Origin of the sequence: Dyadobacter fermentans DSM 18053, assembly GCF_000023125.1 — a bacterium.
GTDB lineage: Bacteria > Bacteroidota > Bacteroidia > Cytophagales > Spirosomataceae > Dyadobacter > Dyadobacter fermentans.
In genome coordinates, this window is record NC_013037.1 from 3,575,635 (window position 1) to 3,806,320 (window position 230,686).

A 230,686-nucleotide genomic window follows, 5' to 3' on the forward strand; every position below is an offset into this window, starting at 1 on the left:
CGTTAGAACGAGGTTAGAAAATATATGCGGATTCAGAAATATGTTCATAAACAGCCATCATGATGTCAAAAAAGCAATTTACAAATTATGCCTACATTTTGCTACTTCGTGGTTTTCGTCCTACTTTTACCGAAAAAACTGATTTACCAACATGAGCGTTTTAGTTAATAAAAACTCCAAGATTATAGTTCAGGGATTTACCGGTTCGGAGGGCTCTTTCCACGCCCAGCAAATGATTGAATACGGTACGAATGTCGTAGGTGGTGTTACGCCTGGCAAAGGTGGGCTTTCTCATTTGGAAAGACCTGTTTTTAATACAGTTGACCTTGCCGTACGCGCTACCGGTGCAGACGTTTCGATCATTTTTGTTCCACCGGCTTTCGCTGCCGACGCGATCATGGAAGCTGCTGATGCTGGTATCGGCGTGATCGTTTGTATCACCGAAGGTATTCCTACCAAGGATATGATGCAGGCAAAAGAATATATCAAAGGCAAAAACACGCGCCTGATCGGCCCCAACTGCCCTGGTATCATCACTGCGGAAGAATGTAAGGTAGGTATCATGCCGGGCTTTATCTTCAAAAAAGGAACGATCGGTCTGGTTTCGAAATCCGGAACGCTTACTTACGAAGCGGTAGATCAGCTTTCACGCGCCGGACTGGGCCAGACAACGGCCATCGGTATCGGCGGTGACCCTATCATCGGTACTACTACCAAAGAAGCCGTTGAGCTTTTGATGAATGACGACGAAACCGAGGCGATCGTGATGATCGGCGAGATCGGCGGAAGCATGGAAGCAGACGCTGCTGCATACATTAAATCTACCGGCAACAAAAAACCGGTTGTAGGCTTCATCGCCGGCCAAACTGCTCCGAAAGGACGTCGTATGGGCCACGCGGGTGCGATCATCGGCGGCGCCGACGATACTGCCGAAGCGAAAATCCGCATCATGAAGGAATCCGGCATTTTCGTGGCCGAATCACCTGCATTGATCGGTGAAACGATGCTGCTCGCACTGGGTAAGAAATAATCATTGCTAACTGACTTTGATCAAAGGGCTGGGGAAACCCAGCCTTTTTTGTACAATGAAGTCCATATTTTACGCTTTTTTTTGGGCTTTCGTCACGGCAATCGGCTTGTTGGGCACATCCGCGCACGGCGCGGCCAAAGTGAACCCGCCAAGCCAATTCTTTCCTGTTTATAACTACCAGGACGACTGGCTGATTTATAACGAAAACTACAAAAACTACGTCCCTTTTTCGCAAGGTATCAACGAAGGCACGCGGTTTGCGAGCCTCTATATTGATCTGGTCAAAAACAGGCGGTATTCGCTCCTGGTCCATTCCGAAGACGAAAGCTATCTTTTCCTGGAAGGTGCATTGCAAAGCCGCATTGAACCCGGCCAGTGGCGGGAGCTCAATCTCGACAGCCTTTACCGCGTTTACCGCAAAGACGAGCTACTGCTGACGCTTTACGGCAGTCCGGGCATTGGCGACAAAACCGTCATCATTTGCAACAAGAAAAAGCTAACCGATTCGGAAACCATCGCCCCGGCGCGTTCGGGTTTCATCAACATCAAGCCGATTCCCTTCACGCCGTTTGGCACATTTGCGGGCATCGCATTGATCATCATCCTGATCCTGAATGCCTGGATTTTCAACCTGAATCCGCTGTCGTTTATCCGTTTGATAAATCCTATCGAATTTTTCAACAACGACCCGCGCGATCAGTTATCGAAGATCAACAAGCCTTACAGCAACACCGTAATCTTCTTCGTCGTGATCAGTTCGATGATGATGAGCTTTACGGTCATTTACCTGTCGATCAACAGGCTTAACCTGTTCTCCGTCAGCACCATACTATCCGAAAAAACCAATACGCTGCAAATTCTCGGCGATTTCTGCATTCTCACGCTGATCTTCTTCCTGCTGATCTACGCAAAGTACGTTTTCATGGTCCTGGCGGGGAATATGCTCAATCTGGACAAGCAGGTCGACATTGTTTTTATCAAAATCGTGCAGTCGTCGTACCTCTTTTACGCGCTTATTTTTCTGGTCATTTTCGGGTTGTATTCCAATCATATCAACTGGCTGGAAGCAAGCAGGCCTTACGTATTGTTACCGTTCCTGTTTTTCTATTTGGCCCGGTTTGTGGGTCTGTATGTTGTAGCCAAGCCGGCCGGCTCGTTGATTAATCTCTATTTATTTTCTTACCTTTGTGTCATCGAAATAATCCCACTCATCGTGAGTATGAAGTTTGCTTTGTAATCAGGAAAGGTGATCTGGGAATAAACTAATGAGGATTATACATGAGTGATACCATCAATTTTGATCAGGACAGGCTTAAAAAAGTAACCAGCCTTTTAGTAAGTCAATCCCGACCAGCAGACGAGAATTCACCTTATTACGAATTAGCCAGAAAGTATAATATCAAGGTTGATTTCCGCCCATTTATCCAGGTCGACGGAGTTTCCTATAAAGACTTTCGGAAGCAAAAAGTTAACATCCTGGACCACACGGCCGTTATTTTCACCAGCCGGAACGCGATCGACCATTTTTTCCGCATTTGTAACGAAGGCCGTGTAGAGGTTCCTGCAACGATGAAGTATTTCTGTATTTCGGAACAAACCGCCAACTACCTTCAGAAATACATCGTGATCCGCAAGAGAAAGATCTTTACAGGCACGAAAACTGCCGCGGAGCTGATTGAGCTGATGCGCAAGCACAAAAAGGAGAAGTTTTTGTACCCTTGCTCCGATGTTAGAAAGAACGACATCCCCGAGTTTGCTGATACCGAAGAATTCCACTTCACGGAAGCGACTATGTATCAGACGGTTTCGTCGGACCTATCGGATCTGGAAGATGTGTATTATGATATCATCGCGTTTTTCAGCCCGTCGGGAATCAAGTCACTTTTTGATAACTTCCCCGATTTCAAACAGAACAATACCCGCATTGCGGCGTTCGGTCCTACTACTGCCAAGGCGGTGGAGGATGCAGGGTTAAAGCTGGACATTCAGGCGCCGCTGCCCAACGCCCCTTCGATGACAGGCGCACTCGACCTGTACATCCGCAAGGCAAACAACGTATAAACAGCCCTGGAAAGGCAAGAAAAGCCCCGGAAAAAATCCGGGGCTTTTTCATGTTTATATCAATTTTTTTGAGCAATATGCGTTATCAATCTAAATCCGAAAGCATATCAGCGTGATCCTTAAATCTACTCCTGCGGCATGACTTTGACCTTTACCACTCGAAGTACCAGACATATCCGGCTCTTTGCATTAATGCTATTCATGCCGCTCTGCGCCATTGCCCAGAAGGACGCGCAGTTCAGCTTATTCTCGCTCAACCAGCTTTATCTGAACCCAGCCGCAGCCGGCTCCGACGGTTTCACGAAATTCCAGCTCACGCACCGGACGCAATATGCAGGTTACCAGGGCACTAATGTCGACGAGGGCGGTGCGCTTTCCACTCAAATGTTTTCGTTCAGCATGCCTATCAAGAACTTCGGTATCGGGTTCTATGCGTTGAATGATAAAAGCGGCCCGAGAACTGACCAGGATTTTAAACTTTCGGCTGCCTATCACATTCCGCTGGGCGGCGGCAAACTGGGCGTAGGTGTGAGCGCGGGACTGTTCCGCCAGGCCATCGACTACGGCAAACTCCGCGCCCGCGACCCGGACGATCCTTTGATCCAAACCGGTACAATTGCTGAAATCAATCCGGATTTTTCCGTCGGCGCACGTTATGAAAACGAGACATTCTACGCAGGCCTCTCGCTGAACCACTTTTTGAAACCCAAATACCAGCTCGGCTCCGAAACAGGCACCAACCCACTTCCGCGGACGCTGTATTTCAATGCGGGTGTAAACCTCGAACTGGGCTACCTGCTGGACATTCAGCCGATTGTACTCGTAAAATCGGATATCAGCACGGTGTCGGTCGAAGGTGGTGCAACTGTAACTTACAACAAACGCTACTGGATCGGGGGGACCTACCGGCAGCAGGATACCTACTTCATCATCATGGGCGGCATTTATCTGCTCGCCGATCAGTCGCTGCGGCTCTCGGGGGCATACGACATGGTTGTGGGCGGCAACAAAGCCAAATCGCCTTCTTCCTTCGAAGTAATGCTTTCATATGCGCTGCCTTCGCCGAAATTGGGCAAAAAGGCGCCTATCCGCACGCCAAGGTTCCGTTTTTAAACACGTGTAACCAAACGTTTGAGATATATTAATATTTTATCATCAAATTATTAAAAATCCAAGAATTGGATGTCAAATCGACGCTTTTTCCGGACCTCTTGGTAACTCGTGTGAATCAGTTTGCGAAACTTTGATTTATATTTGTAAAATGTTCGGCTTCCATACCAATTGCATTATTCTTACGTTAAGTCGATAAACACCTGATTTAGTAACTGATCCGTGACGATTTCCCCAGCGAAATCAACCGGTACTTATTCTGGCAGGCGTTCACATTTTGTTTTATTTCAAGTATACTAGATATCATTCGTTGACGTTTTTAGGCTAGCATTTTATTATCAAAATTTACAAAACCACTATGAATGTGAAAGTGTTCTATCGGGATGGAGTCAAAAGCCTGCTTCTGGTAGCCGCAATAATGCTCTTGCAAAGCTGCGGTTTTCTCAAAAGCAAGTTTGGCAAGGGAGGAAAAGAAGAAAGCGGTATTCAAAACGGTGAAATCACTGCTACTGCCCGTAAGGGATTTAAGCAGACCACTCCGGCAGGGATGGTTGTGATCCCCTCAGGTTCTTTTGTGATGGGCCAGGCTGACGAAGACATCGCTTCCTCCATGAACAACATGAACCGCCGCGTGACGATCAGCTCATTCTTCATGGATGATACTGAGATCACCAACAACGAATATCGTCAGTTCGTGAACGCGCTGCTGGTTGACTCCGTATCCGTACTCGGTGAGGAAGAAATCATGGCCAAGTACTATCCCGATACTACCGTTTGGAAAAAAGACTTTGCTTATTCCAATGGCGATCCATTCGTAGAATACTATTATCAGCACCCTGGCTTTGATACCTACCCTGTGGTGGGCGTGAGCTGGGTAGCCGCTACCTACTTCTCAAAATGGCGCACGAACCTGCTCCACGACTTCCAGAACAAAGAAGGTCAGTTCAACTCAACAGGGTTCCGTCTGCCGACAGAAGCTGAATGGGAATGGGCTGCAAGAGGCGGACGTGCCGTTGCGAAATATCCCTGGGGTAACCCTTACACCATGAATGCAAAGGGCTGCTTCCTGGCGAACTTCAAACCGCAGCGCGGTAATTACGATGCCGATGGCTATCCTTACACAGGCCCGGCAAACGCCTACAATCCTAACGACTTCGGCTTGTACAACATGGCCGGAAACGTAGCAGAATGGACTTCCGACGCTTATACCGATAATGCAACGGCGATCGTGTGGGATATGAACCCGCAATACAACGACCCGAACGAACCACGCAAAGTAGTAAAAGGCGGATCGTGGAAAGATATCGCTTACTACCTGCAAACCGGTACCCGGACCTACGAATTCGAAACAGAAACCCGCGCATTCATCGGCTTCCGTTGCGTGATGGATAACGTCAACGACCGCGGAGGAGCTCGTGCCCGTCGTTAATCAAGACTTTCACTTAAAAAGAAGCAGCGTCTATACACTGCTTCTTTTTTACGATCTGCCCGAATCAATCTAACACTTTACTTACTATAATTTTTCACTGTAACCGATTTCAATTCACATGGCTAAGAGTAGCGGACCTAATTTTTTTTGGGATAAACTAGTACCAACAATATACAGTGCGGGTGCTGCCGTCGTAATTTTAGGAGCTCTATTTAAAATCCAGCACTGGGAAGGAGGCGGCCCGATGCTTACAGCAGGTTTGGGAACCGAGGTTCTCATCTTCTTGCTCTATGCATTGCAAACACTCACGCAATCTGTTGACAAGGAACCAGACTGGACTCGCGTTTACCCTGAGCTTGCAGACGATTATTCAGGCCCTGCAATTTCAAGAAACGCCGCTCCAAGCAGCAATATCACTGCCAAGCTCGATAACATGCTCGACAACGCGAAGTTGTCTCCCGACGTCTTTGACAGCCTGGGCAAAGGTTTCAGAAACCTGTCTGAAACTGTGGGCAAAATCACCGACCTTACCGACGCGACCGTTGCTACCAACGATTACGCAAGAAACGTAAAAACTGCTTCAACCGCGATCAGCGACATGAACAAGTCTTACGGCGTAGCGATCAACGCGATGACTTCGATGGCCGATGCTACCAAAGATGCACAGTCGTACCGCGACCAGTTCCAGCAGATCACCAAAAACATGGGTGCATTGAATGCAGTGTACGAACTGGAATTGCAGGACACTACCAAACACCTGAAAGCCATGAACGCTTTCTACGGCAACCTTACCGCCGCGATGGAAAACATGGCCGATGCCACGAAGGAATCACAAGTATTCAAGAGCGAAATGTCGAGATTGACCAACAATATCTCTTCATTGAACGGCATCTACGGAAACATGCTGACTGCCATGCGCGGCGGCAATGCGTAACAGCGCTCAGGCAATGACTCTGTAAATCTGTGGGACTGCCCGTCGGGGTTACAGAGTCGTTGTTATTAGTTAAATAATTCAATCACTGAAAACTGATTACACAACAATATGGCAGGTGGAAAAGAAACACCCCGTCAAAAGATGATTGGAATGATGTATCTGGTGCTCACGGCGATGCTCGCATTGCAGGTAAGCTCAGCTATCATCGAGAAATTCATCCTACTGAACAATTCTTTGGAATTATCCTCCGGAGCAGCTAACAAAATCAATCAGGAAACGGTACTTAAAATCAAGGCAGCGGTTGAAAAGTCCGGAAACCGGGCTGCGGACGTGGCTGTCATCAAAGAAGCCGAACAGGTTCGCAAGGTTACATCAGACATTAATAACCAGCTCAATGCACTGAAACAGGAGATCATCACCAGAGCCGGCGGCGGTTTCAACGAAGAGGGTGCGATCAAAAATCCTGAAGAAGAAACCAAAGTAGGTGAAATGATGATCGGCGTAGGCAAAAGAGGTAAAGCTTACGAGCTCCAAAAAACCCTGAACGGCTACGTGGCGGAACTGAATAAGGTTTCCCCTAACAAATTCGCCGGCCTCGCACTGGACGGCCGCGAAGATCCGGTTGCAAAAGGTAACAAAGACCAACGCAATAAAGACTTCGCCGAGCTGAACTTCGAATCGACTCCCGTTGCAGCGGCATTGGCCGTATTGAGCCAGAAACAAACCGACGTTCGTCGTATGGAAGGCGAAGTGCTGAACTACCTCGCGAGCAAAGTAGGTGCTGCGGACATCAAGTTCGACCGCGTGTTGGCGATGGTAAGTGCAGATGCCAAAACAGTGGTAGCAGGTACCAAATTCAAAGGACAAATGTTCATCGCGGCTTCGGCGTCGGGTATCACTCCCCGCATGAGCCTGAACGGTTCTCCTGTGAAAGTTGAAAACGGTGTCGGTGTAATCGAGTTTACTGCACAAGGTGGCGGATATAATGCAGAAGGTCTGGCAAAAAGAGAGCTTCGCGGACAGATCACCATCCCTACCCCATCCGGCAAAGACACTACTTACACGATGACGCAGGAATACTTCGTCGTGAAGCCTTCTTACCAGATCGAGACAGGAACATTGCCTCCATTGTACCTGGGTTGCGCTAATAAGCTGAGCATCCAGAGCCCTGCATTGGGTGCGCTTTGGGCACCTAGCTTCTCGACGGACGGTGGCGAAATTATCAACAGCGGACAAAAAGGTAAATTTACCATTGTACCAAGCAAATCCAGCCTGAACATTACCGTAAGCAATGCGGGTAACGTGCTGGGTTCGGAGCCATTTAAAGTAAACCGCGTTCCGAAACCATCGCTGGAAGTGCGCGTGAACGGTGCTCCGTTCGACGAGCGCAGAGGCGCGCCTGCATCCGGAGCCAGAAGCATTCAGATTATCGCCGTGCCTGACGAGAGTTTCAAAAACTTCTCGCCTGAGGACGCTAAGTTCCGCGTGTCGCAGGTTGAAATTTCACTTGCACGTAACAACAGACGCATCGGTGGTGTTACATTGAATGGCGGAGGCGGATCTATCTCGTCTCTGGCACAGCAAGCACAGCCTGGTGACCGCTATGTAATTTCGATCCTGAAAGTAGAACGCCAGAACTTCAAGGGTGCTGTGAGCGACGTTGAAATGGGTAACCAAATCAGACAAGTTACGCTATACTAATCGCAGGCATTTAGTCGTTGATTGGACAATACAACATTATGTATGATATGAGAAGAATGAACGGAAAAACGATTGCATGGTCTTTGCTGTCGCTGTCTCTTGCAAGTACTGCCACATTTGCGCAGGAAAAAGAGGATTCGACTGCGAATCAGTTCTCATCACGCCCCATCTCCGACGGTGACGTGATGATGAAAAGAACGCTCTGGAGACGGGTCGATTTGAAAGAAAAGCAGAACATTTCCATGTTCTCTAAAAACAATGAGATCACACGCTACTTGTTGGATGCGGCGAAAGCAGGACTGATCGACGCCTATGTAAACGATTCCTGCGCAACCAAAATCACTGGTGAAGAACTTCATAAACGCATCCTGATCCCTAACCAAACCGCGGGACTCTCTGCCGAGGAAATAGCGGCGGGTTTCGGAGAACCGGCGAAAGCGGACGGCTGGGATGCGAAAGCCAAAACTGATCCGAGCAAGCAGGCTGCTAATGCAGATGACGGATGGGGCAACACGGCTAAAAAGGATACCAAGAAAGAAGAAGTGGTAGAAGATGACGGATGGGGACCTCCCAAAAAGAAATCTTCGAAAAAAGGTGCTAAAACCGAGGTTGCCAAAGAAGAACCAAAAGTGGAAGAGCCTAAGCCGGACAGCACTTCTTTCGAAACACAACAATTTGCAGCAACGGAAGAAGAATATTTCCCCGAACAGCTGAGCATTCTCGAAGTGAAGGAAGACTGGGTTTTCGACAAGAAACGTTCACGTTTGTACAACGATATCCAAACGCTGACGATCGTTCTTCCCGCAGAGCAAACTGCAACAGGTCTGGAACTTCCGGTGGCCTCATTCCGCTGGAAAGACGTTGAAAGACTTTTCAGAAGCGATCCTAAAAAATACATCTGGTATAACACCCATAATACCGCCCAAAACAAGAACCTGGCCGATGCATTTGACCTTCGCCTGTTCTACGGACGGATCACCAAGTTCTCCAATGCCAACGATAAGGCATTCCTAGACATTTACAACGGTGAAAAAGAGGCCCTTATCAAATCCCTGAACTACGAACAGGAGCTGATGGAACTGGAACACGGTCTCTGGGAATACTAAGAACAATGAATTTGTAATGCGAAAGAGCTTCCTCACGGAAGCTCTTTTTTTTCTGAAAGTCTTTTCTAAACCCGTATAGACAAAGTAATCCGATGATCACAGATCGATGTAAGCGCTTTTCCTCTTAGAGAAAAATTTTTTCTACGTGCTCTATGGCAACAGCTGTGGGTGCTTAGCGTCTGTTATCAGTTTTGTTTACGGGGTATAGTCCACCAAAAAAAGCCTCGACCTTTCTATTGGGACGCTAATATTTTCAACTTCCTTACGCGGTTTTCTAACCGTTGGATTTCAGCTTTCCTTCTTTCGATCAGGATTTCTGGTCTCAGGGCTGGTTCCTTGTAAGGTAATTTATCCCGGAGGATATGGTATGATGCTGTGAGTATGTGGTGGGCAATCGCCATTGCCGCTTTCTTCTTTCCCCGTCTTTGGGTGAGCTTGTGGTACTTGAATGACAGGTAGGTATTCATCGTATGGCTTGCCGCCCAGGCTGCTTCGATCAATGTTGTTTTCAAATAGGTGTTGCCATGGGTGGTCCTTGCCGATCTTACTTTTCCTGCACTCTCGTTGTTGCCTGGGCATACCCCTGCCCAAGAAGCCAGGTGCTTGTCTGAGATAAACTGGGACATGTCCAGACCGATCTCGGAAACGATACCAATAGCTGATTGCCTGGATACGCCTGGGATGGTTTGCAGTAGTGCGAGCTCGGCCTGCTTACCGGCCAGGCAAAGTTCAATCTGCTGGTCAAGTTGTTCGATGAGCTTTTCCAGCGCGCCCATTGTCTGTGTGAGCAACTTTAACATAAAGCGGTGACGCTCACAGAACCGGCCGTAAAGCGCCTGTTGTAAAACCTGCTTTTTATTTACCAGCGAACCTTTGGCCTGGTTTGAGAGAACCACGGGGTCAGTAATTCCTTCCATAAGCAGATCTACGATCCCCTGTCCGGTTTTGGAAAACACATCGCTAACCACGCTGCCGAGCTTGATGTTGGCATCTTCCAGAATATTCTGTAACCGATTTTTCTCCCGGCTACGCTCATTGACAAGCTTCTTACGGTGGCGTAGCAATGTCCTTATCTCCCGCACCCATCCTTCCGGGACAAAGCTGTGCCGAAGAAGTCCGCTCAACAGCAGCTTGGCGATCCATTCGGAATCCTTTTTATCAGTTTTGTGGCCGGGAACGTTCTTGATATGACGGGCATTAACCAAAATGATCTCAAAGCGGCCTTCCAAAACATAATACACAGGCCGCCAGTAAACGCCCGTACTCTCCATAGCGATGTGGGTAATCTGATGGCCTTCAAGCCAATGCGACAAATCTTCCAGGTCTCTGGTGAAGGTGGCGAAGGTCCGGGTTTCTTCCTGGATTCCCGTCCCTTTGATTGAAGCAACTACTGTATCTTTGTGTACATCCAGGCCACAACCTCGGGCTATGAGCTGGGGGAATTCTACTACTGCCATGTCATTTGATAGATTGGTCTCTAATTAAAACGACTTTCATGCGCGTGGGTGAATTCCCCCAATTCATAATTGTTTTGTTTGCTAACTATGTGGCGACCAAAATAAAGGCCAGTCCGGTAATGTCGGACTGGCCTTTTATACTGATTGGCCGACTAATGCCTTATTACTTGCTGAATTTACCCGCCTTCAACCGACTAAGGTTCACTTTCAATTTACCTGCTTTCTGAACTTGCTCGTCCGTCAGGCCCAATGCGGCGATGGTTTTTTCGTAGCTTTTGAAGTCTATTTCAGCATTCAAACGGCCGCCTGGTTCCAGCAATGTTCCCGGAATGATGACGATCCTGATGTCTTCGAAAGTCCGTGCAGGCGCGTTTGTCTGTTGTTCGCTCCAATCGGTAGGCAGCAGTTCTACAAAGAACGTCCCGTCTTCCACACCGTGGATGAATGTAAACGAGCTCACTTTGTTTCCCCCGAAAGCAATGATACCCGGCATTGGCCAGTAAACGCCTTGCGCTTTCAGGTAAACCATCACAACCGAAGATCTGAAAAGGCTGTCCTCGGACGGATCGAGATCTTCCTGGCCAGTGATAAAGCCGCCTGTCGTATCCGTGGTGACCTGTCCTGTCGAAAGGATGAATGCCGAGCTACCCGTACCGTCTTCGCCATCCTCACCTGCCGGTCCCGCCGGTCCTGCTGGTCCCTGGGCCCCCGCCGGGCCCGCCGGGCCAACGGCTCCGTCATCTCCCTTACAGCTGACGAAGGCAATGGTAAGCGCTACGCAGGCGAATAGTAATAATTTTCTGAGCATAACTGTTAAAGTTTAGAAAGTGATAAATGAAACTGTACGAGTGAATACGCTGACAAATCCCGTTCTGATGAGAATAGAGGCGTTTAACGCATAAATTATATAAAAAAAATAACTATTCCTTTCTGCCGTCCAAAGAATCGATTTCGGCTTCCAGTGTACGGTAATGGGAGAATTCGCGCAGCAATGCCACATTGCCATCGGGGAGCTTCATTTCGATGGACCAATTCATGGATGCAGCTAACTGAAATATCATCAATTGCACCTGATTACCGGCGATCCGGGGCAGATCGCTTTCCATGGCCTTTTCGTTCATGGTTTGTTTGGCCTCGTTCAGAATGGCAGTGTAATCGTCGCTTTGGAAGCGGTTCAGCCAGCCTTGTTCGATGTCGTAAAACTTGTAATCAGTGTCGATGGACAGGATTTCGGGTGCGGGGAAGAAGTCGATCACCAGCTTGCGTTCACCATCCGGGCGGTGGAATTTCATTTTACCAAAATCATAACCTACCAAAACCTTTGCCTTGGCGATAATCAGGGCTTTCTTTTTGTCGTTAATGAGGTTCCAGATATTTTTGTCGTTCTGATAGTTGTAGATTTCGGTGAAATAGCCTTCCGCCATGACCACTTTGAAAACCTTCTCTATCCGTTCGATAAGCACCGACGCTTCCTGTGTTGACACATATTTCTTAGATTTCCGGGCTTGCAGCCAGGTGTTGAGCGCAGCACCGGACAACCCGCCTGCAATGAGGGCGATGATCAAAAAAAATAGTGTAGAGGAATCCATATCTCTATTTTTGTGCTGATTAAAATTCAAACAAAAACGGCACAATGCCAAATAGCCCACAGAAATATCTGGTCACCGTTGCAGGCCCGACGGCCGTTGGGAAAACCGCACTGGCCATTCAGCTCGCAAACGACCTTCATACTGAAATCATCTCGGCCGATTCGCGCCAGTTTTTCCGTGAACTCAGCATCGGCACTGCAAAACCCACGCCCGAAGAACTTGCCCGGGCCACGCACCATTTTGTGGATTCCCATTCCATTTCGGAACCGTACAGCGCCGGCGATTTCGAACGTGATGCGCTGGCATTGCTCGACACGCTCTTCCAAAAATATAATGTAGTGGTGATGACCGGCGGATCGGGCTTCTACGTCAGGGCGGTACTCGAAGGCTTGGACGAATTACCGGCCCCGCTTCCCGGCCTGCGCGAATCGCTCACCCGGCAACTGGAAGAGCATGGGCTTGCCGTGCTGCAAGAACAAATCCGCAAAATCGATCCCGACTTTGCCGCTACCCCCGAAATCGCAAACCCGCAGCGTGTTGTACGCGCGCTGGAAGTGTTTCATACATCGGGAACGCCCATCAGCCATTTCAAGCTGAAAAACACGCGACAGCGCCCATTTCAGCCCATTAACATAGCGCTCGACCGCGACCGGGCGGAACTCTACCGGCGAATAGACGAACGCATGGACATCATGCTGCAAGAAGGACTGGTGGAAGAAGCCAAAAGCGTGATCGCATACCGCGAGCACCATGCGCTCAAAACGGTGGGTTACCGGGAAGTTTACAGCTACCTCGATGGTGAATATGACGAGCAGGAAATGGTACGGTTGCTGAAACAGAACTCACGCCGGTACGCCAAGCGGCAGCTTACGTGGTTCAGGCATCAGGGGAATTTCGAATGGTTTCACCCCGGTGATTACGACCGCATCCTGGAATATGTGCGGGAACAGATCCATTTGCATGAAAGCAATTAGACGGAGCCTAGGCCCCGTCTAATTGATCAGATTTAGTCTTCGAGCTCGCGGTAGGCCAGGATGCCGCCTAACACGTTGCGTACATTGGAGAAACCCTGCGACTCCAGGTAACGTGCCGCCTTGCCGCTGCGCGCGCCTGAACGGCAGTGAATGATAATTTCTTCGTCCTTCAAGGCTTCGAGCTCATCCAGGTGATCCGGCAGCTCGCCCAGGGGGATCAGTATCGCGCCGAGGTTGTCCTCTTCGTATTCATGTTCTTCGCGAACGTCGTAAAAGTGCAGGTCTTCGCCCTTTTCAAGACGCTCTTTCAATTCTTCAACTGTAATATCCATATTTAAAAAATTTGTGACGATTGAGTCTATTTCGAAATTAACATTTTTTGCACAAAGGATCGTCTCCCGTCCGTGGCCTTGAAAATATAAATGCCCTGGTCCAATCGCTCCACGCCGGTAGAATGCTGGTCGGGGGCCGGTTCAAATGCATGGATGAGGCTACCGGCGGAGTTGTAGATTTCTACTTTACGAAGGGAAGAGTTTTTCCAATGCACCGCTCCTCTCGCCGGATTGGGATAAAAAACGGCATTGATCGCCTCCTGCGGCTCATTCCCGGTGATCACGCCCTGCACGCTCTTCCCGAGGTACGGCCGGATCATGATCGAGCCTTTCAGAGAAGTTTCTTTTGCCCACTCGGTGCCAAGGTTGTAAAAAACCGCATTGCGGCCCAGCAGCGAATTGCGGTCGAAGCCCACGGTTACCGGCTGATCGTTGATCTGCACCCAACCTACATAAAATGTATCGGGCACAGCCACCGGATTGGCAAATGCATATTCAATAAATCCATCGCGCATGACCGGGTACCGGACCGCCACCGAGCGCTGCGCGATAACCTGGTCGGGCCTGCCGCCTTTGTTGCTGTAAATCTGGATTGTGAACCCCTGGCCGGAAATATCTTTGTTAAAAGACACCATCGACATCCGCACACCGCCGATCGTATCCGGTTTTGCGAGGGCATATTGCACCGCCACGCGGCCCAGTTTCTGGTTCACCTGCACGCCATATTCGGCGCTGCCATCGTCATAAGCGAAGTAATCGCTCAATGCGGTCCGGGCCGTAATAGTGTCGTTCGTTTTGAGATTGGCGCCGGGGATGGTGTCCGTGGTGGCAATGTAAAATTTACTGATCAAATGCAGGCTGTCGAGCTGCGCGGCTGCATTAACCGGCGAAACTTTTACGCGCAGTGTTTGTGATTTAAGCGCTTCCACAAACACCGAGCGCTGGACATTACGCAATATTTCGGTTCCCCACTGCGCGTCCGTGAGCGTAAATGTGCTCGTAAGGACGTTGAAGTTGTTGAAATGATTGACAATATCTGTCCTCAGGGAATCGGCCATCGCGGCTGCGGGGCTCACGCGATATTGCCGCAAAGGCATCGCCGTGTATTTTTTAAGCAGGTTTGAAACCGGTTTCCGTAACGCCACGTCAAACAGATAGGGCTGCTTTACAGACCTCTTCGCATTCAAATAGACATAATCCAGATGCCAGGTGTCGTATGCGCCTGTGCTCCGCCCGTAGGACCGGAACCGGAACTGAAATGCTTCGTGCAGGTAATTGGCGTCTTTAATGGCAATAAACTGCTGATGGAACAAAGTGTCCACCTGATAACCCAGCTGTGTCCAAACCGGCACCCACTCAGCGGCTTTGTTAAAAAACTCTAATCTGAGAAAGTCACTGGAATCGGGCAGTTCGCCAAGCCCTTTGGCCGCCCAATAGAAACTCAGGTACACCGAATCGGCAGCCACTTTTCCGCCCAGATTCACCGGTTGGGAAGTGAGCGTGTCCGTATAGCCCTGTGAAAGCGGGTTTACCACGTTGTAAGGAGCGCCATTGGCGTCCAGCCCGTCGAACGTCGCAACATTCACCGACGGATGGGCATTCACAAGGGTATTATTAATATAAACACCGCTTCCGGGCAGCCAGTAGCGGGTGCTGGGCGCGAGTGTTTTGGTAGTAGAAAAATCGTCAAAAAAAGGCAGGTTCAACGAGGCCTGGGTCCGGTGGTTTTGCGGTTCGGACTCGCTCTCCGATACATGATACCGGGCCTGATCAATCGGCACGATGCGCAATTGCGCCCGGGCGACATGACTCTGCACCATCGCCAGCACGCAAATCCATATAAAAATCCCGTGTGTGAAGAATTGTCTACTGCTGCGGTTGATTCTCATTATCCGTCGATTCAGGCGCCTGCGGCGTGACCCACAAGTCGATTACGTCCCCTATTCTTACCTTATTTCCCGCATCGGGGTTTTGTCGCACGATCGACCCGGGTGCCTGGCCTTCCTCGGCGGGTACTTCCATTTGCTGACCAACTTTCAGTCCCGCTCCAACAATTGCAATCTTCGCTTCATCCACAGGCATTCCAATCACCGATGGTGCTTCAAACTGTGCCGTGCCGAGCCCCTCGCCCAGTTCCAGATCTATTTTCGAGCCTTTCGCGATCGGCTGCCCGGGCAGGATTTCCTTGCCGTTGTACATTTGCTTTAACACCGCATTCTGCGCCATATCAGGCACATATGAGATATTTCCTTCTTCCAGACCTACGCTTTTCAGCAGCATTTGAGCACTGCGGTGCGTCATATCCGTCAGTTTCGGCATTTTGATCAGCGGCGCTGTGCGCGATACCACCGTCACATATATTTTCCGGCCTTCCTTCACCTTCGAACCCGGCAAAGGATATTGCGAAATGATCGTGAGCGCAGGCACGTTGGTCACAAAAGTACAGTCGACTTCGTAGCGCAGGTCGCGGTCCCCGAGGAAGTCTTCCAGATCCTCCACACTCTTCTTTTTCAGGTCAGGCACGGTGATCGCCTCGCCATGATTGGTTGTGAAAGGAAGGTAAACGAAGAAAAACCCCAGAAATAGGACCAAAAGCAGCGAGACAATGATTCCGATATGAATGAAAAGATCAGTTCTGGACTGTGTACTTATTTTGGCCATGAATGTATTAGATGCGCTTTGGTATTATAAACGGGTAAAAATAAACGTAATATTTCAAGATGCCAATATGCTAAACAGCATAGGAACCGAGAATTCTCTTGATGTATTTGCCCAGAATATCAAATTCCAGGTTCACCGAATCCCCAGCTTTCAACGAATGGAAATTGGTAAAGTTATAGGTATAGGGGATAATAGCCACCCGAAACGTGTTTTCGCTTGAATTAAACACCGTAAGACTCACCCCATTGATGCAGATCGAGCCTTTCTCGACGGTGATGTTGCCCTTGGAAGCGTCGTACTCAAAATCGAACAGCCAGCTGCCGTCGCGCTCCTGCACCTGCGTGCACCGGGCCGTCTGGTCCACGTGGCCCTGCACGATATGCCCGTCGAAGCGGCCATTGGCCGGCATGCAGCGTTCGAGGTTCACCTTGCTGCCCGATACCAGCTCGCCCAAGTTTGTTTTCAGCAAGGTTTCTTCAATGGCGGTTACCTTATATTGATCCGCATCCACCGCCACTACCGTGAGGCAAACGCCATTATGGCTTACACTCTGATCTATTTTGAGCTCATGGGCAATGGACGATTTGAATGTAAAAGTCTTATTGGTGCCCTCCGATGCTACATTCACCACTTCGGCGATTGCTTCGACAATTCCTGTAAACATTTTGATATAGAATTTAAAATGCAAAGTTACAATATCTGAACCGCTCTCCTACCCTGTAAATTCCCGTCATAACCATTATTCGTGGCCGACTGCTTTTCAATTAGGCATTCTTTGCGAACTTTGCGCTGAAAAAGCGCTGCGGAATTCTGGCAGGGTGCTTGTAATCCAAATCTGTTAATGAAAAAAGTACTATTTATCGATCGCGACGGTACGATCATCGTCGAGCCACCTACCGACTTTCAGGTCGATTCCCTGGAAAAGCTCGAATTCCTGCCCAAAGCCATTTCCGCATTGCGCAAAATTGCGGAAGAAACCGATTACGAGCTTGTAATGGTTACCAACCAGGACGGCCTCGGAACGAGTTCTTTTCCCGAAGACACTTTCTGGCCTGCCCAGAACAAGATGGTGAAAACGCTCGAAGGCGAAGACGTCCGGTTCGCAGATGTGCATATCGACCGCAGTTTCCCGGAAGACAACCTGCCTACCCGCAAGCCGGGCATCGGCATGCTGACCTCGTATTTCTCCAATGAATACGACCTGGCCAACAGCTACGTCATCGGCGACCGCCTTACCGACGTGCAACTGGCCGTCAATCTAGGCGCAAAGGCGATCCTTTTCCGCTCCGAACTGCCGGAAGAAGGCCTCTCCGGCGAGCATAATGAAGCCACTGCATTGATTTCCAGCGACTGGGACGCTATATACGAGCATTTGAAACTCCCTTCTCGCAAGGCATCAGTCGAAAGAAACACAAAGGAAACGCAGATCAAAGTAGAACTGAACCTCGACGGCAGCGGCCGCTCCGACATTCATACCGGCCTCGGCTTCTTCGACCATATGCTCGACCAGCTCGCGCGCCATTCAGGAGCGGATCTATCGATCCACGTCGTGGGAGATTTGCATATCGACGAGCACCACACGATAGAGGATACCGCCCTCGCATTAGGCGAAGCCTACCGCCAGGCAATCGGTGATAAGCGCGGCATCAGCCGGTACGGCTTTCTGTTGCCGATGGACGAGGCGCTGGCACAGGTAGCGATCGACTTTTCGGGCCGTCCGTGGATCGTCTGGGATGCCGAATTTAAGAGAGAGAAGATCGGAGAAATGCCTACCGAGATGTTTTTTCACTTTTTCAAGTCATTCTCAGACACTTCGCTTTCCAACCTGAACATCAAGGTGGAAGGTGACAATGAGCACCACAAGATCGAATCGATTTTCAAGGCATTTGCGAAGGCCATTAAAATGGCGGTGAAACGCGACCTTAAAGCGCTGGATTTCATGCCATCGACGAAAGGAGTGCTTTAAATTTTTACTAAAACTGGGGCTGATGTGGCATTTTTTGCTATTTTTGCTCATCTTACATCGCATTATAATCGAGTACAACTATGATGATGACTGTTATTATGATTGTTTTTTACGTCGTTCTGCTGACATCGGCGTTCCTGGTGGGGCGTTGGTTGGAGAACAACGAAAAGCAATGGAAGGTAAATAAGTAAGGGTTGTTCATACGACCCTTTTTTATTTGTCTCGGCTAGTTACATAAGACAAATTCATCGCAAGGCCATACTAAAATGTGACGTACTGAACGTTTAAAACGCGTTAAGTGTTATTTTGGCTCTTAAAAAACCTGTTTTCACGTGCTCAGAACGCTTTGTCTCATACTGCTTACGGCCTTCCTCATCTGTAAAGCCACAGATGTTGCCAGTTTGCTGCTATGCAAAGACCAATCTTCTGTGGTGTGTGATACCGGAACCTGCGATAATGAGGGGAAGCCGGAGGTCGAGAAACTAAACGACGACCAGCTGCTAATCCCCCAACTCGTGCATTTTGACCGCTCCGTAGAAATGATACCGGTCAAAAGCTCATTCTTCTACACTGCGAATTTCGATAACGAGATATATCGCAACCTGCTCTCTCCGCCTCCGGAGCTTATCTGATTTCCTTAATCCAAACTCTTTAGAGTGCTTTGCTGCCGTATGCGGTGTGGTATTTCCGCATCCCTGCGCGCATGTTCCTGTATTTTTTATTCCAATTAATTCTAATCAAGAAATCATGATCAGGGCTTATAACCAGTTATTTGAAAACAACAAGAAGTGGGCAGAAGAAACGACCAAGGAAAATCCGGAGTTTTTCTCCAATCTGGCGAAAGGCCAGGCTCCGAAGTTCCTCTGGATCGGCTGCTCCGATAGCCGCGTTCCGGCTAACCAGCTCACCGGCACCCAGCCGGGCGACATTTTTGTGCACCGGAACATTGCCAATATGGTCATTCACACGGACATCAGCATGCTCAGCGTGCTCGACTACTCGGTGAACGTGCTCGGCGTGGAGCATATCCTCGTGTGCGGACACTATGGCTGCGGCGGCGTGATCACGGCCATGGGCAACAAGCAAGTGGGCCTGATCGATAACTGGCTGCGCCATATCAAGGATGTTTACCGCCTTCACGCACAGGAACTGAATGCGATCGAAGATCCGAAACAGAAAGCCGACCGGTTCGTTGAAATCAACGTTCAGGAGCAGGTGCGCGACCTCGCCAAAACGACCATCGTACAAACTGCCTGGGCTAACGGCAAAAAGCTGCAATTGCATGGCGTCGTTTACGATATCAGCAACGGTATCCTGAAAGACATGGACGTGACCATCGACGCAAGCAACTACGCCGACGACGTGTACCGTCTCGACATACCCCAGGTGGTATAATCAGCGGTTCTGCATGAAGAGTAGTCCAATTAATGATCCTTACTGAATCAATCGTATGTCATTGAATAATAAAAGTTTGTTCGCCAATATCAAATACGATTTACCTTCGGGGCTTGTCGTATCCCTGGTAGCGCTGCCATTATGCCTCGGCATTGCGCTAGCCTCGACCGGGCGTTCGGATCTCCTGTTCTCGGGGGTGATCGCCGGTATCGTAGGCGGAATCGTAGTAGGCTCGCTGAGCGGCTCCTCCCTGGGTGTGGCAGGTCCGGCAGCGGGTCTGGTTGTGATTGTACTCAATGCGCTCGATACACTGGGCAGCTTCGAGGCTTTTTTGCTCGCTGTGGTGCTTGCGGGAGTTTTGCAGATTATCGCAGGCTTTCTTAAAGCAGGTATTATCGGTTACTATTTCCCTTCATCGGTGATCAAGGGAATGCTGGCCGCCATTGGTATTACATTGATATTGAAAGAAATACCTCACGCGTTCGGCTATGATGCCGATTTCATGGGGGACGAAGCCTTTGCGCAGAAAGACGGGCACAATACCTTCTCGCAGGTATATTACTCGCTGCGCTATAACAGCACCGGCGCCATCATCATTTCGGTGATATCGCTCGCGATGCTGATTTTGTTCGATAAGCCTTTCATGAAGAGAATACAGCTGTTCCGTTTCATCCCGGGCGCACTTTTCGTCGTGCTTACCGGCGTTGTACTGAATATCGTATTCGGTGCCGTGGCGCCGCAATGGGTTTTGACCGGCGAGCACATGGTGCAGCTTCCTGTCGCGTCGAGCGCTTCGGAGTTTTTCAGTTTCTTTAAATCACCTGATTTCTCCGCATTCAACAAACCGGAGGTTTACACCGTGGCGGTAACCCTTGCCATTGTGGCCAGCCTCGAAACGCTGCTTTCCGTGGAAGCAACCGACCGTCTCGACCCATTCAAGCGCACTACGCCTACCAACCGGGAGCTCATCGCGCAGGGTACAGGTAACATGGTGTCGGGCTTGCTGGGCGGCTTGCCTGTAACGCAGGTAATCGTGCGCAGCTCGGCCAATATCGACTCCGGCGGCAGAACCAGAATGAGTACCATCATTCACGGGACCATTCTGTTGATTTCAGCCGTGTTCATTGCCAAATACCTCAACTACATCCCGTTGGCCTCGCTGGCGGCGATCCTGCTGATGGTGGGTTATAAATTGGCCAAATTCGAGTTGTTCAAAGGCATGTACAAGCTGGGACTCGAACAGTTTATACCGTTTGTAGTGACAATCATCGCGATCCTGAGCACCGATTTGCTCAAAGGTATCGGAATCGGAATGGTCGTTGCGATCTATTTTATCCTGAAAAAGAACCACAAGCATTCTTACCATTATATCAAAGAACAGCACCGCGACGGCGACGTGATCACATTGTTGCTTTCCGAGGAAGTTACATTCCTTAACAAAGGCAGCATCAGCGCTACGCTGGATAACCTGCCCGACGGCGCTACGGTGGTGATCGACGGCAGCAAGTCGATGAATATCGACTACGACGTGCTCGAAATCATCCAGGATTTCAGGAAGCACCAGGCGCCGCTGCGCGATATTACCGTGGAAACGCGGGGAATCGGCGAAGTGGCAGCCGTGGGAGCGCATTAAACAGTACATAACTCAATACAAAGGCCCGCCTCCATTCGGACGCGGGCCTTTTGTTTTGTAATAAGTCGACAAGCAGGTTACTCAATTCTTTTGCTTCAACCGTTGGATCAGCATGTCGTTAAATGTACGCTCAGCCTTATACAATTCGATCACCTGGCTGGCGGTAATCACCTTTAAAAATTTATTTTGATAATCTTTTTCGAGGTCGAGTTCTTTCTGGCGGAGTTCCTGCACTTCTTTCAGGTTGTTCAGCACCGCTTCGTCGTTCTGTCCTTCGGCCTTTTTATCATTGATGATCTTGCGCTGTGCACGATGGATTTCACGTCTCTTCTGCGCGTATTCATTATACATCGGCCAGAAGCCCGTCGATTGCTCGGGCGTCAGGTTCAGGCGGTTGGTAATGATCGCGACCTTGGCGTCCTGAATGCGCTTGATTTCTTCCTCGGAACGACGCTGAGCATGAGCCGTTGTGGACACGGCACCGACCAATAGGAGCAAAAGAGCAAAAGTGTTCCGATACCGTTTGAATCTAAATTGTAAGTTCATTTCGATTGTTCGTTAGGGTCAAATCTTGTCCGGCGCAACCATAACTTCCTCCAACTGCTGGCGAAGAATATCGTCGTCCAGGCCATCCAGGTAATTCAGCACCGTCGAATCGGCGTCGAATGCCTTCTGGACCACCTTGTGTTCGCTTAAATCGTAATAACTAAGGTCCTGTTCTTCCAGGTAACTGATGATAGAGGCATTACTGATGCCGCTCAATGGCTCCTGCCCCAGCGATCCCTGGCGCTCCGGTACCGTTACCCACACGAGCACCAGAATCAATGCCGATGCCGCCGCCAGGCCAACGGAACGTTGCCATGACCAGCTCACGAGGGGTTTCCGGACGGGCTCCGCGGGGATCCGTGACTGGATCATTTGCGGCAGCTTGTCAAAATAACCTTCCGGCACGGTAAAGGGCGTCTCCCTTTTCAGATCATCCAGCCGTATACGTTTTTTGTCCATGATTATTTATATTTCCTGTCTTGTGAAGGTTTGACCAACCTGAATGCAAATAGTTTAATCGGTGTCGTTCAAAAAATCCTCAATTTTTTTCGAAGCCCAATGATATGAGGCTTTTAGCGCTCCTACCGACGTTCCGGTGATCTCCGAAATCTCTTCATAGGGTAAATCTTCAAAATATTTCAGGTTAAATACCAAACGCTGCTTTTCCGGTAATTTTAATATTGCTTTCTGCAATTTGAGCTGAATGGCGTCGCCGCTCACGTCGGGATCGGCTTCCAGTTTTTCGCTCAGCTCATTCTCTACATCGTAAATGGGGATGAAATATTTCCGGCGTTTTTTGTTCAGAAAATTTATGGCTTCGTTGCTCGCAATACGATAGAGCCAGGTGTACAGCTTGGCGTCGCCGCGGAAATTTTCCAGCGCGGTCCATGCCTTGATAAACACATCCTGGGTAATGTCATTGGCATCGTCATGATCCACCACCATCTTCCGTACCAGCCAATATACTTTTTGCTGGTACTTCCGCACCAGCTGATTGAAAGCGTTCCTCCGCGTTTCGGGATTCTCAAAAAGGGATAATAATTCTTCGTCGGACATTTAATCAGTATTAACCTGATCGCTTTTACAGGGAAATCTGCGTGACCAATAATTGTACCTGCGCCCGAAGGCAACGCCGGTCAATAATAGTTTATTTTTTGGTTCAGGACAAATAAAAAGAGCTCTGAGAAAGCAAAATCAACTGTTTTGCATTCCCAGAGCTCCGTCTTGCGTGGATCAGATCAGCTATATCCGATCAAATCGACATAACTGTCAGTTTGGCTTCGCGATTACTTTCTTGCTATCGCGCGTTTTGCCGCTTCTACAATGTGTTTTGCATCGAGGCCGTATTTTTCCAGCAATTGTGCCGGCGTTCCGCTTTCACCGAAGCTGTCGTTTACAGCTACATATTCCTGCGGAACAAGTTTGTTTTTAACCAAAACCTGCGCCACGCTGTCACCCAAACCACCGATGCGGTTGTGCTCCTCAGCTGTTACTACGCAGCCTGTTTTCTCCACCGATTTCAGGATCGCCTCTTCGTCCAGCGGCTTAATGGTGTGGATATTGATGATCTCTGCATTGATACCCTCTGCTTCAAGGATTTCGCCAGCCTGGATCGCTTCCCATACCATGTGGCCGGTTGCGAAGATGCTCACGTCAGTACCTTCGTTCACAGTCCACGCCTTACCGATTTCGAACTTCTGGTCCGGATCAGTGAAAACAGGGATTACCGGACGGCCAAAACGCAGGTAAGCAGGGCCTTCATGTTCTGCCAATGCGATGGTAGCCGCTTTGGTCTGGTTGTAGTCGCAAGGGTTGATAACCGTCATGCCCGGAAGCATTTTCATCATCCCGATATCTTCGAGGATCTGGTGTGTAGCACCATCTTCACCCAAAGTCAAACCTGCGTGTGAAGCACAGATTTTCACATTTTTGCCTGAATATGCTACGCTCTGACGGATCTGGTCGTACACACGGCCGGTCGCAAAGTTCGCGAAAGTTGTTGCGAAAGGAATTTTGCCTCCGATGGTCAAACCGGCCGAAACACCGATCATATTCGCTTCGGAAATACCGCATTGGATAAAGCGCTCAGGGTTTTCTTTGATGAACGGTTCGAGTTTCAAAGAACCCACGAGGTCGGCACAAAGCGCCACAACGTTGGGATTTTGCTGCCCCAGCACGTGCATTCCGGCACCGAAGCCCGAACGCGTATCTTTCTTCTCAGTGAAGGTGTATTTTTTCATTTTTTGTATATCTGTTTAAGGAAACCGCGCATTGCTGCCGCTGGTCCGGATATTAATAATCTCCCAAAGTTTCGTCAAGCTGAGCCAGTGCCGCTGCCAATTGCTCGTCGTTTGGCGCTACACCGTGCCATTTGTGGCTGCCCATCATGAAATCGACGCCGTAGCCCATGCCCGTGTGGAGCAATACCATGATTGGTCTGCCATGCCCCAGACGTCCTTTGGCTTCGTACAGACCTTTCACTACTGCGGCCATGTCGTTTCCTTCTTCGATGTTGATTACTTCCCATCCGAATGCCTCATATTTGGCACCCAGGTCGCGGTTGTTCATGACCTTCACAGTAGGGCCGTCGATTTGCTGGCCGTTGAGGTCGATGAATGCAACGAGGTTATCCACCTGGTGGTGCGGAGCAAAAGTAGCGGCTTCCCAAACCTGGCCTTCCTGCTGCTCGCCGTCGCCCATCAGTACATATACGGTTCCTTTGTCGTTATTCAGTTTCTTGGCTGTTGCCGCGCCCAGCGCTACCGACAATCCCTGGCCCAGTGAGCCCGACGCGATGCGGATACCTTCGAGGTGCTCATGCGTGGTAGGGTGTCCTTGCAGACGTGAATCCAGCTTGCGGAAAGTAGCCAGCTCCGATACAGGGAAATAGCCCTTGCGCGCCAATACGCTGTACCATACCGGGGAAATGTGGCCGTTCGAAAGGAAGAAAAGGTCTTCGTCCTTACCGTCCATATCGAATACAACCTTGCCATCATTCTCTTTAAGCTTCATGCGCTCAAAGTACAATGCTACCAACAATTCGGTGCAGCCCAGCGACCCGCCAGGGTGTCCCGACTGACAACCGTGTACCATTCGTACGATGTCCCTGCGAACCTGGGATGCTACTTTTTCTAATTGTTCAATTTCCATTTTTATTTATTTTCTATTGGACTGTCCTTAATCGGGTTACCCGAAGCGGGACGATTTAGGCGGCGTAAATGTCCTGCTATTCGGAATGGTAAAATGACTGATTATTATTCAGTTTTTCCAAGAATTTGATCAGTGTGTTTCGATGATTCCACTTTGGAAATAATCTCCTCGATGATCCCTTTTTTATTGATGACGAAGGTTGTGCGGAGTAAACCCATGTAGGTCCGTCCGAAAGTTGTTTTTTCTCCCCAAACGCCGTAAGCATTAATCATTTGATGCTCGGTATCTGCCAGCAGGGGGAATGGCAGGTTATGTTTTTTGATAAACCGCTGATGCGATTTTTCGCTGTCCGGGCTCACTCCGAACACCTTATAACCCTTTTTCAGGAGCGCCGCGTAGTTGTCGCGGATGTTGCAGGCCTGGTTGGTGCAGGTAGGTGTGTTATCTTTGGGATAAAAGTACAAAACGACTTTTTCTCCTTTCAAATCCGACAGTTTTACTAGATTTCCATCCTGATCTTTTACTGAAAATGCGGGTGCGGGGTCACCGACTTTTAGGCCCATAAGCTATCTTCTACGTTTTTTGGTTTGCTTAGGTTTAACAACCAGATCCACCAATTCTGTTCGCAAGATAGTACTATTTCCCGCCCTATCTGTCACCTCCAATACGAGTTCACCATCAAAAACATCGTTTTCACCAAGTTTCTCCGACCAGATATAGCCCTTTTTAAAGTCGTAATTCAACAATACCCATTCCCCATTCACCAGCGCCTTGAAATTCGCTATTCCCGACAAGCCGTCGCCGATGTAGCCCCGGATGCTCTTCCTGCTATGCTCCACCAGGCGCGCACGCGGCGGAACGGTATCCTGCTGGATCACAAATGTGCCCAGTTCACGCGTATCGAAGCGGATCTGGTCGCCATCCCAGGTCCCGCCCAGAAAGCGGTAATCGCCGTTCAGGTAACGGTACACATACGTTCGTGATTTGTCCTCGGGCACGTTTTCGGGCGTGAATGCGACGTGAATGTAGTCGTTCAGTGCCGTGCCGCGGTTATTGATCGTCAATGCATTGAAATTGCGCTGGCCCATCAGAAAAAGCGTATCGAACAGGCTGGTATTGTCAAATTCCACCGACCATTTCTCCGCTTTAAATGACGACGCAACGCCCGGCAGCACCTGACTGCGCAGGAATGTCTTCACCGTTGTAGCGCCTACTTTCACCGAATCCGGCATTTCTTTCCTTAAATCAGTCAAAAACACCGCCGATTCGCCGGCGTACAAGTTAGGCGCTTTTTTCTCCTCCTTCCCTTTTATGAAGAATGTCGCAAACGGCTCCTGGCTGCGGTAATATTTGGCTTTTACCACCAATGTGTTCTCCCGGATTTCAGTTTGCACATATTCCGGGTTCACTTCGGTGTTGTAAAGCGGCAGCGGCTGGTCCTGCGGCTCGCCTTTGATGGTGAAAGTCAGTTCTGAAAAGTTTTCATACGAATCCGAAATGCGGACTTTCACCTCGTGGCTCAGCGTGTCGGAAATGTTCAGCTTGCCATTGATCGCATTGGTTTTATATAAATTGAACTGATTGCCGTCGGGCACGTAGCATTTCAGGAAACGCTGCCCGGTGGCCTGCTCGGTTTCGTAGTCTATCAGGTTGTTGTAGTCGCGCGTTTTGGCATTTGGAAATACTTCAATATTGTATGAAAACACTTCCTGCCCATCCATTTTAATCTCAATGCATTGCAAACCGTACCGGAACCCGGTGCCGGTCATTTGGTCGTGAGCGATGAGGTCCAGGCCTACGATACCCGTAGCGGAAACCGGTTCCGACAAGCGCCAGCTGCCGTCTTTGAGCTTCACCGGTGTGTAAACCCGGCGGTCGAACTGCCCGTTTACGCGGCCATTGATGTCGAGCGGACGGATCGCCAGGTTTACAAACTTCGGCGGCGTCACGTCGTTGATTTCGTTGAACCCGAAATACAATGGGTTCAGGTAATTGTCCTTCGAGTCGCGCACTTCGAAATGCAAATGCGGCCCGGCCGAACCGCCCGTATTTCCCGACAATGCGATCACCTCGCCCTTTTTGACGGCAAACTGGCCCGCCTCGGGAAACAGATCGATCTCGAAAGTCTGCTTCTTATATTGCTCCTGCCGCACCCAGGTGGCCAGCGGATCGCTGAATTTCAGCAAATGGCCGTAAACCGTGGTCTGTCCATTGGGATGGCGCAGATAGATGACATTGCCGTAGCCTGTCCGCTGAACCGCCACTTTGTACACATACCCTTCCGCCGCCGCATACACCGGCAATCCTTCCCGCTGCTGCGTGCGAATGTCGAGGCCCGCGTGGAAGTGGTTGCTGCGTAAATCGCCGAGGCCGCCCGCGAGCGAGTTGGGCAGACCCGGACGGATCGGAAATTGGTAGTAACCTTTTGGATACGATTGTTTTTGGGCCAAAGAAACCTGTGCAACACCTGCCAAACCCAATACAAACAGCCCTGAACGGACAAATGCCCGAAAATAATGACGCATGAAAAAGTGCATGAATAGTCGGTACAACGACCGGGTGATATGAAGAGTACGGTTTACTTAACGAACAGTTCGAGCATCTTCTTGCCTTCAATCGAGGCCGTCAGCTTATCGCCGATCTGCACCGGACCCACGCCTTTTGGCGTGCCTGTGAAGATGAGGTCACCCGTTTTGAGCATGAAGTATTTGGAAACGAAGGAAATCAGGTAGTTAATGCGGTAGATCATCATCGATGAATTTCCACTTTGGCGCGTTTCGCCATTCACATCCAGGCTGAAATTAATGTCCTGAATATCACCAAAATCCGACACCGGCACAAAATCCGAAACCGGCGCCGAGCCGTTGAATGCCTTCGCGAGCTCCCACGGCAGGCCTTTCGATTTCAGCTCCGATTGGAGATCGCGGGCCGTGAAATCCACGCCAATGCCGATCTCGCTATAATATTTATGTGCGAATTTCTCTTCGATGTTCTTCCCTGCCCGGTTGATCTTCACTACGAGCTCCACTTCGTAGTGAACGTCTTTTGAAAATTCCGGGTAGTAAAAGTCCTCGCCCGGGCGGAGTTGTGCGGTTTCAGGTTTCAGAAATATAACCGGGGAATCGGGTGTCTGGTTGTTCAGTTCGGCGATATGCTCTGCGTAATTCCGGCCTACACAAATAATTTTCATCAGGGGTCAAATGCTAATTTAAAAGGAATGATCGTCAGGGACAAAGCTACTTACAAAGCCGGGAGCCTACAATATTTGCCACAATTTTTCGGCCGTAATGCAGTTAAAATAGTAATGCCTACACCGAAAGATTAAATTATTATTTTTGAAAAAAGTAATCAGGCCAATTCGCTTACGCATGAAGAAGTACCTTTCCCGCCCCCTTTCCTGCACCATTTTCACCCTCCTGATCACCACATTGCTATTTTCCTGCGACACGCTCCGCAAAACGCCGGAGCGCAACTCGTCCTATCGCAGTTCACGCGGGCCCGCCTCGCGGAGCACCGCCTCGCGCGGACGCACCTCACCCGCCCGCAAGCCGGTAGCCAAAGCGCCGGTCAGAAAGCCAGCCCCCACCCGCACCGCCACCACTTACTCGCGCCCCGGCGACGCCAATACTGCCAATGTACCCGAAGTAGTGCAAATAGCCCGCACGTATACCGGCACGCCCTATCGCTCGGGCGGTAACGACAAGCAGGGCATCGACTGCTCCGGCCTCATTTGCCAGGTGTATTCCGAAATGGGCGTAAAAGTGCCCCGCATTTCATGGCAGCAGTCCGAGTTTGGGCAGGAAGTGGGCAGCGTGGCCGAAATCAAGCCCGGCGACTGGCTGTTTTTCGTGCCCGAAGCCGGAAAGGAAGGCTACGTATCGCACGCCGGCATTGTAACCGACGTGCGCAGCCGCGACGAGATCATATTCATCCACGCCTCCACGTCCCGCGGCGTGCGTGAAGACAATCTGTTTTCTACCTATTTTAAAGGCCGGTTCGTGAAAGCCATGCGGCCGTTCTGATCACCATCCGACCGCTTACGAACTGACCCTGAATAAAATCCGCCAAAGCCATAGGGGTAGCATGGAATGTGATTGTCCTTTTCGAAATTTGCAGTCATAACTCAATTTCCTCTCCCCAATATGCAAGACACCTTTGCCCCTCCGCCGATCACCGGCGACCGGACATTAACCATCCAGGCCAGTCCAGGCATTCCCGTTTACATTTACGCTACCGTTTTTGCCTCATTCTGCGTCATTACCGGGCTCATCTGGGACATATGCTGGCACATGAGCATCGGCCGCGACGGGCTGCTTTCTCCGCCGCATTTGGTCATTTACCTTGGTGCAGTGGTAGCCGGGCTGTTTTCGGGTTACGAGATTTTGAGAAAAACATTTTTTGGAAGTGACATTGAAAAAGCGGCCAGCGTGAAAATCTGGGGCTTTTTTTACAGTTCGCTCGGTTCGTTATTCTGCGTTTGGGGGGCATTATCCATGCTCACCTCGGCCCCATTCGACGACTGGTGGCACAACACCTACGGGCTGGACGTCACGATCCTTTCCCCGCCGCATACCGTGCTCATCCTCGGCATTATCGGCATTCAGTTCGGGGCGATGATCAGCGTGATTGCCGTAAAGAATCAGATGAAGCTTTTTGATGACTCGGGCAGAGAAAAGGCTAAGGCATTGGATAAAACACTCTTTTGGCTGTTCGCGTTGTCGGCCGGGTTTCTGCTGACGATCTGGTTTACATTGATATCCGAAGAGCTGGGCCGGATGCGTGTGCACCGGTCGAGCTACTACATATTTGCAGGGGCTGCATTCCCGCTGCTGTTAATGGCTGTGGGGAAGGCGGTTTCGCACAAATGGGCCGTTACGGCGGTTGCCGGCGTGTACACAGTATTAATGGCGGGCACCTTATGGATCATTCCCCTCTTCCCCGCAGAACCCAAACTCGGACCGATTTTGAACCACATCACCCATTACCAGGGCTTCCACTTCCCGTTGCTGCTCATCGCACCGGCCATTGTGATCGACATACTCCGCAACCGATTCGCGCATTGGAACGACTGGAAGCTGACATTCCTGCTCGGCGCCGCGTTTCTGGCTGTGTTTTTTGTAGTTCAATGGTTTTTCGGGGCATTTCTGATGGAATCGCCGTATGCCCGCAACTGGTTTTTCGGCAGCCATTACTGGTATTTCGGAAACGACCCGAACTGGGAATACCGCTACAAGTTCGGGCCGTGGATGGTGGAAGAAACCCCCGAATTGCTCAAAGGAATGGGCATTGCATTGGTATTAACATTAATCTCGACCCGCATCGGACTAGCGTGGGGTAACTGGATGTATCAAATTCAACGATGAAAAAATATATCTCCCTCATTCTATTCGCGCTGCTCAGTATCGCTTCGCATGCGCACGTAGGCAGCGCGGGCGTGCAAATGCAGGCGCAGGCGGGTGCCTACAAGGTGCTCGTAAGCATTACACCGCCCGACGTGATTCCCGGAACGGCACAGGTATCCGTTTTTATTGAAAACGGCGAGGCCCGCAAAGTGACGGTGCGGCCTATTTACTTCTACTCCGGCGATAAAGGAGCGCCTTCCGCAGACCCGCTTTCACCCGTTGCAGGCCAGAAAGGACAATTCCAGGGAGCCGTTTGGCTTATGGAACCGGGTTCGTCCAGTGCGCAGATCAACATTGAGGGAATCCAGGGCGATGCCGAGCTGATCATTCCTATCGTAGCCGTTTCCACCGCGGAGCGCGATATGCCGAAGGGCCTCGGCATCGGTTTGAGCATTCTGGGACTGTTATTGTTTTTGCTCATGATCACGACCATCGGCGCCAGTGTAAGCGATGGCTTGCTGAAACCCGGCCAGGTCCTTACCGGCGCGCAGAAACGGAAGCGGTGGATCAATATGGGCATCGCCACGGTGGTATGCTCGCTCATTTTATATGGCGGAAGCAGCTGGTGGGATAGCTGGGCAGCCGAATACAAACAATGGTTGTACAAGCCTTTGAAAGCTAAAACCGCGGTGATGGAAGCGGATTCCCAGCGGGCTTTTCAGCTAAAAATCGATACTACCGGCTGGGACCGGCGCATGAAGGGAAGTATGCTGAGCACACTCGTTCCCGACCACGGGAAGATCATGCACACGTTTCTCGTGCGCACGCCGGGGCTCGATGCATTTGCCCACGTGCACCCCGATCGCAAAGATAGCCTCACGTTCCAGGCAGCGCTGCCCGATTTGCCGGCGGGGAAATACTTGGTTTATTCAGACATCGTCCAATATTCTGGCTTTGCCGAAACGATCGTAGATACACTGGTTATCCCGGCCCCGAAAACTGCCGCTCAAACAGCCCGGGCGGCATCGGAGGACGACAACTACATCATCACCGACCCGCTCGATACCCCCGGCAGGGTGCCCATGGGCGAAAACGTCGTGATTTGCGGGAAGCCTGGCACCAAAACCGTTTTCAAGGACGGGTCCTACGCCATTTGGGAAGGCAAGCCCGACAAGCCGCTCGATGCCGGAAAGCCTTATCAGCTTAACTTCGAAATTTTCAATCCCGATAACAGCCCCTGCTTTCCCGAGCCTTACCTGGGAATGCTCGGCCACGCGGTGGTCATGCGGTCGGATGGCTCGGTGTACATTCACCTCCACCCGAGCGGCTCCTATTCGATGGCGGCAGAGCAATCGTTCGAAAACCGCATTTCGGACACGGCCCATGTGGCCAGGCGGCCCAAACCGGACGTGTTCCGCGACAGCATCGACCGGCACCTGGCCCGGCTGAACACCATGCCCACGGTGGACCGCGAGCTGTTTCTCATGGGGGAAATGGGCATGTATAATGCTGAGGAAGGCGGCATGACGGGCATGGAGCACGGCACACGCATTTCTTTTCCGTATGCATTCCCGAAAGCCGGACAGTATCGGATATTCCTTCAAATCAAAAGAAACGACAAAGTCCTGACCGGCGCCTTCGATGTGAAGGTCACCGATCCGGTTGCATTATAGGTTTTCAGGAAATGTTATTTCAAAAGAGCGCAGCGATCTTTTCGAAGGAAAGGTCGCTGTAATCATTTATATAGAGGTTGCACGGCGGCAGCTCTTCGCGCGAATGCGAGCTAAGCACGCCTACCACACGCATACCGGCGTTCAATGCGGCCGACACGCCGGAGAATGAATCTTCGAACACCACGCATTGGTGCGGCTCCACGCCCAGGTTACGGGCGGAAGTAAGGTACACTTCGGGATCGGGCTTATGTTTTTTCACATCCTCACTCGCCAGGATCGACCCGAGCATTTCCTCAATGGGCACTTTGCTAAGGATCAGGTCGAGGTTCGCGCGGGGAGCGGACGTTGCCACGCCCAGCACCGCACCGTTCGCTTTCAGATCTTGCATGAATGCTACAATGCCACCAATGGGCTCCACATAGGGTGCATACAGTTCGCGGAAAAGCCCTTCTTTTTCCTCTTCCATTTGTAACAATTCTTCTCCTTCCACCACACGTTGTAAAAAATGGCTCAGGATGTAGCTGTTGCTTTTGCCGTACATATGCTGGGCAAAGTCTTCTTCGGTAGGCGAAAGATTTCTTTTTGAAAAAAACTCGCGGAAAGCGCGGGAATGGTACGGATTGGTATGCACGATCACGCCGTCCATATCAAAAATGACTGCTATTTTCTCTTTCATTCCGCAAAGTTAACAGCCGCAAAGCGCCGAAAAAACGAATTCAATCTTAAATCCCTGGCCGTGTATTGAGAAATAGTTTGATAAATAGATTCCAGGTTTTTATGACGAAGATCATTTTTTTTATTGCATTCTATTAAATTTACCACCGAAGCTTCGCACTAAATCTTCAAAACTTACTTAAATTCAGCTTTATAATACAAGCGCCATACATTATCCGACCCAATTCCAGATTAATTAATTGCAGTGTATGAATGAATTAGAACGAACTGGCAACGGAGTGAACGGCCAGGCGCTTTCCAAGCCTAAAACACTCACTTCGCTGGAAGTGTACGACCGGTACGGAGCTATGGCCTACGGCATAATCCTGCAAATATTGCCTCAGGTGCATCTCGCCCAGGAAGTCCTGGTGAGCGTGTTTTCTTCCCCGCAATTGCAATCCTGCAACAGCTATCCATTCACCTTCGCGGCGTGTGTGATTAAGCTGGCGCGCGCCAAAGCGGTGGAAGCCAAGCGCAAACTAACCGCACTTGCGCCCGCAGGAGCCGAGTATGCAAGCGGCGACACATCGCCACAGAGCATTTTCGACCTCGCATTCCGTCAGGGATTTACGCCCGACGAAGTGGCCGGGAAGCTGAATATTTCCAAGTCGGAAGTCCTGCGGTCATTCCATGAGTTTTTCAAATCCTATCGCAACGCATAACGGTCACACGCATTGAGCAAACAGGAATTTATCGAAAGCGGTATTCTCGAATCGCATTTAATGGGGCTTACCAACGAGGACGAGCAGGCGCAGGTCGCGGAGATGATGCTTTCGGATCATGAGCTATCCGAATATGTGACCGAGCTGGAAGAAGACATGAAGCGCTACTTCGCGGGAGGCGCCGTACCGCCGCCGGAGGCCGTCAGGGATATTATCGTATTGCGGAGCATTCGTGAAAAGAACGGCCGCAGCAAATCCGAATCGCAAGGGCCGGTGGATGCGCAGCAATATCTCAATGTGGAGGTCAACGACACGCACATGAAAGTGCACAAATTGTGGCGACCGGCTTTTATTGCAGTATTTATCCTGTCAAAAATCTTCCTTATTGCCGGGTTGTATTTCTATTTCAAATCGGTGGCGCAGCAGGAAGAAATCGAGAAGATCAAAACTGAAATGCATTCAGAAAACAAATAGCTATTGACCTGTACACACTAAAGCCGGCGGACCGAATGGTCCGACCGGCTTTTTTTATGATGTTATTTCAGGAATGCGCGGAGCATCCAGGCCATTTTCTCGTGTTCGCGGAGCAGGCCGGTCACATAATCGCTCGATCCCAGGTCTTTGTAGGTATCGGCAAATTCGGTGATCAGGTTACGCAGGATGCGGATGATCGTTTCGTGGTCGTTGAGCAGGTTTTGAAGCTGCGTTTTCGAATCGGTGGTGTATTCGGGTTCGAGCAGATCGGTCAGTTTCAGAATATCGGCCAGGCGGGCTTCGGAATAGTGTCCGATAGCGCGGATGCGCTCTGCGATATCGTCCAGGATCACCTGCAATTGTTCATACTGGCCTTCAAACAGCTTGTGCAGCTCGAAGAAATTCATTCCGCCGATATTCCAGTGGTAATTGCGGGTTTTGGTATAAAGTACAAACTCGTTGGCGAGCAATTTATTCAACTGGTAAGCAACTGCCTGGGTATGCTCGTCAGAAATTCCAATGTTGGTTTTCATGCTTTCTGTTTAATATAGTTGATTTGTGTTGGTTTATATACGTAACCAAAGCTGCTCGCTAAAAAGTTGCCCTGCACGCCGAAAAAGCGCGCTTTTTAACACTTTTTTAACCGCAGGAAAATTGCTGCCCGATATGTCGTTACCAAACCCCGGTTCTTCCGTATAGGTAGGAAAGAATTGTTATATTTGTTAACGTATCGTTTATGAAAGACAGCGAAAGAATCAGTAATCTGGAAGAAATGACGGCAGAAATTCTCATGCGCCTCGACCGCATCGACGCAGAACTTGGACAACTCCGTAAAGGACAATCTCAAACGATTGGCCGGATGGATTCGATGGAAGAAACTATGCGAGAACTGGCAAAGTACATGTTCGAGCTCAACGACCGCCAGACAATGGTGGAAGAAACCATGCGGGACATTTCGACCATGAATAGAATTATGCTCAAAAAAATGGACAGGATGGTGACAAAGGACGACCTGGAAGCTATGGCTACCAAAGACGACCTTATTAAGCTATTCGATTTCGTTGTCGATCGCTTTAACGCAGCTGACACCAGATTTGATCAGATCGACAAGCGCCTCGATAATCTCGAAAAGCAAAACGGCAGCGACCAGCCTGATAGCCCACAATCTTAACCATTATCAATTTCAGTTTTATTATGTTCCCATTCCGCGTAGGCCAGGGCTACGATGTTCATCAGTTGGTAGAAGGCCGGCCTTTCTGGCTCGGCGGTATTTTGATCCCCCACACACACGGTGCCAAAGGCCATTCCGACGCCGATGTGGTGTGCCACGTAATGTGCGACGCGCTGCTCGGCGCAGCCAATCTCCGCAATATCGGCTACCATTTTTCCGACAAAGACCCGCAATGGAAGGGCGTCGACAGCAAAATTCTGCTGGCCAAAGTATTGGAAATGATCCGCGAAAAAGGCTACGAAGTCGGAAACGTGGATGTGACCATCGTACTCCAAAATCCAAAACTGAACCCGCACATTCCTGCCATGAAAACCTGCCTGGCAGAGGTGACGGGCATATCCGAAGAAGACATTTCGATCAAAGCTACCACTTCCGAGCATTTGGGATTTGTGGGACGGGAGGAAGGCATTGCGGCGCATTGCGTAGCGTTGATCTATCAACCCGGCACGTTCCCGGGAATTGCCTGACCAACGACCTGTATAATCCATCGATCCTCATGAAAAAAGTATTGCTGTGCCTTTCGGTTTCACTTTCCGTCACTTTCAGCGCATGCGCCCAGCAGCAGTCGGCGCCGCTTACCGAACAGCCGCTCGGTTTTGAAGAATATGACCCGGTTTCCACATTGAAAGTCGAGGAACATCCGGTGAAAAAGGCGAAGTTTCCGTTTATCGACGTCCACAATCATCAGTACCAAATGCCCTCGCAGGATTTGAAAGCGTTGGTGAAACAGATGGATGCATTAAATATGGCCATTATGGTCAACCTGAGCGGTCGCGGGTGGACGCAGGAATGGGCGGAGGGCACTGCCACGCTGAAAGGCTCGCTGGAAAACGTTTCAAAAAACGAACCGAAGCGGATTGCCGTTTTCACAAACCTGCAATTCAAGGGGTTTGGTGAAAAAGATTGGTCGGCCAGGGCTGTGAAACAATTGGAAGAAGATGTAAAAATGGGCGCGAAAGGCCTGAAAATCTATAAAAGTTTGGGCTTTACGGGCATCAAGGACGACAAAGGCAACCGTGTGCCGGTGAGCGATCCGCGTTTGCAGCCCGTTTGGCAAAAATGCGGCGAACTAGGCATTCCCGTGCTGATCCACACCGCCGATGTGCCTTCGTTCTGGGACCCGATGGACCGCTACAACGAACGCTGGCTGGAACTCAAAACCCACCCCGGACGCAAGCGCGGCATCAATGACCCCATCCCGTTCGACTCGCTGATCGCCGAACAGCACCACATTTTCCGGATGAACCCCAAAACGACGTTCATTAACGCGCATATGGGCTGGTATCCCAACGACCTCCGAAAACTCGACAGCCTGATGATCGCGTTTCCGAATATGTATGTGGAAATTGGCGCGGTGATCGCGGAATTGGGCCGCCAGCCCCGGACCGCCAAGAAGTTTTTTGATAAATACCAGGACCGAGTGCTTTTCGGGAAGGACAGCTGGGTGCCTGCCGAATACGCAACCTACTTCCGGGTGCTGGAAACGGAGGATGAATATTTCCCTTACCATAAAAAGTACCACGCGTTCTGGCGCATGTACGGTATGGGGCTTTCCGACGAAGTTTTGAAAAAGCTCTATTATAAAAACGCACTGAAAATCATTCCGGGACTCGACAAAAGCCAGTTCCCAAATTGATATTCACTTACTTAAATGCCTTGGCCTCGCGGATCACCGACCGGTATTCGGCTTTGCCAAGGCATTTTTTATAGTATTCCTTGGCCTTGGCCTTGTTACCCGCCCGGGCTGAAATGCGTGCGAGCCCCGCGTAGGCGAATGCGTGGTATTCCTTCGTGTATTGGTCGTCGTGAGGGGTTTTGAGTGCCGCCAGGTATTCTTTCTGAGCCGCAGCATCGTTTTTCATGCTTTTCTCCTCCCAAATTCCCTGGAAAGTCCGCCAAGCAACCGGGAAAAAGCCCGTATGATGTTTACGCAAGACCTGAATGCCCTCCCCTGCTTCGTTATATTTACCCGAAAGCAGTTGTGACTCAATGTTTTTCATCAAAAAAATAGGATTGCGCGGGTATTGGTCTACAAGCCGCTCCATATACGGAACAGCCTTCTCCGGTTTGGCTTCGTATTTGAGGTAAATATGTGAAATGTAGTAGCACGATTCCGCTTTCGTGATCGTCCCCACTTTCGTTGCAGTATCAATCTGCTTCAAACCCAAAGCCTTATCACCATTCTTGAAAAATACCAGCAGCGGCTTCACAATCGGGTGCTCCTCGGGGTAAACCTCCACATAATAATTGTACATTCCCGAAGTGAAGTAGAACTCCGGGTTCTTATGCATTAGCTTAAAACCTTCCACAAACGCATTGTAAGCCTTTTTCCCCTCGCCCGCAGCGGCCATCATTTCGCCGCGATAGTTGTACATCATCGCCATGTAACCGCGCGCCACCATTGTGTAAAACACCGCCTCCGGGTCCAGGCTATTCTTACCGTAACGCTTATTGATCGCTTCCAGGCATTGATCCAGCTTTTGAATGTATTCCTTCGATTTCGTGGGGTTGTCTTTAATGGGCAGGTATTTCCAGTAGAGGATAAACGAGTCGAGAATGTAGGAAACCGGGTGGTTGGGGTACTTTTTCTCGACCTGATCGATGATATGCAGGGCGTCGTCGAATTCGTAATTGTAAATTTTGTCGAGGCTGTTTTGGATGCTTTTTAACGAAGCGGGGTCATTGAGTAATTGCGCATTGGCCTGAAATGAGCACAGGGCAAAGAAAAACCCTATGCATAGGGAACGAAGTGTAATTTGCATGGCTCTCAACTAAATTGGTTTGGTGGTGTCCCAGCTGAACAGTAGCTTTGTTTATAACCCATAATCAGGATCGCGGGTTTCGGTCGGCGGTTTTATTTTGGGCAAAATATAGCTATTCAACTTCCTTTTTTGAACATATGATTCGTTACAAGCAGTTTACATTGGGCAATGGCCTTCGGGTATATGTGCACGAAGACTTTTCGACTCCCATGGCTGCGGTCAATATCTTGTACAATGTCGGGTCGCGGGATGAAGACGAAGACCGCACCGGCTTCGCGCATCTGTTTGAGCATTTGATGTTTGGCGGTTCCAAACACATCCCCAGTTACGACATTCCCGTCCAGAATGTGGGCGGCGAGAACAATGCATTCACTTCACCGGACATTACCAATTACTATATCACACTGCCCGCCGACAATGTAGAAACGGCGTTCTGGCTGGAATCCGACCGGATGCTGAGCCTCTCCTTCGACCCGAACGTGCTCGAAGTGCAGCGGAAAGTGGTGATCGAGGAGTTCAAACAAAGGTATCTCAACCAGCCCTACGGCGATATGTGGCTCAAATTGCGGCCGCTTGCCTACAAAAAGCACCCTTACCGCTGGGCCACGATCGGAAAAGACATTGGTCACATCGAACGTGCCACTATGGACGACGTGCAGGACTTTTTCTTCCGTTTTTACCGGCCCAATAATGCCGTGATGGTTGTGGCGGGCGCCGTAACCTTCGAAAAAGTGCAGGAACTCGCCGAAAAATGGTTTGGCAACATCCCTGCTGGTCCGGCTTATGTGCGTAACCTCCCGCAGGAGCCCGTGCAAACCGAGGCCAGGCACCTCGAAACCTCGGCATCCGTTCCGCTTAATTCACTCGTAAAGGTCTTTCACATGCCGGGCCGCTACGACGAGGGTTTTTACGCCGGCGACTTGCTGAGCGATGTCCTGGGCAGGGGGAAATCATCGCGGCTATATCAGAAACTCCTTAAAGAACGCGCCATGTTCAACAGCATCAGCGCAAGCATTATATCATCCCTCGATCCCGGATTGCTCATGATTAAGGGCAATCTGAATCCGGGCGTTTCGCTGGAAGATGCCGACGAGGCGGTAACCGAAATTTTGCAGGAAGTCATTGAAAACGGTGCTTTGGAAGAGGAAGTGACCAAGGTTAAAAACCAGTCGGAGGCCTCGCTGGCATTCTCGGAAGTGGAACTGCTCAACCGCGCCATGAACCTGGCTTTCGCCGCGAATGCGGGTAATGTGGAATGGGCCAATGCCGATGCGGAAATCATCCGTGCGCTCACGCCGACCGACATTCACAACGCCGCAAAAACCATCCTGAGGCCGGAAAATACATCGACGCTGTATTACAGAACAGAGGGAAAGTAAATATTGACATACAGAAAAGCCCTGCCGTTCAGCGAGAACCGGCAGGGCTTTTTTATGGGTATTTCAACCGTTATTCCTCCGGGAGGAACGTGAGGTAACTGAAATTCTGCTCATTGAAAAGCTCGATGGCGATTTCCTGCAACTGGCTGGCAGTAATCTGCTCGATTTCAGCGAAAATCTCCGGCAGCGAGTCGACCTTCCCGTTGTCGAGAATGCTCTTCGCCATCATCAGCATAAAACTCATATTGCTTTCCTCCGACATCGCGAGCTGGCCCATTAGCTGCACTTTGGTCTGATGCAACTGTAAAACCGACAAAGGCACCTCCCGGATCCGTCTTAACTCCTTATTGATCAGTGAAATACTCTTATTCAATTGCTTTTTCTCGGTACCGAAGAAGATGCCCATAAACCCGGTATCGAGGTAAGGCGTGTAGTTGGCTTCGATGGAATAGACAAAGCCATATTTCTCACGCAGCGACAGGTTGAACCGCGAGTTCATTCCCGGTCCGCCCAGCAAATTCACGAGCATGAAAAATGGCAACCGGCGCTCGTCGAGCAGCGAATAGGCGGGCTGGCCCATCGCGCATTGTGCCTGCTGGATCGGCCGCTCGCGTTCCTGCCGTACGGGCGTGTAAATGATCGGTGCATTCCGCTGGCGACTGGTATTTTTATGCGGCACGCCGCCCAGGTATTTCTCGGCAATGCGGATCACTTTCGAAAACGGCAGCCGGCTCACCGACGACACCACGATGCGCTCGGTGTCGATATTATGGTTGATAAATTCATACAAATGCTCCCGGCCGAAAGAGTTCACAGTTTCGGACGTGCCTAGGATATTGCTCCCTAATGCATGCTCGGGAAAAATGAGCTGATCGAAATCGTCCTGGATAGCGTCCTCAGGAGAATCAACATACATCGACATTTCTTCCAGGATCACATTCCGTTCCCGCTCAATCTGCTTGTCGGGAAACACCGAATGGAATGTAATATCGGCCAGCAGATCCATCGCTTTATCGAAATGATCGTCGAGCACGGAGGCGTGAAAGCAGATTTTTTCTTTGGTCGTGTAGGCATTCAGCTCGCCGCCCACATTCTCCAACCGGTTGATCACGTGGTAGGAGCTCCGTTTTTCGGTGCCTTTGAAAGCCATATGTTCCCAGAAGTGCGCAAGGCCCTGCTGGTGCGGCAGTTCATCGCGACTGCCAATGTCGAGCATGATGCCGCAATGCGCTATTTGCGTGTAAGGAACCTGCTTATGTGCAATGCGGATCCCGTTGGCCAGCGTGTGTATCTGATATTCTTCGGCTGTTGAAAGGGAGGATGCTTTGGGGTTGCCCCGTTTGCGGACATTGTTTCTCTTCATTCCTTTGTAACACAAAATAGCCACCAATAATTTTCGGTGGTATCCGCAAAAATACGGACTTTTGCCCGGAAACCCTTGCAGTTACACATTATGCGCATCGGATTTGACGCCAAAAGAGCGTTTGCCAACAAAACAGGTCTCGGAAATTACAGCCGCTTTATTCTGAATGCATTAATGGTCCACGAGCCGGGCCACGAATACCTCGCCTATACGCCCAAAAACAGCCGGCACCTCTTCGACGAATACCCCGCCGGCTCGATCCGTTATCCCGAGGGTTTTATCGATCAGAAACTTTCGGCATACTGGCGCTACGCACGCATTACCCGGCAATTAACGGCTGATAAAACGGACGTTTACCACGGCCTCAGCAACGAAATCCCGCAAGGATTGCAGCAGGCGGGCATTCGTTCGGTAGTAACCATCCACGACCTCATATTCGAACGGCTCCCGCATTTGTTCAAACCGATTGATCGCGCTATCTACCGGCACAAGTTCCAGTCGGCCTGCCGCCGTGCCGATGCCGTAGTAGCCGTAAGCGACCAGACGCGCCGCGATCTGATCGAGCTTTATGGGGTGGACGATTCGAAGATCGAGGTCATTTACCAGGACTGTAACCCGGTGTTTCAAACGCAGCTCGCATCCGCCGAACGGGACCGCATTTGTGCTGAGTATGGCATTAGCGGGCCATTTATCCTCTGCGTAGGCACGCTGGAAGAGCGCAAGAACCAACACAGGCTGGTGGAAGCATTTGCACAACTAAAAAACCATGATTTCAAACTGGTACTGGTGGGGAAATCAACCGGCTATGTGCAAAAGATCAAAGAAACGATTCAGCGGCTGAAACTCGAAGGCCGGGTAATGCTGCTCCATGATGTTTCCACACCGCATTTACCCGCATTGTACCAGGCCGCGGAAGTGTTTGCCTACATTTCTGTTTATGAGGGTTTTGGTATTCCAATTGTGGAAGCATTGCACAGCGGTACCGCGGTGCTGGCTGCAAAGGGCTCCTGCTTGGAAGAAGCGGGCGGCCCCGGAGGGCTTTATGCGGACCCCTATCAAACAGAAAACATCAGCGAACAGCTGCAAAAGCTGGTCACTGATGTTCATCTTCGGAATTCTTTATCGGCAGCCGGCCGGGCGCATGTGCAACAGTTTTCAGGAAAACACATTGCCGGGCAGCTTGTACAGCTTTACAAAAGTATCAGCTGATTATTTCTCGCGGTATTGTTCGATAATGCGGTACAATGCCTTTTGCTTTTCGAGATCTGGGAAAAAGTCGAAAAGCTGCTCGTGGCCGTCGTAATCGAGCGTCAAACCGATTTCGAGGTTTACCAATGCTTCGCGGTACTGACCGGCGTGGATCTGGTAAACGGCCATCCGGTAATACAAATCTGCCTCTTCCGACATTTCGTCGATCGCCGCCTGCAATAAGTCGCAAGCGCGGGCGTAGTTGCCTTGCTCAAACAGCACATACGACCATTTCAGCCAGATATCCGGATTCGAAGGCTCGATTTCCGCTGCTTTTTCGAATGCTTCGAATGCCGAAACGACATTACCTACTTTGAACTCCGTTTCGGCTAATGCCAACCAGTAATCCGGGTTCAGTTCGGTGATCTGGATCGCTTTCCGCAGGAAACCTACGGCTTCATACCAACGGCCCAATTCACTGAAACAAATGCCGAGGCCGTACCAGCCATCGTCCCACTGGCTGTCCAGCTTCACGGTTTGGCGGTAGTATTTAATGGCTGTCTCAAATTCGCCCAGTTTCTCGTAGCAGGTACCCAGGCAGCAGCAGGTTTCCGGCTGATTGCCTTCCAGCTCGATCGCGCGCAGGTATTGCACTTTGGCATCCTCGAATTTTTCCAGGTTCATGTAGGAATTCCCGAGCTGGAAAAACGCCGAGGCGAAATCGTCCTTGATCAGCGTCGCGTATTCGTAGGCGTGCACGGCATCCTCGTGGCGTTCCAGTTTGCTGAAAGCAATGCCGAGGTTGTACCACGCGTGATGCGAGAACGGGTCACGATCGACGAGATCATTGTAATATCCTAAATGGCTTTCCAGCTGCCCTACCAGGTCGAGGCAATGGGCCAGTTCGTAAAGCGCATTCTCATTGTTCAGATTGTTGCGGAGCGAGCGTTTGTAATACTTGATCGCATCCTCATATTTGCCCCAGTTCTGGTAAGTCTGCCCGATCTGAAAATAGATCTCATCCCGGTCCTCTACCCTTCCGAGCAGGTTTTCGAGGATTTCGATCGCCTCTTCATATTCACCCATCATATTGGCCACCGCCACCTGCATGAATGAAATTTCGATGTCGCCGGGGTGAAAGAGCGATGCGCGTTCCAGAATTTCGAGGGCTGATTCGTGCTCGCCGCGGTTGGCGTGCAGCTGTACCATGCTAAGCAGCAGGTCGAGCGAATAGGGGTAATCCGACAGTCCCATCTCACAGGCTTTAAACGCCTTTTCCCAATCCCCTTTTTCTATGTAATGTACTGTAACCTTTTCGTAAGTATCCAAATCGAAAAAGGCCGGCTCGCTGGTTTTCAGCATTCTTTCGAACCTGAGCAGTGTCTCCTTCATATAATCCTTCCTTTCTCCGAAATTTTTCTCCATCATACGAACCGCTAGGTTAGAATCGAGGGCAAACGCACCACTATTAATGAAAGAAAGTTATAAAATAATTCCCCGGATTTCAAATCCTGCCGAGCAAACTTTCACTAATGCGGGACACCGTTTGCTCAACCGACTGAAATTGAAAATCTAATGCTTTCATGACTTTTCCATTGTCATAGGTTATTTTTCTGGCGGCCGATTGCGCTGTTTCTTTGGTAATCAGGGGCTTCGTTCCCAGCAACCACGTCCGCACCGCCTCCACACGCCAGATCACTCCTGCCAGGCCAGGCCCTACCTTGAATGAGGGCCGTTTACGGCGCATTTTATCCGCTATCATATTGAACAAATTATGATAAGAAATGCTCCCCGCATTGAGCAGATACCGCTCGCCGCTGATATCCGACACGGCCAGCCGGAACACGATTTCGGCCACATCCTGCACGTCCACAACGTTTGCGATGCCTTCGGTATAAAATGGCTTTTCTCTATATACGTACCTGAAAATCTGTGTGCTGCTCTTGTCCCAATCGCCCTCGCCCAGGATGAGCGTCGGGTTCACGATCACCCCGCTGAGCCCTTCCGCAATGCCGCGCCACACTTCCAGCTCGGCCAAATGCTTGGTTTTGGCATACTCCGAATTCTCCGGCGAATCCTCCCAGCGCTGCTCCTCGTTCAGCACCACGGCTTGTCCGGCGGTTTGCTTCCGCTTGTCGGGCCGGCCGATGGCGGCAATGCTGCTCACATGCACGAGCTTTTTGGTTTGGTATTTCAAACAGACGTTCACCACATTGGCGGTGCCTTCCTGGTTCACTTTGTACATCAATTTACGGTCGCGCGGCACGAACGACACCACCGCGGCGGTATGTACCACGTAATCCACCTGCCCCACAGCCGCTTCCAGCGAAAGAATATCCAGAATATCGCCTTCGAGCCAGATCAGTTTCGGGTGCTCTTCGGCGAGCAGGCGCCTGTCCGCTCCCGGGCGCGTGAGGGCAAAAACTTCATGATTTTCAGACAGGAACCTCCGGGCTACCGCGCTGCCCACCAGGCCCGTCGCACCGGTAATGAGTACTTTCATGTAAGCGAAACAAATTGTTTGGGTCAAAGTTCGTAGTAAAAAAGTAGTTTGTCACACCATTGCAAGCCTTTTTGCTAATTTTGCGCTCCGGTTGCCCCGGCAGGGCACAGCACTGCCCCGATGATTGAACCAAATCCCTGAATTCAGATGCCGATTTCAAATCCCAAAAGATATACCGTCACAGCAGCGCTGATCTACGCCAACGGCCCGATCCACATCGGCCATTTGGCGGGATGTTACGTTCCGGCGGACATTTACGTACGTTACCTGCGCTCTTCGGGCAAGGACGTCGCGTTCATCAGCGGTACCGACGAGCACGGCGTGCCCATCACCATCCGCGCTAAAAAGGAAGGTTTGACGCCCCAGCAGGTGGTGGATAAATATTACGAGCAGATCGACGCCTCGTTTAAGGCCCTGGGCATTTCTTTCGACATTTACTCCCGCACCAGCAAGCCTGTGCATCATGAAACGTCCCGCGAAATTTTTAGGGATTTGTATGATAAAAAGGTGTTCATCGAGGAAACCACCGAGCAGTATTATGACGAAACCGCCCAGCAGTTCCTCGCCGACCGCTACATTGTAGGAACCTGCCCCGTTTGCGCTAATCCCAATGCATATGGCGACCAATGCGAACGCTGCGGCTCTACATTGAGCCCTCTGGAACTGAAAGACCCGCGCTCGACGCTCTCCGGCGCCAAGCCCGTTTTGAAGGCCACTAAAAACTGGTATCTGCCGCTGGACAAAATGCAGCCGGACATCGAAGCCTATGTGAACGGCCATTCCGAATGGAAAACCAACGTATTCGGACAATGCCAGAGCTGGCTGAAAGACGGCCTCAAACCCCGCGCGATGACCCGCGACCTCGACTGGGGCATTAAAGTACCCGTAGAAGACACCGAGGGTAAAGTGTTATATGTCTGGTTTGAAGCGCCTATCGGCTACATTTCGGCGACCAAAGACTGGCTCATCCAGAAGAACGGCACCGACGAAGGCTGGAAAAAGTGGTGGCAGCCAGCCGCCGACGCATCCGAAGGCGAAACGAAGCTGGTGCATTTCATTGGAAAAGACAATATCGTTTTCCACTGCATCATCTTCCCGGCGATGCTGATGGCCGAAGGCAATTACATCCTGGCCGATAATGTCCCTGCCAACGAATTCATGAACCTCGAAGGCGACAAAATATCGACCTCGCGCAACTGGGCCGTGTGGCTGCATGAATACCTCGAAGAACTTCCCGACAAGCAGGATGTGCTTCGCTACGTGCTCACCGCCAATGCGCCGGAAACAAAAGACAGCGAATTCACCTGGAAAGACTTCCAAACCCGCAACAATAGCGAGCTTGTGGGCATTTACGGCAACTTCATCAACCGCGCCGTGGTGCTTACCCAGAAGTTCTGCGAAGGCAAAGTACCGCAGCGCGGCGCATTGCAGGAAATTGACCAGGCTGCGCTAAAGGACCTGGCCGCATTCCCGCAAAAAATCGCCGATGCGATGGAAAACTACCGTTTCCGCGAGGCATTAACCCTGATTATGGACCTGGCCAGAACCGGAAACAAATACCTGGCCGATACCCAGCCGTGGCACGTGATCAAGACCGATCCCGAGCGCGTGAACACGATTTTGAATATCGCATTGCAGATTTCAGCCACGCTTTCGATTGTTTCCGAGCCGGTATTGCCTTTTACGGCCGCGAAAATACAGGAGCAATTGGGGCTGTCGGGCAAAAACTGGCAAGATGCCGGCCATGCCGACCTCCTCACGCCCGGACAACCGGTGCTGGAAGGAAAGCTGCTTTTTGAAAAAATCGAAGACCATGTCATTGAAAAACAGATCCAGAAACTGCACGATGCAAAACGGTTGAATGAACTGGAAGGAAAAACAGTGGCGCCGGTGAAATCGGAAATTCAATATGATGATTTTTCGAAAATGGATATCCGCATTGCTACCATTCTCGAAGCCGAAAATGTGCCGAAGAGCAAGAAACTGCTGAAACTCCGCATCGACATTGGTTCGGAGCAGCGCACCGTGCTGAGCGGCATTTCCGAGCATTTCAAAGCGGAAGACGTGATCGGCAAAAAAGTGCTGTATCTGGCCAATCTTGCCCCGAGAAAGATGATGGGAATGGAGAGCCACGGGATGATTCTCATGGCCGAGGACCGCGACGGCAGCCTGGCGTTCGTGCAGCCGGGAAAAGATGTGTGGAACGGCGGGACCGTTAACTAGTAGCACCGCAACGATGCGCCTGCCCTGCAAAAGTGTTTCGAAACGATTGCAGGGCTTCTTTTTTACTGAAACTCCCGCTTCACTGAATCGTAGATCGAATTTACCCGTTCTACCAGCGCCACGCACTCGGCATCGCTCAGGTGGTCGATCGTGTTGCTGACTGCGTTCGAAACGACCCGACCTTCTTCATTCACTTTGGCACCTTTCTGCTTGATCACCGACAGGATGCTCTCCCACTCGCCGACCAATCCGTCGGAAAAATACCTGGGTTCAATAATGTTGAAATAGGCCGACTGGGATTTCAGTTTCTGCCTGAGTTTGGACTGGTCGCCTTGGAGCTCATTGACCAGCTTGGTTAGTTCAATAAATGCGAAGATGTTTGACTTTTTCATAACGTTGAGCATGAGGAGCAATAAGGTGTTCCAAATGCAAGATACAGATATGTAAGTCCTTTTCAGAGAAAGTGGGGAATCTTTACTCAATCTTAATGCATTCTGTTGGACGGATGCAACCGATCCACAAATAAGTACTATACTTTCATGCAGCGTTGTAATGCGGTCACTTTCCAACGGCCCGGTGTGACCGACAGGCAACAAAAAAGCCCGGCTTCCGCCAGGCTGTATGTGATGATTTCAGAATCTTACCAACGTTCGATATCGACCTTCCGGTGATAATCTCCCTGCTCATCTCCGAATGGGAGAAAGAGCACCAATTGACGACGATCATCGTCGTATCTTGCTGATATATTGTCTATATCGACTCCGTCCGGGATGACGAAGGTATTGATGAAACGGATTGTCTTCCACTGCTCTTCATCGGACAAATTTTCCTGTGAAAATATCGGCAGTAAGTGAAAAAGCTTCAAATTATTCGAGTTTCTTTTTCCCTTCACAACTTCCAATTGTAAATCCTCAACCTCGATGCCTGGAATTTTCACAACTACTTCAAAACCGTCCGATCCTTTGTCAAGCTTGATAGAGGGCTCACTCATTCCACCGTTTACTGTGTTGATAAAATCAATATTCATCAACATCTCCCGTGGTATTTTCAGTTTGCTTTCCATAGCTATCGCGTTTTAGGTTCACAAGTTTTATCTATTAACGAAAAACTGCGTGCCAAAGATCGTTTTCGGCCAAAAAACTGCGTTGCACTACGTTTAAGAATCGCCGTTTGTGTGTCAATAATCACCACCTTTTCCTAATTCATCTGCGATATTGCCCTTATTTGGGACGCAAAGGGCTATCATGCCAAAATTACAGCACACCCTCGCTCCATACGCCATTATGGCACAATAAATCACCAAGGGTTTACTTTGATCGATCGTTATGGCCCAGATCCCGGTCGGGTGCGGCGACATCGCGAACGCGCTGCTTGATTTCCTTGGGTTCCGGAAAATGCCCCTCCCGCTTCCTGTCCCACAACAGCTGTTTGTCTATTGTAATAGTATAGCGCCCGGCCACCTCCGACGGCCGGAGCTTCACGGCATGAAGGTCATCCGAAAACGTGGTCAGCAGCTCCTGCGCCATCCAGGCAGCCCTGAGCAGCCAGCCGCATTTCGGGCAGTATTCGATTTCTATGGTAGGTTTCATGTGCTCGTTTGGTATAAAAAGCCAAAAATCGGCAATGCCTGCAAGGAATCAAAAAAGCCGCGAAGGACATTCCCTCGCGGCTTTCGAATATAACCTAACCCTTTAATCTTGATGAGAAAGCCTTTACAAGTTTTCCCTAACGCTTTACAAATGTACAGCCCTCTATGCAAGCATTTTAGCGTCAAAATCCCTGATTTTTCCGGTGCGTAAGCTTACAATCCGGTAATGGTAGTATTGCCCGAAGGCTATACGTAAAATTACGCGATTTTATGCCGGAAGGAACAAATTATACTGATTTACAATTAGTTACAAATAAACCGTTAAATCAATTGCAAACAGCTTGCTTGACCTTCCTTAGACCGGTCTTTACATTTACATTGGTTTAATTGTCACATATTAACTAGAACAATGGATACAAAAAGATTCACAGGCCGGGAGGGTCGGCTGATCTCGGTGTCAGAAGCCCAGGAACTTACTTCTCCGCACCAAAAAAGGGAACGCGATTTCGCCGCCAGAGGTGAAAATTATGTCAAAGCAGAATTTTTCGGCATCCACACGTTCAATGATCTGATCAAAATGCATGGTGAAAATTGTGTGGGTTTCCGGGTGTATTATGGATTGAGGGATGAGGAAGAAGATGACGACTCCAAAAAAGAGCGATTCAAAAAACCTACGCCCCGACTCGTCCTTGTTCCGGTCGATGAAGACGGCAACGACATTATGAGAGATGCTGCCGGTGGCTTGAAAGATATGCCTGTCCAAGGCGGGGCCATGACAGGCGGACCACTTTGCCCACGCCAATGTTAGGAAGCCGAAAGATCGTTAATCGATTCGTGTATGTTCGATAGCTACTTTGCATATATTGTAAAAAATCCTATTTCTTCTATTGCAGTATTTGTCACAGTTTTACCTCTAACACTCGCTATTGTCAGAAGAGCATTTTTGGACCCATCATTGAGATTGCTTTTCTGCTACCTAGTATTGAAGTTCATAGTTGACCTGTCCATGCTTCATTTTGCATCGAACAGGACTAATAACATTATATTTTATAATCTGAGCATCCCGCTTTTTTACACACTATTGGGCGGGATGTTTTATTTTAAGTTCCAAGAAAGAGTGCAAAGGCAATTTCTGATCGCATCGATAGTCGGACTTTTCTTTTTTAGTGCCTGGGACGTAATCAACTCAAATGAAGACCTGCATAATATGAGGGAACATAGAGTTGTGCTGTATTCCAAAACCGTTGAAGGCGTTTTGATGATCTTATTGATCCTACTGTACTTTTACGAGATTATCAAATCTCTGCAAATACCTAACTTACTGACGTTCCCATTTTTCTGGGTTTGTTCTGGACTACTGCTGTACTATTCGAGCCTGATATTTATAGCACCGGTCATTCACTATGCATACACCTGGAATAACACAATGGATTTGGGCATAACCGAGGTCATTCCCAGCATTTTTGAGATACTTTGCGCATTGCTTTTCAGCGTGGGCATCTACCATTTTTCACCCAGGAATTATGCAAAACAGTGAAGAACTGAAATGGGCACTGCTGATTGCTTCCATGGCCATGCTGGCCATGGCGTTTTGCATGATTGCGTTCGTGATGTATTACCAGAAGAAGCGCTTCGAGGAAGAAAAGAAGATCAACGACATTGAAAAAAATTACAACCGACTCCTCCTCGATACCGCGTTGAACTCCGAAGAAACGGAACGAAGGCGGATTGCGCAGGATTTGCACGACGATATCGGCACAATGCTCTCACTCACCAAGCTTAGTCTCAATCAGTTGAGTAAATTGGTAGCCAGCTCGGGGGACGAGAAAGAGGAAAGCATTATGAAAAAGTCGCAGTCGCTCGTGGAAGAGACCATCCTGCACGTGCGGCGCATCACACGGGACCTCGTACCCACCACGCTCGAACGTTTCGGACTGATGGAGGCGATCGAGGAATTCATTCACAAGCTGGAAGAGAACAACAACCTGGTGATCGCCTTTCAGTCCAATACAGAAGAATTTCCGCGTCAGGGCCAGAAACTGGAACTGACGCTTTACCGCATTATGCAAGAGCTGGTGAACAATGCGATTAAGCATGCCAGCTGCACAAAAATCGATATTGTGCTGGAAATCGACGAAGAAATGATAGGTTTGCGGGTTACCGACGACGGCGTCGGCTTCGACCCTGAGAAAATAAAGGAGAGCAACCTGGCCGGTCTCGGTCTGCTGGGAATCGAAAGCCGGCTGGCGATCGTGAACGGGACCGTCCAATATGAGCAACCGGCCAAGGGCGGTTCGAGCGCCATTGCGAGGATTCCGGTCAATCCGGCGTCCGGTAACAAACCTGAACCTTTACATCCATTCCGCCGGGAGCGTGTGAATATTTAATCCTATGAGCACCCTTAAACTAGGAATCGCCGACGATCACGAATTGTTCAGAAAGGGGTTTATCTCCATGCTGAGCGGCATTCCCGATTTCGAATTCATACTGGAAGCCGGCAACGGCCAGGAACTGCTGGACCGGCTGCCCGCCAATACGCCCGACATCGTCTTCATGGACCTGCAAATGCCCGTGATGGATGGCATACAGGCCACGGAAGCCGCTTTCGAGCGCTTTCCGAACATCAAGATCATCGTCGTTTCGATGTATAATGAAGACCGTTTCGTGATCCACATGCTCGAAAAAGGCGTGCAGGGATATTTGCTGAAAGATACCAGTCCCGACGAAGTGGAAAAAGCCATCCGGCGCGTGCACGAAGAAGGTTTCTACTACAACGACTTCGTGTCCAAGGCCATGCACCGCAAAATGGTGAACCGGCAGGTCAACAAGCACCCATTCTTCCCGAATGCATGTAATGTGGCACTTTCATCGCGCGAAAAAGAGGTACTGCAACTGATCTGCGACGGACTTTCAACCACAGAAATCGGCGATAAGCTTTTCATCAGCGTCCGCACAGTCGAAGGCCACCGGTTACGGGTTTTGGAAAAAACAGGCACGAAAAGCACCGCGGCGGCTGTCGCATTTGCCTACAAAAACCAGCTGCTGAGCTAAGCACAATGCTTTCATAGTGGGAAACTTCCGGGGTTTGTGCTATATTTCCCGGGGGCATCCATGGCCCCATCCACGGCCATTCCACATACAGCTATGAAAGTCCTGATCGTTTGCACGAACCACGATTCCTATCCTGCCAAAACCAATAAAACAGGTCTCTGGCTGAATGAATTGACGCATTTTTACGATGTAATGGCCAGGCGACGCATCATCATGGATTTTGTGAGCCCGCTGGGCGGCGCCATACCGGTGGACGAAAGGAGCCTCGACCTGAAAGACGAATGCAATGCGCGGTACTGGGAAGACGCCGCATTCCGCGAGAAGCTGCAAAATTCACTCAAACCATCCGACATTATCGCCAGCGACTATCGCGTGATCTACTTTGCCGGGGGCCACGGCGCGATGTGGGATTTTGAAGAAAATATCGAGCTGCAAACCATCGCCCGGACGATCTATGAACGCAACGGCATGATCATCGCCGTGGCGCATGGCGTGTGCGGATTGCTCAATATCCGGCTTTCGGACAACACATTGCTCATCCAGGACAAATACGTAACCGGATATTCCAATGTTGAAGAAGCACTGGTAAGCTTTGTCAGCGAAGTGCCATTTTACCTGGAAGACAAATTAAAGGAGCACGGCGCGCATTATACCAAAGCCATGATACCGTTCGTCGAGTTCATTGAAATGGACGAACGGCTCATTACCGGGCAAAATTCGCATTCCGCCCGGAAAGTAGCCAGCAAAGCGCTTGAAGAGCTTTTTGAAAAATAACTTATTACTTCGTCAACTCGCCGAACAGGGAGCGGAAAGTAGGAAGCACCAGATCTTTTTCGGAAACGATCGGATCGGCAATGCCCCAGTCGATGTTCAGATCGGGATCGTTCCAGAGAATCCCTGACTCCGACTCTTTATTATAGAGGTTAGTACACTTGTAGCTGAAAATCGTATCCTCCAACGCCACAAAACCATGCGCGAAGCCTTCCGGAATGTAGGCAATGTTGTTTTGCTCGCCGCTTAGTTCGAAAACTTCGTGCTTTCCGAAAGTAGGTGAACCCGGACGGATATCCACCGCCACATCCAGCACCCTACCCGTGATCACGCGCACGAGCTTGCCCTGCGCAAACGGCGCATTCTGAAAATGCAGGCCCCGCACTACGCCCTTCTTCGAAAACGACTGGTTGTCCTGCACAAAATTCACAGGCAGCCCGAGTTTGGTAAATGCTTCCTCATTAAACGATTCAAAGAACATCCCACGGTCGTCACCGAAGACCCTTGGAAAAATTTCAACTAGACCGGCAATGGAAGTTTCTCGAATCTGCATATAGGAGTAAAGTGTTGGTTATACCAAAGTTTAATGTTGTGGCAAATTTATGAATCTATTGATAGAGGTTGTAATTTCGCCGCAATATTTACAAAATCATGACGTATCAAGAGCTCTTCCAGCAAATTTCGACTAAAAGGTCTTATTTGTGTGTGGGATTGGACACCGACATCCGCAAAATCCCGGCGCATTTGTCGAAAACCGACGATCCTATTTTTGAATTCAACAAGCAGATCATCGACGCCACCGCGGACCACTGTGTTTCGTACAAACCGAACATCGCGTTTTACGAAGCATTGGGCCCAAAAGGTTGGGAGAGCCTTCAAAAAACCGTCGAATACATTCCAAAAAGCCATTTCACGATTGCTGATGCCAAGCGGGGCGATATCGGGAACACTTCGGGATTGTACGCCCGCGCATTTTTCGATAAAGCATCATCCGGCCTTGATTTCGATTCGATTACCGTGGCGCCTTACATGGGCAGCGACTCGGTAACGCCTTTCCTTGCATTCGAAAACAAATGGGTGATCCTGCTCGCATTGACCTCCAACCCTGGCAGCGCCGATTTCCAGCGGCTCGATGTGGGCGACGCTGCCTTATTTGAAAATGTCCTGCGCACGTCGCAAACCTGGGCGGGTGCCGAGCGCATGATGTACGTGGTAGGCGCAACGCAGGCTTCCGATTTCGAGAAAATCCGCACCGTTGTGCCCGACCATTTCCTCCTCGTGCCCGGCGTGGGCGCGCAAGGCGGTAACCTGGAAGAAGTTTCGAAGTTTGGTATGAACAAAAGCTGCGGCCTGCTCGTGAATGCATCGCGCAGCATTATCTACGCCGGCAATGGAACCGATTTCGCCGAAAAAGCCAAACAGGAAGCCCGGGCGCTCCAACAGGAAATGGCCATTTACCTAGACAAATATCTCTAATTACATCATTCCGGCACATTGCGTGCGATCCATATCTCGAAATGCAACTCTCTGACCACTACCCCTATTCGATCCAGGGAATCGACCCGATCCAGCTTACCAAGCAGTATGGAAGCCCACTTTACGTGTACGATGGCGCCACCATCCGCCGAAAAGCGGCCGAGCTGCAATATGCATTTGCGGGGGTGAATATGAAGATCAAGTTTGCCTGCAAAGCCAATACTAACCTCGCGATTCTCCGACTGATGCGTGAAATCGGGGTAGAACTCGATGTTGTTTCTCCGGGAGAACTTGAAATGGGGAAAATCGCCGGGTACGATGCCAGCCAGATCACTTTCACGCCCAGCGGCGTGGACTTTGAGGAAGTGCGCGAGGCGGTGGAAACGGGCGCGATCGTGAATGTCGACAGCCTTCCGTTGCTGGAATGGTTTGGCCAGACATACGGCAACTCAAAACCGTGCATGATCCGCATAAAGCCCAATGTAGCCGCCGGCGGGCATACCAAAATCATGACTGCGCACGCCGATTCCAAGTTCGGGATTTCGGTACTGCTGCTGGACGAGATCCTGGAAATGATCAAAAAATACGATATCAAAGTGATCGGCCTGCATCAGCACACCGGTTCGGACATCAAAGACGCCGAGCCGTTCCTGAAAGTAGCCGATATTCTCCTGGAAACCGCAAAGCATTTCCCCGATCTCCAAATCATTGATTTGGGCGGCGGCTTCAAGGTTTCTTACCTGCCGGGCGATGCCATTACGGATATGGATTTGCTGGGTAAAAAGATTTCCAAACGCTTCCGGACATTCTGCGAGGAATACGGGCGCGATTTGCAGCTCTGGTTTGAACCGGGCAAATTCCTGGTGAGCGAATCGGGTTTCCTGTTTGTGACCACCAACGTGGTGAAAGAAGATCCCGCGCGCAACTTCGTGCACGTGGATTCTGGCCTGAACCACCTCATCCGCCCGATGATGTATGGCTCCTACCACCACATCCTCAACATTTCAAACCCGAAAGGCGAGCCCAAGCATTACAATGTAGTGGGTTACATCTGCGAAACCGACACATTCGCGACAGACCGCGAGCTGCCCGAAGTACGCCAGGGCGATGTACTCGCATTCCTCAACGCAGGCGCCTATGGCCTCACGATGAGCTCCAACTACAATGCCCGCTTCCGCCCGGCCGAAGTGCTGATCGACAATGGCGAAGCGAAACTGGTGAGGCGCCGCGAAACGATGGAGGACTTGCTGAGAACACAAACCGGCCTTTAACAACCGGCCATCAATATTACCGAAAGCTGCATGGGACACCGTGCAGCTTTTCTGTTTTCAAGCCATTAGTTTTCAGCCAAATTTGAATACTTTTAACCATAACCTACTGAAAATCGACAACTATGAAAACGCTGTATTGCACACTGCTCGCCTGCCTGCTTTCTGCCGCGGCCCACGCGCAAAACGCCTACGATTCCACCCTGGCCAAAAAGCTCGGCGCGGATGAATATGGCATGAAAAAGTACGTCATGGTGTTCCTCAAAACAGGAAGCGCGACGAATGTTCCCAAAAGCTCTTCCGACAGCGCATTCGCCGGCCATATGCAAAACATTAACCGCCTGGTCGAAAGCGGGAAGCTCGTAGTGGCCGGCCCGTTCTTCAAAAACGACAAATACCGGGGCATTTTCATACTCAATACTGATTCCATCGAGGAAGGCCGCAAGCTGGTGGAAACGGACCCGGCGGTGCAGGCGAAATTGCTCGATATGGATTTGCTGCTGTGGTATGGCTCCGCGGCACTGGCCGAAACACTCGAAATCCACAAGAAGATCGAGAAAAAAAGCCATTAATTCTTGCCATTTTGTCCGAAACACCCCTCTCCCATCCTTTTTTCGAGACAAAATTTCCGATTTAACCAGCAGGCACACCGTTTTTCCAATAGCGTTGGAACATTAACAAAGCGATCAACGCCATGAACTTTAACCAATATACCATTAAGGCACAGGAGGTGATCCAGCACGCGGCCCAGATGGTGCAGGGCAACCAGCAGCAAGCCATCGAAACCGGTCACGTGCTCAAATCCATCCTGGAAGAGGACCCCAACACTTCATTATTTCTATTGAACAAACTCAATATCAGCGCGGACGTTCTCGATAACCGTTTGCAAAAGATATTGGACGGCTACCCGCGCGTGAGCGGAGGCCAGCCCTACCTGGGCAACGACATGGCCGCTGCGAGCGGCAAAGCGCAGAATTACCTGAAAGAATTCGGCGACGAGTTCATCAGCATCGAACTGCTGATGCTGGGTATTCTCAGCGGAAAAGATTCCACAGCAAACCTGATGAAGGAGCTGGGTTTCAAAGAGAAGGAACTGATCAATGCAATTAAAGAACTTAGAGGAAAGAATAACCCTGTGAAAGATCAAAATGCGGAAGCCAAATACCGCTCCCTGGAACGGTACAGCAAAAACTTGAATGAATTGGCCAAAGCCGGAAAAATTGACCCGGTAATCGGCCGCGACGAAGAAATCAGGCGCGTGTTGCAGATTTTGAGTCGCCGTACCAAAAACAACCCGATCCTGCTCGGCGAGCCGGGTGTAGGTAAAACGGCGATTGTGGAAGGACTCGCCCAGCGCATTGTGCAGGGCGACGTTCCCGAAAACCTGAAATCGAAAACAATCGTGTCGCTCGACATGGGCTTGCTCATTGCCGGCGCGAAATACAAAGGTGAATTTGAGGAAAGGCTGAAAGCGGTTATCAAAGAAGTAACCGATTCGGAAGGCGAAATCGTGCTCTTCATTGACGAGATCCACACGCTCATCGGAGCCGGTGGCGGCGGCGAAAGCGCAATGGACGCAGCGAACCTGTTGAAACCGGCCCTCGCCCGCGGCGAACTGCACGCGATAGGCGCAACCACATTGAAGGAATATCAGAAATACGTCGAGAAAGACAAGGCATTAGAACGCCGATTCCAGGCGGTAATGGTGGATGAACCGAACATTTCCGACGCAATCAGCATTCTCCGGGGTATTAAGGAAAAATATGAACTGCACCACGGCGTGCGCATTCAGGACGATGCGGTGATCGCCGCGGTAGAGCTTTCGAACCGCTACATTAGCGACCGCTTCCTGCCCGATAAGGCCATTGACCTCATGGACGAGGCCGCTTCGAAATTGCGACTCGAAATGGACAGCGTACCCGAAGAACTCGACGAACTGAACCGCCGGATCATGCAGCTCGAAATCGAGCGCGAGGCGATCCGTCGTGAAAATAACAAGGACAAAGAAACCGTCCTGAACAAGGAAATCGCCGATCTCAGCGAACAGCGCAATGCATTGAGAGCCCAATGGGAGAATGAAAAAGGCAAGGTAAACGAGGTGCGCTCGCTGAAAGAGCAAAGCGAACAGCTGCGTCTCGAAGCGGAACAGGCCGAACGTGCGGGCGATTTCGGAAAAGTTGCGGAGATCCGCTACGGACGCATTCCGGAAGTGAATGCGAAGCTGGAAGAACTGCAAAAATCCGAAAATGCGGAAAGCCTGATGCAGGAAGAGATCACGCCGGAAGACATTGCGGAAGTAGTAGCGAAATGGACGGGTATTCCGGTGAGCAAAATGCTGCAAAGCGACCGCGAAAAACTGCTGCAACTCGAAGAACACCTGCACCAGCGCGTAGCCGGCCAGAATGAAGCCATTGAAGTCGTTTCCGACGCCGTACGCCGCAGCCGCGCAGGCTTGCAGGATGCGAAACGCCCCATCGGCAGCTTCCTCTTCCTCGGCCCGACCGGCGTAGGTAAAACCGAACTCGCGAAAACGTTGGCGGAATACCTCTTCAATGACGAAAACGCCATGGTCCGCATTGATATGAGCGAATACCAGGAGCGCCACGCGGTAAGCCGCCTGGTGGGAGCGCCTCCGGGATACGTGGGTTACGACGAAGGCGGCCAGCTTACCGAAGCCGTACGCCGCAAACCGTACAGCGTGATCCTGCTCGACGAGATCGAAAAAGCGCACCCGGACGTTTGGAATATCCTGCTCCAAGTGCTCGACGAAGGCCGCTTGACCGACAACAAAGGTCGCGTGGCAAACTTCAAGAACACGATTATCATCATGACGTCGAACATCGGCAGCCATATTATCCAGGAAAAATTTGCTGAGGATGAAGGCTGGAATCACACGCTGGTGGTGGAAGAGGCCAAACAGGCCGTGCTCGATCTGCTGAAAGCTTCGGTAAGGCCCGAGTTCCTGAACCGGATCGATGAGATCGTGCTGTTTGAACCGCTGTCGCTGAAAAACATCCGCAAAATTGTGGATATCCAGTTCAAAGGCATTCAGAACATGCTCAAAGAACAGGGCATCACGCTCGACGCAACCGACGAAGCGCTTACCAAACTCGGCGAAGACGGGTTCGATCCGGCATTCGGTGCACGTCCATTGAAACGCGTGCTTCAAAGAAGAATCCTGAACGAATTATCGAAAGGTATTCTGAGCGGGCACGTGGCGAAAGATTCGGTGATCATGATGGAACTGGATTCCAACGGCGAGCTGATCTTCGAAAATGTAGGCGGTGTAGAGATCTAATTCACAGAATAATGCTAATTCAGAGAGCGGCAGCAATGCCGCTCTTTTTGTTTTCCCCAAATCGCGAAGTGGGACGGCCCGCTTTCCCAAGTTGTGGAGCCGCCGTTTGCGCTACCTATCGCGTGCTCGTCCAAATGCAAGCCCCACAAACTGGCATAATTTTTGTACAATTATTTACCCCAATAATCTAACCTTTAATCTTTAACGAGAATCCATGGAACAATCAATGAATTTGATCAAAGTCGCTATACTGGTTGCCGATGGATTTGAGCAGGTCGAAATGACATGCCCCAGAAAAGTCCTAAACCAACACGGAGCGACTACTCACGTTATCTCGCCCAACAAAGACATCGTAAAAGGGTGGAGCCATCTCGATTGGGGCGAAAACCACAAAGTGGATGTGCCGCTCGACATGGCCCGCGCCGAATACTACGACGCGCTGCTGCTTCCTGGCGGTGTAATGGGCCTGGACGCCTTGCGGATCAACCACAAAGCGGTCGATTTCGTGCGCGCATTCTTCTTTGCAGGCAAGCCCGTAGCGGCAATTTGCCACGGACCACAAATCCTGATCGACGCCGACGTTGTGCTGGGCCGCACCCTCACCTCTTACGCCGCCATCCGCCACGACCTCGAAAACGCTGGCGCCATTTGGGTGGACCAGGAAGTAGTTACCAACAACGGATTGGTTACAAGCCGCACCACGGACGACCTTTCGGCGTTCGTCGACACGATGATTAAGGAATTCAATATGGAACTACATCAGTAGCTACACCGACACAAAGTCAAACGCTTAGCAACGGCATCCCGAAACGGATGCCTTTTTTGTTTCCATTTCAGGCCAAAATTTTGGTATTTGCCCCTTCATTATTTTGCCTTTCCGAATGACACTCATTTCGCTACAAAACGTTTCTGTCCGCAAATACGAATCCACCGTCCTTTCCGAGATTAACTGGAATATAGAAGAAGGAGAAAACTGGGCGATCGTTGGCCCGAACGGCGCCGGTAAGTCGGTGCTGCTGGACGTACTTGCGGGCAGATGGCCTGTTTTGAATGGCAAAATCAGCTACGCATGGACGTCGCCGCTGCGTGAAACGATCGAACTCGCTTCGAACGACTATTCCTTTAATCGCATTGTGAGTGCCGGCGCCGAATATTACCAGCAGCGGTTCCACGCCTACGAGTCCGAGCGTGCACCTTCCGTGCGCGCGATCCTCACCGACCAGCTGAAACCGGTCGGCACCGTGGACGATAAATCCGTGACGCTGGCCCCTTCAAAAGTGACCGACGACGAGTTAGCGCGGGTAAGCGGACTGCTGTCCATTACCCATCTGCTCGACCACCCATTTGTGACCCTTTCCAACGGCGAAACGCGACGGATGCTTTTGGCAAAATCCCTGTTGAAAGAACCGAAGGTGCTGATGCTCGACAATGCATTCAGCGGCCTGGATGTGCATTCGCGGGAAGTACTTCGAAGTGCCTTGACGGAACTGACTATTCAAGGCGTCACCATCATCATGGCCACCACAGCCACCGAAATACCCCCTTGCATTACCCATGTGCTCGAACTCGAAGCAGGGCATATCCGCGCAAAACAGGCCGTAGGAACATTCCAATCGGGAGCAGGCCACGCGCCGCATTTCCCCCAGCCCGACCCGCAAAAGCTCGCGCATTTTGGACATCCTGAATTTACGGACTTCACAAACGCGCTCGATCTCCGGAATATCCGCGTCAAATACGGCGAAGATCAGATCCTGGACAGCGTGAACTGGAAAATAGCGAAGGGTGAAAAATGGGCGCTATCCGGCCCGAACGGCTCGGGCAAATCCACATTGCTCAGCATTATCACTGCCGATAACCCGCAGCGCTTTGCGAATGACTATGATTTGTTCGATCAGAAACGCGGCGGCGCGGGCGCATCGATCTGGGATATCAAGCAGAAAATCGGACACGTTTCGCCGGAGCTGCATTTGTATTTCCCTAGAAACACAACTGTTTTCAAGACGATCGCATCCGGCTTTTTCGATGCTACGGGCGTTTTCTTCAAAAAACTCACCGAAACGCAGATCGAACGGGTACATGAGGTTGCCGAACTCCTGCACGTGCATGAACTGATCGAAAAGGACTTCTCCCAACTATCCAAAGGACAGCAAAGAATGGTGCTGCTTGCCCGTGCATTGGTCAAAAACCCGCCGCTGCTCATCCTCGACGAGCCTTGCCAGGGGTTGGACGCAGATGCGATTGATTATTTCAAATCGGTAGTCAATGCAATCTGCGATACCGACCAGCGCACGCTGATCTACGTTTCGCATTACCCGCATGAAATTCCCAGCTGCGTGACGCATTATTTGAAACTGGAAAAAGGAAAAGTGCTCGAATCGCTCTGACCGTTCCAACTATTGCCCCAAAACGGCCATCCTCTTTTTCTGTATCAAACTAATCAGCAGCTATGACCAGAAAAGTATTCGTTTACATTGCCGCTAGCCTCGACGGCTACATTGCCAAGCACGACGACGACCTGACGTTCCTGTCCCTCGTGGAGCAACCCGGTGAAGATTATGGCTACGCCGAGTTCATCGACACCATCGATACGGTAATCATCGGTCGCAAAACATATGACAAAGTGCAGGCAATGGGCATCGAATATCTCCGGGCCGACAAGGAGTACCACATCCTCACACGCACGCCGCGAGCGCAGGAAGGCAACGTGCGCTTCCACACCGGCGACCTGAAAACGCTTATCGAAGGCCTGAAACAAAAAGGCGGTAAACACATTTTCGTAGACGGCGGCGCCGAAGTGGTCAACCAGCTCATACGAATGGACCTGATTGACGAATACATCGTGTCACTGATCCCCATTCTGCTTGGTGACGGCATTCGCTTATTCCACGACGGTCGGCCTGAGCAAAATCTCGCTTTCGTGAGCAGCAAATCTTTTGAAAAAGGTTTGGTACAACTGCATTATAAGCGCAGGTAGCTCAACGGCAATTTCACATTACATTCAAGCGCAGTCCACGCGTTACATCAATGGACGGGCCGGGCTTTCACCGGCTCGTCCCATTTGTTTCTGGCGAAGCCATTTTTGAGATTCATCACAATCGAAATAGAACTGCTGCCAAAGCCCGGCACGTATTGCGCCCGGCCGTAGCCGACTTCAAACCGCTTGATGCGCAGCCACGCACCGAAAGAAAAACCAGCCAGTGCGCCGCGGTTGTTCAGTCTGAGTTCCTGCCTTTTCAAATGGTCGTAACCGAGCAGAATGCGGAAATTGGAATGCGCAATGAATTCCGCGCCAATGGACAAATGCCTGCCCAGCTTTTCGGCAATTCCCACTTTTTTCGGCAGCCTGTTGCCATTGATATCGTAGGTATAAAACAAGTTGGGATCATTATAAACCATATCGAAACGGTTTAAATGGTGCGCGGTGAGCGACACGCGAATGGGCATGTATTTCGGCTTGAAGGTCACCCCTACGCGCAGGTCCAACGGCAGTACCGGCGTCGTTGCACCGTTGTAGTTTTGTCTTAAAAACCCAAAGTTCTTAGCGACGAAACCGATCGTCAAATCTTCTCTCGGGTGCCGGAACGTAGCTCCCCAGTCGAAGGCCATGCCCCATGCCTGATAACTCTCGATCGACGCGCCCACAAATTTGGCCGTCGCACCGAGCGTGAATGCACCTATCGTATGACCGTAACCGGCTGATAATCCGTAATCCGCAGCGCGGAACTCGCCAACCACATTGCCGATATCGTCGGTTTCCTGCATAGTACCGTAATTCAGGTATTGTAAGCCTACGGCCCAGATGCCGCCGGTTTTGCGGATGCGGTTGGCATAACCGAGGTTCACAAACCTGGTATCGGCCAGGTAGGGCATCAGGTTCAGCGACACGTTATTGACCTTCGCGGTATCCAGCAATGCGGGGTTTTGGAGAAACAGCGCGGGGTCATTCCCCTGCGCGGTGATGTGGTTGGAACCCAGCGCGGTACTGCGGGCCTGAGCGGGCAATTGCAGGAAATCGAGACATGAACGGCCGCCTGTTACCTGGGCAAAAGACGCATTCCACGGCCAGCAGAGCCATGCGATCAGGAATAGCACACCGCAGCCAGGCAACCTCATAAACATCCAATAATTTCCCGAATCATTAAAATGCAGCTATATTTATAACCGTTCACCAGCAAATGTAACCATATCCCCGCATTACATGGAATCCCGATCAGCCGCTGCTTCAAAAAAAGAACTTTTAGATCAAAAAAATGCCGAGGCCGAACTCGGGGGCGGTGAAAGCAGGATTCAGGCGCAACATGCAAAAGGTAAACTTACAGCCCGGGAACGCATCGCGATCCTGCTCGACAAGGGTTCTTTTGAAGAAATAGGCCGGTTTGTGATGCACCGCAGCAAGGATTTCGGACTCGACAAGGAGCATTACCTCGGCGACGGCGTGGTAACCGGCTACGGCAAAGTGAATGGCCGGCTGGTGTACGTTTTTGCGCAGGATTTCACGGTTTTCGGCGGGTCGCTGTCGGAAACGCATGCTGAAAAAATCTGTAAGATCATGGACCTGGCCATGAAAAACGGCGCTCCGCTGATTGGATTGAACGATTCGGGCGGCGCGCGGATTCAGGAAGGCGTGCTGTCGCTGGCGGGGTATGCCGATATTTTTTATAAAAACACATTGGCCTCGGGCGTGATCCCTCAGATTTCGGCAGTAATGGGCCCCTGCGCGGGCGGGGCCGTGTATTCGCCTGCGATCACCGATTTTATCTTAATGGTTGAAAACACGAGCTACATGTTCGTGACGGGGCCTAATGTGGTAAAAACCGTGACGCACGAGGAAGTGACGGCCGAAGAACTCGGCGGAGCCATGACCCACGCTACCAAATCGGGCGTGACGCACTTTGTCTCTGCCAATGAGGTCGAATGCCTGCAAGCGATCAAAAAGTTGCTGAGCTACATGCCCCAGAACTGCGAGGACGAGGCGCCGCGGCAGCCCTACACACCCGGCGACGAGCTGCGTCCCACCCTGAATACCCTCATTCCCGAAAGCGCCAACCAGCCTTACGACATGCGGGAAGTTATTACAGAGCTCTCCGATCCCGACAGTTTTTTTGAAGTACATGAAAATTTCGCCGAAAATATCGTCGTAGGCTTTTCCCGCATTGCTGGGCGCAGCATTGGTATTGTAGCCAACCAACCTGCGGTACTGGCCGGCGTGCTCGACATTCACGCAAGCCAGAAAGCCGCCCGTTTCGTGCGTTTTTGTGATAGTTTCAACATTCCGCTACTGGTTTTGGAAGATGTTCCCGGCTTCCTGCCCGGCACCGACCAGGAGTGGAATGCGATTATTACCAACGGCGCCAAGCTGCTCTACGCGTTCTGCGAAGCCACGGTGCCGCGCATTACGGTAATTACGCGCAAGGCCTACGGAGGCGCGTACGATGTGATGAACTCGAAACACATCGGTGCGGACATGAACTTTGCGTGGCCGTCCGCCGAAATTGCCGTGATGGGCGCCAGCGGTGCCGCCGAGATTATTTTCAAACGCGAGATCGCCCAGGCGGAAAACCCCGTGGAGAAATTGCAGGAAAAAATCGACGAATACACGCATAAGTTTGCCAACCCCTACCGCGCCGCCCACCGGGGCTATATCGACGAGGTGATCCACCCCGACCAGACCCGCGCCAAGCTGATCCGCGCATTTGAAATGCTCGAAAACAAGGTGGATGTATTGCCCCGGAAGAAGCACGGCAACATTCCGTTGTAACGAGCACGCAGCCTGTATTGTGCCTTTTTTGAACTTTTCGACGCCATTCCGTGGCCTTACCCGATTAATGTGCGGTAATGCCTGGGAATGCTTTGGCGCATTCCTGATATTGTCATAATTTCACAAGCACTTAGTATTCATTTTATTTCCTAAAGAACCTTAACTAATGAAAGAAGAGAAAGGAGCCTCCAATTCGCGGAGGCGCTTTATCAAAGGCTCACTGGCGACGCTGGCGACGTTTTCGATCGTCCCCCGGCATGTGCTCGGAAAAGGTTACCTCGCCCCCAGCGACACGCTCACCAAGGCCATCGTAGGTACCGGCTCCATGGGCCGCGGCCACATTCCCTACGCGGGTACGAAAGTGGTTGCATTATGTGACGTAGACAAGCGGCACCTCGAAACGGCCGTTAACATGGTCGATAAGGGTGTTAAAACCTTTTCGGACTACCGCGAGCTGATCCAGCTGCCCGAAGTCGACATCGTGCACGTTGCCACGCCGCCGCATTGGCACGGCATTATCGCCGCCGACGCCGCCCGTGCGGGTAAGGATGTGTGGTGCGAAAAACCGATGACCCGAACCATCGGCGAAGGAAAACGCCTGGTGGAGGCCGTGCAGCAGCATGGACGCGTGTTCCGTCTCAACACCTGGTTCCGTTTCGAAAGCAATTTCTACGGAATGAACACCACCGTAAAACCGATTAAAAAACTCGTTCAGAGCGGCTTGCTGGGATGGCCGTTGAAAGTGACCGTGAGCAAGCATACCGGCTTCGACTGGAAGTTTTATTGGGTAGGTAAAACAAACAACGTACCTCAGCCGGTGCCATCCGAGCTCGACTATGAAATGTGGCTCGGCCCGGCGCCCTACAAACCATATAGCGAACACCGCGTGCACCAGACATTCCGCGGCTACTGGGATTACGACGGCGGCGGACTAGGCGATATGGGCCAGCATTACATCGACCCCATTCAATATTTCCTCGGCAAGGACGATACCAGCCCCGTAAGTGTGGAAGTGGATGCCCCTCAGCAGCATACCGAAGCCGTAGGGACCTGGCGCCGCATTAACTACACTTACGCCGACGGTTGCCAGATCGTGCTCGACGGCGAGGCCAAGGACGACAAAGTGGCCTACATTGAAGGCCCGAAAGGGAAACTGTACCCTAATTTCAAATCCGACATTCCGGACCTGGAAAAGAAACTGGCCGCATTCCCTGATCCTGAGCCGCAGGTTACCGACTTCGTGGATGCTGTGAAAAACCGTAAAAAATTCGCACTGAACGAAGAAAACGGGCACCGCTCCTGCACAATCGTGAATATGGGCCTCATCGCGTTACGCCTGGGCCGTTCGTTGAAATTCGATCCTGACAAACAGGAATTTATCGATGACGAAGGCGCCAACCGGCTCATTAACCAGCCAATGCGCGCTCCCTGGACCATTTAAGAAACCTAATAGCCAAGCCAGCAAGCCCACGGCTCAGGCACCGGCATATCCGATGAAAAAAAGACTACACCATATTCTGGCCCTCTGCCTGGCTTCCTCGCAGCTCATGGCCCAAACCGACAATGCGCTCGACGCCAAGGTGAAGGCGGTATTGTCGAAATTCCCCTCGCAAAACGAGGCCGCATTGAAGAAAAACATGGAAGAACTGGCGCAGCTCGGCAAACCGGGCCTTGTACAGATCGCCTCCATGCTCACGCCTCCCGGCAAGGGCGACAATACAAAAATCCAGTTCGCATTGGGCGGATTCAGCTATTATGCTTCGCAGGCAGGTAAAGAGGCGTTGCGCAAGGACGCCGCCGAAGCCTATGGCGAAGCATTGTCCAAAGTAGCCGACCCTGATAGCAAGAACTTCCTCATTTACCAGCTCCAAACGGTTGGTAGAGACGAATCGGTGGATGTTTTGAAAGGTTATCTCAAAGATGAAAGACTTTCACAACCCGCCGCCCGGACGCTCTCGCGCATTGGCTCGCCTGCTGCCGGTGCCGCATTGCTGCAAGCGCTGGGGAATGCCGGCGGAAGCGTGCAGCTTGCCATTACCGAGGCATTGGGGGATGTTCATTACAAAGAAGCCGCACCGGCTATCGAAAAAACGGCAGCCAGCGCTGAGTCGGACCTCCGAAAGGTGAGCCTTTACGCCTTGTCTGAAATAGGCGTTCCTTCTTCCGAAAATACGCTGGCAAGTGCCGCTCAAAAAGCATCCTACCGCTACGACGTGACGGATGCAACGGCCGTTTACCTCAAATATCTGGCAAAACTAGCCGCCAACGGCCATGGAGCTACGGCTGAAAAAGCGGCGCTCGCGTTGATAAAAGCTACGCCCGACGTTAAGCAATCGGCCACGCGTTCTTCGGCATTGAAGATTTATTCGGATATCAAAAAGCGGGAATCCGTGCCGGTGCTCGTCAGTGCCCTGCAAAGCACCGACGCGCAATATCGCGCAGCGGCATTGAAACTCGGACAGAAATACCTCATGGCCGACGGCACCACGCCCTGGCTGAATGCATTCAAAAAAGCAAATCCGACGGTTCAGGCGGAGATTATCACCATGCTTGGCCATGCCGAATCGAAAGACGCATTGCCTCTTGTACTGAAAGCACTTTCCTCGAAAGACAACAAAGTAAAAACAGCTGCAATATGGTCGGCGGGCAGAATCGGGCAGGAAAGCAGCATTGCAAAACTGATCCCGGTTTTGAAAACGGCCAATGCCGACGAAATTGCAGCGGTAAAAAGCAGCTTGCTGACCATTAAAGGCGCCTCGCTGGCGGACCAGGTGGCTGCGGCCATTCCCCGCGTACCAGCCCCCGCACAAGCCGCGCTGATCGACGTGCTCGCGGCCCGCGCCGCCACTTCGAAACTGCCGGTAGTATCGGCGCAGTTAAAAAGTGCTGATGCGGATGTGCGAAAATCTGCATTCAATGCATTAAAATCCCTGGCAACCGCCAACGACCTGCCGCAGCTTTATGCGCTGCTCAATGGTGGCGGCTCGGCCGAGGAAATTGCGGCTACACAGGCTGCTATCGGCGCGGCGATCAAAGAAAGCGGCGATACCAACAGCCAAACAGAAGCGATCCTGAAACAAATGCAAGCCTCGCCCGCCGACAAACAAGGCAATTACCTGGCGGTACTGGCCGGCATTGGCGGTAAAAAAGCGCTAGCCGCGGTGGTAACAGCTTACGGAAACGGTGATGCGGCTAAGAAAAAGTCCGCCATCGCAGCGCTTTCCGCCTGGGCGGACGCAAGCGCAGCGAAAGAGCTCCTTTCAATCGCCGGCAGTACCAGCGATACCGACGATTTTCAGACCGCATTGACAGGCTACGTGTCTGCCGCTTCAAAATCCGGCAAAACGCCTGCCAACAAGGTACTGATGCTCCGTGAGGCGCTTGCCATTGCCAAAACGGATGCGCAGAAAGAAGCGATCATTAAAGAGTTGGGACGAAACAGGACTTTCAATTCCCTCCTGCTGGTGGGCAAATACCTGGATAATGCAGGTACGCAGCAAGCCGCTGCCCAGGCTGTGATGAGCATTGCGCTGGCTAACAAAAACCTGTACAGCACCGAAATCCGCGCGCTGCTCACCAAGGCCGGACCGCTTCTGAAAGGTCAGGATGCCGATTACCAGCGGGAATCGATCCGTAAGCATTTGGCCGAAATGCCGGCTGGCGAAGGATTCGTGTCGCTGTTTAACGGCAAAGACCTCTCGGGCTGGAAAGGTTTGGTCCAAAACCCAATCGCCCGCCGCAAAATGAGCGCCGATTCGCTGGCCTACAAGCAGAAAAAGGCGGATGAAGCGGCATTCAAGGATTGGTTCGCAAAAGACGGCGAGCTGGTTTTCTCCGGTCATGGCGATAACCTTTGCACGGCAAAACAATACGGCGATTTCGAAATGTACGTGGATTGGAAAATCCAGAAAGACGGTGATGCGGGCATTTACCTGCGTGGGACGCCGCAGGTGCAGATATGGGACACCTCGCGCGTAAGCGTTGGCGCGCAAGTGGGTTCGGGCGGACTTTATAACAACCAAAAGAACCCCAGCAAGCCGTCCAAAGTAGCGGATAATGCCATTGGAGAATGGAACACCTTCCACATTACGATGATCGGCGACCGCGTGTCTGTGGACCTGAATGGGGAAAACGTGGTGGATAATGTGGTACTGGAAAACTACTGGGACCGCAATCTGCCGATTTTTGCCAAGGAGCAACTCGAATTACAGGCGCATGGCAACGAAATCCATTACCGCGACATTTACGTTCGGGAAATCCCGCGTCCAGAGTTTACATTGCCCGAAGTTGAGCAGCAAGACGGCTTCAAGGTTCTTTTCGATGGCACAAATATGTTTGAATGGGTTGGCAACAAAACCGACTACTTCATCCAGAACGGTGAACTGGTGGTTGATCCTAAAAAAGGCGGCAAAGGCAATCTCTACACCAAGGACGAGTATAGCGACTTTGACTTCCGTTTTGAATTCCAGCTTACGCCGGGTGCGAACAACGGTCTGGGCATCCGCACACCGATGGAAGGCGACGCCGCCTACGTGGGTACCGAAATCCAGATCCTCGACAATGACGCCGAGATTTACAAGGACTTGAACGAATACCAATACCACGGCTCGGCCTATGGCATTATTCCCGCAAAAAGAGGCTTCCTCAAACCCATGGGCGAATGGAATTACCAGGAAGTGAGGGTGCAGGAATCGAAAATAAAAGTAACCCTGAACGGCACCGTGATCCTCGATGGCGACCTCGCCGAAGCCAGCAAAAACGGCACGGTAGACCACAAAGACCACCCGGGATTGAAACGAACAAGCGGCCACCTCGGATTCCTCGGACACGGTTCCGAACTGAAATTCAGGAACATCCGCATTAAAGACCTGAGTAAAGCGGCGCCGGAGCCGGTGGAAACAGGGAAGAAAAAAAGTAAAAAGAAAAAGTGAAAAAATGCCCTGCAACTTGCGGGGCATTTTTAATTTCGTACCTTAGTATAAAAATGGATTAGAGAGAGTATAAATTTAAATCCACATGAAAAAACACACACCAAAGCAATACCTCGAAGCCGACGACACGCCGGGCGCTGCATTCAATGAACCTTATGCTGCCTATCATGGCGCACCGAATCCAGGCATCATCTTCAAAACTCCCCTCCATCGGCCCGAGAGCCAGATGACCAGCTTCCAGAAAATCGATATGATCCGGAAAGGGATCAGTAAGAATGATTTTGAGCGGTTTAAGAACAAAGCCGGCCTCGATTATGACCAACTGGCTCATGCATTGTCGGTGGCGCGTGCTACCCTCATTAATAAAAAAGGGGATGAGAAATTCAACCAGGCGCTAAGCGAGCGGATCGTGAGCCTGGCGGATATCTATTCTTATGGTTATGAGGTTTTTGAAGATGTGGAGCGCTTCAATAGCTGGGTGTTCAGGCCGAACCCGGCGCTGGGCGGTCAGCGGCCTTTTGATTTTCTGGACAATCAGTTTGGCCGTGAAGAGGTCAGAAACATGATTGGCCGGATCGACTATGGCGTTTACTCTTAGGCGCTGTTTCCGATGATCGTGCACAGAATCGGGCGTACACGTTATGCCCGCGACCTCGACGGCGAAGGGGCGCGCCTGCATGGCGGCCGCTGGAACCACCCGCTCACTCCCTGCATTTATACCTCGGAAAGCCGCGCGCTGGCCTTGCTCGAATATACAGCCAATGTGAATATCGACGACATCCCGCGATCGCTCAGCATTACAACGTTCGAAATAGATCCTGCCTATATGCTCGACCTGCACGCCAGCGCATTGCCCGGCGACTGGAAAAATGCGCCCGCGCCTGCTTCCACGAAGGATTTCGGCACGGCATTGCTTCGGAAGGCCGATTATGGGATTATCAGAATACCCTCCGCCATTATGGACGACGAATACAATTACCTGCTCAATCCGCTGTTTCGGAAAACGGTTGCCTATTCCATCCAGTCGGTCCGCGATTTTATTTACGACGTCAGGCTCAAATTATAGAAAAAAATTAAAAAATGCCCCCTTGGAACAGATTGGGCAATTTTATTTAGCTTTGATATAATAATCAGAAAATCAAGTTCAAGAAAAGTAAATAAGCCGAGTTTGGCTCTTGATATGAAAATGTACTCTTGTTCCTAACAGACAGATTTATTTTCAATTTCAAACTGTATGAAAACCAAACATTTCCTGATTGCATCGCTGCTAACCTCATTCACTGCCCTATCCACTCAGGCACAACATTCGCTTACCCAGCTATGGTCTTCGGAGGCATCGCTGCCGGTTCCGGAATCGGTGCTGTACAGCGCGGCGGGGAAAGCGCTTTATGTGGCGCAGATCGACGGTAAAGCAGGTGAAAAAGACGGCAAAGGAGGTATCGCGAAGGTCGGCCTCGATGGCAAGATCATCGCGCAGGACTGGGTAACCGGCCTGAATGCACCGAAAGGAATGGGCATCAAGGGCGGCAAACTGTTTGTGGCCGACATTACCGAGGTTGTAGAAATCGATATCAAATCGGGCAAAATCGACAAAAAGCATCCGGTAGAAGGCTCCAAGTTCCTGAACGACCTCACTATCGACTCCAAAGGCACGATTTACGTTTCCGACTCGGACACCAAGAAAGTGCATGCGATCAAGGACGGCAAGGTTTCAACCTATTTTGAAGACCTGACCCGCCCGAACGGCTTGCTGGCCGTGGGCAGCGACCTTTTGATCGCCGATAGCGGCACTTTGAAAAAATTGAGCCCTTCCAAACAAATCACTGTGCTGGCAGAAGGAATGGACAAAAGCACCGATGGCATCGAGCAGGTGAAACCGGGCGAATATATTGTTTCTTGCTGGGCAGGTGTAGTGTATTACGTTAAATCAGACGGAACAACCGAAAAATTGCTCGATACGACTGCTGAAAAAACGAATTCGGCAGATATAGGTTACGACCCCGTGAAGAAGATCGTGTACGTCCCTACATTCATGAAAAACAATGTCGTGGCATATCAATTAAAGTAAATATATTTATAACATCTAAATCAATAAAAAACAAGGCGTTTCCATGGACATTTTTGTTGGGAGTCTTTCTTTTAAGTTAAGGGAAAGCGAGCTGCGTGAAGCTTTCGAAAAGTATGGCAAAGTGAGCTCGGCGAAAATTATCATTGACAAGATCACGCGTCAAAGCAAAGGTTTCGGGTTTGTTGAAATGCCCGATGAAGTGGAGGCCAGAACCGCCATTAATGCATTGAACGGGGCGGATATGTACGGCAGGCCACTCGTTGTGAATGAATCCCAAAAGAGAGAACCCAGAGGCGACGGCGGAGGTTCTTCCCGGCCCGATAACCGCAACCACGAGGGCGGCGGCTATAACCGGGAGGGAGGCTATAACCGTGAAGGCGGATACAACCGCACGCCACGACCGGCCGGAAACGATGCTCCGGGCGGCGGCAGGCCTTATCCTTCGGATGACAGAAATACAGGCAGAGACTATAACCGGCCGTCGGTCGATGACGACGATCAGGACGACGACGACGCACCAAGCAGACCAACCCCGCCCGACCGCAGTTTCAGCGACCGGGGCTTTGGAGGAGGTGGTAATGCGGGAGGTGGTTTCAGGCAGCCCGATAAGCAGCGCGATAAAGGCCATCACGACCGCGGCCATAACGACCATAACCGCCACCAGCAAGGAGGCAAACCGAAGTTCGAAGATCGTTACAGCAGTAAAAAAGGCGGAGGCGGATCGAAAGATTACAGCCGCCGTATCAATGACGACGACGACGATTGGTGATAAGAACCAAATGCTATAAAAAAGGCCTGCAAGCAACTTGCAGGCCTTTTTTCATTTCCTGAATATGAAGTAAACCGCCAGGACCAGAAAGACGAAGCCGACGAAGTGGTTCCATCGGAACGTTTCGGTTTTAAAAAATAGCAGGGTAAAAACCATAAAAATGACCAGGGTAATTACTTCCTGGATCACTTTGAGCTCTACCAGCGAAAACGGGCCGCCGTTTTCCTTAAACCCGATCCGGTTGGCCGGTACCTGGAAACAATATTCAAACAGGGCTATTCCCCAACTGATGAGGATAATGGAGAACAGCCCCAGTTTGCTGAACCATGCCATCTCCTTGAATTTAAGATGCCCGTACCACGCCATCGTCATGAAGGCGTTGGACAAAATCAGCAGGCCGATGGTCAGGAAGGATTTCATGCCGCAGCTTTGACCTTATTATCCCGGAAGAATAATACGAAAAGCACCAATACCACCGCCGCAATGCCCGCAGGCACCATCCAGATCGACGTCCAGTTTTTGACGCCATCCACGGTGTACATATCCGCCACCACACCCGAAATCCACGAACCGATACCCATACCGATACCGTAGGTAGCGATCGAGATCAACCCCTGGGCTGACGAACGGTATTGTTCGCCGGCTTTGCTGTCGGTGTAAATCTGGCCGGTTACGAAGAAGAAATCGTAGCAAACGCCATGCAGAACGATCGCCAGGTAAAGCAGCCATTCGCTGGATGCATCGCCATAGCCGAAGCCGATGAAACGGATAATCCACGCGATCAGTCCAACTACCAGCATCCATTTCACGCCGAAACGGGCGAATGCAAGCGGGATAAGGAGCATAAATACGACTTCCGAAGCCTGGCCGAGCGACATTTTATTCTCCACGTTGGTCATACCCGAGTCGGTGAGCGAAGGGTTGGCCATCGCGTAGTAGAACGAAAGCGGGATACAGATCAGCAGGGAAGAAATGAAGAAGATCGCAAATGAGCGGTCTTTGAACAACTTAAACGCATCTAGTCCCAGAATGTCGGAAAAGGAAGTGTGCGAGGTTGGTTTTGGAGGCGTATCGGGCAGAAAAAACGAGTACACACCCAGGAATGCCGCGGTGAACATGGAAATTTTGAAGATCAATGCAGTACCGCCGATCTCGTAGTAACCGATGATATTGGTTACCGCGATCCAGGCCACTGTTCCCATCACGCGTATCGCGGGAAAGTCCTTTTCGGAATTGGTCACCTGCTGCATGGCAATCGACGTGGTAAGCGACATGGCGGGCGCAAATGTGATACAGTAGGCCAGAATCACCCAGAAAAACGTATCAGGGTCTTTCACTTCCGAAAGCACATACAGAATGGCGGCGCCTGCTATGTTCAAAATCCCAAGCACTTTTTGCGCCGCAAAATAACGGTCGGCGATCATTCCCACGAAGAATGGCGCGATGATCATCGCAATGGAGAATGCGGCATAGGCATTTCCCACCTGGACGCCCGTTGCGCCCAGCTCGGTAAACATATACTTGCTCATTTGCCCATACCATGAGCCCCATATAAAATAGAGCAGGAACATCATGGCCATCAACTGAAAGCGGGTCGAGTTTTTCATAAACTAGGTTGTCGGTTGTAGGAGATTTATTTGGTGTAAATAGATAGTTTTATTTCTTGATCAGTTTCTGAAACTCGTTTAGTTTCAGAAGTGCTTCAATGGGCGACAGTGTGTTTACGTCCACCAGCAGCAGCTTTTCTTTCAGCTCGTCCAAACGCGGATCGGCCGGCTCGAAAATGCTGAGCTGGAAATTGTTTTTAGGAATGTCCTTCACACGCTTCTTGTGCTCGTGCGCCACGTGGTCCTTTTCCAGATGCTGCATGATTTCGCTCGCACGTAACACGATAGGCTGCGGCATACCGGCGATTTGCGCCACGTGGATACCGAAACTGTGCGCGCTGCCGCCAGGTTTCAGCTTGCGCAGGAACACCACCTTGTTGTCCACCTCCTTTACGGCTACATTAAAGTTTTTGATGCGCGGGAAGTCCTCCGCCAGCTGGTTCAGCTCGTGGTAATGCGTCGCGAAAAGCGTTTTGGGCCGGCAATCGGATTGGTTGTGAAGGTATTCGGTAATGGCCCAGGCAATGGAAACGCCATCGTAGGTGCTCGTTCCCCGGCCGATTTCATCCATTAATACCAAGCTTTTACTGCTCAGGTTATTGAGAATGCTGGCGGTTTCGGTCATTTCGACCATAAAGGTACTCTCGCCACGGCTCAGGTTGTCGCTCGCTCCCACCCTTGTAAACACTTTGTCGACAATGCCGACGGTCGCCGATCTGGCGGGGACGAATGAACCCATTTGCGCCATGAGCACGATCAGCGCCGTTTGGCGCAGCAATGCGGACTTACCGGCCATGTTCGGACCGGTGATGATGATGATCTGCTGGCTCGAATCGTCCAGGTAAACGTCGTTCGGCACGTAGCTTTCGCCCACGGGCAGCTGCTGCTCGATCACCGGATGCCGGCCTTCTTTGATATCCAGCTCATTGCCTTCGCTGATCACCGGCTTTGCATACTTGTTTTTACGCGCTGCCAATGCAAACGAGCTTAGCACATCGAGGGCCGAAATTACCAAAGCATTCTGCTGGATGGCACCTACAAACTCGGCTGCTTTTTGCACCAATTCACTGAAAATCCTGAACTCGATCGCGGAAATGCGGTCTTCGGCATTCATGATCTTCTCTTCGTATTCTTTGAGCTCGGGCGTGATGTATCGTTCGGCATTTACGAGCGTCTGTTTCCTGATCCAGTCCGCAGGCACCTTGCTTTGGTGTGCGTGCGTAACTTCCAGGTAATAGCCAAAAACCTTGTTATAGGCGATTTTGAGCGAGCTGATACCCGTCCGCTCTATCTCCCGGTTTTGGAGTTTGATCAGGTAATCCTTCCCTTCGTAAGAAATGGCGTGCAGTTCGTCGAGCTCGCTGTCCACCCCGCTCTGGACCATCCGGCCCTGGTTCGACAGCACCGGCGCGTCGTCGCGCAGCTCCTTATCTATCTTTTCAACCAATGCCCCGCAGGCATCGAGCTGGGAAGCAAACTTGTCCAGGATACCGCCCGCTAGCAGTTGTTTCACCGGCGCAACCTGTTTCAGGGACTTTTTAAGCTGAACCAGTTCACGCGGATTGATACGCCGCACCGCCACTTTGGAAATAAGCCGTTCCAGATCACCGATCTGTTTGAAATAGCCCACCAGCGACTCGTGTAATTCCTCACTTGCGAGGAAATGCTCCACGGCACTCAGGCGCTCTTCGATCGGCGCCTTGTCTTTCAAAGGCAGAACCATCCATTTCCGCAACTGCCTCGCACCCATAGGTGTAACCGTGTGATCGAGGATGTCGATCAGCGGCACACCGCCTTCCTGCTGGGCATATACGAGTTCGAGGTTGCGGACGGTGAAACGGTCGAGCCACACGTATTTCTCTTCTTCGAGCCGGGTAATGCGGCTAATGTGCGCCACTTCCTTATGCTCGGTTTCGCGCAGGTAATGCAGGACAACGCCCGCCGCGATAATACCCAGCGGCAGTGATTCCACGCCGTAACCTTTCAGGGTTGTGGTCTGAAAATGCCCCGTGAGCTGCTCGTAGCCGTAATCGTAGCCAAAGCACCAGTCTTCGAGGTGAAAAGTATGGTATTTACCGCCGAAAAGTTCGTTAAATTCCTGCTTATGCTTTTTGCAATACAGCACCTCCGCGGGACCAAAGCCCTGCAACATTTTATCAATGTAAGCCGCATTGCCCTGAGAGGCCATAAACTCGCCCGTCGAAATATCGAGGAACGCGATCCCGTACAGCCCATCGGAGCCGACGTGCACGGCGGCCAGGTAATTATTTTTGCGGATGTCCAGCACATTGTCGTTGAACGACACGCCGGGCGTTACCAATTCGGTTACGCCCCGTTTCACGATGCCTTTGGCTGCGGCGGGATCTTCGAGCTGGTCGCAAATGGCCACGCGCTCGCCGGCACGGACGAGCTTGGGAAGATAGTTATCCAGTGAATGGTGCGGAAAACCGGCCAGCTCCTCATGCGCACCGCCATTGTTGCGACGCGTGAGTACGATGCCGAGAATCTTGGAAGCCCTTACGGCATCCTCTCCGAAAGTCTCATAAAAATCGCCGACCCGGAAAAGCAGCAGTGCTCCGGGGTACTTGGCTTTGATCTGATTGTATTGTTTATTAAGCGGAGTTTCTTTGTGTGCCTTTGCCAATTATCAGCCTAATTTTAAGAACAAGGATTTGTACAAAATTAAGCCTTCTCTCCGGTTTGGCAAGTCAGGGCAAATGAATTATACCATCGTCAAATGGTTCTTTCATAAAAAAGTTTGGCCTCTTTTGGTGTAACTTCCCATACGTCCCCGGGGTTAGGAAAATTTATTTTTTTGTCCGCCAATGAAATTTTTCCGATAGACCACCGCACCAGCCGCAGGGTCGGAAAACCCACCGCCGCGGTCATCCGCCGTACCTGCCGGTTTTTGCCTTCACGCAATGTAACCGACAGCCACGAAGTAGGTATATTTTTCCGGAAACGAATGGGTGGGTTCCGTTCGGGCAGCTCCGGCTCCGCTATCTTCGCAATTTCGGCCGGTAGCGTTTTGTATTGTTTCCCGTTGATGGAAATGCTCACGCCGGCCGACAGTTGCCGGCAAGCCTCGTCGGTCACTTCACCTTCTACCTGCACGTAGTATGTGCGGGTGTGCCTGTTGCGTGGTTCGAGGAGTTTTGTTTTGAGAAAATTGTCGTTGGTGAGAAGCAACAGCCCTTCGCTATCGGCATCCAGCCGACCGACGGGGTAAATATCTTTGGCAAATGTAAAACCGAGATCAGCCAGTGTCTGATGATCGCCCTCGCGGGAAAATTGCGAGAGCATGTTGAATGGCTTGTAAATGAGGAAGTATTGGAACAAAATGAAAAGTTTTACGACTTAGGCTGTTTGAGCAACGTTCCCAGATCAACTGTTAAACCAGGAAGAACGTTCTCGCCCGAAAGAACTGCATCGAAATCCTCAGTCGAAACTGACCCATCTTCCCGAAAAACATACACCTTACGATCGAACCGGTCAACCATCCACCCGAGCCTGGTACCATTCTGAATATATTCCGTCATCTTTTCAAGCACGTATTGCTTTGAATCAGATTTAGAACGGATTTCAACGACGAAGTCCGGGCAGACGTGGGCGAACTTCTCTCTTTCTTCCTCGTCCAAATTAATTAACCTTTCCGGGCTGACCCAGGATATGTCGGGTGATCTCACGGCGCCGTTTGGCAATGTAAAACCCGAAGAAGAATCCAGAAATTCACCCAGGCCTGTTTGTTCAAACCATTTGAACATAACTCCACCAATGCGGAAATTCAGGCTTGACGTAGACATTGTTGTTGGTGACATAACTATGATATTTCCATGCGAGTCCCTTTCGAACTCCAGTGTGTCGTTTACCTGGCAGAACTCAAAGAATTCATCTTCGCTCATCGGCGTCACCGTTTTCAATGTCCTTGGCATCGTGAGTTCTATAAAATCATTTAGTTTCTACGTGCATCAAAAATAAACAAATATCACCGGCATTGAAACATCCATTATCCCGGGTGCGCTACTGAATTTCCAACCACACCGGACAGTGGTCCGAATGGACGGCGTCGTTGTACTGGCGGCTGGCGATGATGCGGAATTTGAGGGGTTCGGAGACGGAAATGTAGTCGATGCGCCAGCCTTTGTTATTGCCGCGGGCGCCGGCGCGGTAGGTCCACCAGGAGTATTGCCGCAGGGTCGGGTTCATGAAACGAAACGCGTCGGTGTAACCGTTTGAGAACCATTCGGTCATCCAGGCGCGCTCTTCGGGAAGGAAACCGGATGATTTCTGGTTCCTCACCGGATCGTGGATGTCGATTTCGGTGTGCGCGATGTTATAGTCGCCGCAGATGATCAGGTTCGGGCGCTCTTTTCTCAATTCATTCACCCAAACCAAAAAATCGGTTAGGAAACGCATTTTCACACTTTGGCGCACATCGCCACTGGTGCCCGAGGGGAAATAGCAGTTCAGCACCGTCAAATCGCCGAAATCCGCCCTCAGCACGCGCCCTTCCGCATCGTAAGCGGGAATGTCGCAGCCCATTACCACGCGATCGGGCTGGATCTTCGAAAATATCGCTACACCGCTGTAACCCTTTTTCTCGGCCGCATGCCAGCCTGCGAGCTCATATCCCAGAGCCCGGAAGCCTGATAAATCCACCACATCGGGCGTGGCTTTCACTTCCTGGAAACAAAGAATGTCGGCGGGAGTGGTTTGCAGCCAGTCGAGGAGGCCGTTTTTCAATGCGGCGCGGATGCCGTTCAGATTATAGGTCAGTATTTGCATAAACGAGGGTGGCCGATGGACGGCATTAGTGATAAAGCACGTGCTTACCGGTGGAAAAAGACGCCCATTGGCCCGATTCCCCGCGTGACATGATCCACGCGCGGTATTTTCCTTCGGGAAGCTTGGGTTTGTAAACCGCGTACTGGTAATTGTTACTGTAATATGTCGCTTTTTGCAGAAAATCGGAAACCGTGTTCGGCACCGGCACCGCGGGAAGCACGATACTGTTCTTTTGGGATTCGAGCAGGAAGTAAAATGTGCCTTTGGGCGGATTTTGCGGTGTCACAAAAAACTGGAAATACTTCATATAGCGGTTGTATTCGCCGTTCCGGTATTGGAACAATGCGTCGAAGCTGCCTTCGAAGGACTTGCCGGCCACCGCTGTCTCACGAACCAGGTCTTCCTGCGCGGGCATGTCGTAAAACTGGTAAAATTCAGTGAGCCCCTCCGATTCCAGGCCGATGATCAGATCCCGCATCCGGGTCGGGTGGTTCCAGAATGGGATATCGGTGAAATTTTCGCCCACGGTCAGAAAAGTTTTATAGTTTTTCCAGAAATAGCTGTCGATCACGAGCTCGTCGTGCAGCTTACGGATCGAGACGATGGACGTGAAATAGCTCACAAAGTTTAGCCCCACAAAAAACACCGCAGCCGTAACCGCGGCAGCATTTTTCCACGATTTGAAATTCTTCAAAACCACGAGCACACACACATAACACACCGCCACCAGCACCACGCCGAATATCATATAACGCCGCGAGAATGCGGTGCCTCCGTACATCACGTAGTCATTGATCGGCCGGCTCACGACGAACATAGCGCCTGTGCCCATTAGGAACATCATCGCACCAAGGAGGAACCATTCGGCCCAGCCCGGCTTGCGGGCTATCAGTATCCGGACCGCCCACACGGCAAATACCAGCGCTAGCCCCGCCCCGAGCAGCACACAGGCAATAATGTCCTGATGAAAAGCCGGCACGAGCGGGTGCCGCACGTCGAGAAACAGGACATTACCCCAGAATGCCATCAGGAAAATCACATTCAAAACCGGGTGGTCCCAAATTTTGGTGCCTTCCGAGCTGATAAACTGGTAATCGAAAAAGAAATAGAATAGCAGCACCGCCACACTCGCGGCTACCCACCAGAGCAAGCTTTTGAAACGCTTTTGAAACGCCAGAATAATGACGCCGACGATCCATGTAAGCATGCCGCTGCCGCTCGTGAAAGTTGTGAGCAATGCCGCAATGAGCGCGATCCGGAAGCCCTTGCCATCCTCCCGCGCAAGCCCGTAGGAGGTCAGCATCGCGAAGAAGATCAGCGGGGTGTTTTGCAGCGCGGCGATCCCCCAATAGGCATTTTCAAAGAAAACCAGGTTGAAAAGTATGTAAGGTACCGGAATGAACAGGTACCAGGAAATGCGTTCTTTCCGAAGGCCGAGATATAACAGGTAGCCAATGCCCAGCAAAAAGAGGTTACCGATCACGATCTGCGTCTTGATATTGACCGTTCCCGTAACCAGCAGCATCAGCACCATGACAATCCGCTCGAAGCCGAACCGATGCTGATTGACCTGCTCAAAAAGCGCTTTCATCATGTCCGTCAAACTGCCCGCGTTACGCAGCTTCTGCACCGTTTCCAGCAGGTTAAAGTCGTCGGTGTAGGGAATATTCACGACGTGCGCATCGAGCAGTATGAAAAAGTAAACCACCGGAATTGCAATCAGGCCGATACCCAGCCATGGCCGCCACGAACGCATTTTAGCAACAAAAAACGTAGCTCCGAAAAGTAACAGCACGGCAACAACGATGCTGTAATACTCAAACAAATGAGGATTTTCTAGAAATAGCTTCAAAACAATACTCTGGGATGCTAAATGGGTGAATCAGTAATTACCGTCCGCCGGTGACCATCTGACTGGTTATTTCTTTTTCAAAAGTAATATAACCGGGGTAATTGACCTGCTTTCCGGCAATATCCAATGTAGGACGCACTTTCACAACGAACCGGGCGGGTTTCGCGTCCGACTTGCCCGTCAGCGCGAGGATCATGTTCACGAACTGATCGCGCGTTTGGTCATTGGAAAGAAGCTGATATGCATTCGTTTGCAGGCTCACTGGCACGCGTGTAGGCGTGGTGCCCGGAAGGACCTCGATGAGCTGATTCAGGTAGCCGTTGAATATCTCGCTTTCGGAAAGCAATACTTTGTATTCGAGCTGGTTGATCGCGGCGCGTTTGCGGGTCGGGTTGGTGATATCGACATTCACCCGCAGGTTGAGCGGCACGTTTTTCCGCAGCAGCCCCATGGCCAGCCCGGGATATTTGGCCAGGTCGAAATCGCTGAAACTTCTGAGGTTCCTGAACTCGCGGACATCGATACCGGCCAGATAGACGCTGTCCACCGACCCGATGTTATATTTGCAATCCCCGAAAACCTTCGCCTCTGAAACCTGGCGACTCACGCCGCAACCCGTCATAACAGCCGCAATGAGCATGAATGCGGCCATCCAAATGTGTTTTTTCATTATAATGTATTTTACGCAAGTTAAACAGTAGGTATCAGAACGCATACCTGCGGCGGGGATTATTAGTTTAAGACGTTTATTTTTTTGCGTGCTTTCGGCTCAGCGTCTACATTTGCACACTCTAAATTTTCACCCAATCAACACGAATATGGCCAGCTGGTATTTAGGAAAAATTCGGTATCAAAAAGAAGATGAAGCAGGAAGGTTGAAAACGATCAACGAGACGTATCTCGTGGATGCCGTTTCTTACACCGAATCGGAGGCCAGGCTGTACAAGCAGATCCTGACCGAAGCCAGCGATTTCAGCGTGACGGCCATCAGCAGAATGCGCCTGGCCGATCTTTTCTCCTACGAGGAAGGCGAGCAGTGGTTTAAAGCGAAGGTGATCTACTTTTCGGTGGATGAAAAAAGCGGAAAAGAGAAGAAAATCGTGAATTATATGCTGGTAAACGCCGAAGGTATCCAGCAGGCACTCGACCGGATCAACGAAAGCATGCGCAATTTCCTGATCCCCTACGAAGTGACCGACATTAACCTCACTCCGATCCTCGACGTATTCCCATACTCCGCCGACGAGGATAAAGAACCAGAAATCCCGGCCAATATGCGGCCGTTGAGCGAAGTAATGGCGGAAAGGGCGCAGGCAGCTCCTGCCCAGGCCGAAGCTCCCGCACCGGCCGATGTTGACGCCGAGGTCACAGATGAAGTACCGGCAGAGAATGCATAAATGTCATTCTGAGCGCAGTCGAAGACAGTCCGTACCGCGAACATCTCGCATACGCTTCGACCGCCCGGCGGCCCGGTCTGCTCAGCGTGACATCAGTTATTCTACCTTCAACACGGCATAACCCTTCGCATTTGCCGTGTAAGGGTCTTTTCCGAAGCTTTTCAGTTTCAAAACCACATCCTTCGAATTCATTTCCGAAAGCAGTAAGTCTGACGGCAGCAGGTTCATATAATCGAACGAAACCGGCAGGCTTACTGCGCTTTCCACGAATTCGAGGCCGTAGAGCGGATACACGCTGAACGGCGTTTTGGTAAGCCAAATTTTCTCCTGCGTGCCGGAAGTGGCGTAGGTGAGGTCGTACTCGGTGCTGGTGAACCCGAAATCTTCACGTTTGTTTTCCGTAGGCACCACGTAGGTCTTGAAATCGTCCTGCTGCTGCTTTTTCGTGTCGACATCCGGCTTGAATTCCTTCACCAGTTCGTTCACGCGCACTTTTTTACCATTCTCGTCGGTACCGCAGAAAATGTACTTCCCATCGGGAAAGCCGATCGCGAAATCAAACGCTTTGCCGCCCTGCCCGAAACTCGTTTCTTTCACAAAGCACATGGCGCCCGTGACGGGATCGAGGTGCACTTTTAATGTGCCGCTGGTTTTATCCGCTTTGTTCTGATAGTCAAAAACCAGGGCATGGCTGAAATAATATTGCCCTTTGTCGGGCTTCCACAGCAATGCGCGCTGCTTGTCGGCGGGGATCTTCTTCGGGGCTTGTGCCGATGCGGGCAAAACGGTGCCCAACAGGCCAGCCGAAAGGATTAGAATGGCTAGGTAACGTTTCATTTTCGCAGGTTCTTTAAATGGATGCAAGCTAGAAAGAGCCTGCTGAAAAACCATACCATTTCGCACGAACATTGTAAATTGCACCGCATTTGTCCCATCTACATGAGTATTTCTTTCCAGCAAAAAAGCATTACACTCGCGCAGGGCCGCCGCATTTACTTTTCGTCGGATTTTCACCTGGGCGTACCCACCGCTGCCGCCAGCCGCGAACGCGAAAAACGCATTGTACGCTGGCTCGAGTCGATCCGGCACGATGCACAGACGATCTTCCTCGTCGGTGATATTTTCGACTTCTGGTTTGAATATAACCGCGCAATCCCCAAAGGCTTTGTACGGCTGCTCGGCAAGCTGGCGGAACTGGCCGACGATGGCATTGAACTGATCATTTTTACGGGAAACCACGACATGTGGATGTCAGGCTACCTCACCGAAGAGCTCGGCGCGCCCATTTACCGCAATCCCGTGAGCTTCACGATCGATTCCCCGGCGGGACGCAAGAAGCTGCTGGTAGGCCACGGCGACGGTCTTGGCCCCGGTGACCATACCTACAAGTTTTTAAAGAAGGTTTTTGAAAATAAATTCTTCCAATGGCTGTTCCGCATCGTTCACCCGGACGTGGGCATGTGGATCGCTTCCGAATGGTCGAAACGCAGCCGGCTGGCTAATGTAAATAAGGGCGAAGAGCGCTTCCTGGGCGCGGACAATGAATGGTTATTTCAATACTGCCGTGAGGTGGAGGCCACAGCACCGCACGATTACTACATTTTCGGGCACCGGCACCTGGTGCTGGATATGCACGTGAGCGCGCATTCACGCTACATTAACCTCGGTGAATGGGTTACCCAACAGCATTATGCCGTGTTCGACGGAAATGATGTGCAATTGAAAAAGTTTGAAACGGCAGTTTAGTCGCTGCCGCGCTTTTTAGCAGCTTCCGCTTCGGCCGGACTCGGCAGGATAAAATCCTGCTTGCCGATGTTCTCACGCGGGGTCGCATTGAGCTCTTTGCTCCAATCTTTCTGTTTCAAATCCCCGTTTTTGACTGATTTGATAAACTTCGCCCACGCAAATGGGTTCAGGAACGGGAAACTTGTCGCAAAACCTTTGTTAGCCGCCGATTCCCGGCCAAACATAAGCTGGTCCATCGAGTAGCGATAGTTCGTCTGCGCATTGTTGGGCATCTGGGCCGCGAGCCTGTTGATATAATCCGGGTCGGTGCTCTTCGCCAAAGCGTCGCGCTCCGCCTGATCGGGCAATTTCAATGCAAGAAACGCCTTTTTGAACTCTTCTTCGGTCGAATACGGATAGATCGTCACGCCGGAAAGTGTTACCACATCCTCACGCAGGGCAACGATGGCCGAGTAAATGTCCGAGTTATAGCCTCTCGGAACGATATGGTATTGCTTTTTAAAACCTACGTAGCTGAACACGATGCTATCGCCGGGAAATACCGGGATGGTGAATGTACCGTCCGTTCCAGCCAATGTTCCGCGGCCAGCGTTCACGATGAAGATCGTCGCACCGGGGAGACGGTCGGTCGTCTTACCGCCGACCACCACGCCGGAGAAGATGATCGCCTTCTTCTCACCCTGAGCAAATGCTTCCCGCCCACACAACATTCCCGCAAGCACGAGGAAAAATATTAAAAAACTCCGTTTCATTCCTTCCAGATTTTGCCCCGGGACAGCCGCCCGGTAACTTAGATTAGCACGATGATAAATTTCCCTTCAAATAGTGTCTGCGAAAAGCTTGTAAAAATTCCGTTCCTTATTTTACAAACGACCCGAGTAACCGGGCATTGCCCTGCGATTTATACAAAGCGATTTTACTCAGGAAAATAACTTCAAAAATGTAACAATAAATGGTGCCGACAACAAAAGGCCGTCGAAACGGTCGAGGAAACCGCCGTGGCCGGGGATACTGCTTCCCGAATCCTTGATGGCGATACTCCTTTTGAAAAGCGATTCCACCAAATCCCCGTAAGTACCCACCACCACGATAATCGCGCCGATGCAATACCATTTCCAGGGTTCGAAGGTACGGAAATAATGCCCCAGCGCAAACGCGATAATGCCCGCAAAAACCGCGCTGCCCATCGACCCTTCCCACGACTTTTTGGGCGAAATGCGTTCGAACAGCTTCCTTTTTCCGAACTTGGTACCCGCAAAATACCCGCCGATATCCGACGCCCACAGGAGCAACAAGCTACCCAGCACGATTTCGTAGTTATAAACACCGCCGCGCAGCGCCATCACGATGATTAAAGCGAATGGCAATGCCACGTAAATGATGCCCAGGAACGTGAAACCGATATTTGTAAATGGTTTGAGATCATTCTTTTTGTAGAGCTTGATAAAAAAGATCATCGACAGCAACGGGCTGATAATGAAATAGTTTTCAAACTCGACAATGTCCTGCTCTATCAGATACGCAAGAAGCATCATGACTGTGCCACAGAACGTGCCATAATAAGTGAGCGGCTGGTTACCGTCCAGGCCCAGCAGCTTGTAAAATTCAAGCTGTGTGAGCGAGCTAATGGTGCAAAAAAGCAGTAGAAACGTCCATTCACTGTAAAGAATGCAACCGATAATGACAATCACGCCCGCAAGTCCCGTAATGGTCCTTTGCTGTAAATTACTCAGATTGTTTAAGCGCTTCCTCATTCGTCAGTATGGTTTGGGCCTGTTCAAGATCCGCCGCGGGCACATGGACTTCAAAATTTCCGAAGATCGGGTAGCTGCTGTCCTGTTTGTTCACAATCACCGCTCCGATTCCGTTTTGTTCCAAAATTTCACGGGCAATTTCCGCCCGGATCGCCTGTCCGCTCTGGTAGGCCTTCGCCCAATTCTCCTCCATTATTTGAAATGTTAAAATAACTTAAACCTTGCGCGGGACGCTTCTTGCAGCCCCTCGCCCATCTTTTCTGATTGCCCCGAGTATCGCCGCCGACACCAGCAGCGACGCCAGGATCAGCATTACCGGCATCGACCGGGCCTCCTCGATATTGATCGTCACCAGCCCAATGTTGTGTAAGTACATCATTACCAGCACGAAGCCATTATTGACAAAATGCGCCAGCACCGCCACCCACAAATTGCCGGTCCAATAATACAGATAGCCAAACAATGCACCAAGCATCATCCGTGGCAAAAACCCGTAAAACTGGAAGTGTATAGCGCTGAATATGGCCGCCGAGAGCCATATCGCGACGTGGATATTGCGTAATTCCTGAAACAATTTCGTTTGTACCACGCCCCGGAAAAGGATTTCCTCACCCAGCGCGGGAAGTAATGTCACCACGAACAATGCAATGAGCAGCTGCCCGAAACTCTGGTAGCTCGTCAGAAACTCCGTCATCACCGAAAGCTGGTCTTCCTTGTCGCGCATCCATTTTTCCAGTCCCGACAGCGCGTCCGGCAGGTCCATTGCTGCGTTCCATTCGATAAACTTGCTGTTCACCGGGATAAATGCCAGCACCACCACCACCGCCAGCGCCCAGATGTGCCAGGCCGGTTTGCGCCCGGTGCTGAATTCGCCGATGGTGCGGCGTTCGATATAAAACCAGTAAATGACTGTCGGGAGTAAGTAAGAGAAGAAATGGACGGTGCCCTGCATGATCATCAGTGCATTCCATCCGTTTGGTATTTTTTCGGGTTCGGCAAAGAGCTGTGTCAGTAGCGCCGTAACGCTCTCCGTGTCGGCGCCGAGGTATATCGCCAGCACCATCACCGCCAGCACATTCCCTACGGCCATGCCGATCAGCATAAAACCAACCAATACCAATAAACTGCCCCAGGTGCCGGGCACACGCGAAACAAGCAGATTCGGGTTACTATTTTGCATAATTGGTGTAAATTTACAGTTTATTATCAATTTATAAATAAGGGCTCCGCAAACCGGTCCGGCTGAGGAACTTGTCCTTCGGGAGGTTCCCCACAGCGACATATTACTGCGAAGCGGTGTTGAAGGATTATGGTTAAGATTGGAAATATAGAACTGAGTGAATTTCCGTTGCTGCTCGCCCCGATGGAGGACGTGAGCGACCCGCCGTTCCGCGCGGTGTGCAAGGAAAACGGGGCCGATTTGATGTACACCGAATTTGTGTCGTCCGAAGGGCTCATTCGTGATGCTGCCAAAAGCGTTCAGAAACTGGACATTTTTGAATATGAAAGACCGGTCGGCATCCAGCTGTTCGGTAGCGATGTGGAAACGATGGGCTCTTGCGCGGAGATCGCCTCACGTGTGAATCCCGACCTGATCGACATCAATTACGGATGCCCGGTGAAGAATGTCGCGTGCCGCGGTGCCGGCGCTGCATTGTTGCAGGACGTACCGAAGATGGTCAAAATGACCGAGTCGGTAATTAAATCGACGCATTTGCCGGTGACGGTCAAAACACGTCTCGGATGGGATGATAACACCAAAAACATCCAGGAAGTGGCGGAGCGGTTGCAGGACATCGGGATCAAGGCATTGTCCATTCACGGTCGCACACGCGTACAGATGTACAAAGGCGCCGCCGACTGGTCGCTCATTGCCAAAGTGAAGGAAAACCCGCGCATTACCATCCCTATTTTTGGGAATGGCGACGTGGATACGCCCGAGAAGGCATTGGAATACAAAAATACCTACGGCGTGGACGGCATCATGATCGGCCGCGCGACGATCGGCAACCCGTGGATCTTCAATGAGATCAAGCATTACCTCAAAACCGGCGAAAAACTGCCGCCGCCCACCATGGAGCAGCGCGTGGACGTCTGCCGCAGGCACCTCGAATTTTCGATCCGCTGGAAAGGGCCGGTGGCCGGTGTTTTTGAAATGAGAAGGCACTATACCAATTATTTCAAAGGGCTGGAACACTTTAAGCCATACAGAATGCGCCTGGTGGAAGCACCTACATTCGACGAGCTCGACAGCATCCTCAAAGAAATTTCGAACGATTACAGTGAAATGGTATGCTGAAAGTAAACGTGGGAAACAAGCCGCAGGCCGAGCAGCCTGAAAACGGCCAGGCATTTGAAATCGATCAGCGGAAAGAAGGCTGGTTTATCAATGGAAATGCCTTCGACGGCGACATTGCGGCGCTTGGCAACAACCGTTTCCACGTAATCTGGCAGAACAAATCCTATAATATAGAAGTAATCAGCCGAAATGCGGCTGAAAAAACGACGCATTTGCTCATTAACGGCCAGCATTACCACACCACGGCGAAGGACGACCTCGACCTGCTGCTCGAAAAGATGGGAATGCAAAACAGCTCCGCGCAAAAGATCAACAACGTGAAGGCGCCCATGCCGGGGCTAATCCAGTCCATTGCCGTGGCTGAGGGCGACAGCATTGCAAAGGGCGACAACCTGCTCGTGCTCGTGGCGATGAAGATGGAGAATGTCATCAAATCGTCGGGCAGCGGCGTGATCAAATCGCTGAAAGTGGCGCCCGGACAGATTGTTGAAAAAAACCAGGTATTATTGGAGTTTCACTAAATTACTTGTGAATCTGAACTTCGTCCACTTATTTTTACGGATCAAAACACCACGTCACAACCATGCCGGAACCAAAATACAAACGTTTATTACTGAAACTCAGCGGAGAAGCACTCAACGGGGGCGATAAGGCCCAGGTCATTGACTTTAACATTCTCGACAATTATGCCAAGGAAATCAAAAGGATTACCGAGGTAGGCGTACAGGTGGCAATTGTAATTGGTGGTGGAAACATATTCCGCGGGGCTTCCGTGGAAAAATCGGGGATCGACCGCGTGCAGGGCGACCATATGGGCATGCTCGCGACCGTGATCAACGGCATGGCGATCCAGAGTTCACTTGAAAAACACGGAATGAACACGCGCCTGATGTCGGCGATCAAAATGGAGCAGGTTTGCGAGCCATTGATCCGCCGCCGCGCTATCCGCCACCTCGAAAAAGGACGTGTGGTGATCTTCGGTGCAGGCACCGGCAACCCCTACTTCACAACCGACACCACTGCGGGCCTCCGCGCGATCGAGTCGGAATCGGAAGTGGTTTTGAAAGGCACGCGTGTGGACGGCGTTTACACGGCCGATCCGGAGAAAGATCCTACCGCCACGAAGTATTCCCAGCTTACATTTGACGAGGCATTATCCAAAAACCTCAAAATCATGGACCTTACCGCATTCACATTGTGTAAGGAAAACGACCTGCCGATCATCGTATTCGACATGAACAAGCCCGGTAACCTTTATGAGCTCGTAATGGGCGGTGAAGTCGGAACCCTGATTTCGAATCAATAGAAAATACAGCTTACTATAAAACAATGGAAGAAATAGAATTATATCTGGACGACGCCAAGGATACGATGGACGGCGCAATCAAACACCTTATTATCGAATTGGGTAAAATCCGCGCCGGAAAAGCATCCCCGCAAATGCTGGAAGGTCTTCAGATCGAATACTATGGTTCAATGACGCCGATCCAGAACGTGGCGACGATCAACACACCTGATGCCAGAACGCTGGCTATCAAACCGTTTGAAAAGAAGATTATTAATGATATCGAAAAGGCGATCCGCAACAGCAACCTCGGCTTTTCACCTTCCAACGACGGCGAGATGATCCGCATTTCTGTTCCCCCATTGAATGAAGAGCGTCGTCGTGAGCTCGTGAAACGTGCTAAAAACGAGATCGAAACCGCAAAAATCAATGTTCGCAACATCCGTCAGGATGCGAACAACTCGCTCCGCAAGCTGACCAAGGAAGGCGTTTCCGAAGACCTGGTAAAATCCAGCGAAGAACGCGTTCAGAAACTGACCGACAGCTTTGTAGCTAAAATTGAGCAGATATTCTCCGTGAAGGAAAAGGAGATCATGGAAGTATAATACGACTGATTCCCTACCTTAACCAACTTCGGCTGTCGGCTTTCGGCAGTCGATTTTTTTTGAGAACTTCGGCCGTCGGCTATCGGCTTTCGGCTTTTTGGATTACAGAAAAAACGACGGCAGTCGGCCATCGAACTTAAAAAAGCCGATAGCCGACTGCCCACAGCCGAAGTAAAAACTACTTGTTCGCTGAAAAACCTTCGAAGCCCCTGTGGTTCGACTCTTCGTACAAACGCTCCTTCGGCAGGCTGCGGAAGTAATCGTACGTAATGCGGAGGCCTTCTTCGCGGGAAACTTTCGGCTCCCAGCCGAGGATTTCCTTCGCTTTCGAAATGTCCGGCTGGCGCTGTTTTGGATCGTCCTGCGGAAGCGGTTTGTACACCACTTTCTGGTCTGTACCCGTCAGTTTAATGATTTCTTCGGCAAACTGGCCGATGGTGATTTCTTTCGGGTTACCGATGTTGACAGGCAGCGAGTAGTCGCTCATCAACAGGCGGTAAATGCCTTCAACCAGATCATCCACATAGCAGAACGAGCGGGTTTGGCTACCATCACCGAACACGGTAATGTCCTCGCCGCGCAGCGCCTGACCCATGAATGCCGGCAATACCCGTCCGTCATTGAGTCGCATTCTCGGTCCGTAAGTATTGAAAATGCGGACGATGCGGGTTTCGAGACCGTGGTAGCGGTGGTAAGCCATCGTGATCGCCTCCTGGTAACGTTTCGCTTCGTCGTAGCAGCCGCGCGGCCCGATCGGGTTCACGTGGCCCCAGTAATCTTCGGTTTGCGGGTGCACGAGCGGATCGCCGTACACTTCCGAAGTGGAAGCGATAATGAAACGTGATTTTTTGGCACGGGCCAATCCCAGCAGGTTATGCGTTCCCATTGCCCCTACTTTGAGCGTCTGGATAGGGATTTTCAGATAGTCGATCGGGCTGGCGGGCGATGCGAAGTGCATGATGTAGTCGAGCTCGCCCGGTACGTGCACGTATTTGGTCACATCGTGATGGTTGAACTCGAAGTTCGGGTCCGGCATCAGGTGTTCGATGTTACGCATATCGCCGGTGATCAGGTTATCCATCCCGATCACATACATTCCCTCCTTCAAAAAACGCTCGCAGAGGTGCGAACCCAGGAAACCTGCTGCTCCCGTAATTAAAACACGTTTCATTAAGATGAGTGATTTTGAGTATTTACTAATTTATGATCAGGCCGGCACCACCTTCTCGCGACCGATGCTGTAATAGGTGTAACCCATTTCGCGCATCTGATCGAGTTCGTACAGGTTTCTGCCGTCGAAAACGACTTTATTTTTCAGCAGCTTACCCATTTTTTCAAATTCCGGCGTGCGGAACTGAGGCCATTCGGTAAAGATCATCAATGCATCCGCGTCGTCGAGCGCTGCGTAAGGCGTGTGGGTAAATGTGATTTTATCTCCCAGAATGCCTTTCACATTCGTCATCGCTTCCGGATCGTAAGCTACCACTTTGGCGCCTGCTTCAAGCAATGCTTCGATGTTTTCCAATGCTGGCGCTTCACGGATATCGTCGGTATAAGGCTTGAATGCCAATCCCCATACTGCAATCGTTTTGCCTTTCAGGCCGTCGGTGAAGTAGTTTTCTACCATCGGAAGCAATTTCTTCTTCTGATCGTAGTTCACATCCATCACCGATTTCAGAATGCGGAAGTCGTAGTCGTAATCCTTTGAAGTTTTAGCCAAAGCCTGAACGTCCTTAGGAAAACAGCTGCCACCGTAGCCGATCCCCGCAAAAAGGAAGCGCTTGCCGATACGGCTGTCGGTTCCGATACCACGACGAATATCGTCCACATTGGCACCTACTTTCTCGCAAAGGTTCGCGATTTCGTTCATGAACGTGATCTTCATCGCCAGGAACGAGTTGGCCGCATATTTGGTCATCTCGGCCGAGCGCTCATCCATAAAGATCACCGGGTTACCCTGGCGCACCAGTGGAGCGTAGAGTTTCTCCATCACCTTTTTGGCTTTTTCCGAGGTTGTACCCACCACCACGCGGTCGGGCTTCATGAAATCTTCCACCGCAACACCTTCGCGAAGGAACTCTGGGTTGGACACCACATCGAAGTCCACTTTGGCATTCTTAGCAACCGCAGCACGCACTTTCTCGGCTGTTCCTACGGGCACGGTGCTCTTGTCGATGATCACCGCGTACTGATCGAGGATCGGACCTAGGTCGTCGGCTACTTTCAGGATATATTTGAGATCGGCAGAGCCGTCCTCGCCCGGAGGCGTGGGCAATGCCAGGAAAATCACCTGCGCATCTTTGATACCTTCGGCCAGGTTGGTAGTAAACAACAAGCGCCCCTCAGCCACATTGCGGTCGAAAAGCACGTCGAGGCCGGGCTCGTAAATGGGTATTTCTCCTTTTTGAAGGCGTTCCACCTTCCTGACGTCGATGTCTACGCATGTTACCTGGTTGCCGGTCTCGGCAAAGCAGGTACCTGTCACCAAACCGACGTATCCTGTTCCTACTACTGCAATTTTCATAAACGGTTAATTATTATATAGCTGTTTCGGCACTTGTTTAATTAAATTCAGAGAATTGTACTTAACTAAGTCCAGTGCGTTAGGACGGTTGCAAAAGTAATTTTTTTAAGCGAATCTTCACCGTCGGCATTTGGATTTGTTCGTCAGTGGCTAGCGATTTTGTCGCATTCTCACTATCATTGGGTAATCACACAAATATAATCATCAACACCTATGGACACACGAGAAAAAGACCTGACTAATAACCCATCCGACGAGATTTGTAACCTCATTAAAGAAACGGTCAGGGATTTCGCCGCGCTGCACATCAAACCGCACATCCGCACCTGGGACGACCAACAGCATTTTCCAAAGGAACTTTTCAGATCAATGGGCGAGCTCGGCCTCATGGGTATGCTCATTCCCGAAGCCCTCGGTGGCGCGGGCCTGGGCTACCGCGAGTACGTGACGGCGATCATCGAACTGGCGAAGGTTGATCCGTCGGTAGCATTGTCGATGGCGGCACATAATTCGCTTTGTACCAATCATATATACATGTTCGGCAATGCCGCACAGCATCAAAAATACCTGCCGGGCCTCGCCTCGGGCACGCTCGTGGGCGCATGGGGGCTTACGGAACCGAATACGGGTTCCGATGCCGGCAATATGCGCACGGTAGCCGTCCGGGATGGCGACGATTGGGTGATCAACGGCTCTAAAAACTTCATAACCAACGGCAAAAGCGCCGACGTGCTCGTGGTCATGACCCGCACCGGCGAACCGGGCGACAAACACGGAGCCACCGCATTCGTGCTCGATGCCGACACGCCCGGGTTCAGCGCGGGACGGAAGGAAGACAAGCTCGGTATGCGCGCTTCCGAAACCGTGGAACTACTGTTCCAGGACTGCCGCATTCCCGACAGCCAGCGCCTGGGCGAAATCGGCGACGGGTTTATCCAGTCGTTGAAAGTGCTCGATGGCGGCCGTATTTCGATTGCCGCGCTGGGCGTAGGTACTGCATTTGGCGCCTACGAGGCCGCATTGGCCTATTCCAAAGAGCGCAAGCAGTTCGGCAAGGCCATCTGCGATTTCCAGGCGATTGCATTCAAACTGGCCGACATGTACACCGATGCGCAAGCCTCTTCCCTGCTTACATTCCACGCTGCCTCATTGAAAGACGCCGGTGAAAAAGTGACGCTGGCAAGTTCGGTCGCGAAATACCATTCTTCCGAAACGGCGGTGCGTGTCGCCAACGATGCCGTGCAAATCTTTGGAGGTTATGGTTTTGTAAAAGACTATCCCGCCGAAAAATTCTATCGCGACAGCAAGCTCTGCACTATCGGCGAAGGCACGAGCGAAATCCAGAAAATGGTGATTTCAAAAGAAATACTGAGGAATTAAAGTCCCGGCACAAGCGCTACAATGCTGTTTGCACTCGATCGAGACAGCATCTTCAACCGGGTGATAAACGACTTCCGCCGGTTGAAATCTAACAGCGCAAAACCGTCAGCAGCGGCATGCATATCGCTCATGCTCCCATTCACAATTAATACAAAATGTGATGGGACGAATAATGATATTGCTGCTAATTGTTGAGGCTACCGACGCCAGCGGGCAGCCCGCTGGCTCGCTGCCAGGGAATCCGCAGGTTGCCTTGTCTGCCGTTTCCGAAAAAGTGCTGCTGCTGACGATCAGCGAGCGTTTCGACACGACAGGCTGCCACGATCCCAAACGGTATTCACTCCAATCGACAGCCGATCCCGGCTATTACGCCGGCGCGCATCCCGCACGCATTGGAAGGCATAGCTTTGTGAAAAGCCTCACGGCATCGGGCACACCGCAAATCGCTTTTGAGTTATACCTGATTTTTGACAAACCATTAAAAAATGGCATCGCCTACCAACTCCTCACGGACGCCATTAAAGATACCGATGGCAATGCCGCCAGTGTTGACGAAACATTCACTTTCAACGACGCTGATATTGCTGGTAATGTCAAAGTCAATCAGGTGGGCTATCTTCCCGACAGCCCTAAATTGGGCAAGTTGGGACGGTTTCTGGGAGATGCCTGGTTTATGCCGATCGACTCCCTGGCTCCGCCGGAGTTCCAGCTCATCGGCTCCGACGGGAAGATTGCCTATGATGGAACCTGCCGGTATCTCAAATCCGATTCCGCATTCAGCGGCGAAAGTGTTTTTGAAATCGATTTTTCGGAATTCAAATCTCCCGGGCAATACCATCTCTTTGTGCCGGGCTATGGGCGATCGCCCACGTTCTTGATTTCACCGGAATGCTATGACGAGCTTTATTTCAACACCACGAGAGCATTGTTTTACCAGCGCTCCGGGAAAATAAGCGCCGGTCACGCAGGAGCGTGGGCCGGCGACGGCCTGCCCGCAACAAGTGCCGAAATCCATTCCTCACACCTTCAATCGCCATTGTATTCGGCATCTGACCATCCTCCGGGAACTGCGCTTCCGATGACCGGCGGGTGGCTCGATGCCGGCGACTACGGACGCTATATGCCCACGGCGGCAAGCGCATTGTTCATCATGTTCACGGCATTTGAACTTTACCCCCAGAAATTCCCGGACGGCCATCTCAACATTCCTGAAAGCGGCAACGGCGTGCCCGACTGGATAGACGAAGTCCGATATGAAACGGACTGGCTCATGCAAATGCAGGCACCCGATGGCGGTGTTTACTTTCGCGTCACGCCCGCAACGTGGTCCCAGGGTCTACCGGCCGACGAGCACGGCACCCTGTACATTTCCGAAAAGACAACCCAATCCACGGCGCTATTCGCCGCCGCTATGGCAATGGCCGCCCGGAATTTCACCGGGTTCGATGCCGCTTACGCCGCCCTCTGCCTCGACAAGGCGCGCAAAGCATGGACATTTTTGGAAAATCACCCATCGCCAACGCCCGCCGTGAACGTCCCGGGCATAGCAGCAGGCCCCTACCCCGATCCGATCGACGCCGACAACCGGGCGTGGGCGGCCGCGGAGTTGTACAAAACCACCGGAGAGGCGCAATACAATGCCGCTTTCAATGAATGGTATGGAAAAATCCCGCATCAGTTTCACGCCACGATGAGCTGGCAGCAGCACACTTTCAAGGCAGCATGGGCTTATACCACTACCACTTTCGCGGTCAACAATGCGTGGGTCGACGAGTTCAAAAGCAAGCTGAATAGCGAAGTTCTGGTCAATTATTACAACCGGACGATGAAGATCCACGCTTATCATGGCGCGTATCATCATTTTAAAGGGTACGTCGGCTACGGGACATTCGGTATGGCCCAGAGCTACGCTTTCGATTACATCCTGTTTGCATTGCTGCTTCAAAAACCCGAATTGCTTGACTACGCGAAGGTCCAGCTCGACATTCCGCTGGGGAATAATCCATTGTCACAAACCTTTATCACGGGTGCTGGCGCCTCGCCGCCACGCCTGCCGCTGCATTGGTCCACGGTACCGGGCACGTTTGCCGAGCCCGTTCCCGGCGTACCGGTTTTCGGGCCAGCGGCTTCGCTGCTCATGAACCGGCCGTCGAGCTACGTCATCCAGGATTCGCTGAACCGCTATCCTTACGGCTACCGCAAGGAAGATCCCTACCCGGTCCTCCGGCGGTATACCGATGCGAGGCAGGCGGTGGAAATGTCTGAATTCACGATTCAGGAAATCAGCGTGACTGCGGCTGTATTTGCTTTTTTCAGCAGTATTATCACAAAACCGTTGCCTGTGCGGCTCCAACGGTTTGATGCACAACATACCAATTGTAAAGTAATGCTGCGCTGGGTTACTTCAATGGAGCACAATGCCAGCTATTTCTCGGTGGAGCGCAGTGTGGACGGGAAAACGTTCACAGCAATCGGGCGGATTGAAGCAAATGGCTATTCAGGAAGTGCCAGGACGTATGAATTTGAAGACATTACGCCGAAAAGTACCAACTACTACCGTCTGCGGATGGTCGATGCCGACGGCTCTTCCGCCACCTCTGCGATACGGCACGTCCGGGTGCCATGCAAAACGGTGGAATGGTCGGTGGCACCGGCGGGCCGGGGCCATTTTCGGATCGTTTTTGAAGAAACGCCGTCGCTCCCGGCGACGAGCTTCGTCATCCGTATCTATAACCGGCAGGGAACCAGGGTGATCAGTCATGTGCGCAGTAGCCTCGGTTTCGATGCATCAATGCTGCCTGCGGGCGTGTACATCGTGCGCCTCAGCGCGGCCGGCGGCGAGGATTTCGGGAGCCGCAAAATCGTGATTCGGTGATCTGCCAACCACTTATCCGGGACTTCGACCGATGAGCACTGTAACCTTACACTAATACGAGACAGGTAGGAATGCAGGCCACTTCGTGTTATTTTCGCCATAGACCTTAAAACGACTTGTTATGACCCCTTTCATTGTTCTGCTCGTACTGGTGGTACTCACCATTCTGATGACCGTGAAGGTCGTCCCACAGCAAAGTGCTTATATTCTGGAACGTCTGGGAAAATTTTACGCCGTGCTTCAACCGGGCGTCAATTTCATCATTCCCTTCTTCGACCGGATTGCTTATAAGTACACCCTTAAAGAAGCCGCTGTGGACATCCCCGAGCAGATCTGTATCACCCGCGACAATGTGCAGGTGCGCATGGACGGGGTCATTTTTATACAAGTAATAGACCCCAGAAAAGCGGCCTACGGCATTTCGGACTACACTTTTGCGGTGATACAATTAGCACAAACCACCATGCGCAGCGAGATTGGGAAACTGGATCTGGATAAAACTTTCGAAGAACGTATGACTATTAACCGTGCCGTGGTGGAATCGATCGACGAGGCGGCTACGGGCTGGGGCGTGAAAGTGCTTCGCTACGAAATCAAGAACATTACGCCGCCGCAAAGCGTGTTGAACGCAATGGAGAAACAAATGCAGGCCGAGCGTGAACGCCGCGCCGTGATCCTGCAATCGGATGGTGAAAAGCAGGCGGCCATTAATGTGGCCGAGGGACAGAAACAGAAAGTCGTGCTCGAATCGGAGGGTATCCGGCTGCGGCAGATCAACGAGGCGGAAGGGGAAGCCGCTGCATTGAAATCGGTGGCCGAGGCCACGGCAGAAAGTATCCGGCTTGTGGCGCAGGCCATTCGTGAAGACGGCGGTTCGGAAGCCGTGCAGCTGAAAGTGGCCGAAAATTATGTGGAGCAGTTTGGAAAACTCGCCAAAGCCGGCAACACGCTCATTCTCCCCGCCAACCTGGCCGATATGGGCTCCCTGATCGCGACCGCATTAACCGTCATCAAATCTGAACCGAAGAAATAGCATGGATTTGACCTTACCACAGATTTGGCTCATTGTAGGACTGGTAATGCTCCTCGCAGAACTGGTCAGCGTCCTGCTCGTGTTCGTGTTTTTCGCGATAGGCGCCTTGCTCACTTCTCTGCTTACTTCAATCGGCCTGCTCCCCACTACCGAAAGCCAGATACTGGCCTTTTCGGCCATTTCGCTCGTGTCGCTGCTGGTGCTCCGGAAACACGCCCGCAAGCTCCTCGAACGCCGCTCCACGGCAGAATACAGCGAATTCACCGGTGAAACCGCCATGGTAATCCGCGATATTCCCGGCAACGGCGAAGGCCGCATTTACTATCGCGGTGCCGAATGGAAAGCCGTTTCTGAAAATCATGAAAACATTTCGGCCGGCAGTAAAGTGGTAATCAAGAAAACAGAAGGCATTATTCTGATCGTGGAAGAATCCTGACCTGATACATTGCAAACAAAAAGCCGTGGACACGAAACGATTCGTATCCACGGCTTTTTTATTTCAACACACAATTACTTTTTCAGTGCTTCCTCTACCGGCAGTCCGATATTCCCGCTGCCCGGGAGGATATGCAGCAATGCAGCAATGGTGGGCGCAATGTCGCTCACCGATGTCCGCTTCACGGTTTCCCCTTTGTTGATACCCCACCCGAACATCACGAACGGCACCTGCGTATCGTAGTTGTAGGGCGTGCCGTGCGAGGTTCCGGTGGAAGTACCGTAAAACCAGCCCGGCTGCGAAATGACCTGCAAGTCGCCGCTACGTTTTGCATTCACATTGTTTTTGTAAAGTTCCAGCTGGTAGGTATTCAATGGCGCCTTGCCCATGTCGTGCAGATCGATTACGTCGGCAATACCCGGCACAGCCAATGCAGCGTCGCGCACCACGGCGTGAACGGCCGCTATGGTAATGTTTTTCTTCCTCAAAAGGCTGTGGTCGAAATACAGCTGGTTGTTGTCGGTAGCGACCACATATTTGTCTTTGCCAAATGCTTCGTTCAATGCCTCCGTAACGGCGCCGGTGAGCAGTTTACGATCTACCAGTCCGGCCGGCAGCTTGTGCTCCTGCGCGAAACCCGGCACATCCACTACCCCGTGATCGGCGGTGAGGAAAACGGTGTATTGGCCTTTTCCAACCCAGCCGTCCAGGAAGTTGAACAAGTCGGCAAACTCGCGGTCCAGGCGCAGGAAGTCGTCTTGCTGCTCAATGGAATTGGGTCCTGCGCGGTGCCCGATCTTGTCTGTCGACGAGAAACTGATCGCCAGAAAATCGGTATCCTTGCCTTTGCCCAGCTGCTCGCCCTTGATCGCCTCGATCGCCATTTCTTTGGTGATCGTATTGCCCCAGGGCGTGTCGGTCACAATGCCGAAAGCATCACCCGACATTCCCATCAATTCGTACGGAAACACGGGTCTTTTGGCTCCCGGCAATTTACCCTCCCAGGCTACGTCGTCGGGCGAGCTCTGGGTGTAAGCCTCTGCCGGCAGCAACAATTCCCAGCCTTTTTTCAAATATTCCGCGGGCATTTTCTTCGCGTTGTAATCCTTGGCCCATTGCGGCAGGTCGTCCATGTAATAGGTGCTTGTCACCCAGTTTCCGGTTTTCGAATCAAACCAGTAGGCCGCATTCGCAGCGTGACCAGCAGGCAGGATGGAGCCGCGGTCTTTAATGGCTACGCCGATCGTTTTCGAACGGAAGTTAGTTGCAATGCGCAATTGATCGGTGATGGTGCTTACCAGCAGGTTTCTGGGCGACATTTTGCCTACCGTCACATTGTTGCTGCCCACAGTTTTCACGGTGCTGTCTTCCACGCAATACACATCCTGTTTCGCAATGGGGTCATACCATTCGTTACCCACAATCCCGTTGATCGCCGGAATAGAGCCCGTGTACGCTGACGCGTGCCCCGCGGCAGTGACGGTCAATGCATAGCTGTAATGATTATTGCGGCAGTTGAAACCTTCGTTCATCATCCGCTTGAAACCTCCCTCGGTGTACTGATCGTAGTAGCGATACAGGTAATCGTACCGCATCTGGTCTACAACAATTCCGACAACGAGTTTGGGGCGGGCCAGGGCTGATGCCTTTGCGGGGGTAGCTTTCTTGGGAGTTTGCGCAAAAACGGACGTGGTCGCCATGGCCGCTAATACCCAGCAAGATAATTTTCTCACAATTAAGGGATTTAGGTAAAACAAAAAATTGCGGAGCCCGAGAGCCCCGCAGCCAATATTTCTTTTCAGATTATTTTTTCAATGCTTCTTCCACCGGATTACCAACGTTCCCGCTAGGCGGCAGAATGTGCAATAGCGCCGAAATCGTAGGCGCAATGTCGGCGATCGTCGTCCGGCGAAGCGTTTCGCCCTTATTAATGCCCCATCCGTACAGCAGGAACGGCACGTGGGTGTCGTAGTTGTACGGCGTGCCGTGGTCGGTGCCGGTGCTCATGGACGATGCAAACCAGCCCGGTTGCAGCAAAACCTGCAAATCGCCGCTTCGTTTCGCGTTGATGTTGTTTTTAAACAGTTCCAATTGATAGGTATTCAGCGGCGCCTTGCCCATATCACGCAGGTTGATCACATCCGCAACGCCGTCCACAGCCAGCAGGGCGTCGCGCAGCGTCTGGTACACATCCGCCACGGTGATTTTCTTTTCTTTCAGCGTTGTCTTGTTGAGATAAAGCTGGTAGTTCTCGAATGCGGTCACATACTCGGCTTCTCCGTAAGTATCGTTCAAAGCCTTGACGATCGTGCGCGTGAGTGTGGTGGCGCCCATTAAGCCCGCGGGCAACTTATGCTCCTGCCAGAACGCAGGCACGTCCATCGCTCCATGGTCGGCCGTGAGGAACACAGTATAATTTCCATTTCCGACCCAGCTATCGAGGAATTTGAAGAACTCGGCAAATTCCATGTCCAGCCTCAGGTAATCGTCTTCCTGCTCCACGGAATTAGGCCCGAACATGTGCCCGATGCGGTCCGGCGACGAGAAACTAACAGCCAGAAAATCCGTTTCCGCTCCCTTGCCCAGGTTTTCGCCTTTAATAGCCGCAATGGCCATTTCTTTGGTGATGGTGTTGCCCCACGGCGAAGTGGTGAGCGGGCCGTAAGCGTCGCCTGCATTGCCCGTGAGGTCGTGCGGGAATACGGGTTTCGCCGCAGTTGATAGCTTACCTTCCCAGGCCACGTCATCGGGCGAGCTTTGGGTATATTGGTCCATCGGCAACAGCGCATTCCAGCCTTTGGTCATGTATTCCGCCGGTTTTTTGCTGCTGTTATAGTCGGTCACCCATTGCGGCAATGAATTCATATAATAGGTGCTCGTCACAAAGTTTCCGGTTTTGGAATCGAACCAGTAAGCGCCAGATGCCGCGTGGCCCGCCGGCAGGATCGAGGCGCGGTCTTTGATCGCGACGCCGATCGTTTTCGAACGGAAGTTCGTCGCAATGCGGAGCTGATCGGTCACGGTGGTTACGAGCAGGTTTTTCGGCGACATTTTGCCCACTGTTACGTTGCTGCTCCCGACTGTCGCCACGGTGTTATCGTCCGTGCAATACACGTTTTTAGCCTGCGCCATGTCGTACCAGTCATTACCCACAATGCCGTTAATCGCCGGCATCGAGCCTGTGTAAACCGCCGAATGGCCTGCGGCTGTCACCGTTAATGCATAGTGATAATGGTTATTCCGGCAGTTGAAGCCGTCATTGATAAGCCTTTTCAAGCCGCCTTCCTTGTATTTGTCGTAATACCGGTACAGGTAATCGTATCGCATCTGATCTACGACCATCCCGACTACCAGTTTAGGCCTGGCCAGCCGGTTAGCGGCAGGGGTAGTTTTGGATTTGGTTTGACCCAAAACCGAATGACTGAGGACAAGCCCTGCGAACAAAATCCTGAGGAGTGGATGGTAGATCAATTTCATTTTGAAGCCAGTGGCAGCGGTAAAGTTCCGTGTAAAATACTCGGCAAAGATAAAGATGTACTACCGTTAAAAGCAGGAAACCGGCGTGGTTTTCACGTCCGGTTTCCTGAATCTTAATCTAATTTTAATCTTACTTTTTCTCGCTTCCGCCGAGCTGTGCAGGAGCGCCGGCGGTTTGGGCACCTTTTTTGGCCTTTTCAAAATCACCCGCCTTAATGATCACCAGCTTGTTATAATCAATGTGCTTGTTGAATGCGGCCTTGATCTGCTCGGGCGTAAGTGCCTCGATTTTCTTCTCAAAGTCGGCATCCCATTGCATTGTGCGGTTCAGGTAGAGGTTGCTGGTGAGCGTGTTCGTGAGTGCCGCATCCTGCGACCTCGCCACCTGCCGCGATTGCAGGTAGCCCGATTTGGCCGCCTTCAATTCGTCCGCCGTGAACCCTTCCTTCATCACCTTGTCAATTTCCTCCTTGAACGCCGCTTCCAGCTTTTCCGCATTTTGAGGTGCATAAATGGCATAGGACATGAATGTTCCGTTTTTATCCAGCGGACTTGCCGAGAACTGCGAACCCACGCCATAGCTCAGCCCCTCTTTCTGACGAATGCGGGTAGCGAGGCGGGAGTTCAGAAAGCCTCCGCCGAGCATGTAATTGCCCATAATCAGCGCCGGGTAGTCGGGATCGGTGTCCTGCAACGGCATGTTGAGCCCTGCTACAAACATCGCATTGGCCTTATCGGGCGTTTCGATGGCTTTGTTTTCCGATTTCACGACCTGGTATGGCGAGGCGATGCGGGTAAATGGCTTCGCACTTTTCCAGCTTCCGAACTCGTCGTTCAGGATTTTTTGGATGGCATCTTTGTCAAAATCGCCCACCACCGTGGCCGACGCGTTGTTTGCACCATAAAATTCCTTGTGGAACTGGCGGATCTGATCGATCGTCGCGGCTTTGATATTCTCCACATCCTCATCGAATGTGCCTACATAGCGCACGTCGCTCTTCGGATAGGGCGATACCAGGCGGCGGTATTGGTTGAATGCGATCGCCTGCGGTTCGCTGCGCTGTGATTCGATGCCGGCCAGCTCTTCCTGTTTCAGTTTTTCAAACTCATTTTCGTCAAATGCGGGCGTTTTCAAAACTTCCGCTACCAGCTTCATCACAGCCGGCAGGTTTTCCCTGGTTGTTTCAATGCTTGCACCGGCCTGGTTGGCTGCACCGAAGAAGCTCACACGGGCTTTGAGGCGGTCGAACTCGTCTTTTACCTGCTGGCGTGTTTTGGTTTTAGTGCCTTTGTCGAGCATCGAGCCGGTGAGATCCGAAACGGTCGCTTTGTTTTGCAGGCTCTTCTCATCGCCATATCGCAATGTAATGCGTGCCGCTACTACATTACCGCGCGTCTTTTTGGGCAGCAATGCGGTTTCGATAGTATTCGCTTTCTCGACGCGCGTGGTGCGGCTTTCTACATTGGCCGGCGACGGATCGAACGCCTCTCCTTCTGCCACCACGGCTTCGCCTTTATAATTTTTCACCAGATCGGCCACGTTCGGCGCTTCAGGGATCTCGGCCCTCACCGGGTTTGATTCCGGCACAAATGTGCCGAGCGTGCGGTTGGACGGTTTCAGGTAATGCTGCGCTACGCGGGACACATCTTCGGGCGTCACTTTCCGGACATTGTCGCGGAAGAGGAATGCAAGCCGCCAGTCGCCCGTCGCGATCGCTTCGCTGATGCTGAGCCCTACCCTTTCGGAGTTACGGAATTCCAGGTCCCAGTTTTTGAGAATCGTCGTTTTGGCGCGTTCCACATCTTCTTTGGAAAATTTCAGGACGGCCGCCGAGTCGAGCGTTGCGGTGAATGCCTTGCGGGCCTCTTCAAGTGATTTTTCCTTCAAAATCTCCGCACCGAACAGTACAAATCCCGGATCGTACAGCTGGAAACTGTAACCGAACTGCGACGACGCTTTCTTGGTATCAATCAGGTTCTTGTACAATTTGCCGTTGGGCTCGGTGGTAAGCACTTCGGTGAGCACTTCCATCGGCGGGTAATCGGCATGGGAGCCGGGCATGATATGGTACATGGCCATGAGCATCTGCACGTCACCCGTCCTTTTCAGCTCCACCAAACGCTCACCGTCCTGGGTAGGCTCGGTGGTGTAGCTTTTCGGAAGCACGCGGGTTGGCTTGGGGATTTTGCCGAAATAATCGTTCACCAGGGCCAGCGTTTTCGCTTCGTCGATCTTGCCGGCGACAGTCAGCACGGCATTGTCGGGCTGGTAATATTTACGGTAAAATGCTTGCAGGTTTTCGATCGGCACTCGCTCGATGTCCGAACGGTTGCCAATGGTGGATTTGCCATAATTATGCCACAAATATCCTCCCGAAATCACCCGCTGCATGAGCACGCGGAACGGATCGTTTTCGCCGGATTCGAACTCGTTGCGCACCACACTGAACTCGCTATCGAGGTCTTTTTTTGCAATGAACGAATTCACCATCCGGTCCGATTCGAGGTCGAGCGCCCATTTCAGGTTTTCTTCGGTGGCCGAAAACGTTTCGAAATAATTGGTGCGGTCGTACCAGGTGGTTCCGTTCGGGCGGGCGCCGTGCTCGGTGAGTTCCTGCGGGATGTTGGTATGCCTTGGAGAACCCTTAAAAACAAGGTGTTCGAGCAAGTGGGCCATGCCCGTTTCACCGTAACCTTCATGTCGCGAGCCTACCAGGTAAGTGACGTTCACGGTGATGGTCGGCTTGGATGGGTCGGGGAACATCAGCACTTTCAGGCCGTTTTCGAGACTGTATTCCGTGATCCCTTCCACGGAACTCACTTTGGTAACGCCTTTGGGCAGCTGCTGCGCTTCGGAGGGCATTACGAGTACGGCTGCGATCATCATTCCGACCAGCGAGCCCCGCCGCAACAAATTTGTTCTTTTAGATTTCATGACCATATTAAAATCAATTAGTTTAGATTTATAATCCTTGAAAATAATGCAGAATATCGCATTTACCAATGGATTGGTTACAAATGGCAAAATAATATACGTTGCAACATAATGTCGTATGCGGCGTGTATAGGTTGCATGGAAAACCCGCCCGAGAAGTGCTCCCCGGAATGCTTCGGCTTTGGCTATCGTTCACAATCAGTCCCTCATTTCCAAGATAATGACCCAGTGTAAAAGTGCCCCCTATTGGTTTTCCTTTCTCGCGGCAATCCTGCTTTCGGCCTGCGCCGGCAGCGGGATACCGATTTCTTCCAACACCAAATATCCCATTCAGGTCCTGTACGATAACGAGCCGCTCGAACGCCCCTATTCCGAGATCGGGATTGTGGAAATCGGCAGCGAGGATTCGCTCACGGCTGATCAGACGCAGGACAAAAGGATGATGTTCCGTGGGAATGATGCCAAAACGAAAGAATTGCTCACGGCGCGGCTGGTGATGAAGGCGCAGAAAATCGGTGCGGATGCGATTATTAATGTTAAGTATAAATACTACACGAGCGTGAACAAGGAAGGCTATATGCTGAGCGGGCTCGCCGTGCGGTACCGGGGCGAATGACACTTCTAACAAAATAACGACCAAACCATGCTGTTTACTGCCAAACTATCCGACATGCCCGTCGAGGCGGAATCGCGGGTGATCATCCGCTTCCAGGATTGCGACCCGCTCATGCATTTGAACAACTCCAAGTATTTCGATTACTTCTTCAATGCACGGGAAGACCAGGTGTCCAAGCTGTATGGTTTCAGTTTTGAAGCGATGTTTCGCGAATTACGGACCAGCTGGGTGGTGTACCAGCATCAGATCGCCTACGTGCGCCCGGCGCGGATCAGCGAATGGGTGCGCATTACGTCGCGCGTGATATACTACAACGACGACACCATGGTGACGGAGTATTTCATGACCAACGACCTCCGCACCGAGCTCAAAACCGTACTCTGGACCATCTCCAAGCACATCAGCATCACCACCGGCCAGCGCGTGCCGCACCCGCAGGAAGTGATGGATTACCTCGCCGCGACGTGCGTGCCCGGCATCGATTTTCCCGCCTTGCATTTCAACGACCGCATTCATGCGATCAAGCAGGAGCTGGCGGCGGACGCTAGCGCGTAGATTCTTTTTCCGAAATGAATTTTCTTACGGTATCCTGCTTCGTCGAGTCCGGCGGCAGGAAAGGAATTCGCACGCCCGGTTTCGGCGCACGCGTGAAGCGGTTGAAGCTGTGTGTGAACTGCATGCTCACACCGCCCGTCGTGAATGTGCCGGTATTGAACATAAGGTTGTTCTGAATGTTCCTGTTATAGGCCTTTACGCGCACCGAGCCTTTGGCATTCAGCCAGTATTCCAGCGTCCATTCGCCCAGCAGGCTGGCCGCATCGTACTGCGAGGCACCCGTTTGCGACTGCGTGCCGGATGTAAAGCGGCCGTCACGCGTGACCCGGAAACGATCGTTCAGGAAGCGGTACGAAAAGCGGAGTTGCAGGTTATTCCACGCATTCTGGTCCAGCGACAGGCCCGAAACCCCCACTTCGAGGTTCTCGTTAATGCCCGACGCCCAACGGCTGATCTGGTTCGATACGAGCTCGCTGATGCTGCTTCCGAGGAAGTTCTGGCTGCCCACTGTGGCCAGGCTGCTTTCCGGCAACAACTGGTTCACGACCAGCAAGCTGCTCACTTGCCGGCTCAGCTCCTGCTCGTCGGACTTCAATTTGTTCTGAAATGCTTCCAGCTGCCCGCGGTAGGTGCTTAGTGATGGGTTATCGAGGATTTTCAGGTCGTAGCGGATGGTAGGCGCCATGAGCCGTTCGGACAGTCCGATGGTCACTTCCACCGGATACCGGCGCGACAGGGCGTCGCCACTGTTGGTCCCGGCATTGGTCGTATTCGGCAGCACGCCCGCCAGCGATACCATTTGCGTGTAGCCCGCTTTCACATCCAGCTGCGCGCCGTACGGGTCGCCCGCCCACACGATCCTGCTGCCGGGTTTGATGCTGAACTTCTTGTTGATCACATTCTGCAAGGTGAAATTATACTCACCCTTTTCAATCTCGTACGTGCCGGCCATTGTGAAATCGCCCTGGGTATCGATGTTCAGGTTGAGACGGCCGCTGCCGTTGCCGCGCAGCACATCGCCCGTTTGCCGGTCGAAAATGATTTCGCAGGTGGCGTCGGGAGTAAGGTTGAAATTAAACTCCATTTTAATCCCGCCGGCGATCTGGCTGCGCGCAATGGAGTCGGATGGGGTGCCGGTGGTACTGTCGGCGACGGCCATTTTACTCACAAACTGGATATAATCCTGCGTGGCCACCTCGGTAGCACCGTCCAGCGGAATGTAAATGCGCGTGCCCTTGTTGCTGGTCACATTCGCTTCGATATTGAGGTTATCAATCGGCCCGAAAACGGCCACAGGGCCTGTCACATAGGCCGTTCCGTAGAAGATATCGTTGTCCCGCGCATTGGTATTCAATATTTTAAAATTGCGGAGATCGGCATTGAAACCCAGTGAAAAGTATTTGAACCCATCATGAAAAACCCCGCCGCGGAGCGTTGCCGTGTTACCGTCGTTGTCGGTAACGAGGATGTTGTTCACGGTAATTTCGCTTTCGGTAAAATTGATTTTATCACTAAAAGTGAAAACCGATTGCAGGTAATCGAACTTCATCCGCCCCTTATCGACAGTGAGCGAGCCTTCCAGCACCGGCGCATCCACCACGCCTTTGATCGACACCACCCCCTGGGCCGTTCCGCTCACATCCGACACGAGGCCTTCTGCAAATGGTTCGAGGGCCTTGAAATCGGCCTGGTTGAAGATCGCTCTCAGGTTCAGCTTGTTCGATTCCAGCTTGGGGCGGTAGGAGCCCGTGAGGTTAAAAACGCGGCGCGCATTCTTGTTGAGCTGAGCGTCGATCTGCAATTCACTGATGGTCTGGTCCCAATCACCGGTCCCCGACAGGTTACCAAACTCGTATTGCCCGTAACCGAGGCCTTCAATGGCAAACCCGGCGTCCAGCACGACGCTGTTATAAATGTCCTTCATCTTCGCCGAGCCATCCATAATGCCCGACAGCCGGGTGTTGAACACCGGGTTCAAACTCGCGAGTTTGAAATTTTTAATATCCAGCAACAGGCTCTTTTCCGGGTCCGCAGACGCCGTTCCGCTAACAAAAATGCGCTGTTTCCCGCTCACCAGGCCAAGGTTCGACATCGTCACATCCTTTCCCACAATGGAGATCAGGCTTTCCGACGGTACATTCCATTCCTCGTCAAGCAAATACAATTTGGAGTTCTTAAACCCAATATCAAGCCCCGCCGCCAGGAATCGGATTTCTCCTGCCAGGCTCGCCCGGTTGTTGCTTTTCACCTGGCGTATCGCACCATTGAAATCGATATGGTCAACGTCCCAGGTGCCTTCCAGCTCCATCTTTTCGGTAGGCACGAGCTTGCTGATCTGCTGGTTTTCGGACGTCACGAGAATGGACGCGAGGACCTCGGCGCTGTTCACGAACTTGGAGGTTGTAACGTCCACTTCCGCCTTCACAAACTGGTTTTTGCCGTAACTCACGGTGTCGGCAACCGCATTCAGCGTAAGTACTGCGGTATTATCCATTTTAAAAATACCCTCCGCCCGGGCATCGCGGGCAATGTGGATGTCGGGACTGAGGAAGGCCAGGAAGCGCGATAAATTATGGGTTTCAACCGAATAGTCGATTTCGTAGCGGCGCGACAGGAGCTTTAAAGGCTTTTTGGCATAATAATCATCCCTGCTGGCCTCATTTTCGAAGAAATACAATTTATATTCTTCCAAAACCTGGCTCACATCTTTCCACGCCTGCGTGGGCAGGAAGTTACCTTCCACTTTCGCCGTCAGGAACTCGCTTTCGAGCTGCAAACGGCGCTTGCCGAGCTGATTCCGCGAAGAGAACACGAGTGTATCCACCACGAGGTTGCGGTCTTTGTTCGTCATAACCAGATAGGTATCGAGCAACCGGGCATCGCCCACGAGCTCGTCCACCGTATTGCCCGACACATTGACATTCAGCTGCGTCCGCAATGTGATCGGGTCCTCGCTGAAACCGAGCTCTTTCAGGTTCGCCCGCTCGATAATGCCGCGGACGTCGAACATATTTTGTTCCTTCGAAAGGTCGAATTCGCCGTCGAGGCTCACCACGAGGTTGCTGTCACGCGAGCTTACCAGGCCATTGAAATACTGGTTTTGCAAATTCCCCTTCAACCGGATGTTTTTATAATCGTAATTCCGGAATCCGACGCGGTGCACCATCGCATTCATATCCGTGGAAGCCGTCGGCAATTCCAGTCCCCGCCCGTAAACCGTGCCTTCGAAGTCGAGCTCCTGCCAGTTATCCTCATCTTCCAGCAGCGTCCCCAGGCCGAAAGAAGCTGTTTTAACCTCCCCGGAATAGGTGGTGGAGCGCGCATCGGCGATATGAAAAACAAGGTCGCCGGACAGCTCGCCCAGTTCCGAAGACGACGACGCATTCACGGCAAAATCTTCCAGCGTCCCTTTGAACGTCCCGTCCAGAACCGTGTAGCCGAACTTTTGCAGGTCGGGATGCATGTCCCATTCGGGGTAATACTGAACGAGATCCACCGGGTCGATCTGGGATGCGGCCAGCCGGATGTCCATCAGCACGCCCTCGATTTTGGGAAGGCCTTTGAAACCAATGTCGCCGCTCAACCGGCTGTTTTTTCCGAAATGCAGGTCCGTATCGGACAGCATGAAGTCGTCGACCTTACCATTGAAATTACCCGAAATCAGCCAGCTTTCATTCAGCCCGTCGATATAACTCGAAAACAGGCCCAGGTCCCTCGAATCCACCCTGCTTCCCACGAGGCGGCCCTTCATCCGGATCTTGTGGTTGAAATCGCCCAGCTCGCCCGAGCGGTTGTAGTAGAATATGACTTCGTTTTTCAAATGGGAATTACCAATGCGTGCGTCGAGCTCTTTCAGCTCCATTTTCTTTTGGCAAAAGAGGAACTTCGTGTCGAGGTCGTGCATTTCGAGGCCTGTCTGCCGATCGACTGTTTTAAGGTTTTTGGCACGAAATGCAATGGTATCCCCCTGAACGAGGAAATCGCTCAGTTCACCATACAGGTGCCTGAGGCTGAAATGGGAATAATCGAACACCCTGGCACCGCGGTCGCGGGGCTGGCGGGGATCGTCGTAACCGAACGTGCCATCAATGACCTTCGCTTTACCGATGATGAAAGGCGTATTGTTTTCGGGAGCATTGGGCGGCCGGGGTACCGCCGGGGCCGTCAGCTCATTGATGCGGGCAATGAAGCCGTCGATATTGAGGTCGCCGGACTGGGGGACAATGACAAGGTGGACATTAGGCTGGTACACATTGACTTCGTCGAGAAATATCTCCTTAGCCGAATCGCGGATAATGTTGTTCACATTCAGATTCACGTCGATCCTTCCGACATCTATCATATCTGCGCCCGAAGTATCTTTTACGGACACATTTTCAAGCGAAACCACATCAAACCACTTAATATTGACACGCCCGATGGTGATGGGATACCCGAGTTTGCCCGAAACATTGGCTGTGAGGTGCTGTACGGCCCAGGTTTGCACAGAAGGCAGCTGCAACGCCGTAGTGGCAATTCCTAGCGCCAGCAGCACGAAGATGATAACCACGATCAGACCATTACCAAGCGCCCTCAGGAATTTTAACATAGATAGCTTCGCAGCGGGATACTGCTTATCTTGTTGTTAATGCTTAATTTTGCGAATATTTTCCACAGTATGAATATCCTCGCCATTGAATCGTCGTGCGACGAAACCTCCGCAGCTGTTATAACAAACGGGAATATCCGCTCCAATGTTGTTGCTACGCAACTCATCCACACCCATTATGGTGGCGTCGTTCCCGAGCTGGCCTCGAGAGCCCATCAGCAACACATCCTGCCTGTGGTGGACAAAGCACTGAATGACGCAAAAATAGCAAAAAAAGACCTGGATGCCATTGCTTTTACCAAAGGACCCGGTTTGCTCGGTGCATTACTGGTGGGCACATCGTTCGCCAAGTCGATGGCGCTTGGGCTGGATATTCCGCTGATCGAGATCAATCACATGCAGGCACACGTGCTGGCGCATTTCATCGACGACCCCAAACCGGCCTTCCCTTTCCTGTGCCTTACCGTGAGCGGCGGGCACACGCAGATCGTGAAAGTTACCGGCCCGCTCGAAATGGAAATCATCGGCGAAACGCGCGACGATGCCGTGGGGGAAGCTTTTGATAAAACGGCCAAGCTGCTCGACCTGCCCTATCCCGGCGGTCCGCTCATTGATAAATATGCCGCGCAGGGCAACCCGCAGGCTTATCCTTTTCCGCTACCCGAAATGCCGGGGCTCGATTTTTCGTTCAGCGGTATCAAAACGTCGTTTCTGTATTTTCTGCAAAAACAGGTACGGCAGAATCCGGCGTTTGTGCAGGAAAACCTGGCCGACATCTGCGCCAGCATTCAGTTTACACTTATTGATATTCTGCTAAAAAAACTGAAAAAAGCATCGCGCGAAACGGGCATTAAGGAGATCGCCATCGCCGGAGGGGTTTCGGCTAATTCCGGCTTGCGCAGGTCGCTGACCGAACTTGGCGCGCAGCTCGGGTGGAATGTATATATTCCTGCTTTCGAATATTGTACCGACAATGCGGCTATGATCGCCATTGCGGCGCATTTCAAATTTGCGGCGGGCGATTTCTGCGACCAGACGGTCAGTCCGCTCGCGCGAATGGAGTTTTAAACAGCTGACCATCGAATAATATGGCCATGACATTGTCAGAAATATGGGTTTATCCCGTCAAATCACTCGGCGGGGTAAGGCTTACCAAGGCATTTACGGAAGAACGGGGACTTCAGTATGATCGTCGCTGGATGATCATCGATGAAGAAAATGTGTTCATCACGCAGCGGGTCCATCAAAAAATGGCGCTGATCGACGTGGCATTGCTCGACGAGGGCTTAAAGATTTCTCTGCGGACCGACCCCGATGATTTCGTCATCGTTCCCTACCAACCGCAAACGGCATCGCCGGTAACTGTGAAGGTTTGGGACGACATTGCTGAGGCGGTGAGGGTTTCGGACGAGGCCGACGCGTGGCTGAGCCGCCAGCTTGGCCTTCGGCTCCGCCTGGTAATGATGCCCCATTCCACCGAAAGAAAGGCAGATCCCCGCTACGCGCGGCACGATGAGAATGTGAGTTTTGCGGATGGTTTCCCTTACCTCGTCATTTCGCAGGCTTCGCTGGATGACTTGAACAGTCGCCTCGCCGAGCCGATCGAAATGCGGCGCTTCCGGCCTAATTTCGTCATCAGCGGAACGGAGCCGTTTGCAGAAGACCAATGGAAACAGATCACGATCGGCGACCTGCGTTTTGAAATAGTAAAACCCTGCGCGCGCTGCGTACTCACGACCATTAACCCCGAAACTGCGGAAAAAGGCCCTGAGCCGCTGAAAACATTGGCTACCTACCGGCGCAATGGCAACAAGATATTATTCGGACAGAATGTAACCGCCCGCGATACAGGCGAAATAAAAGTAGGCGACCAACTGATAGTCCAGGAATAACAAAAAAGCTCCGCGAATACGGAGCCTTTTTACATTATATCATAAACAAAAAGCATACAGCCTATGGCTTATAGCTTATAGCCCTAAGACTGAGCTTCCGTTTCGCTCGCCCCGGTTGTCTGGAACGGGCTTTTCATAATGCCCCGCTCGGAGTTGCGGATAAAGTTGATGATCTCGTCGCGCTCGTCCGAAGGTGCCATTTCGAGCTCGATCTTTTGCAGCGCTTCCGCATTGTTGAGGCCTTTCATGTACACAAAACGGTAAATGTTTTGTATATCAATGATTTGCTCATTGGTATATCCTCTTCTGCGCAGGCCAACCGAGTTGATACCCACATAAGAAATAGGCTCACGGGCGGCTTTGGTGAACGGCGGAACGTCTTTGCGAACGAGCGAGGCGCCGGAAACGAATGCATGAACGCCGATTTTGACAAACTGGTGCACCGCGCTCAATGCGCTCACAATCGCCCAGTCGCCCACATGAACGTGACCGGCCATTTGCACATTGTTACCGATGATCACGTTGTTTCCAACCCGGCAATCGTGCGCTACGTGTGCGTAAGCCATGATCAGGCAGTCGGAGCCTACCACGGTTTTCCAATGTTCCTCGGTACCCCGGCTGATGGTGGCGTATTCCCGGATCGTTGTATTGTCGCCGACGATCGTTAGCGTGTATTCGTTATTGTATTTCAAATCCTGGGGTGTAGCCGAAACGACCGCACCGGGATAGATTTTACAGTGCTTTCCGATTCGTGCTCCAGAATTGATTACCGCATGCGAACCGATCCACGAGCCCTCGCCGATCTCAACATCAGCATGGATCATCGCGAAAGGTTCAATGGTTACATTCTGAGCGATCTTGGCGTCAGGATGGATATATGCTAATGATTGAGTCATTTTTTCTTTACCAGGCTTGCTATCATATCCGCTTCACATACCAGCTGTCCGGCTACATATCCCCGGCCACTCATTTTGACGATCCCCCGCTTCATCGGGGATGTGAATTCACATTTAAAAATAACTGTATCCCCCGGAAAAACATTGCGGCGGAACCGGCACGCGTCGATGCCGATGAGGTATGGCCAGTAGTTGTCCGGATCGGGCACGCTGGAAAGCACCAGGATACCGCCCGTTTGGGCCATCGCTTCCAGTTGCAAGACGCCCGGCATGACCGGGTTACCCGGAAAGTGCCCTAGGAAAAATTGTTCGTTGATCGTCACATTCTTCACCCCTACCACGCTGTTTTCGTCCAGCGCGATGATTTTGTCGATCATCTGGAACGGATAGCGGTGTGCCAGAAGCTGGCCTATCTGGTTGATATCGAATACGGGCGCCTTGTTCGGGTCGTATTGCGGGATATCTCCCTTGCCTGATTTGATCAGTTTTTTGATCTTTTTCGCCAAAGCCACATTCGCCGCATGTCCCGGCCGTGCGGCCAGGATCTGTGCTTTGATAGGCCGGCCTACCAGCGCCAGGTCACCAATGAGGTCGAGCAGCTTGTGCCGCGCCATTTCATTGGGATAATGCAGGTCGACATTGTTCAAAATGCCTTTTGATTTGTCGACGCTCACCTTCGGCTTATTCAAAAGCTGGGACAGATGATCGAGCTCGCCATCCCGCACCTCGCGGTCTACGATCACGATCGCATTGGTGAGGTCACCACCTTTGATCAGGTTTTGCTTGTACAGCGCTTCCAGCTCATGCAGGAACACGAATGTGCGGCACGATGCGATATCGTCTTTGAAAAGCGTAATGTCATTCAAAGAAGCATGCTGGCTGCTGATGACGGTAGAGTTGTAATCCACCATCACCGTGAGGCGATAGTCCGAAAGCGGCAACGCCACCAGTTCGGTATCCTTATCTTTATTCTTATAATGAACGTATTCCGGAACTTCGAAATAGTTGCGATATGCATTCTGTTCTTCAATGCCGGCGTCGAGCAACGCATCCACGAATTTGATCGAACTGCCGTCCATGATCGGAGGTTCGGGACCATCGAGCTGGATCAGCACGTTGTCGATCTGCAAGCCCACCAGCGCAGCCAGTGTATGTTCCACCGTGTGGATTCTGGCGCCATTCTGTTCGATGGTGGTACCACGCGAAAGATCCACTACATTGTCGACATCGGCATCGACGATCGGCTGGTCGGGTAAATCAACACGTTGAAACTTGTATCCGTGGTTGGCTGGTGCCGGTACGAATGTCATGGTAGCCACGACACCGGTATGTAAACCCACTCCAGTTACGGATACAGACTTAGAAATGGTTTGTTGTTTTTCGTTCATTATATCTATTTCCTTTTCTAAATAAGGTGCGTCCGGGCCCGCCGGCGGTTACTGAAAATCGGAAGTTTCCTGTTTGCGTTCCAGGTCTTTCAGTCGTTCTTCCAGCTCAGGCAGCCTTCGCACCAGTGCCATGGACCGTAAATGTTCGTTCAGGTCCCTGGCAGGTGAGCCCGAAAGCGACAGCCCTTCCTTTTTAATGGATTTGGCCAACCCGCTTTGTGCGCCCACTTTGGTATTGTTTGCTACCGTAATATGCCCTACCACGCCAACCTGCCCGGCGATCACGCATTGTTCGCCGATAGTGGTGGAGCCGGATACGCCGGACTGGGCCGCAATTACGGTATTTTTTCCAATCTCTACATTATGTGCGATCTGAACCAGGTTATCTATTTTCGCTCCCTGGCGGATAATCGTCGAACCCATCGTGGCGCAATCGATCGTCGCATTGGCCCCTATGCTGACATTATCCTCGATAATCACATTTCCGAGTTGCGGGATCGTCTTGTAGCTGCCGTCGGCCTGCGGTGCGAAACCGAAACCGTCGCTGCCGATCACCGTATTGGCAAAAATTGTGACGTTTTTACCGATCACCGTGTTATCGTAAATCTTCACCCCCGGGTGGATCACCGAATAATCGCCGACCTCGACGCCGTCGCCCAGCCAGGCTTGCGGGTAAATCTTCACTTCCTTACCGATCACGCAATTTTTCCCGATGTATGAAAATGCCCCGCGGTAGCAGTTTTCGCCGGTTTCACTGTTTTCACCGATAAAACTCGGCTGCTCCACACCCGTTTTGATGCCTGCGAGGCGCTTCTGGTATTCTTCCAGCAGGATGGTGAAAGCGGTATAGGCATTATCGACGTAGATCAACGTCGCAGGAATATCTTTTTTTGGGACAAAATCCTTATTGACAATTACTGCCGAAGACTGTGTAGTGTAGATATGATGCTCATATTTGCTGTTGGCCAGAAAAGAAATACAACCCGGCATGCCCTCTTCAATTTTTGCAGCCGAATTAATTGTAATCTGATCATTTCCAACAACAGTTCCATTCAGCATCTGAGCAATCTCGCTGACAGTAAATTTCATATTTTATCGGCTAATTTCGGGTAATGGTATTCGAGTACGTTGTAAAAATTATTAAATCGGCTTTTCTTTTTAGGGTCCTGATTAACCACGCAAAGATACATTTTTACCCCAACATACATAGTACTTGCGTACAATCTTAGTAAGGGCTTCGATGGTCGGAATGTCGGACGCGTCGGCTATATCCACCAAACTTCCGCTTTTCATTTTCACGCGGATCGGGTCCTGCTCTTTGGCATACGCCCAATTGGTGGTTTCGCCTGTAATGAGGAAGTATTGCATGTCCGTTTCCGCAACGCCCTTTGCATTAAGATGCTCACGGAGCGGGGCCAGCGTTTCCTCTCCGGGCGGCTCGTTAAAAAAGCTGATTTTAAAGAGTTTTCTATCCAAAAGCATTTCGCACAACGTCGACAGCACCGGGTCGGGATGCGTTCTCCATCCTTTTACGGATGCCCACACATCGTTATCATCGAGCCCGTTGAATGCGGCCAGTAAATCCGGCTGATTGTCGAAATCCGCCAGGGTAAAGCGGTTATAAAGGAAGCGCTTGAAATCGGGGGTCGCGAAGAGCTGCTCGCCGGCTGCTGCCAGTTCGCGGGCGCGGTACATGATCTGCGTGAGCATCGCCTGCGCGCTCAGGAGCGTTTTATGCAGGTACACCTGCCAGTACATGAGCCTGCGCGCGTGCAGGAAGTTTTCAATGCTCAGGAGTCCTTTTTCCTCCACCACCAGCTGGTCTTTGCTGATATCCAGCATTTTGATCAACCTGTCGGCTCCAATGGAACCTTCGATCACGCCCGTGTAGAAGCTGTCCCGGTTCAGGTAATCCATCCGGTCCATATCGAGCTGGCTCGACACCATCTGGTGAAAAAACCGGCGCGGATAGGTGCCTTCGAACATCTGGATGGCAATATCAAGCCTTCCGTTCATCTGGCGGTTCAGGTCTTTCATCATCGCGAGGGTAATCGCCTCGTGGTGCACGCCGGGGATCACCACACTTTCCAGTACATGTGAAAACGGACCGTGCCCGAGATCGTGCAGCAAAATCGCCGCCTGCGCCCCTTCCAGCTCCGGCTCCCATATCATATGTCCTTTTTCCTGCAACGCGCGCAAAGCCTGGCTCATCAGGTGCATGGCGCCCAATGCATGGTGAAAACGCGTGTGAAGGGCACCGGGGTAAACGATATCGGCCAGGCCAAGCTGCCTGATCCGCCGGAGTCGCTGAAAATAAGGATGATCCACCAGATCGTAGAGCAGATCCGAAGCGATGGAAATAAACCCGTAAACCGGGTCGTTGATGATTTTCCTTTTATTCAAAACCAATTTTTTGGCAAAAGTAATAAACAAGCAACGGACAAAAGAAGCTATTCTTGTTGTATTAGTTTGGAGATTTGAACGCATTCGCTAATTTTGCACTCCAAACAGAAGTCCGTAAAAGGGCCTATAGCTCATTCGGTTAGAGCAACTGACTCATAATCAGTAGGTGCCTGGTTCGATCCCAGGTGGGCCCACAAAAAGCACTTTGCACCCCGCCAAGTGCTTTTTTATTTGCATAAATTTTTTCTTTCCAAAACTTTGTTTTAAGTTTATAGAATATTTAAAATAATGTTATGAACAAAGGCAAAGTTAAGTTTTTCAATGAGACCAAAGGTTTTGGTTTCATTTCTCCAGAAGAAGGTGGAGACGACATTTTTGTACACGTGTCAGGTCTTATTGACGAGATCCGTGAGAACGACAGTGTATCTTACGAAGTAGAAAATGGTAGAAAGGGTTTGAATGCAGTTAATGTATCAGTCCTTTAATCAATCATACAAGTTGAAATGACAAAATTCCTCCCACGTAGGGAGGAATTTTTGTTTCTGCACATCACATTGTTTTCGGGTCTGGCAGTCGGGAGCATCTAATTACCAAGCAGTTGGTGTTCCTATGAAATCCAGGTTCTCTTCCAATGGCCGTTCACTGGCCTCTTTTGCTATTCAGTTGACATCCCGCGTTACCGATTGGGTACTGCTTTGGGGCTTTAAAAGCCTTTCTGTTATCATCTATTTCGTCCTACGCTATGTGCTTCGTTACCGTAGGGCATTAATCCATCAGAATCTCACCAATTCCCTTGTCGGCAAGCCCGAGACCGAAATCGATAAGCTGGTAGAGGCATATTACCGGCACATTGGTGATCTGGTGGTTGAACCGTTTCTGTTTCGGCTGGCTCCCGCACGCCTCCGCAAGCGCCTGGCTTCCTACACCGATCTCGGGGTCCTGGAACGTTCGCTCAATAATGATAAGCAGGTGATCGTGTTTGCATCTCATTACGGAAACTGGGAATACCTGGTAAACCTGCCGGAAGTGATCGAGTACCCGGTTTACACCGCCTATTCGCCCATCAAAATCGAGTGGGTCAACCGACTGATGATCAACATCCGGTCTGTTTTCGGGGTAAACCTGATTGCCAAGCAGGCATTCTATCGCCAGGCAATGATGCTCCTCCGAAAGCAATCGCTTCCAAAACTACTCGTGGTAATCGGCGACCAGCGGCCTGCGCCGGGCAGTCAGAAGTTTCATCTTCCCTTTTTGGATCAAAAAACGGCTGTTCAAACCGGCGGCGAGCGAATTGCGGCTTTGTCCGAGGCTACACTTGTATATGTACACTCGCAGAAAAAGGCCCAATTCAGCTACGAATTCACTTTTACGGAGATGAAAAACGTCGACAGGCACACCCCGATGGACGTTACCAGTGCCTACTACCACATTTTGGAACAGAGTATTTTCCGCTCCCCGGCGTATTGGCTCTGGTCGCATAACCGGTGGAAGGTCGCAGCCGCGCCAAACTGACCGGAATGCCTATTTCGCGTCCCAGCGGATTTCTTTGAACACGATCGACTTGTACCCGTCGCGCTCGTACAGGACGCCGATTGCTTGCTTGCCGGTTTTCACAATGTCCGAATATGCCGTGAAATCCTTTTCTCCCGCCGTGCTTTTGTCAACCGGATAGCTTTTTGCCCAGGTTTTCCCGTCGTCGAAGCTGATGCGTAAAGTCAGGTTGTCGCGGGCCTGGGTATCGGCGGCGTTGCAGAACGCGAGGATGTTATTGCCCTTGCTCTTGCCGATGGTAAGAATGCTACCTTCGCAGACGGGGTCCGGCAGGTTTTGGTCAAAAAACGTCGTATCCCATTTCGCGCCGCCGTCGGAGCTTATCGCTACGATCCGCGCGCGCACGTCGCCTTTCTGGTTGCGCGCATTGAACAGCAGCCGCCCGCCCGACAGCTCCGCGGCCGTGGCCTCGTTGCCGCCTTCCACGGAGATCGTTTCACTGAGTTTGAACGTCTTGCCGTGGTCGTCCGTGTAAAATCCGTGGGCCTGGTAATCGGTGAATTTCGGTTTCGGATCGCCGGCGCTGTGATTAGCCGGAATGTAAATGCGGCCTTTCAATTTTCCTTCGGTGAGTTGTAATGCGTGGCCGGGCGTATTGGCATAGCTCCGCCAATCCTCCGCGAAATCGTAAGCGGCATTCACCGTGGGCTGTTTCGGGCGGTGCACCTGCGTGGTAATGTTCTCGGGCTCGCTCCATGTAGCGCCATTGTCTGTCGAAGTTTTATACCAAACTTCGCGCAGGCCCTTGCCTTTCCTTACTTCGCCTTCGTGGTTATTGCCCGTATTGAAAAACAGGAAAAGCCTGCCTTTGGGAAATGCGGGGTCCGTGAGGTCCATCACAGGCGCCGGGTTTCCGGCCTGCAAGTCGTTATAGTTAGCCACCACCTGCATTGCAGACCAGGTTTTGCCTCCGTCCCTGCTCCGTTTCATCACAATATCAATGTCCCCAAAGTCGCCGCTGCCGCCTACCCTGCCTTCCGCGAACGCCAGCAGGTCGCCCGCAGGCGTACGCACGATCGCGGGTATGCGATACGATTTATAGCCGTCACTCCCCGACACGAAAACGGGCGTCTGACCGATGGCGTAATGCATTATAACAAACAATTTCAGCAGCAACGTGTATTTTAAATATCTCATAATCAATATTTTATTTGAAAAAATAATTAACCAGAATAGAAAACGTCGATGCCGGCAATCCGGCTTCATTCTGCAAATTGGCCCTCGTAAAAGGCTGGTAAGCATACAACACCCTTTCGACCAATTCACCCGTGGGCACCGCAATGCGGACGCGCCCGCCTTCGATCACCGCCTGCGCAGGCAACCGCTTGCCGCTTCGGGTCATGAGCTCAAAACCAGTGAGCGCGGCATTGCTGGCGGTGGTTAGTTTTTGTGCTGATTGAAAATCCAGCCAAATGGCACCATCCCGCAAAGTTGCTTTCTGCACGACCGGGCCACTCGCGACAATCCGCTTATGATAATGCCCCTGCAATGCCAGCAACGCCAGCCGCTCGCCTACCTCCTGCTTACGCACCGGATGCACATCCAGCGAATCGCCGACATCGTAACTCACCGCCATGCCCGCATGCGGTATCCTGGCCAGCATCTGCCGCTGCGAATCGCGGAACTCGGGCCAGTTGGGCCGCTCGATACCCGAAAGCTGGGCGTAATAGAATGGCAATACATGTCCCCAATGCTGCCGCCAGCTCTTTACGAGTGTTTCAAAAAGTGCTTCATGCAGCGGAATGTCATGCACATTGCTTTCGCCCTGGTACCAAATCACGCCTGCAATGGGAAAGCTGGTGAGCGGGGCGATTCCGGCTGCAAAACTGTACCCCGGCTTGAAGGGGTGCTGCTGCGCTTCGAAATGCTTACTTCCCGTATTTCGCTCCGCCCGCTCGCGGGGCCAGGGCATTACCTGTTGCGAATGCGGCCAGTTGGAGAGTAATCCGGTGAAACGGCCGTCCTGCGCCAGAAGCTGCCTGTCGATCCACGATTCCGTCGGAGAGCCACCCACTGCCACCTGGATGAGGCCTACCGGGACATTCGTTTCCGCAGCGATTTTTTGCCCGAAATAATAGCCTACTGCCGAAAATGCGCCCACGGACGCCGCGTCGGCCGTCTTCCATTCGCCCTGGAAAAATCCGAACCGGTTTACCGTCGCCAGCGCCGTTGAATCCCACGCCACATCGCCCCACGGAACCGCCGGTCCGTATTTCAGCAATCGGATATTGGCATTAAAGCTGCCTTTCCGCAACTCCTCCGGCCCGGTTTGCGCGGCTTTTAACGGAAAATCCATATTCGATTGCCCCGAGCAAAGCCATACATCGCCGATCATCACGTCGTTCAGCACCACCTCGCCGGTTTTCCCCGAAACTGTCAGCACATGTGGCCCGCCGGCTTTTTGAGCAGTAAATTCCACCTTCCAGGTCCCTTCCTGCGTCGCGCGCGTTTCTTTTGTTTTACCCAAAAAAACCACCCTTACCGTTTCTCCTGTCCCCGCACGACCGTAAATCTGTAACGGCTTGCCGCGCTGCAACACCATATGGTCGGCAAACACGGGAGCCAGCAACGGTGCGCCCGATGCGGGCTCCTGGGCGTGAAGCGTTCCGAAAAGGGCCAGGTAAGCCCAAAGCAAGATCATCCGGTGTTTCATTCGTAGATCGTTAAACCCGCCAGGTCTCGCTTTGCGGGCATCAGCAAACTTAAAACATAGCCAAATCCAACACAGCTTACCAGCCCGGTGAATGCGTACATCAGCAAATGGATGTCGGTATACTGCTGGATGAGCAGCTGGGTGACACAGCTGAGCGCCATACCGGCCATAACGCCGTTGCCGCTGGCTTTGGTTGTGAATATCCCGAGCACAAATGCCCCGCCAATGCAGCCTGTGAACAGGCCCAAAATCGTATTGAATCGATCCCACAGCGACGACACGCCCTTGTGCGCCATGTATAATGCGATGCAGGTGACAAATATCCCGAGCAGCAGCGTGGCCGCGCGGGCGAAGAACAGGGTCTGCTTCGGCGTCACGCCGGGGTATAGTTTTTGGTAAAAATCGGTGGTGAGCAAGGTGGCGGTGGAGTTCATGCTGGCCTCGGTGCTACTCATGGCGGCGGCGAAAATACCGGCGATAAGCAGGCCCGAAAGCCCGGCCGGTAGCTGGCTCACAATGTACCATGGAAAAATATTATCGACATTGTCCAGCGCCATGTTTACCGACGCCGGCTGTTCGCGAAAGAACAAAAACAGCAGCGTGCCGATTGAAAAGAATACCAGCGTGGAAGGTAACGTGAGCCAGGCGCCCAGTTTGAGGCTCCTCACGGACTCGCTCTCCGATTTGGTCGTCAGGTAGCGCTGCACGGTGGTTTGGTCGGTGCCGTAGGTGAGCAGGTTGATCGCCAGCCCGCCGATCACCACCACCCAGAAAGTCGGTTCCGTGAAATCGAAGCGGAAGTCGAATACTTTCAGCTTTTCGGCATTTTGCAGCACGTCGGCGGCCGCATTCCAGTTGCCGATTTGAAACGGCAGGTAAAACAGGCAGAACAATGCGCCCGCTGCTAGGATCAGTACCTGGATCACCTCCACCCATATCACCGCCTCGATACCGCCCTTCACTGTGAAGAATATGCTGATCACGCCGATCATGATGATGCAGATGTTGATATCAATGCCCGTCACGAGCGTAAGCGCGATGCTCGGCAGGAGCACCACAATGCCCATTCGCCCTAGTTGCAGCAACACGTACAATGCCGAAGCCAGCATCCGCGAGCCGGTGTTGAAGCGCTTGCCCAGGTATTCATATGCCGACGTGACGTTCAGCCGCCGGTAAAACGGGATGAAATAGCCCGCCACGAGCGGCATCACCATGATAATCGTCATCAGCAGGAAAAAGTACGTCCAGTCCGTGGCGTATGTCTTGGCCGGAATGCCCATGAAGGTGATCGCGCTCAGTTTGGCCCCGAAAATGCTGATCCCCGCCGCCCATTGCGGAATACGCTCGCCGCCTTTGAAATAGTCGTCGGTGTTGCTGGTTTTACCCGTAAACAGGAACCGCCCGGCCGTCATCAGCAGGAAACAAATGAATAGCACCGCCGAATCAATCCAGGAGAACGATGATTGGCTCCGCACGCTCCCGCGCATGACCACGGGCGTACGCACGCCGGGCCGCACCTCCCCGCTCGGGATGAAAATCTCGTCGCCGGCTTTCACGGCGGTGGTCGTCACCTGCGCGGCTTCCGGCAGCTCGCCGGTGACGGTCCAGGCGTCGGTAATGGTGTTGTACAAATAAATATTTCTGCTAAAACCGACGTGCTGTTGCAGCAGCGGCAGTTTTTCGGCTTGGAGCCTTTGCTTCTCTGCGTCGTTGGTTGCGGCGGCTATGCGGGCATTATAGGTTTCAATCCGATTAAACACCTTCCCATTATCCCCTCCGAACAACACAATATAGGAAGCACCGCTGGCGAGGCCCGTTCCAGCCGAAAGCGTGGTCGGTGCCGTTCCGTCGCTGATCCCCGCGCGCTGCTGCCATTGTCGTTTGGCAGGATCATAGCGGAAATTGGTCCCGTGCAAGGCACTCACGCCCGACGCGCTGGCGCTGCGCCCACCCAGCACATACACGCAGGAAGCCTTGCCATCGCTCTGCGCCACGGCCACCGCGTGCGACAATGCGACCGGCAGCGCAGGCAGCGTCTGCCATTGCGGGTCAGCCTCGGACAAGTCTAATGCGAAAAAGCCATTCGAAGGCTTACCACTGCTTTCCCCGCCCGCGATGTACACCACGTTACCAATGCTCGTCGCGGCTGCATTGGCGAGCGGTACGGGCAGGTCGGGTAATGGCTTAAAAACTACCTGCTTACCAGCGTCGTCCCATTGCATGAGGAATGCATTCCGGCTGGCACCCGCTTCGCTTTCTCCGCCGATGCACACCACGCCGCCTGGGACCGATACACTGGCCCCGTAAGCGGTTTTTTGTTTCAAATGCGGATTGCGCACGTCGATCCAACGATAGGACGCGCCGCTTTTTTTCATTACGTAAATGCGGTCGTGGTAGGCTTTGCGGCCACCTTCCCAGGGCATACCGGCAGGAAAATTGGCCCCGCCGGCAATGAGCAGGGCACTGTTATGCCAGCCTGCAAACGCACCGGCCACACCGGGGTTTGCGTCTTCCCCTGCCGCGGCGGGAAGGCTGGCCGCCGCCGACCAGTCGATCCGGTTGGTGAGCGTGTCGTTAGCCAATGCGTTATCGGGCCACATCAGGTGCAGGCAGGTCAGGATTAGGAATAGTCGGATGTTGCAAAGCATTAAAATGTATTTTTGGCCAAAACGGGGCCCGATTTAAACGAATCAAAACCCAAAGCCGCCACATCGGCGCGGAACGCCCCGAACTGCTCGTCGCTCATGTTCCGCACCGGCAGCCTGAACTGCCCGCAATCCAGCCCGACAAGCCTCATATAGCTTTTCCCGACCGAAATCCCGCCATATTTACCCAAAAGCCGGATCATATCGATCGACTGCTGCTGCAAACGCGCAGCTTCTCCCATCTGATTTTTTTCAAATGCATCCATCAACCGGTGGTAGAGCGGCGCTGCGTAGTTGAAAGTGCTGCCCACGGCACCCTTCGCGCCGATGGCGAGGGCGGAAAGCATATTCTCGTCCCGGCCCCAGAGCATATCGTATTTACCATTCTGGAAATTGAGGCACGACTGGAAATCCATGAAATCCTCGTGGGTGTATTTAATCCCCGCGAAGTTCGGCAACCGGCCGTCGAGGACTTTCAGCAGGTCGTACATCGCAAAGCCCACGCCTGTCAGCACGGGAATGTGGTAGTAATAAAAGGGCATTTCGGGCACGCTTTCCGCAATGGCGACAATGCATTCGGCCAGCATTTCCACATTGGCAGGCTTAAAATACGACGGGCTCGTGAACGACACCGCGTCCATCCCGATCTCCGCCGCGTGCCGCGCGAGCTCAATGCAGTCGGCAATGCAGGTACCGCCCAGCAGCGGCATTACCGTGAATGCCGGATCACCCGCCGCACAGGCCGCCCAGGCTTCGGCCACGCGTTTTTTCTCGCGCAGGGTGAGCGACACGCCCTCGCCCGTGGAGCCGCAGATGAATGCGCCGCTCACGCCATTATGTTTCAGGAATTCGTAGTATGCGGGAATGAGGTCGGTATGGAGGCTGCCGTCCGGTTTCAAAGGAGTGAATGGGGCGGCGATGAGGCCCTCTAAATGTAAGTTCATTGAATGTATTAGTTTGAACGGAAAAAAGGTCTAGTTAGGTCGCGTGGTGCTGTAACCCGGCGTTTGCGTCACGAGCGGGTCGTTGGTCCAGATTGCCGCTTCAATGGGCCACAGGATGCGGTAACCCTGCGTGGACTTGTCAAGCAATCCGTACGGATGCGCCGTACTTTTGAATACCAGCGGCTCGTTGCCGGCTTTCATGCGGCGCAGGTCGTACCAGCGTTTGCCTTCGTGCACAAACTCCCAGGTGCGCTCGTGGAAAATCGCCAGCTCATTGGCATCCTTGCCTCCATTTACGAACGGTTTCGGGTCCTTGCCGCCGAATGCCCGGTCGCGGACAGCCTGAATGTACTCCGAAGGGTCGCCGCCCTGCGCATTGCTAATCTCCGCCAACATCAGAAGCCGGTCGGCCTCGCGGTATACCGGCCAGTCATCAGAGAAATAGCGCTTGTTGGCGTCGATCGTACCGAGGAATTTCACCAATGCCGTGTTTCTAATGGTCGGCACGAAGGGTTTCACATCGGTATTCACCTTGTAATAATCATAGAATGTAGCATCCCGGCGCGTATCGGCGAGGTGGTAGGATTGGAATAACTCAAATGTGTAAGCGTACCGCTGGATAACCTGCTGTGAATTGGAAGCTGCCAGCAACAATGGGTCGACCAGGAAATTACCCACACCCGCGCTGGCCGTGGAATCCTTGTAATGCAGGCCGTTCATGTTAAAGGTGGAATAGGTATAAGCCGCCACGCCGGACATTTCGGCCTCGCCCACGCGGTAGCGCACGGCGAAGATCACCTCGTTGTTATTCTTTTGGTTGTAGGCAAAAACGTTGGCGAAGTTCGGCAGCAGGCTGGTTCCGGTGATTGCTTCCAATGCCGTTTTCGCCGCCGCCAGATCGGCCGCATTGCCGTATACTTTCGCTGTCCAGAGGTACACCTCGCCTTTCAGCATCCGCGCGGCATTGGGCGACCACTGGCTTTTATCCGTCGCAGCGGCTTGCATTCCGAACAGGCTCACCGCCTTATCGACATCGGCCTTCACCGCATCCGCCACCGCCTGCTCACTGGCCCTAGCCTTACGCAGCAGCACGGCGTCGGTGGTACCATTCAGCACGTCGGCTTCCAGCACGAGCGGCACGCCGCCGTAGGTGCGCAGCAAATGGAAATAGTAGTAAGCCCGCATGGCATAGGCCTGCCCAAGCAGGTAGTTTTTCCGGCTTTCAGAGAGGAAACCAAGGCTTTCTACCTTTTGGATAAACAGATTGATCTGCAAAATCGGCCCGTAAAAACCTGCCCAGCTGCTCACGCCGGAAGATGTTTCTTCCAACCGTTGCTCGATCACGGGCAGCTCGTTGAGTGAAGTGGCCTGCCGGTCGACGTTGCTGTACGTCCCGCCGCGCATTTCGCCCAGGCGCAGGAACTGGAACTGGTTGTCGCGGAACTGCTTGTGCAGGCCCACCATGAAGTTGCTCACCTGGGCTTCGTTCTGCCAGAAATTGCTGTTCCCGAAATAGTCCTCCGGCGCAAGTTCGAGCGCATCCTGGCAGGAAGTGGCCAGCACCGACAGCAGTGCCCAGCATATATAGTACCTGATCTTTTTCATGAATTTAAAATGTAAGGTTTACACCAAAAATGAGGGAAGTAGGAATCGTGTAGGCGCTGTTCTGGCTGCCGGTCCGCTCGGGTAATGCGAGCATTCTGTTGGTGAGGTAGCCGAGGTTCTGCCCGGTAGCGGTGACGGTGAGGCCGCCAATCTTCGCCTTTTGCAGCCACGCCGAGGGCAGCGAGTAGCTCAGCGACACCTCCCGGAATGCCAGGTACGACGAGTTGACCCAAAACATGCTGCTCGGCCGGTCGAAGTTTTTGGAATTGAGCTGATCGGCCCAGGTGTAGCGGGGGTATTTCGCATTCGGGTTTTCCGGCGTCCAGGTGTCCTTCACAAGGTCGGTTGAATTGAACTCGCCCTGGAAGCTGCCGAGCGACCACATTTGCTGGAAATCCATCTGGATATGACCCAATGCGAAGTCCATGCGGGCGAATAGCGAGAAGTTTTTCCAGCGTATTTGCGCATTGACACCGCCCGTCCAGCGCGGGATCGTGCGCCCGAGCGAAACCATGTCGCGGGTGTCGATGGTGTCGTTGTTATCGAGATCCTTCCACATCATATCGCCGAGCTGGGTGGCAATGTAAGTGGTGCGGCTGAGGCCTTTGGAGGAAATGAGCGCCTCGCTCGCCACACGCTTGCCCGCAGCGGCGCCATATTGCACCTCGCCCGCAGCAATGTCGATCTTATTGTATCTGGATAAATCCTCCGGCGTGCGGATAATGCCCTCGCTCACAAACCCGAACACCTCGCCGTACTCCTGCCCTTCCTGCAAGCCGCCTGCCCACACGGTCCGGCCCGATTGTGGATCGTACACGCGCTGGCCGCCCTGACGGTTGTTTTCATTTCCGTTGAAAGGCAGTTTCAGCACCTTATTCTTGTTCCAGGCCGCATTGGCGCCGATCTGCACCGTGAAATCTTTCTTTTGAACCGCTTTAAAAACCCCTTCCAGTTCCACGCCGCGGTTGCGCATGCTGCCGTTGTTGGTACGAATGCTCGCAATGCCCGAAGAGGTCGGCAGGATTACGCTCGCGATTTTGTCGGTTGTGACGCGGTTATAGACGGCGATGTTGGTAGTAATGCGGTTATTGAAAAAGCCCATTTCCACGCCGCCTTCCACGGTATTGCTTTTCTCCCATTTCAGGTTCGGGTTGGCCACGCCGGTTTGGAGGAAGCCGATGCTACCGTTATAGGCCGCCTGCGAGCCATAGGAGCCTTGCAACTCGTACACACCGATGCCGTTGTTGGTACCAATGCCGATGTTGCCGTTTTTACCATAGCTGGCCCGCACTTTCAAAAACGAAAGCCACTTTTGCGTCGAAGCCATGAAATCCTCGCGATGCATGAGCCAGCCCGCCGAAACAGCCGGGAACGTGCCGAACTGGTTGTCGCCGATGAGCCGCGAGTAGCCGTCGCGCCGCACAGTAAATGAAGCGAGGTACTTGCCATCGTAATCGTAGTTCAACCGGCCGAATGCGGATATAATGCGTTCGCGGGTGTGGTATGAGTCGATGGTGCGGGTGTTGGCGTCGTTGATCGTCAGGCCAAGGTCCTGGAAATCGTCGGTAGGCGCGAGGCGGCCGGCGGCGTTGAAACCGTTGGTGGCTTCCTGGTAGTATTCACCGCCGATCATGGCGTCGATGAAGCTTTTACCGAGAAATGCCTTTTTGTAGTTCGCCACGGCATTGTAGGTCTGGCGGACAATGCGGTCGAAGCCCGCCGACGAAGCGCGGTCGCGGTTCCAGCCGGTGTTGGGATTGGCCGCATTCATGATCCCGATGCGGAAATCGCGGTTGAAAGATTCGGCCACGGCTTCGTCGTACATGAGTATGCCGCCTGCTTTGATGAACAAATCTTCCGTAATGTTCGCATGGAACGACTGCCCGAGCGTGAATTTGTCGGACTGGTTCTTTCTTTTGTATTTGTCGAAATTGAGGACCGGGTTGCCGTCGCTGGCGTCGCGGCCGAGGATCAGCTCACCGTTGGCATTGGTACCGCGCATGGTAGGCGGTGCCGAAAGCATGCGGCCCCAGTAGTTGGCCTCGCCGTTTTGCAGCGACTGGTCCCGCCAGTTGGCCCGGGCAAAGTTGAAGCTGCTTTCGGATTTCAGCCAGCTTTTGATTTTGTAATCCCCATTCAGCGTGAAGGTAAGCCTGCGGTAAAACGTCCCGAGCGAGAGCCCGTCTTCATTATAATAGCCCAAGTTGGCATAATAGCCTCCTTTTGCATTACCGCCATTCATGCCGATGTTATAATCCTGCGAAATCGCCGGGGATTTGAATGCATAATCCCCGTAATTGAAATCCTTGAAAATCAGGTCTGCGTTCGTGCCGTTCGGGTCGTATGCTCCGGCCTCATTGGTTTTGACCGGGTCTTTCATGGTTCTCCAACCCTGGTTTGCATTGAGCAGCTCGCGGTTGGAGTCGTTCAGGCGCATGGTGCTCCAAATCGCCCGCGAATCGTAGTTACCGTCGAGGATCGCGCCGTTAGCGTCTTTATAGAGGTTACCCGTCCCGCGCGGGCCTATGCCCGAGAGCATGGTGGAAGTGGCCGTCCCGTTCCTGATCGCCTCTACTACACCCAGCCTCGTCCATTTAATGTAGTCTTCCGCATTGAGGTAATTGTAGGGGATGTTCAGGAAATTGAACCCAGTCTTAGCCTTGAAAGTGATCGACGACAAACCGTCTTTGCCCCTTTTGGAGGTAATCAGTACCACCCCGTTACTCGCGCGGGCACCGTAAATGGCCGTTGCCGAAGCATCTTTCAGTACTTCCATGCTTTCAATGTCGTCGGGATTAATGTCGCTGAGCGAGCCGCGCACCTGGCCGTCGACCACGATGAGCGGGCTGCCCGAGCCGTCGAAATTGGTACCTCCGCGCAGGGTGATGGTGGGAATGGACCCAGGCCTGCCCGTGGCCGTCGACACCCGCACGCCTGCAATGGTACCCGCGAGCGCCTGCGCGGGGTTGGCGCGCATACCGGTTTCGAGCACTTTGGCATCCAGCTTGGCAATGGACGAAGTGATTTTCGTGCGGCTGGCCGAGCCGTAGCCGGTTACCACCACCTCATTCAGGGCGGACACGTCGGGTTTGAGGAAAATGTCCAGCGTCGCCGATGTGCCTACGGGCATTTCCTGTATGACATAGCCCATCATCCGGAACTGGATCACGTCGCCCCCGCTCACCGCGATCGTGTAATCACCTTCGAGCGAGGTTTCGGTGGCGATGTTTTTTCCTTTCAGCAAAACAGTCACGTTCGGAAGCGGTTGCTTGTCGTCGTCCGACAGCACCTTGCCGGTGAGCTGGCGGGTCGTCTGCGCATGCAGGCAGGTGGCGAGCAACAGCCCGACCATCCCCAGCAGCACGCTGCGGTAGGAGGTAATTACTTTCATAGAAACAGGTTAAGATTAGGAATTGTCTTATGTATGACATAATAAAGGTAGAGGTTCCACCGTGTTGATAGCAAGCATATTGCAAAAAATATTTTCGGCTAGGTGGGTTTCTTCGTGCAAAAATGCCTTGTGCTTTCGCTCAAATCAGCCAATTTTGTCATACATAATGCGCTAAATCATCCCATGGGAGACATTTTTCCGAATATCAAAAGCGTCGATACCAGTTCGCTCGTCGACAAGGTGGAGAGCAACCTGATCCAATTTTTCATAGATCACAATTTCAAGGTCGGCGATTCGATCCCGAAAGAGCTTGAACTGGCACAATCACTGGGCGTGAGCCGGACGGTCGTCCGCGAGGCAATGCTGCGGCTGCGGCTGATGGGTTTGGTAGAATCCAAAAAGCACCGGGGCGCGGTGATTACCAGCCCGGACCTCGTTTCGATCCTCGAAAAGAGCATGAACCCGAAAATCCTGGACGGCAATACGTTGAAGGAGATTTTTGAAATGCGGCTGTCGCTGGAAATCGGGATGGCGGATTTTATCATGGAACGCGTGACGCCCGACGACATCGCGGTGCTGAAAACGCTGGTCGAAAACGAACCCATTTCGTCCGACCGGATGATATTCCAGATCGAGCACGAGATCGCATTCCATGGCAAACTCTACGAAATCACCCGGAATGAAACGATGAAAAAATTTCAGCGAATGCTATTGCCGGTGTTCGATTATGTGCATAAAAGCGGGCTGCTGCGTAACCTTCCGCCCAATACGAATTTCATTTCGCACAAGGACATTGTAGAGATCATTGAAAACGGTTCTGCCGAAAAGCTGCGAAACGGAATGCGAAGCCATTTGGAAAATCATTTCGCGCGGCTGCTTATCTGAACCGGTTTTGATATTGACAATTACTGCAACGGTACAGACTTTACTGAAGATTTTTATCTTGAAGAAATTCAATAGCGATTTTGCATAGCATTTCGCCTTTTTCTTCCGGCATTTCATGTCCGACGTTTGGATAGATGCATAATTGTCCGTGGCGGAGCATTTGATAAATGGATATTGTGTGGTCCAGCCTGATCATGTCCTTGTCACCACGGATAAGTAACACAGGGACATTAATGCCCGCGATTTTATCGTCGGGAATTTTGATTTCCCTTTCCCACATTTTTTGATTGTCTTCCCAAAACTTGATCCATTTTTCCGGTTGCGGGTTCATTTGCTGGTAGTTTTCCAACCAATCTTTATCCTCTTTCACGGCTTCAACCGTGTATTGTTTTAGCATGTCACGTGCTTCCTGCGTGAGTCCGCTGGCCCTGGAATTGGAGGCTCCGCTCACCACTTTCTTTACTTTGTCGGGCCGGTTTGCGGCAAGCAGCAATGCGGTATTGCCGCCAGAGCTCCAACCCATTACATAGGCGCTATCAAGCTGCAACCCGTCGATAAGCTGCGAACAGTATTCCGCCATCAACACTCCGCTCAAACTGTCGGCATGCTCGGACCGCCCGTGCCCGGGAGCGTCAGGAGCAATAACCCTGAAATGTTTTGAAAGCTCGGGTATGATGCCTGCGAGATTTTCAATCGAGCCGAGCCCCTGATGCAGCAGCAGTAAAGGCATTCCCTGCCCGTATTCTTCATAGTAGATTTTGGTATCGTTTATGGTTATATATTTCCCGTTATTTGAGCCATACTTTATGATGTTAGCTTCCTGTTTTATGCGCTGGGGTTTCTGATTGCATGAATTGAGCAGAAGAATCAATGATGCAAAACATATAAATACTCTCATCCTGGTCGGTCACGATGACGTGGTTGATTTTAATATTTGAATACCAGGATTAAATACGCTATTTTGTTGCGGTTCGTTGAGAATTAATGTCTTATAAGTTGCTTATCTTTCGCAAAGGCGAAAACCCAAATGTTTATGAAACGACTGCTTCTATTTGTTTTGACATTAACAATATTGCAAGGCTGTAAGAAGTCGGAGCCGGAACCGGTGCCGACTGTACAAACCGAAGGATTGGATATTAAATATGACCAGACCAAACAGCTGGAAGTCAAACTTGGCAATGAAGTTTTAGATCCGAAATCATTTTTTTGGAAAATCGACGATGAAACGGTCGGAAGCATTGATAATCTGGGTGTATTTACCGCTCAGAAAGTCGGTATTGCCAACATTAGTATTTTCAATTCGGATGGGACAAAAGTGAGTGAAAGCACGATCACCGTTTCACCTTACAGTACGTTATTTCAAGAGCCGATTACAAGTTGGGGTACGCCATTGCAGAATATCATCAAAGATGAAAAAAGGAAACTTGCCGACCGGCAGACTTACCGGCTTCAATTTGAAGGTGAAAACCAGCAGGTACGGGCCGTTGCCTATGAGCTGACGCTTGAAAAAACGCTCGGGTTTTCGATCCTGCAATTGAAAGACACTCCTGAAACACGCCTTGAAGTGATGACATTCCTGAAAGAACGCTACCAATACGTTCACGATCCTGATAACGTAAGCGAAGGAGAGAATTTCATCAATTATGAACGAACCAAGCTTGTTACGTTAATAGATGAAAAGTTTCTGGGCCTCTCGGTCATTTACACGCCGTATGATAATGTTTTATAGGCAGTTTGGACCTGCCGTGTGGTGAACAATGGACTTAGGGCTGTGCATTTTCCAGCGCTCTCAACCTCGATTGCAAAGCCTCATTCGAAGCCTTCATCGCGTTATAATCACTTTGCAATTCTTTAAATGCCTCAACCAAATGGGGTATTAATCCAATGTAATTGACCGACTTATAACCTTGCGCGTCCGTTTCTACCAGCTCGGGCAGCACAGCTTCCACATCCTGGGCGACGAAGCCCGTTTGCAACGCGCGGGAGCGTTTCTCGCTGGCCCAGCGGTAATGGTAGCCCGACAAACCCAGGATTTTGTGCCTGCTGCCTTGCAACGCGGTCAGGTCACTTTTCAACCGGCGGTCGGAATTTTGCGTAAGGTTTCCGGTTAAGGTCGCATTGCCGTTGGCATGGACGTAAAACCGCCATGCATCGCCGATAAAAAAACCAACCTGATCGTCGGTCACCATGCCCATGAAAGCGGCTGGGCCTTTCTGGTAGTCGTCGGTTTTAGAACCATCGAGAAATAAACCGGCGGTGCTGCCTGCCTGATGTTTGATACGCATCCTTTTAGCCACATCAAAATTATATTGGGGGTACAACACGCCAATTCCTACATTTCCGCTTCTCAAAACGGTGATTGCATTGCTTCTGTTGTTGTCACTTGTGCCATTGCCCAATTGAAAAATGCGGTCATTGACATCTATCGAGTTGCTGGGGAAACCATCGTCATTGTTATATCCACCCAAGGTTACGCTAAAATACTTTTTAGAGGTCACCTTATGCCCGATTGCAATCGACTCAGATTGCAACGATTCCGAACCGGAACCAATGGCTATCGAGCCGGAGCCTAAGGCCCTGGTATTTCTACCCAGGCCAATGGAGGAAGTTCCAAACTCGGAGGCATTCCAGGCGTCATTGGTCACTTCACCTGCCCGAAAAGCAGCAAGTCTCGGGTACCAGATCAGCCGTGGCCCCGTTCCCGAGCTCGCCGCCAGGGTCGCCCCCTGATTCAAAATCCCTTCTGGACAACAGGATCACCATTTATCCAAGAGATGGCCTCTCTGGAATGGAGCGAATAAGGCACGCTCAGCAACTGGCTGGTCCCGGCATCAAGATAAGCATCTCCGCCGGCGGGATCGAGTTCCAGTTGCAGAAAAAACTCGGCATTCGCCCAGTTAATGCCGGAAAACACACCCGATACCGGAGTACCCGCACCGATCGAAACGATAAAAAGCCCGCCGGAATTGGTTTGCGAAATTTGCGTTTCCTAGTACTGGATCGGCCCGTTCGCACTGGTTTTATGAATGGTAAACCGGAGGCCGACAGACTGGCTGGCTACCACTTTCCCATTTTCGTCGCGCGCCACACCCTGAAAACTGAATCCCTGGGGCGTCTGCGCAAATGCGGAAAGCGATAGCATGAGGAAGAAGAATGAAATAACTCTCATCGTGAAAAGGATTAATGTAATGGGGAGATTGCGGTTGGCCCGCGAGAGTCAAATATATTCCTTCCCCAACTCTGCGATTGCCACGGATTAATTCCCGACAGATTTCAATTATCCTCCGGCAAATAGGCCCGATTATTTTCCGGCAAAACCATCAACTAAATTCGAATCCGTTCACTAATTGCCTTTTGGCACTTCCATTTGCAGCGCGCAATTTTGCACATCCTTTACACTAGCTCGATATGGAAATGCTCACACTCTACACAATCGCATCACTCGCATTGGCATCGGTAACGCTGATCGGCGGCGGCAAATGGCTTCAAATCAGGGAGCACAATAAGTTGAAACGCGTTTTGAGGAACGGCCGTCAGTATGAAGCGCTGATACTCGACGCGCAGCCCATCAAACCATCCATTTTCAATACGGAAAACATACGGCTGCGCGTGCAGATTCTATCGGAAAAGCCGGTGGTGATGGAGTTTAACTACGATGCGCCCTATACCGAATGGCGGGAACTGACGACCGGAAAGGTGGTAACAGTGGATATCGATCCGGATGATCAGCGCAATGTGATGCTCGTCAGGAAGTCGTCGCAGCCGAAAGCTACTCCCGCAGCGCGCAGGAGTGCTTTGCTGGCATTTTAAAGAATTACCATAATATCCGGGTTCGGCCGGTCTTTTTTGTCCAGATATTCCCAGGATACAATGTCCTCTTCCGGGTAAATGTTGCCCGTATCCTCGGGGCCTTCGTCACCAATCGCCTCAATAAACGCCTTCGACGCCTTTTTGTACGTGCCTTCGCGCGGAATGCCGTTCATGTCTGTGAACAAAACGTGGGATTGGTCCTGTGGCAGATTTCTGTCTTTCATGGGGTTCAATATTTTAAGTAAAAGAAGGCTTCGAGTCGTTCCTTTACTTTCAAAACGTGCAAATCCTGTGCCTGCGTATGCCCAAATGCGGTTTCGGTTGCAGGAAGCAGGCTTGGGCCGGGATCAAAACTGTTTTGCGAAACGGATGAATTTATCCCAATCGTAGGCAGTCATATTGTGTTCGCCTTCATGATTATGATACCCGAAATGCGGCCCGATCACCGGCATATCAATGCCCGGCATCTCCTTGGGCAGCTCGGGCTTGACGCCGTACAAAGCATAGACGGGTTCGGCAGCCTTCACAGCCAGAAATGTACCTTTCGGATCGGCCCAGAGGTCTTTGGAGGCATTGGTAGCATAAACCGGCCGCGGCGCGATGAGCGCGATGAGCATATGCTGGTCCACCGGCAGCGCATTTTCCTTGTCGTTGTACTTCTTGTAATTATTGTTAAACCAATGCGGAAACGTGGTATTAATGCGGCTGATCCGCTCTCCGAACTGCCGCCGTGCCAGTGCCGCTCCCGTGTTGCCCGAACAGTTGGTAACGCAAGCTGCAAACCGCCGGTCCTGTGCAGCAGCCCAAAGCGAAGTTTTACCGCCGCGCGAATGCCCCACGACGATCACTTTCTTCGAATCGATGTCTTTATCAGTCCCGAAATAATCCATCACGCGACTCGCGCCCCATGCCCAGGCGCCAATGGCTTTCATGCCATTGTCCTTTTTCAGCTGCTCGGGGTAGAGTTTTTGCAAAACGCCGGTCATGTAGGTGTCTTTATTGTCCGGCGCCAGGTCACTTACATGAAATGCCGCAATCGCAAAACCACTGTCGACTACCATTTCGGCTGGCCAGAATTCGCTCTTTTTAGCTCTGGTAGGGTCGGTAAGGTCCTTCCCGCGGTTATTGATCAGCAAAAACACCGGTACGGGCTTCTTCGCCTGGGTTGGAACAAAAAGCACGACATTGATCTGCACCGAATTCCCATTCCTGAAAACGGTCACCCCGATTTGTTTTAAAACCGCCTTGCCATCCATTTCAGGCCGGTCATCTTCCGTGAGGGCATAGCGGATGCTATCGTAGCCGACCGGCATTTGTCCGTAAATATGATCTTCGAACAGCCTCAGCACTTCCGGCCTTCTCAGCTTCTCCCATTTCTCTTCACTGCGAATGGTCTTTCCCGAAGCGGTTTTGAGCACGTCCGGCAAAGTATAATGCGGCACTTTGGATTCATCATAATTCTGGGCGAATGCCGCCCAAAAGGGAGCAGCGAGCAACATGCAGAGAATGGCAGTTTTTTTCATGTGGTGGTTAGTCAGGGCAGTCATTTCCAATCAAAACCCTCAAATATCCGGTATTTACTGAAAACCGTCGCCGTTCGGAGATTTTTTTCACCCATCACCCAACCTCCGCCGTGCTTTGTGCAGTTTATTTTATTGACAGGTGGCCACCTGATTTACATCTTTTTCAATTCTAAACACTGATGGTCATGAGAACAGAAAAATGGCTGGTGCTATGCGTTGCATTGCTGCTGATCCAGCTGGTCGCCTGTGAACGGGGGAAAATGGAAGAAAATGCGCCGGCACCGGTTTCGGCGCGGACGGGCGCGGATAGCATTGGGCTCGACAGTATCCCAAAAGATACGATCCGGAATGACAGCATTTACGGGGACACGATTGTCCGGGATACGATCATCCGCGACACGATTGTTCGCGACACGATTGTCCGCGACACGGTTGTCTGGGACTCAATAGTCCGCGACAGTATTATCAAAGACAAATCTTTCCTGAACAAGCCCAACGCCCGGACTCGGAAAGTCGCGTCGGGGCCTTTGGAACGGCTCAAAACGGTCGGACGAAACTAGTTGGGCGATTTCAGTAAAATTCGTTTCAAACGTTTCAATGGAATAAAACACGTGTGGCCGCCGGCACATCGACGGCCACGCATTAACGAGCTCATTGGACACATTATATCGTACACTAGCGGGTTGCAAACGGCAGGAGCGCCAGAGTCAGGAAAAATTGTACCGGCAATTTTACCCTGTCCTGTTCGCACTTTGCAAGAACTTTTTCGAGGACAAGCACGATATCGTCACCGCAATCAACAACGGTATGCTGAAAGTGTTTACGAACATTCACCAATACGATGAATCCAAAGGCGAATTCTTCAACTGGATGTACACGACGGTCCGCAATGCCGCACTTACCATGCTTCGTGACCGGAAAAGACAATCGGTTGATTATGTAGAAATTACCGAAGAAATGGAGCTCCCGTCGGCCGAAAACCCGTTTGAACAGTTGTCGGGCAACGACATTCAGCAATACCTGATGCAGCTGCCGGCCGCAACCCGTCGCATTTGCAGCCTGTTCTACATCGACGGGTTTTCAGTCAAGGAAATCGCCGCCGCGCTGGCGATCAGCGAAGGCACCGTCAAATGGCATTTGAGCGAAAGCAGGACCCGGTTGAAAGTGATTTTTGAAAACCTCCTCTGATGAAACGGAAAGACAAACATATCGGTAAGTTTCTCCGCGACCCGCTCCCGGACCCCGAAATCCCGGCTGACGACGCCTGGGCGGACATGCAGCGTATGCTGGACACAGCAGGAATCCCGGAAGCAAACGAGCCGGACAAACTTTCACCCCTTTGGCCATCGCCATGGACATTGAAAGGATTGCTGATCGGCCTTTCGGCGGTAACGGTCACGTTGGGCTTGATTGCATGGGTTACCATTCAAAATGCGGAGACGCCGCTTGCTGAACATCCGGGCAAGACGCTTTTTGACAATGCCGGAACGCCACTTTCTGAAAATGCGGAGGCGCCGCTTGCTGACTATGCAGACACGCCGTTGTCTAACGATACAGACACGCCGCCACCTACCACTAAAATGCTGCCCAAGTCGATCAGCGGACCGGATTCAATGACCACTCTGAAAAGGCCTTCAAGCAGAAATTCAAGAGTTCAGCATTCCAAAATGCCTGACAAAAACATGAAACGAGGCACTACTGAGGCCGAGGGGGATTTAGGGAATACGAAAAAAAGCCAAAACCTCAGCATCGACCTACCCAATCCTGACAAAACAGAACAGGCTAGCGATGACTTATCCGCCCCGAATAATGCCGGGCGGCGCATCGCAAACGCTAGTGATATGGACTTGAAAAATGTAAGCGCAAGCCGCGCAAACACAACATCTTCGCGCACTGCTCGTAATGCCAATGAGCGGGCGAACGACGGGTATACTGACGTTGCAAATTCCAATACCGGCAATGCAGCTGCCACACCCATGAGCGTAACGGCGGCAGGCGATGTTCCCGCCTCCAAAAGCCTGCCGACCAGCATTGCGCCATTGCCCGGCCATTTCGAAAGCCATATGCGAGACCTCAGCGCACGCATCGTAAAGCCTGATTTACTACCTGCCGCGGAGCAGTCGCCGGAAGCGCGTAAACAGGTGATCAGCCGATGGCATGTTGGCCCGGAATGGAGCTTGTTCGAACCTTTTTATGAGACTGAATACCTGCTTACCGGCGCCGACAGCATCAAACGCCCTGCACGCCTGGCTATCCCGGGCATATTCGTTTCCAAAAACTGGAATAGGCATGCCGCAACCTTCGTTTTCACGCCGTCGCACTCCTACTTCGGCAATTTCGACCGTGTGGCGCAGAAAACAGACACCATCCCAAGCCAGGATTCGACCCTCACCAACTTCCAGGCGAATACGAACTTTATCAAAGCAACCGGACTGAATTTCACACTCCATTACCAATACGGAGTTACCCGCTGGCTGTCATTATCGGCCGGAGCGTCCTACGCGCGATTCTTCCGCGCATTGTTCCGAAAAGAGACTGTCACCGGCAGTAACCCGCCCGTTCCCGGCAGCCACGTGCAGGCAAGAGGCCGGGAGGCTATGAATGGCTTTATCGACCCACAACAATGGACAATACGAGCCGGGTTGATCGTCCACCCGCATTTTATCTTGGATGGACGATTGCAGACGGGCCTCAACGTGATCGTGCCGGTATCCAACATGTCGCAATACGGCCCTACCCGCATCAGGTCGGCCAATGCGCAGATTTTTATCAGATTATTGGTGAGATAAATTCTTTCGAGAAAGTCACATATTTCAAATCCTGATCCCGAAGGAAATGCCTACACTCCTTCCGTCGGAGCTCCACACGCCTGCCCCGGGGTACATTGTGGGGCGTTTGGTGAAATACTGCTTGTTGGTGATGTTGTTCATGCCAACGCGCAGCTTGTAGCCTGGGCCCAGGTGAAGCGTGGCATTCAGGTCCAACAGTCCGTAGCCCGGCACCTTGCCGATCGTCCCATTGGCCGAAGGCTCCACGGTATTCAGCGGGTTCGCGAAATTGGAACTTACGTAGCTGTACTGGGCCGTGAGTGACAGTTTTTTGTATTGAAACTGAATACCATTCCGCGAAATCCAAGTCGGCACACCCTCGATGCGGTTGCCTGCCACACTTTTGTTCTCATTGTTCTGCACGGCATTCCCGCGTACATATCGGGCATCGAACCAGGATGTTGAGGTAAAAAATGAGAGCTCGGTCTGGGGTTCGCCACCATTGTACCGTTTGTAAGCGGTGTATTCGAGGTAGGCCTCCACGCCGCGGGTGCGGCTGTCGCCGGTGGTGGTGCGGAACAGATAGGCGGCGCCGTTTTCATCTTTCATCGCTACGGTGCCCATCCGGTGGTTGACCATCACCTGAAACAGCCCCACATCATACCGCAGCACGTCTTTGATGCTCCCGCTCACGCCCGCTTCGAAGTTGTACCCATAGGCGTCTTTCAGGTTTTTATCCACTTTTTCCAAAACCGACCCTGGAATAATGTCCTTGAAAACAACCGGCCGGTAAGCCTGCGAGAAGCCCGCATACGCACGGCTGTGCTCGCCGATCCGGTACTGGGAGCTGATCCCGAACAGCGGAAAGCTGTGTTGAATGGAATTGGGAAGGTTCTGCGGATCGTAGTAGCTGATGCAGCCCGTCATGTCCGTGCTGCCTTTCTCCACCCGCACGCCAGGCGAGAAACTGAGCCGGGGCGTGACAAAAATGAGGTTTTCGACAAAAACGGCCACATTCTCCGTGGTCATGCGCATGTCGCGGCCAAACTGCGGATCGGTAAGGCTCAGGTCAAAATCGCTGCCTGTGGTGCCTTTGCCGAGCTGGCGGCGGCGGAGTTTGTTGTGCATGTATTGAATGCCACCGGAAACGACATTCCGGAAGCCGAGCAAATCGTACTGGTGCACGAGGCGCAACTCCGAGGTAAAGCTTTTGAAATTATCAATATCCACCTGCCGCGGGCGGTACGCATTAGTAACGCTGCTGATCGTGTCGGGCACATTGGCGAATGCATCGAACATCACACTGTTGCGAGCGCCGTAAACGCCGGATGTGGTGAGTTTCAGCTGGGTATTCGGACTTGCCTTCCATTCCAGCACGATGGATGGTACATAAATGTCGGGGTTGAAATAATTCCGCGAGCGCGTCGACTGCCGGGGATCTTGCCGGAACATCGCATCGGTGAGCGGGCCGGGGATTTGGTATACATATTCGGAACGCCCCAATTCGGCTTTGATGCGGAATGATTTACTGATGTCGTACATCAAACTTACAAACTGTGACTCCGCGTCGGACTTCGCATTTTTGCGGTAGCCGTTGGAATGGCGCTTCTGATAATAAGCCGAGTAGGTAAGCTTACCCACCTTGCCGCCGATGGCATTGTAGGAACTGAAAAGTCCGAAAGAACCGGCCGAATTGATCGTTTCGAAGGTAAATGCTTTCGTGGTATCGGGGCCTTTGGTAACATAATTGATCATCCCGCCGAACTGCGCACCATATTGCAGCGACGAGGTTCCCCGCACCAGCTCCACCCGCTGAATGGATTCCATGGCCGGACTGTAATGGCTCGCCGGGTAGCCGTACATATCCGAATTGGTAATGACGCCGTTCTGGCGGATGTTGTATTCCCACGACCGGTGCGGGTCGAGGCCGCGCGTGGAAATATTGATTTGATTGCCGCTGCCATCCATATCGTACACGAACACGCCGGGAATCTTGGCGAAGATATGGCGGCCGGTTTTCTCGGCGATATTGCCGTTCACACCGTCAAGATGGATCACTTCGCTCTTTTTGCCGGCGGTGATGTAGGTGTTATGCACATCGGGAAGGCGCTCGGTGTGGATTACGTTTCTGCGTTCCCCTACCGTCACTTCGTTGAGGTCAAGAACTTTATCGTAATCGCGTTTCTTTTCCTGGGCGTGGGCCGGATAGAGGCTTACCAGCGTGAATAGGAGGATGGTTGTAGATCGTTTTTTCATCGGATTTTAAAGAGGAGGTGCGGCTTACGCTCGCAGGCGGCAGGAGGCGAAGAAATGGGCCCGCCAGGCGGCGGACCCGTTTGCCTAATATATTAACCTATGATAATTCGTAAAATCAATATATTTCCCCCAACGGCGGATTTGATGCACATTAAGCGCGCATGTACCCGGCCCGTCGATGTAGCGGTTGAAAAATGCTGCAATCAGCACCTTGTCTCAGGTTTACTCATCGACCACGCTGATGCATATATGAAAGCATATACGTACGAGCATGTGAAATGCACGGGCAGTTTTGGGAAATAATAAATAAGGAAAAGCGGAATGAGTCGCTAAGCCAGGTCTGGCGGCGGGGATGGAATAGAGGAATATCTCTCAGGCAAAATAGATCTGACGGGAAGCCGGCACGCCGCGTGATGGGATGGCTCCCATTCCAGCACATAAAACAAATGCTGACGGCCTGCGGACATATATTCTTTCAGAAAGTGCTTTAAAATACTGGAATGCGTGTCGCTCTGAGGGTTAGACGATTGACCAGTAACCTGATCGTTGATTTTCGAGACCAGGTCCGTGAAGCGCTCACGCGCATTCTGATCGAACTCACAATGCACGTACAATGTGTCATTGATCAGCTGCCGGGTTTTCATCTGATAAAACTGGCCCTCATGCTCAATCTGCCCCTCTACCGGCTCCGGCGCATCCCAGTCGGTCTGGTAGGGAACTGCCACGGGAACTTTGATGAGAATATCCGCGGAACCTGCCGCCTGCTCCACAAGACCCTTTTCCGATGAAGCAATGGTATAGCGCTCCTCCGTCAGGTAAACTATCGAATAGCCTACCATATTATAAAGCAGCAGCCCCAGCAACAATATGGAAATGATCCTGTACAATGTTGAAATATTGAAATTTTCGAGGTTTACACAAATGTATTGAAATGGTGGAGAAATGTGAGGGGCAATGCACAAAAATTTTAGCGCAGGGTGATCTTTTCTGTCAGATATTCCGTTGAAATAATCTCCGGCAAACTACTGTTTGCGATCATCAAGCCTACCAACATAGTAACACAATGCCTTTTGTCAATTTCAAAACCAATAAAGTAGTCAAAATCTGGGACGGGATTTACGGCACGCTCAGCCATTCGGAACAACAAACTTTCGGCCATTTCACCATCGAAGGCGGAACGGTGCTGCCCGAGCACAGCCATTTTCACGAACAATGGTGCCATGTGCTGGAAGGCCAGCTCGAATTTACCATCGACGGTGAAACGCTGCTGCTCACGCCCGGTATGACGGCCCACATTCCCCCGCACGCACCGCATTCCGCAGTCGCGCGCACGGAATGCAGGGTGATTGATTGCTTTACGCCCGCGCGGCAGGATTTCATCGAGCTGGAAAAACAGTCGTAATGCCCGCAGGCACGCCCGAAGCAGCTAGTAAGTAGCCCTGCCGCCTGAAAGGTCGAATGCGAAGCCGGTGGTGAAGCTGTTTTCCGGGGACACGATGAATGCGGCCATGTTCGCGGCTTCTTCGAGCGTGCCGCAGCGTTTCATCGGTATTTTATCGGTCATGTACTTCACCTGCGCTTCGGGCATCGCGTCCACCAGCGGGGTCCGGATCACCGCCGGCGCCAATGCATTAACGGTGATGCCCGTTTCGGCATATTCCTTACCCTGCACTTTGGTCATACCAATCACCGCCGCCTTCGATGCCGAGTAGGCCAGCATACCGGCGTTGCCCTCCTTGCCGGCAATGGAAGCAATGTGCAGAATCCGACCGTAATTGTTCCTCAGCATATAGGGAAGCACCGCTTTTGCGGTGTAAAAACTGGCCATGAAGTTGACATCGAATACCTTTTGCAAATTGACCGTGTCCACCTCATGGCTTTTGAGATTGGTGGCACCCGTAATGCCCGCACAGTTAATGAGGATGTCGATCTTCCCGAAACGCTTCGCCGCCTGCACAACAGCTTCCGCGACGAGCTTTTCGTCCGTCACATCCACGCCGATGAGCTCTTGTCGTTCGGCATGGCCGGTAAATTCAGTTTTCAATGCTTCTGCATTCAGGTCCAGCAGTGCAACATTCGCGCCGTCGCGGAGTAATTTATGGGCGATCACAAGGCCCAAACCCGAAGCTGCACCCGTGATGACAGCTACCTGATTCTCGAAAGTGTTCATTTTTACCGGCAGAATTTGAATGATTTAGGACTGATGCCATTAAAACTACTTTTCGCAGCATATTTAATCGCTTTGCCCCATAACTTATTCCACCAGCCCCTGCGGCGGAAGCGCGTGCGGCTTCGTTTAATGTCATACGGTTTTGCCGGATAATTTGAATATCCCACCATTTTTATCTTATTTTCACCCACTAATACCTACCGGTAACTAACCGATCTCGCCTTGTTCAGCAACCATTTGCCCGCGTTTTTGCTGGCTCTGATGCTTTTGCCAGCGCTATCCGGCTGTTTGGGTGAACAACCTGCAAACAGGTCAGGCAAAGTGCATATCGACCAGCGCGATGGCCGTTATGTTGTGATCCGGGACGGTAAGCCATTTTACATCAAAGGTGCCGGCGGATCGACACATTTCCGTGAGCTTCGCGAGGCCGGCGGGAACACGCTCCGCACCTGGGACACGACCCACCTTGGGCAGGTGCTGGACAGCGCGCAGCAGAATGGCCTGGCCGTGGTGGTAGGTCTTCCGCTACCCAACAGCAGCGACATTTCGTTTTACAACAATCCTGAACTTAACCGCGAGCGCCACCGCACCATGCAAGCGCTAGTGAACCGGTACAAAAGCCACCCGGCGGTGCTGATGTGGTGCCTGGGCAACGAGCTCGACTTTCCGTACAAATGGATGTACAAAGACTTTTATAGCGCTTTCAACGACCTCACGGAAATGATCCACCGGGAAGATCCCGACCATCCCGTTACGACCACCATCCTGAATTTCAACCCGAAATACATAGCCAACATCCGCTTCCGCTGCGATATCGACCTGATCTCTTTCAACATTTTCAGCACGCTCCCATTGCTGCGCGAAAACCTCGATGAACTCGCGTGGCTTTGGAATGGCCCCTACATGCTGCTCGAATGGGGCATTAACGGCCCCTGGCAAGGGACCGAGCAAACAGCCTGGGGTGCATATATTGAAGATACCAGTAAAAAGAAGGCGGAGATTTACCAGCAGCGCTTCAAGCAGCATATGCCGGTGGAAGACCCGCGGTTTCTGGGTGCGTGCGTTTTCTTCTGGGGCAACAAGCAGGAAACGACACAAACTTGGTTCAGCATATTCGATGAAAACGGCAGCTCCTCCGAGGCCGTAGCCACCATGCAGGCCATCTGGACGGGCAGGCGGTCGTCTGCCGTTTACCCGGAGATCAAATACATGCTGCTGAACAGCCAGGGCGCGCGGGACAACATTTTGCTCAACCCGGCAGGCCAGGCTTCGGCCGAAGTGCTGCTTTTTGAAGGCCATGGTAACATACGGTCTATCCGGTGGCAATTATTCCGTGAAGACTGGTACCGTCAGAATCAGCTCAACAGCACACGTAAATTGATACCGCTCACCACCGTGAACAACGCGGGGGATGATCTCCGCTTCACGTTCGCTGCGCCACAGAAAGAAGGCCCTTACCGCATTTTTGCCACTATTTATGACGATAATGGGCATTTTGCCTCGTGCAACACCCCCTTTTACGTAGTATCACCTCCATGAAGCAAGCGCTGTACGTAAAGCCGCCCACCCGCAAGCAGCTGATCATGCTGCGGCTGATGATCTTCTTCGGCTTGATTTCGATGGGGTTTTTCCTGTTCAGCGTGCTGTCACCGGCGGTCCGCGGCTATGCGCCGTTGTACTGGATGCTGGTGGTGACGTTCGTTTTCACCTGCCTGAAAGTGCTGCACGAATGGTACCATTACCTCTACATAACCGTTCCGCCCACGCCACCACCCACGCGCAGTTACACCGTGGATATTTTCACAACCTTCTGCGCCGGAGAGCCTTACGAGATGATTATCGAAACGCTTACCGCAATGCAGGCCATTACCTATCCGCACGAGAGTTACCTGTGCGACGAGGCCGATGATCCTTACCTGCGCGACGTTTGCGCACGCCTGGGCGTGCATCACGTCACGCGCATTGAGAAAACGAATGCCAAAGCCGGGAACATCAATAACGCATTGCGCATCTCGAATGGAGAACTTTGCGTAGTCCTCGACCCCGACCACGTACCTTTCCCCGATTTCCTGGACCCGATTGTTTCGCATTTCGATAATCCGGAAATCGGCTACGTCCAGATTGTACAGGCTTATAAAAATCACGACGAAGGACTGATCGCCAAAGGTGCCGCCCAGCAAACATACCAGTTTTACGGCCCGATGATGATGACCATGAATCATTATGGCACCGTGCTGGCCATTGGTGCAAACTGCACGTTCCGGCGCACGGCACTGGACTCGATCGGCGGGCATGCGGCGGGGCTGGCCGAGGACATGCACACCTCCATGCAGCTGCACGCGAAAGGATGGAAATCGGTGTATGTGCCGGCGGTGCTGGCACGCGGGCTGGTTCCGTCTACGCTTTCGGCTTACTACAAGCAACAGCTCAAATGGTCGCGCGGGGTGTTTGACCTTTTCGTTCATGTTTATCCGAGGCTGTTCACGAAGTTCACTTGGAGTCAGCGCATTCATTATGGCACAATTCCGCTGCATTACCTGTCGGGCTTCATTTTCCTGATCAACTTCCTGATTCCCGCAATAGCGCTCGTGCTGGGCGTAAGTCCCATGCATTTCGACCTCGCCGATTTCGGGCTCGTTATCCTTCCGATGGTTTCCTGCATCGTTTTGATCCGGCATTTCGTGCAATGGTGGGTGATGGAGGATGAAGAACGCGGATTTCATGTGGTGGGTGGCTTGCTGATGATCGGGACCTGGTGGATATTCATTCTGGGCGTGCTGTACACGATTTCAGGCAAAAAAATCCCGTATGTACCTACGCCTAAGGACGGCAACGAAGCCAACAACTGGCCGTTGAATGTACCCAATCTGGTAGTATTGGGTATTTCAATGCTCGCGATCGTGTATGGACTCTATCAGGATCTTAACCCCTATAACCTTATCATGGCCGGTTTCGCGGGGTTGAACTGCTTTTTTATGTGCTTCAACATCGCCGCCAGCCGTCAGCAGCAAATCCGTGAGCTTTCCGTCACATCGCCCCTGATGAATACCGTTTTCAGGGCTATTAAAGAGTTGAAAGGCAATTTCTGGATTCTGCGCCGGCGGGTTTACAGCGGCGTAAGGACGTCGGCTTTCCTGCTCACCGTTCTCGTTATCAGCACTATTATCTATTTCCGGCGTTTTAATCCCCAATTGGAACACCAGCTCGCGGTTGCACGCGAAAACGAGCAGTATGCACGCAGCCTCGCCGGCATTAAACCCGCTAAACGTCCTGATATGCCCGCACTTTTCCGTGCGATGGGCATCCAGGAACCGCGGCAGGCCGATGCCAAACAAGCTGGCGTACCATTTTTCCCGGGCGAGCGCGGGGTTAATTACACGAAAGGCCACAACTGGTCGCGCCGGTATCCTGCATTCACGAAGAGGGAACTCGAAGCTGATATCACGCTTATGCAGCAAACCGGCATCAATGCGATCCGGCATTTTGGACCGGGTATTTACGATTACAATGTGCTGAAAGCGACGCGGCAGGCGGGTATCCGCGTGCATTACACATTCTGGATACCCGAAGCGCTGGATTTCATCCGGGATAAAGAAGAAGCGGACGACCTGGCGGCCAAAATACTCGCCACCGTCCGACGGCTGAACCATCATGCGCACATTGTTTCCTGGAACATCGGCAATGCGGCCATCCAGCGGCATCGCCGCGCCGAAAGCACCGGGGAGCAGCGGCAGTTTTTGTATTGGCTCAAAAACCTCAGCGCGGCAATCAAGAAGGTTGACGACAAGCGGCCGCTCACGACGGATATCGAGTTAACCGATGAAGCATTCCGCATCGCTTACCTGATCAAGCGCGTCGCTCCGGCGATCGATGCATTCGGGCTGGTGGTGGAAGACCCGCATCAGCAGCCCGACGCACCGGCACTGCGCAGGCTCGGCATGCCATTCTATTTTTCCTACATAAGTGTGTCTGCATTCTCCCAAATGCAGCAACCGCTTGCAGGAACGTTCATTTCCAACTGGCAGGACGAAAAGATCTTCGCACACGTGAGCCTCGACGGCCTGTACGACTACGCCGGGCGGCCCAAGCGCCCATTGCAGGTGTTGCAGTCGATTTGGGGAAAAGGGAAACCGCCGGAGCCGGTGGCAAGTTTCAGGATACTGCGCCCTGCACTGGGCACTTTTGAGGGCACAACACTCGACTATCACGCCATAAAATGGCAGAACGAAAAGTGGGAAATGGCGGCCGCATCGCAAAAAGGGCCGCGATTTGAGTGGAAACTTGTGAGAACGGACGGATTCGACAACCTCGTGGAGATGACCGATGCAGGCACCGGGCCGCGACTCGCTTTGACCATTCCGAGGCATCCCTCGTTATACCGGCTGTATTTGTATGTAATCCAGGGTAATGTGATTACTGAAATCGTTGATTCCCCACTGAATACGCCGCTAGAACCGGTAGTAGGACCTGCTCACTGAGCATTTTTGAGCACTTCTGCAAAGCGGCTGAAAGTTTTGTGACTAATGCCCCAATCAGGCGCAGGAATGTCGCCCCACACGGCCGGGTTATCCGCCAGATTGAAGTAGCACGCGCCTACTACCTCCCGATGCGCCGCCACTACCCGCGCTGCCTTTTCCATCCACCCGCTTTGGTAATCTTCCGGTCCTTTTACCCCAAATTCCGTAATAAGCATGGGCTTTGACGCGAAACGCATACGCCATATTTTGCGGTTGAAGATCGTTTCGAAAGATTCCTGTTTGTTGGGATCGGTGATGTTTTTATCAGGCAGGCCGTAAATGGCTATGCTGACCATATCGACCACATCGCCGCCCGGGTACCATTCCATAGAGCCCCTGTCGCCCGCCGGGCCCCACACCCTTTTCATGTTTTTGACCCAGCTGCCCAGCTCCATAAAATGCCGGAAAGCCCGGATATACAAAACCGGCTCCTGACTTTGCCAGGGATACCGGTGGATCGGGATTTCCATTTCATGCGCAAACCGGACATACACCGGGCGCTCTGTTTTGGAAATTGTTTGAAACAATGACTTAAATTCTTCATCATAAACGCCTGCTATCGTGTTCATCAGCACCGAGGAATCCTTTCTTACCTTGCCGTCGCGCCAGGGCTCCACGGTCACGATCGCCTGGTGTCCCCGTTGGAGCACGGCATTGAAGTCCTTTTCGAAAGCGCCGGACTGAATGTTTTCGAGATCCACAAATAAATGCTCGACAGTCACATTTTTGGACCCGGTAAGCGCCAGTTTCGGATCATAAACGCCCAACAAGGGGGCCGCGCCGGGCTTACGGCCCTCAGGCGTGCCGATCGCGAAATCCTGAAAAAGCCACACGGAATCCCGTTTGATATCCCGCACAACCGCTTTCAGGTCATTTTGGAGGACCTGCACGGTGCTGTCCGTGCCGCTGGCGACCACCCAAATGGGCTTGTTCATGAACCTCGTCCGGATCAGCTTTCTGCGAAGCAACTTCTGTGTGTCAGGCTCCTGCGGATATGCCGTCGCGGCCAGCTCGCTCTGCCCATTCACCGAAATACCGATCGCGTCGACCACATCAGCGCCCGGCCAGTATTCCTCGGTTCCGGGGTAACCTGCTGGTGACCACATGATTTGAATCGAGGGCATGGCGCTGCGGCAGACTTTGGCTACATGCCTGAATGCATTGATATAATCGACCGGAGCCTGGTATTGCCATGAATAGCGCTGCACGGGCACCTCCATATCTGGGTCCCAGCGCAGGTAAATGTGGCTTGTTTTTGGTAAAAGGCGGCAGAGCGTTTGCAGCACGTCGTCGAACTGCCCGTCGGTTACCTTTCCCAGCGCTCCCTCCTGCCCTGCCACGACTGTTACCAGCAAGTTTTCGCTCGTAACGGGCACTTTCAAGGCGGCGGTCAGCGCCTTTTCGGTAGTATTAGGGCTAAGTTGAATGGAAATGTGTTGCAGCGGCGGCGTGGTGACGCCCAGTGAATCGCTCCGGTGAATGTACCCAACCGCTTGCTCCGAAAATACGGCATTCTTGTCGTCGGCCGCAGCGGTCTCAGGCTTAAAAATAGAAGTATACCGCATCAGATAAAATCCGGCGGAGGCAATGATTGCCAGCGTCGCAACGATTAACAGACCTTTTGACTTCATAAAATCCGGAAACAATGTGCTATCCGCATAAGTTAGCAATTTCCGCGATCGGTCACATGAATGCACGCATTTGTACCTAAAAAAGAAACGGGCAATGGCCAGACTTTTGCAAGTCCGGCCATGCCCGTCAACAGTGTGTGAAAAAATACTCCCTTTTTATCTAACGTGTTCTCCTCTCAATTTTTCAATTACACCAGCTCGCTTTCAAATTGCAAACCGATGTGTGCAGGCGGATAACTCAATATTCGGTTAAATTCCGCAATGGCCTGATTGACCTGGCGCTGCGTGATCCCGCTGTATTCCATTAACAAAATTCTCGCCTGCTGTGCGCCTGAACGCTTCATTTTCCAGTATTGCGGATGGTTGATGCCGATCGGTGCACGGAAGTATTTTTCTTTGGGCTCCCGGATCAGTATCTCATATTCCGTGTCGCGTAACGGGTTATCATGTAGAAAGTAACTTTTAACGACAACCTTGACCTCCCTGCCGCTTTTTAACTGGAAAATTTTTTCGTGAATCATGACTAATTTCTTTAAGAATTAAGGATCGATGAATATGTGCAACTACTGGCGAAGTTTCCTGCTTCCTTAAAACTTTCATACCAGCGGCGCGTGCTAAAACCTTCACAAACTTCGCTGCACGTCCCGACATTTCAGCAAAATGATTAGTAAACGGTAGATTCAATGATCCTTCGGTAAAAAGCTGATTCACAGCCAAGTAAATTTACGTATTTCAATCCTCCACCACATGCCCCACAAATTGGGCGGTGTTGTCCAAAATCTTCCCGCCTCTCCGAAAACCCAATCCGCATGCCTCGCCGGCATAGAACACACCGGCCTGGTAGGTACTGCCGCTTGCATCCGTCGGCAGGGCTGTGTACTCCTGGAAAATACGGGCCTGGTCGTCATACTCCCCCGCCGCTGCTTCCAGCGCCGTGCCGTTTTCGTCGTGGATCACCACATTGGCGCCCTCGCGGCCCAGCAGCACTTTGCTTACTGATTTTTTGCCGGGCAATGCATGCGGGCCGGTTTCCAGCAGCAGCGGATGGTAGGGATAAAGCTCCCACAGGATGTTAAGAATGTATTTGGATTGAAACAGCAACGTGTAGGCCGGGTTCAGGATAACCGCCTTCCTGTTTTTCACGATCTCCGTAAGCATAGCCGCCAATTCCGGCTCGCCGGCACCGATATGTTCCCACGGCACCAATTTGAACCAGTAATCAAACCGGACGAAATGCCCGTGCTCCGGTTCCTGGTAAAAAATCCCTTCGCCATTAGAAAACTCTACGTCGTCGATATAGGTGAATTCCACGTCGAAGCCCGCTTCTTTGGCAGCTTCCATGAGCACGGCTACATTGGTATCGTCCTCGGGATAGCCACGCATGGTCGAAAACAGCATCGAGGGCGTCAGATCGGCGTTTTGTTCTTTCAAATAAACAAACTGGCCCACCAGCGTTTCGAACAGGGTGTTGAACTGATTCGATTCATCCATGCCGTTCATGCGCAGGTGCGCCCATTGCACTACGGCCGTTTCAGGAATGCAAGTAGCGGTATCGGCATTGAACTCGATGAGTTTCACAGGCTCGTCGTCAAAGCCTCCCGCGAGGTCGAAACGACCGTAGAGATGAATTTGCCGGTCGTCGTTCCAGGAGAGCCTGATCAGCTCGGCCAGGTTTTCCGGGATACCCATTTTCCCCAGCAGATTGTGGTCGATCGCATGCTGGCCCGCTTCGATCAGCATATCGTATAATGTACCGGCGGCTTCGTAGTAGCTCTCGGCTTGCTGCGCGGTTACGACCACCATATCATTCACCACATAAGGAGCCGTGTCGGTGCCGAGCGCCCAATCCCAGCCTGCTTTCTGCAATGCAGCCTGCGGCGGATTGGGTAAAGATTTAAGATTTACCATTGTTGGAGTTTAATGTTGATGCTTTCAGGAGGCCTTATTTTACCTCCTACCCGCCGCTACGTCCCGACGATCTTCCGAAAAAGCCTTTGCGGCCTCCCGCCGGCCTGGTCGTAACCGTCCGCACCGAGCGCGACGATTCCACACCCAAAGCCGCGCTGCGCGAGCTCGCCCACGCGCCGGGGTTGGCGTAAAATGACCGGCTCCGATCCATGTCCATTCTGTTGCGGTAATTGTTCATGTACGAAAAAGACGAGTTGCGGCCGAGCAGATAGCCCATTCCGCCGTACAGCAGCATGCTGGAAAGCCCACTGTGATAACCCATATGCGGGTTCGCCCTGATCTCCTCGTCGATGAGCGCCTTGGCGGCCATGGGGTTCAGTGTGTCTTTGTGGCCGTCGAGGTAAGAGACGATCGCCAGGGAGCTATCGGCCGGGACATTTTCTTCATTGATGATCTTGAACTCGCCCGGACTCACCTCCTTAATGTGTGAACGGATTCCTTTTCCGTACGAGGTTTCTTCATAACTGTATTCCGATTCATCGTCGTTCGAAGAACAGGACACGAGCGCGGTGCCCGACAGCAGCGCGAGCGCCAGCGCGCCGCCCATGCTGATATCTTTCACCTTTTTGATAAAAGTACCTTTTCGTAACTGTGTCATATTGGCTTTCAGTTGAGGATTTTTTCAAAAATAATGGATTTAAGCCGCAGCATCCCCATGAATCGTGCCAGTGGCGCCAGGGATGGATATTGGAAACCAGGGAAATTACAGGCGGCAAAAAAAATTGAGCACAACCGGCTGATAATCCGGCTATGCCCAATGTACATTTATATTAAAAAAGATTACGCTTTCTTGGCGATTTTCCCGAGGGCATCGACGAGCCTGTCAAGATCGGTCAGCTTCGTGTACACGTGCGGCGTCACGCGCACGCAATGGATATTTTCCCAATTGATGCCTACCGTGTGGATTTTAAAATCTTTAATCAGCCTGGCGTCGACCTCTTCGGGCTTCATGCCTTCGATGCTCACGCCGGCTATGGCACATGAAAATTCCGGTTTCAGCGAAGTGTGGATTTTCACGCCCGGAATTTGAGCGGCCTTTTCGGCCCAGTATTTTTTGAGATAATGGATACGGTCCTGCTTTCGCTTGTTGCCGATCCCTTCCTGAAAATTAATCGCCTCGCCTATCGCCTGCTCGATGGGAAAACTGCGCGTGCCGAGCGTCTCGAATTTTCGGATATTGCCGCTTTTCGGCTCGCTGTTGCATAGGAGCGGCCAAATCTTTTCGATCTTGTCCTTTTTGATCCACATCATCCCGCTGCCTACCGGCGCACTCAGGAACTTGTGCAGGCTGGTGCCGAAGTAGTCGCATTCGAGGTCGGGGATTTTGTAATCCAGTAAGCCGAACGTGTGGGCGCCGTCGCACACGACCTCAATGCCCTTGGCATGTGCCATCTGCGCGATCTTCTTCACCGGCATAATCTGCCCGACCCAGTTGATAATGTGCGTGACGTGAATGATTTTAGTCCGCGGCGTGATCGCATCGGCATATGCCTTCACGATCTGCTCGTCGTTTTCAATCGGGAAATCGAATGATAGTTGCTTATAGACGACGCCGTCGCGCATTTGCCGCTGTTTCCAGGCCTGCACCATGTTGGGATAGTCCTGCAACGTGCCGATCACCTCATCGCCTTTTTGAAGCGGCAGTCCGAAAATGATAGTATTCAATGCCTCGGTCGCATTGCGGTTGATCGCGATTTCCTCGGCGTCGGTTCCCGCAAGCTTCGCGAGGCGCTGGCGGAGCGGCTCGCGTCCTTTGTCCATAATGCGCCACATATAATAGGAAGGTCCCTGCGCGGCAGCTTTGTTGTATTTGTCCAAAGCCTCCTGCACCACGATGGGCGAGGGCGAAACGCCCCCGTTGTTGAGGATAATGATTTCGCTTTTGCTGGCGGTGTAGGCGTCCTGGATCACCGACCAGTATTCTTCATTGCTGTCGCTGGCAGGGTTCCAGCTTTGTTCTGCTTCTAGAAATTGCGCTGCGTGGAGCTGGTTGAAAAGGCTGTCGATCCCGAAAGCGCCCATCCCCAGGGCGGCACTCTTCCGGAAAAAGGAACGGCGGTTGTTCATAAAATTTTGTTTAAGGAATAGTAATGGAGTGAAGTACAATATATTGAATATCTACTTCAAACCCAATTATCCTACTCCCAGGCATCTTTCACAACCGACTGTTTGAGCCATTCATAAGTATTTTCCGGAATCGGCAGGCCGTCGGCATCGAGGGCGAGGTACATTAAATGCAAATGCGTAGGCGAGCGCTTCTGATAAGCATTGTAGCCGCTCCTGCCCATTTCGGAAATTTTATCCCCGGCATTGACCCACTGCCCGGGCTGCACTTCCACGATGTTGTTGTGTGCGTAGTAGAAAAGGCCGTCGAGACAGGGATCGTAAATCCAGATCCAGTTGCCGCCGCGGTATTCGCTGTCGTATTTCCAGCTCGTTTCCGTGGCCAGCACAATGCCCGAAGTGAATGCGAGCACGTCGATCGGCTGCCAGGTGCGGTCGTCGAGCACGTCCTGGTCTTTGTCCCGCACGAACAGGTCCTGCGCGGGGTGGCTGCCCGACACTTCCCTGTCGAAAAGATCGAAACCATTGGCCCGGTAGCCGCGGCCCCGCGAACCGATGGACTCGCGTGGCTGGTAGGATTTGACGGGATATACAAAATAGGAAGAGTCGATCGAGCGGCAGGTGTCGCGCCGGAACTCCGCGCGGATGGCCCGCATCACGGCGCCGAATGCATTCCGGGCGGAATCGGGGCTGATGGTGCCATCGCGGATGTCGATTTGCACCTGGTGAAAAGTCCGGCAATATTCCGCAAATTTATCGGAGGATTCGCTCTCGTTTGTCAAACCTGCGATACAGATCACCAACACAATCCCTGCAATTCTCTTAACTGTCATCAACAATGCGTTAATCAACCCTATTTCTTTCACTTAAACCCTATTTTTGAGAACGGATAGCGAGGAGGCTCACTAATAAAAAAGTCTTGCAAAGGTATCCGATCTATGTTAAATAAATGCACAGAAGTTCTTTATTGGTCAAACACTAAAATCAGATTACAATGCAAAAACGTCGTTTTGGACGCACTGGCTGGGAAGTCAGCGAAGTAGGTTACGGAATGTGGGGGCTCGCGGGCTGGACCGGCTCCGATCGCAAGGAAACGGACGATTCCCTCGACCTTGCGGTGGCATCCGGTGTCAATTTTTTCGATACCGCCTGGGGCTACGGCGAAGGGCTGAGCGAACGCATCCTCGGCGACCTCATCAAGCGCAATCCCGACAAGAAGCTGTACGCGGCCACGAAAATCCCACCGAAGAACCGCCAATGGCCATCGCGCCCGGAATACGCACTGAAAGACGTGTTTCCGGCCGATTACATTGTTGAATACACGGAAAAAAGTCTGCAAAACCTCGGCCTGGAACAGATCGACCTACTGCAATTCCACGTATGGGAAGACGCCTGGGCGCACGAAGACGAATGGAAAGAAGCCATTCAGAAACTGACCCGAGAAGGAAAAGTTGCCGCCTGGGGCATCAGTATCAACCGCTGGGAGCCGGATAATGCACTCAAAACGCTTGAAACCGGGCTGATCGACGCCGTGCAGGTGATTTACAACATTTTTGACCAGGCCCCGGAAGATAACCTGTTCCCGCTTTGCCGTAAGCTCGACATCGGCGTGATCGCCCGCGTACCATTCGACGAAGGCACGCTTACCGGAACATTGACGAAAGAGACGAAATTTCCGGCCGACGACTGGCGCTCGACATATTTCGTGCCCGAAAACCTGAATGCCAGCGTGGACCGCGCCGAGGCACTCCGCACCGACATTCCCGAAGGCATGACGATGGCCGAGCTCGCATTGCGATTTATCCTCAACAACCCCGACGTGCATACCACCATCCCCGGCATGCGCAGGCTCGCCAATGTGCGCGCGAATGTGGCCGTGAGCGACGGCACCGCGCTCGATGCCGCCGTGGCCGAGCAGCTGAAAACCCACCGCTGGGACCGGAAGCCCACCAAATGGTCGCAATAGTTTTTATCAAACAAAAATGCCTTCCTGTGACGGAAGGCATTTTTTTCTGAAAGTCTTTTCTAAACCCGTATAGACAAAGTAATCCGATGATCACAGATCGATGTAAGCGCTTTTCCTCTTAGAGAAAAATTTTTTCTACGTGCTCTATGGCAACAGCTGTGGGTGCTTAGCGTCTGTTATCAGTTTTGTTTACGGGGTATAGTCCACCAAAAAAAGCCTCGACCTTTCTATTGGGACGCTAATATTTTCAACTTCCTTACGCGGTTTTCTAACCGTTGGATTTCAGCTTTCCTTCTTTCGATCAGGATTTCTGGTCTCAGGGCTGGTTCCTTGTAAGGTAATTTATCCCGGAGGATATGGTATGATGCTGTGAGTATGTGGTGGGCAATCGCCATTGCCGCTTTCTTCTTTCCCCGTCTTTGGGTGAGCTTGTGGTACTTGAATGACAGGTAGGTATTCATCGTATGGCTTGCCGCCCAGGCTGCTTCGATCAATGTTGTTTTCAAATAGGTGTTGCCATGGGTGGTCCTTGCCGATCTTACTTTTCCTGCACTCTCGTTGTTGCCTGGGCATACCCCTGCCCAAGAAGCCAGGTGCTTGTCTGAGATAAACTGGGACATGTCCAGACCGATCTCGGAAACGATACCAATAGCTGATTGCCTGGATACGCCTGGGATGGTTTGCAGTAGTGCGAGCTCGGCCTGCTTACCGGCCAGGCAAAGTTCAATCTGCTGGTCAAGTTGTTCGATGAGCTTTTCCAGGGCGCCCATTGTCTGTGTGAGCAACTTTAACATAAAGCGGTGACGCTCACAGAACCGGCCGTAAAGCGCCTGTTGTAAAACCTGCTTTTTATTTACCAGCGAACCTTTGGCCTGGTTTGAGAGAACCACGGGGTCAGTAATTCCTTCCATAAGCAGATCTACGATCCCCTGTCCGGTTTTGGAAAACACATCGCTAACCACGCTGCCGAGCTTGATGTTGGCATCTTCCAGAATATTCTGTAACCGATTTTTCTCCCGGCTACGCTCATTGACAAGCTTCTTACGGTGGCGTAGCAATGTCCTTATCTCCCGCACCCATCCTTCCGGGACAAAGCTGTGCCGAAGAAGTCCGCTCAACAGCAGCTTGGCGATCCATTCGGAGTCCTTTTTATCAGTTTTGTGGCCGGGAACGTTCTTGATATGACGGGCATTAACCAAAATGATCTCAAAGCGGCCTTCCAAAACATAATACACAGGCCGCCAGTAAACGCCCGTACTCTCCATAGCGATGTGGGTAATCTGATGGCCTTCAAGCCAATGCGACAAATCTTCCAGGTCTCTGGTGAAGGTGGCGAAGGTCCGGGTTTCTTCCTGGATTCCCGTCCCTTTGATTGAAGCAACTACTGTATCTTTGTGTACATCCAGGCCACAACCTCGGGCTATGAGCTGGGGGAATTCTACTACTGCCATGTCGTTTGATAGATTGGTCTCTAATTAAAACGACTTTCATGCGCGTGGGTGAATTCCCCCAATTCATAATTGTTTTGTTTGATACTTGTGATACTTAGCGATAAAGCCGGCTATCCACCGAAAACCGGCCCGGCCCGGTGAGAAACAGGGCGATGTACGCAAAGAGAAACAGCAGCCCGTGCTCCTTCTTATCGAACGGATCGGGACCATGCACGATGAAAACGACGACCGCCATCGTGAAAATGAGCGCCAGCAATGCCGCACGCGAGCCCAGCCCGAGGATGAGCAGAATGGAGCAGCCGAATTCGGCGAAGATCGTGAGCACGTACGAAAGCTCCTCGCCTATCCCGATCGGATCGGCAAATGAATGGTCGCCGCCGAGGAAATTGGTTAGCTTCGCGTAGCCGTGTGTGAGCATAAGGCAGGAAATCCCTACGCGCAGGATCAACACAGCCCAATCCACCGATGCGGGCAGTTGGATCGGTTTCAGAAATCTTTTAAGCATAGTGGGTTAAAATTGGTTTATACAAATTCTGCATTCACAGTAGCCTTAACCAATGCTGTACCGAAGTTAGTTTCCCCAAAATTTTGAAAAGTAACCGAATTTTTAATTTCCATATATCAAGTTTTATTTTTAGGTTTGTCTAAATTTATATTCAGATGAAAGAAAATTAATAATTCGGCCATGCTATGAAGTTACGCATACTATTCTTACTCAGCTTCCTGACGTCTCATGCATTTGCACAGTTTACGCTTTCCGGCAAAGTATCGCTCGAAGGGCAAGCCGAACCCGCGCTGGGCGCGTCGGTTTATATCCAGGAACTAAAAACGGGTGCCACCGCGGATACCGCCGGGAATTATCTCATCACCGGCATTCCGAAGGGCACCTATACGGTAAGGGTCAGTTTTGTGTCGATGCCGACAGTCACCGAGAAGAATGTAAAAATCGAACGCAATATCGTCAGGGATTTCGTCCTGAAATCGGGTGCCAATTCCCTCGACGAAGTGGTAGTGACGGGCACAATGAAAGAAGTTTCCAAACTCGACAGCCCAGTGCCGGTTGACATTATTACTTCTAAATTCATCTACAAAAACCCCGTTCCGAGCATTTTCGAAGGATTGAGCTATGTGAATGGCGTGCGGCCACAGCTCAACTGTAACGTTTGCAACACGGGCGACATCCACATTAACGGACTGGAAGGCCCGTACACCATGGTGCTCATCGACGGAATGCCGATGGTAAGCGGACTGTCGACGGTTTATGGACTTTCGGGTATTCCAAACAGCCTGATCGATCGCGTGGAAATCGTGAAAGGACCGGCGTCTACCCTATACGGTTCGGAAGCGGTAGGTGGCCTCATTAATATTATTACTAAAAATCCGTTGAAAGCGCCGGTGTTTTCGGCCGACGTGTTCAGCACCACCTGGCGCGACTATAATGTGGACCTCGGCGTGAAATTCACACCGGGCGAAAAGAGCAGCTCATTGCTCGGCATCAATTATTTCAACTACCAGAACCCGATCGACAACAATAAGGACGGATTCACCGACCTGACGCTCCAGAACCGCATTTCGATATTCAACAAATGGTCGTTCAAGCTCAAAGACGACCGCCAGGCCAACATTGCCGCCCGCTATTACTATGAAGATCGCTGGGGCGGGCAAATGCAGTGGGACCGCTCCTACCGCGGCGGTGATGAAATTTATGGTGAAAGCATTTATACCAAACGATTTGAATTGCTCGGGAACTACCAGCTCCCGCTCAGCGAAAAAGTGACGCTGCAATACTCCTTCAGCTCGCATAACCAGAACTCGGCCTACGGAAATGTGCCATTTGTGGCCGACCAGAAGATCGCCTTCGCGCAGCTTTTGTGGGATAAGGAAATCGGGAAGCACAGCTTGCTGATGGGAACGCCGTTCCGCTACACGTTTTACAATGACAACACGCCCGCCACGCGCTATGCCGATGGCCACGACCATGCCGACAAAATTTACCTGCCGGGCATATTCATTCAGGACGAAATCAAAACCGGGCCGCATTCGGTGTTGCTGGGCGCGCGATACGATTACAACAGCCGCCACGGAAGCATATTCACGCCAAGGGCCGCATACAAATACAAATTTAACCAGACGGACGTGGTGAGGCTGAATGTCGGTCGCGGTTTCCGGATCGTGAACCTGTTCACCGAAGACCACGCCGCATTGACCGGCTCGCGGGATGTGATCCTGAAAGAGGAATTGAAACCCGAGCAAAGTTGGAACGCGAATATCAACCTGGTCAAGAAAATCGTAACGGGCAATTCGTTCATCGGATTCGACGCATCGGTATTTTATACACACTTCACAAACCGCATTCTCCCCGATTACGATACCAATCCGAACCAGATCATTTACGACAATCTCAACGGGTATGCCGTTTCCAAAGGCATTAGCCTGAACCTCGATTTCAACTTCCCATTCCCGCTCAAAATCATCGCCGGCGGGACATACATGGACAATTTTCAGAAAGAGAACGGCGTGCGTTTCAGGCCGGTACTTACCGAAAAGTTCACCGGCACGTGGTCGTTTTCGTACGAAATCCAGAAAGCCGGGCTTTCGGTTGACTACACCGGAAACATTTATGGCCCCATGCGTCTGCCGGTTCTCAGCGAGGAAGATCCGCGCGCGGCCAATTCTCCGGTATGGTCTTTGCAGAATATCCAGCTCACCAAAAAATTCAACAATGGACTGGAAGTTTACGGAGGCGTCAAAAACCTGCTCAATTTTACTCCACCCGCCAATTCGATCGCCCGCGCGAACGATCCGTTCGACAAAAACGTGCAGTTCGACGGGCAGGGCCAGGTTATTGCCACACCTGACAATCCGTACCGACTGACGTTCGATCCGTCGTACGTTTACGCGCCCAACCAGGGTATCAGGGCATTTGCCGGGCTGCGTTATACATTAAGATGACATCGGCCCAAGGCAGCAAAAAATGTCGCCAAAAATGTTATTATATAACTTTTCAAAGATCACAATCATTCAGGATATTGATATTCATTGATTTGACGAATTTTTGATTGTATCTTTGAGCCATCAACCAATTAACACTACCAGTTATGGCATTAACAAAACAGTTTGTAAAAAGTAAGTCTGTTTACAAAGTAACGTTTACAGTTCCTGCTGAGGCGGCGTCAGAAGCGAAGAAAGTTGCCCTCGTAGGCGAGTTCAATGGCTGGAACCCAGAGGAAGCCATTGCATTGAAAAAACAGAAAGACGGTTCATTCAAAACCAGCCTGGAATTGGGTGCCGGAGAATATCAATTCCGCTACATTCTCGACGGAGAGAAATGGGAAAACGACTGGGAAGCAGACAAATACGTACCTGCGGGCGTGGACGCAACCGAGAATTCGGTAGTTGTTCTTTAAGTCGGCTGTCAGCTGTCGGCTGTCGGCTGAATGCAAAAAACGCGGTGAGTTAAAGATACTCGCCGCGTTTTTATGTTAAAATCCAAAACCAAGTCTAAAAGCCGAAAGCCGACGGCCGATAGCTTAGGTTCCTATATCGCAAAACTGTCACTCTCAACATACGCCCTGATCAGCGCTTCTTCGCCCTCTTTGCCTTGTTTCGAGTTGCCGTGCTCCATTCCCATGATGAACGACTTGCCTTCTTTCTTGCTGCGGTCGTAGATATATTTGAAGACATTCTTGTAGTTGATCTCACCGGTTGTGGGCTCCTTGCGGCCGGGTTCGTCGCCGATCTGGAAATAGTCAATCTCGCTCCACGTCTGGTCGATATTGTAAAGCAGGCGGCCTTCGTTTTTCTGCATGTGGTAAATATCGTACAGGATCTTGCACGACTTGCTGTTCACGCCGCGGCAGATTTCGTAGGTCTGATCTGACGTTCTCAGGAACAAATTCGGGGAGTCGCTCAGTGGTTCGAGCACCATTACGAGTCCGTGCGGTTCGAGGATTTCGGCACCACGGCGCAGTGCGTCGATCACGTTGCCGGTTTGCACGCCTATCGGCAGGTTTCTTTCAAAATCACCCGGAACGACGGTCATCCATTTCGCATTGACGCGCTTCGCTACTTCCACTGCTTTCTTGCAGCCATTAAGGAAAATGTCGATATATTCTTTTTTGCCTGCGGCGAGCGTATTGGCGCCATTACCGCCCTTATCTACCACAAACACGCCCATTTCCATGCCCAACCGGGTCATTTCCTTGGCAATGGCCTCCTGTTGCTCCACCGGACGGCCCATCATGCCATTGTCTTCCAATGCCATAAACCCCTGATCCGCCATAAATTTAAGCTGGTCGATCACATCCTTTCCGGCGCTATTCTGGAACATGCCGAAGTGGGAAGCATATTTGAGCTTAAACTTGTTTTTAGCCATGGGAGCCGACGCGAATGCATCTCCTGCTGCAACTGCGGCACCCGTCAAACCAAGGGTAGATTTTACAAAATTTCTGCGGAGCATAAATGTTTTAGTGTTTTCGTTTCAGATGGTAAAGCTGTATAGCCTGGAAATTTACCCCAAAATCGCTCCGCTATCTTCATCCTACCGGTTTTTTCTGCGTTTGCGGCGTTCTTTCTTGCTGCTTTTGGATTCATCCGCAGGCTTGGTTGCTACTTCTTCCACAGGCGGCTTGGGCAGGTAGGGAGCCAGTTGTGCCTTGATCTCCTCACGGAATGCATTCTTCACGCCTTCCAATGCCGCTTCCTTCACCTCACCGTCGACCTGGTTGTTGACGAGCAGCTTCACCACCGCCTCTTCGCCGGGCCAGCTCGCGCCGAGGTAGCGCGCCGCGTTCTTACGGACATTCGGCGATTCGTCGCTGTTCAAAACGGTGGATCGCAGCAAGTAAATCGATTCTGAGCTGCCCACAGTCTGGATGGACGCCAGCAATGCCGATTTTTTTGACTCATTCATTCCCGCAAGTTTCTGGGTCAGGTAGGTAATCCCGCCCTGCTCCAGCAGCAACCCTCCCGCGTCGCGGCCTATCACTTCGTCGGATTTGTCCAAAGCCAGTTTCAGCAGCCGATCGTTCTCCGATTCCAGCTCGTAGCGGGTCATAAGGTCGATATAATGCTCGGTGCCGTAGGTTTCGTCGAGCAATTTACTCAGCGCCGTGCGGCCTTGCTGGGAGTTGGTTACAAATGATTTATCCAAATGCAGCAATGCCAGCTTACTCACTTCAATCCGGTCGGAAGACGGCACGTTGAGCACGCTCAGCAATGCCTGGGTTTTCTCATAACCCGCATGAAAAAAGTCGAACGAGCGGAAATACCGGAGCCTGCTTTTGAAACTCACCGATGTATCGGCGGCCAGCTCACTCAGGTATGGAATGGCTTTGCGCGTGCGGGCCAGCCAGATAATGTCCTTTCCGGCGTCGGTAGTCCAGGGTTTGGCACCGGCCCTTTCGAGCCATGCCGGGAAGAGCCGCTCCCACTGGTCGTAGGCGCCGATGCTGAGCGCTTCCACCGTCCAGCGGTCGTTTCCTTTGTATTGTTTTGCCAATTGCAGCCACACATCCAATGCTTCGTAGGTGTGGTTATGGTTAATGGCCAATGCACACTCGCGGCGAACCTGCGGATCGCGGTCGGACGTGAGGCGCTTGATATACTCGGTGGGGTCGCTGTTGCGCTGGCGTACGGCGCGCAATGCGGTAATGCGCAGGTTGGGGTTCAGCTCGCGGAAGCCAATGTCCAGGTTACGGTAATTGAAACCTTCGATACGGTTCAGCACCCACAACGCCCTCGCACGCAGCTTCGGGTTACCATTATACTGCCTGAACAGTTCTTCTAAAAAAGGCTCTGCGGCCCAGCCGTGGCTCACACAGGCATTCCAGGCCAGGTAGCGCTGCGACAGGTTGGGGCTCTGCAATGCTTTCACAGCCTGCTCGGGAATGGACAGGTCGAAAACCGGGATCTTGTACGGAGTGCCCGTAGGCGCCACTCGGAAAATGCGGCCGCGGCTCCGGTCCTTCATTTTGTGCGACCCTACCACAGGATCGTACCAATCGGAGATGATGAGGGACCCATCCGGTGCCACGCAAACGTCCGTCGGCCTGAACCATTTATCGCGCTTACCTTCCAGAATGGGCAGAATGCCGGTCGATTTGTAGCCGGCGCCATCAGTTTGCACCGGAAATGCGCTTACGTAGCCCTGGCCTGCATCCGCCAGCAATATCTGGTCCCAATAGCGCCGCGGCAGCAGGTCACCTTCATAGATCGTCATACCCATTGGAAAACCCGAACCGGTTTCCAGCAAATCAGGAACGACACCCGGATCATTCTGATGCCAGTGGCGGCGGGGAATTTCGTCTTCGAGATTGGTGCGGTTAAGACGCCAGCTTGCACCCGTCATTTCATCCACATACCCAAAATTCCCATTCTCCATCACATACGATACGCGGTCGCCGCCATTGCCGGGCTCCTCCTGGTCCGACTGCCACATGGTGCCATAGCTATCCACAGCCACTTCCCAGCCATTCCGGAAATTCTCGGCCATGATCTCGACTTTGGTAAAATCCTGCTCGCAGCGGAAAACCACGCCTTGCTTGAACTGCCTGAAATCGATCGGCCGCTCGTACTTATCGAGCAGCGGGCGGTCCTGTCCGTCCACGAGTTGCCGGCCTGCGTTACCGTAGTTGAAGTAAAACTTACCATCCGGTCCAAACACGAATGCGTGAATGCCGGCGTCATTCTGCGCGCCTCCTATGCCTTTGAAAAGGATTTCTTTTTTATCAGCCTTGTCGTCGCCGTTAGTGTCTGTAAAAAGCCACACATACGGACTTTGCGACACGATGGCCTTGTTGCCCATCACCCAGATGCCCAAGGGCGCATTGAGCTCCGGTCCCTGGTAAAAAACCTTCGTGACATCCGCCTTACCGTCGCCGTCCTTGTCCTCCATGATCACGATCCGGTCGCCCTGCCCCAGCTCCGACTTGCCGTTCACGGCAGGCCGGTAATTGAACGCCTCGCAGGCCCACACGCGGCCACGGTGATCGACGTCGATATTGATGGGGTTGATCACATTCGGTTCGGAAGCGAAGAGCGTCGCTTCGAGCCCGTCGGCAGCCTGCACCCCGGCCACGGCATTACGCGAAAAGCGCCTTTCCGTTTCCGAAAGCGCCGCATAAGCGCTGTCGGGATTAACAACCACCAGTGAATCAACAACTTGACTAAAACCTTGAAATGAAAGGGAGGTAAAAAGAACCGCAGCACACCACGCAGATCTCACGATAGGGAATTGTTTCAAAACGAATTTTTGATGATGCAGATAAATCCAAAAACGTTATAAAAATACCTGATGTTTCGGGAATTACGAAATGGAGTTTTGGGAAATTGTCACCATCCGGCGATTTGAAGCAGGTTGATTTGAAGGGGAAATATGATTAAATTTCGATAAGAATCACATGCACTATCAGTACTTATGAAGGAAAAAATCAGGCATTTGATTGCCGGGAAGGTTATTCAGAAAGGTTTTGTAAAAACATCCATCCGCAGAATGATGGAAGCGGGCCGCCACTCCGACGAAGAATTAGATCTTCTTCTGGATCGCTTACGACGCCTCGATGAAGAAATTGAAATCTTAGAAAGTGTGTTAAAACAATTGAAACAATGACCGGAAAACTAATGGAAAAAGAAGCGGTGGTACAGGCATTGTATAACGCAGAAACACTGGAAGCTATTGACAAAGCAGGTGAGGACTGGGCGGATCTTTACAAATCTTCTTCACAAGAGGACAAGGAATATCTGGGAAATGAAATGAAAAAATTTAGCCGATGGGTAATCGCCAAGTGCGACGAATCGCATGAGGAATTTAAACAAGTTATGGCTGAGTTCGAAGCCATGAAACAGGCACAATCCCAGCATTGATAAATCTGCCCTGACAATGACTTAGAGCTCGGGAGGGGTTATTTCAAGACCATTTACACACGCTATTAGCATTTATGAAGGAAAAGATCAGGCATTTGATTGCAGAAAAGATTATTGAACAAGGTCAGATAAAAATTCGGATGCGCAGTCTGGCAGTCGTCGGCAAGCTATCAGAGGAGGTTCAGAATTACTTTCTGGATAGGCTAAGTAGTCTTGATGACGATATTAAAACCTTGAAAAATATGCTGAAGCAATTGAATCAATAACGAAAAGAGCGATGGAAAAAGAACAAATCATAAAAGCTTTATACGACGCGAACACGGAGGCATCCATCAAGGAAGCCAACGATGCGTGGCTTGCGTGCTATCAAGCTTCGTCAGAGTCCGACCAGCAATATTTATTGGAAGAATATGATCGGTTCGGTGACTATATCAAAAAGAAGGGTGAAGAGTCAAATCGCAAGATGAAGGAAATCATTGCCGAATTCGAAGCCATGAAACCAGCAGAACCCCAGCATTGAAATACAAAAAAGGAGCCTCGCGGCTCCTTTTGCATTGCTACTTCTTCTTCAAATTACTCAGATAATCCACCAGACTCACCAATTCCTCCGTACTCATTGCATCCTGCAAGCCTGCGGGCATCATCGAGTCTTTCAGCTGCTTGATCGATTTGACCTGCGACATTTTATATTCCTGGGTTGATCCGCCGGGGAATTTGAGGATCAGGTCTGTTTCGGTTTTGCTGGAAACGATGCCCGACACGGCGGTACCGTCTTTTAACGTCACTTCAAAACCCTCATAACCAAAGCCGATACCCGCGCTGGGGTCGAAAATGGCGGCGTATTGGGCTTCCTTAGGCAGCTTACTGCCGATTTCGGACAGTTTCGGGCCGAAATCCATCCCTTCGCCATTCACCTGGTGACACACCGAACAGTAGGACGTAAATACCTGCTTGCCTTTTGCGAGGTCACCTTTCATGCCTATAAGCTCTTTCACTTCTGGATGCTTTTTCACGGCCACAGTCGCTCCATCGAGGTATTTGGCGGCTTCCATTTTCACCGATTTCCGCCAGGCGCCATTCAGGCCCTGAACGGCGGCTGTTTTTGCCTCGCCGGTGAGCTTGCCGTCTTTGAGCAGCACCAGTACCTGATCTTCACCGCTCATGGTGCCGCCGAGCGATCTGGCCGCGATAATCTGCAGGTCTTCGGGGTAGCTGGTGTCGGTGGCCGCCGTTTTCAGAATATCGAGGGCATCCTTGCTTCCAACCGATTTGAGCGCTGTCAACACGGCCGCACTTTTTGTCCTATCCGAACCTTTTACCACCTTCCAAAGCAATGGCGTGCCGCCCTGCTTGATCAGCTGCCCCGCCGCCGTCGATCCGAGGCGGCTGCTGGATTGCTCCATGGCCATTTTCAGTAACCGTTCGTTTTCAGAAGGGATCTCGTATTTCGCGACGAGTTCGAGGTAGGCTTGCGTGCCATATGTCCGGTCGAGCATGCGCTTTAATGCGGCCATCGCCTCGGGCGTTTGCTTCACAAATGCCGGATCGAGGTGGCGCATCACCAGTTCGTTCACTTTGTCCTGGTGCGCGCCTGAGCCGTTGGTCAGTTTCAGCAATGCCATTGATTTTTCGCGACCTGCCGAATTGAAGTCAAATGCCCGGAAATAGCGCAACCGGCTTTTCAAATCCACCGAAGGATCACCCGCCAGCGAAGCCAGCAGCTGCACGGATTCTTTGCCGCGCGAGCGCCACACTATGTCTTTTCCGGCCTGCGTAGCCACAGGATTTGCGCCCGCTTTGCCGAGCCATGCCTTGAAAAACGAATCCCACTGTGCATCGGCGCCGATGCCGAGCGCTTCGAGGTACCAGCGGTCTTTGCCGTCGTACTGCTGCGCCAGCGTAGCCCACAATGCGGGCGCTTCGGGCGAGGGGTTATGGTGTAATAGCAATGCGCATTCGCGACGGACCTGCGCTTCGGGATCTTTGACCAATGTTTTAATATAAGGAAGCACGTCCACATGCTCCGACTCCGCCGCGGCGCGCAGCCCGGCAATCCGGATATCCGCATTGGCATCTTTAATAGCCAGTTCAACCGTCTTTTTAGCCGTAAATGGGAACTTGCTCAGGAGCCACATCGCCCTCGCCCGCATGCGGGGCTCGGCGTTTTTGCTGGCAAACAACTTTTCCAATCCAGGAGCCGCTCTGGCGCCCATGGTATGCAGGGAAGTCCAGGCATGGTAGCGCACCGAGAGGTTAGGACTTTGCAATGCCTCTATTGCGCCGGACACCGTCGCGAAATCCGCTTTTTTAATGCGATAAGGCGCGTTTGCAGGCGCTACACGATAAATGCGGCCTTTGCCCTGGTCGCCGGCCTGGTGGCCGCCCACACCCGGATCGTACCAGTCGGAAACGAGCAATGAGCCATCGGGCGCCACGCACACGTCGGACGGGCGGAACCACTGGTCGCGCTTGCCGTCGACGATATTGACGATTTTAGCAGAATACCCCGCCCCGGCTTTTTCAACCGGATAAGAGCGTACCACATTATGCCCCGGTTCGCAGTGGATCATTTGTCCCCAAAATTCCTTCGGCAGCAGCTTACCCTCATACACGACCATTCCCGTAGGCGAGCCTGAGCCGGTTTGAAGCAGGTTCGGGACCACGCCGGGGTCATTCAAATGCCAGTGGCGGTAGGGTATCGAGTCCTCCATATTAGTGCGGTTTGCCCGCCAGCCCGCGCCGGTCATCTCGTCGGTGTAGCCGTAGTTACCGTGCTGCATCACGTAGTTGATCCGCACGCCCTTGTTGCCGTCGTCGTCGTTGTCCGACTGCCACATGGTTCCGTAGCTGTCCACCGCCACTTCGAAATTGTTCCGGAAATTATTGCCCAGCACCTCGATATTGTTAAAATCAGGGTCGCAGCGGAACACCATTCCCTGTTTCAGTTTAGAAAAGTCGATCGGCTTGCCGTCTTTGCCCACAATAGGATTTCCCTTTCCATCGAGCAGGTGGTTGCCTTCATTTCCGAAATTGAAATACAACTTACCATCCGGCCCGAAAACAAACGCGTGCATTCCGTGGTCGTGCTGGTCACCGCCTATGCCTTCGAAAATGACCTCTTTTTTATCTGCTTTCAAATCGCCATCCTCGTCCGTGAACAGCCACACATAAGGACTTTGCGAAACGATCACCTTGTTGCCCATCACCCAAACGCCCAGCGGCGCATTGATCTCGGAACCCTGATAAAAAACCGTTGATTTATCGGATTTGCCGTCGCCGTTGGTATCTTCCAGCACCACAATGCGGTCGCCTTCATTTTTGGTTGGATTGCCGTTGATGGCCGGACGATAATTGTAGGCTTCGCAAACCCAGACTCTCCCCAAATGGTCGACGTCGATATTCGTTGGATTGGTGATCGTCGGTTCGGATGCAAAAAGGGTCGCTTCCAATCCGTTGGTCACGGTGAGACCGGCCACGGCGTAGCGCGACGAACGCTTCTGAGCATCAGTAAGATCTTTATAAAGCGTGTCGGCCCGGGCGGCATCGATGGTGCTCGGGTTGGAACGCTGGTAGGAAGCCACCATCAGTCCGGCAAGCAGGCAGCCGGCGGGAAAGAGGAGTATCGATTTTTTGAAGTTCATGGGTAAATCGGGCGCTATTCGGCCTTGAATCAGAAAGCGTTAGACTGATCCGAAGCCTAAACGTGTCATTTTTACAATAAAAAATTTAGTTACGTTTATAAGAGACCACCGACTTATATTTACTATCATGAAAAAGACTTTTTTTTCCTGCATCGCGCTTTGCCTCGCAGCTGAAATTTCAGCGCAGAATATCCTTCCAGCCGACGTCCAGATCAAGACGGCCATCATGGCGGCGCCATCGGACAAACAGGCCGGCGCAAAGGTGTACGGCTACGCTGCCGACGGTACATTTAAGATCCTGCGCGAAGGCAGCAACGACTTCGTATGCCTGGCCGACGACCCGAAAAAGGACGACATCAACGTATCCTGCTATCTGGCTGAACTGGACACATTTATGGAGCGCGGCCGCGTGCTGGCCCGGGAAGGCAAGAACCCGAAAGAGATTTTTGACATCCGCGAAAAGGAAGTGAAGGAGGGCAAACTGAAAATGCCGAAGCAATCGTCTACACTATACGTTCTGTCCGGCTCCAAGGACAACTACGACGCCGCGACCGGCGCGCTCAAAAACGGCTACCTGCGTTATGTGGTTTACATTCCATTCGCCACGGCCGAAAGTACCGGTCTGCCTCTGAAACCGGACGTGCCCGGCATGCCCTGGATCATGGACCCCGGCACGCACCGCGCGCACATTATGATCAATCCGCCAAAGCCCTAAGCAACCCCGGCAATGCAACGAACGCCCCGCGACGCCGGTTAACCGCACAGGCGTGGAAGTAAAATGCCGGTTACCGCCGAATTGAGGGTATATTGGTTCAAAAGGCGTCTTTTCGAGGAAAAGCAAGCCTATTCAATGAAAAAAACTGTACATATCCTCGCTATTTTGAGCCTGTTCGCATTATCCAGCCCATCCATGGCACAAACGGAAACCATCAACCTTTGGCCGGAAGGCAAAGTCCCTAATTCCAAGCAGAGCGACATCGCCGAGAAGTCGGACACCGACGCCCAGGGCATTCTCCGGATCAGCGGCGTAACCGTGCCAACCATCACCGCCTACCCCGCACCGAAAGACAAAGCAACCGGCGCAGCTGTGATGATCTGCCCCGGCGGCGGCTACGGCATCCTGGCCGCATCCCACGAAGGCAGCGATTTTGCCAAATGGTTCAACGAGCGCGGCATCTCGGCATTTGTACTGAAATACCGGCTACCCAACGAAAAAGCCATGACGCACCAGCACGAAGTGCCCCTGATGGACGCAATGCAGGGCATGAAACTGATCCGCCAGAATGCCGAGAAGTGGAACATAGATACGGACAAGATCGGCGTGATGGGATTTTCAGCCGGCGGGCACCTCGCAGCCACGCTGTCAACACACCATAATATGGGTGCAAAAGCTTCCGCGGAAGGCAAACCCAACTTTTCGATTTTGATTTACCCGGTGATCTCCTTCCTGCCCGCGATCTCGCACGGCGGCTCGCGTGACAACCTCCTCGGCCCGGAAAAATCCGAAGAGCTGATCCGCTATTATTCCAACGAATTGCAGGTATCCGAACAAACGCCGCCGGCATTCCTCGTGCACGCCATGGACGATACGGGCGTGCCGGTCGAAAACAGCATCGAATATTACCTCGCACTCAAAAAGAAGAAAATCCCTGCCGAAATGCATTTGTATCCCAAAGGCGGCCACGGGTATGGAATGCGCACGGAAGGCAAAGGATCACTGGCCAATTGGCCTGAGGCAATGGAAGGTTGGCTTTATTCAGCGGGCTATATGAAAAAATAAACGGTAATGGAGTAAATTTATCCGTTAGCTTTGACGAAAAATCAACGTTCGGAATAAGTTCACTCTATGACCGCCTTTCAACGCCTGGTGATCAGCAAACGATCACTGATGTACATTGTTTTGGGTATTGCCGCATTCGCAACACTTCAATCGGTATTTTCCCATCCCAAATCCTTCCCAAACGGCCCGCAGCTTTACACGACGTACAATAATTACGTCATTTTCAAGCAGTCGTTCTTCCATTTGATTGAAGGAAAAAACCTGTACAGATGGCACGTCACCGAGCACTGGGATTTGTACAAATACAGTCCGGCTTTTGCATTGGTTTTCGGCATACTTTCCATCATGCCAACGTTTGTCGGGCTCTTCTTTTGGAACCTGCTCAATGTAGCTGTCATCTTTTTTTCGGTCTATTATTTGCCAAGAATCGATTTACGGGCAAAGGGGCTGATGGTCACATTTATGCTCGTGGAGCTTCTCACGGCCACGCAAAACGAGCAAAGTAACGCCCTGATCGCCGGTTTACTCCTCTTTGCATTCGGTTTTCTCGAAAGGGACAAATACTGGCTGGCGTCACTTTGCATTGTCTGCACGATCTTCATCAAGCTTTTCGGGATCGTTGCACTCGCATTGTACCTGCTGTATCCGAATAAACTGAAACTGGCCTACACGACGGCGGCCTGGGTGTTACTGCTCACGGTGCTGCCCATTGTGGCGGTGAGCCCTACCCAATTCGTTGTTTTGTACAAAACCTGGTGGAAACTGCTGGCCGCCGACCGCGACTTTTCCGATGGACTTTCGGTGATTGGCTGGCTGAAAATCTGGTTTTCGATGAATGTCAACAAAACCTACGTCAACCTGGTTGGCGTGGCGTTATTCTGCCTGCCGCTGCTCAAAATCAAGTCGTACAGCAACTTTGTATTCCGTGCGTTAATGCTCGCGTCCGTGCTCGTTTGGGTGGTCATTTTCAATCACCGGGCCGAATCACCGACGTTTATCATCGCGATCGCCGGCGTGGCGGTGTGGTATTACATGCAGGCGCCCGACAGGCTCAACTACGTGCTGCTCGTGCTGGCATTTGTATTCACCACACTATCACCGACCGATCTTTTCCCTCCATTCATCCGCAACGAGTTTTTCTGGCCGTATGTAGTAAAAGCAGTGCCCTGCATTCTGATTTGGGGCAAGATCATCTACGACCTGCTGTTCACCGACTTGCAGCCGCGGCCGGTGGCAGCAGAGGTTGCAGAGTGACGTTTGGGCATAAAAAAGCGTTACAGGAATGCTGCGGCTGCATCCTGTAACGCATTGAATGTTCTTCTTTATCAATTTACACCCAGAAGCGTGCGGTTTACCTCCTTTACTTCTTTGGTAGAAAGGTAAATGCTCTTTACGATTTTTTCATAATCGTTGGAAACTTCGAGGGTGTACACGCCGTCGTTCATTTCGTCGAAATTGAGCTTCCGTCCGGCCTTGGTAATATACCTGGGCACAAACTCCTCGTGCAGGAGCTTCCCCCTGCTGTCGATAAGCCGGATGGTTACTTTTTCGCCCTTCTCCTTTTCCATCATCACATTCATGGACATCGTGTCGCGCACGCGGTACATGCCAATGCGAAACTTCTCGCAGGTGTTGTTTTTACACTCCGCCTTGGGCGAAACGATGGGATCTGCCTGCACCTGGGCAGCGATGGTAAATAATGTGAAAGTTGCAGCAACGGCGGTTTTTAAGATGTTCCTCATGGCTCTTGAAGGTTAACTGATTGGTATTTTCAAAGTGATTTCGAACCAATGAGGTAACCGCCGGAGGCATTGTTGCATACAAAGTGTGAACGGCCCAAAACGATGTTAAACGGCGCTAGCCACCAATCGCGATCATTTCCCGATTCTGCTCGTATTCCGATTTTGCTTGTTGCTCGGAGAAGCTGGCGTGGCCGCCGTGGGCGAAGTGTTTTTTCTGAAAATGGGTGTAGATGAGCGGTCGGACGTCGTCGCCTTTGCGTAATGGCGTGAGTAAATCCACTTCGGAGGTGTCGAAAAGGCAGTTTTTGAGCTTGCCGTCAGCGGTGAGGCGGATGCGGTTGCAGCCTTCGCAAAAAGGATGTGTTACCGTGCCGATAATGCCGAACGTCCCCGCGCCGCCATTCACCTGAAACCGCCGCGCAGTATCGTGTACCTCGCCCGGAACCGGCTGAAATTCATATTCCTGCCCGATCTTGCCAAGCAAATCGGCATAGGAAACGATCTTGGAAAGATCCCACTGGTTGCCTTTGAAGGGCATGAATTCAATGAAACGGACATGCAGGTTGGGTTCTTCCAAAGTAAGCCTGACGAAGTCGTTCACCTCGTCATCATTCGTGCCGCGCATGACCACCATATTAAGCTTCACCACAAAACCTTCGGCGAGCAGCAGGCGGATGTGGTCCAGCGTTTTCGAAAAATGGTCGCGCTTCGTAATCTCTCTGAAACGGGCTTCTTTCAATGTATCCAGGCTGACATTCAGCGAGGTAACGCCCGCGCTTTTCAGTTCTGCGATAAACTGGTCGATATGCACGGCGTTCGTCGTGAGCGTGAGCGAGGCGGGAAGCTTCCCAAGGGTAGCGATGATCTCGCCTGCATCTTTACGAACCAGCGGCTCTCCGCCGGTCAGACGGATCTTTTCAACACCCATTTCCACAAATAAACCCGCCAGATACGCGATTTCATCGGCTTGCATGAGCCATTTCGACGGCATAAACTGCATATCTTCCTGCGGCATACAATAGGTGCAACGGAGATTGCACTTATCCGTCAGCGAAATGCGCAGATAAGTGTGTTTGCGACCAAATTTATCTAAAATAGGCACTGCCATCCGTTATTGCTAATCGTGTTTTTTCCCCTCTATAACATTAAAAACATGCAAAACATGCGGAAAAAGGGCGTCAATATATTCGGTGACGCCGCCTGTGCTGCCCGGCATGGCTATCACCAGCATTTCCCCGATGAAGCCCGCCACCGACCTCGACAACATCGAAGTAGGCACCCGTTCCTGGCCATACTGGCGCGCCGTTTCGGCAATACCCGGAATTTCACGGTCCAGCAGCTCCGAAACCGCCTCAGGCGTCACGTCACGGGGCGAAAGGCCCGTACCGCCGGTGATCAGCACCATATCGTATTCCGCACGTTGCAGCGAATGCAGCTTGTCCTGAATGCCCGTTTTATCATCCGCAATAATGCTGTAATCGCTTACATCAATTGCAAATGCGCCCAGCTTCTCGATGATCTTCCTGCCTGATTTGTCTTCACCGATCCCGTTGGAAATACTATCCGAGCAAACCACCACAGCTACTTTCAAGCCTTCCGGGGCCGCTTTGCGATCGCTTTTTCCGCCTTTCTTGTCCAGCAACCGGATATTTCGTATTTCTACACCCTTGTCGATCGGTTTGAGCATGTCATACATCGTCAGCGCTACTACGGATGCGCCGTGCATGGCTTCCACTTCCACGCCCGTTTTGTATATAGTCTTGACGGTCAGCTCAATTACGATCGTCAAATCTTCAATGCGATATTGCACGCCCGTATATTCCACCGGGATCGGGTGGCAGTCGGGCAGCAAGTCCGGCGTCTTTTTCACCGCCAGAAACCCGGCGGCCTTCGCCATTTCGAACACATCGCCTTTCGGCACCGTCCGGTTCTGTATCGCCTCCACCGTTTCCCGCCTGCTCACCTGCACAATAGCCTGCGCCGTTGCAATGCGGAGGGTGTTGGTTTTATGGGTAATGTCGACCATTTATAATGCTAATGATTGAATGATTGAATGACTGAATGATTGAATAGTGGATTACAGTGCAATTCGCAGATCAAGGTCTGATTTAGCATTATTCAATCATTCGATCATTCAATCATTCAAAATTAAGTATTCTCCTTCCAAACATGCCCCGCCTCTCCTACCAGCTCCTTTCCGAAAATGGGTACCTTGGATTTGATTTCTTCTACGATATATTCCGATGCTTCGAAAGCGGCGCGGCGGTGGGGGGATGAAACGAAGACAAAGAGGCTGATTTCGCCTGTCGGGACGAGGCCCAGGCTGTGGTAAATGTGCATGCACGATAGTTCGAACCGGGCAAATGCGGCCTCGCGGATGTCGTGGAATGCCTGTTCGGCCATTTCTTCATAGGCCGTGTAATCGATGCCCGTTACCGCGCCGCCTTCTTTTTGGTCAGCGCGGATTTGCCCGAGGAAAATCGCATGGGCACCAATGCCCGTTTTGGATTGGTGGCTGGCGATGGACCTGGCAACGAAATCAGGGCTGATCGGCCCCTGCACAAATACCTTTTTGTGTTTCTTTTCCATAATATTATCCTCCCGCAAACGGCGGAAGCAATGCGATCTCGGCCGGCGCTTCGATGGGAACGAAATCCTCCGAGATTTTCTGGTTAACTGCTATTTTGAACTTCTTATCACGCATAGCCGGATACTTTTCCGTCACCTGCGTGCGGAATTGCCCCACCGTGAGGCCGCCTGCCGCAGTCCAGACCTCATCGGATAACCCGGCGATCTCGGCCAGCATGCCAAAATATTTCACTTGAAAACTCATCGCTATTTCATCCTCGTTTCGTGTTGATAACCCGCATTCGGTCCGCCGGGTTCAGAGCGGCAGCAAATGTACTTCCACCAGCTCGCCCGCCGCCACACGATTTTGTGATACAGGCAAATAAATGATCGCATTCGCCACCGCAAACGACCCGATCACAAACGATTCCTGCCCATCGAGCGACACCACTTCCCCGCCTTCTACCCTCGCTTTCAAAAACTCGTCGCGCTCGCCGTCAAACCGGTAGGCATGTCGCAGCGGCAGCCGCACGCTCCTCAGGAACGGTTCCCCGCTGCCCATCATTTTCCGCAAGGCAGGCAACACATATTCGTAGTAGCAAACCAGTGACGACGCCGGGTTACCGGGCAATGCAAAAATCAATTTATCACCTTTTTTACCAAAAAGAAGCGGTTTTCCCGGCTTCTGCCTCACTTTGTAAAAGATCGTTTCGGCGCCCAATGCTTCCAATGCTTTTCCTACAAAATCATAATCCCCTACCGATATCCCCCCTGACGCGAGCACTACATCGTGTTCATCTATCAATGCTTTCAACGCCGCAATGGTGGCTTCGAGCGCGTCGGAAGCATAACTTACCGTCGCTTCGGCAATCCCTGCATTTGCCAATGCGGCTTTGAGCATATCCGAATTGGACTCATATATTTTGCCCGGCACCAGTGGCTCACCGGCTTTAAGCAGCTCGTCGCCCGTCACCAGCAACCCGATCCTGGGCTTGCCATGAACCGATACTTCGTTCACATCCATGCCCTTCAAAAACCCCACAGCCCCCGGCGACACGAGCGTTCCTTCGGCCAATGCAACGGCACCCTGCTGGATTTGCTGCCCGGCGCGGCGTACATTTTTGCCCTCCGCAACCGGGTATTCGTGGATTTGCACCGCATTACCCGCCACCGAAGTGTTTTCCTGCATCACCACTGCCGTAGCGCCCTCCGGCACCGGCGCACCCGTAAAAATGCGAACCGCCGTGCCTGGTTGCACAGACGGCAGGTCGGCCTGGCCTGCTTTGGATTCACCGGTGAGGTGCAATGCCGTACCGGGCTCCGTCACGTCCGAATGCACGATCGCGTAACCATCCATCGACGACTGCCGGAATGGCGGCAGGGCAATCGGGGCGACCACGTCGCTGGCGAGAAAACTCCCCAAAGCTTGCGAAAGCGGAACCGTCACAGCCGCAAGCGGCGATGTGTTTGCAATAATCTTTTCTTTTGCCTCGTTGACTGTGACCATATTTCTAACTGCTTGCAGAAAGTGCAAGTTAACACATTCGGGAAACCAATCGGAATGGGTTTGAAGATGGGGCCGGATCACAATTTTCGAAGATAACTGGCGACATTTTCCACAATAATACCATTATTCCCACAAAACTAATTTTGTAACCAATTGACGATCAATAGTTAAAACTTTTACACAAAAACACTTCTCTTGCTATAATTACATTCAATGCAGGGAGGTTACGTTTGGCGACTGGCGGCTTTTGCCAATTAAAATTTCCTTTTCTAATGCGCTGGCTCGGTTTTTATTCAGGATACATCGTGGAACACCAAACGAGGTGATCTTACTTTTATCCTAGAATTAATTTTAACAAAGCCTTATAAATCAGTTTTTTACGTCAAATTGAAATTTTATTTATTCAATACCGTTATCTTTGCACCCCGGCCTAGTGCCTAAAATGATGTTTCACGAAATACCAAATGCATGATTAGACTTATCTTTATGGCCTTCTCAATCGCAATATTCGGCAAGAGTCCGGTGAGCGAGGTGGAGGTGGAAAAGAAGGAGCTGAAAGAAACAACCATCATTGATTCAGATCTTCTTGCTATTGACTTCTGTGGCGAAGCCGTTCCATTATCAGAGCTTCGAATCGCCGAGCGATATCAAAACATGATCAGAAATTACGACAACCCCACTTTTCGTAAGCTGATGACCACAACGAAAAAGAGAATGCGGATCATCGAACCCATTCTCAAGAAGTACGGAGTACCAGCCGATTTTAAGTATATTCCATTGATAGAGAGCGCCATGAAGGATGAGGTAACGTCTCACCGCGGCGCAGGCGGATACTGGCAACTGATGCCTTCCACCGCAAAATCTCTCGGGCTGGTTGTAAACGAAACCAGGGACGACCGCAAACACTTAGTCAAATCGACCCACGCCGCAGGCAAATACCTGCGCGACTTGTATAAGCAACTGGGTTCCTGGACATTGGTAGCCGCTGCCTACAACGCAGGCCCGACGCACATCCAGAATAAAATGGACGCGCAGAACAAAGATGATTATTTCAAACTCCGTCTCAATTCGGAGACTGCGAGGTACCTCTACAAGATCCTTGCCGTAAAAGAATGGTTCTCCAACCCCGAAAGAAGCCGCGAATGGGTAAGCGGCGACGTAGTCGACCGCCTTTCTGCATTCAAGATCGAGCAAAAGAAAGCCGCGGCATTGGCAAAGGCTGAAACTGAGCCTAAGGCCGGGTCATAATCTCCGTTATTTTATTTGAAAGTTCATATGAAGAAAAGGATACATTATCCTTTTCTTTGTGTTATTAATGCAAGGGCCCGCAGCGGCCCTGCTTATCTTTCGTACCTCTTTATACTCACTTTTGACATGACAAAAGCGGAAATGATCACTGACAAGGGCACGATGCTCATCGAGTTTTACGATGAAGATGCACCCAATACAGTGAAAAACTTTGTTGATCTTTCTAAAAAAGGCTTTTACGACGGTGTGATTTTCCACCGCGTTATCCCTGACTTCGTGATCCAGGGCGGCGACCCTACCGGCACCGGCCGTGGAGGTCCTGGCTACCACATTGATTGCGAACTTACCGGCGGTAACCAGTATCACGACCGCGGCGTGCTTTCGATGGCACACGCCGGCCGCAATACCGGTGGCTCTCAGTTCTTCATCTGCCACAGCCGCAACAACACCGCGCACCTCGACAGGAACCATACCTGCTTCGGCCGCGTGGTAGAAGGTGTGGAAACGGTTGACGCGATCCGCCAGGGCGACAAAATCCAGAAGATCACGATCATCGAGGAAGCCTAAGATCTGTTAAGCAACAAAAAAGGGGCTGGAAGTTGATTCCAGCCCCTTTTTTGTTGCTTATGGCAGCTATCTCACCAGAAATGTCCGTACAAATAGGCAATGATCGCGATCACTACCGCGGCGCCGATTACAAAGCTGCGGTGCGGGATAAACATCGAAGCGTCGATAGCCAGGCCTTTCTTTTCATCCGGCATTACCATACCTAGGATAAACATTACCACCACGCAAATCAGGAACACGAGGCCCATACGGTCGAGGAATGGCACCTGCGTCCAGTCGGCGAACGGGAAGTAGTTGTTGTGCATCGCGAGCGCGATCAGGAAGCCACCCACGATCGCGAACAATGCGCCTGCGGAGTTGGTGCGTTTCCAGAAGAAGCCCATGATGAACGACGCGAAAATACCCGGCGACAAAAGTCCGGTCATTTCCTGGATAAATTGGAAACCACCCTTTTTGTCGATACCCATGTAAGGAGAAACGATAATCGCGAGGATCATCGAGATCACCACCACCGCGCGGCCAATGCGCACGAGCGTCTTCTCGTCGGCATTTTTGCCGATGTAGTTTTTGAAAATATCCAGGGTAAAAATCGTGGAAATACTGTTTGCTTTACCGGCCAGGGAAGCTACAACAGCGGCCGTCAATGCGGCGAACGAGAGGCCTTTCAAACCGGTCGGAAGCAGGTTAAGGAGCACAGGATAGGCTTTATCGGCGTTGATCACGCCATCTTCACCCAGCATTTCGGCCTGGAACATGCCTTTGCTGTACAATGCGTAAGCCGCAATACCCGGCAATACGACGATCACCGGCATCAAAAGCTTCAAAAATGCGGCGAAAAGAATACCGTTACGCGCCGTTTTAAGGTCTGCACCCAATGCACGTTGTGTGATGTACTGGTTACAACCCCAGTAGTTCAGGTTCACGATCCACATCCCGCCAAGCAGCACCGTCAATCCCGGGAGCTGCATATAGAACGGGCTCGATTTGGGGAAAATCATATGGAAGTGATCGTCGTGATTTTCACGCATTACTTTGAAACCCTGCACGATACCTTCAACACCCGCATTGTCGGACACCAGGTTGATCGCCAGGTAGGTAGTTGCCAAACCGCCGATTACGAGGAAGAACACCTGGATCACGTCCGTAAAACCGATCACTTTCATCCCGCCGATGGTAATCACAATTGCGAAAACCGCCAGCGCAATCATACAAAGCTGAAAATCAAGGCCTGAGATACCCGAAACCGCCAATGCCCCGAGGTAGAGAATGGAGGTAAGGTTCACCAGAATATACAGCGCGAGCCAGAACACAGCCATGATCAAGCTCACCGACTGGTTATACCGCTGGCTCAGGAACTGCGGCATGGTGTAAATTTTGTTTTTGAGGTAAATGGGCATAAAAAAAACAGCCACGATCACCAGTGTAGCTGCCGCCATCCATTCGTAGGTGGAAATCCCGAGACCCATCGAAAAGCCGTTCCCCGACATCCCGATAAACTGTTCCGCCGAAATGTTCGACGCGATCAGCGAAGCACCGATAGCCCACCAGGTAAGAGAACCCTCCGCGAGGAAGAAGTCCTTTGTCGATTCAACATTTGATTTTTTCCGCTGATAAATCCAATAACCGTAACCGGAGACTACAATGAAGTAAAAGAAGAAGACGACATAATCCAGTGTTTGTAATTGTTGCATTTCAAATAATAAAATAGATGAATGAATGAGATTGATCAGCTTAGATTGAAACGTACATTATTTTCCGAAAATAGTACAAAATCTGAACGAACACACCAATATTCGATCCCGTTTTGAAAAGGAGCGCATAAATATAGCCTGTAAGCACCTATTCGTAATGCTCTACTGTGATATTTTCTTCGAATCCTTGAAATGATGAGGGTTCATCGGACCATAGGCTTCCTCGAATGCAATGCCTTGCTGCATTTTAGAAATAAAGCGCTGTAAACCAGCCTCTTTTCGCAATAGCAGCCAGTACGAAACCTCCATTCCGGCAGTCATATAGGCGGTCATAACGTGTTTTTGATCTCCTCCGAAAAATTCGCGCATGGTTGAAATGTCCTTCAACAACACCAGGTCGCGGCCGTTGTGCGTATAGTATCGCCACTCGTAGCGGTAGGCACGGTAGCGATCGCGCGGGGTGTTTTCGCTCACAAACCGGCGGTCGAGCATAAGCGCCAGGCCCTCGTTGAACCACTGGGGAATGTCGGTCGTGGTTTTCCACCAGCCAATGCGTTTGAGCAGTTCAATGTGGCTCATCTCGTGCGCGATCACATCCGTGTTCATGCCCTGCGCGCTCAGGATCACGTACGAGCTGCCCCAGGGCGTACCAATGCTGCATCCGGCGCCCTCGGTGCTGCTGCAATATTTCTGGTATTGCTGCGGCGTTTGGCAGATGATGATTTTAGGGGTTGATTGTTTACCCTGATAAAACGAATCGACGCGTGCTTCGGCCAGCGCGACGGTGTTTCTGAGGGCTTTGTATTTTTTTGGATTAATATCCGGGCTGAAATAGACCTTTTTGTCGGTTGACTTGAAGGCGGAGAATGCGATGAGCTCGCAGTAGAAGATCTGCGGGTAGAGAAAAAACAGGCTGCTCGCCAGGACTATTAATCCGGTCAGAAGGAATTTGATGACTTTCCGGAGTGGGTTCAAAGGGATCTTTATTTTGCCACCGCAGCAGCGGAATATGAAGAGCACGAACTCGTTTCAATTCGTGCCGTCGTGGTCCGCCGCGGCGGTGGCAACTAAATTAATGCTTAAAGTGACGAACACCGGTAGTAACCATCGCAAGCCCATTGGCATTGCAATAATCCACCGAATCCTTGTCACGAATAGAACCGCCCGGCTGAACCACGGCAGTAATGCCCGCCTGATGCGCGATTTCAACGCAATCGGCAAATGGGAAGAATGCGTCCGACGCCATTACCGCACCATTCAGGTCGAACCCGAACGATTTCGCCTTGTCGATCGCCTGGCGCAATGCGTCCACGCGTGAGGTCTGGCCGGTACCGCTTGCCAGCAGCTGATTTTCTCTTGCCAGTACGATGGTATTCGACTTGGTGTGCTTGCTAACTTTCAATGCGAATTCCAATGCAGAAACTTCTTCGGAAGTAGGAGCTTTTTCAGTCACGGTGGTGAACTGCGCAGCAACTTCCGTTGCGAGGTCTTTATCCTGTACCAGCACGCCGTTCAAAATGGTTTTGAACATAATTTGCGGCAGGACCACGTCATTACGCTTCAACAGAATGCGGTTCTTTTTGGATTTCAGAAGCGTCAATGCCTCCTCATCGTAAGCAGGCGCGATCAGGATTTCCATGAACAGCTTGTTCAGCTCCTCAGCCGTCGCCAGATCCACTTTTGTATTGGTAATCACCACACCACCGAACGCCGACACCGGGTCGCAGGCCAGTGCATTGTCGTACGCTTCCTTGGCAGTAGGCGCAGTAGCGATACCGCATGCATTGGTGTGCTTGATGATCGCGAAAGTAGGCTGGGCATCAGCAAATTCGTCGATCAGGCTCACGCACGCATCTACGTCCACGAGGTTGTTATAGGATAGCTCTTTTCCGTGCAGTTTATCGAAAATACCTTCCAGGTCGCCATAGTAAGTCGCGCTCTGGTGCGGGTTTTCGCCGTAACGGAGGGTTTGCGAAGCCAGATTTGTGAAGTCAAACAGCTCTTTGTCGGTCGTTTCTTTTCCGGATGTGAAGAAACTGTTGATCGCGCCGTCATAATGGGAAGAGACCCCGAATGCCAGGCCTGCATAATAGCGGCGGTCTTCGATATCGGTAGCGCCCGCTTTTGCATTCAAAAGCTCCACCACTTCGGCATACTGGCTGCGCGACGATACGATGAGCGTGTCTTTGAAATTCTTCGCCGTCGCACGGATCAGGGAGATGCCGCCAATGTCTATTTTTTCAATAATGTCCTCCTCGCTCGCGCCGGATGCCACCGTTTCCTCGAAAGGATAAAGGTCTACCACCACCATGTCGATGGCCGGAATGTTATACTGCGCTGCCTGGGCCACATCGCCCTCGTCGTCGCGACGATACAGAATACCGCCCATAATGGCCGGGTGAAGCGTTTTAACACGCCCGCCGAAAATCGAAGGATAACCGGTCAGTTCTTCGGCAGCGGTTACTGGAATGTTGAGATTTTCAATGAAAGTCTGAGTTCCCCCGGTGGAGTACAGCTTTACGCCGTTGTTGTGCAGGAGGCGGACCAAAGGCTCAAGACCGTCTTTGTAATAAACAGAAATAAGCGCGGATTGGATTTTTTTAGACATTGTGCAACGTTTGCTCTAAGATTACAAATGCGGGATTTTGCCTACATTCGGCATTTCGGCTTGTCCCATGTTGAAAAATAAACCGCAAAGATAGCCGAAAAATCAACGCAGTCGGATGCGGAACGCGCGAAAATCAAAACGTTATCATTCTGAAACCAAGTTTAGAAACGTAAAATCATGAACCTCGACCTGACCGGAAAAACAGCGATCGTATGCGGAAGTACCCAGGGCATCGGCCTCGCAGTCGCCGTTGAACTTGCCCTGCTGGGCGCGAATGTGACGCTCGTAGCCCGTAATGAAGATAAATTGCGCGAAGCCGTGGAAGACCTGGACACCTCGCTCGGCCAGCTGCACCGCTACGTCGTGGCTGATTTTGCCGACCACGAGGCCCTCAGATCGGCCATCGAAAATTACCTGCGCCTTTGTCCGGAAGTGCACATTCTCGTGAACAACACCGGTGGCCCGTCGGGCGGCCCGATCATCGAAGCGGAAAGCGAGCAGTTCCTCAAAACCTTCCAAATGCACGTGATCAACAACCAGTTTCTCGTGCAGTCGGTGGCGCCGTCGATGAAAAGCGCCGGATTTGGGAGGATTATCAATATTATCAGCACTTCGGTGAAGCAGCCTATCATTGGCCTCGGCGTGTCCAACACCATCCGCGGGGCCGTTGCGAGCTGGGCCAAAACAATGTCGTTGGAACTGGGGCAGTATGGCATTACCGTTAATAATGTGCTGCCCGGCTACACCGAAACCGCCCGGCTGGATTCCGTGCTCGAAATGCGGAGCAAGTCACAGGGCAAATCCACAGAACAAGTTGCGCAGGAATTACAGGCAGCCATCCCTATCCGCCGGTTTAGTGAAGCCAAAGAAGTGGCAGCGGCCGTTGCATTTCTCGCCAGCCCCGCCGCAGCGAGCATTAGCGGGGTAAACCTACCGGTGGACGGCGGCCGGACTGAAAGTTTGTAACACACCGGCCAAAACAGGCTTACAGTCTATTGATTTTAAACAGCACGGGGGCGGCATTATTGATCAAATTGATCACATAAGGCTGCCCTCCTACCGTGATCCGGCTGATCTGCTTCACCTCGCCGTCCACCGCATAGCCGCTCTGCCTGGCCTGCAATACCTCGAATTGCATATTCCCCTTGTTGATCAGCACATTGCCGTGGCAGGCGTCGAGGCTTCTCAGCTGCGGTATAAAATGGGTAAAATTGCCTCCCACAACGAGGTCCGGCTTGCCGTCGTGATTTACATCCTCGCTCTGGATGGCATTCAGGCAGGAGAATTGCGCCATGTATGGCAATGGCGTTAATGTAAACTGTCCTTTGCCGTTGTTAACCGCAATGGCAGATTTCAGATACGTCACGGATTTTGCTACGGCCGATTGCAGCAGGTCGTCCGGGAAAAGGTCCTGCACTGTGAGCACCGCATATTCCGAATGCTTTATACTTTTCTTTTTAAGGAAAGGAAACTGTGTGGTCATTTCTCGTTTCAGCAGCACGGGGAGGTCTTTGGCGTCCACAGATTTGGAAATTACCTTCTCAATGGTGCCGTTTTTATTAAAATCGTTGATCCAGATTTTCAGCGGCGCACCCGGTGCGGCGTGAAGCGAAAAGTTTTCCCCGATGTTTCCCAAAGCCAGGTCCTGATCGCCGTCACCGTCGAAATCCCCTGTTTTTAAAGCTCCCCAAAAACCCGCGTAGCCTTCCAGACCAGTCGTAATTTTGATAAAACGCCCTCCCGAAAACCGGTAGGCTGCCGGCGCCATCCAGTCACCCGCAATAACCAGCTCTTTTTGCCCGTCGCCGTCGATATCGGTCCAGACTGCATCGCGTACCATGCCTGCTTTCGCCACTTCTGGCGCAATTTCGTTTGTTACATCCCTGAAATTCCCTTTCCCGTCATTCTGATACAGGTAGCTGGCCGGGCTCGACCCATATTCCCGTGGGACGCTCCGGCTGCCTGCGAAAAGGTCCAGATCGCCGTCGCCGTCATAATCTTCGGTGACGAGCACGGCGGTGTTCATCGCATTAGGTGGTAGGGCTGTCGGGGCGAAGGTAAAATTGCCCTTTCCGTCGTTCAGGTACAGGCGCGTAGGCAGGTCGGCGGCGGTAGCCTGGCCCTCATTGCCCCCACTGCCCACCACAAGGTCGGGGGCGCCATCGCCATCTGCATCGAAAAACAATGCGGCCGTATCCTCAAAGCCAGCGTGAGCAGTAAAGGATTTTTGTGGTGATGGAACAAATAGACCGCCTTTTTGTAAGTACAACTGACCTTCCTGGCCTTTCGCACCGCAAATGTAAATGTCGTCGAGCCCGTCGCCGTTCACATCACCGATGGCCGCCTTAGGGCCTTCGCGGGACAGCATCATGGGAATATTCCTTTCATTATAAAAGTCTTCGTACCGGTTTTCACGGTGTGCTTCCAGCCCTTTCGCGGGCACATTCGTCAGCATTCGGCCGGGCGGGATCGCTTGTTGCAGGTATGGGGTGCGGGCCTCGCCGATTGATAGGGTCAGCACCGTGTCGGACCGGACTGCATGCAGGCTGGTTACCTTCCGGGTCGGCCAGAGCACCCGCACGGAGTCGATCTGCACGATTTTCCCTAATCCAATCGTCAGCGGGTATTCCGTGCTCGACTGGAACCCGCGGGACGGGTTCAACTGCTTGCTAAACACCTGCCCGGCCGCGTAAACCTCCACTTTGGAGCCAATCGCCCGGGTGTTCATCCCCTCGCCTTTGAGGTTAAACTTAATGTAGTGGTTCCTGTCGTGCTGCGATTCAGACTTATTTTTATATACAAAGCAAGGAGCATTCACATTATTAACGACCAGGTCGAGATCGCCGTCATTATCCAGGTCGGCATAGGCAGCGCCATTGGAAAAGGAGGGTTTACCAAACCCGAATTCTTTGGCCTTCTCCTTGAATTGCAGATTGCCTTCATGATGGAAGAAATTATTGGCAATGGGTGTCGAAGGCATCCGGTCGATAATGTGCTGCATATTCTGCTTCTCGCCGGACAGGACCATTTTCTGCGTGACTTCATTGGCAAAAAAATCGATAAAGTCCTGATCGAGAATGTCATGGTAAATGCCATTGCACACATAAATATCCGTTTTGGAATCATTGTCGGCATCAAACAGCAACGCGCCCCAGCTCCAATCGCTCGCCGCCACGCCCGAATAATTGGCAATTTCACTGAATGTCCCGTCCTGGTTGTTGAATTGCAGGCTGTTTTGCATGTATTGGTTATAAAAACCCTTTTCCTTTTTCAGGTTAAAAAGGTAGTGGTTCTCGAACGACGTGGTGGTCTTGTAGCGGTACTCATCGCGCGGGAGCATGTCGGTCACAAACAGCTCCGAGTAGCCATCATTACTGATATCGGCCATATCGGCGCCCATCGAGGCGAGGCTCGTATGCTTTACGCGCTTTTCGAGCTCTTCGGAGAATGTGCCGTTTTGCTGGTTGATGTATAAATAGTCCTTCTCGTAAAAGTCGTTGCAGATGTAAATGTCCGGGTAAAGGTCGCCATTGATATCCCCCACCGTCACGCCCAGCCCGAAGCCGATCAGGCTGCCGTAAATGCCCGCAGCTTCGCTTACGTCCGCGAATTTGCCCCCGTCGTTTCGGAACAACTTGGCCCCGCCTCCTTTCAGATAATCTTTCACGGGCCAGTCTTTCGCACGCAGGCGGCGGTCGTTGGCGTAATTGAGGGTATTAACGGGAATGAAGCTGTTGTTCAGTACGTAAGCATCCAGGTCGCCGTCGAGGTCGTAGTCCAGAAACGCCGCGTGGGTGGTGTAACCGGTTTCATCCAGCCCGTATTTCCGGGCCGATTCCGTGAACGTGAGGTCGCCGTTATTGATGTAAAGGGAGTTGCCTTGCTTTTTGATAAACTTTTCGTAACCGGCATTGCATACGTAAATATCGAGCAGGTTGTCACCATTTACGTCGGCCATGACCACGCCTGTGCTCCATTTATCGGGTTCGCCCACGCCGGCGCGGGCGGTAATGTCCTCAAACTTCCAGTTGCCTTTGTTGAGGTACAGCTTGTTCTCACCCATGTTGGCGGTGAAGTAAATGTCCGGGAGCCCGTCGTTATTGATATCCCCGACCGACACCCCGCCGCCATTGTAAAAATTACGGTAGTTGAAAATGTTCACTTCCTCCCGGTCCTCGACCTTGTTCACAAAATCGACACCGGTTTGAGCCGCGTCCATTTCCTCGAAAAGGCCATCATAATGTTCCTCGGACTTTTTGCAGGAAAACTGGCTGTATATCAGGACAAAAAACAATGCTGCCAGCAGCATCGGAAGAAATCTTTTCGTCATTGGTTTAAATGCGTGAACCCGAAAGAAACTACAAAAATGCTCCAACAAAACGATCAATTTTGTAATATTCATCATTAAATTATCAATAACCGGGGTTTTCGGTCGTATTTCGGTTGTGCCCAGGACCTGCCGCTTCACTTCGCCAACATTTTGCTGGAATTCCTTCCGCGTTGTGCGTAACTTTGAGTCCGTTATTTTTCCAGTTAATTGCATTTATGACATCCCCGTCTCCAGTATCAGATGCCGATCTGAGTTTGCTTGCACAACGCCTTGAGGGTGACCTCTTCTACGACAATACCATGCGGACGTTATATGCAACAGACGCATCTGCCTATCGTGAAATGCCGCTGGCCGTCGCGATCCCCCGATCGAGCGCCGACCTGAAAGCCCTTATTTCATATGCCACGGAAAAACGTGTGTCGCTGATCCCCCGCACCGCCGGGACCTCGCTTGCAGGACAGGTTGTGGGTAACGGTATAGTGGTAGACGTTTCTAAGAATTTTAATAAAATACTCGAAATAAACGCGGAAGAACGCTGGGTACGCGTGCAGCCGGGCGTGGTGCGCGACGAGCTGAATATGGCCCTGAAACCCTACGGAATGTATTTCGGCCCTGAAACTTCCACAGCCAACCGCGCAATGATCGGCGGGATGGTGGGAAACAACTCGTGCGGTTCCAACTCCATTGTGTACGGCAGCACGCGCGAGCATTTGCTGGAAGTGAAAGCGATCCTCGCCGACGGCACCGACGCCGAATTCAAGAATGTAACATCGCCAGAATTGCAATCGCTCCTGAGCAATGCCCGCCAAAAAAACGGCAGCGCATCGCTTTTGGACAAAATATACCTTAAAACCGACGCCATCCTCAACTCGCCTGAAAACCAGGCCGAGATCCGGAAAAACTTCCCGAAACCGTCGGTAGAGCGCCGCAATACGGGGTACGCCCTTGATATGCTGCTCAATATGGAGCCTTACACCACAGGCACCGGGGCAGACAAGCCTTTCAATATGTGCAGCCTCATCGCAGGCTCGGAAGGAACGCTATGTTTCCTCACTGAAATCAAGGTCAATCTGGTGCCGCTGCCGCCTAAAACGCAGGGCCTCGTGTGCGTGCATTGCGATACCATAGACGAAGCACTCCGCGCAACCATCCTCACGCTCAAATACGGCCCGCACGCCGTGGAGCTTATCGACGAATACGTGTTAGAATGCGCGGCCACGAACGTGGAGCAACGGAAAAATGCGTTTTTCGTGATGAACAAGCCTGATGGCAAGTTCCCGGCTATTCTCGTAGTGGACCTGTCGAGGGAAACGAAGGAGGAAGTGGAGCAGCTGGCAGCGGAAATGGAGAAGGAATTCCGTGAAGCCGGCATTGGTTTCCATTATCCGCTTTTGTTTGGAGAGGATACCAAGAAGATATGGACGCTGCGGAAGGCGGGGCTTGGGCTCCTGGGCAACATTCCCGGCGACGAAAAGGCCGTAGCGGTAATCGAAGACACGGCGATTGACGTGTACGACCAGCCTGAGTACATCCGCGAGTTCAACGAAATCTTGAAAAAACACGGAATGTCGGCCGTGCATTATGCGCACGCAGGCTCGGGAGAGCTGCATTTGCGTCCGATCATCAACCTTAAAACCAGTGAAGGTCACCGCCAGTTCAGGATGATCGCCGAGGAAATCGCTGATCTGGTGAAGAAATACGACGGCTCGCTCTCAGGCGAGCATGGCGACGGCCGTTTGCGGGGCGAATTTATTCCCAAAATGGTGGGCCAGCATAACTACCAGCTTTTCAAGGACATTAAGAAAACCTGGGACCCGAATAATATTTTCAATCCGGGCAAGATCGTCGACACCGCGCCGATGGACACGTTCCTGCGCTACGAGGCCGACCAGCAAACGCCCGAATTCAAAACTAATTTCCGGTTCCACGACCAGAATATCCTGCAACACGCCGAGCAATGCAACGGCTCGGGCGACTGCCGGAAAACGCATTTGAGCGGCGGCACCATGTGCCCGAGCTTCATGGCTACCCGCAACGAAAAGGACACCACCCGCGCCCGGGCGAACATCCTGCGTGAAATGCTCACGCGCTCGCCGAAGGAAAACCGGTTCGACAACAAAGAAATTAAGGAAGTGTACGACCTCTGCCTGGCCTGTAAGGGCTGCAAAGGCGAATGTCCTTCCAATGTGGACGTTGCGAAGCTGAAAATGGAGTTTTTGCAGCAATATCACGACGCGAACGGCATTCCGGTACGCTCCTGGCTGATCGGCAATTTCTCTAAAATGACCGGCATCGCCAGCTACGTTCCGTGGGCTTACAATCTCATTTTCAAGAATGCGCCACTCCGTAAGATCGCCAACACGGTCGTAGGCTTCCACCCGGAGCGCACTATGCCGCTGCTGCACAGCACTACATTGAAAAAATGGTACGATCAGCGCAAAAGCAGCGCGCCGAAATCGGAGCGGAAAGTGTATTTGTTCTGCGATGAGTTTACCAATTATAATGATGTGGAAATTGGTAAAACGGCCATTCGGGCGCTGGAAAAGCTGGGTTATGAAGTGATTATTCCAAATCACGGTCCGTCGGGCAGGCCGCAGTTGTCCAAAGGCTTGCTGCGGGATGCCAAGAAAATCGCGGAAGAGAACATCCGTCTGCTGAAAGACATTATCTCCCACGACACGCCGCTGGTAGGTATTGAACCCTCAGCGATCCTGACATTCCGCGACGAATATCCTGATCTCGTAAGTGATGAATTGGTGGAAGAGACGAAGAAAATCGCCCAGAATGCGTTGCAGTTCGACGAATTCATAGCACGCGAAATCGAGTTGAAAAACATTTCCAAAAACCAATTCACGAAAGAAAAACGGCTCATCAAACTGCACGGCCACTGCCAGCAAAAAGCCATTTCCAGTGTGATACCGACGAAAAAAATGCTTTCACTGCCTGAAAACTACACCGTGCAGCTCATTCCATCGGGATGCTGCGGCATGGCGGGATCATTCGGCTACGAAAAAGAGCATTTCGAAATTTCCATGCAAATCGGTGAGCTCGTCCTCTTCCCGACCGTGCGCCAGCAACCGGAGGAAGTGATCATCGCCGCCCCCGGCACCAGCTGCCGCCACCAGATCCACGACGGCACCGGCCGGAAGGCGCTGCACCCGGCGGAAATTCTTTGGGATGCTTTGGTGTAAGAACTTTAATTGGGATATCGGGAGGTCGGCAATTTGCTTTGCCGGCCTTTATCTTGGCTCAAAACTCAACTTTTTGGGAATGAATTCCTAAAAAACGTCGACTTTTTAGGAATTCATTCCCAAAAAGTTGTAATTTTATAAAAAACGAGATGCTGCTTATGGTCATTAGAAGTCTTCAAACCGTACTCCAAAAGAAGCTGTATGACGGTAAAGCGATCATATTGACAGGGGCTAGGCAAGTAGGTAAAACTACATTATTGCAAGGCTTGTTCGGAAATTCGGATGACACACTTTGGCTCAATGGTGATGAAGCGGATGTACGGGCACTATTCGATAATGCCACGTCCACGCGGCTGAAAAACCTTTTCGCAGGAAAGAAAAACGTCGTCATTGACGAAGCGCAGCGTATTGCCGACATCGGCGTGAAATTAAAGTTGATAACCGATAATATTCCCGGCATTCAGCTGGTGGCCACCGGAAGCTCGGCTTTCGAGCTTGCCAATAAAATAAATGAACCGCTCACGGGACGGAAATGGGAGTATCAGATGTTTCCCCTTTCATTTGGTGAAATGGTGAATCACCACGGACTGATCGAAGAGCGGAGGTTGTTACCTCAGCGGCTGCTTTATGGCTATTATCCTGATATCGTCAACAACCCTGGCGAGGAGAAAGAGATTTTAAAACAACTTTCCGACAGCTATCTGTATAAGGATATACTCACCTGGGAAAACATTCAGAAGCCGGAGAAATTGTTGCGCTTATTGCAGGCATTGGCATTTCAGGTAGGCTCGCAAGTATCTTATAATGAACTAGGTACCATGTGCGGCCTTGATAATAAGACGGTCGAGAAGTACATCAACCTCCTCGAACAGGTTTTCATCATTTTCCGGCTCAGTTCATTTAGCCGGAACTTACGCAACGAACTGAAAAACAGCCGGAAAATCTATTTCTACGACAACGGCATCCGCAATGCATTGATTGCCAATTTCAACCAGCCCGAGTTACGAACGGACATTGGTGCGTTATGGGAGAACTTCATGATCTCGGAGCGGATGAAGTTTGTGAACTATAATGGCATTTGGGCAAATCAATACTACTGGCGCACGAAAGAGCAAAACGAGATTGATTACCTCGAAGATATTGACGGAAAACTGCACGCTTACGAGTTCAAATGGAGCTCCAAAGCAAGGGCCGTTTTATCTAAAACATTCAGCAACGCATATCCGGGCAGCGAGTTTACCATTGTCCATCCTGGCAATTTCGACGACTTCCTCCTCTAATTCCTCCCCCAATTAATATTCATCGTAGTCCCCACCCGGAAGGCGGTGCTTTTGTACTTAAACCCTTCAAAACTGTTCACCACTTCCAACCGCAGCGGGAAGCGGATGCCGATGTCGAGGCCGTAGCCGAGCTCGGTGTAGTTGTTGGAGTCCGGCGTGGCGAGGTAATGGAGGAAAAAATTCTCTTTGACGCCCATGATGCGCAGCCAGGTGATTTGGGTGAGTAGAAATTGGCGGAGTTCGCTGAGGATGTGCGCCTCGAAGAATTTCCTGGAAGTACTGTATTGGTAGTAATCCAGCATGCGGAATGTGCCCACCGGGTCGCCGAGCTGGAAGAAGAAACGGTTGCCGGCGAAATGCTGGTAGTCAGGGAATTGCAGGCTGTCGCGACCGAGGAAGCTGCCGACGGCTAATTTGTAGCGCAGTTTGCTCCGGATGCCGGTTTCAAAACCGTGCTCGATGCCGATCCGCACAAAGTCGTAATTGACATCGCCGCCGAATGCGCTGATGGCTTTGCGGTAGCCGACGGAAAGTTTCGGCGAATCGTCGTCGTAATAAGACGTTTTACCGTTCCGAGTGCGATACTTCTGCCAGGGTTTGTACGATGCCGCAATGCCGATGGTGAATGCCTGGTGGCGCGGCATCGGTGCTGGCAACACCGCGGCGTCCGCCCGGTTCTCCGCATTATCGGGAACATTGGAAGTGAACTCCCGGCGCTTCCAGTCGATCCAGCGGTAGGGCGACGTTTTTTCGAGGTTGGATAATGCCGAACGGTCGGCGTACTCGATGCTGGCTTTGAATTCGAAATGATCGTTTTCCCGGCTGTTTCTGAAATCGACGCGGAAGAAATCCTTTTGATATTCTTTGATAAAGTTTTGCTCCAAAAACAGCGTCGTAAGCGTGTTCAGCAGCGGATGCATGGGGTTTTCGCCGTTGAACTGGGCAATGCCGCGCCCACCCGAAACGCTGATCGCATTGCGCGCCCAGCTGTAATCACCCACGCCGGTCACGAGCAGCTTGTTACGACCGAACGAATAGCGCGTCAACCCACCTGCCGACCAGTCATGACCACTCCTGACTACTCCTGACTTCCCGGTAGCAGTATCACCAGCGCGCTTCCGCCCGCCCGAATGCCGCAGTTTGAGACCCGCGCCATTCAGCACCAGGCCTTCCACGGTATTCACCTGAATGCCCGGCAAAGGGCCGATATAATCCAGCCGGAAAGCACTTTCTTTTCCCAACCGGAAATTACGCCCCGTCAGCAGATCGCCGAGCCCGAATTTGCCGCCCTTCTTCGTCTTCGTCGTGTCTGCCTTGCTGGTTTTCATACTATCCTTCTGACTTTCAGACCCTTGATTGATAATCACCAAGCTATCCAGCCGCGAATAACTTTTCACCTCCGCTACCGTAAGTGGCACCGTCCGCAGCGAATCCCAGAACGCCATGCTCCGTCTGGCCGCCATCGAATCGACCTGCGTCGAATCTTCGCGGCTCATTTTCATGTCGATATCCTCCCCTTTCTTTTCCTTTTCTTTGAGGTCCTGCTTTTCGTATTCCTTCATCATTTTCCGCAGGTTTTTGGCGGAAAACGATTTCTGCTTGCTCACAACGTCCTCCATACTCTGGGCCTTGATCTCCCGGCCGGTCAGGCGCACCTTTTTGGCTTCCTCTGCATATTTTTTGTCGTCGATCACCACGATGTCCGGCTTGAATGTCGGGTTGATCTTAACATTGGTAAACGACTGCGAGATCACGAAATCGCCTTTGCCTTTGAACCCATAAATGCCTCCCTCGACGTGAAATTGCTGGTTAACAGGCATCCACACGCCCTGAATGGGGCTGTACACCTGCTTAATATCCAACCGGAAACCGGTATTGACCGTCTGCAAATCCAGACTGTAAATGCTCCATTCACCCTCGATGATCTGGATCGTGCCACGGTACACGCCCTCGCCCCACCGCCGCGGCGTCACCTTTATTTTGTTCACTTCAATGCCGTTTTCGCGGAATGCACCCAGGTATTCGAATTTATAATAGGCAAATGCGCGAGGCGAAAGCGGCGACACCGCTTTCACCACTTCCGGCTGGTAAAAGCTGGCCAGCAGGTACATATTCGGGTCGGCCATGTTCTTATCCATGCTGCTCCGCGTGGCCACCACACGCTGTTTGTACACATTAGGCTGCCGGAAAGTCACCTCCGAAACCGTTTCATTCAGCATCGGAACGCCCTTTTTGAAGTTAGCCTCCTTTTCCATTTCCTTCAATTCCTTTTTGTAGAGAAATTCCAGCGGCAGGTCGGTCACCACCACCGACGATTTGGAATAGACTTTGGCCGTGTAGGCATCCACTTGCAGGAAATGATAGCGGCTTTTGGCAATGGCGCTGCGCATGATGGTGTACGCCGGGTCCTCGTCGCGAGCGCCTACGCGCACCTCGCCGAGTGTGAGCGCCTGCTCTTCCATGGTAAGGTCGAAGGTTTGCATTTTATTCTCCACCGTGAATCCCTTCTGCCCGGTTTTAAAACCCAGGTACTGGAAAATCACTTCATAATAGCCCGGTTTAAGATCGAGCTGATAGCGGCCCTCTTCATTGGAAATGGTGCTGATACTCGTCCCCTTGACGATAATGGCCGCAAATGGCAGCGGCTCGCCTTTTTGGGTTTTAATCAAACCCCTTACTCCGCCGGGCGGCGATCCGCCGGGCGACGCCTCGCCGGGCGACGTTTGTGCAAAGGCTGTAAGGAATGTAGTAAGGGTCAGACAAAGCGTGAGAAGGAACTGTTTGAGCATACGGTTTCAGCAAGTCGGATGAATGTATCTGCCAGATGCATTTAAAGATACTCCGTTGCTTTGAAAGAAAAATCCGCTCATCACATACTTATAAATCCGAAAACTCCCAGGCACTCTGGTAGGCATTCAGCCCCTGGGCATAGGCAATGAAATTTTCATAAAACGGCAACACCGAAAGTGTGGCGCTGTCGCCGATCACGACGAGCTTCTTGCGTGCGCGGGTCATGGCCACGTTCATGCGGCGAATGTCGGCCAGGAAGCCGATTTGCCCTTCGATATTGTTTCGGGTCATGCTGATATACACCACATCCCGCTCCTGCCCCTGGAAGCTGTCGATGGTGTTGACGGCTATCTTGTCCAGGTAAAGTTGCAAGTGGGGCGCGTGCGCGAGCAGGTTTTTGAGGATGTTGATCTGCTCTTTGTAAGGCGAGATAATAGCAATGCTCGGAAAGCTTTCCGGTTTTGGGTTAACCTTTGCAAATTCCGCAGCGAGCTGGGTCAAATGCTTGAAGAGGAAAGCGGCTTCTTCGGGGTTGGTAGAGCTGGTCCCTTCCAGTTTATCATCAAACCCGCAGCCCGCCGTATCGACAAATGCCAGGGGCGCCTCGCCCGGGAACAGCACACGGCCCGCCACCGATTCATGCGCTTTGAGTTTGTCATGATAAAAGACTTTGGAAGAATAACCCATAATCGCCTCATTCATCCGGTATTGTTCTTCCAGCAGCACCACCGATTCGGGGTGCAATGCCACGCATTTTTCCAATAATGTGGTGCTGAGCCCGCCCTTCGCCGCCTCTTCCGACTTGATGGTCGGCGGCAGCTGCAAATGGTCACCGGCAAAGACCACTTTTTCGGCTTTGAGGATCGGTATCCAGCAGGCTGGCTCCAATGCCTGCCCGGCCTCGTCGATCACCACGGTGCGGTATTTCATATTGCGGACGGTGAAGTGGTTGGAGCCCACGAGCGTGGCCGTTACCACCTGCGTTTTGGTGAGCAGGTCGTCGATAATGTATTGCTCCATATTCGCGACGTCCTTCATAATGCGGTGCGCCTCGTCGAACAATGCCTTCCGCTGGTCCCGCTCGGCTTTCCCGAAATGGCGCTTGTATTTGTGCGCCATGTTTTTGTATTCGTTGGCCTGCTTTTTCAATGTCTTAATGTCCTTCACGCTCGCGTGTGAGGACATTTTGCTGTCCAAAGTCAGCGCCGTAAGTCGTTCTGAAACGCGGACCGGGTTACCCACGCGGAGCACGTTCAGGCCTTCTTCACTCAGTTTTTCACTCAGCAAATCCACCGCCGTGTTGCTCGGCGCCACCACCAGGATGGGCCGGTTATCCTTTTTGACCAATGCCTTGATCGCCTGCACCAGCGTGGTGGTCTTGCCCGTGCCCGGAGGCCCGTGCACGATCGCCAGCTCCTGTGCGGAAAGGATATTCTGCACCGCCCGCTGCTGCGATGGGTTCAGTTTGGGAAGCGTAATGGGATAAATGTCCTTGTCAAATGAAGGTGCCTTCTCGCCGGTAAGCACTTTGATCAAATGCCCTTCTTTGTCCGACGAACCCAGCGAATCCGCCGTTTTCAATGCGGATTGCATTTCATCATAACTATTATCGTCGAAGAGCAAATCAATGCCCAGCTTGCCATCGCGCGACCATTCGGGCAATTCATCCGTGCGCAGCGTGATTTTCAGCCGGTTGCCGCCCTGGTGCGAAACTACGCCTTCTACACGGTCTTTTTTAGGTTCATGATTGCTGAACAAAACCGCGGGCATGCCAAAGCGCAGCTGGTGCGGCACCTCCTGGTGCGTGGTGCGTTCCACTTCTACGGTGAGGTAGTCGCCGCGGCTCATTTCCTGGCCGCGGATGGCAATGGGGTACCAGGCCAGTCCGTTGGCGCGGCGTTCGGAGACAGACGAGCGTTCGATCAATCGCTGGTACGATTGCTTGTCTTCCTCCCTTTCTATTTTCAGTAATTCGAGTAGTCGCTTGAAGTAATCCATTCACAAAGTAAATAAACGGGCCGCTTAATGCATCACACCGGCATCCGCGCCCTGCTGTACTTCCACCTTGTGGGTAATAAACCGGCGGCCTACCACGAGCACAATCAGCGCCAGCGTAGCCGAACCGGCCATAGCCGCCACCATCGGTATCAGCGAAGGCTCTTCGAACAGGCTGATCCCGATGGAAATCAATGTCCCCGCACCCATTTGAAATGCACCCATCAATGCCGACGCGCTGCCCGCATTACGTGTGAACGGAGCGAGTGAAAGTGCGGCCGCATTCGGGTAGGTGTAGCCCACGCAGCACAGAAAAAGGAATAGAAACACGAGCGTGGAGGTGAGCGTCAGCGCGCCGGCCAGTGCTGCGGCAAGGAAAGTAAGGCCGATGACCGCCTGGCATATCAGCGCCACATTCACGATCTGCTCGCTGCTGAACCGCCTCAGCATTAATGTATTCACCTGCCCCGAACCAATAAACCCGACCGAGAGAAATGCAAAGATCCAGCCGTACACCTTGCCGTCGATTTTAAATACCTCCATAAAAACGATAGGCGAACCCGCTACGTAGGCAAACAGCCCCGCAAATGCGATGGCGCCGGTAATGGAATAGGTATAAAATTGCGGCTCGCGGAGCACTTCCAGGAAGTTCGCAATGATGGGCTTCGGTTTCAGCGAAAGCGTTTTATCAGGCTTGTAGCTGTCGGGCAGCCACAATGCCGTGGCGACGAAAATGGCTACGCCCATTAAGGTTAGTATCATGAATACGGCATGCCATCCGAATGCGTCGGTCACGTAGCCACCGACCGTAGGGGCGATCATAGGAGAAAAACCAACGACGAGCAGCAATAGCGAAAACACTTTGGCGCTTTCACTGACAGGGAAAAGGTCGCGCACCATAGCGACGGAAGCGACAGTGGCCGCACAGCTGCCGACAGCCTGGATAATGCGCAAAACAATGAGCTGCTCCACGCTGGTAGCGACGGCACACCCGGCCGACGCCAGAATGTAAACGGCCAGACCGATGAACAGCGGCTTTTTCCGCCCGAAACGGTCGAGCAGCGGACCGTAGAGCAGCTGTCCGAGTGAAATCCCTACGAAATATCCCGATAAGGTTTGTGAAACTTTGGCTGCGGTGGTGTTCAAATCACGCGCAATGGCCGGGAACCCCGGCAGGTACATATCGATTGAAAAAGGGCCAAGCGCAGTCAGGCTCCCCAGAATGAGGATCAGAAAAAAGTAAGTCTTTTTGGACATGGGAATACTGTGGTGTGGAGAAATCCGGTGTGTGGGTAACACGAAATCCCGCGGCCGGGTTCGGGGCAAAAGATTTTTTCGCAGCCCGTACAAAATGAGAAAGCCCCGGTTATGCACCGAGGCCCTGCTTTATTTTCATGGCAACATACCTAATATCATGCTGCTACCCAATTGAGCTTCTTCTGAACTTCTTTCTCGCTTTCACTTACTGCATACGGCACCTTGTTTTTAAGGTAAATGATGCAGCCCTGCCCTTTTTTATTGGGAGTAATTTTAAGAACGTCTTCTCTATGAATGATAATGTTGATGAGCTTCTGCCCAAACAATTTGAATGTACCTTTCTGTACCATGTCCTTGTGAATGAAATAATTAACGCTTAGGCAACTCCACTAATCGAATTACCAGATTTGAGGAAGAGCAGATAGTAATCCTTCGAAATAGCGAAATATCCAAGGTCTGTACGGTTACTCAATTGTAGAAAATCAGCCACTTCTCTTTGCGCTTCTGATTCTGATCTGGCACCTGTGACGGTAAGCACTGCGCCGGGTTTCAAGCTTTTCGCTGGGTTGTTACCTAGTGTCGCTACCATAGTTATATCCGATTAAAGAGTTAGTCTTGTTGTGAAATTGTTTTGGAAGCATCTATTAAAAAGACATGCCAGATGCCCTCGCACAACGAACGTATAAGGATATATCAGGGAGGCTTACGTGGTAACTTATCAGGAATATATGGATACAAAATGTTGATTACAAGCACTTTGTAATTTTATCCAAAAAATTTACAGGAATTATTGAAATAGTCCCATCTAAGGTCGCCTGATGTCCATTTTTGAGGAAGTATTATCAAAATGATCGCATCGGCCCAGCGGCATTTGGCGACATTCAAGGCACAGATTTTGCTCTCACCCAATTTTCAAAACGAAAAGAATATGAGAGCAATATGGTCCGGGGCGATCGGGTTCGGCCTCGTCAATATCCCCGTCAAACTTTTCAGCGCCGTGCAAGCCAGCGAGCTCGACCTCGATATGCTGGATAAAAAAGACCACGCAAACATCCATTACCAGCGCGTAAATGCCAACACGGGCCGCGAGGTGAAGTGGGAGAACATTGTGCGCGGATATAAGGTGGAGGACAATTATGTGGTACTCGATGAAAGCGATTTTGAAAAGGCCAGTCCCGAAAAAACGAAAATCATCGAAATCGCGGAGTTTGTCGATGAGAAGGAAATCGACAGCATTTACTACGAAACACCCTATTACCTCCAACCCGAAAAGTCGGGTGCGAAACCCTATGCATTGCTGCGCGACGCGCTCAAAAAAACCGGCAAATGCGGCCTCGGCAGTTATGTGCTGCGTAACCGCGAGAGCCTGGTGCTGATTAAACCACAGGGCGACTTGCTGATCCTCAACAAAATCCGCTTCGCCGACGAAATCCGCGATACCGACGAGCTCAATATTCCCGATGTGAAGATTAAGCCGGCCGAAATGAATATGGCCGTCCAGCTGATCGAGCAGCTCACTACCGAATTCGATATTTCAAATTACAAAGACACCTATAATGAAAAGTTGCTGAAACTGATCATGGCCAAGGCAAAAGGCAAGAAACCGGCGGCCAGCAAAATGAAGGTCGTTCATTCGAAAAGCCGTGACCTGATGGCGCAATTGAAAGAAAGCCTCTCGGCCCCCAAAAGAAAAGCATCATGAAAAAGAAAGCGGAGATCACCCATCCCGAGAAAATTTACTGGCCCGACGAGCACATTACCAAAGGCGAGCTGATCGATTATTACCGGAATATCGCGACATACATTCTGCCATATATGAAAAACAGGCCGCTTTCGCTGCGCAGGCAGCCCAATGGCATTAAAGACGAGGGATTTTTCCAGAAAGACGCGAGCGATTCGGTGCCGGAATGGATCAAAACCTTTGAAATACTGGCCGAATCCACAGGAAAGATGGTCAATTACCATGTGGTGAACGATGTCGAAAGCCTGCTTTACATCGCGAACCTGGGCTGCATCGAAATGAACCCTTGGAATTCGACCATCAACAAGCTGGAAAATCCGGATTGGGTGGTGATGGACATCGACCCGTCGGCCAAAAACACGTTCGATGACGTGATCGACGTCGCATTGACCATCAAACAAATCCTCGGCGAAATGGACGTGGAAGGGTTTTGCAAAACCTCCGGCGCGAGCGGTATGCACGTTTACATTCCATTCGGCAGAAAATACGATTACGACCAGGCCCGCGACTTTGCTGAACTGCTCGCGCACATGGTGGTGGAACGGATACCGAAAATCACCACGCTTGAACGCTCACTCTCGAAACGCAAAAAGAATCAGATTTACGTGGATTACCTGCAAAACCGCATCGGGCAAACACTCGCATGTGCGTACAGCGCCCGCCCGAAACCCGGCGCAACGGTGTCAACGCCGCTGGAATGGAGCGAAGTGCAGCACGGCCTGAGCCCGAAGGATTTTACAATTAAGAACATTTTCGACCGGCTCGACAAAAAAGGTGACCTTTTCAAAGGTGTGCTCGGCAAGGGCATTAACCTCAAAAAAGCCCTGCAAAAGCTCTCGGTACCGGCCCAGGATTAGGAGATGATTTGAAGGCGTATTTATTTTAACCCTTCAAACCAAAACCAAAATCATGCGCCTATTCCCTACTCAAAAGAGCCTCGGCACGGCATTGCTGCTTGTGTTCCTTCTTGCCCCATTGCTTTTCCTCAACGGCTGCTCATCCGACAAAGACGGCGAAGGCGACGCCGATTCCACCAAACGCCCCGTCGTGATCGGCTATGTGGGCGGCTTCCACGGTTTGCTGAACACCAGCAACATCGACGCCAAAATGCTGACGCATATCAATTACGCGTTTGTTGATATTAAAAACGGCAAAGCGTTTCTGACCAATGAAAAGACCGACACGACCAATTTCCGTCAGCTCAACCTGCTGAAAGGCGACAATCCCGACCTGAAAATCATGATCTCGATCGGGGGCTGGGCGTGGAGCGAGAATTTCTCGGACGCCGTGCTCACCGATTCTGCCCGGAAAGTATTCGCGAAAAGCAGTGTAGATATCATTAAAAAGTACAACCTGGACGGTGTTGATATAGACTGGGAATACCCCGGCCTGCCTGGCGAAGAAGGCAATGTTTTCCGTCCCGAGGACAAGCAGAACTACACCGAAATGTTCCACGCCATCCGCAACGAACTCGACTTGCTGGAAAAAGAAACCGGTAAGAAAAAACTTCTCACCACGGCCGTGGCCGGGTGGGTGGAGTTCCTCAAAGCCACCGAAATGGATAAGGCACAGCGCTATCTCGACTATGTGAACCTGATGACCTACGACCTTTTCCAGGGAGATACGGCGGTTCACCATGCGAGCTTGTACCCTTCCAACATTTACAAAACGGCTAAATCGGTGGATAATGCCGTAAAAGGCTTCCATGCCGCCGGTGTGCCGATGGAAAAACTGGTGGTGGGTTTGCCCTTCTATGGCCGGATGTTCACGGTAGCCAAGCTGGACAAAGGGCTGGGACAAAAGCAGATCAAGCAGCAGTATGTCGATGGCTATTCGTACATCAAAGACAGCCTGGTGAATAAAAAAGGGTTTAAAGAATACCGCGACACCGTGGCGAAGGCGCCCTACCTGCTCAATGCCGAAACCGGCGATGTGCTGAGCTACGACGATGAAGAGTCGGTGCGGGAAAAATGCAAATATGTGCTGACCAACAAGCTGGGCGGGGTAATGTTCTGGGAATACGACTCCGATCCCAAAAAGTATTTGCTCAATGAGATTGATAAGTCATTAAAATAACATCGTGCTTGCCAGGGGTTAAAACCCCCTGGGAGCGATATGGGCCGTGCCGCTGGCACTGGCCTTTTTTTTGTTTTTTTGGACTTTTGATGTACACTTCTTCTTTTTGATTTCAGAAGAGGTTCCAGGTGTTGATTTCGTGGTAGCCTTCTGTCAGCTCGCCGGTCCGGAAGCGGTTCACGTACTCGTGTGCGCGGCGTGTGGGCTCGGGGAGCCGGTGCTTGCCTGTACATTTGAGTGCGAGTGTGAGGCTGTCTTCGAGCGTCATCTGATGGCCGGGGGAAATGAAAACGGGTTTGACATTGTCCTTTGTCCTCAGTGCATAGCCGATCACCTCGCCTTTATCTGTAACGGGCGTGTATTCTCCTTTCATCGTGCCGGGCTCGGTATACTGCCCTGCAAGTTTCTTTTTGGCACAACCCATCGTAACAGCGCCGGTAAGCACCCCGAAATGCGACGCGATGCCCATCCGGCGTGCGTGAAGGATGCCGTTTCCGTCAAACATGATCAGGTCGGGCTTTACCGGGATCTGTTCATAGGCTTTCAGGATTGCCGGAATTTCGCGAAAAGCCAGGTAGCCGGGCACATAGGGGAATATCGTGCTGCTTTTGACGAGCGAAAATGCGATTGGTTGAAGATCGGGATAGCTCAGCACCACCAGTCCGGCATAAACGGTCTCACTATACAGCGCGAGTGAAATATCGGCACCGGCGATCGTTTTTGGCTCTTTTTGATAGGGTTCCAGCTTCAAATGTGAGCGGAGTTGCTGCTGGATGAGCGTGGCCTCGCCGATCGTCAGCTGATCGTAATTTACTTCGGGTGTAATCACCATTCTTTGCAGTGTGTCTGGCATGATATTTCCTGATATATACAAAAGTTATATGCCCAATTACTTCAAAAACCAGGCCACTTTCATGGAACACACCTCTGTCAAACGCAAATGGGCGAACTGGAAATTCGTTTCGTTCGTCGTAATCCTCATTGCCATTTTTGTAAAATTTTATGTACTCGACGAGCACGACGAGAATGCGGCCGTAACTGTTGCCCTGGACCTTCCGCAGATCGCGATGCGAAACCAGCAGGAAGTGGCCGCCATTCTGGGCAAAGGCAAGCTCGAAAGCTATTATACCGACGAGCAGGCAGGTTGCGAAAAATGCCCCCGGGTAACCTACCGCGAGGGTAAGGCCGAAATCATTTACATTAACGACATCGCCGACCAGATCAGGCTCAACAACCTCTCCGATTACGCATTCGAGGACCGCATTATCCTGGGCCTGCTCAACCTGACCGAAAACATAGCCCCGAACATCGACCAGGACGGCGTGAAAACCTGGGACAATTACCAGAAATACACCCAGATATCCGCCTTCTCGAAGGACGGCCACGTGGATTACATTCTTATCAAAAGCAAAACCGAATAGCCCCTACCGTGCCGCACGCCTGCTCACGGCGTAAAGCGCAGCATAGCCGAGTATACCCGAAAGGACAGAGCCGGTGAGAATCGAAAACTTGGCTTCGGAAAGGATGAGGTGCTCACCTGGAAACGACAGCAATGCAATAAATACCGACATCGTAAAGCCGATCCCGCCCAGCATTCCCACGCCGATAATATGTGCCCAGCCCGCGCGGCTGGGCATGCTGCTGATCCCGAGCTTCACGGTAAGCCACGAGAGCAGGGTAATGCCCAGCGGCTTGCCGATCACCAGTCCGAGGATAATGCCTAGCCCCAGGCTGGTCGTAAGCCCTTCTAGCATTTCGGCTTCGAAGGTGATATTGGTGTTGGCCAATGCGAAAACGGGCATGATAGCGAAGTTTACCGGCTTCACAAGCAGGTGTTCGAGCCTCTCCAATGGCGACTCCTGCGCGTCGGGCGTGGTGGGGATGGCGAAGGCCGTGAGCACGCCGGCAATGGTGGCATGCACGCCCGAATGGTGGATAAAATACCAGATCAGCGCGCCCGGCACCAGGTAGGCCGCCAGGTTTTTGACGCCCGCGCGGTTCATCACCAGCAAAGCCGCAAAAATACCCGCCGCATACAGTAGGTAGTTGTAATGCAAATCGGAAGAATAGAAAATAGCAATGACGAGGATCGCCATCAGATCGTCGACGATCGCGAGTGCCGCGAGGAAAATTTTGAGTGAGGACGGCACTTTGCTGCCCAGCATGGTGATGATCGCGATTGCAAACGCAATGTCGGTTGCCATGGGAATGCCCCAGCCTGCGGCGGTGTGGGTGCCTTTATTCAGCAAAAAGTAAATCGCAGCCGGAGCCAGCACGCCGCCCAGGGCTGCAAAAATGGGTAAAGCCGCTTTTTTGAAAGAAGACAACTCCCCTTCTACCAGCTCCCGCTTAATTTCCAGCCCTACGAGGAGGAAAAACACAGCCATCAGTCCATCGTTGATCCAGAGCAGGATCGGATAGCGCAAATAGACGCTTTCGCTATGGAAGCCGACTTCCGTGCCGAGCCATTTCTCGAACGTACCCGCAGCGGGAGAATTCGCAATGATGAGCGAAATGATGACGCATACGATCAGAATGACGCCGCCCAGCGACTCCGACTGTATGAATTCTTTAAAGGGTTTGAGGTTAATCAGTTTAGCCATGCAGGCAATATAGTAAATCCAGCGGAACTGCCGGACGGGCATATATTGTACTTTTCAAATAAAAACCAGATCATTAGTCAGTATAGACATATTTGAATATTTCAAATCATAAAACTGTCATATTTACCGTCAAATCACTCATCACCAATAAAAACCACTCATATAGCCGTTTGATCATTCATTGAATAAAGATATATCCATCCATAAAATACCATTTATATTTGCATCATCAAATAAGACAAAGACAAGAAACAATAAATAATAAGAGCTATGAAAACTTTGATCACAACCTTCGTTAGCATTATCGCATTGACCAGTTCAGTTGCATTTGCCGAAGACAATAAATCAGCCAATACAATCAAAAACGCGCTGCCTGCATCCACTCCCGTAGTAGAAACGCCAGCGCCACCGAAAGCGACAAAAGTGAACCCATATTATACCCAGACGCCTGCTCAAAAAGCAGCCATCGTCGAGCTGAAAACGACAAAATAGGTTTTAGTAAAAATTGAAAGGTGAAATTGAGATGTTAAAAAGGAGGGCCAGTGACCCTCCTTTTTTTATTGCCCTAAGCGCCGCCTCAGGCGGCAGCGAACGGCGTCCCCGGCTTCTCGGCCGACCGAGCCGAGCGATACCGGTCGAAATAAAAGTTGCTAAGCGTAAGCAGCAGCAAGCCCAGCCCGAATTGCAGGTAAGAGAACTGCATCAGCACCTGCGACCAGCTTAGCTCCTTCATGAAAAACTCCTTGTAAAGCAACAGCCCCACGCTGCCCAGATACCCGATACTTTCGCAGATATACACAAAGTAACCGGCATTCGCCTTCACGCGGTATAATGCGATCATCCGCTCAAAAACAACCGTTTGAAGCACCGTATAAGCCAAAAACAAGCCTAACCCGATCATGAGCATCCAGTAAAAGCCTGTGATAAGGGATTTTTCAAACAGCAGCGTCCCCATTCCAATGAGGATAACCCCGGCGAACAAAATGAGGTAAGCAAGCCGGAAACCCGCAAGGTTATCGCGCACGAAGGCCAGCGCGCCGATGATCACCAGCACGACGAGCCCGGTCACCATTTCCGTGGTTGTGAGCACGCCGCTGCCCCAATCTGAGTCGATTTCGTTCCAGATTTCGATGGTGAAATTGTCGCGGAAATCGCGGACGACCACGAGCGTAGCGTAGAAAATCACCAGGCACACGATCGGGAAGCCGAATTGCCGCATCACCAGCCGCTTGTCCGCGCTCGTCATCGGCACGCGCTCGGTGCGCAGGGCCATGTCCTCGGCCGTTGGTTTCGGGATAACCGAAAGCATCCATACAAACATCAGGAACAGCGGCAGGAAAAGTAGCCCCATAAAAAACGGCATCCAGAACTCCGAGATGCCGGGTACAATGCCGTGGATTTCAATGTAAGTAGTTTTAAGAATACCCGACGCCACTACCACACTGATATTTAGCCCCATAGCAAGCATTTCCGTAAACCGTCGCCCTTCGAGGAAGCTAAACACCACCCCGTACACCATCCCTAGCGGCAATCCGTTCATGAACAGAAATACGAAATTGTAGGGATAAGGCACAAGCCCGAAGCATAGCAGCGCCAGTTCCGCCACCAGAATAAGCCCGATGACCAGCTTAACGCGTGCATTGTGCTTCAATTCGGAGATGACTTTGATACCGGCAAACTTGGACAGCGTGTAACCCGCCACCTGTGAAATGATCAGGATGGCCTTGTAACTGACCTCCCCGAGTTCCAAGCCCTGGTACAGCCCTGCATTGAACGGTTTACGAAACGCGTACATGCAGAAATAAGCCCCAAACGAAGCGATAACAGCCCAGACGATGAAAAACGAATTCGAACGCGTAAGTGCTTCTTTCAGGCGCATATAGTCAAGTGTTGAGTTTTCTATACCAAAACCGAAGCCTTTTCGATGGCTTTGCCGAGGATCTGCAATGCCTCTGTGAGCTGCTCGCGGGTGATAATGAGCGGCGGCGAAAGCTGCACCACATTCCCCTGCGACACTTTGAAACTCAGCCCGTTTTGCAGGCATTCGTACATTACAGCCTCCGCTTCTTCCACGGCTTTTTCCTTTGTTTCGCGGTCTCTCACCAGCTCCACGCCCCACAAAAGCCCGATCCCGCGCACCTCGCCGATAAGCGGATATTTGTCTTTCAGTTTTCCGAGTTCCTCCCGCATGAATTCCGCATCGGCATTCACTTTGGCAAGCAGGCCGTTTTGCTCGATACATTCCAGCATAGCCAGCGCAGCCACACTTCCGAGCGGGCTTTTTTCATGCGTAAAATGCCCGAGTGAGACATTTTGGGCTACATTATAACTGTCGCGCGCCACAATCGCCGCCATCGGCATCACGCCCGCACCAAGGCCTTTTCCCAGACAAACAATGTCCGGCTCGAAGCCGTAATGCTCAAATGCGAACATTTTGCCCGTCCGCCCGAACGCGATCGGGATCTCGTCCAGTATCAGCAGCACGTTATGTTTGGTACAAATTTCGCGCACACGCTTCCAGTAGCCCTGCGAGGGGATCTGCACATCGGTATTCCGGATCGTTTCGATGAGGAATGCGCCGATATCCCCTTCTTTTTCAATCACATATTCGAGATAATCGGCATAGGGAATGTCGCCGTTGCCCGCTGCGGCGAACGGCCCGCGGTAGGTCATCGGCGGAGGAATGCGCTCTACGCCCGGCATCAGCGGCCCCATATCCTTTCGGAAATCGAGCTCGCCGCCCGCAGAAATGGCATCGAGCGACGCACCATGGAACGAGTCCCAGAGCGACACCACTTTATGTTTGCCGGTCAAAATACGGGCGAGTTTCAGCGCCATGCTGATCGCCGACGTGCCGCCCGGAGCGAAAAGAACGCGATTCAAATCACCCGGCATAAGACTGCCCAGCTTTTTAGCCAGCTCAATGGCGGGCACATTGGTATATCTTCGCGGCGAGAACGGCAGAATATCCATCTGCGCTTTCAGCTTCTCAATTACGTACGGATGCCGGTAACCCAGCTGATGCACATTATTGCCATGAAAATCCATGTAACGCTTACCCTGCACATCGGTAAGGTAAATACCTTCACACGAAGCGAGCACATCCAGGCAAGGCGTGGAAAGCGACTGATGCAGAAAGTGTTCCGCATCCTCGTGCAGGTAACCGGAAGTTTCCGGATCACTCATCACTGCATACCAGTCCCGGCGCGCGGATGATAAGTTAATGTCGCCTTCCGTACGGTTGTGCGCTGCTGCCATTTACTGGGTTCGGGGTTATTTCACAAAGAGCTTATCGGCCGGGATAAGTTGCTTGGTAACGCCCGGACCGCGATAGAATGCGTCGAGCCAAAAGCCGCCGCCGTTATTGTAATATTGAATTTTAATCGGATACCTGCCCGCTTTCAGGTCAATGGAGCCTGTTTTTTCCTCTACACCATGGTTACCGTCGTTGTTCACCACTTCTTTTCCGTCCACAAAAAGCTTACTTCCATCGTCTGATTGCGTTGAAAATTGATATTTCCCTTCCCGGTCGATTTGAATAAAACCTTCGAATTGCATGGCAAAGCTTTCCGTTCCTTTTGCCAGCATGCCTTCAATGTCTTTTTTCACCATTCCAAACTCCGGGGCGATCCACGACTTCCCGTTTTTAAGCTGGGTAAAATCGGGAAGCTTGTTCAGATCATTGGCTTTGAAAAACATGGCGGTCACTCCATTGCCCTTCCCGGATTTGACCAACCTAAAATACGCAGTGGAAAGCAAACTCGGGTTACCTTTTTCATCAAATGTGCGCGCTTTGACGACGGTCGTCTGGCTCACATTGAATGGCTGCGTGTAAACCGGCGATTTCAGGCCGGGATCAGAACCGTCGATGGTATAATGCGTCGTACCTTTTTCTGCTTTAGTATCGATCCTCACTGTCGCCGGTTTGTCCACAAAAAGCCCTCCTGCCTGCTCATACAGCTTTCTTTCGGGATGGATCACGGGCGCGTTTACCGTTTTTTCGCCGAGCCAGAGATTTTTAGGTTCGTCAAACCCCGCAAATGCAGGCTTCACCGGGCGACCGATCCACGCATAAGGCTGCTCGATACCAAGCACAAACGCAATCGTCGAAGCAAGGTCGTAAGTATAAACCTGTTGCTGAATCTCGTAGCCTTTTTTCACACCAGCCCCGAACAAAACGCCGGCTATTTCAGCCTCTTGCGGCGTTGCGCCGCCGTGCCCGTAACCAATGCCGCCGTGATCCGCCCAGAGAATCACCAGCGTTTTGTCCGCGATGCCGGCATCTTGAATACCGGCAAGCACTTTCCCGATCAGCGAGTCGGCTTTGGTGACCGACTGGTAGTATTCCTGCGAGCCGTGCCCGCCGTGGTGGCCTGCATGATCCACGTGGTCGAAATGCACGAAACCGAGTGTTGGCTTTTTATTTTTAATGTATTGGACAAAATCAGCCGCAGTTGAATCCTCTGTCGAGAAATGCTTGTCGTAGTTGACCGCATTCTTTTGGAACAACCGCCCAAAACCGCCCCAATGGTACACTGCACCGATTTCCGCATCGGGTTTTGCCTTGTGCAAAATGCTGAAAATGGTCGGAAAGCGGCCGTCGGCCTCCTGGGCAATGGGCGGCAGCGAGTGGTCGTCCATTTCCCAGTCGTTGTTGATAATGCCATGCTGCTCGGGGCCGGCGCCCATGATCATCGACGCCCAGTTTTGGCTGCTCGCCGAGGTCAGCACCGTCCGCACATTCCATTTCACAGCGCCATTGGCCACCATCCGGTCGATACTCGGCGTTTCTGCCTTTCGGATACCGTCGGGACTCAGCCCATCTACACCGATCACGATCACGTGTTCAATGCCCGCAGGTCTTTCGTCCGCGTTCATTTCGGCGACAGGCGCCTTTTTCCGAAGGTCGCTTTCCGGCAGGGTTTGAAATGCCGCCAGCATCAGCGAAACCACCGCCAGCGTGCAGGAAACTTTTGCAAACATATTTTTCAGCGTTTAGATCCGGTATGTTCCGCCCACTACTTCATCGCACAAGCCAAAGGATAGCGTCATTCCATTGCCGCCCAGGCCATTAATGATCGTCACGCCGCTTTCCGGCGTCATCACGAGCTCGGTGGCCCCGTTGGTCATTTTGGGATAGATCCCGTGCCAGCTCTGGAATACTTTCGGCGATTTGAACTGCGCGAATGTTCCGAGATAGTCGAGGATCATGGTATTGATAAACTCGCGGTCGAACGGATCGAACGTGAGCGCGTATTCGTGCGAGTCGCCAACAGTAATCTCGCCCAGGCCGTTTTGCGAAGCCATCACGTGAATGCCCCATTTAAGATATTCCGCATATTCGCGCTCGTACCGGGCTTTCAATCCCGGCAGCGATGCCGCCGCTTTGAAACCGTGGTAATGAATGAACGACAATCCGCCGCATAATGCCGGACCAATGCGCCAGTCGTCGGGCTGGGCTTCGAGGCGCATCATTTGCAGTTTGCATTTGGTCAGCGGCGCCGCCGAAAACTGTTGGGGATAAAGTGTTTCAAAATCTTGTCCGCTGCAAACGAAAATCTCGTCCGCCGACCAGCTTTTGGAGCCGGAAATCACGGTCGGGTATGCCACCTGAGAAATGGCCGTGTCCCATATAAATGTAACGCCAAATGTAGCTTGCAGGTAACCAGGGATCGCCGCGATGGCCTCGCGGGGGTCTACGATCATCTCATCCGCGGAATAGAGCGAGCCCAGCAGCCCATCGGGATTCACCGCCGGCGACTTGGCCAGCGTGCCGGCCGCATCGAGACAGGCTACCGGCCGGTAAGCGCTCACTTCCACAAACTGCCGGATCACTTCCAGCTCATCCTCCTGGTAGGCCATATGCAGGCTGCCCGCTTCCTGAGACCAGCATTTGGCACCCGCCAGCACCTCTTTCCAGATACTTTTGGCATGCAATGCCCTTTCATACAACTTTCCTTCCGGCTGCCCGATGGGCCAAACCATCCCGAAATTACGGATCGATGCGCCCACCGCTTTCGACGAACGCTCGATCACCGTCACCTGATAACCCCTTATAGCCAAAGCCCTTGCCGTAGCCAGGCCTACAATGCCCGCCCCGATCACAATCGCCGATTTACCCATGCTTTTCACTCCGTTCATAATGAGCAGATTAACTTTTCACCGCCATTTCGTGACTGGCCAAGATGATCCCCGGCACCTCCGCAATGTCGTCGATCACATGCGTGGGCTTGTAAGGCAGCAGCTGTTCGCGGGTGAATGCGCCGGTGGTGACACCGATCACATATTTGCAGCCCGCATTAATCCCCTCATTGATATCCACCTCGGTATCACCCACTTTCGCTACATTTTCAGCGGGTGTAACGCCGAGCGCAGCCATTATTTTTCGGATCATGTCCGGATAAGGGCGCCCGTACGGCACCTCGTCGCTTGCCACGAGACAGTCGATCCTGTCGGCCCAGCCGAGGCGGTCGACGATCACGTCGGCAATGTTGCGGGAGAAGCCGGTATTCAATGCAATTTTGACACCCTCCGCACGAAGCGCGGCGAAAGTCTCCTCCACATTCGGCAGCGGCGCTATTTCGTCGGTCGTTTTGTAAAAATCGATCATTCCGTTCACAAAATGCGTGTGAATCGAGTCCACCAGCGATTCTGTGATCTTCGACTTATCGGGCTCGCGCACTTCGAGCATCATTTTAATCGCCAGCGGCTTTTCGTAGCCCATCAGCGGGTTCACATTCTCAATCGCGATGTCATACCCTTGCGACCGCATCGCCTGCTGAAAGGCGATTCCTACAAAATTCCTATCCCGGACAGTCGTGCCTGCCATGTCGAAAACTACCAGTTCTATCGGCATCTTTTTTTTGTAATTGGTGAACTAATACTGAACTCGCCCGGACATCACAGCTTGCAGCAAATTGCGACTATTTGATAGCCTAAAAGTTAAATAATTTTAAACTTCTGCAAAAGCTCCATTCCGCCCCGGCAACTTCAAAAAAACACCGGAAGTTAGCAATAATCGAGCAAAGCCAATTCAAAAAGTTAACTTATATTGAATTTATTGCACGAATATCGCTGGCACTGCACAAATTTAGGGAAGTAAAAATGTGAAGAAGTTAAGAGAATGTTAATTAATATTGAACACAAAAATTAACAAGCCGATGTGCTACTGGGCCTCGTTGAAGAAATAGATGACCAGCAGAACGGCTTCGTCGCATTCGTGGCATTTAAGGTTATGCAGCTCGTTGGCGTCAAAAAACATTGAATCGCCCTGGTTGAGGATGTATTTGTTTTTGCCAACCGTATACTCCACGGCACCCGACAGCACATATTTAAATTCAAGTGCATTCGTGCGCACCATGGGGCGTTTGGCGTCTTTTTCGAGCCGGAGCAACACCACGTCGATGTGGTTGTCTTTGAACTGCTTGCTGAAAATGCGCTGGTAGAAGTAGCCCTTGGCATTTTCTTTGGTGAAGGGCTGGTATTCCTCTTTCCGACGGATCAGCACGTCCTCGCCGGGTTTGATAGATATAATATCTTTGAAAAACACATTCAGGTCGATGTCCAATGCCTTGATCAGGCCCAGCATAACCGGCAGAGAAGGGATCGTGCGGCTGTTTTCGATCTGCGAAACAAGACTTTTCGTCACGCCGGCTTCATCGGCTATTTCCTGAAGGGTAACGCCCTTACTTTTTCTGACTTCCTTTAATTTATTGCTGATCTGAAAAAGAATGTCTTCCTGCATATCGCTGCGTGTGATTACCGGTTAGGTTCGGAGTATGGTGCAAAGTAACTCCGAATTTTGGTCTAAAAATAGAAAATCTCCCGGTTGCGGCCGCCGGGAGATTAGATAATATACGCAAAGTTACTAATCGTATTATACCAGCTGACCGGTTACCGGATGATGGCTCCGGCCTTCGTGGATACTTTTCAGCATGTTTTCAACCGAGCGCAACGCGGCCCGGTGCAGGTTTGGACCAAAGCTGACGCGTGCCACGCCTAGTTTTTGAAGCACATCGAGGTCGGGTACACCCGGCCGCGCCAGCACGTTTAGCGGCACTTTCACGGCGTTCATCAACGTGCGGACCGTCGCTTCTTCGCTTGCCAAAATCGGGTAAATGCCATCCGCCCCGGCACTTGCATAAGCACGCCCCCGCTCGATTGCGAGCGCCAGTTTCTGGTCTTCCGGCAAATCGGGCTTTGCCAGGAATACGTCCGTGCGGGCATTGAGAAAGAGCCGGGTATTCTCACGCTCGGCCACGCGGACGATCAGCCTCAGTTTTTCCACCTGCGCTTCGATAGGCACCAGTTCGTGCGTGCGGACGTCGCTGTCCTCGATGTTGATGCCCGCCACTCCGATGGCGATCAGGCGGCGAATGTTCGATTTCAGGGTTTCGTGATCCGCCGCATAGCCTGCCTCCAAGTCCACTGTTACCGGCACATGCACCGATTTCGTGATTTGGGATACAATAGCGAGCAGGAAGTCGAACGGAATGTGCTCTCCGTCCTCATACCCGTGCGCGCGGGCAATGGCGGCGCTGGCCGTGGCAATGGCGGGAAAACCTTGTTTTTCGAGCAGCTGCGCGCCGGCAGCGTCCCAGATATTGGGCAAAACGAGCATTTTACCGCTGTGATGCAGTTTTTTGAGCAAGTCAGCTTTTTCGGACTGGGTGCTCATGCGGATGGAGCGACTGTTAAACATGGCTTTCAGCGGCATGCACCGTAACCTGATCGGCGATCAAAATGCGGTTCCAGGCGCTGATCGCCACCACGCCCATGATCACCGCTTTGGTATACTCCTCCCCGAGCAATGCCACGGCCCGGTTGTAGACCGCGTCGCTCACACCGCCGCGGTGGATGAGCGTCACCTCCTCCGTGAGCGCCAGGATGGCCTTTTCTTCCTCCGAATAAATGGCGGCTTCGCGCCACGCGCTGAGCATATAAATGCGCTGGTCGCTCATACCCAGCTCGCGGGCTTGCCGTGCGTGCATATCCAGGCAATATCCGCAGCCGTTGATCTGCGACGCCCGGATTTTGATCAGTTTATAATGTACCTTATCGAGGCCGGTTGAGGCAACGTATTTTTCAATTTCCCTCACAGCCGCGAAAGCCTGCGGGGTAAGTTCACTGGTTGGTTTGCGGGACATGGTCAAGAATGGATAATGTAACAAATGACTTATCCAAAATTACCCTGTTATCGGACTACCACTGTGATCCATTCCGCCAGATTGCACATAGTCCAATCCACCGACAAACCCGCATTACTCCTACCGGCCCCGCATTCGGACGTCAGATCGTTTTCAGTGAAGGATCATAGAAGCTTTTCCAAAGCGCCACCGCTTCCGCCACCGTTTCAGGAGGCGAGGCGAGGTAGTTTTTGATCTTCGTCAGGTTTTCGGAATGCGCTTCTTTGGCCGAATATTTAATGAGGTTAACCAGCAGCTTATCGATGTCCGTCGTGTCGCTTTGCCAGTTTTTGCTGTATTTTGAAAACCATTCCTCGCTCAGGAACACAACGCCCGAATACCTGTAAACATCGGAAAAACCGTACGCGTCGATCACGATCGGCTCGGTAGGCCATTCGGCATCAAGCTCCTTGTCGCTGAACTTTTCCCGGCCATCGCCGAGGAGGGCAATAAATCTGTATGTTTTTACCATGGTGACTAGCTATTTCGGCTCAATATATCCTGCCGGATTCACTGCTACAAATGATTTTGATAAAAATTCGGAGCGCCGGCGGGCATTTGCGGGATGATTGCGGCAATGGGAATGTTAGCTATTTTTACACCCGCATACAGGTATATTATTCATGATCCGAATCTCCCAACTTCCGCTTATCCAGAACCCCGGACAGTTTTACGCAGCAGAGCACATTCTGCTGGTGGACGTGCTGCTGGTAGGCGACGCACCGCGACAAATGCGGGAATACATTAAAAACGTTCACGGAGGATTTATCCACGAAAAGAAGACCTACATTCCCATCACACTCACCGGCACGCCCGAAAGCCTGCTGGCCAATGCCGGGAAGCCCATTGTGTTCCGGTTCGACCGCGGTTTTGAAAACCATTACCATTTCGATGGCAACCTCAATGCCGCTATCTGGCACAAAAAGCTTTATAACGTTTCGGCGTTCATCGATCAGCCGTCGGTCCAATTCGAGCGGGAGGAAGCGTTCATTATCAATCGCTACCTGACCGGCTACCGCGAATACCACGATCCCGAGCCGAACGAAAAGCTGCTGGAAATACCGGCAACCAGTCCCGCGATCGGCTTACGCGCAATGCGGGGACTGAAACCGGTTCGAAAGGATTAGAAAATGCGCGGCGCTTCGGAATGTGATCCGAAGCGCCGGTTTTATAAAGGATAGGCGTAGCTGCCTCCGATTGTCAGGCGGTTTTCTTTTTCCGCGATTCGACCACGATCGCCCCTACCACCAGCCCGACGAGCAACAGCGAGCTCACCAGGTCGATTTTCGTACCTGTGGTGACCGAAACCGGTTCAAACCGGAACTTGATCGTGTGCTTGCCCGCCGGCACACGCAATGCGCGCAGCACGTAGTTGGCACGCAGCATATCGGCCGGCTTGTCGTCGATCGTTACCTGCCATTCGTCGCGGACATTATAGTAAATTTCCGAGAACACCGCCAGGCCTTCGCCGTTGGCATTGGTTTCATAAATCAGCTCGTTCGGTTTGTAGGAAATCAGGCTGATGCGCGCCGTTGAGTCGGTGGCGATTTTGAGTCCTTCCAGTTTAGGCGCGAACTGCTGGCCGATGATCGCCTCTTCACGCAGCTTGGTCGTGCGCAATGCAGCCATTTCGGCGTCGGCGTTCGGTACTGTTTTGAAGGATTTTACAAACCAGGCATGACCGTAAGCGTCGGGATTGGGCTGGGCGACTTTGTTTCCCTGCTGATCAGGCGTAATGAAATACTTCGTGTTCAGCATGTTCAGGATCTCGATATTGGGCTTTTCGGTGCCCATTAGCTGGTTTTCGAAAAGCTCCTGGTATCGGCGGAGCTTGGCGGCATGGTAACCGCCCAGCGACTTGTGGAAATACGATGCCTGAGCGCTGTTGAACGGCCCGCCCTGCGAAGCGAGGTCGTAAACACGGAAATCCGGATCGGTGTCGCGCAGGATCTGCTCGTCGGCCGGTGACGGTGTGGTCACTCCCTGGGCCACATAGGCGCTCACAAAATCCTCGTTGTTGAGATATCGCTTATCGACGCCGAACAAATCGAAAATGACCAATGCAAGAAGTACGGCATAGAACACGGTCGATTTGAGCTTATCCTGTGCGTAAAACCAAACTATCGCAGCGGCCAGCGCGATAAAGATCAGTCCCCGGATGGCATCGCTTTTCATGAGGCTTTCGCGGTCCTGGATGACCGCATTCAGAAGCTGCTGACCGAATTCCTGGTTTTGGGTTGCCTGTGTAAACTGCTGTGCGATCATCGGATCGTTGGTACCCCGGAAGCTGAAAAACAGGCTGGGCATCAATGCCATGATGAGCATCAGTCCGCCGGTAATGCCGACCGATATCAGGAACGGCTTCTGCAATTCCTTCGCCGTAATCTTTTTCTGCGCGATCGCCAGCAGCGCCATTACGCCCACCATAACCATCAGCAGCTGGGCCAGCGAAATCACCATCGTTACCGCCCGGAACTTGTTGAACATCGGGAAGTAGTCGAAAAAGAGGTAATTGATCCCCGCAAAGCTTTTGCCCAATGCCCATATCACATAAAGCACCACCACGCCTGCCGCCCAGTGTTTCAACGGACTTTTGACAATAAACAGTCCGAGCACAAAGAGGAAGAACACGATGGCCCCCACATAATTAGGCCCGCCCATAATCGGCTGGTCGCCCCAGTATAGCGGTAATTGCTGGATAAAGCCCTGCGCAGATGCCGCATCCACCCCGCGGCTGGTCAATGTTTTATAGAATTCGGATGAGGTCGAAACGGGGCCGTACGAGGCGCCGCCATATGCATTGGGGATCACAAGCGTCATCAGCTCGCCTACCCCATAACTATAAGTAAATGCGTATTCCTTGTCGAGCCCGTCGCCCTTTTTAGCGCCGCCATTCTTCGTTCCGGCGGTGAGTTCCGACTTGCCGCGGATGGTCTCTTTCGTATAATCATACGCGCTCCACAGCCTGGTAGTGTGCGTTCCTACGGCCAGCACCGCCGCCAGCGCCAATCCGCCCAGCACGGGTACCAGTTGGGATGCAAGGCCTTTTTTGATAAGCGAAACGCTCTCCACGATCACCAGGAGCACCACGCCGATTCCGAGATAATAGGTAATCTGCACGTGGTTGGCATATAGTTCCAGCGACAGGAAAAGCGCGGTAAGCGCCGCGCCGGCGAGCCAATCACGGCGAAATGCGAGGATTACGCCTGCCAGTACGCCCGGCGCATACATGATCGCCAGCACCTGCGAAATGTGCCCGGCTTCGAGGTTAATGACATTGAAACAGGAGAACGAGAATGCCACCGCACCGACGGCCGCCAGCCAGCCGCTCGCCCCCAGCACCAAAAACAGCACATAAGCGCTCACGAGCCCGATCAGAAAATAGTTGGCGGGAGCCGGCAGGAGCTTGTTCACGCCCTGCCCGATTTTAGTAGAAATACTCGTAGGAAAATCGGCCGCGACGAGGTAAGCCGGCATTCCGCCGAACATGCTGTTGGTCCACGCCGACCATTCCCCGGATGCCTTTTTATAATCCAGCACTTCCCGCGCCGCGCCTTTGGCCTGAATCTCGTCCGTTGCGCTGAGCTTCTTGCCTTCCAGCACGGGAGACACATACGCGATGGACAGGATCATAAAGCCGATGACAGCCACCAGATGGGGCCACAGACGTTGCCAGGAGAAAAGATTTTTCATTTTGATAATGTTAAACTACGGGTTGTTTTTGGATGAAAGCGGCACCGGGCCGGGCCTGCTTCAAATATGACTTTTCAAACAGTAATAGTCGCAACGAACGCTCGCTAAGGGATATTAAATTTCCATTAACCGGCGCAAATATATGAGTATTGGTATATGTTTGAGACGTTGAAAACGATTCTTCGTCAGGCATTTTTTTAACATAATTAAGAATCAAGGCATATATTTTAAGAAAATACCGGATAAATTTGCGGAAATTGTGCCTTTAAGGTTCGATTGGAGCTGTACATAGAAAGAATAGAAGTAACCCGAAATTATTAAATGAAACGAATTGGAGTTTTTACCTCAGGAGGAGATGCCCCTGGTATGAACGCCTGCATCCGGGCGGTAGTACGCGGAGCATGCTACCATGGTATTGAAGTATTTGGAATCAGAAGAGGATATAGCGGAATGATCGCCGGTGACGTCTACAAGATGGAGTCGCACTCGGTTAGCAATATAGTGCAAAGAGGAGGTACCATCCTCAAATCGGCACGTAGCAAAGAATTCATGACTCCCGAAGGCCGCAGGAAGGCTTATGATAACTTGCAGTCGCTTGGCATCGAAGGGCTTATCGCCATTGGCGGTAACGGTACTTTCACCGGCGCGATGATCTTCGGCAACGAATACGGCATCCCAACCGTGGGCGCTCCGGGAACGATCGATAACGATTTGTACGGAACCGACTACACGATCGGCTTCGACACGGCTGTGAACACCGCGCTGGACGCGATCGACCGTATCCGTGACACCGCCAGCTCACACGACCGTATCTTTTTCATCGAAGTAATGGGCCGCGACTCGGGCTACATTGCCATTCAGTCCGGTATCGCAGGCGGTGCCGAGCTCGTGATGGTTCCCGAAGTACTCACGCCGATTTCCCAGGTGGTGGATACCCTCAAACAAGGATGGAGCCGTTCGAAATCGTCTTCAATCATTATCGTGGCGGAAGGCGACGAAGAAGGAAGCGCTCAGGAAGTGGCCGACAAGATCAAAGTTCAGGTGGATGAGAACGCGGATATCCGTGTAACCACCCTGGGCCACACGCAGCGCGGCGGTACGCCGTCCGCTTACGACCGCATCCTGGCAAGCCGTCTCGGACTGGGCGCCCTGGAAGGCCTCATTGCCGGACAGAAAAACGTCATGGCCGGTATCATCAACAATGAACTGGTGTACACGCCTTTCGAAGACACGATCCGGTTGCCGAAGCCAATCAATGAAGACCTGCTGAGAATGGTAAAAATCCTGAGCGTTTAATACGCCGGGTGCCACTCAGCAGTAACCCATGATTTTGTAAATAACAAAGCCCACCATTTCGTGCCACAGGACATTGAAAGAGTCTAGTGCGGATGGTTCGGGTATCATTTTGCGAACGGTTAGTTCGCCATAACCTCCGTAAAAGTCGGCCGGGAAGGGCTTCGTTTTGATACCTGCTTTTTCAAAACACCCCACCGACCGGCGCATGTGGAACGCGGAGGTAATCAGGATGTATTTTCCGGAAGGGAACATTTTGCGAAGAATCTGCGCGGAATTCAGCGCGTTCTGACGGGTATTTTTCGCCTTTTCTTCAAAAACAATATCGCCGGCCGGAACGCCCCATTGTACCAGCAGCGCCGCTGCCGTTTTCGTTTCGCCGCGTTTGCCGGCCATGGCGTCATCGGCGCTGGCCCCTGTGATCAGGATTTTCCTGATCTTGCCCGCCTTGTACAGCAAAAACGTTTGCAGCACCCGGTCGCCCCGGTCGCCCATCAGCGCGTGGTCCGCATCCGGCATGTCTGTATTGGCCAGTCCGCCGGACAACAATATGCCTACGTCGTAAGTCTCCCGGATATCGCTGATATTCACCAGCGGAGCCTCGTACCAGTTGAGCGCCGCCCGCACCAGGAAGGAATTCGACATCAGGTACATCAGCACAATCACCAGTCCGATCACCCATTTCTGCTTTCGCCGGTTTTTGACCAAAAATGCATAGATCAGCAGCAGAAAAAGCATGCTCATGGGCATGACCAGGAAGTCGATGGCTTTGGATAGAAAATAAAACATTTGAATAAGAACCCTGTCGATGTAAGCGTTTTGATTTTAATTTTACAGACATCAAAAATCTGAAATAATCCAATAAACAGCTTTAATGCAAACTTTCCATAGCCTGATGAGAGATTATACCCGCACTTGCCTGATGTTACTACTGATTTTGACAGGCTTTTTTTCCACCGCTTACTCCCAGGGCTACCGTATCGACGCCACCATCCACGGCATGCGGGACTCGTCTTTCGTGCTCGCGCATTACAATCGCAACGGCTCGCAGATCGTGCCGAAGGACACGGCCAAGGCCGACGCCAACGGAAAAATCGTGTTTGAGGGCAAAACGGCGCTCCCGGGCGGACTCTACGTAATACTATTTCCGGGAAACCAGAAGATGATCGAGGTGATTTATTCCGGTAAGGAAACGAATTTTGCCATTGAGGCCGATACGAGCGATTTGAACGGCTCCGTGAAAGTAACCGGCTCTCGGGAAAACGAACTTTTCTACAACTATCGCCAGGAACTTGCAAAAGGCGGTAAGGAAATAGAGGTTTTGGGTAAACAGGCAACTCCCGAAGCCCAGGCCCGCGTGAAAACGATCCAGGAGGGCTTCGGCGCTTACCGCAAAAAATTGCTCGCCGAAAATGCCGGCACCTTCACGGCGCAGCTCCTGAAAATGTCGGCCGACCCGGAAATCCCCGCAGCGCCCAAACTGGCAAATGGTAAAACTGATTCCACCTGGATTTTTAATTACTACAAAGCGCATTACTGGGATGCATTCGATTTTTCGGACCCGCGCATTATGAACACGCCGTTCCTCGAACCCAAAATGGAGCGGTATTTCAAAAACCTGGTAGTGCAGGTACCCGATTCGATTATTAAAGACGCCGATCTCATTGTGAAGAAGGCCTCCGCGAACAAAGACATCAAATCATGGACGGTTTATTACATTACCAATCAATACGAAAATCCTAAAACGGTCGGGACGGAAGCTGTGTGGGTGCATATGGCCACTAAATATTACCTGTCAGGTGAAATGGGCGTTTCGGAAGAAGTCAAAAAGCGGGTGAGTGAAAAGGTGGCGACCATGAAGGACCTGCTCGTGAACAAAACCTTCCCGGCGCTGACATTGACCGACCCCGCCGGCAAAAAAGTGGGTGTACAGGCCATCGACGCGAACTATACCGTGCTGTTTTTCTATGCCCCCACCTGCGGGCATTGCAAGGAAGCCTCGCATGTGCTCAAAGCATTTTACGATAAGAACAAGGCCAAAGGTATTAAGGTAATGGCCATTTCGACCGAGCATAATGTGGAAGAATGGAAAACATTCATTAAAACCTACCACATGGAAGAGCTGATCAACGGCTTTGATGCATTGAACCAGATCGACTTCAACCGGAAATACGATGTGGTAACCACGCCGATGATCTACATTTTAGATAAAAACAAAAAGATTATCGCCCGCAAAATGCCGGTAGAGCAGCTGGAAGACTTTTTGAACTACTACCAAAACAAAATGGCCAGAAAACTCTGACCATTTCGATTGTAATATTTCGCGAGTTCCGCTTACAGGAATGCGACACAAATGGGCAACTTCACGGCAATGCTTTCATGCTTGAACGTAAATTTGCCCGTTTCTGCATCTACATCGTACACCACGAGATTATCCGATGCCTGGTTGGCCACGATCAGGTATTTCCCGGTAGGGTCGATATTGAAATCGCGCGGCGTGGCGATGGATTTCGTTTGCTGATCCGCCATTTCCAGCTCGCCATTGCCCAGTATCCGGAATGCGGTGATGGAATTGTGCCCGCGGTTCGAAACGTACACGAACTTGCCGTTGGGATGAAGATGAATGGCCGCACTGGTATTCGTTGGGCCGGAATAATCTGCGGGGATCGTCGGGTAAGTTTTAATTGCTTTAATCACACCCTTTTTGTCGATGGAGCAGGCGGTCACTGTTGCGTCGAGCTCATTGAGCAGGAACATGCGCTTGCCCGACGGGTGAATGATCAAATGGCGCGGACCGGCTCCCGGTTTCCCCGAAAATGAAGGCTGAGGGGCATTCGGCGTCAGCTTTCCTGCATTGGCGTCGACGCTGTAATTCATCACTTTATCACTTCCTAAATCGGTCACGTACACATACTTCCCGTCCGGGCCGGCCGTGGCAAAATGCGCATGGGCTTTCTCCTGGCGCTTGGTGTGAGGGCCTGTTCCGGTGTATTGCTCTTTGTAAACGGCCGCGCTCAGCTTCCCGCCGGTCTCGATATTGTAGGCCGAAAAGCTGCCGCCTCCGTAATTGGAGACAAATGCCATCTTGCCCGTCGGGTGTACCGACACGTGGCAGGGCCCGGCGCCTTCGGAAGGCTGGCTGTTCAGGAAAGTGAGCTTGCGGTCGGGTTCGATGGCGTAGGCAGAAACCTTGTTGTCGGAAGAAATCGCGTAGAGATTGCGCTTGTCGGGCGAAATGGCCACATAACCCGGCGCGACGGATTTGTTGATCGTATCAATCAGCGTGATCTGCCCGGATGCCAGGTTCAGTTCGCAGCGCGTGATCGAAGAATTGGCCCCTTTGTCCTGCGTACCCACGTAGAAAGTAATCTTCCTCTCCTGCGCGAATGCCGATAAACCAGCGGAAAGTAATAGGATGGATAAGATCAGTCTTTTCATCATCAATGCTTTTTGTGAATACCATGAATGCAAGGGAAAGAGCCTGTGAAGCCATTTTTAATGTTGATTTGCCGGATATGTGTCATTTTAAATCGATCCGTGCTTTCCAAGATCTTGTAAACCGCAGCCAGAATTGTGTAACGGCCGGGGCAGAATTGGATTTTATTTTTGTATACCAATCCTGAAAGACCATGGAAGCGACAACAGATATAAAAAAAATAACCCTGCCGGTAACAGGCATGTCCTGCGCGGCGTGTGCGGTGAGCGTAGAGTCGATGCTGGGCCATACGAAGGGCGTCTCCGATGCGGCGGTGAACTATGCCAACCAGTCGGTGGCCGTTTCGTACGACCCCGACCTGATCGACCTCCCCGAAATGGACCGCGTGCTGCAAAGCATCGGCTACGGGCTCATCATCGAAGAAAACGAGGAAGACGCCATTGCCGAGCAGGAGAAAATCCAGCAGGAGCATTACCTGCAACTGAAAAACAAGGCCATCTACACCGGCATACTCACCGCGCCCATCGTGGTGCTGGGCATGTTTTTCATGAACTGGACTTATGCGAACTACATCATGCTCGCCCTGACAATCCCCGTGCTCTTCATTTACGGCCGGGGATTTTTCGTGAATGCCTGGAACCAGGCGCGGCACCGGAAGGCTAATATGGACACGCTCGTGGCGCTCAGCACCGGTGTAGCATTCCTTTTCAGCACGTTCAACACCTTTTTTCCGGCGTTCTGGCACGCGCGCGGCCTGCACCCGCATGTGTATTTCGAAGCATCGGCGGTGATCGCCTTTTTCATTTTGTTGGGTAAACTGATGGAAGAACGCGCCAAGTCGAACACTTCGGACGCATTGAAAAAACTCATTGGCCTGCAACCTAAAACGGTGAAAGTGTACCGCGACGGCGCTGAAACCGAAATCCCGGTCCGCGAGGTGCGGCTGGGCGACGAGGTCATTATCCGCTCCGGCGAGAAAATCCCAGTGGACGGCACCGTGGCGAGCGGAAGTTCGTTCGTGGACGAGAGCCTGATGACCGGAGAGCCCATTCCCGCCGAAAAGAAGCCCGGCGACAGTGTTTTTGCAGGGACGATTAACCAAACCGGCAGCTTCACATTCACGGCCGAAAAAGTCGGAAAGCAAACCGTCCTGGCGCAGATCATCAAAACCGTCCAGGCCGCGCAAGGCAGTAAGGCACCCGTGCAACGGCTCGCCGACCGCATTGCCGGGATATTCGTTCCGGTGGTGATCGGCATTGCGATGCTCACATTCGTGGCCTGGCTTGTGTGGGGTGGGGAAAATGCCATTACACACGCCATGCTCACAGCGGTGTCGGTACTCGTGATCGCCTGCCCGTGCGCCCTGGGCCTCGCCACCCCTACCGCGATGATGGTGGGCGTGGGCAAGGGAGCCGAAAACAACATCCTCATTCGCGACGCGGAAAGCCTTGAAAAGGCGTACAAAGTGGACGCCGTCATACTCGACAAAACCGGGACACTGACCGAAGGCCGACCCCAGGTGACCGATTGGAAATGGGCAGCTTCCGTCCAAAACCAGCCGCAGCATTCGGCGGCCGTGAAAGCCCTCGAATCCCGCTCGGAGCACCCGCTTGCCACGGCGATCGTCCAGCATGTCGACACCGCAGGGCAACCGGAAGTTACCCGTTTCGAATCGCTGACGGGCAGCGGCATCCGTGGCGTCGTTGCGGGCAATGCCTATTCCATTGGAACATTTCAATTTCTTGAAAAAGAAGGCGTGCGGCTCGATGCTGCACTGCAATCCGCCTATGACACACTCACGGCACAGGCCAAAACCGTGATCGGAATCGCCATTAACGGTCAGCATGCTGGCCTGGTAGCAATCGCCGACCAGTTGAAACCGACCTCGCGCGAGGCGGTAGCACGGCTTCGCGGGCAGGGGATCGAGGTACATATGCTCACCGGCGACAATGCGCAAACCGCCGCTGCTGTGGCATTCCAGGTCGGCATCGACAGCTTCCGGGCGGAAGTGAAGCCGGACGACAAAATGCAGTTCGTCCAAAAACTGCAATCCGCCGGAAAAACGGTAGCGATGGTAGGCGACGGCATCAACGACTCGCAAGCCCTCGCGCAGGCGGACGTAAGTGTAGCAATGGGCAAGGGTTCAGACATCGCAATGGACGTCGCCAAGATGACCCTCATCACCTCCGACCTGCTCGCATTGCCCAAAGCATTGACCTTATCCCGAAAAACAGTAGTAACGATCAGGCAAAATCTGTTCTGGGCCTTCATCTACAACCTCATCGGTATCCCGATCGCCGCCGGCGCCCTCTACCCTCTCAACGGCTTCCTCCTCGACCCAATGATCGCCGGCGGAGCTATGGCACTCAGCTCGGTATCGGTGGTGATGAATAGTTTGCGGCTGAAAGGCAGCCGGCTGTAACCCAAAAACTCTGCAACGCCTTCCCACAATTCTGTAATGCGTCCCCGAAATGGGTTACCGATATTTGTAAAACAATTTAACACATAGCATCCCGGGCGGGGCCCGGTTTTTAGTAACATGGAAACTTTGAAATTTAAGACCAATATCAAATGCGGCGGATGTGTGGCTGCCGTTACGCCCTTCCTGAATGGCGATGAGCATGTGGAAAACTGGGCCGTTGACCTCGAAAGTGCCGACCGCGTGCTGAAAGTCGAAACGAGCCATTCTCCGCAGGAAATCCAGGAGCTGATCAAAAAGGCCGGCTATGTAGCCGAGAAAATCGCCTGATAATTAGTATTTTTGGCCCGGAACAAACATTTCGGGCCAAAGCCGGAAACATTTGCGAGCAAGATTCCAATGAAAAACAAACTGCATAGATCGATCACCATCCTGATGGCCATTCTGGTTCTGCTCAGCAGCACCGGATTTGTGCTGACAGTGCGCCAATGCGCGATGATGGGGGGCAAATCCATGCAGCTTGCCGGCAAAGCCAAAGACAGTTCATGCAAACCCAAAGTCGCTTCGTCGTGCTGTGCCAAAAGTGCGGCGATGAAAATGGCTAAGGGCGCTTCCCTCGAAAAAACAGCCTGCTGCAAAGAGAGCCAGAAGCTCGAAAAGCTGGAAATCGCTTCGGTAGATTCGCAGCTGCTCGCGAAATTGCTCAAATCGGTAGCGACCGCCGTTACGTGGTCGGTAACCCGCTTCCAGTTCATCCAGGCCGAATGGGCCGTCCCGGCCGCACCATTCTCCCCCGACATATCCTTCACATCCCGTCTTCATGGGAGAAGTATGCTCGTTTTTGTACAGTCATTTTTGATTTGATACCATTGAATAACAGCCATTAAGCAACAGCCAGCGCATTTTCGTCGCCTGCTTTTGCTGCAAGTCTATTATTCCAATGAATGCGTCAAATCATGAATAAATACCTTTTGGGAGGACTGCTCACGCTGCTTTGCTCCTCCATTTACGCACAACGTATAACTGGGTCGGTCAACGAACAGCAACCGCAAACCAAAAACCTGACCCCGATCACCGGCGCCAATGTGTACTGGTCCGGAACCACGCAGGCGACCGCCACCGATGAAAACGGGCGGTTCAGCATTCCGCGGTCGGCGCAGTCGGCGCTGCTGGTGGTGAGCTTCGTCGGCTTCCGGAACGACACCATTAAAATCGGTCAGGAAAGCGAATTGCAGGTCGTTCTGCAAAGCGACCAAACGCTCGACGAGGTGACTGTACGCGCCGGAAATACCTCCATCGACCGCCTTTCTCCTCATCAAACCGAAATCATCACCACCCGCGCACTCGCCAAGGCCGCCTGCTGCAACCTTTCCGAAAGTTTCGAAACCAATGCATCAGTATCGGTATCTTACAGCGATGCCGTGACGGGCTCCAAGCAGATCCAGATGCTGGGTTTGAACGGCACGTACATCCAGACGAACGTCGAGAATATCCCCTCGATCCGCGGCCTGGCGTCTACTTTCGGGCTTAACTTCGTGCCCGGAACGTGGATTCAGTCGATCGACGTCGGCAAAGGCGCGGGTTCCGTCGTCAACGGCTACGAGTCGATGACGGGGCAGATCAATGTGGAACTTCAAAAACCGGATACGCACGAAAAGCTTTATCTGAACACCTACGTCAACAACTTCGGCCGCGCCGAAGTGAACCTGAACCTCGCCCACCAGCTCAACGAAAAATGGAGCACCGGGCTGCTCACACACGGCAGCACCCTGCGCAACCGCGTCGACAAAAATGGCGACGGCTTCCTCGACCTTCCGCTTTACGCGCAGTACAATGCCATTAACCGGTGGAAATACCAGGGCAACAAGATGATGGCGCAGTTTGGCGTGAAGGCACTTTATGAAGACCGGCTAGGCGGCCAGAAGGATTTCGAACGCGAAATGAAAGGCACAACGCAGGCTTACGGCTTCGGTGCGAAGGTGAACCGCTATGAGTTTTTCTCAAAAATCGCACGACTGTTTCCTGAGCAACCCTACAAAGGGCTCGGCCTGATCCTGAATGCTTCGCTGCATGATTCGAAATCGTATTTCGGCCTCAGCAACTACGACGGCACGCAGAAGACACTTTACGGAAACCTGATTTATCAGTCGATCATCGGCAATACGAATCATTCCTATAAAACCGGGATCAGCTATATGCTCGACAATTATGACGAGGTTTATAAGAATATCCGCCTGAAAAGAAACGAATCGGTGCCGGGGGCATTCTTTGAATATACCTATAACCACCTCGACAAATTTGTGATGGTAGCCGGAGGACGCGTCGATTTTCACAACCTCTACGGCACGCAATGGACCCCGCGCCTGCATTTGAAATACAGCCTCACCGACCAAACTACCCTGCGGGCGTCGGCCGGGCGTGGATTCAGGGTCGCCAATCCGCTGGCCGAATACTATGGTAACCTCGTGAGTTCCCGCAATGTGACATTCCGTGAAGCCATCCGCCCCGAAGTGTCGTGGAACTACGGCGCCAGCGTGACACAGGAATTCAAACTTGGCGAAATGAGCGGAAGTTTTATCATGGATTTTTACCGCACCGATTTTGAAAACCAGCTCGTTGCCGATATGGAAGATCCGCGTTACATTCGCTTCTACAACCTTGAAGGCAAGGCTTACGCCAACAGCTTCCAGGCCGAAGCCAACCTGACGCCCATCAAGCGCTTTGAACTGAAACTGGCCTACCGGCTTTTCGATGTGAAACAGACGATCCGCGACGTGTACGACGCCAGCACATTGCAGCCGCGCATGATGGTGAGCCGCGATAGGGTGCTGTTCAATGCCGGGTATGCGCTGCCTTACGATAAATGGAAGTTCGACGCCACGGTGCAATGGAACGGCAAGCGCCGGCTTCCGTACATGGGCCATGTGCCCGATCACCACGTTCCCAACAACCTGAGATCGACCATGTCGCCGTCATTTTACAACCTGAATGCACAGATTACCCGCACATTCCCGAAATGGGATATTTACCTCGGAGGTGAAAATCTGGCCAATTTCCGTCAGAAAGATCCGATCATGGGTGCTAAGGACCCATTCGGTCAGCATTTCGATGCCGGCATGGCATGGGGGCCCGTCGTAGGGCGAATGATTTATGCAGGAATGCGTTATAAGATTATCCGGTAATTTTTTGAGGGAGAATGGAGGAAATGGAGAATCAATAGGGGTTTAGACATTTGAATATGAAATTATATATCAAAAATATGGTGTGCGACCGCTGCAAGCGGGTGGTCCGTGAGGAACTGAACGGGCTGGGCATTGACCTGACTTTTGTGGAGCTGGGCGAGGTGGAAACGGTGGCCGAAGTGGACGCCGATAAGCTGAAAGAAGTGCGAACGGTGCTGGAAAACAATGGGTTTGAGCTGCTCGACGACCGCCGGCTGGCGCTGGTGGAGCATATTAAAACGCTGGTGATCGACGAAGTTCAGAACCTGAAAGGAAACAAACCGGCGCAGAAGAATTTTTCGGATTACCTGTCTGAAAAAATTGGCTACGAATACTCGTACCTGAGCAACTTGTTCTCTTCCGAAACCGGGCAAACGATCGAGCAATACATCATTGCGCAAAAAGTAGAGAAAGTGAAGGAATGGCTCTCCTACAACGAGCTGACATTGAGCGAAATAGCATGGCGACTCTCATACAGCAGCACCGCGCACCTGAGCAACCAGTTCAAGAAAGTGACCGGCATGACGCCCGGCGAATTCAAAAAAGGCACCGCCCAGCGCACTTCCCTGGACCAGGTCGGCCAGTAATGGAGCTTTAATTTTTACATTAATATAAAAAAAGAATACCAAGGACTTACTAAACTTCAACTGTATGAACAAAGTCATTATCGCTTCCCTTCTGCTGCTGTCGGCAGCCTGTACGGGAAACAAATCTGAAAAAGAGGCCGCCACCGAAACACATGCCGTAAGCGAAAAAAAATACGCGTGCCCGATGCAATGTGAAGGAGACAAAACCTACGCGGAGGAGGGTAAATGCCCGGTTTGCAAGATGGATTTACAGGAAGTGGCAATGGCAGAAACCGATTCAACAGCACATCAACATTGATTCAAAAACCTGATTATATATCATGAAAAAGACCATTTTAAGCCTCGTAACGGCCCTTTTCCTGGGCCTGAATATCGTCTTCGCCGACGGGACCAAAGAAGTAAAAATCAAGACCTCGGCCATTTGCGAAATGTGTAAAGTACGGCTCGAACGCAACCTCGGACTGTCGAAAGGTATCAAAGAATCCAATCTTGACCTTTCTAACAAGGTGATCACCGTGAAATACAACCCGGATAAAACCACCCCGGAGGCGATCAAAGCGACGATTAACAAAACCGGCTACGATGCCGATGAGCTGCCTGCCAACCAGAAAGCGCACGACAAACTTCCCAGCTGCTGCCGTAAAACCGCAAAAGCACACTAATCACCAACATTCTTCATCATGCTTCTCAACAAACTTCTTATCACGACGGCCGCCGGAATGGCGGCCGTCGCTACGGCGGGTGCCGTTCTCCCTGCATTCGCGCAGCACGAACACCACCAGAAGCCTGCGAAAGACACTGTCAGCCATGAAAACCATGACATGAAAAGCATGGATCATGCCCAAATGGACCATTCGGGCAAGCCGCACATGACCCACAGCTTTTCGCTCAGCCTGCCCATGACCCGCAATGGCTCGGGTACGGGCTGGCAGCCGGACGCCACACCCATGTACGCCTACATGAAGCACGGCAGCAAATGGAACTACATGCTCCACGGCAGCATTTTCCTCCGCTATACCGCCCAAAACTTCAATAATGACGGCAAAAAAGGCTCCGATTCGAAGTTCAGCGTGCCCAACTGGTTTATGGGAATGGCCCAGCGGCAGGTCGGCAAAAATGGCTTGCTAAACCTCCGCGCCATGGTTTCCCTCGACCGCATTTTCGACGGAGGCGCGGGTTATCCGCTGCTATTTCAATCCGGCGAGAGCTGGAAAGGCCGGCCGCTTATCGACCGGCAGCACCCCCACGACCTGTTTTCGGAGCTGTCCATCGGCTACACCCAACGCATTAGCGACAAGGTCGACCTGACGATCTACGCGGGCTACCCCGGCGAGCCGGCACTGGGGCCGACGGCATTTATGCACCGGATGTCGGCATTCAACAACCCCGACGCCGTGCTCGGTCACCATTGGCAGGACGCCACCCACATTACATTCGGCGTGGTCACGGCGGGCATCCGCTACGGGAAGTTCAAACTGGAAGGTTCCTCATTCACCGGCCGCGAGCCCGACGAGAACCGCTTCGATTTCGACAAGCCGCGCTTCAATTCTTACAGCTACCGGCTGCTCTTTAACCCGTCGGCCAACTGGGCATTGCAGGCGTCGCGCGGATTTATCAAAAGCCCCGAGCCCCGCGAACCCGATGAAGACGTGAACCGCACGACGGCTTCCGTGCAGCATTCGGGTAATCTGGGTGGCAAAAACAGGTGGATATCCTCCACGGTCGTTTGGGGCCTGAACGACGCCGGTGCGCACCATAAGGAGCATTCTTTACTCGCCGAATCCAATGTACAACTGGATAAATGGGCAGTTTACGGACGTTATGAATGGGTGCAAAAAAGCGTTGGCGAACTCGGGTTGGAAACAACTCTGGGTGAGCTGGGATTTGAAACACTGCCCGTTTCAATGTATTCGGTGGGTGTGAACCGGCAGATCGCCTCGTTCGGCAACACGCTTTTGCAGGCGGGCGGGCAGCTGAGTTTGTACAAACCCGACCGTCCGCTGGAAGCCGCATATGGCAAAACACCACTTTCAGGACAAGTTTACCTGCGCATTACCCCCGGGCTCATGCGTATGTAAGCGGGCTTTTTTTAGTAGTTTTGGGTTTAATTTAAATAAAACCTACTGCCGTGGCCTGGTACCATACCTATTTCAAAGGACTTCCGCAACGCGCCTGGAAACTGCACCAGGACGAAGAATACACCGATTACGAGGTCGATTTCCTGCGCGATGTGCTTGAAATAACCCCCGAAAGCAAGGTACTCGACCTGCTCGCAGGCTACGGCCGGCATGCATTGCCGCTCGCCGCGCAAGGCACCGCATTGACGTGCATCGACATTTCGCAGGAATATTGTGAGGAGTTGCAGAACATCAGCAGCCAGCAACAGCTCCCCGTGGAGGTGATTTGCGCGGATGTACTCAACTACACCCTGCCGGAAGCGCACTTCGACGCCGCGTATTGCTTTGGAAACAGTTTCAGTTTCTTTCCGAGGGCGGAAATGCAGCAGTTTATCCACCAAATGGCATCGGCGCTGAAAGCCTTCGCCCACGTGGCGATCCACACCGAAAACCTCGCAGAAAGCATCCTGCCCAACTTCCAGGCACGCAACTGGATGCCGGTGCAGGAAGATATCGTTTACCTCGCCGAAAACGAGTACCGGGCTGAAGGCGGCTACATTGAAGCGGAGCAGACATTCATCGCCGGCTCCGAAAAGGTGACCCACAGCGTGCGCCAGCACATTTACACGCTTGGCGAATTGACCTACATGTTCGAACTCGCCGGGCTCACCGTGGTGGGCACATTCAGCAACCTGGAAGCCGATCCGTTCATGCTCGGCGACGAGCAGCTGTACCTCGTGGCGCGCAAGGGCTGATCAATGCGGCAGCCTGGCGCGCATCAGGCCATACACCCACGTACCCGCAATGGCGCTCAGCAAGGTAACCGCCACCGCCGCGTAACCCGCGCCTATCTGAGCGAACAAGGGCCCCGGGCAAGCACCGGTAATAGCCCAGCCGATGCCGAAAAGTATGCCGCCGTAGATCTGGCCTTTGTCGAAAACCTTGTCGGCAATGGACACGGTTTCGCCGGATATTGTTTTGATATTGAACTTCCTGATCAGCCACACCGAAAGCAAGCCCACGCCCACCGCCGAGCCGATCACGCCGTACATATGAAACGAATCGAGCCGGAACATTTCCTGAATGCGAAACCAGGAAACGATTTCGGCTTTAAGGAAAACAATGCCGAAAATGATGCCTACTACAAGGTATTTGAGGTTTGAAATAAATCCTTCGGCGGTATGCTGGCGGTTGGCACCGTCACAGCCGTCCATTTGGATACCGTCAAAATCGGGATGCTCCGTCTCCGTGTAGGCCGCATGTTGCGTACTTTTCTCCATGACTAGATTTGATTAAATGCATTGACTGTCTTGCACTTATAATGCAAGGCTAAGTAGAAAGGGCAGCAGCAAATGCGTGCAGGCAAACCCGCCGATCATAAAGCTCACCGTCGCGACCAGCGATGGCCATTGCAGATTAGACAGCCCCATAATCGCATGTCCCGACGTGCAACCACCCGCATAACGCGTGCCGAAGCCTACCAAAAAGCCACCTACTACGAAGAATATCAATCCTTTCCATGTGAATACATTGGAGATCGAGAAAATGTCGGCCGGCATCAGTCCCGAAAAATCGGAAACACCCAGGGCGGCCAGCGTTTGCCGGGTATCGTCGGCGACGACGATGGCATCCGGGTTGCCCAATGCAAAATTTCCTACAAACCCACCAATCGCGATTCCTGCCACGAAAAACAGGTTCCAGGCCTCTTTCCGCCAGTTGTATTTAAAAAACGGCAGCCCGGCCGGTATCACCGCCGCACAGATATGCCGCAATGACGACGAAATCCCAAACGACTTGTTCCCCAGCAAAAGCAACACCGGCACCGTAAGGCCGATCAACGGCCCCGCCACATACCACGGCCAGGGCCTTTTGAGAAGTTCGATTAAATCCATTTGCTATTAATTAGATAGATATAATATACTAATCGAGTAAAATTTTCTAGACCTTGTTGGGATTGCGCAATTTTATTAATCCAATACCAGAAAAATCGATTTCATTATCGGTGAGCAAGGTAAGGTCATAGACGATAGCAGTTGCAGCTATAATGGCATCGGGCGTTCGAATCTTCTTTTCGCGCCTTAATTTAATGCACATTTCCACAACCTCGGGCGTTAGTCCAAAAACCGAACTGTCGTTGATAAATTCGCCGATTCGCACCTCAAATCCTCCCTTCTATGATAACAGTTCAATTTGAGTAATCACGGATATCTGCGGTATTGAATCAACCACAGAATCCAGCAACCGCCCACCTTCCGGAGGTAGCAGACCTGACAAGTATTTCGAAACAATGTTAGTATCGATCAAATATTGCCCCATTCGCTCCGGACCTGATTAACATGATGAATAAGCTCTTCACCGGCTTCGCGTGGCAGGATTCCCTTGTATTTCTCGGACAACCTCGTTTTCGTCGGCTCGCGGCCATCGTGCAAACGAATGATGTCCATTGCCTCCAAATCCTTTAACAACTGTAACGCATTCTTATGCGTGAGCTCGACAAGCAGCGTTTCCATAAAAACTACCTTTTGATTTTCCCTAATCTACAAATATTCACTCAAAAATCACGCC

The 230,686-nt window shown here is 51.8% G+C and carries 209 protein-coding genes and 1 tRNA gene (2 of these 210 running past the window's edge); 101 read left to right on the top strand and 109 right to left on the bottom strand.

Features of this window, described 5'->3' with window-relative positions:
- A protein-coding gene (locus tag DFER_RS14380; RefSeq protein ID WP_015812375.1) for a DUF6962 family protein crosses the window boundary here: on the bottom strand, positions 1–48 show its 5' end (the start). It extends 555 nt beyond the left edge of the window; 48 of the gene's 603 nt are visible here — the first part of the coding sequence; it begins with the start codon at positions 46–48; the stop codon falls past the left edge of the window.
- Between the two features lie 103 nt (positions 49–151).
- On the opposite strand from DFER_RS14380, the gene sucD reads away from it, so the two are divergent.
- The 8 genes from sucD to porN all read left to right on the top strand — a co-directional run bounded on the left by sucD (position 152) and on the right by porN (position 9,371).
- On the top strand, positions 152–1,030 hold the full coding sequence (gene sucD / locus DFER_RS14385; RefSeq protein ID WP_015812376.1) for a succinate--CoA ligase subunit alpha: 879 nt from the start codon (positions 152–154) through the stop codon (positions 1,028–1,030).
- A 55-nt stretch (positions 1,031–1,085) separates the two neighbouring features.
- Positions 1,086–2,267: a DUF4271 domain-containing protein gene (locus tag DFER_RS14390; RefSeq protein ID WP_015812377.1), complete on the top strand. Its 1,182-nt coding sequence runs from the start codon at positions 1,086–1,088 to the stop codon at positions 2,265–2,267.
- Between the two features lie 41 nt (positions 2,268–2,308).
- The gene (locus DFER_RS14395) at positions 2,309–3,091 is read left to right on the top strand and encodes a uroporphyrinogen-III synthase (RefSeq protein WP_015812378.1); all 783 of its coding nucleotides are present in this window, start codon (positions 2,309–2,311) and stop codon (positions 3,089–3,091) included.
- 138 nt (positions 3,092–3,229) lie between these two features.
- Positions 3,230–4,204, top strand: a complete 975-nt coding sequence (locus DFER_RS14400) for a PorP/SprF family type IX secretion system membrane protein (protein WP_187293385.1) — start codon at positions 3,230–3,232, stop codon at positions 4,202–4,204.
- Positions 4,205–4,559: 355 nt separating this feature from the next.
- Positions 4,560–5,630, top strand: a complete 1,071-nt coding sequence (gene porK, locus DFER_RS14405) for a T9SS ring complex lipoprotein PorK/GldK (RefSeq protein ID WP_015812380.1) — start codon at positions 4,560–4,562, stop codon at positions 5,628–5,630.
- 118 nt (positions 5,631–5,748) lie between these two features.
- A complete protein-coding gene (porL, locus tag DFER_RS14410; RefSeq protein ID WP_041735120.1) occupies positions 5,749–6,564 on the top strand; it encodes a type IX secretion system motor protein PorL/GldL in 816 nt (271 codons plus the stop codon).
- Between the two features lie 150 nt (positions 6,565–6,714).
- Entirely contained in the window at positions 6,715–8,265 is a 1,551-nt protein-coding gene (gene porM, locus DFER_RS14415; protein ID WP_374754543.1) for a type IX secretion system motor protein PorM/GldM, read from the top strand.
- Between the two features lie 38 nt (positions 8,266–8,303).
- Positions 8,304–9,371, top strand: coding sequence for a type IX secretion system ring subunit PorN/GldN (gene porN, locus DFER_RS14420; protein ID WP_015812383.1), 1,068 nt, complete (start codon positions 8,304–8,306; stop codon positions 9,369–9,371).
- 233 nt (positions 9,372–9,604) lie between these two features.
- Here the strand turns inward: porN and DFER_RS14425 are convergent, their stop codons facing one another.
- From DFER_RS14425 to DFER_RS14435, 3 genes are all read right to left on the bottom strand, one after another.
- Positions 9,605–10,828 (bottom strand): IS110 family RNA-guided transposase, encoded by a 1,224-nt coding sequence (locus DFER_RS14425; RefSeq protein WP_015810681.1) that lies wholly within the window; start codon positions 10,826–10,828, stop codon positions 9,605–9,607.
- A 163-nt stretch (positions 10,829–10,991) separates the two neighbouring features.
- The gene (locus DFER_RS30135) at positions 10,992–11,636 is read right to left on the bottom strand and encodes a hypothetical protein (RefSeq protein WP_015812384.1); all 645 of its coding nucleotides are present in this window, start codon (positions 11,634–11,636) and stop codon (positions 10,992–10,994) included.
- A gap of 112 nt (positions 11,637–11,748) precedes the next feature.
- On the bottom strand, positions 11,749–12,417 hold the full coding sequence (locus DFER_RS14435; protein WP_015812385.1) for a DUF4230 domain-containing protein: 669 nt from the start codon (positions 12,415–12,417) through the stop codon (positions 11,749–11,751).
- Positions 12,418–12,461: 44 nt separating this feature from the next.
- On the opposite strand from DFER_RS14435, the gene miaA reads away from it, so the two are divergent.
- Positions 12,462–13,391 carry a tRNA (adenosine(37)-N6)-dimethylallyltransferase MiaA gene (gene miaA / locus DFER_RS14440; RefSeq protein WP_015812386.1) on the top strand — a complete coding sequence of 310 codons (930 nt, stop codon included), beginning with the start codon at positions 12,462–12,464 and terminating at the stop codon, positions 13,389–13,391.
- Positions 13,392–13,423: 32 nt separating this feature from the next.
- Here the strand turns inward: miaA and DFER_RS14445 are convergent, their stop codons facing one another.
- The 4 genes from DFER_RS14445 to DFER_RS14460 form a co-directional block, all read right to left on the bottom strand.
- Complete coding sequence (locus DFER_RS14445) at positions 13,424–13,723, bottom strand: rhodanese-like domain-containing protein (protein WP_015812387.1); 300 nt, start codon at positions 13,721–13,723, stop codon at positions 13,424–13,426.
- Between the two features lie 26 nt (positions 13,724–13,749).
- Positions 13,750–15,612 (bottom strand): T9SS type A sorting domain-containing protein, encoded by a 1,863-nt coding sequence (locus DFER_RS14450; RefSeq protein ID WP_015812388.1) that lies wholly within the window; start codon positions 15,610–15,612, stop codon positions 13,750–13,752.
- Entirely contained in the window at positions 15,590–16,384 is a 795-nt protein-coding gene (locus DFER_RS14455; protein ID WP_015812389.1) for a PASTA domain-containing protein, read from the bottom strand. The genes DFER_RS14450 and DFER_RS14455 overlap by 23 nt, the downstream gene beginning before the upstream one ends.
- Positions 16,385–16,454: 70 nt before the next feature.
- Positions 16,455–17,048: a riboflavin synthase gene (locus DFER_RS14460; protein ID WP_015812390.1), complete on the bottom strand. Its 594-nt coding sequence runs from the start codon at positions 17,046–17,048 to the stop codon at positions 16,455–16,457.
- Between the two features lie 177 nt (positions 17,049–17,225).
- Here DFER_RS14460 and hisB point away from each other — a divergent pair, with 177 nt between their 5' ends.
- From hisB to DFER_RS14480, 4 genes are all read left to right on the top strand, one after another.
- The gene (gene hisB, locus DFER_RS14465; protein ID WP_015812391.1) at positions 17,226–18,350 is read left to right on the top strand and encodes a bifunctional histidinol-phosphatase/imidazoleglycerol-phosphate dehydratase HisB; all 1,125 of its coding nucleotides are present in this window, start codon (positions 17,226–17,228) and stop codon (positions 18,348–18,350) included.
- Positions 18,351–18,682: 332 nt separating this feature from the next.
- Positions 18,683–18,982, top strand: a complete 300-nt coding sequence (locus DFER_RS14470) for a hypothetical protein (protein WP_015812393.1) — start codon at positions 18,683–18,685, stop codon at positions 18,980–18,982.
- 115 nt (positions 18,983–19,097) lie between these two features.
- The gene (can, locus tag DFER_RS14475; RefSeq protein WP_015812394.1) at positions 19,098–19,745 is read left to right on the top strand and encodes a carbonate dehydratase; all 648 of its coding nucleotides are present in this window, start codon (positions 19,098–19,100) and stop codon (positions 19,743–19,745) included.
- Between the two features lie 55 nt (positions 19,746–19,800).
- The gene (locus DFER_RS14480) at positions 19,801–21,378 is read left to right on the top strand and encodes a SulP family inorganic anion transporter (RefSeq protein WP_015812395.1); all 1,578 of its coding nucleotides are present in this window, start codon (positions 19,801–19,803) and stop codon (positions 21,376–21,378) included.
- 81 nt (positions 21,379–21,459) lie between these two features.
- Here DFER_RS14480 and DFER_RS14485 read toward each other — a convergent pair whose 3' ends face one another.
- The 8 genes from DFER_RS14485 to DFER_RS14520 form a co-directional block, all read right to left on the bottom strand.
- Positions 21,460–21,855: a Spy/CpxP family protein refolding chaperone gene (locus DFER_RS14485; protein WP_229206002.1), complete on the bottom strand. Its 396-nt coding sequence runs from the start codon at positions 21,853–21,855 to the stop codon at positions 21,460–21,462.
- 87 nt (positions 21,856–21,942) lie between these two features.
- The gene (locus DFER_RS14490) at positions 21,943–22,383 is read right to left on the bottom strand and encodes a hypothetical protein (protein WP_015812397.1); all 441 of its coding nucleotides are present in this window, start codon (positions 22,381–22,383) and stop codon (positions 21,943–21,945) included.
- A gap of 54 nt (positions 22,384–22,437) precedes the next feature.
- The gene (locus DFER_RS14495; RefSeq protein ID WP_015812398.1) at positions 22,438–22,980 is read right to left on the bottom strand and encodes an RNA polymerase sigma factor; all 543 of its coding nucleotides are present in this window, start codon (positions 22,978–22,980) and stop codon (positions 22,438–22,440) included.
- Positions 22,981–23,210: 230 nt separating this feature from the next.
- Positions 23,211–24,164 carry a transketolase family protein gene (locus tag DFER_RS14500; protein WP_015812399.1) on the bottom strand — a complete coding sequence of 318 codons (954 nt, stop codon included), beginning with the start codon at positions 24,162–24,164 and terminating at the stop codon, positions 23,211–23,213.
- 52 nt (positions 24,165–24,216) lie between these two features.
- Positions 24,217–25,074 carry a transketolase gene (locus tag DFER_RS14505; protein WP_015812400.1) on the bottom strand — a complete coding sequence of 286 codons (858 nt, stop codon included), beginning with the start codon at positions 25,072–25,074 and terminating at the stop codon, positions 24,217–24,219.
- A 104-nt stretch (positions 25,075–25,178) separates the two neighbouring features.
- A complete protein-coding gene (gene bcp / locus DFER_RS14510) occupies positions 25,179–25,637 on the bottom strand; it encodes a thioredoxin-dependent thiol peroxidase (protein WP_015812401.1) in 459 nt (152 codons plus the stop codon).
- Between the two features lie 3 nt (positions 25,638–25,640).
- Entirely contained in the window at positions 25,641–27,599 is a 1,959-nt protein-coding gene (locus DFER_RS14515; protein WP_143828739.1) for a M23 family metallopeptidase, read from the bottom strand.
- Between the two features lie 53 nt (positions 27,600–27,652).
- A complete protein-coding gene (locus DFER_RS14520; RefSeq protein WP_015812403.1) occupies positions 27,653–28,264 on the bottom strand; it encodes a fumarylacetoacetate hydrolase family protein in 612 nt (203 codons plus the stop codon).
- A gap of 178 nt (positions 28,265–28,442) precedes the next feature.
- Between DFER_RS14520 and DFER_RS30140 the strand changes: the two genes are divergently transcribed.
- From DFER_RS30140 to DFER_RS14535, 3 genes are all read left to right on the top strand, one after another.
- Positions 28,443–29,096 (top strand): C40 family peptidase, encoded by a 654-nt coding sequence (locus DFER_RS30140; protein ID WP_015812404.1) that lies wholly within the window; start codon positions 28,443–28,445, stop codon positions 29,094–29,096.
- Positions 29,097–29,216: 120 nt separating this feature from the next.
- The gene (locus DFER_RS14530) at positions 29,217–30,437 is read left to right on the top strand and encodes a hypothetical protein (protein WP_015812405.1); all 1,221 of its coding nucleotides are present in this window, start codon (positions 29,217–29,219) and stop codon (positions 30,435–30,437) included.
- Positions 30,434–32,089, top strand: coding sequence for a DUF8832 domain-containing protein (locus DFER_RS14535; RefSeq protein ID WP_015812406.1), 1,656 nt, complete (start codon positions 30,434–30,436; stop codon positions 32,087–32,089). Before DFER_RS14530 ends, DFER_RS14535 begins: the two co-directional genes overlap by 4 nt.
- A gap of 19 nt (positions 32,090–32,108) precedes the next feature.
- Here DFER_RS14535 and DFER_RS14540 read toward each other — a convergent pair whose 3' ends face one another.
- Positions 32,109–32,765: an HAD family hydrolase gene (locus DFER_RS14540; protein WP_015812407.1), complete on the bottom strand. Its 657-nt coding sequence runs from the start codon at positions 32,763–32,765 to the stop codon at positions 32,109–32,111.
- A gap of 247 nt (positions 32,766–33,012) precedes the next feature.
- On the opposite strand from DFER_RS14540, the gene DFER_RS14545 reads away from it, so the two are divergent.
- Together DFER_RS14545 and DFER_RS14550 are read left to right on the top strand one after the other, a co-directional pair.
- The gene (locus tag DFER_RS14545; RefSeq protein WP_015812408.1) at positions 33,013–33,465 is read left to right on the top strand and encodes an RNA polymerase sigma factor; all 453 of its coding nucleotides are present in this window, start codon (positions 33,013–33,015) and stop codon (positions 33,463–33,465) included.
- 12 nt (positions 33,466–33,477) lie between these two features.
- The gene (locus DFER_RS14550) at positions 33,478–33,939 is read left to right on the top strand and encodes a hypothetical protein (RefSeq protein WP_041735126.1); all 462 of its coding nucleotides are present in this window, start codon (positions 33,478–33,480) and stop codon (positions 33,937–33,939) included.
- 62 nt (positions 33,940–34,001) lie between these two features.
- On the opposite strand, the gene DFER_RS14555 is transcribed toward DFER_RS14550, so the two are convergent.
- Positions 34,002–34,472 (bottom strand): Dps family protein, encoded by a 471-nt coding sequence (locus DFER_RS14555; protein ID WP_015812410.1) that lies wholly within the window; start codon positions 34,470–34,472, stop codon positions 34,002–34,004.
- A 203-nt stretch (positions 34,473–34,675) separates the two neighbouring features.
- Here DFER_RS14555 and DFER_RS14560 point away from each other — a divergent pair, with 203 nt between their 5' ends.
- The 3 genes from DFER_RS14560 to DFER_RS14570 are packed head-to-tail and all read left to right on the top strand — an operon-like array spanning position 34,676 to position 36,806.
- Positions 34,676–35,110 (top strand): hypothetical protein, encoded by a 435-nt coding sequence (locus DFER_RS14560; RefSeq protein WP_015812411.1) that lies wholly within the window; start codon positions 34,676–34,678, stop codon positions 35,108–35,110.
- A 23-nt stretch (positions 35,111–35,133) separates the two neighbouring features.
- Positions 35,134–35,637 carry a 2-C-methyl-D-erythritol 2,4-cyclodiphosphate synthase gene (ispF, locus tag DFER_RS14565; protein WP_015812412.1) on the top strand — a complete coding sequence of 168 codons (504 nt, stop codon included), beginning with the start codon at positions 35,134–35,136 and terminating at the stop codon, positions 35,635–35,637.
- Between the two features lie 29 nt (positions 35,638–35,666).
- On the top strand, positions 35,667–36,806 hold the full coding sequence (locus DFER_RS14570; RefSeq protein WP_015812413.1) for an amidohydrolase family protein: 1,140 nt from the start codon (positions 35,667–35,669) through the stop codon (positions 36,804–36,806).
- Between the two features lie 7 nt (positions 36,807–36,813).
- Here the strand turns inward: DFER_RS14570 and DFER_RS14575 are convergent, their stop codons facing one another.
- Complete coding sequence (locus DFER_RS14575; RefSeq protein ID WP_015812414.1) at positions 36,814–37,932, bottom strand: ABC transporter substrate-binding protein; 1,119 nt, start codon at positions 37,930–37,932, stop codon at positions 36,814–36,816.
- A gap of 137 nt (positions 37,933–38,069) precedes the next feature.
- Between DFER_RS14575 and DFER_RS14580 the strand changes: the two genes are divergently transcribed.
- On the top strand, positions 38,070–39,311 hold the full coding sequence (locus DFER_RS14580) for a M16 family metallopeptidase (RefSeq protein ID WP_015812415.1): 1,242 nt from the start codon (positions 38,070–38,072) through the stop codon (positions 39,309–39,311).
- A 70-nt stretch (positions 39,312–39,381) separates the two neighbouring features.
- On the opposite strand, the gene DFER_RS14585 is transcribed toward DFER_RS14580, so the two are convergent.
- On the bottom strand, positions 39,382–40,674 hold the full coding sequence (locus DFER_RS14585) for a M16 family metallopeptidase (RefSeq protein ID WP_015812416.1): 1,293 nt from the start codon (positions 40,672–40,674) through the stop codon (positions 39,382–39,384).
- Positions 40,675–40,764: 90 nt separating this feature from the next.
- On the opposite strand from DFER_RS14585, the gene DFER_RS14590 reads away from it, so the two are divergent.
- The gene (locus tag DFER_RS14590) at positions 40,765–41,883 is read left to right on the top strand and encodes a glycosyltransferase family 4 protein (protein ID WP_015812417.1); all 1,119 of its coding nucleotides are present in this window, start codon (positions 40,765–40,767) and stop codon (positions 41,881–41,883) included.
- On the opposite strand, the gene DFER_RS14595 is transcribed toward DFER_RS14590, so the two are convergent.
- Entirely contained in the window at positions 41,884–43,290 is a 1,407-nt protein-coding gene (locus DFER_RS14595) for a tetratricopeptide repeat protein (protein WP_015812418.1), read from the bottom strand. It abuts the gene before it with no gap.
- Between the two features lie 76 nt (positions 43,291–43,366).
- A complete protein-coding gene (locus DFER_RS14600) occupies positions 43,367–44,365 on the bottom strand; it encodes an NAD-dependent epimerase/dehydratase family protein (protein WP_015812419.1) in 999 nt (332 codons plus the stop codon).
- A 147-nt stretch (positions 44,366–44,512) separates the two neighbouring features.
- Between DFER_RS14600 and metG the strand changes: the two genes are divergently transcribed.
- Positions 44,513–46,588, top strand: coding sequence for a methionine--tRNA ligase (gene metG, locus DFER_RS14605; protein ID WP_015812420.1), 2,076 nt, complete (start codon positions 44,513–44,515; stop codon positions 46,586–46,588).
- Positions 46,589–46,650: 62 nt separating this feature from the next.
- On the opposite strand, the gene DFER_RS14610 is transcribed toward metG, so the two are convergent.
- From DFER_RS14610 to DFER_RS14620, 3 genes are all read right to left on the bottom strand, one after another.
- Positions 46,651–46,980, bottom strand: coding sequence for a hypothetical protein (locus DFER_RS14610; protein ID WP_229206003.1), 330 nt, complete (start codon positions 46,978–46,980; stop codon positions 46,651–46,653).
- A gap of 248 nt (positions 46,981–47,228) precedes the next feature.
- Positions 47,229–47,651 (bottom strand): Hsp20/alpha crystallin family protein, encoded by a 423-nt coding sequence (locus DFER_RS14615; protein WP_015812422.1) that lies wholly within the window; start codon positions 47,649–47,651, stop codon positions 47,229–47,231.
- A 244-nt stretch (positions 47,652–47,895) separates the two neighbouring features.
- Positions 47,896–48,177, bottom strand: a complete 282-nt coding sequence (locus DFER_RS14620; RefSeq protein WP_015812423.1) for an Rdx family protein — start codon at positions 48,175–48,177, stop codon at positions 47,896–47,898.
- A 408-nt stretch (positions 48,178–48,585) separates the two neighbouring features.
- Between DFER_RS14620 and DFER_RS14625 the strand changes: the two genes are divergently transcribed.
- The 4 genes from DFER_RS14625 to DFER_RS14645 all read left to right on the top strand — a co-directional run bounded on the left by DFER_RS14625 (position 48,586) and on the right by DFER_RS14645 (position 52,001).
- Positions 48,586–48,984, top strand: a complete 399-nt coding sequence (locus DFER_RS14625; protein ID WP_015812424.1) for a hypothetical protein — start codon at positions 48,586–48,588, stop codon at positions 48,982–48,984.
- Positions 48,985–49,699: 715 nt separating this feature from the next.
- Positions 49,700–50,563, top strand: a complete 864-nt coding sequence (locus DFER_RS14635) for a sensor histidine kinase (protein ID WP_015812426.1) — start codon at positions 49,700–49,702, stop codon at positions 50,561–50,563.
- Between the two features lie 4 nt (positions 50,564–50,567).
- Complete coding sequence (locus DFER_RS14640) at positions 50,568–51,227, top strand: response regulator transcription factor (protein ID WP_015812427.1); 660 nt, start codon at positions 50,568–50,570, stop codon at positions 51,225–51,227.
- A gap of 93 nt (positions 51,228–51,320) precedes the next feature.
- Entirely contained in the window at positions 51,321–52,001 is a 681-nt protein-coding gene (locus tag DFER_RS14645) for a type 1 glutamine amidotransferase domain-containing protein (RefSeq protein ID WP_015812428.1), read from the top strand.
- A gap of 4 nt (positions 52,002–52,005) precedes the next feature.
- On the opposite strand, the gene rfbC is transcribed toward DFER_RS14645, so the two are convergent.
- Positions 52,006–52,551 (bottom strand): dTDP-4-dehydrorhamnose 3,5-epimerase, encoded by a 546-nt coding sequence (gene rfbC / locus DFER_RS14650; protein WP_015812429.1) that lies wholly within the window; start codon positions 52,549–52,551, stop codon positions 52,006–52,008.
- A gap of 98 nt (positions 52,552–52,649) precedes the next feature.
- On the opposite strand from rfbC, the gene pyrF reads away from it, so the two are divergent.
- From pyrF to DFER_RS14685, 7 genes are all read left to right on the top strand, one after another.
- Positions 52,650–53,474, top strand: a complete 825-nt coding sequence (pyrF, locus tag DFER_RS14655; protein WP_015812430.1) for an orotidine-5'-phosphate decarboxylase — start codon at positions 52,650–52,652, stop codon at positions 53,472–53,474.
- A 41-nt stretch (positions 53,475–53,515) separates the two neighbouring features.
- Positions 53,516–54,745, top strand: coding sequence for a diaminopimelate decarboxylase (gene lysA / locus DFER_RS14660; protein WP_015812431.1), 1,230 nt, complete (start codon positions 53,516–53,518; stop codon positions 54,743–54,745).
- Positions 54,746–54,867: 122 nt separating this feature from the next.
- Positions 54,868–55,314 (top strand): YciI family protein, encoded by a 447-nt coding sequence (locus tag DFER_RS14665; protein ID WP_015812432.1) that lies wholly within the window; start codon positions 54,868–54,870, stop codon positions 55,312–55,314.
- Between the two features lie 122 nt (positions 55,315–55,436).
- Complete coding sequence (gene clpB / locus DFER_RS14670; protein WP_015812433.1) at positions 55,437–58,040, top strand: ATP-dependent chaperone ClpB; 2,604 nt, start codon at positions 55,437–55,439, stop codon at positions 58,038–58,040.
- A gap of 226 nt (positions 58,041–58,266) precedes the next feature.
- Positions 58,267–58,806 carry a type 1 glutamine amidotransferase domain-containing protein gene (locus tag DFER_RS14675; RefSeq protein ID WP_015812434.1) on the top strand — a complete coding sequence of 180 codons (540 nt, stop codon included), beginning with the start codon at positions 58,267–58,269 and terminating at the stop codon, positions 58,804–58,806.
- 115 nt (positions 58,807–58,921) lie between these two features.
- Positions 58,922–60,424 carry an ATP-binding cassette domain-containing protein gene (locus DFER_RS14680; protein ID WP_015812435.1) on the top strand — a complete coding sequence of 501 codons (1,503 nt, stop codon included), beginning with the start codon at positions 58,922–58,924 and terminating at the stop codon, positions 60,422–60,424.
- A 62-nt stretch (positions 60,425–60,486) separates the two neighbouring features.
- Positions 60,487–61,014: a dihydrofolate reductase family protein gene (locus DFER_RS14685; RefSeq protein WP_015812436.1), complete on the top strand. Its 528-nt coding sequence runs from the start codon at positions 60,487–60,489 to the stop codon at positions 61,012–61,014.
- Positions 61,015–61,061: 47 nt separating this feature from the next.
- Here DFER_RS14685 and porQ read toward each other — a convergent pair whose 3' ends face one another.
- Positions 61,062–62,153 (bottom strand): type IX secretion system protein PorQ, encoded by a 1,092-nt coding sequence (porQ, locus tag DFER_RS14690; RefSeq protein ID WP_229206004.1) that lies wholly within the window; start codon positions 62,151–62,153, stop codon positions 61,062–61,064.
- Positions 62,154–62,238: 85 nt separating this feature from the next.
- Here porQ and DFER_RS14695 point away from each other — a divergent pair, with 85 nt between their 5' ends.
- From DFER_RS14695 to rbp, 7 genes are all read left to right on the top strand, one after another.
- Complete coding sequence (locus tag DFER_RS14695; RefSeq protein WP_015812438.1) at positions 62,239–63,798, top strand: acyl-CoA carboxylase subunit beta; 1,560 nt, start codon at positions 62,239–62,241, stop codon at positions 63,796–63,798.
- Positions 63,799–63,964: 166 nt separating this feature from the next.
- Positions 63,965–65,239, top strand: a complete 1,275-nt coding sequence (locus DFER_RS14700; RefSeq protein ID WP_015812439.1) for a Gfo/Idh/MocA family oxidoreductase — start codon at positions 63,965–63,967, stop codon at positions 65,237–65,239.
- Between the two features lie 52 nt (positions 65,240–65,291).
- Entirely contained in the window at positions 65,292–68,729 is a 3,438-nt protein-coding gene (locus tag DFER_RS14705; RefSeq protein WP_015812440.1) for a DUF1080 domain-containing protein, read from the top strand.
- Between the two features lie 85 nt (positions 68,730–68,814).
- Complete coding sequence (locus DFER_RS14710; RefSeq protein ID WP_015812441.1) at positions 68,815–69,327, top strand: Xre family toxin-antitoxin system antitoxin; 513 nt, start codon at positions 68,815–68,817, stop codon at positions 69,325–69,327.
- A gap of 12 nt (positions 69,328–69,339) precedes the next feature.
- On the top strand, positions 69,340–69,795 hold the full coding sequence (locus tag DFER_RS14715) for an RES family NAD+ phosphorylase (RefSeq protein ID WP_015812442.1): 456 nt from the start codon (positions 69,340–69,342) through the stop codon (positions 69,793–69,795).
- Positions 69,796–69,963: 168 nt separating this feature from the next.
- Positions 69,964–70,797, top strand: a complete 834-nt coding sequence (locus tag DFER_RS14720; protein WP_015812443.1) for an SMP-30/gluconolactonase/LRE family protein — start codon at positions 69,964–69,966, stop codon at positions 70,795–70,797.
- A 43-nt stretch (positions 70,798–70,840) separates the two neighbouring features.
- Positions 70,841–71,566 carry an RNA-binding regulator gene (gene rbp / locus DFER_RS14725; RefSeq protein WP_015812444.1) on the top strand — a complete coding sequence of 242 codons (726 nt, stop codon included), beginning with the start codon at positions 70,841–70,843 and terminating at the stop codon, positions 71,564–71,566.
- A 51-nt stretch (positions 71,567–71,617) separates the two neighbouring features.
- Here rbp and DFER_RS14730 read toward each other — a convergent pair whose 3' ends face one another.
- From DFER_RS14730 to DFER_RS14765, 8 genes are all read right to left on the bottom strand, one after another.
- On the bottom strand, positions 71,618–71,986 hold the full coding sequence (locus tag DFER_RS14730; RefSeq protein WP_015812445.1) for a DMT family protein: 369 nt from the start codon (positions 71,984–71,986) through the stop codon (positions 71,618–71,620).
- Positions 71,983–73,173 (bottom strand): nucleoside permease, encoded by a 1,191-nt coding sequence (locus DFER_RS14735; protein WP_015812446.1) that lies wholly within the window; start codon positions 73,171–73,173, stop codon positions 71,983–71,985. The genes DFER_RS14730 and DFER_RS14735 overlap by 4 nt, the downstream gene beginning before the upstream one ends.
- 49 nt (positions 73,174–73,222) lie before the next feature.
- On the bottom strand, positions 73,223–75,817 hold the full coding sequence (gene mutS, locus DFER_RS14740; RefSeq protein ID WP_015812447.1) for a DNA mismatch repair protein MutS: 2,595 nt from the start codon (positions 75,815–75,817) through the stop codon (positions 73,223–73,225).
- Between the two features lie 89 nt (positions 75,818–75,906).
- A complete protein-coding gene (locus DFER_RS14745; protein WP_015812448.1) occupies positions 75,907–76,512 on the bottom strand; it encodes a pseudouridine synthase in 606 nt (201 codons plus the stop codon).
- Positions 76,513–76,523: 11 nt separating this feature from the next.
- A complete protein-coding gene (locus DFER_RS14750) occupies positions 76,524–77,075 on the bottom strand; it encodes a Uma2 family endonuclease (protein WP_229206005.1) in 552 nt (183 codons plus the stop codon).
- A gap of 118 nt (positions 77,076–77,193) precedes the next feature.
- Positions 77,194–77,958, bottom strand: a complete 765-nt coding sequence (locus tag DFER_RS14755) for an exodeoxyribonuclease III (RefSeq protein ID WP_015812450.1) — start codon at positions 77,956–77,958, stop codon at positions 77,194–77,196.
- Between the two features lie 25 nt (positions 77,959–77,983).
- A complete protein-coding gene (locus DFER_RS14760; protein ID WP_229206006.1) occupies positions 77,984–79,810 on the bottom strand; it encodes a hypothetical protein in 1,827 nt (608 codons plus the stop codon).
- A gap of 37 nt (positions 79,811–79,847) precedes the next feature.
- Positions 79,848–80,480: a hypothetical protein gene (locus DFER_RS14765; protein WP_015812452.1), complete on the bottom strand. Its 633-nt coding sequence runs from the start codon at positions 80,478–80,480 to the stop codon at positions 79,848–79,850.
- A 148-nt stretch (positions 80,481–80,628) separates the two neighbouring features.
- On the opposite strand from DFER_RS14765, the gene DFER_RS14770 reads away from it, so the two are divergent.
- Positions 80,629–81,207, top strand: coding sequence for a DUF4494 domain-containing protein (locus DFER_RS14770; RefSeq protein ID WP_015812453.1), 579 nt, complete (start codon positions 80,629–80,631; stop codon positions 81,205–81,207).
- A gap of 96 nt (positions 81,208–81,303) precedes the next feature.
- Here DFER_RS14770 and DFER_RS14775 read toward each other — a convergent pair whose 3' ends face one another.
- Positions 81,304–82,044 (bottom strand): hypothetical protein, encoded by a 741-nt coding sequence (locus tag DFER_RS14775; RefSeq protein WP_015812454.1) that lies wholly within the window; start codon positions 82,042–82,044, stop codon positions 81,304–81,306.
- A gap of 102 nt (positions 82,045–82,146) precedes the next feature.
- Here DFER_RS14775 and DFER_RS14780 point away from each other — a divergent pair, with 102 nt between their 5' ends.
- Positions 82,147–82,953 carry a UDP-2,3-diacylglucosamine diphosphatase gene (locus DFER_RS14780; protein WP_015812455.1) on the top strand — a complete coding sequence of 269 codons (807 nt, stop codon included), beginning with the start codon at positions 82,147–82,149 and terminating at the stop codon, positions 82,951–82,953.
- Here DFER_RS14780 and DFER_RS14785 read toward each other — a convergent pair.
- The 4 genes from DFER_RS14785 to DFER_RS14800 form a co-directional block, all read right to left on the bottom strand.
- Entirely contained in the window at positions 82,950–83,705 is a 756-nt protein-coding gene (locus tag DFER_RS14785) for a carboxypeptidase-like regulatory domain-containing protein (RefSeq protein WP_015812456.1), read from the bottom strand. The two genes, DFER_RS14780 and DFER_RS14785, sit on opposite strands and share 4 nt — an antisense overlap.
- Before the next feature lie 168 nt (positions 83,706–83,873).
- Positions 83,874–84,707 (bottom strand): phosphatidate cytidylyltransferase, encoded by an 834-nt coding sequence (locus DFER_RS14790; protein ID WP_015812457.1) that lies wholly within the window; start codon positions 84,705–84,707, stop codon positions 83,874–83,876.
- Positions 84,679–84,900, bottom strand: coding sequence for a putative signal transducing protein (locus DFER_RS14795; protein ID WP_015812458.1), 222 nt, complete (start codon positions 84,898–84,900; stop codon positions 84,679–84,681). Before DFER_RS14795 ends, DFER_RS14790 begins: the two co-directional genes overlap by 29 nt.
- A 21-nt stretch (positions 84,901–84,921) precedes the next feature.
- On the bottom strand, positions 84,922–85,887 hold the full coding sequence (locus DFER_RS14800) for a CPBP family intramembrane glutamic endopeptidase (protein ID WP_015812459.1): 966 nt from the start codon (positions 85,885–85,887) through the stop codon (positions 84,922–84,924).
- Between the two features lie 129 nt (positions 85,888–86,016).
- Between DFER_RS14800 and dusB the strand changes: the two genes are divergently transcribed.
- The 4 genes from dusB to frr all read left to right on the top strand — a co-directional run bounded on the left by dusB (position 86,017) and on the right by frr (position 88,896).
- Entirely contained in the window at positions 86,017–87,006 is a 990-nt protein-coding gene (gene dusB / locus DFER_RS14805; protein ID WP_015812460.1) for a tRNA dihydrouridine synthase DusB, read from the top strand.
- Complete coding sequence (locus DFER_RS14810; protein ID WP_015812461.1) at positions 87,000–87,527, top strand: acyl-CoA carboxylase biotin carboxyl carrier protein subunit; 528 nt, start codon at positions 87,000–87,002, stop codon at positions 87,525–87,527. Before dusB ends, DFER_RS14810 begins: the two co-directional genes overlap by 7 nt.
- 62 nt (positions 87,528–87,589) lie before the next feature.
- Positions 87,590–88,312: a UMP kinase gene (pyrH, locus tag DFER_RS14815; protein WP_015812462.1), complete on the top strand. Its 723-nt coding sequence runs from the start codon at positions 87,590–87,592 to the stop codon at positions 88,310–88,312.
- Between the two features lie 23 nt (positions 88,313–88,335).
- Entirely contained in the window at positions 88,336–88,896 is a 561-nt protein-coding gene (gene frr / locus DFER_RS14820) for a ribosome recycling factor (RefSeq protein WP_015812463.1), read from the top strand.
- A 178-nt stretch (positions 88,897–89,074) separates the two neighbouring features.
- Here frr and DFER_RS14825 read toward each other — a convergent pair whose 3' ends face one another.
- Both DFER_RS14825 and DFER_RS14830 read right to left on the bottom strand, forming a co-directional pair.
- A complete protein-coding gene (locus tag DFER_RS14825) occupies positions 89,075–90,067 on the bottom strand; it encodes a UDP-glucuronic acid decarboxylase family protein (RefSeq protein ID WP_015812464.1) in 993 nt (330 codons plus the stop codon).
- A gap of 36 nt (positions 90,068–90,103) precedes the next feature.
- A complete protein-coding gene (locus tag DFER_RS14830) occupies positions 90,104–91,420 on the bottom strand; it encodes a UDP-glucose dehydrogenase family protein (protein WP_015812465.1) in 1,317 nt (438 codons plus the stop codon).
- 213 nt (positions 91,421–91,633) lie between these two features.
- On the opposite strand from DFER_RS14830, the gene DFER_RS14835 reads away from it, so the two are divergent.
- The 4 genes from DFER_RS14835 (at position 91,634) to DFER_RS14850 (ending at position 97,144) form a co-directional block, all read left to right on the top strand.
- Positions 91,634–92,800 carry an acyl-CoA dehydrogenase family protein gene (locus DFER_RS14835; RefSeq protein WP_015812466.1) on the top strand — a complete coding sequence of 389 codons (1,167 nt, stop codon included), beginning with the start codon at positions 91,634–91,636 and terminating at the stop codon, positions 92,798–92,800.
- Positions 92,801–92,960: 160 nt separating this feature from the next.
- Positions 92,961–95,675, top strand: coding sequence for a glycoside hydrolase family 9 protein (locus DFER_RS14840; RefSeq protein WP_143828740.1), 2,715 nt, complete (start codon positions 92,961–92,963; stop codon positions 95,673–95,675).
- Between the two features lie 121 nt (positions 95,676–95,796).
- Positions 95,797–96,708 (top strand): SPFH domain-containing protein, encoded by a 912-nt coding sequence (locus DFER_RS14845; RefSeq protein ID WP_015812468.1) that lies wholly within the window; start codon positions 95,797–95,799, stop codon positions 96,706–96,708.
- 1 nt (position 96,709) lies between these two features.
- Entirely contained in the window at positions 96,710–97,144 is a 435-nt protein-coding gene (locus DFER_RS14850) for an NfeD family protein (RefSeq protein ID WP_015812469.1), read from the top strand.
- 74 nt (positions 97,145–97,218) lie between these two features.
- On the opposite strand, the gene pafA (DFER_RS14855) is transcribed toward DFER_RS14850, so the two are convergent.
- Together pafA (DFER_RS14855) and pafA (DFER_RS14860) are read right to left on the bottom strand one after the other, a co-directional pair.
- Positions 97,219–98,844, bottom strand: a complete 1,626-nt coding sequence (gene pafA, locus DFER_RS14855; RefSeq protein ID WP_015812470.1) for an alkaline phosphatase PafA — start codon at positions 98,842–98,844, stop codon at positions 97,219–97,221.
- Positions 98,845–98,947: 103 nt separating this feature from the next.
- The gene (pafA, locus tag DFER_RS14860) at positions 98,948–100,621 is read right to left on the bottom strand and encodes an alkaline phosphatase PafA (protein ID WP_015812471.1); all 1,674 of its coding nucleotides are present in this window, start codon (positions 100,619–100,621) and stop codon (positions 98,948–98,950) included.
- Between pafA (DFER_RS14860) and DFER_RS30145 the strand changes: the two genes are divergently transcribed.
- On the top strand, positions 100,562–100,738 hold the full coding sequence (locus tag DFER_RS30145; protein WP_187293491.1) for a hypothetical protein: 177 nt from the start codon (positions 100,562–100,564) through the stop codon (positions 100,736–100,738). The two genes, pafA (DFER_RS14860) and DFER_RS30145, sit on opposite strands and share 60 nt — an antisense overlap.
- Before the next feature lie 13 nt (positions 100,739–100,751).
- On the opposite strand, the gene DFER_RS14865 is transcribed toward DFER_RS30145, so the two are convergent.
- Entirely contained in the window at positions 100,752–103,562 is a 2,811-nt protein-coding gene (locus DFER_RS14865; protein WP_041736459.1) for a M16 family metallopeptidase, read from the bottom strand.
- Positions 103,563–103,776: 214 nt separating this feature from the next.
- On the opposite strand from DFER_RS14865, the gene DFER_RS14870 reads away from it, so the two are divergent.
- Positions 103,777–104,172 carry a hypothetical protein gene (locus DFER_RS14870; RefSeq protein ID WP_015812473.1) on the top strand — a complete coding sequence of 132 codons (396 nt, stop codon included), beginning with the start codon at positions 103,777–103,779 and terminating at the stop codon, positions 104,170–104,172.
- A 27-nt stretch (positions 104,173–104,199) separates the two neighbouring features.
- Entirely contained in the window at positions 104,200–104,727 is a 528-nt protein-coding gene (locus DFER_RS14875; RefSeq protein ID WP_015812474.1) for an acyl-CoA thioesterase, read from the top strand.
- Here DFER_RS14875 and DFER_RS14880 read toward each other — a convergent pair.
- The gene (locus DFER_RS14880) at positions 104,717–109,315 is read right to left on the bottom strand and encodes a translocation/assembly module TamB domain-containing protein (protein ID WP_015812475.1); all 4,599 of its coding nucleotides are present in this window, start codon (positions 109,313–109,315) and stop codon (positions 104,717–104,719) included. The two genes, DFER_RS14875 and DFER_RS14880, sit on opposite strands and share 11 nt — an antisense overlap.
- A 69-nt stretch (positions 109,316–109,384) precedes the next feature.
- Here DFER_RS14880 and tsaD point away from each other — a divergent pair, with 69 nt between their 5' ends.
- Both tsaD and DFER_RS14890 read left to right on the top strand, forming a co-directional pair.
- Positions 109,385–110,383 (top strand): tRNA (adenosine(37)-N6)-threonylcarbamoyltransferase complex transferase subunit TsaD, encoded by a 999-nt coding sequence (gene tsaD, locus DFER_RS14885; protein WP_041735138.1) that lies wholly within the window; start codon positions 109,385–109,387, stop codon positions 110,381–110,383.
- A gap of 20 nt (positions 110,384–110,403) precedes the next feature.
- Positions 110,404–111,207: an MOSC domain-containing protein gene (locus DFER_RS14890; RefSeq protein WP_015812477.1), complete on the top strand. Its 804-nt coding sequence runs from the start codon at positions 110,404–110,406 to the stop codon at positions 111,205–111,207.
- An 83-nt stretch (positions 111,208–111,290) separates the two neighbouring features.
- On the opposite strand, the gene lpxA is transcribed toward DFER_RS14890, so the two are convergent.
- From lpxA to DFER_RS14910, 4 genes are all read right to left on the bottom strand, one after another.
- The gene (gene lpxA / locus DFER_RS14895; RefSeq protein WP_015812478.1) at positions 111,291–112,103 is read right to left on the bottom strand and encodes an acyl-ACP--UDP-N-acetylglucosamine O-acyltransferase; all 813 of its coding nucleotides are present in this window, start codon (positions 112,101–112,103) and stop codon (positions 111,291–111,293) included.
- The gene (locus tag DFER_RS14900; RefSeq protein ID WP_015812479.1) at positions 112,100–113,491 is read right to left on the bottom strand and encodes a bifunctional UDP-3-O-[3-hydroxymyristoyl] N-acetylglucosamine deacetylase/3-hydroxyacyl-ACP dehydratase; all 1,392 of its coding nucleotides are present in this window, start codon (positions 113,489–113,491) and stop codon (positions 112,100–112,102) included. The genes lpxA and DFER_RS14900 overlap by 4 nt, the downstream gene beginning before the upstream one ends.
- A 48-nt stretch (positions 113,492–113,539) precedes the next feature.
- The gene (gene lpxD / locus DFER_RS14905; RefSeq protein WP_015812480.1) at positions 113,540–114,580 is read right to left on the bottom strand and encodes a UDP-3-O-(3-hydroxymyristoyl)glucosamine N-acyltransferase; all 1,041 of its coding nucleotides are present in this window, start codon (positions 114,578–114,580) and stop codon (positions 113,540–113,542) included.
- Between the two features lie 81 nt (positions 114,581–114,661).
- On the bottom strand, positions 114,662–115,978 hold the full coding sequence (locus tag DFER_RS14910; protein ID WP_015812481.1) for an HD domain-containing protein: 1,317 nt from the start codon (positions 115,976–115,978) through the stop codon (positions 114,662–114,664).
- A gap of 36 nt (positions 115,979–116,014) precedes the next feature.
- Here DFER_RS14910 and DFER_RS14915 point away from each other — a divergent pair.
- The 3 genes from DFER_RS14915 to DFER_RS14925 all read left to right on the top strand — a co-directional run bounded on the left by DFER_RS14915 (position 116,015) and on the right by DFER_RS14925 (position 117,406).
- Positions 116,015–116,088: transfer RNA gene (locus DFER_RS14915), tRNA-Ile, on the top strand.
- A gap of 99 nt (positions 116,089–116,187) precedes the next feature.
- Positions 116,188–116,379: a cold-shock protein gene (locus tag DFER_RS14920; protein WP_015812482.1), complete on the top strand. Its 192-nt coding sequence runs from the start codon at positions 116,188–116,190 to the stop codon at positions 116,377–116,379.
- Positions 116,380–116,503: 124 nt separating this feature from the next.
- Positions 116,504–117,406 (top strand): lysophospholipid acyltransferase family protein, encoded by a 903-nt coding sequence (locus DFER_RS14925; RefSeq protein ID WP_015812483.1) that lies wholly within the window; start codon positions 116,504–116,506, stop codon positions 117,404–117,406.
- Positions 117,407–117,415: 9 nt separating this feature from the next.
- Here the strand turns inward: DFER_RS14925 and DFER_RS14930 are convergent, their stop codons facing one another.
- From DFER_RS14930 to DFER_RS14955, 6 genes are read right to left on the bottom strand one after another with little or no spacing between them, the layout of a single operon-like run.
- Positions 117,416–118,582, bottom strand: coding sequence for a sialidase family protein (locus tag DFER_RS14930; RefSeq protein WP_015812484.1), 1,167 nt, complete (start codon positions 118,580–118,582; stop codon positions 117,416–117,418).
- 10 nt (positions 118,583–118,592) lie between these two features.
- Positions 118,593–120,098 (bottom strand): sialate O-acetylesterase, encoded by a 1,506-nt coding sequence (locus tag DFER_RS14935; RefSeq protein ID WP_015812485.1) that lies wholly within the window; start codon positions 120,096–120,098, stop codon positions 118,593–118,595.
- Entirely contained in the window at positions 120,095–122,746 is a 2,652-nt protein-coding gene (locus DFER_RS14940) for a sodium:solute symporter family protein (protein ID WP_015812486.1), read from the bottom strand. The genes DFER_RS14935 and DFER_RS14940 overlap by 4 nt, the downstream gene beginning before the upstream one ends.
- Entirely contained in the window at positions 122,746–123,687 is a 942-nt protein-coding gene (locus tag DFER_RS14945; RefSeq protein ID WP_015812487.1) for a dihydrodipicolinate synthase family protein, read from the bottom strand. The genes DFER_RS14940 and DFER_RS14945 overlap by 1 nt, the downstream gene beginning before the upstream one ends.
- A 30-nt stretch (positions 123,688–123,717) precedes the next feature.
- Positions 123,718–125,292: a RagB/SusD family nutrient uptake outer membrane protein gene (locus tag DFER_RS14950; RefSeq protein ID WP_015812488.1), complete on the bottom strand. Its 1,575-nt coding sequence runs from the start codon at positions 125,290–125,292 to the stop codon at positions 123,718–123,720.
- Positions 125,293–125,296: 4 nt separating this feature from the next.
- Positions 125,297–128,683 (bottom strand): SusC/RagA family TonB-linked outer membrane protein, encoded by a 3,387-nt coding sequence (locus DFER_RS14955; RefSeq protein WP_015812489.1) that lies wholly within the window; start codon positions 128,681–128,683, stop codon positions 125,297–125,299.
- Positions 128,684–128,866: 183 nt separating this feature from the next.
- Between DFER_RS14955 and DFER_RS14960 the strand changes: the two genes are divergently transcribed.
- Positions 128,867–129,568, top strand: a complete 702-nt coding sequence (locus DFER_RS14960; RefSeq protein WP_015812490.1) for a FadR/GntR family transcriptional regulator — start codon at positions 128,867–128,869, stop codon at positions 129,566–129,568.
- Between the two features lie 40 nt (positions 129,569–129,608).
- On the opposite strand, the gene DFER_RS14965 is transcribed toward DFER_RS14960, so the two are convergent.
- On the bottom strand, positions 129,609–130,298 hold the full coding sequence (locus tag DFER_RS14965; RefSeq protein WP_229206008.1) for an alpha/beta fold hydrolase: 690 nt from the start codon (positions 130,296–130,298) through the stop codon (positions 129,609–129,611).
- A gap of 303 nt (positions 130,299–130,601) precedes the next feature.
- On the opposite strand from DFER_RS14965, the gene DFER_RS14970 reads away from it, so the two are divergent.
- The gene (locus tag DFER_RS14970; RefSeq protein WP_187293386.1) at positions 130,602–131,297 is read left to right on the top strand and encodes an Ig-like domain-containing protein; all 696 of its coding nucleotides are present in this window, start codon (positions 130,602–130,604) and stop codon (positions 131,295–131,297) included.
- Positions 131,298–131,331: 34 nt separating this feature from the next.
- Here DFER_RS14970 and DFER_RS14975 read toward each other — a convergent pair whose 3' ends face one another.
- Positions 131,332–132,303: a tail fiber domain-containing protein gene (locus tag DFER_RS14975; protein WP_015812493.1), complete on the bottom strand. Its 972-nt coding sequence runs from the start codon at positions 132,301–132,303 to the stop codon at positions 131,332–131,334.
- Between the two features lie 254 nt (positions 132,304–132,557).
- On the bottom strand, positions 132,558–132,737 hold the full coding sequence (locus DFER_RS29920; RefSeq protein ID WP_015812494.1) for a hypothetical protein: 180 nt from the start codon (positions 132,735–132,737) through the stop codon (positions 132,558–132,560).
- A 239-nt stretch (positions 132,738–132,976) separates the two neighbouring features.
- Here DFER_RS29920 and DFER_RS14990 point away from each other — a divergent pair, with 239 nt between their 5' ends.
- The gene (locus DFER_RS14990) at positions 132,977–133,378 is read left to right on the top strand and encodes a hypothetical protein (protein ID WP_015812495.1); all 402 of its coding nucleotides are present in this window, start codon (positions 132,977–132,979) and stop codon (positions 133,376–133,378) included.
- On the opposite strand, the gene DFER_RS14995 is transcribed toward DFER_RS14990, so the two are convergent.
- Entirely contained in the window at positions 133,375–133,602 is a 228-nt protein-coding gene (locus DFER_RS14995) for a hypothetical protein (protein ID WP_015812496.1), read from the bottom strand. The two genes, DFER_RS14990 and DFER_RS14995, sit on opposite strands and share 4 nt — an antisense overlap.
- 123 nt (positions 133,603–133,725) lie before the next feature.
- Entirely contained in the window at positions 133,726–134,901 is a 1,176-nt protein-coding gene (locus DFER_RS15000; RefSeq protein WP_229206009.1) for a glucuronyl esterase domain-containing protein, read from the bottom strand.
- Positions 134,902–135,086: 185 nt separating this feature from the next.
- On the opposite strand from DFER_RS15000, the gene DFER_RS15005 reads away from it, so the two are divergent.
- From DFER_RS15005 to DFER_RS15015, 3 genes are all read left to right on the top strand, one after another.
- Positions 135,087–135,461 carry a hypothetical protein gene (locus DFER_RS15005; RefSeq protein WP_041735155.1) on the top strand — a complete coding sequence of 125 codons (375 nt, stop codon included), beginning with the start codon at positions 135,087–135,089 and terminating at the stop codon, positions 135,459–135,461.
- Positions 135,462–135,555: 94 nt separating this feature from the next.
- Entirely contained in the window at positions 135,556–136,089 is a 534-nt protein-coding gene (locus DFER_RS15010; RefSeq protein WP_015812499.1) for an RNA polymerase sigma factor, read from the top strand.
- On the top strand, positions 136,089–137,690 hold the full coding sequence (locus DFER_RS15015) for a hypothetical protein (protein ID WP_015812500.1): 1,602 nt from the start codon (positions 136,089–136,091) through the stop codon (positions 137,688–137,690). The genes DFER_RS15010 and DFER_RS15015 overlap by 1 nt, the downstream gene beginning before the upstream one ends.
- A gap of 24 nt (positions 137,691–137,714) precedes the next feature.
- Here DFER_RS15015 and DFER_RS15020 read toward each other — a convergent pair whose 3' ends face one another.
- Both DFER_RS15020 and DFER_RS15025 read right to left on the bottom strand, forming a co-directional pair.
- Positions 137,715–139,925: a TonB-dependent receptor family protein gene (locus DFER_RS15020; protein WP_015812501.1), complete on the bottom strand. Its 2,211-nt coding sequence runs from the start codon at positions 139,923–139,925 to the stop codon at positions 137,715–137,717.
- Between the two features lie 329 nt (positions 139,926–140,254).
- A complete protein-coding gene (locus DFER_RS15025) occupies positions 140,255–140,812 on the bottom strand; it encodes a hypothetical protein (RefSeq protein ID WP_041735158.1) in 558 nt (185 codons plus the stop codon).
- 176 nt (positions 140,813–140,988) lie between these two features.
- On the opposite strand from DFER_RS15025, the gene DFER_RS15030 reads away from it, so the two are divergent.
- Positions 140,989–141,327, top strand: coding sequence for a cupin domain-containing protein (locus DFER_RS15030; protein WP_015812503.1), 339 nt, complete (start codon positions 140,989–140,991; stop codon positions 141,325–141,327).
- 24 nt (positions 141,328–141,351) lie between these two features.
- On the opposite strand, the gene DFER_RS15035 is transcribed toward DFER_RS15030, so the two are convergent.
- Complete coding sequence (locus DFER_RS15035) at positions 141,352–142,095, bottom strand: SDR family NAD(P)-dependent oxidoreductase (protein ID WP_015812504.1); 744 nt, start codon at positions 142,093–142,095, stop codon at positions 141,352–141,354.
- A gap of 222 nt (positions 142,096–142,317) precedes the next feature.
- Between DFER_RS15035 and DFER_RS15040 the strand changes: the two genes are divergently transcribed.
- Both DFER_RS15040 and DFER_RS15045 read left to right on the top strand, forming a co-directional pair.
- Positions 142,318–143,634: a glycoside hydrolase family 2 TIM barrel-domain containing protein gene (locus DFER_RS15040; protein WP_041735160.1), complete on the top strand. Its 1,317-nt coding sequence runs from the start codon at positions 142,318–142,320 to the stop codon at positions 143,632–143,634.
- Entirely contained in the window at positions 143,631–146,573 is a 2,943-nt protein-coding gene (locus DFER_RS15045; protein ID WP_015812506.1) for a glycosyltransferase family 2 protein, read from the top strand. Before DFER_RS15040 ends, DFER_RS15045 begins: the two co-directional genes overlap by 4 nt.
- Here DFER_RS15045 and DFER_RS15050 read toward each other — a convergent pair.
- The 6 genes from DFER_RS15050 to DFER_RS15075 form a co-directional block, all read right to left on the bottom strand.
- On the bottom strand, positions 146,567–148,243 hold the full coding sequence (locus DFER_RS15050) for a glycoside hydrolase family 26 protein (RefSeq protein WP_015812507.1): 1,677 nt from the start codon (positions 148,241–148,243) through the stop codon (positions 146,567–146,569). The genes DFER_RS15045 and DFER_RS15050 overlap by 7 nt on opposite strands.
- Positions 148,244–148,431: 188 nt before the next feature.
- Positions 148,432–148,764, bottom strand: a complete 333-nt coding sequence (locus DFER_RS15055; protein ID WP_015812508.1) for a hypothetical protein — start codon at positions 148,762–148,764, stop codon at positions 148,432–148,434.
- 211 nt (positions 148,765–148,975) lie between these two features.
- Positions 148,976–150,151, bottom strand: coding sequence for a glutathionylspermidine synthase family protein (locus tag DFER_RS15060; RefSeq protein WP_015812509.1), 1,176 nt, complete (start codon positions 150,149–150,151; stop codon positions 148,976–148,978).
- A 46-nt stretch (positions 150,152–150,197) separates the two neighbouring features.
- Complete coding sequence (locus DFER_RS15065) at positions 150,198–150,809, bottom strand: Cj0371 family chemotaxis-regulating polar lipoprotein (RefSeq protein ID WP_015812510.1); 612 nt, start codon at positions 150,807–150,809, stop codon at positions 150,198–150,200.
- Between the two features lie 182 nt (positions 150,810–150,991).
- Positions 150,992–152,278, bottom strand: coding sequence for an aminotransferase class V-fold PLP-dependent enzyme (locus DFER_RS15070; RefSeq protein WP_015812511.1), 1,287 nt, complete (start codon positions 152,276–152,278; stop codon positions 150,992–150,994).
- A gap of 71 nt (positions 152,279–152,349) precedes the next feature.
- Entirely contained in the window at positions 152,350–153,108 is a 759-nt protein-coding gene (locus tag DFER_RS15075; RefSeq protein ID WP_015812512.1) for a M23 family metallopeptidase, read from the bottom strand.
- Positions 153,109–153,269: 161 nt separating this feature from the next.
- Here DFER_RS15075 and DFER_RS15080 point away from each other — a divergent pair, with 161 nt between their 5' ends.
- A complete protein-coding gene (locus DFER_RS15080; RefSeq protein WP_015812513.1) occupies positions 153,270–154,241 on the top strand; it encodes an aldo/keto reductase in 972 nt (323 codons plus the stop codon).
- Between the two features lie 227 nt (positions 154,242–154,468).
- On the opposite strand, the gene DFER_RS15085 is transcribed toward DFER_RS15080, so the two are convergent.
- Positions 154,469–155,692 (bottom strand): IS110 family RNA-guided transposase, encoded by a 1,224-nt coding sequence (locus tag DFER_RS15085; protein ID WP_015810681.1) that lies wholly within the window; start codon positions 155,690–155,692, stop codon positions 154,469–154,471.
- 94 nt (positions 155,693–155,786) lie between these two features.
- Positions 155,787–156,197 (bottom strand): DoxX family protein, encoded by a 411-nt coding sequence (locus tag DFER_RS15090; protein WP_015812514.1) that lies wholly within the window; start codon positions 156,195–156,197, stop codon positions 155,787–155,789.
- Between the two features lie 185 nt (positions 156,198–156,382).
- Here DFER_RS15090 and DFER_RS15095 point away from each other — a divergent pair, with 185 nt between their 5' ends.
- Both DFER_RS15095 and DFER_RS15100 read left to right on the top strand, forming a co-directional pair.
- Positions 156,383–158,644: a TonB-dependent receptor gene (locus DFER_RS15095; RefSeq protein ID WP_015812515.1), complete on the top strand. Its 2,262-nt coding sequence runs from the start codon at positions 156,383–156,385 to the stop codon at positions 158,642–158,644.
- Between the two features lie 146 nt (positions 158,645–158,790).
- Positions 158,791–159,099 (top strand): isoamylase early set domain-containing protein, encoded by a 309-nt coding sequence (locus DFER_RS15100; protein ID WP_015812516.1) that lies wholly within the window; start codon positions 158,791–158,793, stop codon positions 159,097–159,099.
- 131 nt (positions 159,100–159,230) lie between these two features.
- On the opposite strand, the gene DFER_RS15105 is transcribed toward DFER_RS15100, so the two are convergent.
- Both DFER_RS15105 and DFER_RS15110 read right to left on the bottom strand, forming a co-directional pair.
- Positions 159,231–160,151: a hydroxypyruvate isomerase family protein gene (locus DFER_RS15105; RefSeq protein WP_015812517.1), complete on the bottom strand. Its 921-nt coding sequence runs from the start codon at positions 160,149–160,151 to the stop codon at positions 159,231–159,233.
- Positions 160,152–160,232: 81 nt separating this feature from the next.
- Positions 160,233–162,935 carry a PVC-type heme-binding CxxCH protein gene (locus DFER_RS15110; RefSeq protein ID WP_229206010.1) on the bottom strand — a complete coding sequence of 901 codons (2,703 nt, stop codon included), beginning with the start codon at positions 162,933–162,935 and terminating at the stop codon, positions 160,233–160,235.
- A gap of 174 nt (positions 162,936–163,109) precedes the next feature.
- Between DFER_RS15110 and DFER_RS15115 the strand changes: the two genes are divergently transcribed.
- The 4 genes from DFER_RS15115 to DFER_RS15130 all read left to right on the top strand — a co-directional run bounded on the left by DFER_RS15115 (position 163,110) and on the right by DFER_RS15130 (position 164,075).
- Positions 163,110–163,301, top strand: a complete 192-nt coding sequence (locus DFER_RS15115; protein ID WP_015812519.1) for a hypothetical protein — start codon at positions 163,110–163,112, stop codon at positions 163,299–163,301.
- A complete protein-coding gene (locus DFER_RS15120; RefSeq protein ID WP_015812520.1) occupies positions 163,298–163,555 on the top strand; it encodes a hypothetical protein in 258 nt (85 codons plus the stop codon). Before DFER_RS15115 ends, DFER_RS15120 begins: the two co-directional genes overlap by 4 nt.
- Before the next feature lie 74 nt (positions 163,556–163,629).
- On the top strand, positions 163,630–163,821 hold the full coding sequence (locus tag DFER_RS15125; RefSeq protein WP_015812521.1) for a hypothetical protein: 192 nt from the start codon (positions 163,630–163,632) through the stop codon (positions 163,819–163,821).
- A gap of 11 nt (positions 163,822–163,832) precedes the next feature.
- Positions 163,833–164,075: a hypothetical protein gene (locus DFER_RS15130; RefSeq protein WP_015812522.1), complete on the top strand. Its 243-nt coding sequence runs from the start codon at positions 163,833–163,835 to the stop codon at positions 164,073–164,075.
- Positions 164,076–164,112: 37 nt separating this feature from the next.
- On the opposite strand, the gene DFER_RS15135 is transcribed toward DFER_RS15130, so the two are convergent.
- Entirely contained in the window at positions 164,113–167,196 is a 3,084-nt protein-coding gene (locus DFER_RS15135) for a PVC-type heme-binding CxxCH protein (RefSeq protein ID WP_015812523.1), read from the bottom strand.
- 127 nt (positions 167,197–167,323) lie between these two features.
- On the opposite strand from DFER_RS15135, the gene DFER_RS15140 reads away from it, so the two are divergent.
- The 3 genes from DFER_RS15140 (at position 167,324) to DFER_RS15150 (ending at position 170,230) form a co-directional block, all read left to right on the top strand.
- Entirely contained in the window at positions 167,324–167,911 is a 588-nt protein-coding gene (locus DFER_RS15140; protein ID WP_015812524.1) for a hypothetical protein, read from the top strand.
- 135 nt (positions 167,912–168,046) lie between these two features.
- Positions 168,047–168,976, top strand: a complete 930-nt coding sequence (locus DFER_RS15145) for an alpha/beta hydrolase (RefSeq protein ID WP_041736465.1) — start codon at positions 168,047–168,049, stop codon at positions 168,974–168,976.
- Between the two features lie 66 nt (positions 168,977–169,042).
- Entirely contained in the window at positions 169,043–170,230 is a 1,188-nt protein-coding gene (locus tag DFER_RS15150; protein WP_015812526.1) for a glycosyltransferase family 87 protein, read from the top strand.
- A 71-nt stretch (positions 170,231–170,301) separates the two neighbouring features.
- On the opposite strand, the gene DFER_RS15155 is transcribed toward DFER_RS15150, so the two are convergent.
- The 6 genes from DFER_RS15155 to DFER_RS15180 all read right to left on the bottom strand — a co-directional run bounded on the left by DFER_RS15155 (position 170,302) and on the right by DFER_RS15180 (position 174,793).
- The gene (locus DFER_RS15155; RefSeq protein ID WP_015812527.1) at positions 170,302–170,718 is read right to left on the bottom strand and encodes a T9SS type A sorting domain-containing protein; all 417 of its coding nucleotides are present in this window, start codon (positions 170,716–170,718) and stop codon (positions 170,302–170,304) included.
- A 115-nt stretch (positions 170,719–170,833) separates the two neighbouring features.
- On the bottom strand, positions 170,834–171,826 hold the full coding sequence (gene moaA / locus DFER_RS15160) for a GTP 3',8-cyclase MoaA (protein ID WP_015812528.1): 993 nt from the start codon (positions 171,824–171,826) through the stop codon (positions 170,834–170,836).
- A gap of 9 nt (positions 171,827–171,835) precedes the next feature.
- Entirely contained in the window at positions 171,836–172,744 is a 909-nt protein-coding gene (moaCB, locus tag DFER_RS15165) for a bifunctional molybdenum cofactor biosynthesis protein MoaC/MoaB (RefSeq protein ID WP_015812529.1), read from the bottom strand.
- A gap of 122 nt (positions 172,745–172,866) precedes the next feature.
- Positions 172,867–173,307 (bottom strand): molybdenum cofactor biosynthesis protein MoaE, encoded by a 441-nt coding sequence (locus DFER_RS15170; RefSeq protein ID WP_015812530.1) that lies wholly within the window; start codon positions 173,305–173,307, stop codon positions 172,867–172,869.
- Positions 173,308–173,311: 4 nt separating this feature from the next.
- Positions 173,312–173,524: a MoaD/ThiS family protein gene (locus DFER_RS15175; RefSeq protein ID WP_229206011.1), complete on the bottom strand. Its 213-nt coding sequence runs from the start codon at positions 173,522–173,524 to the stop codon at positions 173,312–173,314.
- A gap of 78 nt (positions 173,525–173,602) precedes the next feature.
- Positions 173,603–174,793, bottom strand: coding sequence for a molybdopterin molybdotransferase MoeA (locus tag DFER_RS15180; RefSeq protein ID WP_015812532.1), 1,191 nt, complete (start codon positions 174,791–174,793; stop codon positions 173,603–173,605).
- Positions 174,794–175,261: 468 nt separating this feature from the next.
- Here DFER_RS15180 and DFER_RS15185 point away from each other — a divergent pair, with 468 nt between their 5' ends.
- Positions 175,262–176,041, top strand: a complete 780-nt coding sequence (locus DFER_RS15185) for a lytic transglycosylase domain-containing protein (protein ID WP_015812533.1) — start codon at positions 175,262–175,264, stop codon at positions 176,039–176,041.
- 126 nt (positions 176,042–176,167) lie between these two features.
- Positions 176,168–176,608, top strand: a complete 441-nt coding sequence (locus DFER_RS15190) for a peptidylprolyl isomerase (RefSeq protein ID WP_019940177.1) — start codon at positions 176,168–176,170, stop codon at positions 176,606–176,608.
- 71 nt (positions 176,609–176,679) lie between these two features.
- On the opposite strand, the gene DFER_RS15195 is transcribed toward DFER_RS15190, so the two are convergent.
- The 3 genes from DFER_RS15195 to purH form a co-directional block, all read right to left on the bottom strand.
- Positions 176,680–178,299, bottom strand: a complete 1,620-nt coding sequence (locus DFER_RS15195) for a sodium:solute symporter family transporter (RefSeq protein WP_015812535.1) — start codon at positions 178,297–178,299, stop codon at positions 176,680–176,682.
- A 162-nt stretch (positions 178,300–178,461) separates the two neighbouring features.
- Entirely contained in the window at positions 178,462–179,274 is an 813-nt protein-coding gene (locus DFER_RS15200) for a hypothetical protein (protein WP_015812536.1), read from the bottom strand.
- A gap of 97 nt (positions 179,275–179,371) precedes the next feature.
- Entirely contained in the window at positions 179,372–180,907 is a 1,536-nt protein-coding gene (gene purH / locus DFER_RS15205) for a bifunctional phosphoribosylaminoimidazolecarboxamide formyltransferase/IMP cyclohydrolase (RefSeq protein ID WP_015812537.1), read from the bottom strand.
- Positions 180,908–181,084: 177 nt separating this feature from the next.
- On the opposite strand from purH, the gene DFER_RS15210 reads away from it, so the two are divergent.
- Positions 181,085–181,873, top strand: coding sequence for an SDR family oxidoreductase (locus DFER_RS15210; protein ID WP_015812538.1), 789 nt, complete (start codon positions 181,085–181,087; stop codon positions 181,871–181,873).
- A gap of 19 nt (positions 181,874–181,892) precedes the next feature.
- Here DFER_RS15210 and DFER_RS15215 read toward each other — a convergent pair whose 3' ends face one another.
- A complete protein-coding gene (locus tag DFER_RS15215) occupies positions 181,893–185,216 on the bottom strand; it encodes a VCBS repeat-containing protein (protein WP_015812539.1) in 3,324 nt (1,107 codons plus the stop codon).
- Positions 185,217–185,452: 236 nt separating this feature from the next.
- Here DFER_RS15215 and DFER_RS15220 point away from each other — a divergent pair, with 236 nt between their 5' ends.
- Positions 185,453–188,428 (top strand): FAD-binding and (Fe-S)-binding domain-containing protein, encoded by a 2,976-nt coding sequence (locus tag DFER_RS15220; protein ID WP_015812540.1) that lies wholly within the window; start codon positions 185,453–185,455, stop codon positions 188,426–188,428.
- Between the two features lie 158 nt (positions 188,429–188,586).
- Positions 188,587–189,708 (top strand): ATP-binding protein, encoded by a 1,122-nt coding sequence (locus tag DFER_RS15225; RefSeq protein WP_041736466.1) that lies wholly within the window; start codon positions 188,587–188,589, stop codon positions 189,706–189,708.
- Here DFER_RS15225 and DFER_RS15230 read toward each other — a convergent pair.
- The 5 genes from DFER_RS15230 to DFER_RS15250 all read right to left on the bottom strand — a co-directional run bounded on the left by DFER_RS15230 (position 189,705) and on the right by DFER_RS15250 (position 196,339).
- Positions 189,705–192,497 carry a DUF5686 and carboxypeptidase regulatory-like domain-containing protein gene (locus tag DFER_RS15230; RefSeq protein ID WP_015812542.1) on the bottom strand — a complete coding sequence of 931 codons (2,793 nt, stop codon included), beginning with the start codon at positions 192,495–192,497 and terminating at the stop codon, positions 189,705–189,707. The two genes, DFER_RS15225 and DFER_RS15230, sit on opposite strands and share 4 nt — an antisense overlap.
- A gap of 88 nt (positions 192,498–192,585) precedes the next feature.
- Complete coding sequence (locus DFER_RS15235) at positions 192,586–194,496, bottom strand: AAA domain-containing protein (protein ID WP_015812543.1); 1,911 nt, start codon at positions 194,494–194,496, stop codon at positions 192,586–192,588.
- A 24-nt stretch (positions 194,497–194,520) separates the two neighbouring features.
- On the bottom strand, positions 194,521–195,750 hold the full coding sequence (locus tag DFER_RS15240) for a multidrug effflux MFS transporter (RefSeq protein ID WP_015812544.1): 1,230 nt from the start codon (positions 195,748–195,750) through the stop codon (positions 194,521–194,523).
- Between the two features lie 155 nt (positions 195,751–195,905).
- Positions 195,906–196,100, bottom strand: coding sequence for a hypothetical protein (locus DFER_RS15245; protein WP_015812545.1), 195 nt, complete (start codon positions 196,098–196,100; stop codon positions 195,906–195,908).
- Positions 196,101–196,126: 26 nt separating this feature from the next.
- The gene (locus tag DFER_RS15250) at positions 196,127–196,339 is read right to left on the bottom strand and encodes a hypothetical protein (protein ID WP_015812546.1); all 213 of its coding nucleotides are present in this window, start codon (positions 196,337–196,339) and stop codon (positions 196,127–196,129) included.
- Positions 196,340–196,678: 339 nt separating this feature from the next.
- Between DFER_RS15250 and ku the strand changes: the two genes are divergently transcribed.
- Genes ku through DFER_RS15265 form a run of 3 tightly spaced genes read left to right on the top strand, consistent with a single transcriptional unit; the run spans position 196,679 to position 199,567 of the window.
- Positions 196,679–197,452, top strand: coding sequence for a non-homologous end joining protein Ku (gene ku, locus DFER_RS15255; protein WP_041736467.1), 774 nt, complete (start codon positions 196,679–196,681; stop codon positions 197,450–197,452).
- Entirely contained in the window at positions 197,449–198,348 is a 900-nt protein-coding gene (ligD, locus tag DFER_RS15260) for a non-homologous end-joining DNA ligase (protein WP_015812548.1), read from the top strand. The genes ku and ligD overlap by 4 nt, the downstream gene beginning before the upstream one ends.
- Before the next feature lie 52 nt (positions 198,349–198,400).
- Positions 198,401–199,567, top strand: coding sequence for a glycoside hydrolase family 18 protein (locus DFER_RS15265; RefSeq protein ID WP_015812549.1), 1,167 nt, complete (start codon positions 198,401–198,403; stop codon positions 199,565–199,567).
- 112 nt (positions 199,568–199,679) lie between these two features.
- On the opposite strand, the gene nfi is transcribed toward DFER_RS15265, so the two are convergent.
- Complete coding sequence (gene nfi, locus DFER_RS15270) at positions 199,680–200,420, bottom strand: deoxyribonuclease V (RefSeq protein WP_143828743.1); 741 nt, start codon at positions 200,418–200,420, stop codon at positions 199,680–199,682.
- 28 nt (positions 200,421–200,448) lie between these two features.
- Between nfi and DFER_RS15275 the strand changes: the two genes are divergently transcribed.
- Positions 200,449–200,988, top strand: a complete 540-nt coding sequence (locus DFER_RS15275) for a hypothetical protein (RefSeq protein WP_015812551.1) — start codon at positions 200,449–200,451, stop codon at positions 200,986–200,988.
- Positions 200,989–200,991: 3 nt separating this feature from the next.
- Here the strand turns inward: DFER_RS15275 and nhaA are convergent, their stop codons facing one another.
- Positions 200,992–202,170 carry a Na+/H+ antiporter NhaA gene (gene nhaA / locus DFER_RS15280; RefSeq protein WP_041736469.1) on the bottom strand — a complete coding sequence of 393 codons (1,179 nt, stop codon included), beginning with the start codon at positions 202,168–202,170 and terminating at the stop codon, positions 200,992–200,994.
- A gap of 270 nt (positions 202,171–202,440) precedes the next feature.
- Here nhaA and DFER_RS15285 point away from each other — a divergent pair, with 270 nt between their 5' ends.
- Positions 202,441–202,662, top strand: a complete 222-nt coding sequence (locus tag DFER_RS15285) for a hypothetical protein (RefSeq protein ID WP_015812553.1) — start codon at positions 202,441–202,443, stop codon at positions 202,660–202,662.
- 85 nt (positions 202,663–202,747) lie between these two features.
- Here the strand turns inward: DFER_RS15285 and DFER_RS15290 are convergent, their stop codons facing one another.
- The 9 genes from DFER_RS15290 to DFER_RS15330 form a co-directional block, all read right to left on the bottom strand.
- Complete coding sequence (locus tag DFER_RS15290) at positions 202,748–204,049, bottom strand: DUF5690 family protein (RefSeq protein WP_015812554.1); 1,302 nt, start codon at positions 204,047–204,049, stop codon at positions 202,748–202,750.
- 20 nt (positions 204,050–204,069) lie between these two features.
- On the bottom strand, positions 204,070–205,428 hold the full coding sequence (locus tag DFER_RS15295) for an aspartate aminotransferase family protein (protein WP_015812555.1): 1,359 nt from the start codon (positions 205,426–205,428) through the stop codon (positions 204,070–204,072).
- Positions 205,429–205,443: 15 nt separating this feature from the next.
- Complete coding sequence (locus DFER_RS15300; protein ID WP_015812556.1) at positions 205,444–207,153, bottom strand: alkaline phosphatase family protein; 1,710 nt, start codon at positions 207,151–207,153, stop codon at positions 205,444–205,446.
- A 12-nt stretch (positions 207,154–207,165) separates the two neighbouring features.
- On the bottom strand, positions 207,166–208,311 hold the full coding sequence (locus DFER_RS15305; protein WP_015812557.1) for a TIGR03364 family FAD-dependent oxidoreductase: 1,146 nt from the start codon (positions 208,309–208,311) through the stop codon (positions 207,166–207,168).
- A gap of 10 nt (positions 208,312–208,321) precedes the next feature.
- Positions 208,322–209,026 (bottom strand): HAD-IA family hydrolase, encoded by a 705-nt coding sequence (locus tag DFER_RS15310; RefSeq protein ID WP_015812558.1) that lies wholly within the window; start codon positions 209,024–209,026, stop codon positions 208,322–208,324.
- Positions 209,027–209,335: 309 nt separating this feature from the next.
- Positions 209,336–209,914 carry a helix-turn-helix domain-containing protein gene (locus DFER_RS15315; protein ID WP_015812559.1) on the bottom strand — a complete coding sequence of 193 codons (579 nt, stop codon included), beginning with the start codon at positions 209,912–209,914 and terminating at the stop codon, positions 209,336–209,338.
- 132 nt (positions 209,915–210,046) lie between these two features.
- On the bottom strand, positions 210,047–210,847 hold the full coding sequence (locus tag DFER_RS15320; RefSeq protein WP_041736470.1) for an isocitrate lyase/PEP mutase family protein: 801 nt from the start codon (positions 210,845–210,847) through the stop codon (positions 210,047–210,049).
- 16 nt (positions 210,848–210,863) lie between these two features.
- Positions 210,864–211,316, bottom strand: coding sequence for a carboxymuconolactone decarboxylase family protein (locus DFER_RS15325; RefSeq protein WP_015812561.1), 453 nt, complete (start codon positions 211,314–211,316; stop codon positions 210,864–210,866).
- 142 nt (positions 211,317–211,458) lie between these two features.
- Positions 211,459–211,827, bottom strand: a complete 369-nt coding sequence (locus DFER_RS15330; RefSeq protein ID WP_015812562.1) for a hypothetical protein — start codon at positions 211,825–211,827, stop codon at positions 211,459–211,461.
- Positions 211,828–211,978: 151 nt separating this feature from the next.
- On the opposite strand from DFER_RS15330, the gene DFER_RS15335 reads away from it, so the two are divergent.
- Complete coding sequence (locus tag DFER_RS15335; protein ID WP_015812563.1) at positions 211,979–212,482, top strand: hypothetical protein; 504 nt, start codon at positions 211,979–211,981, stop codon at positions 212,480–212,482.
- 73 nt (positions 212,483–212,555) lie between these two features.
- Here DFER_RS15335 and DFER_RS15340 read toward each other — a convergent pair whose 3' ends face one another.
- Positions 212,556–215,048 (bottom strand): glycosyltransferase family protein, encoded by a 2,493-nt coding sequence (locus DFER_RS15340; protein ID WP_015812564.1) that lies wholly within the window; start codon positions 215,046–215,048, stop codon positions 212,556–212,558.
- Positions 215,049–215,369: 321 nt separating this feature from the next.
- On the opposite strand from DFER_RS15340, the gene pfkA reads away from it, so the two are divergent.
- Positions 215,370–216,344, top strand: coding sequence for a 6-phosphofructokinase (pfkA, locus tag DFER_RS15345; protein WP_015812565.1), 975 nt, complete (start codon positions 215,370–215,372; stop codon positions 216,342–216,344).
- Between the two features lie 15 nt (positions 216,345–216,359).
- Here the strand turns inward: pfkA and DFER_RS15350 are convergent, their stop codons facing one another.
- Positions 216,360–217,130, bottom strand: coding sequence for a YdcF family protein (locus DFER_RS15350; RefSeq protein ID WP_015812566.1), 771 nt, complete (start codon positions 217,128–217,130; stop codon positions 216,360–216,362).
- Between the two features lie 133 nt (positions 217,131–217,263).
- Between DFER_RS15350 and DFER_RS15355 the strand changes: the two genes are divergently transcribed.
- Entirely contained in the window at positions 217,264–218,643 is a 1,380-nt protein-coding gene (locus tag DFER_RS15355; protein WP_229206012.1) for a DUF4369 domain-containing protein, read from the top strand.
- Between the two features lie 32 nt (positions 218,644–218,675).
- Here DFER_RS15355 and DFER_RS15360 read toward each other — a convergent pair whose 3' ends face one another.
- Positions 218,676–219,779, bottom strand: a complete 1,104-nt coding sequence (locus DFER_RS15360; RefSeq protein WP_041736471.1) for a lactonase family protein — start codon at positions 219,777–219,779, stop codon at positions 218,676–218,678.
- A 191-nt stretch (positions 219,780–219,970) separates the two neighbouring features.
- Here DFER_RS15360 and DFER_RS15370 point away from each other — a divergent pair, with 191 nt between their 5' ends.
- The 9 genes from DFER_RS15370 (at position 219,971) to DFER_RS15410 (ending at position 228,876) form a co-directional block, all read left to right on the top strand.
- A complete protein-coding gene (locus tag DFER_RS15370; RefSeq protein WP_015812569.1) occupies positions 219,971–222,199 on the top strand; it encodes a heavy metal translocating P-type ATPase in 2,229 nt (742 codons plus the stop codon).
- A gap of 117 nt (positions 222,200–222,316) precedes the next feature.
- Positions 222,317–222,526: a heavy-metal-associated domain-containing protein gene (locus tag DFER_RS15375; RefSeq protein WP_015812570.1), complete on the top strand. Its 210-nt coding sequence runs from the start codon at positions 222,317–222,319 to the stop codon at positions 222,524–222,526.
- A 69-nt stretch (positions 222,527–222,595) separates the two neighbouring features.
- A complete protein-coding gene (locus tag DFER_RS15380; protein WP_015812571.1) occupies positions 222,596–223,060 on the top strand; it encodes a hypothetical protein in 465 nt (154 codons plus the stop codon).
- 92 nt (positions 223,061–223,152) lie between these two features.
- Positions 223,153–225,378, top strand: coding sequence for a TonB-dependent receptor (locus tag DFER_RS15385; RefSeq protein ID WP_041736472.1), 2,226 nt, complete (start codon positions 223,153–223,155; stop codon positions 225,376–225,378).
- 56 nt (positions 225,379–225,434) lie between these two features.
- Positions 225,435–226,004, top strand: a complete 570-nt coding sequence (locus DFER_RS15390) for a helix-turn-helix domain-containing protein (protein WP_015812573.1) — start codon at positions 225,435–225,437, stop codon at positions 226,002–226,004.
- A 64-nt stretch (positions 226,005–226,068) separates the two neighbouring features.
- Positions 226,069–226,302 carry a heavy metal-binding domain-containing protein gene (locus DFER_RS15395; RefSeq protein ID WP_015812574.1) on the top strand — a complete coding sequence of 78 codons (234 nt, stop codon included), beginning with the start codon at positions 226,069–226,071 and terminating at the stop codon, positions 226,300–226,302.
- Between the two features lie 22 nt (positions 226,303–226,324).
- Positions 226,325–226,666, top strand: a complete 342-nt coding sequence (locus DFER_RS15400; RefSeq protein WP_015812575.1) for a heavy-metal-associated domain-containing protein — start codon at positions 226,325–226,327, stop codon at positions 226,664–226,666.
- Between the two features lie 18 nt (positions 226,667–226,684).
- On the top strand, positions 226,685–228,082 hold the full coding sequence (locus tag DFER_RS15405; protein ID WP_015812576.1) for a hypothetical protein: 1,398 nt from the start codon (positions 226,685–226,687) through the stop codon (positions 228,080–228,082).
- A 50-nt stretch (positions 228,083–228,132) separates the two neighbouring features.
- Positions 228,133–228,876, top strand: coding sequence for a class I SAM-dependent methyltransferase (locus DFER_RS15410; RefSeq protein WP_015812577.1), 744 nt, complete (start codon positions 228,133–228,135; stop codon positions 228,874–228,876).
- Here DFER_RS15410 and DFER_RS15415 read toward each other — a convergent pair whose 3' ends face one another.
- The 5 genes from DFER_RS15415 to DFER_RS15435 form a co-directional block, all read right to left on the bottom strand.
- Complete coding sequence (locus DFER_RS15415) at positions 228,877–229,335, bottom strand: DUF6691 family protein (protein ID WP_015812578.1); 459 nt, start codon at positions 229,333–229,335, stop codon at positions 228,877–228,879. It lies immediately after the preceding gene.
- Between the two features lie 102 nt (positions 229,336–229,437).
- A complete protein-coding gene (locus DFER_RS15420; protein ID WP_015812579.1) occupies positions 229,438–230,013 on the bottom strand; it encodes a YeeE/YedE family protein in 576 nt (191 codons plus the stop codon).
- A gap of 46 nt (positions 230,014–230,059) precedes the next feature.
- Positions 230,060–230,215 carry a PIN domain-containing protein gene (locus DFER_RS30915; RefSeq protein WP_374754564.1) on the bottom strand — a complete coding sequence of 52 codons (156 nt, stop codon included), beginning with the start codon at positions 230,213–230,215 and terminating at the stop codon, positions 230,060–230,062.
- Positions 230,216–230,421: 206 nt separating this feature from the next.
- Positions 230,422–230,631, bottom strand: coding sequence for a hypothetical protein (locus tag DFER_RS15430; RefSeq protein ID WP_015812580.1), 210 nt, complete (start codon positions 230,629–230,631; stop codon positions 230,422–230,424).
- A 48-nt stretch (positions 230,632–230,679) separates the two neighbouring features.
- Positions 230,680–230,686, bottom strand: the end of a protein-coding gene (locus DFER_RS15435; RefSeq protein WP_015812581.1) for an MBL fold metallo-hydrolase. 1,385 nt of this gene lie beyond the right edge of the window; only the last 7 of its 1,392 coding nucleotides appear in the window; its start codon lies off the right edge, out of view; it ends in the stop codon at positions 230,680–230,682.

Excerpts from the sequence above, each read along its gene's own strand:
- DFER_RS14680 (WP_015812435.1), top strand. The coding sequence starts at position 58,922 with ATGACACTCATTTCGCTACAAAACGTTTCTGTCCGCAAATACGAATCC.
- DFER_RS15175 (WP_229206011.1), bottom strand. The coding sequence starts at position 173,524 with ATGCTGGCCGAGATCGCCGGGTTATCCGATGAGGTCTGGACTGCGGCA.
- DFER_RS14940 (WP_015812486.1), bottom strand. The coding sequence starts at position 122,746 with ATGCTTTGCAACATCCGACTATTCCTAATCCTGACCTGCCTGCACCTG.
- DFER_RS14490 (WP_015812397.1), bottom strand. The coding sequence starts at position 22,383 with ATGGACAAAAAACGTATACGGCTGGATGATCTGAAAAGGGAGACGCCC.
- DFER_RS14925 (WP_015812483.1), top strand. The coding sequence starts at position 116,504 with ATGAAATCCAGGTTCTCTTCCAATGGCCGTTCACTGGCCTCTTTTGCT.
- DFER_RS15180 (WP_015812532.1), bottom strand. The coding sequence starts at position 174,793 with ATGGTCACAGTCAACGAGGCAAAAGAAAAGATTATTGCAAACACATCG.
- DFER_RS15360 (WP_041736471.1), bottom strand. The coding sequence starts at position 219,779 with ATGAAAAGACTGATCTTATCCATCCTATTACTTTCCGCTGGTTTATCG.
- frr (WP_015812463.1), top strand. The coding sequence starts at position 88,336 with ATGGAAGAAATAGAATTATATCTGGACGACGCCAAGGATACGATGGAC.
- DFER_RS15315 (WP_015812559.1), bottom strand. The coding sequence starts at position 209,914 with ATGCAGGAAGACATTCTTTTTCAGATCAGCAATAAATTAAAGGAAGTC.
- DFER_RS14595 (WP_015812418.1), bottom strand. The coding sequence starts at position 43,290 with ATGATGGAGAAAAATTTCGGAGAAAGGAAGGATTATATGAAGGAGACA.
- DFER_RS14775 (WP_015812454.1), bottom strand. The coding sequence starts at position 82,044 with ATGAAACGTTACCTAGCCATTCTAATCCTTTCGGCTGGCCTGTTGGGC.
- DFER_RS15430 (WP_015812580.1), bottom strand. The coding sequence starts at position 230,631 with ATGGAAACGCTGCTTGTCGAGCTCACGCATAAGAATGCGTTACAGTTG.
- DFER_RS15085 (WP_015810681.1), bottom strand. The coding sequence starts at position 155,692 with ATGGCAGTAGTAGAATTCCCCCAGCTCATAGCCCGAGGTTGTGGCCTG.
- DFER_RS14590 (WP_015812417.1), top strand. The coding sequence starts at position 40,765 with ATGCGCATCGGATTTGACGCCAAAAGAGCGTTTGCCAACAAAACAGGT.
- DFER_RS15225 (WP_041736466.1), top strand. The coding sequence starts at position 188,587 with ATGGTCATTAGAAGTCTTCAAACCGTACTCCAAAAGAAGCTGTATGAC.
- porM (WP_374754543.1), top strand. The coding sequence starts at position 6,715 with ATGATGTATCTGGTGCTCACGGCGATGCTCGCATTGCAGGTAAGCTCA.
- ligD (WP_015812548.1), top strand. The coding sequence starts at position 197,449 with ATGAAAAAGAAAGCGGAGATCACCCATCCCGAGAAAATTTACTGGCCC.
- DFER_RS14480 (WP_015812395.1), top strand. The coding sequence starts at position 19,801 with ATGTCATTGAATAATAAAAGTTTGTTCGCCAATATCAAATACGATTTA.
- DFER_RS14705 (WP_015812440.1), top strand. The coding sequence starts at position 65,292 with ATGAAAAAAAGACTACACCATATTCTGGCCCTCTGCCTGGCTTCCTCG.
- purH (WP_015812537.1), bottom strand. The coding sequence starts at position 180,907 with ATGTCTAAAAAAATCCAATCCGCGCTTATTTCTGTTTATTACAAAGAC.
- DFER_RS15305 (WP_015812557.1), bottom strand. The coding sequence starts at position 208,311 with ATGAACGGAGTGAAAAGCATGGGTAAATCGGCGATTGTGATCGGGGCG.
- DFER_RS15210 (WP_015812538.1), top strand. The coding sequence starts at position 181,085 with ATGAACCTCGACCTGACCGGAAAAACAGCGATCGTATGCGGAAGTACC.
- DFER_RS14730 (WP_015812445.1), bottom strand. The coding sequence starts at position 71,986 with ATGAAATCCTTCCTGACCATCGGCCTGCTGATTTTGTCCAACGCCTTC.
- DFER_RS14515 (WP_143828739.1), bottom strand. The coding sequence starts at position 27,599 with ATGCGTCATTATTTTCGGGCATTTGTCCGTTCAGGGCTGTTTGTATTG.
- DFER_RS14395 (WP_015812378.1), top strand. The coding sequence starts at position 2,309 with ATGAGTGATACCATCAATTTTGATCAGGACAGGCTTAAAAAAGTAACC.
- pyrF (WP_015812430.1), top strand. The coding sequence starts at position 52,650 with ATGACGTATCAAGAGCTCTTCCAGCAAATTTCGACTAAAAGGTCTTAT.
- DFER_RS14995 (WP_015812496.1), bottom strand. The coding sequence starts at position 133,602 with ATGAAAGACAGAAATCTGCCACAGGACCAATCCCACGTTTTGTTCACA.
- DFER_RS14555 (WP_015812410.1), bottom strand. The coding sequence starts at position 34,472 with ATGAAAACCAACATTGGAATTTCTGACGAGCATACCCAGGCAGTTGCT.
- DFER_RS15015 (WP_015812500.1), top strand. The coding sequence starts at position 136,089 with ATGAAACGGAAAGACAAACATATCGGTAAGTTTCTCCGCGACCCGCTC.
- porK (WP_015812380.1), top strand. The coding sequence starts at position 4,560 with ATGAATGTGAAAGTGTTCTATCGGGATGGAGTCAAAAGCCTGCTTCTG.
- DFER_RS15290 (WP_015812554.1), bottom strand. The coding sequence starts at position 204,049 with ATGCGCCTGAAAGAAGCACTTACGCGTTCGAATTCGTTTTTCATCGTC.
- DFER_RS15355 (WP_229206012.1), top strand. The coding sequence starts at position 217,264 with ATGTTACTACTGATTTTGACAGGCTTTTTTTCCACCGCTTACTCCCAG.
- DFER_RS15395 (WP_015812574.1), top strand. The coding sequence starts at position 226,069 with ATGAACAAAGTCATTATCGCTTCCCTTCTGCTGCTGTCGGCAGCCTGT.
- DFER_RS14795 (WP_015812458.1), bottom strand. The coding sequence starts at position 84,900 with ATGGAGGAGAATTGGGCGAAGGCCTACCAGAGCGGACAGGCGATCCGG.
- DFER_RS14545 (WP_015812408.1), top strand. The coding sequence starts at position 33,013 with ATGAATGAATTAGAACGAACTGGCAACGGAGTGAACGGCCAGGCGCTT.
- DFER_RS15380 (WP_015812571.1), top strand. The coding sequence starts at position 222,596 with ATGAAAAACAAACTGCATAGATCGATCACCATCCTGATGGCCATTCTG.
- DFER_RS14765 (WP_015812452.1), bottom strand. The coding sequence starts at position 80,480 with ATGAAAAAACACATTTGGATGGCCGCATTCATGCTCATTGCGGCTGTT.
- DFER_RS14750 (WP_229206005.1), bottom strand. The coding sequence starts at position 77,075 with ATGAGCGAAGATGAATTCTTTGAGTTCTGCCAGGTAAACGACACACTG.
- lpxD (WP_015812480.1), bottom strand. The coding sequence starts at position 114,580 with ATGAAATTTACTGTCAGCGAGATTGCTCAGATGCTGAATGGAACTGTT.
- DFER_RS14685 (WP_015812436.1), top strand. The coding sequence starts at position 60,487 with ATGACCAGAAAAGTATTCGTTTACATTGCCGCTAGCCTCGACGGCTAC.
- DFER_RS15065 (WP_015812510.1), bottom strand. The coding sequence starts at position 150,809 with ATGACACAGTTACGAAAAGGTACTTTTATCAAAAAGGTGAAAGATATC.
- DFER_RS14445 (WP_015812387.1), bottom strand. The coding sequence starts at position 13,723 with ATGGATATTACAGTTGAAGAATTGAAAGAGCGTCTTGAAAAGGGCGAA.
- DFER_RS14790 (WP_015812457.1), bottom strand. The coding sequence starts at position 84,707 with ATGAGGAAGCGCTTAAACAATCTGAGTAATTTACAGCAAAGGACCATT.
- DFER_RS15240 (WP_015812544.1), bottom strand. The coding sequence starts at position 195,750 with ATGTCCAAAAAGACTTACTTTTTTCTGATCCTCATTCTGGGGAGCCTG.
- DFER_RS15250 (WP_015812546.1), bottom strand. The coding sequence starts at position 196,339 with ATGGTAGCGACACTAGGTAACAACCCAGCGAAAAGCTTGAAACCCGGC.
- DFER_RS14400 (WP_187293385.1), top strand. The coding sequence starts at position 3,230 with ATGACTTTGACCTTTACCACTCGAAGTACCAGACATATCCGGCTCTTT.
- DFER_RS14615 (WP_015812422.1), bottom strand. The coding sequence starts at position 47,651 with ATGGAAAGCAAACTGAAAATACCACGGGAGATGTTGATGAATATTGAT.
- DFER_RS14585 (WP_015812416.1), bottom strand. The coding sequence starts at position 40,674 with ATGAAGAGAAACAATGTCCGCAAACGGGGCAACCCCAAAGCATCCTCC.
- DFER_RS14645 (WP_015812428.1), top strand. The coding sequence starts at position 51,321 with ATGAAAGTCCTGATCGTTTGCACGAACCACGATTCCTATCCTGCCAAA.
- DFER_RS15075 (WP_015812512.1), bottom strand. The coding sequence starts at position 153,108 with ATGACAGTTAAGAGAATTGCAGGGATTGTGTTGGTGATCTGTATCGCA.
- clpB (WP_015812433.1), top strand. The coding sequence starts at position 55,437 with ATGAACTTTAACCAATATACCATTAAGGCACAGGAGGTGATCCAGCAC.
- can (WP_015812394.1), top strand. The coding sequence starts at position 19,098 with ATGATCAGGGCTTATAACCAGTTATTTGAAAACAACAAGAAGTGGGCA.
- ku (WP_041736467.1), top strand. The coding sequence starts at position 196,679 with ATGAGAGCAATATGGTCCGGGGCGATCGGGTTCGGCCTCGTCAATATC.
- DFER_RS15230 (WP_015812542.1), bottom strand. The coding sequence starts at position 192,497 with ATGCTCAAACAGTTCCTTCTCACGCTTTGTCTGACCCTTACTACATTC.
- DFER_RS14530 (WP_015812405.1), top strand. The coding sequence starts at position 29,217 with ATGCAAGACACCTTTGCCCCTCCGCCGATCACCGGCGACCGGACATTA.
- pafA (WP_015812470.1), bottom strand. The coding sequence starts at position 98,844 with ATGGCGACCACGTCCGTTTTTGCGCAAACTCCCAAGAAAGCTACCCCC.
- DFER_RS15030 (WP_015812503.1), top strand. The coding sequence starts at position 140,989 with ATGCCTTTTGTCAATTTCAAAACCAATAAAGTAGTCAAAATCTGGGAC.
- DFER_RS30135 (WP_015812384.1), bottom strand. The coding sequence starts at position 11,636 with ATGCTCAGAAAATTATTACTATTCGCCTGCGTAGCGCTTACCATTGCC.
- DFER_RS15375 (WP_015812570.1), top strand. The coding sequence starts at position 222,317 with ATGGAAACTTTGAAATTTAAGACCAATATCAAATGCGGCGGATGTGTG.
- DFER_RS14435 (WP_015812385.1), bottom strand. The coding sequence starts at position 12,417 with ATGGATTCCTCTACACTATTTTTTTTGATCATCGCCCTCATTGCAGGC.
- DFER_RS14935 (WP_015812485.1), bottom strand. The coding sequence starts at position 120,098 with ATGAAACACCGGATGATCTTGCTTTGGGCTTACCTGGCCCTTTTCGGA.
- DFER_RS14520 (WP_015812403.1), bottom strand. The coding sequence starts at position 28,264 with ATGAAAATTATTTGTGTAGGCCGGAATTACGCAGAGCATATCGCCGAA.
- DFER_RS14700 (WP_015812439.1), top strand. The coding sequence starts at position 63,965 with ATGAAAGAAGAGAAAGGAGCCTCCAATTCGCGGAGGCGCTTTATCAAA.
- DFER_RS15090 (WP_015812514.1), bottom strand. The coding sequence starts at position 156,197 with ATGCTTAAAAGATTTCTGAAACCGATCCAACTGCCCGCATCGGTGGAT.
- DFER_RS15415 (WP_015812578.1), bottom strand. The coding sequence starts at position 229,335 with ATGGACGGCTGTGACGGTGCCAACCGCCAGCATACCGCCGAAGGATTT.
- nhaA (WP_041736469.1), bottom strand. The coding sequence starts at position 202,170 with ATGGCTAAACTGATTAACCTCAAACCCTTTAAAGAATTCATACAGTCG.
- DFER_RS15310 (WP_015812558.1), bottom strand. The coding sequence starts at position 209,026 with ATGCCGATAGAACTGGTAGTTTTCGACATGGCAGGCACGACTGTCCGG.
- DFER_RS14695 (WP_015812438.1), top strand. The coding sequence starts at position 62,239 with ATGGAATCCCGATCAGCCGCTGCTTCAAAAAAAGAACTTTTAGATCAA.
- DFER_RS15405 (WP_015812576.1), top strand. The coding sequence starts at position 226,685 with ATGCTTCTCAACAAACTTCTTATCACGACGGCCGCCGGAATGGCGGCC.
- DFER_RS15120 (WP_015812520.1), top strand. The coding sequence starts at position 163,298 with ATGACCGGAAAACTAATGGAAAAAGAAGCGGTGGTACAGGCATTGTAT.
- DFER_RS15035 (WP_015812504.1), bottom strand. The coding sequence starts at position 142,095 with ATGAACACTTTCGAGAATCAGGTAGCTGTCATCACGGGTGCAGCTTCG.
- DFER_RS14560 (WP_015812411.1), top strand. The coding sequence starts at position 34,676 with ATGAAAGACAGCGAAAGAATCAGTAATCTGGAAGAAATGACGGCAGAA.
- ispF (WP_015812412.1), top strand. The coding sequence starts at position 35,134 with ATGTTCCCATTCCGCGTAGGCCAGGGCTACGATGTTCATCAGTTGGTA.
- DFER_RS30145 (WP_187293491.1), top strand. The coding sequence starts at position 100,562 with ATGACTGAGGACAAGCCCTGCGAACAAAATCCTGAGGAGTGGATGGTA.
- DFER_RS14810 (WP_015812461.1), top strand. The coding sequence starts at position 87,000 with ATGCTGAAAGTAAACGTGGGAAACAAGCCGCAGGCCGAGCAGCCTGAA.
- DFER_RS15150 (WP_015812526.1), top strand. The coding sequence starts at position 169,043 with ATGACCGCCTTTCAACGCCTGGTGATCAGCAAACGATCACTGATGTAC.
- DFER_RS15295 (WP_015812555.1), bottom strand. The coding sequence starts at position 205,428 with ATGGCAGCAGCGCACAACCGTACGGAAGGCGACATTAACTTATCATCC.
- DFER_RS15275 (WP_015812551.1), top strand. The coding sequence starts at position 200,449 with ATGCCCAATTACTTCAAAAACCAGGCCACTTTCATGGAACACACCTCT.
- DFER_RS15045 (WP_015812506.1), top strand. The coding sequence starts at position 143,631 with ATGAAGCAAGCGCTGTACGTAAAGCCGCCCACCCGCAAGCAGCTGATC.
- DFER_RS14955 (WP_015812489.1), bottom strand. The coding sequence starts at position 128,683 with ATGAAAGTAATTACCTCCTACCGCAGCGTGCTGCTGGGGATGGTCGGG.
- DFER_RS14965 (WP_229206008.1), bottom strand. The coding sequence starts at position 130,298 with ATGCCTTTACTGCTGCTGCATCAGGGGCTCGGCTCGATTGAAAATCTC.
- sucD (WP_015812376.1), top strand. The coding sequence starts at position 152 with ATGAGCGTTTTAGTTAATAAAAACTCCAAGATTATAGTTCAGGGATTT.
- DFER_RS15115 (WP_015812519.1), top strand. The coding sequence starts at position 163,110 with ATGAAGGAAAAAATCAGGCATTTGATTGCCGGGAAGGTTATTCAGAAA.
- DFER_RS14755 (WP_015812450.1), bottom strand. The coding sequence starts at position 77,958 with ATGCAAATACTGACCTATAATCTGAACGGCATCCGCGCCGCATTGAAA.
- DFER_RS14840 (WP_143828740.1), top strand. The coding sequence starts at position 92,961 with ATGGGACGAATAATGATATTGCTGCTAATTGTTGAGGCTACCGACGCC.
- DFER_RS15050 (WP_015812507.1), bottom strand. The coding sequence starts at position 148,243 with ATGAAGTCAAAAGGTCTGTTAATCGTTGCGACGCTGGCAATCATTGCC.
- DFER_RS14390 (WP_015812377.1), top strand. The coding sequence starts at position 1,086 with ATGAAGTCCATATTTTACGCTTTTTTTTGGGCTTTCGTCACGGCAATC.
- porQ (WP_229206004.1), bottom strand. The coding sequence starts at position 62,153 with ATGAGGTTGCCTGGCTGCGGTGTGCTATTCCTGATCGCATGGCTCTGC.
- DFER_RS14850 (WP_015812469.1), top strand. The coding sequence starts at position 96,710 with ATGGATTTGACCTTACCACAGATTTGGCTCATTGTAGGACTGGTAATG.
- DFER_RS15100 (WP_015812516.1), top strand. The coding sequence starts at position 158,791 with ATGGCATTAACAAAACAGTTTGTAAAAAGTAAGTCTGTTTACAAAGTA.
- DFER_RS14580 (WP_015812415.1), top strand. The coding sequence starts at position 38,070 with ATGATTCGTTACAAGCAGTTTACATTGGGCAATGGCCTTCGGGTATAT.
- moaCB (WP_015812529.1), bottom strand. The coding sequence starts at position 172,744 with ATGGTCGACATTACCCATAAAACCAACACCCTCCGCATTGCAACGGCG.
- DFER_RS15285 (WP_015812553.1), top strand. The coding sequence starts at position 202,441 with ATGAAAACTTTGATCACAACCTTCGTTAGCATTATCGCATTGACCAGT.
- DFER_RS15060 (WP_015812509.1), bottom strand. The coding sequence starts at position 150,151 with ATGGTAAATCTTAAATCTTTACCCAATCCGCCGCAGGCTGCATTGCAG.
- DFER_RS29920 (WP_015812494.1), bottom strand. The coding sequence starts at position 132,737 with ATGAGAGTTATTTCATTCTTCTTCCTCATGCTATCGCTTTCCGCATTT.
- DFER_RS15095 (WP_015812515.1), top strand. The coding sequence starts at position 156,383 with ATGAAGTTACGCATACTATTCTTACTCAGCTTCCTGACGTCTCATGCA.
- DFER_RS15420 (WP_015812579.1), bottom strand. The coding sequence starts at position 230,013 with ATGGATTTAATCGAACTTCTCAAAAGGCCCTGGCCGTGGTATGTGGCG.
- DFER_RS14665 (WP_015812432.1), top strand. The coding sequence starts at position 54,868 with ATGAAAACGCTGTATTGCACACTGCTCGCCTGCCTGCTTTCTGCCGCG.
- DFER_RS15155 (WP_015812527.1), bottom strand. The coding sequence starts at position 170,718 with ATGAGGAACATCTTAAAAACCGCCGTTGCTGCAACTTTCACATTATTT.
- DFER_RS15385 (WP_041736472.1), top strand. The coding sequence starts at position 223,153 with ATGAATAAATACCTTTTGGGAGGACTGCTCACGCTGCTTTGCTCCTCC.
- DFER_RS15005 (WP_041735155.1), top strand. The coding sequence starts at position 135,087 with ATGAGAACAGAAAAATGGCTGGTGCTATGCGTTGCATTGCTGCTGATC.
- lpxA (WP_015812478.1), bottom strand. The coding sequence starts at position 112,103 with ATGACTCAATCATTAGCATATATCCATCCTGACGCCAAGATCGCTCAG.
- DFER_RS14570 (WP_015812413.1), top strand. The coding sequence starts at position 35,667 with ATGAAAAAAGTATTGCTGTGCCTTTCGGTTTCACTTTCCGTCACTTTC.
- DFER_RS14540 (WP_015812407.1), bottom strand. The coding sequence starts at position 32,765 with ATGAAAGAGAAAATAGCAGTCATTTTTGATATGGACGGCGTGATCGTG.
- DFER_RS14970 (WP_187293386.1), top strand. The coding sequence starts at position 130,602 with ATGAAACGACTGCTTCTATTTGTTTTGACATTAACAATATTGCAAGGC.
- DFER_RS15000 (WP_229206009.1), bottom strand. The coding sequence starts at position 134,901 with ATGAAAAAAACTGCCATTCTCTGCATGTTGCTCGCTGCTCCCTTTTGG.
- DFER_RS14640 (WP_015812427.1), top strand. The coding sequence starts at position 50,568 with ATGAGCACCCTTAAACTAGGAATCGCCGACGATCACGAATTGTTCAGA.
- DFER_RS14835 (WP_015812466.1), top strand. The coding sequence starts at position 91,634 with ATGGACACACGAGAAAAAGACCTGACTAATAACCCATCCGACGAGATT.
- DFER_RS14460 (WP_015812390.1), bottom strand. The coding sequence starts at position 17,048 with ATGTTTACAGGAATTGTCGAAGCAATCGCCGAAGTGGTGAATGTAGCA.
- DFER_RS15220 (WP_015812540.1), top strand. The coding sequence starts at position 185,453 with ATGACATCCCCGTCTCCAGTATCAGATGCCGATCTGAGTTTGCTTGCA.
- DFER_RS15390 (WP_015812573.1), top strand. The coding sequence starts at position 225,435 with ATGAAATTATATATCAAAAATATGGTGTGCGACCGCTGCAAGCGGGTG.
- DFER_RS15135 (WP_015812523.1), bottom strand. The coding sequence starts at position 167,196 with ATGAACTTCAAAAAATCGATACTCCTCTTTCCCGCCGGCTGCCTGCTT.
- DFER_RS14890 (WP_015812477.1), top strand. The coding sequence starts at position 110,404 with ATGGCCATGACATTGTCAGAAATATGGGTTTATCCCGTCAAATCACTC.
- dusB (WP_015812460.1), top strand. The coding sequence starts at position 86,017 with ATGGTTAAGATTGGAAATATAGAACTGAGTGAATTTCCGTTGCTGCTC.
- DFER_RS15350 (WP_015812566.1), bottom strand. The coding sequence starts at position 217,130 with ATGTTTTATTTTCTATCCAAAGCCATCGACTTCCTGGTCATGCCCATG.
- tsaD (WP_041735138.1), top strand. The coding sequence starts at position 109,385 with ATGAATATCCTCGCCATTGAATCGTCGTGCGACGAAACCTCCGCAGCT.
- DFER_RS14600 (WP_015812419.1), bottom strand. The coding sequence starts at position 44,365 with ATGAAAGTACTCATTACCGGTGCGACGGGCCTGGTGGGCAGCGCGGTA.
- lysA (WP_015812431.1), top strand. The coding sequence starts at position 53,516 with ATGCAACTCTCTGACCACTACCCCTATTCGATCCAGGGAATCGACCCG.
- DFER_RS15070 (WP_015812511.1), bottom strand. The coding sequence starts at position 152,278 with ATGAACAACCGCCGTTCCTTTTTCCGGAAGAGTGCCGCCCTGGGGATG.
- DFER_RS14865 (WP_041736459.1), bottom strand. The coding sequence starts at position 103,562 with ATGGTCATGAAATCTAAAAGAACAAATTTGTTGCGGCGGGGCTCGCTG.
- DFER_RS14635 (WP_015812426.1), top strand. The coding sequence starts at position 49,700 with ATGCAAAACAGTGAAGAACTGAAATGGGCACTGCTGATTGCTTCCATG.
- DFER_RS14575 (WP_015812414.1), bottom strand. The coding sequence starts at position 37,932 with ATGCAAATTACACTTCGTTCCCTATGCATAGGGTTTTTCTTTGCCCTG.
- DFER_RS15055 (WP_015812508.1), bottom strand. The coding sequence starts at position 148,764 with ATGATTCACGAAAAAATTTTCCAGTTAAAAAGCGGCAGGGAGGTCAAG.
- DFER_RS15170 (WP_015812530.1), bottom strand. The coding sequence starts at position 173,307 with ATGGAAAAGAAACACAAAAAGGTATTTGTGCAGGGGCCGATCAGCCCT.
- DFER_RS14825 (WP_015812464.1), bottom strand. The coding sequence starts at position 90,067 with ATGAAACGTGTTTTAATTACGGGAGCAGCAGGTTTCCTGGGTTCGCAC.
- DFER_RS14930 (WP_015812484.1), bottom strand. The coding sequence starts at position 118,582 with ATGAGATATTTAAAATACACGTTGCTGCTGAAATTGTTTGTTATAATG.
- DFER_RS14785 (WP_015812456.1), bottom strand. The coding sequence starts at position 83,705 with ATGAAACGGAGTTTTTTAATATTTTTCCTCGTGCTTGCGGGAATGTTG.
- DFER_RS14845 (WP_015812468.1), top strand. The coding sequence starts at position 95,797 with ATGACCCCTTTCATTGTTCTGCTCGTACTGGTGGTACTCACCATTCTG.
- porL (WP_041735120.1), top strand. The coding sequence starts at position 5,749 with ATGGCTAAGAGTAGCGGACCTAATTTTTTTTGGGATAAACTAGTACCA.
- DFER_RS15020 (WP_015812501.1), bottom strand. The coding sequence starts at position 139,925 with ATGAAAAAACGATCTACAACCATCCTCCTATTCACGCTGGTAAGCCTC.
- pafA (WP_015812471.1), bottom strand. The coding sequence starts at position 100,621 with ATGAAATTGATCTACCATCCACTCCTCAGGATTTTGTTCGCAGGGCTT.
- DFER_RS15325 (WP_015812561.1), bottom strand. The coding sequence starts at position 211,316 with ATGTCCCGCAAACCAACCAGTGAACTTACCCCGCAGGCTTTCGCGGCT.
- metG (WP_015812420.1), top strand. The coding sequence starts at position 44,513 with ATGCCGATTTCAAATCCCAAAAGATATACCGTCACAGCAGCGCTGATC.
- DFER_RS14960 (WP_015812490.1), top strand. The coding sequence starts at position 128,867 with ATGGGAGACATTTTTCCGAATATCAAAAGCGTCGATACCAGTTCGCTC.
- DFER_RS15080 (WP_015812513.1), top strand. The coding sequence starts at position 153,270 with ATGCAAAAACGTCGTTTTGGACGCACTGGCTGGGAAGTCAGCGAAGTA.
- DFER_RS15330 (WP_015812562.1), bottom strand. The coding sequence starts at position 211,827 with ATGGTAAAAACATACAGATTTATTGCCCTCCTCGGCGATGGCCGGGAA.
- DFER_RS14870 (WP_015812473.1), top strand. The coding sequence starts at position 103,777 with ATGACCCAGTGTAAAAGTGCCCCCTATTGGTTTTCCTTTCTCGCGGCA.
- nfi (WP_143828743.1), bottom strand. The coding sequence starts at position 200,420 with ATGCCAGACACACTGCAAAGAATGGTGATTACACCCGAAGTAAATTAC.
- DFER_RS14535 (WP_015812406.1), top strand. The coding sequence starts at position 30,434 with ATGAAAAAATATATCTCCCTCATTCTATTCGCGCTGCTCAGTATCGCT.
- DFER_RS15195 (WP_015812535.1), bottom strand. The coding sequence starts at position 178,299 with ATGCAACAATTACAAACACTGGATTATGTCGTCTTCTTCTTTTACTTC.
- DFER_RS15300 (WP_015812556.1), bottom strand. The coding sequence starts at position 207,153 with ATGTTTGCAAAAGTTTCCTGCACGCTGGCGGTGGTTTCGCTGATGCTG.
- DFER_RS15265 (WP_015812549.1), top strand. The coding sequence starts at position 198,401 with ATGCGCCTATTCCCTACTCAAAAGAGCCTCGGCACGGCATTGCTGCTT.
- porN (WP_015812383.1), top strand. The coding sequence starts at position 8,304 with ATGTATGATATGAGAAGAATGAACGGAAAAACGATTGCATGGTCTTTG.
- DFER_RS14710 (WP_015812441.1), top strand. The coding sequence starts at position 68,815 with ATGAAAAAACACACACCAAAGCAATACCTCGAAGCCGACGACACGCCG.
- DFER_RS15125 (WP_015812521.1), top strand. The coding sequence starts at position 163,630 with ATGAAGGAAAAGATCAGGCATTTGATTGCAGAAAAGATTATTGAACAA.
- bcp (WP_015812401.1), bottom strand. The coding sequence starts at position 25,637 with ATGGGCCTAAAAGTCGGTGACCCCGCACCCGCATTTTCAGTAAAAGAT.
- moaA (WP_015812528.1), bottom strand. The coding sequence starts at position 171,826 with ATGGCAGTGCCTATTTTAGATAAATTTGGTCGCAAACACACTTATCTG.
- pyrH (WP_015812462.1), top strand. The coding sequence starts at position 87,590 with ATGCCGGAACCAAAATACAAACGTTTATTACTGAAACTCAGCGGAGAA.
- DFER_RS14910 (WP_015812481.1), bottom strand. The coding sequence starts at position 115,978 with ATGCGTTCAAATCTCCAAACTAATACAACAAGAATAGCTTCTTTTGTC.
- DFER_RS14875 (WP_015812474.1), top strand. The coding sequence starts at position 104,200 with ATGCTGTTTACTGCCAAACTATCCGACATGCCCGTCGAGGCGGAATCG.
- DFER_RS14495 (WP_015812398.1), bottom strand. The coding sequence starts at position 22,980 with ATGTCCGACGAAGAATTATTATCCCTTTTTGAGAATCCCGAAACGCGG.
- DFER_RS14625 (WP_015812424.1), top strand. The coding sequence starts at position 48,586 with ATGGATACAAAAAGATTCACAGGCCGGGAGGGTCGGCTGATCTCGGTG.
- DFER_RS30915 (WP_374754564.1), bottom strand. The coding sequence starts at position 230,215 with ATGTGCATTAAATTAAGGCGCGAAAAGAAGATTCGAACGCCCGATGCC.
- DFER_RS14900 (WP_015812479.1), bottom strand. The coding sequence starts at position 113,491 with ATGAACGAAAAACAACAAACCATTTCTAAGTCTGTATCCGTAACTGGA.
- DFER_RS15335 (WP_015812563.1), top strand. The coding sequence starts at position 211,979 with ATGATCCGAATCTCCCAACTTCCGCTTATCCAGAACCCCGGACAGTTT.
- DFER_RS14800 (WP_015812459.1), bottom strand. The coding sequence starts at position 85,887 with ATGCAAAATAGTAACCCGAATCTGCTTGTTTCGCGTGTGCCCGGCACC.
- DFER_RS14715 (WP_015812442.1), top strand. The coding sequence starts at position 69,340 with ATGATCGTGCACAGAATCGGGCGTACACGTTATGCCCGCGACCTCGAC.
- rfbC (WP_015812429.1), bottom strand. The coding sequence starts at position 52,551 with ATGCAGATTCGAGAAACTTCCATTGCCGGTCTAGTTGAAATTTTTCCA.
- DFER_RS15130 (WP_015812522.1), top strand. The coding sequence starts at position 163,833 with ATGGAAAAAGAACAAATCATAAAAGCTTTATACGACGCGAACACGGAG.
- DFER_RS14720 (WP_015812443.1), top strand. The coding sequence starts at position 69,964 with ATGAAAACCAAACATTTCCTGATTGCATCGCTGCTAACCTCATTCACT.
- DFER_RS15320 (WP_041736470.1), bottom strand. The coding sequence starts at position 210,847 with ATGAGCACCCAGTCCGAAAAAGCTGACTTGCTCAAAAAACTGCATCAC.
- DFER_RS14425 (WP_015810681.1), bottom strand. The coding sequence starts at position 10,828 with ATGGCAGTAGTAGAATTCCCCCAGCTCATAGCCCGAGGTTGTGGCCTG.
- DFER_RS14675 (WP_015812434.1), top strand. The coding sequence starts at position 58,267 with ATGAATTTGATCAAAGTCGCTATACTGGTTGCCGATGGATTTGAGCAG.
- DFER_RS15235 (WP_015812543.1), bottom strand. The coding sequence starts at position 194,496 with ATGGATTACTTCAAGCGACTACTCGAATTACTGAAAATAGAAAGGGAG.
- DFER_RS14920 (WP_015812482.1), top strand. The coding sequence starts at position 116,188 with ATGAACAAAGGCAAAGTTAAGTTTTTCAATGAGACCAAAGGTTTTGGT.
- DFER_RS15140 (WP_015812524.1), top strand. The coding sequence starts at position 167,324 with ATGAAAAAGACTTTTTTTTCCTGCATCGCGCTTTGCCTCGCAGCTGAA.
- rbp (WP_015812444.1), top strand. The coding sequence starts at position 70,841 with ATGGACATTTTTGTTGGGAGTCTTTCTTTTAAGTTAAGGGAAAGCGAG.
- DFER_RS15105 (WP_015812517.1), bottom strand. The coding sequence starts at position 160,151 with ATGCTCCGCAGAAATTTTGTAAAATCTACCCTTGGTTTGACGGGTGCC.
- DFER_RS15145 (WP_041736465.1), top strand. The coding sequence starts at position 168,047 with ATGAAAAAAACTGTACATATCCTCGCTATTTTGAGCCTGTTCGCATTA.
- DFER_RS14500 (WP_015812399.1), bottom strand. The coding sequence starts at position 24,164 with ATGAAAAAATACACCTTCACTGAGAAGAAAGATACGCGTTCGGGCTTC.
- DFER_RS14780 (WP_015812455.1), top strand. The coding sequence starts at position 82,147 with ATGAGTATTTCTTTCCAGCAAAAAAGCATTACACTCGCGCAGGGCCGC.
- DFER_RS15215 (WP_015812539.1), bottom strand. The coding sequence starts at position 185,216 with ATGCTGCTGGCAGCATTGTTTTTTGTCCTGATATACAGCCAGTTTTCC.
- DFER_RS14950 (WP_015812488.1), bottom strand. The coding sequence starts at position 125,292 with ATGAAAAAGATCAGGTACTATATATGCTGGGCACTGCTGTCGGTGCTG.
- pfkA (WP_015812565.1), top strand. The coding sequence starts at position 215,370 with ATGAAACGAATTGGAGTTTTTACCTCAGGAGGAGATGCCCCTGGTATG.
- DFER_RS14945 (WP_015812487.1), bottom strand. The coding sequence starts at position 123,687 with ATGAACTTACATTTAGAGGGCCTCATCGCCGCCCCATTCACTCCTTTG.
- DFER_RS14770 (WP_015812453.1), top strand. The coding sequence starts at position 80,629 with ATGGCCAGCTGGTATTTAGGAAAAATTCGGTATCAAAAAGAAGATGAA.
- DFER_RS14990 (WP_015812495.1), top strand. The coding sequence starts at position 132,977 with ATGGAAATGCTCACACTCTACACAATCGCATCACTCGCATTGGCATCG.
- DFER_RS14880 (WP_015812475.1), bottom strand. The coding sequence starts at position 109,315 with ATGTTAAAATTCCTGAGGGCGCTTGGTAATGGTCTGATCGTGGTTATC.
- DFER_RS15190 (WP_019940177.1), top strand. The coding sequence starts at position 176,168 with ATGACAAAAGCGGAAATGATCACTGACAAGGGCACGATGCTCATCGAG.
- DFER_RS15185 (WP_015812533.1), top strand. The coding sequence starts at position 175,262 with ATGATTAGACTTATCTTTATGGCCTTCTCAATCGCAATATTCGGCAAG.
- miaA (WP_015812386.1), top strand. The coding sequence starts at position 12,462 with ATGCCAAATAGCCCACAGAAATATCTGGTCACCGTTGCAGGCCCGACG.
- DFER_RS14620 (WP_015812423.1), bottom strand. The coding sequence starts at position 48,177 with ATGAAACCTACCATAGAAATCGAATACTGCCCGAAATGCGGCTGGCTG.
- hisB (WP_015812391.1), top strand. The coding sequence starts at position 17,226 with ATGAAAAAAGTACTATTTATCGATCGCGACGGTACGATCATCGTCGAG.
- DFER_RS15245 (WP_015812545.1), bottom strand. The coding sequence starts at position 196,100 with ATGGTACAGAAAGGTACATTCAAATTGTTTGGGCAGAAGCTCATCAAC.
- DFER_RS14455 (WP_015812389.1), bottom strand. The coding sequence starts at position 16,384 with ATGGCCAAAATAAGTACACAGTCCAGAACTGATCTTTTCATTCATATC.
- DFER_RS15370 (WP_015812569.1), top strand. The coding sequence starts at position 219,971 with ATGGAAGCGACAACAGATATAAAAAAAATAACCCTGCCGGTAACAGGC.
- DFER_RS14505 (WP_015812400.1), bottom strand. The coding sequence starts at position 25,074 with ATGGAAATTGAACAATTAGAAAAAGTAGCATCCCAGGTTCGCAGGGAC.
- DFER_RS15400 (WP_015812575.1), top strand. The coding sequence starts at position 226,325 with ATGAAAAAGACCATTTTAAGCCTCGTAACGGCCCTTTTCCTGGGCCTG.
- DFER_RS14735 (WP_015812446.1), bottom strand. The coding sequence starts at position 73,173 with ATGAAAAACTCGACCCGCTTTCAGTTGATGGCCATGATGTTCCTGCTC.
- DFER_RS14610 (WP_229206003.1), bottom strand. The coding sequence starts at position 46,980 with ATGAAAAAGTCAAACATCTTCGCATTTATTGAACTAACCAAGCTGGTC.
- DFER_RS14450 (WP_015812388.1), bottom strand. The coding sequence starts at position 15,612 with ATGAGAATCAACCGCAGCAGTAGACAATTCTTCACACACGGGATTTTT.
- DFER_RS14830 (WP_015812465.1), bottom strand. The coding sequence starts at position 91,420 with ATGAAAATTGCAGTAGTAGGAACAGGATACGTCGGTTTGGTGACAGGT.
- DFER_RS15340 (WP_015812564.1), bottom strand. The coding sequence starts at position 215,048 with ATGAAAAATCTTTTCTCCTGGCAACGTCTGTGGCCCCATCTGGTGGCT.
- DFER_RS30140 (WP_015812404.1), top strand. The coding sequence starts at position 28,443 with ATGAAGAAGTACCTTTCCCGCCCCCTTTCCTGCACCATTTTCACCCTC.